This window comes from Streptomyces sp. NPDC049541 (genome assembly GCF_044465725.1).
Lineage (GTDB): Bacteria > Actinomycetota > Actinomycetes > Streptomycetales > Streptomycetaceae > Streptomyces.
Genome location: NZ_JBITLY010000012.1, coordinates 1 through 210,418, shown reverse-complemented (window position 1 = coordinate 210,418; position 210,418 = coordinate 1). Strand labels below are relative to the sequence as shown.

The 210,418-nt window shown below is 69.6% G+C and carries 180 protein-coding genes and 19 pseudogenes; 97 read left to right on the top strand and 102 right to left on the bottom strand.

Translation table 11 applies throughout. The features are described 5' to 3' along the window. Window positions 1–318 precede the first annotated feature (318 nt). On the top strand, window positions 319–1,383 hold the full coding sequence (locus ACIBW9_RS35755) for an alpha/beta fold hydrolase (protein WP_398961166.1): 1,065 nt from the start codon (window positions 319–321) through the stop codon (window positions 1,381–1,383). A 2-nt stretch (window positions 1,384–1,385) separates the two neighbouring features. Here ACIBW9_RS35755 and ACIBW9_RS35750 read toward each other — a convergent pair whose 3' ends face one another. Then, window positions 1,386–2,363 (bottom strand): hypothetical protein, encoded by a 978-nt coding sequence (locus ACIBW9_RS35750; protein ID WP_398961165.1) that lies wholly within the window; start codon window positions 2,361–2,363, stop codon window positions 1,386–1,388. Between the two features lie 131 nt (window positions 2,364–2,494). Next, window positions 2,495–4,012, bottom strand: coding sequence for a lysyl oxidase family protein (locus ACIBW9_RS35745; protein WP_398961163.1), 1,518 nt, complete (start codon window positions 4,010–4,012; stop codon window positions 2,495–2,497). A gap of 290 nt (window positions 4,013–4,302) precedes the next feature. On the opposite strand from ACIBW9_RS35745, the gene ACIBW9_RS35740 reads away from it, so the two are divergent. Then, the gene (locus tag ACIBW9_RS35740) at window positions 4,303–4,947 is read left to right on the top strand and encodes a carbonic anhydrase (protein WP_398961161.1); all 645 of its coding nucleotides are present in this window, start codon (window positions 4,303–4,305) and stop codon (window positions 4,945–4,947) included. A 97-nt stretch (window positions 4,948–5,044) separates the two neighbouring features. Here ACIBW9_RS35740 and ACIBW9_RS35735 read toward each other — a convergent pair whose 3' ends face one another. Further along, entirely contained in the window at window positions 5,045–6,022 is a 978-nt protein-coding gene (locus ACIBW9_RS35735) for an L-threonylcarbamoyladenylate synthase (RefSeq protein ID WP_398961160.1), read from the bottom strand. 325 nt (window positions 6,023–6,347) lie between these two features. Here ACIBW9_RS35735 and ACIBW9_RS35730 point away from each other — a divergent pair, with 325 nt between their 5' ends. The 8 genes and pseudogenes from ACIBW9_RS35730 to ACIBW9_RS35695 all read left to right on the top strand — a co-directional run. Continuing rightward, window positions 6,348–7,175, top strand: coding sequence for a methyltransferase domain-containing protein (locus ACIBW9_RS35730; RefSeq protein WP_398961158.1), 828 nt, complete (start codon window positions 6,348–6,350; stop codon window positions 7,173–7,175). A gap of 302 nt (window positions 7,176–7,477) precedes the next feature. Further along, on the top strand, window positions 7,478–8,596 hold the full coding sequence (locus tag ACIBW9_RS35725; RefSeq protein ID WP_398961156.1) for an AI-2E family transporter: 1,119 nt from the start codon (window positions 7,478–7,480) through the stop codon (window positions 8,594–8,596). A gap of 237 nt (window positions 8,597–8,833) precedes the next feature. Then, a complete protein-coding gene (locus ACIBW9_RS35720) occupies window positions 8,834–9,274 on the top strand; it encodes a VOC family protein (RefSeq protein ID WP_398961155.1) in 441 nt (146 codons plus the stop codon). Window positions 9,275–9,574: 300 nt separating this feature from the next. After that, a complete protein-coding gene (locus tag ACIBW9_RS35715; protein ID WP_398961153.1) occupies window positions 9,575–10,633 on the top strand; it encodes an alpha/beta hydrolase in 1,059 nt (352 codons plus the stop codon). A 325-nt stretch (window positions 10,634–10,958) separates the two neighbouring features. Beyond that, the gene (locus tag ACIBW9_RS35710) at window positions 10,959–11,459 is read left to right on the top strand and encodes a MarR family winged helix-turn-helix transcriptional regulator (protein ID WP_398961151.1); all 501 of its coding nucleotides are present in this window, start codon (window positions 10,959–10,961) and stop codon (window positions 11,457–11,459) included. After that, a complete protein-coding gene (locus ACIBW9_RS35705) occupies window positions 11,450–12,709 on the top strand; it encodes an MFS transporter (protein ID WP_398961150.1) in 1,260 nt (419 codons plus the stop codon). The genes ACIBW9_RS35710 and ACIBW9_RS35705 overlap by 10 nt, the downstream gene beginning before the upstream one ends. A gap of 501 nt (window positions 12,710–13,210) precedes the next feature. Then, window positions 13,211–14,632, top strand: a complete 1,422-nt coding sequence (locus ACIBW9_RS35700; RefSeq protein ID WP_398961149.1) for a non-reducing end alpha-L-arabinofuranosidase family hydrolase — start codon at window positions 13,211–13,213, stop codon at window positions 14,630–14,632. Window positions 14,633–14,758: 126 nt separating this feature from the next. Then, window positions 14,759–14,911 (top strand): annotated as a pseudogene (locus ACIBW9_RS35695) (methyltransferase); the annotation flags it as partial. Between the two features lie 192 nt (window positions 14,912–15,103). On the opposite strand, the gene ACIBW9_RS35690 reads toward ACIBW9_RS35695, so the two are convergent. Together ACIBW9_RS35690 and ACIBW9_RS35685 are read right to left on the bottom strand one after the other, a co-directional pair. After that, complete coding sequence (locus ACIBW9_RS35690; RefSeq protein WP_398961148.1) at window positions 15,104–16,210, bottom strand: ricin-type beta-trefoil lectin domain protein; 1,107 nt, start codon at window positions 16,208–16,210, stop codon at window positions 15,104–15,106. A 144-nt stretch (window positions 16,211–16,354) separates the two neighbouring features. After that, window positions 16,355–16,807 (bottom strand): substrate-binding domain-containing protein, encoded by a 453-nt coding sequence (locus ACIBW9_RS35685; RefSeq protein ID WP_398961147.1) that lies wholly within the window; start codon window positions 16,805–16,807, stop codon window positions 16,355–16,357. A gap of 104 nt (window positions 16,808–16,911) precedes the next feature. Here ACIBW9_RS35685 and ACIBW9_RS35680 point away from each other — a divergent pair, with 104 nt between their 5' ends. The 5 genes from ACIBW9_RS35680 to ACIBW9_RS35660 all read left to right on the top strand — a co-directional run bounded on the left by ACIBW9_RS35680 (window position 16,912) and on the right by ACIBW9_RS35660 (window position 20,970). Further along, on the top strand, window positions 16,912–17,034 hold the full coding sequence (locus ACIBW9_RS35680) for a hypothetical protein (protein ID WP_398961146.1): 123 nt from the start codon (window positions 16,912–16,914) through the stop codon (window positions 17,032–17,034). 165 nt (window positions 17,035–17,199) lie between these two features. After that, entirely contained in the window at window positions 17,200–17,985 is a 786-nt protein-coding gene (gene trpC / locus ACIBW9_RS35675; protein WP_398961145.1) for an indole-3-glycerol phosphate synthase TrpC, read from the top strand. Window positions 17,986–18,716: 731 nt separating this feature from the next. Further along, a complete protein-coding gene (locus ACIBW9_RS35670) occupies window positions 18,717–19,184 on the top strand; it encodes a DinB family protein (RefSeq protein WP_398961144.1) in 468 nt (155 codons plus the stop codon). A gap of 20 nt (window positions 19,185–19,204) precedes the next feature. Further along, on the top strand, window positions 19,205–20,374 hold the full coding sequence (locus ACIBW9_RS35665) for a MalY/PatB family protein (protein ID WP_398961143.1): 1,170 nt from the start codon (window positions 19,205–19,207) through the stop codon (window positions 20,372–20,374). A 35-nt stretch (window positions 20,375–20,409) separates the two neighbouring features. Next, complete coding sequence (locus ACIBW9_RS35660; RefSeq protein ID WP_398961142.1) at window positions 20,410–20,970, top strand: CGNR zinc finger domain-containing protein; 561 nt, start codon at window positions 20,410–20,412, stop codon at window positions 20,968–20,970. A gap of 203 nt (window positions 20,971–21,173) precedes the next feature. Here the strand turns inward: ACIBW9_RS35660 and ACIBW9_RS35655 are convergent, their stop codons facing one another. Then, window positions 21,174–21,674, bottom strand: coding sequence for a GNAT family N-acetyltransferase (locus ACIBW9_RS35655; protein WP_398961141.1), 501 nt, complete (start codon window positions 21,672–21,674; stop codon window positions 21,174–21,176). A gap of 112 nt (window positions 21,675–21,786) precedes the next feature. Then, window positions 21,787–22,149, bottom strand: a pseudogene (locus ACIBW9_RS35650) (LD-carboxypeptidase); the annotation flags it as partial. A gap of 83 nt (window positions 22,150–22,232) precedes the next feature. On the opposite strand from ACIBW9_RS35650, the gene ACIBW9_RS35645 reads away from it, so the two are divergent. Continuing rightward, the gene (locus ACIBW9_RS35645; RefSeq protein WP_398961140.1) at window positions 22,233–22,679 is read left to right on the top strand and encodes an NUDIX domain-containing protein; all 447 of its coding nucleotides are present in this window, start codon (window positions 22,233–22,235) and stop codon (window positions 22,677–22,679) included. 36 nt (window positions 22,680–22,715) lie between these two features. Here ACIBW9_RS35645 and ACIBW9_RS35640 read toward each other — a convergent pair whose 3' ends face one another. From ACIBW9_RS35640 to ACIBW9_RS35600, 9 genes are all read right to left on the bottom strand, one after another. Continuing rightward, window positions 22,716–23,186 carry a hypothetical protein gene (locus tag ACIBW9_RS35640; protein WP_398961139.1) on the bottom strand — a complete coding sequence of 157 codons (471 nt, stop codon included), beginning with the start codon at window positions 23,184–23,186 and terminating at the stop codon, window positions 22,716–22,718. A gap of 218 nt (window positions 23,187–23,404) precedes the next feature. Continuing rightward, the gene (locus ACIBW9_RS35635; RefSeq protein ID WP_398961138.1) at window positions 23,405–26,503 is read right to left on the bottom strand and encodes an alpha-N-acetylglucosaminidase TIM-barrel domain-containing protein; all 3,099 of its coding nucleotides are present in this window, start codon (window positions 26,501–26,503) and stop codon (window positions 23,405–23,407) included. 31 nt (window positions 26,504–26,534) lie between these two features. Then, the gene (locus ACIBW9_RS35630) at window positions 26,535–27,431 is read right to left on the bottom strand and encodes a beta-glucosidase (RefSeq protein ID WP_398961137.1); all 897 of its coding nucleotides are present in this window, start codon (window positions 27,429–27,431) and stop codon (window positions 26,535–26,537) included. Continuing rightward, window positions 27,428–27,574 (bottom strand): twin-arginine translocation signal domain-containing protein, encoded by a 147-nt coding sequence (locus ACIBW9_RS35625; protein ID WP_398961136.1) that lies wholly within the window; start codon window positions 27,572–27,574, stop codon window positions 27,428–27,430. The genes ACIBW9_RS35630 and ACIBW9_RS35625 overlap by 4 nt, the downstream gene beginning before the upstream one ends. 12 nt (window positions 27,575–27,586) lie before the next feature. Beyond that, on the bottom strand, window positions 27,587–29,719 hold the full coding sequence (locus ACIBW9_RS35620; protein ID WP_398961135.1) for a GDSL-type esterase/lipase family protein: 2,133 nt from the start codon (window positions 29,717–29,719) through the stop codon (window positions 27,587–27,589). Window positions 29,720–29,781: 62 nt separating this feature from the next. Next, complete coding sequence (locus ACIBW9_RS35615; RefSeq protein ID WP_398961134.1) at window positions 29,782–33,495, bottom strand: beta-galactosidase; 3,714 nt, start codon at window positions 33,493–33,495, stop codon at window positions 29,782–29,784. Then, on the bottom strand, window positions 33,492–37,124 hold the full coding sequence (locus ACIBW9_RS35610) for a beta-galactosidase (protein ID WP_398961133.1): 3,633 nt from the start codon (window positions 37,122–37,124) through the stop codon (window positions 33,492–33,494). The genes ACIBW9_RS35615 and ACIBW9_RS35610 overlap by 4 nt, the downstream gene beginning before the upstream one ends. Then, window positions 37,121–38,986, bottom strand: a complete 1,866-nt coding sequence (locus tag ACIBW9_RS35605) for a glycoside hydrolase domain-containing protein (RefSeq protein ID WP_398961132.1) — start codon at window positions 38,984–38,986, stop codon at window positions 37,121–37,123. Before ACIBW9_RS35605 ends, ACIBW9_RS35610 begins: the two co-directional genes overlap by 4 nt. A 32-nt stretch (window positions 38,987–39,018) precedes the next feature. Continuing rightward, the gene (locus ACIBW9_RS35600; protein ID WP_398961131.1) at window positions 39,019–42,048 is read right to left on the bottom strand and encodes a TIM-barrel domain-containing protein; all 3,030 of its coding nucleotides are present in this window, start codon (window positions 42,046–42,048) and stop codon (window positions 39,019–39,021) included. An 872-nt stretch (window positions 42,049–42,920) separates the two neighbouring features. Between ACIBW9_RS35600 and ACIBW9_RS35595 the strand changes: the two genes are divergently transcribed. Then, entirely contained in the window at window positions 42,921–43,517 is a 597-nt protein-coding gene (locus tag ACIBW9_RS35595; RefSeq protein WP_398961130.1) for a carbohydrate ABC transporter permease, read from the top strand. Window positions 43,518–43,574: 57 nt separating this feature from the next. Here the strand turns inward: ACIBW9_RS35595 and ACIBW9_RS35590 are convergent, their stop codons facing one another. Further along, window positions 43,575–44,363 (bottom strand): DeoR/GlpR family DNA-binding transcription regulator, encoded by a 789-nt coding sequence (locus ACIBW9_RS35590; protein WP_398961129.1) that lies wholly within the window; start codon window positions 44,361–44,363, stop codon window positions 43,575–43,577. A gap of 681 nt (window positions 44,364–45,044) precedes the next feature. On the opposite strand from ACIBW9_RS35590, the gene ACIBW9_RS35585 reads away from it, so the two are divergent. The 3 genes from ACIBW9_RS35585 (at window position 45,045) to ACIBW9_RS35575 (ending at window position 47,959) form a co-directional block, all read left to right on the top strand. Beyond that, window positions 45,045–46,763, top strand: a complete 1,719-nt coding sequence (locus tag ACIBW9_RS35585; protein ID WP_398961128.1) for a sialidase family protein — start codon at window positions 45,045–45,047, stop codon at window positions 46,761–46,763. Continuing rightward, a complete protein-coding gene (locus ACIBW9_RS35580) occupies window positions 46,764–47,225 on the top strand; it encodes a hypothetical protein (RefSeq protein ID WP_398961127.1) in 462 nt (153 codons plus the stop codon). 197 nt (window positions 47,226–47,422) lie between these two features. Further along, window positions 47,423–47,959, top strand: a complete 537-nt coding sequence (locus ACIBW9_RS35575) for a hypothetical protein (protein ID WP_398961126.1) — start codon at window positions 47,423–47,425, stop codon at window positions 47,957–47,959. Between the two features lie 36 nt (window positions 47,960–47,995). Here ACIBW9_RS35575 and ACIBW9_RS35570 read toward each other — a convergent pair whose 3' ends face one another. From ACIBW9_RS35570 to ACIBW9_RS35540, 7 genes are all read right to left on the bottom strand, one after another. Then, window positions 47,996–48,562 carry a dihydrofolate reductase family protein gene (locus ACIBW9_RS35570; RefSeq protein WP_398961125.1) on the bottom strand — a complete coding sequence of 189 codons (567 nt, stop codon included), beginning with the start codon at window positions 48,560–48,562 and terminating at the stop codon, window positions 47,996–47,998. Between the two features lie 178 nt (window positions 48,563–48,740). Beyond that, entirely contained in the window at window positions 48,741–48,917 is a 177-nt protein-coding gene (locus ACIBW9_RS35565; RefSeq protein WP_398961124.1) for a hypothetical protein, read from the bottom strand. A 380-nt stretch (window positions 48,918–49,297) separates the two neighbouring features. Further along, complete coding sequence (gene ligA / locus ACIBW9_RS35560; RefSeq protein WP_398961123.1) at window positions 49,298–51,382, bottom strand: NAD-dependent DNA ligase LigA; 2,085 nt, start codon at window positions 51,380–51,382, stop codon at window positions 49,298–49,300. A gap of 122 nt (window positions 51,383–51,504) precedes the next feature. Beyond that, on the bottom strand, window positions 51,505–51,777 hold the full coding sequence (locus tag ACIBW9_RS35555) for a hypothetical protein (protein ID WP_398961122.1): 273 nt from the start codon (window positions 51,775–51,777) through the stop codon (window positions 51,505–51,507). 679 nt (window positions 51,778–52,456) lie between these two features. After that, window positions 52,457–53,587 carry a cellulose binding domain-containing protein gene (locus ACIBW9_RS35550; protein ID WP_398961121.1) on the bottom strand — a complete coding sequence of 377 codons (1,131 nt, stop codon included), beginning with the start codon at window positions 53,585–53,587 and terminating at the stop codon, window positions 52,457–52,459. Between the two features lie 238 nt (window positions 53,588–53,825). Beyond that, window positions 53,826–54,848 (bottom strand): LacI family DNA-binding transcriptional regulator, encoded by a 1,023-nt coding sequence (locus ACIBW9_RS35545; RefSeq protein ID WP_398961120.1) that lies wholly within the window; start codon window positions 54,846–54,848, stop codon window positions 53,826–53,828. Window positions 54,849–55,169: 321 nt separating this feature from the next. Beyond that, on the bottom strand, window positions 55,170–58,088 hold the full coding sequence (locus ACIBW9_RS35540) for a glycoside hydrolase family 48 protein (RefSeq protein WP_398961119.1): 2,919 nt from the start codon (window positions 58,086–58,088) through the stop codon (window positions 55,170–55,172). A 261-nt stretch (window positions 58,089–58,349) separates the two neighbouring features. Here ACIBW9_RS35540 and ACIBW9_RS35535 point away from each other — a divergent pair. From ACIBW9_RS35535 to ACIBW9_RS35520, 4 genes and pseudogenes are all read left to right on the top strand, one after another. Next, window positions 58,350–58,508: pseudogene (locus ACIBW9_RS35535) on the top strand (cellulose-binding protein); the annotation flags it as partial. Window positions 58,509–58,695: 187 nt separating this feature from the next. Then, complete coding sequence (locus tag ACIBW9_RS35530) at window positions 58,696–58,878, top strand: hypothetical protein (protein WP_398961188.1); 183 nt, start codon at window positions 58,696–58,698, stop codon at window positions 58,876–58,878. 260 nt (window positions 58,879–59,138) lie between these two features. After that, window positions 59,139–59,294 carry a hypothetical protein gene (locus ACIBW9_RS35525; RefSeq protein ID WP_398961118.1) on the top strand — a complete coding sequence of 52 codons (156 nt, stop codon included), beginning with the start codon at window positions 59,139–59,141 and terminating at the stop codon, window positions 59,292–59,294. A gap of 29 nt (window positions 59,295–59,323) precedes the next feature. Beyond that, window positions 59,324–61,087 (top strand): glycoside hydrolase family 6 protein, encoded by a 1,764-nt coding sequence (locus tag ACIBW9_RS35520; RefSeq protein WP_398961117.1) that lies wholly within the window; start codon window positions 59,324–59,326, stop codon window positions 61,085–61,087. 177 nt (window positions 61,088–61,264) lie between these two features. Here ACIBW9_RS35520 and ACIBW9_RS35515 read toward each other — a convergent pair whose 3' ends face one another. Then, window positions 61,265–61,468, bottom strand: coding sequence for a hypothetical protein (locus tag ACIBW9_RS35515; RefSeq protein WP_398961116.1), 204 nt, complete (start codon window positions 61,466–61,468; stop codon window positions 61,265–61,267). A gap of 450 nt (window positions 61,469–61,918) precedes the next feature. On the opposite strand from ACIBW9_RS35515, the gene ACIBW9_RS35510 reads away from it, so the two are divergent. Then, window positions 61,919–62,404: a hypothetical protein gene (locus ACIBW9_RS35510; RefSeq protein WP_398961115.1), complete on the top strand. Its 486-nt coding sequence runs from the start codon at window positions 61,919–61,921 to the stop codon at window positions 62,402–62,404. Between the two features lie 113 nt (window positions 62,405–62,517). Next, the gene (locus ACIBW9_RS35505; RefSeq protein ID WP_398961114.1) at window positions 62,518–63,279 is read left to right on the top strand and encodes a maleylpyruvate isomerase family mycothiol-dependent enzyme; all 762 of its coding nucleotides are present in this window, start codon (window positions 62,518–62,520) and stop codon (window positions 63,277–63,279) included. 70 nt (window positions 63,280–63,349) lie between these two features. Here the strand turns inward: ACIBW9_RS35505 and ACIBW9_RS35500 are convergent, their stop codons facing one another. Continuing rightward, complete coding sequence (locus ACIBW9_RS35500; RefSeq protein ID WP_398961113.1) at window positions 63,350–64,279, bottom strand: alpha/beta hydrolase; 930 nt, start codon at window positions 64,277–64,279, stop codon at window positions 63,350–63,352. A gap of 106 nt (window positions 64,280–64,385) precedes the next feature. Here ACIBW9_RS35500 and ACIBW9_RS35495 point away from each other — a divergent pair, with 106 nt between their 5' ends. Continuing rightward, window positions 64,386–64,832: a MarR family winged helix-turn-helix transcriptional regulator gene (locus ACIBW9_RS35495; protein WP_398961112.1), complete on the top strand. Its 447-nt coding sequence runs from the start codon at window positions 64,386–64,388 to the stop codon at window positions 64,830–64,832. A 253-nt stretch (window positions 64,833–65,085) separates the two neighbouring features. Continuing rightward, complete coding sequence (locus tag ACIBW9_RS35490) at window positions 65,086–67,536, top strand: ArnT family glycosyltransferase (RefSeq protein ID WP_398961111.1); 2,451 nt, start codon at window positions 65,086–65,088, stop codon at window positions 67,534–67,536. 29 nt (window positions 67,537–67,565) lie between these two features. On the opposite strand, the pseudogene ACIBW9_RS35485 reads toward ACIBW9_RS35490, so the two are convergent. Beyond that, window positions 67,566–68,338, bottom strand: a pseudogene (locus ACIBW9_RS35485) (MFS transporter); the annotation flags it as partial. A 763-nt stretch (window positions 68,339–69,101) separates the two neighbouring features. Between ACIBW9_RS35485 and ACIBW9_RS35480 the strand changes: the two are divergent. From ACIBW9_RS35480 to ACIBW9_RS35470, 3 genes are read left to right on the top strand one after another with little or no spacing between them, the layout of a single operon-like run. Further along, window positions 69,102–71,525, top strand: coding sequence for a glycoside hydrolase domain-containing protein (locus ACIBW9_RS35480; RefSeq protein ID WP_398961110.1), 2,424 nt, complete (start codon window positions 69,102–69,104; stop codon window positions 71,523–71,525). Window positions 71,526–71,575: 50 nt separating this feature from the next. After that, on the top strand, window positions 71,576–72,034 hold the full coding sequence (locus ACIBW9_RS35475; RefSeq protein ID WP_398961109.1) for a hypothetical protein: 459 nt from the start codon (window positions 71,576–71,578) through the stop codon (window positions 72,032–72,034). Beyond that, window positions 72,031–72,714 carry a hypothetical protein gene (locus ACIBW9_RS35470; protein WP_398961108.1) on the top strand — a complete coding sequence of 228 codons (684 nt, stop codon included), beginning with the start codon at window positions 72,031–72,033 and terminating at the stop codon, window positions 72,712–72,714. The genes ACIBW9_RS35475 and ACIBW9_RS35470 overlap by 4 nt, the downstream gene beginning before the upstream one ends. 185 nt (window positions 72,715–72,899) lie before the next feature. Here ACIBW9_RS35470 and ACIBW9_RS35465 read toward each other — a convergent pair whose 3' ends face one another. From ACIBW9_RS35465 to ACIBW9_RS35425, 9 genes and pseudogenes are all read right to left on the bottom strand, one after another. After that, window positions 72,900–73,025: a hypothetical protein gene (locus ACIBW9_RS35465; RefSeq protein ID WP_398961107.1), complete on the bottom strand. Its 126-nt coding sequence runs from the start codon at window positions 73,023–73,025 to the stop codon at window positions 72,900–72,902. 52 nt (window positions 73,026–73,077) lie between these two features. After that, complete coding sequence (locus ACIBW9_RS35460) at window positions 73,078–73,446, bottom strand: iron chaperone (protein ID WP_398961182.1); 369 nt, start codon at window positions 73,444–73,446, stop codon at window positions 73,078–73,080. Between the two features lie 142 nt (window positions 73,447–73,588). After that, entirely contained in the window at window positions 73,589–74,254 is a 666-nt protein-coding gene (locus ACIBW9_RS35455; protein ID WP_398961106.1) for a glyoxalase, read from the bottom strand. Between the two features lie 147 nt (window positions 74,255–74,401). Next, window positions 74,402–74,680: pseudogene (locus ACIBW9_RS35450) on the bottom strand (transposase family protein); the annotation flags it as partial. Continuing rightward, on the bottom strand, window positions 74,646–75,332 hold the full coding sequence (locus ACIBW9_RS35445; protein WP_398961105.1) for an HAD-IA family hydrolase: 687 nt from the start codon (window positions 75,330–75,332) through the stop codon (window positions 74,646–74,648). The pseudogene ACIBW9_RS35450 and the gene ACIBW9_RS35445, both read right to left, overlap by 35 nt. 75 nt (window positions 75,333–75,407) lie before the next feature. Further along, window positions 75,408–76,016, bottom strand: coding sequence for a GNAT family N-acetyltransferase (locus ACIBW9_RS35440; protein WP_398961104.1), 609 nt, complete (start codon window positions 76,014–76,016; stop codon window positions 75,408–75,410). 112 nt (window positions 76,017–76,128) lie between these two features. After that, window positions 76,129–76,782: a Type 1 glutamine amidotransferase-like domain-containing protein gene (locus ACIBW9_RS35435; RefSeq protein WP_398961103.1), complete on the bottom strand. Its 654-nt coding sequence runs from the start codon at window positions 76,780–76,782 to the stop codon at window positions 76,129–76,131. A gap of 459 nt (window positions 76,783–77,241) precedes the next feature. Beyond that, window positions 77,242–77,427 (bottom strand): hypothetical protein, encoded by a 186-nt coding sequence (locus ACIBW9_RS35430; protein ID WP_398961186.1) that lies wholly within the window; start codon window positions 77,425–77,427, stop codon window positions 77,242–77,244. Then, window positions 77,343–77,681 (bottom strand): hypothetical protein, encoded by a 339-nt coding sequence (locus ACIBW9_RS35425; RefSeq protein ID WP_398961180.1) that lies wholly within the window; start codon window positions 77,679–77,681, stop codon window positions 77,343–77,345. The genes ACIBW9_RS35430 and ACIBW9_RS35425 overlap by 85 nt, the downstream gene beginning before the upstream one ends. Window positions 77,682–77,930: 249 nt before the next feature. Here ACIBW9_RS35425 and ACIBW9_RS35420 point away from each other — a divergent pair, with 249 nt between their 5' ends. Continuing rightward, window positions 77,931–78,746, top strand: coding sequence for a phosphotransferase (locus ACIBW9_RS35420; RefSeq protein ID WP_398961179.1), 816 nt, complete (start codon window positions 77,931–77,933; stop codon window positions 78,744–78,746). 98 nt (window positions 78,747–78,844) lie between these two features. Here the strand turns inward: ACIBW9_RS35420 and ACIBW9_RS35415 are convergent, their stop codons facing one another. Continuing rightward, entirely contained in the window at window positions 78,845–80,554 is a 1,710-nt protein-coding gene (locus ACIBW9_RS35415) for a protein kinase (RefSeq protein ID WP_398961102.1), read from the bottom strand. 388 nt (window positions 80,555–80,942) lie between these two features. Continuing rightward, window positions 80,943–81,245, bottom strand: a pseudogene (locus tag ACIBW9_RS35410) (GNAT family N-acetyltransferase); the annotation flags it as partial. Between ACIBW9_RS35410 and ACIBW9_RS35405 the strand changes: the two are divergent. Beyond that, the gene (locus ACIBW9_RS35405; protein ID WP_398961185.1) at window positions 81,162–81,362 is read left to right on the top strand and encodes a hypothetical protein; all 201 of its coding nucleotides are present in this window, start codon (window positions 81,162–81,164) and stop codon (window positions 81,360–81,362) included. The pseudogene ACIBW9_RS35410 and the gene ACIBW9_RS35405 sit on opposite strands and share 84 nt — an antisense overlap. A 164-nt stretch (window positions 81,363–81,526) precedes the next feature. Here ACIBW9_RS35405 and arsM read toward each other — a convergent pair whose 3' ends face one another. Next, window positions 81,527–82,414, bottom strand: coding sequence for an arsenite methyltransferase (gene arsM / locus ACIBW9_RS35400; RefSeq protein WP_398961101.1), 888 nt, complete (start codon window positions 82,412–82,414; stop codon window positions 81,527–81,529). Window positions 82,415–82,521: 107 nt separating this feature from the next. Between arsM and ACIBW9_RS35395 the strand changes: the two genes are divergently transcribed. Both ACIBW9_RS35395 and ACIBW9_RS35390 read left to right on the top strand, forming a co-directional pair. After that, entirely contained in the window at window positions 82,522–82,896 is a 375-nt protein-coding gene (locus tag ACIBW9_RS35395; protein WP_398961100.1) for an ArsR/SmtB family transcription factor, read from the top strand. A gap of 136 nt (window positions 82,897–83,032) precedes the next feature. Further along, a complete protein-coding gene (locus ACIBW9_RS35390) occupies window positions 83,033–83,449 on the top strand; it encodes an arsenate reductase ArsC (protein ID WP_398961099.1) in 417 nt (138 codons plus the stop codon). A 476-nt stretch (window positions 83,450–83,925) separates the two neighbouring features. Here the strand turns inward: ACIBW9_RS35390 and ACIBW9_RS35385 are convergent. Further along, window positions 83,926–84,361: pseudogene (locus tag ACIBW9_RS35385) on the bottom strand (Lrp/AsnC family transcriptional regulator). Window positions 84,362–84,530: 169 nt separating this feature from the next. Between ACIBW9_RS35385 and ACIBW9_RS35380 the strand changes: the two are divergent. Then, window positions 84,531–85,805: an ArgE/DapE family deacylase gene (locus ACIBW9_RS35380; RefSeq protein ID WP_398961098.1), complete on the top strand. Its 1,275-nt coding sequence runs from the start codon at window positions 84,531–84,533 to the stop codon at window positions 85,803–85,805. A gap of 484 nt (window positions 85,806–86,289) precedes the next feature. Here ACIBW9_RS35380 and ACIBW9_RS35375 read toward each other — a convergent pair whose 3' ends face one another. Next, window positions 86,290–86,658, bottom strand: coding sequence for a hypothetical protein (locus tag ACIBW9_RS35375; RefSeq protein WP_398961097.1), 369 nt, complete (start codon window positions 86,656–86,658; stop codon window positions 86,290–86,292). A gap of 596 nt (window positions 86,659–87,254) precedes the next feature. Here ACIBW9_RS35375 and ACIBW9_RS35370 point away from each other — a divergent pair. Beyond that, a complete protein-coding gene (locus ACIBW9_RS35370) occupies window positions 87,255–87,944 on the top strand; it encodes a Crp/Fnr family transcriptional regulator (RefSeq protein WP_398961096.1) in 690 nt (229 codons plus the stop codon). A gap of 93 nt (window positions 87,945–88,037) precedes the next feature. Continuing rightward, window positions 88,038–89,408 carry an FAD-binding oxidoreductase gene (locus tag ACIBW9_RS35365; protein ID WP_398961095.1) on the top strand — a complete coding sequence of 457 codons (1,371 nt, stop codon included), beginning with the start codon at window positions 88,038–88,040 and terminating at the stop codon, window positions 89,406–89,408. Between the two features lie 235 nt (window positions 89,409–89,643). On the opposite strand, the gene ACIBW9_RS35360 is transcribed toward ACIBW9_RS35365, so the two are convergent. Then, window positions 89,644–90,225 carry a TetR family transcriptional regulator gene (locus ACIBW9_RS35360; protein ID WP_398961094.1) on the bottom strand — a complete coding sequence of 194 codons (582 nt, stop codon included), beginning with the start codon at window positions 90,223–90,225 and terminating at the stop codon, window positions 89,644–89,646. Window positions 90,226–90,348: 123 nt separating this feature from the next. Here ACIBW9_RS35360 and ACIBW9_RS35355 point away from each other — a divergent pair, with 123 nt between their 5' ends. Then, window positions 90,349–91,479, top strand: coding sequence for an FAD-dependent oxidoreductase (locus tag ACIBW9_RS35355; RefSeq protein WP_398961093.1), 1,131 nt, complete (start codon window positions 90,349–90,351; stop codon window positions 91,477–91,479). A gap of 23 nt (window positions 91,480–91,502) precedes the next feature. Here the strand turns inward: ACIBW9_RS35355 and ACIBW9_RS35350 are convergent, their stop codons facing one another. Continuing rightward, window positions 91,503–91,718, bottom strand: coding sequence for a hypothetical protein (locus tag ACIBW9_RS35350; protein WP_398961092.1), 216 nt, complete (start codon window positions 91,716–91,718; stop codon window positions 91,503–91,505). A 66-nt stretch (window positions 91,719–91,784) separates the two neighbouring features. After that, on the bottom strand, window positions 91,785–93,986 hold the full coding sequence (locus ACIBW9_RS35345; protein ID WP_398961091.1) for a LuxR C-terminal-related transcriptional regulator: 2,202 nt from the start codon (window positions 93,984–93,986) through the stop codon (window positions 91,785–91,787). Between the two features lie 189 nt (window positions 93,987–94,175). On the opposite strand from ACIBW9_RS35345, the gene ACIBW9_RS35340 reads away from it, so the two are divergent. The 6 genes from ACIBW9_RS35340 (at window position 94,176) to ACIBW9_RS35315 (ending at window position 99,951) form a co-directional block, all read left to right on the top strand. Further along, the gene (locus ACIBW9_RS35340) at window positions 94,176–95,390 is read left to right on the top strand and encodes an Acg family FMN-binding oxidoreductase (RefSeq protein ID WP_398961090.1); all 1,215 of its coding nucleotides are present in this window, start codon (window positions 94,176–94,178) and stop codon (window positions 95,388–95,390) included. 65 nt (window positions 95,391–95,455) lie between these two features. After that, window positions 95,456–97,036: an MFS transporter gene (locus ACIBW9_RS35335; protein ID WP_398961089.1), complete on the top strand. Its 1,581-nt coding sequence runs from the start codon at window positions 95,456–95,458 to the stop codon at window positions 97,034–97,036. Window positions 97,037–97,125: 89 nt separating this feature from the next. Continuing rightward, entirely contained in the window at window positions 97,126–97,632 is a 507-nt protein-coding gene (locus tag ACIBW9_RS35330; RefSeq protein WP_398961088.1) for a winged helix-turn-helix transcriptional regulator, read from the top strand. Next, the gene (locus tag ACIBW9_RS35325; protein WP_398961087.1) at window positions 97,629–98,057 is read left to right on the top strand and encodes an HGxxPAAW family protein; all 429 of its coding nucleotides are present in this window, start codon (window positions 97,629–97,631) and stop codon (window positions 98,055–98,057) included. The genes ACIBW9_RS35330 and ACIBW9_RS35325 overlap by 4 nt, the downstream gene beginning before the upstream one ends. 71 nt (window positions 98,058–98,128) lie before the next feature. Continuing rightward, entirely contained in the window at window positions 98,129–99,067 is a 939-nt protein-coding gene (locus ACIBW9_RS35320; RefSeq protein WP_398961086.1) for a class I SAM-dependent methyltransferase, read from the top strand. A 20-nt stretch (window positions 99,068–99,087) separates the two neighbouring features. Next, window positions 99,088–99,951, top strand: a complete 864-nt coding sequence (locus ACIBW9_RS35315) for a PhzF family phenazine biosynthesis protein (protein WP_398961085.1) — start codon at window positions 99,088–99,090, stop codon at window positions 99,949–99,951. A 243-nt stretch (window positions 99,952–100,194) separates the two neighbouring features. On the opposite strand, the gene ACIBW9_RS35310 is transcribed toward ACIBW9_RS35315, so the two are convergent. Further along, the gene (locus ACIBW9_RS35310; protein ID WP_398961084.1) at window positions 100,195–101,550 is read right to left on the bottom strand and encodes a cytochrome P450; all 1,356 of its coding nucleotides are present in this window, start codon (window positions 101,548–101,550) and stop codon (window positions 100,195–100,197) included. A 606-nt stretch (window positions 101,551–102,156) separates the two neighbouring features. On the opposite strand from ACIBW9_RS35310, the gene ACIBW9_RS35305 reads away from it, so the two are divergent. Next, window positions 102,157–103,032, top strand: coding sequence for an N-acetyltransferase (locus ACIBW9_RS35305; protein WP_398961083.1), 876 nt, complete (start codon window positions 102,157–102,159; stop codon window positions 103,030–103,032). Window positions 103,033–103,328: 296 nt separating this feature from the next. Here ACIBW9_RS35305 and ACIBW9_RS35300 read toward each other — a convergent pair whose 3' ends face one another. After that, complete coding sequence (locus ACIBW9_RS35300) at window positions 103,329–105,503, bottom strand: protein kinase (protein WP_398961082.1); 2,175 nt, start codon at window positions 105,501–105,503, stop codon at window positions 103,329–103,331. Window positions 105,504–105,943: 440 nt separating this feature from the next. Between ACIBW9_RS35300 and ACIBW9_RS35295 the strand changes: the two are divergent. The 6 genes and pseudogenes from ACIBW9_RS35295 to ACIBW9_RS35270 form a co-directional block, all read left to right on the top strand. Continuing rightward, window positions 105,944–106,157, top strand: a pseudogene (locus ACIBW9_RS35295) (transposase); the annotation flags it as partial. A gap of 266 nt (window positions 106,158–106,423) precedes the next feature. Next, window positions 106,424–106,963, top strand: a complete 540-nt coding sequence (locus ACIBW9_RS35290; protein ID WP_398961178.1) for a GNAT family N-acetyltransferase — start codon at window positions 106,424–106,426, stop codon at window positions 106,961–106,963. A gap of 792 nt (window positions 106,964–107,755) precedes the next feature. Further along, the gene (locus ACIBW9_RS35285) at window positions 107,756–110,365 is read left to right on the top strand and encodes a right-handed parallel beta-helix repeat-containing protein (protein ID WP_398961081.1); all 2,610 of its coding nucleotides are present in this window, start codon (window positions 107,756–107,758) and stop codon (window positions 110,363–110,365) included. Between the two features lie 198 nt (window positions 110,366–110,563). After that, window positions 110,564–110,773 carry a hypothetical protein gene (locus ACIBW9_RS35280; RefSeq protein ID WP_398961080.1) on the top strand — a complete coding sequence of 70 codons (210 nt, stop codon included), beginning with the start codon at window positions 110,564–110,566 and terminating at the stop codon, window positions 110,771–110,773. Continuing rightward, entirely contained in the window at window positions 110,740–110,982 is a 243-nt protein-coding gene (locus tag ACIBW9_RS35275; protein WP_398961176.1) for a transposase, read from the top strand. The genes ACIBW9_RS35280 and ACIBW9_RS35275 overlap by 34 nt, the downstream gene beginning before the upstream one ends. A gap of 66 nt (window positions 110,983–111,048) precedes the next feature. Continuing rightward, window positions 111,049–111,252, top strand: coding sequence for a transposase (locus ACIBW9_RS35270; protein ID WP_398961079.1), 204 nt, complete (start codon window positions 111,049–111,051; stop codon window positions 111,250–111,252). A gap of 96 nt (window positions 111,253–111,348) precedes the next feature. On the opposite strand, the pseudogene ACIBW9_RS35265 reads toward ACIBW9_RS35270, so the two are convergent. Together ACIBW9_RS35265 and ACIBW9_RS35260 are read right to left on the bottom strand one after the other, a co-directional pair. Continuing rightward, window positions 111,349–111,623 (bottom strand): annotated as a pseudogene (locus ACIBW9_RS35265) (transposase); the annotation flags it as partial. A gap of 89 nt (window positions 111,624–111,712) precedes the next feature. Continuing rightward, window positions 111,713–112,102, bottom strand: coding sequence for a winged helix-turn-helix transcriptional regulator (locus ACIBW9_RS35260; RefSeq protein WP_398961078.1), 390 nt, complete (start codon window positions 112,100–112,102; stop codon window positions 111,713–111,715). 153 nt (window positions 112,103–112,255) lie between these two features. Here ACIBW9_RS35260 and ACIBW9_RS35255 point away from each other — a divergent pair, with 153 nt between their 5' ends. The 3 genes and pseudogenes from ACIBW9_RS35255 to ACIBW9_RS35245 all read left to right on the top strand — a co-directional run. Next, on the top strand, window positions 112,256–113,650 hold the full coding sequence (locus tag ACIBW9_RS35255) for an MFS transporter (RefSeq protein WP_398961175.1): 1,395 nt from the start codon (window positions 112,256–112,258) through the stop codon (window positions 113,648–113,650). A gap of 623 nt (window positions 113,651–114,273) precedes the next feature. Further along, window positions 114,274–114,459 carry a hypothetical protein gene (locus ACIBW9_RS35250; protein WP_398961077.1) on the top strand — a complete coding sequence of 62 codons (186 nt, stop codon included), beginning with the start codon at window positions 114,274–114,276 and terminating at the stop codon, window positions 114,457–114,459. A gap of 292 nt (window positions 114,460–114,751) precedes the next feature. Next, window positions 114,752–115,525, top strand: a pseudogene (locus ACIBW9_RS35245) (IS5/IS1182 family transposase); the annotation flags it as partial. Between the two features lie 118 nt (window positions 115,526–115,643). On the opposite strand, the gene ACIBW9_RS35240 reads toward ACIBW9_RS35245, so the two are convergent. Beyond that, complete coding sequence (locus ACIBW9_RS35240; protein ID WP_398961076.1) at window positions 115,644–116,237, bottom strand: zinc-binding dehydrogenase; 594 nt, start codon at window positions 116,235–116,237, stop codon at window positions 115,644–115,646. A gap of 23 nt (window positions 116,238–116,260) precedes the next feature. On the opposite strand from ACIBW9_RS35240, the gene ACIBW9_RS35235 reads away from it, so the two are divergent. The 3 genes from ACIBW9_RS35235 to ACIBW9_RS35225 all read left to right on the top strand — a co-directional run bounded on the left by ACIBW9_RS35235 (window position 116,261) and on the right by ACIBW9_RS35225 (window position 119,590). Continuing rightward, window positions 116,261–116,530 (top strand): hypothetical protein, encoded by a 270-nt coding sequence (locus ACIBW9_RS35235; RefSeq protein ID WP_398961075.1) that lies wholly within the window; start codon window positions 116,261–116,263, stop codon window positions 116,528–116,530. An 80-nt stretch (window positions 116,531–116,610) separates the two neighbouring features. Further along, window positions 116,611–119,124, top strand: a complete 2,514-nt coding sequence (locus ACIBW9_RS35230; protein ID WP_398961074.1) for a penicillin acylase family protein — start codon at window positions 116,611–116,613, stop codon at window positions 119,122–119,124. Between the two features lies 1 nt (window position 119,125). Next, window positions 119,126–119,590 carry a hypothetical protein gene (locus tag ACIBW9_RS35225; protein ID WP_398961073.1) on the top strand — a complete coding sequence of 155 codons (465 nt, stop codon included), beginning with the start codon at window positions 119,126–119,128 and terminating at the stop codon, window positions 119,588–119,590. 97 nt (window positions 119,591–119,687) lie between these two features. On the opposite strand, the gene ACIBW9_RS35220 is transcribed toward ACIBW9_RS35225, so the two are convergent. Together ACIBW9_RS35220 and ACIBW9_RS35215 are read right to left on the bottom strand one after the other, a co-directional pair. After that, window positions 119,688–119,807 (bottom strand): hypothetical protein, encoded by a 120-nt coding sequence (locus tag ACIBW9_RS35220; protein ID WP_398961072.1) that lies wholly within the window; start codon window positions 119,805–119,807, stop codon window positions 119,688–119,690. A 2-nt stretch (window positions 119,808–119,809) separates the two neighbouring features. Next, window positions 119,810–120,190: a DUF6192 family protein gene (locus tag ACIBW9_RS35215; protein ID WP_398961071.1), complete on the bottom strand. Its 381-nt coding sequence runs from the start codon at window positions 120,188–120,190 to the stop codon at window positions 119,810–119,812. A 118-nt stretch (window positions 120,191–120,308) separates the two neighbouring features. Between ACIBW9_RS35215 and ACIBW9_RS35210 the strand changes: the two are divergent. Further along, window positions 120,309–120,597 (top strand): annotated as a pseudogene (locus ACIBW9_RS35210) (IS481 family transposase); the annotation flags it as partial. Window positions 120,598–120,670: 73 nt separating this feature from the next. Further along, window positions 120,671–121,057 (top strand): barstar family protein, encoded by a 387-nt coding sequence (locus ACIBW9_RS35205; RefSeq protein WP_398961070.1) that lies wholly within the window; start codon window positions 120,671–120,673, stop codon window positions 121,055–121,057. A 206-nt stretch (window positions 121,058–121,263) separates the two neighbouring features. Here ACIBW9_RS35205 and ACIBW9_RS35200 read toward each other — a convergent pair whose 3' ends face one another. Then, window positions 121,264–121,419, bottom strand: coding sequence for a hypothetical protein (locus tag ACIBW9_RS35200; RefSeq protein WP_398961069.1), 156 nt, complete (start codon window positions 121,417–121,419; stop codon window positions 121,264–121,266). A 67-nt stretch (window positions 121,420–121,486) separates the two neighbouring features. Here ACIBW9_RS35200 and ACIBW9_RS35195 point away from each other — a divergent pair, with 67 nt between their 5' ends. The 4 genes and pseudogenes from ACIBW9_RS35195 to ACIBW9_RS35180 all read left to right on the top strand — a co-directional run. Further along, window positions 121,487–122,317 (top strand): hypothetical protein, encoded by an 831-nt coding sequence (locus ACIBW9_RS35195; RefSeq protein ID WP_398961068.1) that lies wholly within the window; start codon window positions 121,487–121,489, stop codon window positions 122,315–122,317. A gap of 288 nt (window positions 122,318–122,605) precedes the next feature. After that, the gene (locus ACIBW9_RS35190; protein WP_398961067.1) at window positions 122,606–123,424 is read left to right on the top strand and encodes a tetratricopeptide repeat protein; all 819 of its coding nucleotides are present in this window, start codon (window positions 122,606–122,608) and stop codon (window positions 123,422–123,424) included. Between the two features lie 633 nt (window positions 123,425–124,057). Then, window positions 124,058–124,330 carry a hypothetical protein gene (locus ACIBW9_RS35185; RefSeq protein WP_398961066.1) on the top strand — a complete coding sequence of 91 codons (273 nt, stop codon included), beginning with the start codon at window positions 124,058–124,060 and terminating at the stop codon, window positions 124,328–124,330. Window positions 124,331–124,394: 64 nt separating this feature from the next. After that, window positions 124,395–124,841: pseudogene (locus tag ACIBW9_RS35180) on the top strand (IS5/IS1182 family transposase); the annotation flags it as partial. A gap of 337 nt (window positions 124,842–125,178) precedes the next feature. Here ACIBW9_RS35180 and ACIBW9_RS35175 read toward each other — a convergent pair. The 3 genes from ACIBW9_RS35175 to mdlC all read right to left on the bottom strand — a co-directional run bounded on the left by ACIBW9_RS35175 (window position 125,179) and on the right by mdlC (window position 129,622). Further along, the gene (locus tag ACIBW9_RS35175; RefSeq protein ID WP_051833638.1) at window positions 125,179–126,462 is read right to left on the bottom strand and encodes an aromatic acid/H+ symport family MFS transporter; all 1,284 of its coding nucleotides are present in this window, start codon (window positions 126,460–126,462) and stop codon (window positions 125,179–125,181) included. 57 nt (window positions 126,463–126,519) lie between these two features. Continuing rightward, a complete protein-coding gene (locus ACIBW9_RS35170; protein ID WP_030938066.1) occupies window positions 126,520–127,974 on the bottom strand; it encodes a benzaldehyde dehydrogenase in 1,455 nt (484 codons plus the stop codon). A 67-nt stretch (window positions 127,975–128,041) separates the two neighbouring features. Further along, complete coding sequence (gene mdlC / locus ACIBW9_RS35165; protein WP_398961065.1) at window positions 128,042–129,622, bottom strand: benzoylformate decarboxylase; 1,581 nt, start codon at window positions 129,620–129,622, stop codon at window positions 128,042–128,044. Window positions 129,623–129,727: 105 nt separating this feature from the next. Between mdlC and ACIBW9_RS35160 the strand changes: the two genes are divergently transcribed. The 6 genes and pseudogenes from ACIBW9_RS35160 to ACIBW9_RS35135 all read left to right on the top strand — a co-directional run. Then, complete coding sequence (locus tag ACIBW9_RS35160; protein ID WP_398961064.1) at window positions 129,728–130,660, top strand: LysR family transcriptional regulator; 933 nt, start codon at window positions 129,728–129,730, stop codon at window positions 130,658–130,660. 86 nt (window positions 130,661–130,746) lie between these two features. Next, window positions 130,747–131,075: pseudogene (locus ACIBW9_RS35155) on the top strand (transposase); the annotation flags it as partial. Window positions 131,076–131,523: 448 nt separating this feature from the next. Further along, window positions 131,524–131,970, top strand: a complete 447-nt coding sequence (locus ACIBW9_RS35150) for a hypothetical protein (RefSeq protein ID WP_121417165.1) — start codon at window positions 131,524–131,526, stop codon at window positions 131,968–131,970. 52 nt (window positions 131,971–132,022) lie between these two features. Further along, window positions 132,023–132,862 carry a transposase family protein gene (locus ACIBW9_RS35145; protein ID WP_398961063.1) on the top strand — a complete coding sequence of 280 codons (840 nt, stop codon included), beginning with the start codon at window positions 132,023–132,025 and terminating at the stop codon, window positions 132,860–132,862. 103 nt (window positions 132,863–132,965) lie between these two features. Next, window positions 132,966–133,691 carry a pentapeptide repeat-containing protein gene (locus ACIBW9_RS35140; RefSeq protein ID WP_398961062.1) on the top strand — a complete coding sequence of 242 codons (726 nt, stop codon included), beginning with the start codon at window positions 132,966–132,968 and terminating at the stop codon, window positions 133,689–133,691. Continuing rightward, window positions 133,645–133,740 (top strand): annotated as a pseudogene (locus ACIBW9_RS35135) (hypothetical protein); the annotation flags it as partial. The gene ACIBW9_RS35140 and the pseudogene ACIBW9_RS35135, both read left to right, overlap by 47 nt. 74 nt (window positions 133,741–133,814) lie before the next feature. On the opposite strand, the pseudogene ACIBW9_RS35130 reads toward ACIBW9_RS35135, so the two are convergent. The 3 genes and pseudogenes from ACIBW9_RS35130 to ACIBW9_RS35120 all read right to left on the bottom strand — a co-directional run. Further along, window positions 133,815–134,097, bottom strand: a pseudogene (locus tag ACIBW9_RS35130) (IS630 family transposase); the annotation flags it as partial. Between the two features lie 299 nt (window positions 134,098–134,396). Further along, window positions 134,397–135,107 carry a hypothetical protein gene (locus tag ACIBW9_RS35125; protein ID WP_398961061.1) on the bottom strand — a complete coding sequence of 237 codons (711 nt, stop codon included), beginning with the start codon at window positions 135,105–135,107 and terminating at the stop codon, window positions 134,397–134,399. Between the two features lie 475 nt (window positions 135,108–135,582). Continuing rightward, window positions 135,583–135,876 (bottom strand): hypothetical protein, encoded by a 294-nt coding sequence (locus ACIBW9_RS35120; protein WP_398961184.1) that lies wholly within the window; start codon window positions 135,874–135,876, stop codon window positions 135,583–135,585. Window positions 135,877–135,924: 48 nt separating this feature from the next. On the opposite strand from ACIBW9_RS35120, the pseudogene ACIBW9_RS35115 reads away from it, so the two are divergent. The 3 genes and pseudogenes from ACIBW9_RS35115 to ACIBW9_RS35105 all read left to right on the top strand — a co-directional run. Next, window positions 135,925–136,472: pseudogene (locus ACIBW9_RS35115) on the top strand (transposase); the annotation flags it as partial. A 146-nt stretch (window positions 136,473–136,618) separates the two neighbouring features. Beyond that, window positions 136,619–136,852, top strand: a pseudogene (locus ACIBW9_RS35110) (IS110 family transposase); the annotation flags it as partial. Between the two features lie 283 nt (window positions 136,853–137,135). Then, entirely contained in the window at window positions 137,136–138,698 is a 1,563-nt protein-coding gene (locus tag ACIBW9_RS35105; RefSeq protein ID WP_398961174.1) for an MFS transporter, read from the top strand. A 372-nt stretch (window positions 138,699–139,070) separates the two neighbouring features. Here the strand turns inward: ACIBW9_RS35105 and ACIBW9_RS35100 are convergent, their stop codons facing one another. Next, the gene (locus ACIBW9_RS35100; RefSeq protein ID WP_398961060.1) at window positions 139,071–139,685 is read right to left on the bottom strand and encodes an O-methyltransferase; all 615 of its coding nucleotides are present in this window, start codon (window positions 139,683–139,685) and stop codon (window positions 139,071–139,073) included. A 233-nt stretch (window positions 139,686–139,918) separates the two neighbouring features. Between ACIBW9_RS35100 and ACIBW9_RS35095 the strand changes: the two genes are divergently transcribed. Continuing rightward, a complete protein-coding gene (locus ACIBW9_RS35095) occupies window positions 139,919–140,062 on the top strand; it encodes a hypothetical protein (RefSeq protein ID WP_398961059.1) in 144 nt (47 codons plus the stop codon). Window positions 140,063–140,371: 309 nt separating this feature from the next. Here ACIBW9_RS35095 and ACIBW9_RS35090 read toward each other — a convergent pair whose 3' ends face one another. From ACIBW9_RS35090 to ACIBW9_RS35080, 3 genes are all read right to left on the bottom strand, one after another. After that, window positions 140,372–142,759, bottom strand: a complete 2,388-nt coding sequence (locus ACIBW9_RS35090) for a Helicase associated domain protein (RefSeq protein WP_398961058.1) — start codon at window positions 142,757–142,759, stop codon at window positions 140,372–140,374. Then, entirely contained in the window at window positions 142,750–143,400 is a 651-nt protein-coding gene (locus ACIBW9_RS35085) for a TetR/AcrR family transcriptional regulator (protein ID WP_398961172.1), read from the bottom strand. The genes ACIBW9_RS35090 and ACIBW9_RS35085 overlap by 10 nt, the downstream gene beginning before the upstream one ends. A 1,004-nt stretch (window positions 143,401–144,404) precedes the next feature. After that, entirely contained in the window at window positions 144,405–144,992 is a 588-nt protein-coding gene (locus ACIBW9_RS35080; RefSeq protein WP_398961057.1) for a TetR/AcrR family transcriptional regulator, read from the bottom strand. Between the two features lie 106 nt (window positions 144,993–145,098). On the opposite strand from ACIBW9_RS35080, the gene ACIBW9_RS35075 reads away from it, so the two are divergent. Then, on the top strand, window positions 145,099–145,914 hold the full coding sequence (locus ACIBW9_RS35075) for an oxidoreductase (RefSeq protein WP_398961056.1): 816 nt from the start codon (window positions 145,099–145,101) through the stop codon (window positions 145,912–145,914). 626 nt (window positions 145,915–146,540) lie between these two features. Here ACIBW9_RS35075 and ACIBW9_RS35070 read toward each other — a convergent pair. Then, window positions 146,541–146,711 (bottom strand): hypothetical protein, encoded by a 171-nt coding sequence (locus tag ACIBW9_RS35070; protein WP_398961055.1) that lies wholly within the window; start codon window positions 146,709–146,711, stop codon window positions 146,541–146,543. On the opposite strand from ACIBW9_RS35070, the gene ACIBW9_RS35065 reads away from it, so the two are divergent. After that, the gene (locus tag ACIBW9_RS35065; protein WP_398961171.1) at window positions 146,665–147,303 is read left to right on the top strand and encodes an ATP-dependent DNA ligase; all 639 of its coding nucleotides are present in this window, start codon (window positions 146,665–146,667) and stop codon (window positions 147,301–147,303) included. The genes ACIBW9_RS35070 and ACIBW9_RS35065 overlap by 47 nt on opposite strands. Before the next feature lie 140 nt (window positions 147,304–147,443). On the opposite strand, the gene ACIBW9_RS35060 is transcribed toward ACIBW9_RS35065, so the two are convergent. From ACIBW9_RS35060 to ACIBW9_RS35045, 4 genes are all read right to left on the bottom strand, one after another. Then, window positions 147,444–148,889, bottom strand: a complete 1,446-nt coding sequence (locus ACIBW9_RS35060) for an ATP-binding protein (RefSeq protein ID WP_398961054.1) — start codon at window positions 148,887–148,889, stop codon at window positions 147,444–147,446. After that, window positions 148,886–149,620 (bottom strand): response regulator transcription factor, encoded by a 735-nt coding sequence (locus tag ACIBW9_RS35055; protein WP_398961053.1) that lies wholly within the window; start codon window positions 149,618–149,620, stop codon window positions 148,886–148,888. The genes ACIBW9_RS35060 and ACIBW9_RS35055 overlap by 4 nt, the downstream gene beginning before the upstream one ends. A 176-nt stretch (window positions 149,621–149,796) precedes the next feature. Continuing rightward, the gene (locus ACIBW9_RS35050) at window positions 149,797–150,393 is read right to left on the bottom strand and encodes a hypothetical protein (protein WP_398961052.1); all 597 of its coding nucleotides are present in this window, start codon (window positions 150,391–150,393) and stop codon (window positions 149,797–149,799) included. Between the two features lie 35 nt (window positions 150,394–150,428). Beyond that, a complete protein-coding gene (locus ACIBW9_RS35045; protein ID WP_398961051.1) occupies window positions 150,429–150,839 on the bottom strand; it encodes a peptidase in 411 nt (136 codons plus the stop codon). Window positions 150,840–151,079: 240 nt separating this feature from the next. Between ACIBW9_RS35045 and ACIBW9_RS35040 the strand changes: the two genes are divergently transcribed. Continuing rightward, complete coding sequence (locus ACIBW9_RS35040; RefSeq protein ID WP_398961050.1) at window positions 151,080–151,745, top strand: TSUP family transporter; 666 nt, start codon at window positions 151,080–151,082, stop codon at window positions 151,743–151,745. On the opposite strand, the gene ACIBW9_RS35035 is transcribed toward ACIBW9_RS35040, so the two are convergent. Together ACIBW9_RS35035 and ACIBW9_RS35030 are read right to left on the bottom strand one after the other, a co-directional pair. Next, window positions 151,727–153,427, bottom strand: a complete 1,701-nt coding sequence (locus tag ACIBW9_RS35035; RefSeq protein WP_398961049.1) for a thiamine pyrophosphate-binding protein — start codon at window positions 153,425–153,427, stop codon at window positions 151,727–151,729. The genes ACIBW9_RS35040 and ACIBW9_RS35035 overlap by 19 nt on opposite strands. Before the next feature lie 44 nt (window positions 153,428–153,471). Beyond that, window positions 153,472–154,929, bottom strand: coding sequence for a benzaldehyde dehydrogenase (locus ACIBW9_RS35030; RefSeq protein ID WP_398961048.1), 1,458 nt, complete (start codon window positions 154,927–154,929; stop codon window positions 153,472–153,474). A 160-nt stretch (window positions 154,930–155,089) separates the two neighbouring features. Between ACIBW9_RS35030 and ACIBW9_RS35025 the strand changes: the two genes are divergently transcribed. Continuing rightward, window positions 155,090–155,560, top strand: coding sequence for a VOC family protein (locus ACIBW9_RS35025; RefSeq protein ID WP_398961047.1), 471 nt, complete (start codon window positions 155,090–155,092; stop codon window positions 155,558–155,560). Further along, the gene (locus tag ACIBW9_RS35020; RefSeq protein ID WP_398961046.1) at window positions 155,557–156,321 is read left to right on the top strand and encodes a glucose 1-dehydrogenase; all 765 of its coding nucleotides are present in this window, start codon (window positions 155,557–155,559) and stop codon (window positions 156,319–156,321) included. The genes ACIBW9_RS35025 and ACIBW9_RS35020 overlap by 4 nt, the downstream gene beginning before the upstream one ends. A 349-nt stretch (window positions 156,322–156,670) precedes the next feature. Here the strand turns inward: ACIBW9_RS35020 and ACIBW9_RS35015 are convergent, their stop codons facing one another. Further along, on the bottom strand, window positions 156,671–158,896 hold the full coding sequence (locus ACIBW9_RS35015; RefSeq protein WP_398961045.1) for an MMPL family transporter: 2,226 nt from the start codon (window positions 158,894–158,896) through the stop codon (window positions 156,671–156,673). A gap of 105 nt (window positions 158,897–159,001) precedes the next feature. Here ACIBW9_RS35015 and ACIBW9_RS35010 point away from each other — a divergent pair, with 105 nt between their 5' ends. After that, window positions 159,002–159,592: a TetR/AcrR family transcriptional regulator gene (locus tag ACIBW9_RS35010; protein WP_099935573.1), complete on the top strand. Its 591-nt coding sequence runs from the start codon at window positions 159,002–159,004 to the stop codon at window positions 159,590–159,592. Window positions 159,593–159,766: 174 nt separating this feature from the next. On the opposite strand, the gene ACIBW9_RS35005 is transcribed toward ACIBW9_RS35010, so the two are convergent. Beyond that, entirely contained in the window at window positions 159,767–160,489 is a 723-nt protein-coding gene (locus tag ACIBW9_RS35005; RefSeq protein ID WP_398961169.1) for a TetR/AcrR family transcriptional regulator, read from the bottom strand. A 210-nt stretch (window positions 160,490–160,699) separates the two neighbouring features. Here ACIBW9_RS35005 and ACIBW9_RS35000 point away from each other — a divergent pair, with 210 nt between their 5' ends. Both ACIBW9_RS35000 and ACIBW9_RS34995 read left to right on the top strand, forming a co-directional pair. After that, a complete protein-coding gene (locus tag ACIBW9_RS35000; protein WP_398961044.1) occupies window positions 160,700–161,548 on the top strand; it encodes an SDR family NAD(P)-dependent oxidoreductase in 849 nt (282 codons plus the stop codon). 300 nt (window positions 161,549–161,848) lie between these two features. Beyond that, window positions 161,849–162,400 (top strand): transposase, encoded by a 552-nt coding sequence (locus tag ACIBW9_RS34995; RefSeq protein WP_398961043.1) that lies wholly within the window; start codon window positions 161,849–161,851, stop codon window positions 162,398–162,400. 491 nt (window positions 162,401–162,891) lie between these two features. Here ACIBW9_RS34995 and ACIBW9_RS34990 read toward each other — a convergent pair whose 3' ends face one another. From ACIBW9_RS34990 to ACIBW9_RS34955, 8 genes are all read right to left on the bottom strand, one after another. Continuing rightward, window positions 162,892–164,502: an FAD-dependent oxidoreductase gene (locus tag ACIBW9_RS34990; protein WP_398961042.1), complete on the bottom strand. Its 1,611-nt coding sequence runs from the start codon at window positions 164,500–164,502 to the stop codon at window positions 162,892–162,894. Beyond that, window positions 164,499–165,248, bottom strand: a complete 750-nt coding sequence (locus ACIBW9_RS34985; RefSeq protein ID WP_398961041.1) for an ABC transporter ATP-binding protein — start codon at window positions 165,246–165,248, stop codon at window positions 164,499–164,501. Before ACIBW9_RS34985 ends, ACIBW9_RS34990 begins: the two co-directional genes overlap by 4 nt. Next, the gene (locus tag ACIBW9_RS34980) at window positions 165,245–165,961 is read right to left on the bottom strand and encodes an ABC transporter ATP-binding protein (RefSeq protein ID WP_398961040.1); all 717 of its coding nucleotides are present in this window, start codon (window positions 165,959–165,961) and stop codon (window positions 165,245–165,247) included. Before ACIBW9_RS34980 ends, ACIBW9_RS34985 begins: the two co-directional genes overlap by 4 nt. Further along, complete coding sequence (locus tag ACIBW9_RS34975) at window positions 165,958–167,031, bottom strand: branched-chain amino acid ABC transporter permease (RefSeq protein ID WP_398961039.1); 1,074 nt, start codon at window positions 167,029–167,031, stop codon at window positions 165,958–165,960. Before ACIBW9_RS34975 ends, ACIBW9_RS34980 begins: the two co-directional genes overlap by 4 nt. Window positions 167,032–167,034: 3 nt before the next feature. Then, complete coding sequence (locus tag ACIBW9_RS34970) at window positions 167,035–167,904, bottom strand: branched-chain amino acid ABC transporter permease (protein ID WP_398961038.1); 870 nt, start codon at window positions 167,902–167,904, stop codon at window positions 167,035–167,037. Between the two features lie 33 nt (window positions 167,905–167,937). Continuing rightward, window positions 167,938–169,269 carry an ABC transporter substrate-binding protein gene (locus ACIBW9_RS34965; RefSeq protein ID WP_179436254.1) on the bottom strand — a complete coding sequence of 444 codons (1,332 nt, stop codon included), beginning with the start codon at window positions 169,267–169,269 and terminating at the stop codon, window positions 167,938–167,940. Window positions 169,270–169,342: 73 nt separating this feature from the next. Beyond that, entirely contained in the window at window positions 169,343–170,953 is a 1,611-nt protein-coding gene (locus tag ACIBW9_RS34960) for an FAD-binding oxidoreductase (protein WP_398961037.1), read from the bottom strand. A 62-nt stretch (window positions 170,954–171,015) separates the two neighbouring features. Next, complete coding sequence (locus ACIBW9_RS34955) at window positions 171,016–171,657, bottom strand: hypothetical protein (protein ID WP_398961036.1); 642 nt, start codon at window positions 171,655–171,657, stop codon at window positions 171,016–171,018. Window positions 171,658–171,765: 108 nt separating this feature from the next. Here ACIBW9_RS34955 and ACIBW9_RS34950 point away from each other — a divergent pair, with 108 nt between their 5' ends. Beyond that, window positions 171,766–172,521 carry an SDR family oxidoreductase gene (locus ACIBW9_RS34950; RefSeq protein ID WP_398961035.1) on the top strand — a complete coding sequence of 252 codons (756 nt, stop codon included), beginning with the start codon at window positions 171,766–171,768 and terminating at the stop codon, window positions 172,519–172,521. A gap of 79 nt (window positions 172,522–172,600) precedes the next feature. Further along, a complete protein-coding gene (locus tag ACIBW9_RS34945) occupies window positions 172,601–173,170 on the top strand; it encodes a MarR family winged helix-turn-helix transcriptional regulator (protein ID WP_398961034.1) in 570 nt (189 codons plus the stop codon). A gap of 234 nt (window positions 173,171–173,404) precedes the next feature. On the opposite strand, the gene ACIBW9_RS34940 is transcribed toward ACIBW9_RS34945, so the two are convergent. From ACIBW9_RS34940 to ACIBW9_RS34930, 3 genes are read right to left on the bottom strand one after another with little or no spacing between them, the layout of a single operon-like run. Next, window positions 173,405–174,367, bottom strand: coding sequence for an oxygenase MpaB family protein (locus ACIBW9_RS34940; protein ID WP_030944712.1), 963 nt, complete (start codon window positions 174,365–174,367; stop codon window positions 173,405–173,407). A 47-nt stretch (window positions 174,368–174,414) separates the two neighbouring features. Next, the gene (locus ACIBW9_RS34935) at window positions 174,415–175,887 is read right to left on the bottom strand and encodes an aldehyde dehydrogenase family protein (RefSeq protein ID WP_234341736.1); all 1,473 of its coding nucleotides are present in this window, start codon (window positions 175,885–175,887) and stop codon (window positions 174,415–174,417) included. Next, window positions 175,884–176,141: a hypothetical protein gene (locus ACIBW9_RS34930; protein WP_030944718.1), complete on the bottom strand. Its 258-nt coding sequence runs from the start codon at window positions 176,139–176,141 to the stop codon at window positions 175,884–175,886. Before ACIBW9_RS34930 ends, ACIBW9_RS34935 begins: the two co-directional genes overlap by 4 nt. Window positions 176,142–176,382: 241 nt before the next feature. Here ACIBW9_RS34930 and ACIBW9_RS34925 point away from each other — a divergent pair, with 241 nt between their 5' ends. Beyond that, a complete protein-coding gene (locus tag ACIBW9_RS34925) occupies window positions 176,383–177,603 on the top strand; it encodes a PucR family transcriptional regulator (protein WP_398961167.1) in 1,221 nt (406 codons plus the stop codon). A gap of 483 nt (window positions 177,604–178,086) precedes the next feature. On the opposite strand, the gene ACIBW9_RS34920 is transcribed toward ACIBW9_RS34925, so the two are convergent. The 3 genes from ACIBW9_RS34920 to ACIBW9_RS34910 form a co-directional block, all read right to left on the bottom strand. Next, window positions 178,087–179,247: a serine hydrolase domain-containing protein gene (locus tag ACIBW9_RS34920; RefSeq protein ID WP_398961033.1), complete on the bottom strand. Its 1,161-nt coding sequence runs from the start codon at window positions 179,245–179,247 to the stop codon at window positions 178,087–178,089. 278 nt (window positions 179,248–179,525) lie between these two features. Further along, window positions 179,526–180,155, bottom strand: a complete 630-nt coding sequence (locus tag ACIBW9_RS34915; RefSeq protein WP_051833938.1) for a TetR/AcrR family transcriptional regulator — start codon at window positions 180,153–180,155, stop codon at window positions 179,526–179,528. Between the two features lie 464 nt (window positions 180,156–180,619). Then, window positions 180,620–180,943, bottom strand: coding sequence for a hypothetical protein (locus ACIBW9_RS34910; protein WP_398961032.1), 324 nt, complete (start codon window positions 180,941–180,943; stop codon window positions 180,620–180,622). Between ACIBW9_RS34910 and ACIBW9_RS34905 the strand changes: the two genes are divergently transcribed. The 6 genes and pseudogenes from ACIBW9_RS34905 to ACIBW9_RS34880 all read left to right on the top strand — a co-directional run bounded on the left by ACIBW9_RS34905 (window position 180,923) and on the right by ACIBW9_RS34880 (window position 186,833). Further along, window positions 180,923–181,573 carry an oxidoreductase gene (locus tag ACIBW9_RS34905; RefSeq protein WP_183127492.1) on the top strand — a complete coding sequence of 217 codons (651 nt, stop codon included), beginning with the start codon at window positions 180,923–180,925 and terminating at the stop codon, window positions 181,571–181,573. The genes ACIBW9_RS34910 and ACIBW9_RS34905 overlap by 21 nt on opposite strands. A 508-nt stretch (window positions 181,574–182,081) precedes the next feature. Continuing rightward, window positions 182,082–182,267 (top strand): annotated as a pseudogene (locus tag ACIBW9_RS34900) (MFS transporter); the annotation flags it as partial. A 73-nt stretch (window positions 182,268–182,340) separates the two neighbouring features. Then, window positions 182,341–183,166: pseudogene (locus ACIBW9_RS34895) on the top strand (IS5 family transposase). 31 nt (window positions 183,167–183,197) lie between these two features. After that, window positions 183,198–183,404: a hypothetical protein gene (locus ACIBW9_RS34890; RefSeq protein ID WP_257033828.1), complete on the top strand. Its 207-nt coding sequence runs from the start codon at window positions 183,198–183,200 to the stop codon at window positions 183,402–183,404. A 904-nt stretch (window positions 183,405–184,308) separates the two neighbouring features. Continuing rightward, a complete protein-coding gene (locus ACIBW9_RS34885) occupies window positions 184,309–186,531 on the top strand; it encodes an alpha-L-fucosidase (RefSeq protein WP_398961031.1) in 2,223 nt (740 codons plus the stop codon). Between the two features lie 155 nt (window positions 186,532–186,686). Further along, on the top strand, window positions 186,687–186,833 hold the full coding sequence (locus ACIBW9_RS34880; RefSeq protein WP_398961030.1) for a DUF4177 domain-containing protein: 147 nt from the start codon (window positions 186,687–186,689) through the stop codon (window positions 186,831–186,833). Window positions 186,834–187,027: 194 nt separating this feature from the next. Here ACIBW9_RS34880 and ACIBW9_RS34875 read toward each other — a convergent pair whose 3' ends face one another. From ACIBW9_RS34875 to ACIBW9_RS34850, 6 genes are all read right to left on the bottom strand, one after another. Further along, window positions 187,028–187,486 carry an SRPBCC family protein gene (locus ACIBW9_RS34875; RefSeq protein WP_398961029.1) on the bottom strand — a complete coding sequence of 153 codons (459 nt, stop codon included), beginning with the start codon at window positions 187,484–187,486 and terminating at the stop codon, window positions 187,028–187,030. An 87-nt stretch (window positions 187,487–187,573) separates the two neighbouring features. Beyond that, complete coding sequence (locus tag ACIBW9_RS34870; RefSeq protein WP_398961028.1) at window positions 187,574–188,551, bottom strand: zinc-binding alcohol dehydrogenase family protein; 978 nt, start codon at window positions 188,549–188,551, stop codon at window positions 187,574–187,576. A gap of 70 nt (window positions 188,552–188,621) precedes the next feature. Continuing rightward, window positions 188,622–189,527, bottom strand: coding sequence for an SDR family NAD(P)-dependent oxidoreductase (locus ACIBW9_RS34865; RefSeq protein WP_398961027.1), 906 nt, complete (start codon window positions 189,525–189,527; stop codon window positions 188,622–188,624). Next, window positions 189,524–190,708 carry an NAD(P)/FAD-dependent oxidoreductase gene (locus ACIBW9_RS34860; protein WP_398961026.1) on the bottom strand — a complete coding sequence of 395 codons (1,185 nt, stop codon included), beginning with the start codon at window positions 190,706–190,708 and terminating at the stop codon, window positions 189,524–189,526. Before ACIBW9_RS34860 ends, ACIBW9_RS34865 begins: the two co-directional genes overlap by 4 nt. Continuing rightward, entirely contained in the window at window positions 190,705–190,902 is a 198-nt protein-coding gene (locus tag ACIBW9_RS34855; RefSeq protein WP_030944786.1) for a ferredoxin, read from the bottom strand. The genes ACIBW9_RS34860 and ACIBW9_RS34855 overlap by 4 nt, the downstream gene beginning before the upstream one ends. Before the next feature lie 48 nt (window positions 190,903–190,950). Beyond that, window positions 190,951–192,156 (bottom strand): cytochrome P450, encoded by a 1,206-nt coding sequence (locus ACIBW9_RS34850; RefSeq protein WP_398961025.1) that lies wholly within the window; start codon window positions 192,154–192,156, stop codon window positions 190,951–190,953. Window positions 192,157–192,326: 170 nt separating this feature from the next. Here ACIBW9_RS34850 and ACIBW9_RS34845 point away from each other — a divergent pair, with 170 nt between their 5' ends. The 3 genes from ACIBW9_RS34845 to ACIBW9_RS34835 all read left to right on the top strand — a co-directional run bounded on the left by ACIBW9_RS34845 (window position 192,327) and on the right by ACIBW9_RS34835 (window position 194,048). After that, a complete protein-coding gene (locus tag ACIBW9_RS34845) occupies window positions 192,327–193,013 on the top strand; it encodes a TetR/AcrR family transcriptional regulator (protein ID WP_095850016.1) in 687 nt (228 codons plus the stop codon). A 223-nt stretch (window positions 193,014–193,236) separates the two neighbouring features. Next, a complete protein-coding gene (locus ACIBW9_RS34840; RefSeq protein ID WP_107424537.1) occupies window positions 193,237–193,707 on the top strand; it encodes an amidohydrolase family protein in 471 nt (156 codons plus the stop codon). Then, window positions 193,689–194,048, top strand: coding sequence for an amidohydrolase family protein (locus ACIBW9_RS34835; RefSeq protein ID WP_398961024.1), 360 nt, complete (start codon window positions 193,689–193,691; stop codon window positions 194,046–194,048). The genes ACIBW9_RS34840 and ACIBW9_RS34835 overlap by 19 nt, the downstream gene beginning before the upstream one ends. Here the strand turns inward: ACIBW9_RS34835 and ACIBW9_RS34830 are convergent. Continuing rightward, a complete protein-coding gene (locus tag ACIBW9_RS34830) occupies window positions 193,992–194,969 on the bottom strand; it encodes a LysR family transcriptional regulator (protein WP_398961023.1) in 978 nt (325 codons plus the stop codon). The genes ACIBW9_RS34835 and ACIBW9_RS34830 overlap by 57 nt on opposite strands. A gap of 169 nt (window positions 194,970–195,138) precedes the next feature. Between ACIBW9_RS34830 and tcuA the strand changes: the two genes are divergently transcribed. Then, on the top strand, window positions 195,139–196,611 hold the full coding sequence (tcuA, locus tag ACIBW9_RS34825; RefSeq protein ID WP_398961022.1) for an FAD-dependent tricarballylate dehydrogenase TcuA: 1,473 nt from the start codon (window positions 195,139–195,141) through the stop codon (window positions 196,609–196,611). Window positions 196,612–197,145: 534 nt separating this feature from the next. After that, window positions 197,146–197,403 carry a hypothetical protein gene (locus tag ACIBW9_RS34820; RefSeq protein WP_121417204.1) on the top strand — a complete coding sequence of 86 codons (258 nt, stop codon included), beginning with the start codon at window positions 197,146–197,148 and terminating at the stop codon, window positions 197,401–197,403. Between the two features lie 173 nt (window positions 197,404–197,576). Here the strand turns inward: ACIBW9_RS34820 and ACIBW9_RS34815 are convergent, their stop codons facing one another. Genes ACIBW9_RS34815 through ACIBW9_RS34805 form a run of 3 tightly spaced genes read right to left on the bottom strand, consistent with a single transcriptional unit; the run spans window position 197,577 to window position 200,948 of the window. After that, window positions 197,577–199,106 carry a long-chain fatty acid--CoA ligase gene (locus tag ACIBW9_RS34815; protein WP_398961021.1) on the bottom strand — a complete coding sequence of 510 codons (1,530 nt, stop codon included), beginning with the start codon at window positions 199,104–199,106 and terminating at the stop codon, window positions 197,577–197,579. A 28-nt stretch (window positions 199,107–199,134) separates the two neighbouring features. Next, window positions 199,135–199,710, bottom strand: a complete 576-nt coding sequence (locus ACIBW9_RS34810) for a flavin reductase family protein (RefSeq protein ID WP_079658438.1) — start codon at window positions 199,708–199,710, stop codon at window positions 199,135–199,137. Continuing rightward, window positions 199,707–200,948, bottom strand: coding sequence for a hypothetical protein (locus tag ACIBW9_RS34805; RefSeq protein WP_079658437.1), 1,242 nt, complete (start codon window positions 200,946–200,948; stop codon window positions 199,707–199,709). Before ACIBW9_RS34805 ends, ACIBW9_RS34810 begins: the two co-directional genes overlap by 4 nt. Window positions 200,949–201,176: 228 nt before the next feature. On the opposite strand from ACIBW9_RS34805, the gene ACIBW9_RS34800 reads away from it, so the two are divergent. After that, entirely contained in the window at window positions 201,177–202,082 is a 906-nt protein-coding gene (locus tag ACIBW9_RS34800; protein WP_398961020.1) for a LysR family transcriptional regulator, read from the top strand. 6 nt (window positions 202,083–202,088) lie between these two features. Here the strand turns inward: ACIBW9_RS34800 and ACIBW9_RS34795 are convergent, their stop codons facing one another. From ACIBW9_RS34795 to ACIBW9_RS34765, 7 genes are all read right to left on the bottom strand, one after another. Beyond that, complete coding sequence (locus tag ACIBW9_RS34795) at window positions 202,089–203,168, bottom strand: maleylacetate reductase (RefSeq protein WP_398961019.1); 1,080 nt, start codon at window positions 203,166–203,168, stop codon at window positions 202,089–202,091. Then, window positions 203,165–204,052 (bottom strand): intradiol ring-cleavage dioxygenase, encoded by an 888-nt coding sequence (locus ACIBW9_RS34790; RefSeq protein ID WP_099923707.1) that lies wholly within the window; start codon window positions 204,050–204,052, stop codon window positions 203,165–203,167. Before ACIBW9_RS34790 ends, ACIBW9_RS34795 begins: the two co-directional genes overlap by 4 nt. A 6-nt stretch (window positions 204,053–204,058) precedes the next feature. Continuing rightward, window positions 204,059–205,816 (bottom strand): FAD-dependent oxidoreductase, encoded by a 1,758-nt coding sequence (locus ACIBW9_RS34785; protein ID WP_398961018.1) that lies wholly within the window; start codon window positions 205,814–205,816, stop codon window positions 204,059–204,061. After that, window positions 205,813–206,910: an alpha/beta hydrolase gene (locus tag ACIBW9_RS34780; RefSeq protein ID WP_398961017.1), complete on the bottom strand. Its 1,098-nt coding sequence runs from the start codon at window positions 206,908–206,910 to the stop codon at window positions 205,813–205,815. Before ACIBW9_RS34780 ends, ACIBW9_RS34785 begins: the two co-directional genes overlap by 4 nt. Window positions 206,911–207,184: 274 nt before the next feature. Beyond that, window positions 207,185–207,493 carry a helix-turn-helix domain-containing protein gene (locus ACIBW9_RS34775; protein ID WP_398961016.1) on the bottom strand — a complete coding sequence of 103 codons (309 nt, stop codon included), beginning with the start codon at window positions 207,491–207,493 and terminating at the stop codon, window positions 207,185–207,187. Further along, window positions 207,471–207,677 carry a hypothetical protein gene (locus tag ACIBW9_RS34770; protein ID WP_121417210.1) on the bottom strand — a complete coding sequence of 69 codons (207 nt, stop codon included), beginning with the start codon at window positions 207,675–207,677 and terminating at the stop codon, window positions 207,471–207,473. The genes ACIBW9_RS34775 and ACIBW9_RS34770 overlap by 23 nt, the downstream gene beginning before the upstream one ends. A 796-nt stretch (window positions 207,678–208,473) precedes the next feature. After that, window positions 208,474–209,967, bottom strand: coding sequence for a UvrD-helicase domain-containing protein (locus ACIBW9_RS34765; protein WP_398961015.1), 1,494 nt, complete (start codon window positions 209,965–209,967; stop codon window positions 208,474–208,476). Window positions 209,968–210,418 lie beyond the last annotated feature (451 nt).

The window sequence follows — 210,418 nt, the reverse complement described above, 5'->3', positions numbered from 1 at the left end:
CGCCCCCCCCCCCCCCCCCCCGCCCCCGGCCCCCCCCCCCCGCGGGCGGGGGGGGGGGGGGGGGGCCCCCCCCCCCCGGGCCGGCCCCCCCCCCCCCACGTCTCAACCAGTGCCCCCGGGTTGGAGACTCGGCTCGCCCGGACGGCTTCCTACCCCCACGGGAGTAGGCGTGATGACGACTCTCGGTGGATGATCCCGTTTCTGGACAGGGCGATGCTGTGGGCAGGGCGACGGGCGTTTGCCTGATCGGTGTGTCCGCGTCGTCCGTGACCGTGCCGGCCGTCGGGGTTGCCGGCCTGAAACAGAACGGGACCTCGCGTGGACGTCGACTCTCCGGCCGGGCGGACCGAGCCCGCGCCGCCGGATTCGGGCGCCGTGCAGCGCACGCCCGCGGCGCGCCGACCGCGGCTCAGGCGGTGGTTGAGGCGCCTGGCGCTCGGCTGCGCCGTACTGCTCGCAGTCGTCACCACGGCGTCGTTGGTCTACAACGCGTTCACTGCACGACGTGCCGCGCCTCCGGCAGGGCTGCGATACGTTCAGGCGGCCGATGTCCGTACTCGTTACCAGACGTGGGGCACGACCGGTCCGCCGGTTGTCCTCGTCCATGGCGCCTTCGAGCAGGTGGACACCTGGTCACGACTGGCGCCGCTCCTCGCGCGCGATCACCGGGTCTACGCGCTGGACCTGACCGGAGACGGCTACAGCGAACGCCGCGGCCCGTACACCGTCAGCCACTTCACCGAGCAACTGCTGGGCTTCCTCAGCGCCATGCACCTCGGCGGGCCCAGGGAGCGCCCCCTGCTGGTGGGCCATTCCAGCGGAGCCGCAGTCGTCACGGAGGCAGCATTGCGCGCTCCTGGGCGGATCGGGAGCGTGATGCTGCTCGACGGCGATGCCCTGAACACCGGCGCCGGCCCCCCGCCGGCCCTCACACACCTGCTGATCGATCCGTACCGCACCAGCCTGTTGCGCCTCGGACTCGGCGCCGACTGGCTGATCCGCTCCTTCTACGCTGCCCAGTGCGGACCGGCCTGCCCACCTCTCGACGCCGCCGGACTGGATCAGTGGCGTCGGCCGCTGCGGGTGCGGGGCGCGGAGGCCGCCCTGTGGAGCATGCTCGGCGAGGGCGTGCCCGGCCTCCCCGCGAGCCAGGTGGCGCGACTCGCGGCCGTCGGCATCCCCAAGTCGGTCGTGTTCGGCGCCGAGGACGACGTATTCAGCAGGCAGACCCCGCAGCAGACCGCCCGGCGCATCGGTGCCTCGTCGCCCACCCTCATCCCCGGAGCCCGCCACCTGACCATGATCTCCAGCCCTCGGGCGGTCGCGGCAGCCGTGGAAGCCCTGGCAGGCGCGCACCCTGCTCCAGCAGTCCATGAGAACTGAGGTCAGCGGGCCTCCGCCTCTGCGACCAGTGCGTCAACAGCCGTGCGCACCGCGGCCAGTTCGGCCGGGGTGGGGTCGGCCGGTTCGTGCGGTACCAGCGCGGCCGGGTTCACCACGGCGACGGTGCCCTCCGGGCCAGGCGCGCCCGCGGCGCGGGCAAGGAGCGTGCTGTGGTCGGGCGGCGGGGTGCTGAGGCCGTCGCCGAGTCTGCGCAGTGCGGCCCCGAGCGGGGGCTGGGGGAAGGGGAAGTCCGCGGGGAGCATCGCGGCTTGCCGGGTGTGGTCGTCGCCGCGGAAGTCCAGGGCCCAGCTCTCCCAGCCCGGCAACGGCCAGTTGTGGACGCCGGTCACGTTCTGCACGGCCCAGAGCGAGACGGTGCGGGCCTGCGGGTCGAAGTGGACGCCGCCGTAGGGCATGTCGGTGAGTGCGGGGGTGGGCGGGCACGCGACGGCCAGGTCGATGAGGCCGGGTCCGCCGGCGAGGTGCTCGACGGGCTCCCAGTCGCTGCCCCAGGCGCGGACACTTCCGTCGGGCAGGCGCACGGAGACGACGGAGCTGGGCTCGGTGTATTCGGTGGCCGCGAACCCGGTCGGCTCGAAGGTCTCGAACCAGCCAGGTTCACGGGTCAGGTCTCTGCCGAGGCCCAGGTGGTGGGTCAGATCACCCATGCCGTCGTGCGCGAAGCGGACGTCCCAGCCCGGCCAGGTCCGGGCGAGTACGGCGCGGGCGGCGATGTGGTCGGCCCAGCTGTCGGCGAAGGCGAACCACCACACGATCCGGCGGTCGTGGTCGATGAGTGCGGCGCCCTCGCACCACACGTCGTCGAGCCACTCGTCGATCTCCCGGTTGGCACGGAAGCAGCGTGTCGCCGCGGCCGGACCGGGCAGCAGGTCGTCGACCACCCGGGCGGCGGCCCAGTGCGAGTAGAACCGCTGCCAGGCGCCGTTCTCGACCACCACGTACTGCGCTCGTGCTCCCATGATCAGCGAGGCTAGCGCCGCCGGACGACGCGCGGCGAACGCTTTTCAGTTGACCGGTTCGCGCCGGCTGCCTGCCCCCCGCTCGGGGCACTGCCGAGCGGGCGGAGGCGTGTGCCTCCGCCCGCCGGTGGTCAGGGAGCGTCGATGAGGCCGTACTTCGGCACGGTCACCGTGCGGGCCCCCGGCGTGCCGCCGAGGATGACCTTGCGGTACGTCACGTTGTTGGCCGTGCTCTGCTCCTTGAGCCGGTTGTCGGGGTTGGCGATGACCTGGATGTAGTACGTGCCGTTCGGCAGGTCCGAGACGTCGAAGGACTGACCGGGCCGGAACTGGCTGTAGGTGTCGCCGTTGCCGACATCCAGCACCTCGCGCACCGAGACGGCGGTCTCCTCACCGCAGGCGGTGGCGAGGTCGGTGTTGTACGGGTGCCAGTTGGCGTTCTTGACCGTGTAGTCGATGGCGTCGGTGTTGGCCAGGCAGAACGCCTCCTTGCCGCTGCGGACGATCTCCCGCTTGTCCGCGCCGAGCAGCCGGTAGCTGGCGAAGTCGCTGAAGTGCCAGTGCTGGTGGCCCTCCCGCGGGTCCCACTCCATGGTGCCGGTGGGCGTGTACCCGACCTGCTTGCCCTTGGCGTCGTAGAAGTACTGGTACGCGTCCATCTTCTCCGCGCCGGGCTTGCGGAAGCCGTCCACGACCAGCGGCGAGGGGCCACCGTTCCATACGGTGGCGCTGAAGGCGAGGTAGTCCTTGCCGGGGGCGACACCGGCTCCGCCCTCGCCCCCGTCGGTGATGGCGATTCCGTACGCGGGGAGGGCACGCAGGTCGGGTTTGGGCACGTCGGCGGGAACGGTCGCCCTGCCGGCCGGGCGTGTCGCGGCCGGCTTCAGAGTCTTCGACGCGTTCTTCTGCCCGTGCTTGACACCGGCCAGGCCCTGGCCCCCGCCGGAGTTCTGGCGGACCGTCACCTTGACGGTCTGGGTCCTGTCCGCCATGCCGAACAGGTCGCGGTACTTCTTCGCCACCGACACCTTCGCGGTGTAGACGCCGGCCGGCAGGTCGATGGGGTTGTTCCCGCGGAAGCCCGGGGACGTGGCCGCCGCCCAGCCCTTCTCGACACCCCATACCCCACCGAGCGCGAACGGGTTCTCGGAGCAGCCGTCGGGATACTTCGAGGTGGCCGGGGCATCCGGCCGGATCCGGCCCGCCCGGCTGTTCGGGCAGAACGACTGTGTGGTGTCGGCCACCTTCGCGCCCGAGGCGTCGCTGATGCTGACCTTCAGGAAGTCCGGCAGGCCCGAGAAGTCCTTCACCAGGCCCGTCGGCAGGGTCTTGGTCACTGTGCGGCTGCCGGAGTGGATCACCTGTGTCGCGACGACGGGGTCGTTGTACGACTTTCGTGTCACCCGCATCTCGAGCGGGCCCCCGTCGACCGTGATGTAGGTGCCGAGGTCCAGGTAGATCCCCGGCTCGCCCTCGTAGCGGTTGACGGTCACCGAGGGGGAGGCGGCGATCAGTTGGAGCTTCGGCGTACCCGTCGGTGTCGCCGCTCCCGCTCCGGGCGCGGCGAGGGTTCCGGCGGCGCCGACGGTGAGGGCTGCGGCGGCGATGATCGCCGAACGTCGTAAGACGGTGGGGTGGTGTCTGGTCATGAGTGCTCTTTCTGCGTCTGGTCGGGACGAGTCGTGCACATGTCGAAGGCACGGACGGAGGTGTCTGTGTGCCATCTGTGAAAAGTGTGAAAAGTTGATTCGGGTTGCCTGGCCGCCGAAAGTCGCTCTGAACCGGGGCGCGTCGAGTGACAGAAGAAGGTCCAATCGAGGCGCCCACGCAGGGAGGCGGCCGCCCGGCCGGCACTCCGCGAACCATGCGTGGCCCGGCCTGTGAACTCGGGCGGGGACCGCGTGGCGCGATCAGTGCGGCCGGATCGTAGGCTGCGGTCATGACCGACATCAAGACGCCGACACCCCGCGACGCCTTCGAGCTGCTGCTGGCCGGTAACCAGCGCTTCGTCGCCGGTACGCCCGAGCACCCGAACCAGGACGCCACCCGCCGAGCCGAGATCGCCCCCTCACAGCAGCCCTTCGCCGTGCTGTTCGGGTGTTCCGACTCCCGGCTGGCCGCCGAGATCATCTTCGACCGTGGCCTGGGCGACCTCTTCGTGGTGCGCACTGCGGGCCATGTCGCGGGTGCGGAGGTGCTGGGCAGCATCGAATACGGCGTGGACGTACTCGGCTGCCCGCTGGTCGTGGTGCTCGGTCACGACTCGTGCGGCGCGGTGGGCGCTGCGTGCGCCGCGCTGGAGGACGGCATGACACCGGCCGGGTACGTCCGTGATGTCGTGGAGCGGGTGACGCCCAGCGTCCTGGCGGCGCGGGCCGCCGGGCGGGTGGAGCCGGAGGAGATCCTCGCGGAGCACATAAGGCACACCGTCGACCTGCTGCTGGACCGCTCCCGGGTGCTGGCCGAGAAGGTCGCCGCCGGCCAGGCCGCCGTGGTGGGCCTGTGTTACCGCCTGGCTGACGGCAGCGCGCAGCTCGTCGCCGCCCGCGGACTGGACACTGCGGCCGTCCCCACCGCATCCTGAACCCCGGCCGGCGCCCATGATCATTGGCGAGCCCGGTCAGGACCGTTCGCTCAGGGCGGGCACGACCATGCCCGCGGGGCGTCGGAGTCCGTCCTGGTCACTCGGTGGTCCGGGGCCCCGCGGCGCGGCGCAGACGGTTGGCGATCGCCAGTCCCATCCCCTCCTCCACCGGCAAGGACGCCACGATGAGGTCGCAGCCCCGCTGGTCGAGTTCGCGCAGGAACCCGTACAAGCCGCGTGCGTAGGCGGCCATCGAGGCGGGAAGGGCCACCACGGCGTGCGCCTTCACCGGGGTGTCGGCGATGGAGGCAGGAAGGAAGACCCCGACCTGGTGCCCCAGCTCCTGCGCCGTCTCCGCCTCGGCGACGACCTTCTCGGGCTCGACGAGGACGACCCGGGCCCGCGGTGCGTAGTGGGACGGGTGCTGGCCCGGTACCCGGACGCTGCTCGTCGCGTGGACCGCCAGCGGGCGCCCCAGCACCGCTTCGAGTTCCTCGAGGGTCACCCCGCCGGGCCGCAGGATGCTCGGCCTCTCGCCGGTGGCGTCCACGATGGTCGACTCGACGCCGACCTCGCAGGGGCCGCCGTCCAGGACGAAGTCGACGGCATCCCCGAGCTCCGCCCGAACGTGGGCCGCCGCGGTGGGACTGACCTGGCCGAAGCGGTTGGCGGACGGGGCCGTGACACCGCCGCCGAAGGCTGACAGCAGCGCGAGTGCGACGGGGTGGTCGGGCACGCGCACGGCCACGGTTTCCAGGCCACCGGTCGCTTCGAGGGGCACCCTGGGACCACGACGCAGGACCAGCGTGAGAGGCCCCGGCCAGAAGCGTTCGGCCAGCAGGCGGGCGGTCGCGGGCACCTCCTGGACCCAGTCGTCCAGGTGCTGAGCGTCGGCCAGGTGGACGATCAGCGGGTGAGAGGGCGGGCGCCCCTTGACCTGGAAGATGCGCGCGACGGCGGCGGCGTCCTCGGCGTTGGCGCCCAGACCGTAGACGGTCTCGGTCGGGAAGGCCACGAGCCCTCCGGCGCGCAGCACACCGGCTGCCTTCTCGATGTCAACGGTTCTCGCCGTCACCACGGCAGTCCTTTCACTGTTCGGATCTCACACACTCCACGGTCGCGTCGGCGCACGACGATGTCCTCGGCTGACGGCATCGCGCGGGCTGGGGCGCACCGAGGCCGTCATGGTGGCACCGGGGGCACCGCCAAGACGGACCGGCTTCAGGGTAGAACCGGCGGGGCCCCACCCGGTCGACCGGGTTATGCCGGGCGTACGCGGACAGGAGCAGACCGGGAACCGAGCTCAGTGCTCAACGACTCGGCAGCGTCAACGTTCCGAGCAGCCGCACCCCGGACAAACCGGTGGCGCTCGAAGGACGGGCCTCGTAGGTTGTGCGCCCGTGACTGACGACCCGAAGACGCGTCCGGATCCCTACGGCCTCGGCCGGGTGTTCAACGAGGTGGCCGAGCTCTACGACCGGGTCAGGCCGGGCTACCCGGACGAGTTGTTCGCGGATCTGGTCGCCATCACCGGCCTGGATGAGAGATCGTCGGTGCTGGAGGTGGGCTGCGGCACTGGCCAGGCCACGCGATCGCTGGCAGCGCTGGGAGGCTCGGTGACCGCCGTCGAGCCGGGCGCAGAACTGGCCGCACTCGCTCGCCGCCGGGTCGCCTCGTTTCCCCATGTCGAGGTGGAGACATCGCGGTTCGAGGAGTGGGACGACCGTGGCCGACGCTTCGACGCCCTGGTCGCTGCGTCGTCGTGGCACTGGGTCGACCCGTCGGTCGGCTGGCGGCGGGCGCACGAGGTTGTCTCGCCCGGAGGCTGGATGGCGCTGCTGGGCCATGTCGTGGTCCGCCGACCGGGAGAGCCGGAGGTGTACGCCGAGAGCGCCGATCTGCACGAGCGGTTCTCTCCGGGGAACCCCGACTGGGGTCATCCGCCGCTGGAGGACGAGGTGCGCGCCACCGACGAGGGGTGGGGCCTGGTCGAGGACCCCGGAAGGCTGTTCGGCCCGACCATCGTGCGCTGGTATCCGACGGTTCAGTGGTTGACCGGGGACGGCTTTGCCGACCTCCTTCGCTCGCAGTCGCTGTATCGCAGGCTCGACCCAGAGGTCCGTGAGCCCCTGCTGGACGCTGTCGCCGAGCGCATCCGCACACGGATGGGGGACCGGGCACCACGCCGCTATCTGAGCGTCCTGCGCGTCGGACGGCGCGCCGGGTGAGGTCAGGGAGCGTCTTTGGCACGCCCTGAAGCCGCACACCATCCCTGGCCGGCCGCACCCCCTCGCAGCGATGGCGGTTTCCGTCCCGTCCGGACCGGTCCGTGAGAGCACCGGCGATTGAGAAGGTGGCCGCCGGGGGGACACATGGCTGCGTGATCTTGGCGAGGTGAGGTGGTGATGTGCGGGTGGGTGGTGCCGTGCGCTGGTTGCGTCGGTATCCGGGTGGCGGTGGCGGCGCCCGTGGTGGGGGGCGGCTGCGGTTCGTGGTGCTCGGGAGCCGGCCGGCGCGGGGAGTGGGTGCGGTGGCGCGTGCCCGCAGGGTGCGGACGGCAGGCCAGGGGGCGGGCGAGGGCGTGGTGGTGGCCCGGGGGCTGAGGGTGGGGGCTGCGTACGGGTGGCGGCTGCTGGTGGTGGGGGTGGTCGCGTATGCGGGTTTTGTGATGTTGGGGCGTTTGCAGCTGGTGGCTGTGGCGCTGTTTCTCGCTCTGGTCGTGACGTCAGTCCTGCGTCCGCTCGTGGATCTGCTGGCGCGGTGGCTGCCGAGGGTGCCGGCGGTGGTGGTGGGTGTCGTGGGCAGCCTGATCGCGGTCCTCGGTCTACTGGCGCTGGTGGGTGAGCTGGTGGCGAGTGAGTGGGGCCGGCTGGGGCGGGAGTTCGGCGGGGGAGTGGGGCGCATCGAACGGTGGCTGCGGGGGGCTCCCTTCCACGTGAGTCCCACGGTGATGTCGGATCTTCAGGGCAAGGTGGGCTCTTTCGTCTCCGCGCATCGCTCGGCTCTGGTCAGCGGTGCGGTGAGCGGAGCCGGGCGGCTGGTCGAGGTGCTGACGGTCGGGGCGCTTGCGCTCTTCTGCTCGGTGTTCTTCATTCATTCCGGTGACCGGTTGTGGCTCTGGTTTCAGGGGGGACTGCCGCGGCGGGCACGGGATGCGTTCGGCCGTGCGGGCGGTGCGGCGTGGCGGACCTTCGCCGGGTACACGCGGGGCATCGTGATTGTGGCGGCCACCAATGCGGTGCTGGTCGGTATCGCCCTGTTCGTGCTGCGGGTGCCGTTGGCGCTGCCACTGACGTTGCTGGAGTTCTTTGCCGCGTTCGTCCCGCTGGTGGGGTCACCGATCGCGCTGGCGGTGGCCACGGTGGTGGCCCTGGCCTCGCGCGGCCCGGTCATCGCGATCGTGGTGCTGGCGCTGATCGTCGTCGTCGGCCAGATCGAGGGCCATGTGCTGCATCCGCTGGTGATGAGCTGGGCGGTGCGGCTGCATCCGGTGGTGGTGGCCGTCTCGGTGATTGCCGGCGGCGTCCTGGCCGGGGTGGTCGGCGCGGTCGTGGCGGTGCCGATGGTGTCGGTGGCGTGGGCGGTGGGCAGCGAACTGCGCGGCCCCTGGGCGAGGAGCGGAGAGGCGCGGGAGTCAAAGGGCTCGTAGAGACGCAGCATGTGGCTTCCCACGGCACCGCAGACAGGGAGCCTTCGTGCCCGGCGAAGCGCTGATCGCGGAGACGGGCCGAGGTGTTCATCGCCGAGGCCGTACTCAGCGGTGCCGTGGCGTGATGCAGTCTCTTTCGAATTCGGCGGTCTCCGGATGTCGAGATCGTGTGATCGGCTTCGTCCCAGGGACATCAGCGGCCATCACCGGCCGTCCGAGGAAGAAGGAGAAACCAGCATGGCGATTCAGCGGATGGACAACGTCGGCATCGTCGTCGAGGACATGGATGCCGCCATCGCGTTCTTCGTGGAACTCGGTATGGAGCTGGAGGGCAGGGGGGAGATCGAGGGTCCCTTCACCGACCAGTGCACCGGACTCGACGGCGTCCGCTGCGACATCGGGATGCTCCGGACGCCGGACGGTCACAGCCGGCTCGAGCTGGCCAAGTACCACAGCCCCGCGGCGATCAGCGCCGGGCCGCGCAACCGACCGCACAACATCCTGGGCACGCACCGCGTCATGTTCGCCGTCGACGACATCGAGGACACCGTTGCCCGCCTGCGCCCTCATGGCGCCGAACTCGTCGGCGAGATCGCCCGGTTCGAGGACAGCTATCTGCTCTGCTACGTCCGCGGCCCGGAGGGCATCATCGTCGGACTGGCCGAGCAACTGCGCTGAGAGGGCCGCCGGACCAGGACGGAACCCCGAGCACGTCAGGAGCGCGGGCCGGACGGTGCGGGTACTTGGGGGCCGCTGGAGAGCGTTGCGCTGCTGGTGCTGTTGTCCCGTGCGATGGGGGCGGTCCCGGACCTGAGAACCGCGGCAGCCTTGCCGGCCGCACGGCTCCCGCCTGGGGCATTGGCCGCTTCACTCGGCTCCGAGCCGCCGTTCGATCGCCGCGTGACGGGAAGCAACCGTTGATCGTGAAGATCCCTCTTGCTCAATAGGTTGTGGGCAAGGTGGTAACGGGAGGTGGTTGTGTCCCTGACCAGCACGTCATTCTTCGCTGTCCTCATCGTCGCGACGGTCGTGATGATGGTCGGCGCGATTGCGCTGTGGCCGAAAGTGCGGGGGCCCAGAGCGGTGCGCTGGCTTGTGCACGCGGCCATGATCGGCCTGTGTCAGCTCACAGCCATCGGTGTCGTGGCCACCTGGATCAACAACAGCTACGGCCTGTACGCGTCCTGGGACGACCTGCTCGGCAACGAGAACACCAACGCGGTCGCGATGCCCGGGCCTCCGGTCCACCGGGCGAAGTTCAGCAAGAGCACCAAGGGCGGCGTACTGGACACGTATTTCCACGGCCGGCGATCCGCGCTGTCCGGTGAGGTGCTCGTGTGGACGCCGCCGCAGTACGACGAGCCCGCCTACGCGAAAAAGCGGTTCCCGGTCATCATGCTGCTGCACGGTGTCCCGGGATCACCCCAGTCCTGGCTGGAGCACGGCGGTATGCCGGGTGCCTTCGAGGATCTGGTCAAGCAGAACAAGGTCCACCCCTTCATCCTGGTGATGCCGGTGGTCAACCCGGGCAGCGTGGACACCGACTGCAGCGACCTGCGCAACCGCAAGGTGGCGACCTGGATGGCAGCCGACGTCCCGGACCTCGTCAGCCACAAATTCCGCACGCTGCCAGGCCCGCGGGCCTGGGGCCTGATGGGTTTCTCGACCGGCGGGTTCTGCGCCGCGAAACTGCCCCTGCAGTTCCCGAAGGTCTTCGGAGCGGGCGCCGCCCTCGACCCCGATCCACTGACCGGCGACGAGTCCGTACTGCCGGACCCGGCCGTGCGCAGGCTCAACAGCCCGGCGTACCTCGTGCGGCACACCAAGGCCCACGTCAAGCTCTTCCTGGCAACCTCTCGGCAGGACCGCGCCAGTCCGCCGTCGTACATCGAGGCGTTCCAGGCGTCCGCCAGGGGCACCCCGGTGGAGGTGCGCACCCTGGTGCTGCCCAGCGGCGGGCACAACTACAACACCTGGTCGGCGGAGTACCCCGCGGCGTTCGGGTGGCTCAACCAATGGCTGTCCGCACCGCACTGAACGCCCTACGACTGCTGCCAGGGCCGGCGGGACGGCAGACGCGCCGGCCGCGCGGCTTCGACCAGGAGCAGTACGAGCCCCTTCGACAATCGGGTCTACGTCTGCCACGGCACCGTCGAAGTGGCCGATGGCGGACCACAGGCCCGATTCGTCGTTGCTCACGGTGACACCGCCCTCGTAGGCCTGGGCGGTTGGTCGAGGTCGTGGGCAGGTTGCCGTCGTCAGAGGCGCCCAGGCGCAGCGGCAGCGTCGGGCCCGACACAGGTCGGCAGCCGGCCGTACAAAAACGTAACAGCATTTATACAAGTACTGTTACTGTGCGCGCATGGCCGACACCCGTGCGCTCGACCCGACACAGCAAAGCCTCTGGCGGCCCCTACGGCTGCTCCAGGCGTCCATGGATGCCGACATCGCCAGGATCTACTCCGAGCGGCAGATCGAGGGGCTCAAGCCCAGCTTCGTCATGGAGTTGCTCCGGCTTCACGCTTGCGGACCCATGACCATCGCGGAACTGGCGGAGTCGGTTCAGCGCACACATTCGGCACTCAGTCAGAAGGTCGCAGCGATGCGCACGGCAGGCTGGGTCCAGACCGTCGTGGGCGACGACGCACGCACCAGGCAGGTGACGCTCACCGACAAGGCCCGCCGCGTTGTGGATCGCCTGGCAGCGGAATGGCGGGCCACCGAGGCTGCCGTCGCTGACCTGGAAGCCGAGATTCCCTACCCGCTCTCCCAGGTGGTCACCGATATCGAGCGGGCTCTGGAGCGCAGGAGTTTCCACGACCGGATCGCCGAGAAGCTTGCGGAGGATCCCGCATGGGGCTGAGACGCACGCTGATCGACGTGACTCCGTTACGGTCGTCACCACCGTTCCGGCGGTTGTGGCTCGGCCAGACGCTGTCCGGTTTCGGCGGCCAGATGACGCTCGTGGCCGTCATGTTCCAGGTCTGGCAGATGACGAAGAGCCCCGCCTGGACGGGCGCCGTCGGGCTGGCCCAGGCGATTCCGCTCGTCGCGCTCGGACTGTTCGCCGGCTCGCTCGTCGACCGAGTGGACCGCCGGAAGTTGTACCTGCTCACGACCAGCGGACAAGCCCTGTGTTCGCTTCTCCTCGCGCTCCAGGCCATTCTTGGGCGCACATCTGCCGCCGGTGTTCTGGGGCTGGTCGCGCTTCAGTCCTGCTTCGGCGCGGGCGGCGGTCCGGCCACGCGCACCCTCATCCCGCACCTACTGCCCAAGCACCAACTGGCCGCAGGACTCGCGTTGAGACGCATCGCCTTCCAGAGCGCCCTGCTGCTCGGCCCCACGCTCGCCGGACTGCTCGTCGGCGGACTGGGAGTCAGCGCCTGCTACCTGATCGACACCTTGACGTTCGGCGCCGCGTTCTACGGCGCCTTCGGCTTGCCGCAGTTGGACCCCGGAGACGAGCCCGCACGGCCCGGTCTGCCGGGAGTACTGGATGGCCTGGCCTTCTTGGGACGCACCCCCGTCATTCGCGCAGCCCTGCTCACGGACCTGGCCACCACCGTGCTGTCGATGCCCATCAGCCTGTTCCCCTTGATCAACGCGGAACGGTTCGGCGGCAACCCACGCACCCTCGGACTCTTCCTCACGGCCCTGGCCGTCGGCGGCGTTACAGCGTCACTCTTCTCCGGAACCTTCACCCGTCTCCCGCGCCCCGGCCTGGTCATGCTCGGTGGATCCGCCGCCTGGGGTGCAGCGTTGACGCTGTTCGGTATGTCACCCGACCCGTGGATCGGTCTGGCCTTCCTCGCCATGGCCGGCGCCGCCGACACGGTCTCCGTCGTCTCCCGGAGCACCGTCGTCCAGATGCACACCCCCCAGGAACTGCTCGGCCGCGTCAGCGCAGCCGAACAGATCGTCGGGCAAGCGGGGCCCGACATGGGCAATATGCGCGGCGGCCTCTTGGCAGACGCCGCCTCGGGAGCAGCAGCCCTCATCAGCGGTGGCCTGCTCTGCCTCGGAGCGGTGGCCATGGTGGGCGCCACGACGCCAGAACTGCGCCGCCTTTCCGCACACTCCTCTCATGCTGAGACAGTCCCGGCCGACTCCTGAGCCTGCTCCACAGGACTGGCGTGGGAGTGTCGCATCGACGGCGACGACTCGTCATGACGCAATGACCTCCGGCCGTCTACGGCGCGAAGTCACCCCACTCAGGGGCCGCCGCCGGCCCCTGCCTGGGCCCTTGGAAGACGACCTGGCGATTCGTCCTCCTCGGAGCCTTCACAAAACATCCAATGTTTAGCGTGGCCGTCAGGGTGCTGTTCGGGCCACATCCTGACGTGACTCACGAACTTGTGTCGCAAGGCTAGACACGGGCAACGTTCATATCCGTTAATCCATCCCATGTCGCAGTGGAGACGACCGATGAGGCCGCCTTGCCCAAGCCGCCGAGACCGGGTGGCGTTCCGACGAGCTGACCGCGCTCTGAGGTGCCACGTCGCTGCCGCCAACTAGGTGTGGCGCGGGACTCGGTCGCTCTCCAGGCTGCAGCGCGCTCGATGTTTCGACCGCCGTTCGGTATTACGAACGTAACTCAAGGGATGCGAGGCCTTCATGCGCACAAGTCGACCAAGCCGCAGACATCGGTCTGTGGTGCTCGCCGCTGTGGTTGTGGCCCTGGTCTCCTTGGCGGCGATGCTCGTCGCCAACCCGGCTCAGGCGGCCACCAGTGGCGCCTTGCGTGGTACCGGTTCCGGCCGGTGTCTCGACGTGCCGAACGCCGGGCAGGCAGACGGCACCCTCCTGCAGATCTGGGACTGCACGGGCGGCAGCAACCAGCAGTGGACGCTGACGGACAGCAGTCAGCTGACCGTGTACGGCAACAAGTGCCTGGACGTTCCGGGCCACGCCACCACGGCCGGGACCCGCGTGGAGATCTGGGCCTGTAACGGTGGCACGAACCAGCAGTGGCGGGTGAACACCGACGGCACGGTCGTCGGCGTGGAGTCCGGGCTGTGCCTGGACGTGTCGGGGGCCGGTACGGCCAACGGCACGGCGGTGCAACTCTGGAACTGCACCGGCGCCGGCAACCAGAAGTGGACCGGCCTGTCCGGGACGTCCAACTCGTGTTCTCTTCCGTCGACATACCGGTGGAGCTCGACCGGTCCGCTGGCGCAGCCGGCGAACGGGTGGTACTCGCTGAAGGACTTCACCAACGTGACGTACAACGGCAAGCACCTGGTCTACGCGACCAACTCTTCGGGTTCGGGGTGGGGCTCGATGGCGTTCAGTCCCTTCACGAACTGGTCCGACATGGCCTCGGCCACCCAGACCGGCATGAGCCAGGGCGCGGTGGCGCCCACCCTGTTCTACTTCGCGCCCAAGAACATCTGGGTACTGGCCTCACTGGGGTGGGGCACTGCCTGGCCCTTCACCTACCGCACATCCAGCGACCCCACCAACGCCAACGGCTGGTCCGCGCCGCAGCCGCTGTTCACCGGCAGTCTCCCCACCGGGAGCGCGATCGACCCGACCCTGATCGCCGACGGCCAGAACATGTACATGTTCTTCGCCGGTGACAACGGCAGCATCTACCGGGCGAGCATGCCGATCGGGAACTTCCCGGGCAGCTTCGGCTCGTCGTACACGACGGTCATGAGCGACACGGTGAAGAACCTCTTCGAGGCGCCGCAGGTCTACAAGGTCCAGGGCCAGAACCAGTACCTCATGATCGTCGAGGCGCGGGGTGCAAGCGAGCAGCGTTTCTTCCGCTCGTTCACGGCCTCCAGCCTGAGCGGCTCATGGACCCCGCAGGCCGCCACCGAGTCCAACCCCTTCGCGGGCAAGGCCAACAGCGGTGCCACCTGGACCAATGACATCAGCCACGGCGACCTGGTCCGCAACAACCCCGACCAGACCATGACCATCGACCCCTGCAATCTGCAGCTCCTCTACCAGGGCAGGTCCCCCAGCTCGGACGGCGCCCCCTACGAGCAGCTTCCGTACCGACCGGGCGTGCTGACCCTGCAGCGCTGATCCGCCAACGCAGCCCCAACCGTACGTAGGTACCGCTGAGTGCCGTAGCGACCGGCTACGGCACTCGTCTGCTGCCGTGTTTCGACGCGAGAGCGGTAACGGCCACCTGCCCCAACACGCCCACGCCTGTCCTGGGACAGGCGTGGGTTCAGTCTGCTCTGGCATTCCGAGAACACCGCCCCTCTCCTCGACGAACCGTCGTAGCCGAACGACCGGATGAAGGCCGACGACGCCCAGCGAAAGGCCTGCGAGGGAACGGCCCTGCTCTGGCAAGGCGATTGCACCGATTGGCTCCCCGCCCGTCCGGCCGGCCCCGTCGAGCAAGGCGTCTACGACCCGGACAGCGCCAGCCCCGGCCGGGGCGACCTGAGGGCCGGCCCAACCACGTGGGGCCGCACGCCGGGTGGTGCCCACCACCGATGTTGTCCCGGGATCTGAGCCCGGACGCGGCCCAGATCCCGGTAGCGGGGGTCATCCGGCGATCAGCGTGGTCCACTTCTGGTTGGTGCCGCCGTTGCAGTCCCACAGTTGGAGCTGTGTGCCGTCGGTGCTGGAGAAGCCCGGAACATCGAGGCAGCGGCCGGAAGCCGGGTTGCGGTAGCCGCCGTTGTAGGGCTGCCATACCTGGTTGGAGCCTCCGTGGCAGGCCCAGAGCTGCACCTTGGTGCCGTTGGCGGTGGCCCCGCCGGCGGCGTCGAGGCACTTGCCCATGGAGCGCAGGGTGCCGTCGGTGTAGGCGGACCAGAGCTGGTTGGCGCTGTCGCCGCAGCTCCAGATCTGGACGGCGGTCCCGTCAGCGGTGCCGGCGCCGTTGACGTCCAGGCACTTGCCCGAGATGCCGGACTGCACGCGCGCCGGGGCGGGAGCGGGGTTCCTCAGCCAGCCGGCGCCGTCCGCGGACTGGATGCCGCGGTGGAAGGCATCGGCCATCTTCTGGTAGCCCGCGTCGTTGGGGTGCAGTGGGTCGGCCAGGTCGGCCGTGGTCAGGCTGCTCATGTCGACGAATGCGACGTGTCTGCCCGCGGCCTGGGCGTCGCTGACGATTTGCCGGGTGGCCTGGTTGTACGTGCCCCGGAACTGTTCCTCCGAGCTGCTGGTCGACACGACCAGGGAGGCGACGAGGACGGTTGCGTCGGGCACGTCGGCCGTGATCTGGTTGACCAGCGACCTCAGCCGTGAGATGGCGGTGTTGACCTCGGAGGCCCCTTGGAGGTCGTTGGTACCGATGTGCAGCGTCACGACGTTGGGCCGGTAGCGGGTCAGTGAGGCATCGGCGAGGGCCGCTATCTGGTCGATGCGGTATCCGGAGTGGCCTTCGTTGTCGGGGTCGGACATCGTACCGTTCCGCCCAGTGCCCACGAAGTCGAGTGGATGGCCGTCAGCCGCGAGCTCGTTCCACAACGGCCCGCGGTAGCCGTTGCCCGTACTGCTGCCCACGCCCCAGGTGATCGAGTCGCCCAACGGCATGAGCCGCAAGGGCGTGTTGGAGGCGGCGGAGGCGGGGGCCACGCCTGCTGCCGTCAACCCGAGTGCGACAGCGACAAGCGTGATCAGCGGGAGTAACCAAGATCTTTTCATGCAGCGTCCCTTCTGCGAGTGAAAAGCGCACCCGTATGGCTACCACGATCCCGGCTGGGACATCCCATGAATACTCAGAAATCTGCGATATGTGGCATGGATGCGCTGCGTGTTGGCTCAATCTCCCTGTTGACATCCCATGTATTACCGCACCGGGCGTCGTGTGGAGCGGCGAGGGGTGAGGATCGGTTCGGCGCGTCTGCGCCGGTCCACGCCGCTGCGGGCGTTGATGACCGCGATCAGCAGATCGACTGCTTCGGCGCCCACCTGGTCCGGGCGGAGGGTGACGGTGGTGAGGGGCGGGGTGGTCGTCGCGTAGTCGGGATCCTCGCTGATACACCCCACCAGCAGGTCTCGCGGCACCCGCAGTCCGTGCTGCCGGGCGGCGGCGAGGATGTTGTGGCCGGAGTCGGAGTACACGCCTATGACCGCGTCGGGTCTTGGATCATGACGGAGCAGCCGGCTGACCGCGTCCTGTTCGGTCGTGAAGTAGTCGGGCAGTGAGGCGAATTCCTCGACGAGGACGGGCGCAGCGTGCTCCTCGCACCAGGACCGGTAGGCGTCCACGATCAGATGCGGGTACGCATCGTCGTGCACGGCAGCTCGCCGTCCCCGGTGGGAAGCTGCATCTGCTCACCGGGCGTACAGGGGAGGGGAGTTCGCCGTTCGAGCCGTACAGTCTCCAGGCCCTCGTTCCCGACGTGTCCGAACGCGACGTGTACGTCTGCGGCCCGCCCGCGATGACCGCGGCCGTGCTCAGCTCCCTGCGCTCGCTGCAGGTTCCCCGGCGGCAGGTCCACGCCGAGCGGTTCGGTCTGGCCTGAGCCGCCCGCACGGCGATCGGCTGAAGACGTTGGGCTTCATGGATCATCCGCGAGAAGTTCAACTTCCGCGCCCCGCGACCGGCCCGGACGAACACCAGGATCGATCAGGATGAGACCGTTCTCTGAGCACGACTTGGAGAAGATGAATTGACACAGGGAGAAACGATGAGCGTTCTTGACGGCATCCTCGCGGGAGTTCGCGAAGATCTGGAGGAGCGCAAGCGTGCGACGCCGCTGGCGGAGCTGCGCTCCCGGGTGGCGGACGCGGAACCCGCGCTCGACCCGCTGCCCGCTTTCCGGGCGCCCGGGGTGTCCATCATCGCCGAGGTGAAGCGGAAGAGTCCCAGCAAGGGTGCGCTGGCAGACATCCCCGACCCCGCCTCCCTCGCGGCCCAGTACGCGGCCGGCGGTGCCGCCGCGATCAGCGTGCTGACCGAGCGCAGGCGTTTCGGTGGCTCGCTCGCCGATCTGGACGCCGTGCGCGCCCGGGTCGACGTTCCCGTCCTGCGCAAGGACTTCATCGTCGACCCCTACCAGCTGTGGGAAGCCCGTGCGCACGGCGCCGACCTCGCACTCCTCATGGTGGTGTCACTCGACGACGGCCAACTCGCCGACCTGATGGGGTTGTGCAAGCAGTTGGGTCTCACGCCGCTCGTGGAGGCGCACACCGCCGACGAGGTTCGGCGTGCCGCTGCCGCGGGAGCCGAGCTCCTCGGCATCAACGCGCGGGACCTGACGACGCTGGACGTGGATCGCAAGGTGTTCGCCGACCTGGTGACGGCCATTCCGGACGGCACGGTCAGGGTCGCGGAATCGGGAGTGGCGGGCCCGGAGGACGTCGCGGAATACCGCGGTTGGGGAGCCGATGTGGTCCTGGTCGGCGAGGCGCTGGTCCGCTCGGGCGACCCGCGCACCGCGGTGCGCGAGTTCATCGAGGCGGCCGGGGCGTAACGGCGTCCGGCTCGGTCAGCGGCACCCCCCGCAACTGCCGAACGAAGCTGTCGCACTGATTCCGGCTCGGGCACCTGCTCCCGCGCGGGCTGCGGTTCTGCGTCAGCGGCGGGAGCGGGCGGCTGTCGTCAGCCGGTTTCTCGGGGAGAGGTCGGCCGCTGCGCCACCCCGCCCGGGACGCTCGCCGGCCGACTGTCGCCCTTGCTCGGGCTCGGCGGCCCTGCCGCGGTGACTTCTCACCACGCGACGGGGCCACGCGCCCAGGCTCATGGAGTCGACGGGCCGGGGTTGCGGCGCAAGAAGACGGCGACGGAGCAGGCGGCCGGCGTCTGCAGAACGAGCCTGCCAACCGCGCCGAGGGATGTTCACCCTGCCGGGCCGGCATGCGGGTCGGACCAATGTGTCGCTGATCGACGCGGGCGAGGCTGCGGCCAGGGGGCGTGCTCGAAGGCTTGCCCGCCGCCGGCCGCCCCGGCGCGAGGCTCGCGCAGTCAGCGCGCACGGAAGCGGCTGCTAGACGGGAACGGGGTCGGGATCGCCGCCGACCGAGAAGACTGCGGCTCGGAGACACTGTTCAACACGGTTACATTACCGGTCGCGATTATTCTGCCTTGTACCCTTAAATCCATATTATGCCGCACATAGGTGCACGTTCAGCAATCGAAATGACACCGGCTTGACAGGTGTCTTCTCTCGGCTGATGCTGATACTCCTGACCGATAGGAGGCACTGTGGACGAGCACGACGAGTACCTGTACTTTCTCCGCCGAGCCTTCGACGGCATGCTCGGCGCCCTGGAAGAGCTGGGTGATGACCTCGGCAACACCGCGCCGCACCTGCCCGGCGCCAACTCCCCGTACGCCATCGCGTACCACTGCGTCGCCGTGGCCGACTACTGGCTGGGCCACGTGATCGCGGGGCGCCCCGTCGAGCGCGACCGTTGCTCCGAGTTCACGGCGAAGGGGGACGTGCGGCAACTGCGGACGCACGTCGACGCGCTCTTTGACCGCCTGCAAGCAGACCTCTGCGAGGCGCTGCCGTCGCAACCGCCGCGCAACACACCCCCCGCCGACTTCGAGGGACCGGACCGTCCGCTGAGCGTGCGGGGCGTCCAGCTTCACGTACTGGAGGAACTGGCCCAGCATCACGGGCAGGTGCAGATCACCCGCGATCTGCTGCGGGCGGGGGTCCCGGCATGAGGCCCGCACCGGCTCGGAGGATGCCCGGCTTCGACGACCTCGACCTCGACGGGCTGCGCGTTCGCGGCAGCGTGAAGTGGCACCGTCCGGAGCGAGACGTCCTGCCGGCGTGGGTGGCCGACATGGACTTCCCCACCCCGCCGCCGGTGGTGGCCGCGCTGCACGAGGCCGTCGACCGCCATGATCTCGGTTACCCGGACTGGCCGGACGGCAGTCCGCTGCGCCCTGCCTTCGCCAAGCGGATGGCCGAGCGCCACGGATGGGCCGCATCGGCCCACCGCGTGCGCGAGCAGACCGACCTCATCCAGTGTCTGCAACTCGTCCTGCACCTTGCGACATCGGACGGGGACGCGGTGGCGGTGCACATTCCCAACTACCCACCGTTCCTGGCGACGTTGCGGACGATGAACCGGCGGATCGTGCCCGTCCCGATGCACGACACCGACGACGGCTGGCGGATGGACCTCGCCGCCCTGGACACCGCGGTGAAGCGGTCCGGCTGCAAGGCACTCGTCCTGGTCAACCCCCACAACCCCACCGGCCGGGTGCTGACGGCCGAGGAACTCGGCGAGATCGCGGCCATCGCCCGGCGACACGATCTGCTCGTCATCAGCGACGAGATCCACGCCGAGCTGACCTACGCCCCCCACCGGCACATCCCCTTCGCGAGCCTGTCCGACGACGCCGCGCACCGCACCGTGACCCTGACCTCCGCGACGAAGGCGTTCAACCTGGCGGCCATCCGCTGCGCCGTCACCCACTACGGCCCGGACCGCCTCCTCGCGCTGCGGGACGCACAACCGCCCGACCTGTACGGCACTGTCTCACCCCTCGGTGTCGTCGCCACCCTGGCCGCGTGGGAGCACGGCGACGCCTGGCAGCGCGATCTCCTGACGGTGTTGGACCGCAATCGTCGGCGCGTTGGCGAGGTGGTGCGCGGCCGGCTCCCGCTGATCCGCCACCACCTGCCCGAGGCCACGTACCTGGCATGGCTGGACACCCGGCCGCTCGGCCTGGGCGAACCGCCGGTGGAGAAGGTGCTCAGGGACGGCCGGGTCCTGCTCGACGGCGGCACGCCCTTCGGAACGGGCGCCGAGGGGTTCGTGCGGCTGAACTTCGCCACCTCGCAGCAGGTGCTCGACGAGATCCTGGGCCGGGTCGTCGACGCACTGGGCGGGCGGGAGGGGTGACGACGGTGCCCAACGCCACCTGGCACGATGGCCGTGTGGATGATTTCGTCTTCGTCAGCGGGCGGCTGTCCCTGGACCTCGCGGGCACGCTGCTCTGGCGACGAACCCGACGCACCGAACTGCTGCGTTCTCCCGACGACCTGCGACGCTGGATCCACCAGGCCGGACTGCTCGACGGGCCCGGCCCTCTGGACGCACGTGCCCTGTCGAGAATGTGCCGTCTCAGGGAAGCGGTGTACGCGATGGTTGGCGCATGGCCCCTGACACCGCCCGCGGACAGCGAGGTGCGGGAAGCCCTCGCCGAGGTGAACGAGGCGGCCCGGCTGCCGCTGCCGAGGCTCCAACTCGACGAGGACGGTCGCCTGACACGGGCCGGGGGCATCGACGAGGTGCTCGGCGCGGTGGCACGGGACGCAGTGGACCTTCTGGGCGGCACCGACTTCACTCGCGTGCGGGAATGCCTCAACGAGGACTGCACCCGGCTGTTCGTGGACCTGTCGCGGTCCGCCAACCGCCGCTGGTGCGGTATGAGCGAGTGCGGGAACCGACACAAGGTGGCCAACTACCGCAAGCGGCGGCAGGGGACAGCACACTGACCACCTCGAGCATCGCCTGCCGCACTGGCGGCTGCGGGGCCCTGACTATGGCGCCGACCCATTCGCCGTACGATGTCTGACGTCTACGGGGGCAGACACATGTTGCGCGCCACCGAGGACTGGCCCCAGGTGGCTGCCGCGGCGGACGCCAGGGACGACCGGCGGACCGACCACATGCAGCCATCAACGAACGGCTATGACACTCATACGGCTCGTTCCATGCACACCAGTTGGTCCCGCTCGTCCCACGACTCGGTGACGGTGAATCCGAGCCGCTCGTACAGGGCGATCGCGCCCGCCCGCCACTTCCACACCGAGAGCCGCACCGCGCTGACGCCGCTTTCCGCGGCGTGCACGAGTGCGGCACTGACCAGGCTGGACGCGATGCCCTGCCCCCGGAACGCCGGGTCCGTCCAGAGTCTCTTCACCTCGGACCGTCCGTCGCCGCAGGCGGTCACCACCAGGCAGCCCACCGCGGTGCCCCCGCTCACCGCCAGTAGCACGACATCGTCTACGAACACGGTCTGCGGATCCGCGATCTCAACCCGGTAGCGATCCGGCAACCCCTCGACACCGGAGACGGGCTCACCCTTCTCGGCCTGCGTCTGCAGATGGTAGGCCGCCAGCAGATCCGCCGGCCCATCCTGGGCGGAGGGGGCCTGACCTGGCCAGCGGACGATGGCAACCTCGGGTTGATCAGTCATGACGTGAGCATCGCATGAACGCCAAGGCCGCCCCACGGGCACAGGGGCAGTGTCTGGCGGGGCACCTCCGTCTTCCTGGCGGTCACCATCACGGCCAGGACGCGTGCTGTTGCGTGATCAGAGTCGACATGTCGGAGAACCCGACAAGCCAGGTGGGCTCTGCCTCCCGCAGCTTGTCCCAGTCGAGCAAGGGGAGCAGGTCGATCGCGGTCTCTCCGCCCCAGGGCGGCACGATGGCCCTGACAGTCGGGTCGGTCAGCATCGACATCAGCTCGCTCGCGCGGTCAGCGGCGGAAGCGCTGACGTGTCCGGAGCCGTCCATGCACCGGCCGACGACGACCTCGTATCCGCGGTCCTGAACGTCACGAACGGCGACGTTGAGACGCTCACGCAGTTCCTCGGCGACCCCGCTCGACGGAGAGGTGACACCAACACGGTCACCAGGACGCAGCGGAGATGGGTATCGAACAGCCATGCGCTGGATTTTGGCATGGTGCCGTACCCGAAGAACACCGAGTTCTCACGCGAGCGAGGTGGTGCAGCGCCTACGCTGCGCGCATGCGGGAGTTGACGTTGCGTATCCGGGTGGCTGCGTATGTGCTGCGTCGGCGGGCGGGTGGGTCCGTGGAGTTACTCGTGTTCGACCACGACGCGGACCTGCCGCCCGGCACGCACGTCCCGGCGGGGGGAGTGGCTCCTCAGGAGTCACTGGAAGAGGCAGTGCTGCGGGAAGTCGAGGAGGAGTGCGGGCTGACATGCGTTCGGGTGCTGCGTCCCCTCGCGGAGGAACACACCCCGCACCCGATCCGCCGCTTTCCCCGCCACACGACCTTCTTCGCACTGGAGGTGGACGGCGATGTGGAGGTGCCGGATGCGTGGGACCACCACGTGACGGGCGGGGGGCGCGACCAAGGCATGACATTCCATTGCCGATTTGAGCGGCTGCCCCTGGCATTCCCTTTGGCGGACGGTCAGGATGCCTGGCTGGATCGTCTGGAGGCATGACGCCCGGTCCGGTCCCCGATGCTCGGCGGTGCCTTCTCAGGCCGTCGCCGCAGGGCGTGGGGCCAGGAACAGTGGCCACGCCTGCCCGGAATGGAGGTCGGCCACGATCTGCTGGGGTGTCACCTCGGCCGGAGCCTTCAGCACAGCCGTCACATCGAGGGCCTGTTCATAGCGGCATCCAGCGACACGAGTGCTCACCCTCAGCAGCCGGACCACGTCCGGTTCGACAGGCGGGCGTTCATCGAACCCGGCTGCGTCAATGGCCAACGCCTCGAGTACGGCCCGGTGGACAACGATCTCAACGGTCAGGACGTCCCCTTGCAGGTGCCGCTCGGCCCAGCCGTCCGTCCCGACGAGCATGAGACAGTCCTCGCCCTCGTACGCGTACGAGAAGAGTTCACCGACAGCGCGTTCCTGCGGCGTCCCCAACGGATCTATCACCACGGCGACCACGACCGCTTCCGGGGCGTCCGGATCCATACCGCTGCGCACCCAAAGTTCTGCCACTTGTGAGTCCCTGCTTCCCCTCGGGTCGCTCCCACCCGACGACCACGAGATCCTGGCCCCTTCGAGGGAACCGACCCCGTCATCCAAGCACCGTCTCGGGTTCGCCGCCTCCATGACGTCGGTGATGAGCCGGCGACTGGCCGCCGCCGGCTCCTCATTGGCTTTGTCGCCCGTACCGCCTTCGAGTGGGGGGCGATCCTCGGTCGCCGTCGCAGAGATCAGGCCACCGTGAATCGCTCGAACGTGGCCATGCCCCGTGCGCCGTTCCAGCCGTTGGCCGCGGTCATGAACACCCCGATGTCCTGTGCAAGTGCCGCACCCGTCGGCGTGGCGGTGCCCACCGTCGTCCAGCTGACGCCGTCCGTGCTGGCCTCCCCGATGTACGAGGCGCCGGACCTGGTCAGCCGTAGCCGCACCGGCGCGGTGAAGGAGCCCGCCAGCTCGATCGAGTCGAAACGGCCGTCGCCGTCGGAGTCCCAGCTCAGTGCACACCCGTTGGACGGTGTGACCGCCAGGTTCACATACCCCGTACTTCCCTGAGCAGCCAGGTCGTTGCGGACGACGAGACCCGCCCGCGCCCAACCTCCGGTCATGTCCTGCGCGGTGACCGTGACCTCGCCGACGGTCTTGTCGAGACAGGTCCCCGCCCGGTACACCGCCCCGAACTCATTGGTGGCGCCCCACAGGTCGGCCCCGGCGCCCTCGATGGCGATCTCGTCGCCCGACTGGCCGAACACCGCGTCATTGCAGGAGACCGTACGGTACGGAGCGGTGACCCCGGTTGCGGCCAGTAGCCGTATCGGCGCGACCGCCTTTCCGCCGCCCCCGTACGCCGCCGCCGCGACGACCTGGCCGACCAGTTCCGTCGGCTTGCCCTTCAGAGAGACCTCGAAGCGGGCGGCGAACGTACCGCCGGCCGCCACCGAGGCCCTGCGTACCGGATCGATGGGCTTCGCCGTCATGCCCTTGGGGACGGTGAGGGAAAGGGTGACGTCTCGCGCCGCCGTGAAGCCGTTCCTGTTGGTGAAGGTGACTGTCACGGCCGTGGGCGTGCCCTCGGCCACCGCTGCCCGGTCGGCCGCCGCGGTGAGGGCCGCCTGGTGGGGAGTTGCGGCGAGCAGATCGCGTACGCGGCGGGCCAAGGCGTACGGGGAACCGTGGGGTTCGGTCGGGTGTGTCTCGTGGGCGTGCGCCCAGCGGTCCTCCAGGGCGAACCAGTCGATCGTCGCGGGGTCCTCTCCCTTGGCGAGCGCGTCGAAGTACGTCTTCCAACGGGTGCGGTACAGGCCGCCCACCAGCCCGGACCACTCCCGGTTCGCGTAGTCGTGCAGGCCCTCGTCGCTGCTGGCGCGTCCACCCCACGTGGTGAGCAGGGAGCGGACGTCGTATTCAAGGCGGTCCTTCTCGGCCTGGTCGGCGCCCCAGGCGCGCGCGTCGGCGAGCCACCGCCCGAGCAGATGCGGGCCGGAGGTCGCCAGCAGGTCGTCGAGGAGGTCCATCCAGCTCAGCCAGGTGCTGGTCAACCTGCCGAAGAGGGCGCCGTCCCCCGCCTCGTGGGCGGCCTTGATCTGCGGCAGCAGCACCCGGCTGCGGTTGGACAGGACCTGCCGGGCCACGTCGACGACGTCGTACCGGTAGGCCGAGCTGTTCCTCAACTCGGACCGCACGGCGAGGAGTTCGGTGAGCGCGGTGTCGAAGGCCGTGGTGTCGTAGCGGTCCTTCTCCGGGCCCCAGGCGGCGGCCTTGTTCGCCGTCAGGCTCGGACGGGCACCGAACAGACCGTCGGGCGCCTCGCTCCAGGAGTCCGCGCGGGACATGCCGTACGCGGTGTCGCGGATCGTCCGCCAGGCCGCGACCGCGTGCCGGTCGGGGCCGCCGTAGCGGGAGAGGGCGTACGCGGTGAACCAGTCGTCCAGGTCGACGGTGCCGGGCGTCCAGGCGAGGTCCGTCAACAGGGCCAGGGCGGGCGCGTTGTTGTCGGCGGCCTCCGGCATCGCCGCGATACCGGCGAGTGAACTGCCGTCCTTGTCCCGCCACTTGGGGTACTGCTCCACCCAGTCCGGGGCGTTGGCGCCGATCGGGGTGTGCCCGCCGAAGTTCCAGATGCTGCCGAAGGCGTACGGCGTGCCGCCCCAGTCGCTCTCCCGGTCGGTGACGGTGGTGTAGCGGTCCGACAGGCCGTCCACGATCAGCATCCGGCTCTTGTCGACGCCGTCGAGCAGCGCCCGGGACGGGTTGGTCTGCCAGCCGAGGATCGCCCAGACCGCCCCCGGATGTGCTTTTTGCAGCGCCGCCTCGACGGCCTTCGCGGCCTCACCCACCGGCACGTCACCGGGGTTGCCGCCTTCGTGCAGCAGGTCCATCTTGTACATCGTGCTGTCGCCGAACCGCTCCGACTGGGCGCGGTAGAAGGCGGCGGCCACCTCGCGGAAGGCCGTGGTGCGCGGGTCGAGCCAGTCGGGGCGTTTGAAGCCGCCCCAGGTGCCCTGCGCCACCACCCTCGCGTCCCCGCCGTGCTGGGCGGGGAAGCCGTCCGGGACGGTGCCGTAGTAGCCCGGCAGGACCGGCGTCATGCCCAGGTCGCGAATCCGCTCGACGATCTTCTCGGCGAGCGCGGCCCGTCGCTCGACGAGCCGCCGGGAGACCGGTCCGCCGAAGCCCGACATGTTCTGCAGCAGCCACCAGGGCTGGTGGGCGGGGGCCGGGATCCAGGCGCGCAGCGCGGCGTCGGAGTACCCGAAGCGGCGGAAGGTGTCGTAGTACACCGCGTCGCCGCCGATGTAGACGAGGACCCGGTTGACCCCGTGCAGGGCCAGCACGTCCAGCTCGCGGTGCCAGGCGTCCCAGTCGCGATAGGCGCCGGTGTAGCCCTCGTTCGTGTCGTTGAAGGCGAACCGGTGCGGCACGTTCGCCGTCCCGGTGATCTCCTCGGCCGGCGCGGGAAGGGCGCGCGGCAGGTTCAGTTGCTCGCCGGTCCAGGAGACGGAGGCGTGCGCGGTCCGCCGCAGATAGGTGTGCAGGCCGGTGAGCAGCACTCCGGTACTGGTTCCCTCCACCGTGATGTGCCCGGCCCGGCCGGTGACCCGGAAGCGGTCGGTGTTGCCGTCGAGGGCCCGCAGGGTGATCTGCCGGTGGTGGTCGGGGAGCAGCCGCTTCAGCGCGGCTGCGGCGGGGGCGATGTCGAAGGGGGCGCCGCCGGCCGCGTACGCGCCCTGCGGTCGGGCCAGCAGCGCGGCACCACCCAGCGCCACCGCGCCCGTGAGGATCCGTCTGCGGGTGACACCGGTGATGCGGAGATCGCCTCGGTTGTCGTGCATGAACATCCTTCCGGCAGAGCTCAGTTGACGCTCAGTTGACCGTCATGGCGAAGATGTGCAGGGCGGGGACGCCCGACTGGAGGCCGTCGCTGACCTTCGGCAGGACCAGGGAGCGCAGTTCCTTGCCGGCCGCGAGGTCGACGCCGAACGTGAACAGGCTGACGGGACTGTCGTCGCGGCCGGTGGCGATGTGGCGGTAGGGCACGACGACCGCGGCGGAGGGGCTCGCCCCGTACCAGTCCTGGACGTCGACGGAGAAGGGCTGTTCGGTGCCGTCGGCGTAGACGACCTTGCCGTCGCCCCTGCCCGCGCCCCAGGTGCTGGTGCCGAGGAAGGACAGGCGGGATCCGGAGCCTGACAGCAGCACGGTCTGGCCGGCACTGATGACGTTGTCGAGGTTGCCGGGCGCGGTGTCCGGCCAGGTGAAGGAGACGCCGCCGTACGTGACTTCGGCACCCGGGGCCAGCCCGACCGACGCCAGCGCCTCGGCGGACAGGCTGGAGTGCGAGCCGTCGATGTCGGCGACGGTGAGGGCGTCGTCGGAGGCGATCCCCGCGTTGTCGAAGGCTCCGGCGAGCGAGCGGTACGGCAGCAGGACGGAAGAGGTGGCGCGCGTGCAGTCGGAGCCGTGACGGTGCACGTCGAACAGGGCGTGCGCGGTGAACACGATCCGTCCCTCGGCGTCCTGGGCGAGCCGGGTCCGCCAGGTGCGGGTCACCGACCGTCCGGGCGTGAGACTGCCCAGACTGTCCGGTTCCCCGGTGTCGTTCACCGCGAGATGGAGCACGGTGCCGCGCAGCGCGATCCGGGTGGAGTTGGTGAGAGTGGCGGTCAGGGTCACCGCCTTGCCGGGTTCGGGGTCGGAGGGGGTGACGGTGAGCGAGACGGGCGGTGGGAGGAAGTCCTCCTCGGCACGGTAGGCGGTCATCGGTGGGTGTCGAGGGATGCCCTCGTGGGCCGGTAGTCGGGGATGCCGCCACTGATCGCGCGCGCGGCACCGGGCGGGGCGAGGAGCACAGCTGAGCCGAGGGCCGTGGCCGTGGTCAGGAAACGTCTGCGGCTGACGTTCACAGGGGGGACCTCTCAGTCGGTGGTCGAGAAGGAGTCGAAGACGGCTGTGGTGGTCTGGCCGGGGTGGTCCAGGTTGACGGCGCTCGCGACCATTCCGGCGTCGAGGCCGCCGACAGCCGCGGACGGCACGGTCGCGGTTCCGATCCACTGCCAGGTGGCGCCGTCGGCGCTGGCGTACGCCGTGTAGGCGGTCCCGTCGCGCGTGAGCCTGAGCCAGGCCGGGTGGTACGAGGAGCCGCCACCGGCCCAGGTGTCGAGCTTCCCGTCGCCGTCGCTGTCGGTCATGAACTCCACGCCGTAGCTTCTGGACATGGTCAGCACCGCGTAGCCGCCCTTCTCCGGGGCGGTCAGGTCATCGGCGAGGGCGATCCCGGCCTTGGCGGAGGGTCCGCTGCCGGTCTGCTCGACGAGGCGGGCGGTGACGCTGCCGGAGGCGGACACGGCGTCCGGGACATGGAGGGCGGCCTTCTCGTCCTTCCAGCCGGCCAGGTCCTGACCGCCCGCCCAGATCGCGAACTGGTCGCCGTTCTGGGCGTATTGGGCGCCGTCGGCGGTGGCGAACGTCCGGTACGGGGGCCTGACCGCCGACGGCACGGGGGTGACGTCGGCGGTCATCGTGTCGCCGTCGTGGCGGGTCCGGCCGCCCTGCCGGAAGGAGGTGCGCACGCCGATGTCGTACGGCCCCCAGGCCGTACCGGCGGACGGGGTGACACGCCAGGTGACCTTGGAGCTCTCGCCCGGAGCAAGGGAGCCGGTGCGCGTCGGCCCCTCCGCCTCGGCGGTCCAGCCGTGCGGCAGACACAGCCCGGTGGTGACCTGGGTGACCGGCTTGGAACCAGAGTTGGTGACGGTCGCGGTGATCTCCGTTGCGTGGCCGGTCGGCAGATTCGGGCGGTACGGGGTCAGCCGGACGCGCGCCGAGGGGCAGTCGCGGGCCACGCCGAGGCCGGCGAGGTCGACCGCGTCGGCGAACGCCTTCATCCCGTTGTCGTTGGGATGCAGATGGTCACCCGAGTCGAAGGCGGCGGCGTAGCGGGTGGGGTCGTCCGGATCCCGTACCGCTTTGTCGAAGTCGGCGTAGCCGTCGAAGACGCCGCCGTCGCGGACGAACGCGTTCACCTTCTGCCGGTCGGCCTCCTTGGCCTCGGTCCAGTGGTCGCCCCAGCCCCGGTACGGGACGACGGTCGCGCCGATCATCCGCAGCCCGCGGGCATGGGCGCGGTGGGCGATCTCCTTCATGCCGTCGATCACCTGGTCGCCGGTTGCACCACCCCAGCTGAGGTCGTTGACGCCCTCGAAGAGGATCACCGTGCGGGCGCCCGGCTGGGGCAGCACATCGCGCTCCAGCCGGTCCAGGGCCGAGGGATTGCCGTCGGCCCTGGCCGTGATGCGGTTCCCGCTGATGCCTTCGTTCAGCACCCCGGCGCTGGAGGTGCAGGCCGCCAGCCGAGTCGCCAGGTAGTCGGGCCAGCGCCGGTTCGCGTCAGCGGTGGAGGCGGCCCCGTCGGTGATGGAGTCACCGAGCGCGACCACGGAGCCCCGTGCCGCCCCGCCCCGCACGTCGACACCGGTGAGGAAGGGGAAGGTGGTGTCGGTCCTGGTGAACGCGCCGCCATCGGCGTCTCCGGCGTGGTCGCCGCTGCCGTCGGGCGACCAGTAGACGGTCTGGAGCCCCATCCAGTGCTGGCTGACGTGGGTGAGTATGCCGGGGAAGTACAGGCTGACCACCAGGTCGCTTCGGGCGGCGACGGGAATCCGTAACCCGTCGCTCGCCGCCTGCCCGTGGGCCGGGATCGTCACGGCTCTCTTTCCGCCGAACGTGAGGTCGCGCGGGCCGGACACGGACGAGCCGCCCGCCCGCCGCCCCGCGGTCGCGTGCCCGATCATCACCGGCTGGTCGGTGAACTCGTTGGTCAACCGGATCCGGACGCTTGTCCCTCCCGCGCTGACGTGCACCGGGATCCGCACGGTCACCTCGGAGGTGCCCGGGTCGTACGAGGCGTGCTGCGCGGTCGCCCAAGTCCCTGTCCACGGCTGCGTTCGGGACTCGGCCTCAGCGGAAGCTGCCGGCAGCAGGGCCGCCAGTACGGCCCCCACGGCCGCGAATCTTCGGTGCGTGAGCGGGTGTCCAAGCGGTCCGAGCATGGGTTCTCCCCTTCGTCCGGCGTTCCCGGGATGTGCTCCCACCGCTTGTCCGCGTCGGGGCATCAGGCACCGCCCCCACAGCTCAGCCTGGCGTCCGCCCAGTCCGCGTGGTCGAGGGCGTTGCCGTCCCCGCCGTCCGAGACGACGAGTTCGAGCCGCCGGGCCCCGGTGACATCCACGTCGACCGTCCTGGTCGCCGTGTCGCGGTCGACGATTCCGCTCTCGTAGACGGTCACGCCGTCGGCGACGACGCTGTAGGCGACCGTGGCCGGACCGTCCGGCCGGCCGTACGTCTCCTGGTCCAGGCCCAGTGCCGCCGTGAACCTCGTGCAGGTACCGCCGAGCCACACCCGCACGGAGCCGGCCGCGTGCATGCCGAGCCCCTTGGCGTAGGTGACGTCGTGCAGCCGCAGCGGCAGTCCGTCGCCCTGCGCGTTCTCGCCGTTGGACCGGTCGCGTTCGACCGGTCCCCAGCCGTTGCTCGACGACTGGAAGGGCAGATCGCTGACGTAGTGCTCGCCGACGGTGAGCGGGGGCGGCTGGGCCGAGAGCACCTCCTCGCCGGTGACCGAGCCTGTGGCAGAGCCGCGGGTGAAGCGTGCCGTGGCGCGCAGCACGGTGACGGTGCCGGTCTTCTGGTCGTCGGGCACGGTGACCGTCCAGGCCGCCTCGGCCGACCGGCCGGGCTTCAGGGTGCCCAGCCCCACCGGGGTGTCCGGGCTCGCACTCCAGCCGTCGGGGAGGCCGAGCGACAGAAAGGCCCCGTGCAGCGTGCGGCCGTCGCGCGGAACCGCCAGCGCGGCCGTGACCCGGTAGTGGCCGCCCGGCTCGACGGTGTCGGGGGCGTCGACCCTTACTCGGGCCGGAACCGTGGGATCGGCGTACCGGCCGCGGTCGTACGCGGGCGACGCCACGTCGGCGACCCGCAGAGAAGAGGAGACGTTGCCCAGGGTCGTCAGGCTCACCTTGCCGAGGCCGCCGCTCTTCGCGTCCTCGCTCCAGGAGGCGATGGCGATGGTGTTCCTGCCGTCGGTGCGCAGGATGCCGTTGGGGACGGGGAACGTGTGCTGCGGTCCGGTGTCGTTGACGTACTGGCCCATCAGCCAGCCGTTGACGTAGATCAGCGCGCGGTAGTTGCGCTGAGGGTCGTCCGTGATGGTGACGCCGACGGAGACGTCCTGGCCCTTGGGCAGCCCGGGGTCGAAGGTGGTGCGGTACCAGGCGAGCCCGGGGGCGGTGCCGGCGGCCGGCAGGGTGGCAGGGGCCCAGGAGTGGTCCGGGTAGCCGGGCAGGGTCCAGCCCGAACGCTCCCCGTACAGGCCGCCGTTGTTCATCTGCCCGCGTACGGGGTCGACGGGCTGCTCACCGTCCCTGGCGCCCTGGATGCGCCAGGTGATCTGCGCGTCGGAGCCGGAGAGGTACGCCTCGGTCAGGCCGCGCGGCTGCTTGTGGTCGTCGCTGTTCCAGGTGAAGTCCTCGTTGTGGCCCATCGTGCCGACGAGGACGGAGACCACGTTGTCCGCTCCGTTCTTCAGCAGGCCGTCGGGGAGGGCGAAGGTGTGGCGGCCGGTCTGGCCGGTGCCGGCGAACCGGCCGTTGATCCACACCGAGTAGACGCCGACCGCCTTCGAGGAGGTGTCCGGGTTGGTGGCGAGAGCGGTGAGGGAGAGGGACTTCTCGGTGCCGGTGGCCTTGAAGTGGCCGCGGTACCAGACGTAGCCGTAGTGGTAGCCGTACTCGTCCTGGTAGAGGACGGGCAGGGTGCCAGGTTGGGTCGGGTTGTCCGTGGTCAGTCTGTCGGCGTAGGTCCAGGAGGAGTCGTCGAAGTCCGGGGCGGACTCGGGGTTCTCGGCGGATGTCCTCCAGTCGGTCAGTTCGGGAAGGGTGAGCTTCCGGGGGCCGGGGATCCTGCCGAGCAGACTGCCGGAGGAGGTGCGTTCGGTGGTTACCGCGGTGCCGTTCCAGGTGACCGTACGGACGCCGGGGGCCGCGAACACCTCCAGCGGGCCGGGCTTCGCGGCGTCGCCGGTGAGGGCGAGGGTGGAGCCGTGGACGACGGACGCACGGACCAGCTCGCTGCCGCGGACCAGGGTCGTGCCGTCCGGCCGCCAGAAACCGGCCGCCTCTGCGTCGGTGGCGATGAGCAGCAGCAGGTCGGGGCGGCCACCGCCGTGGACGAGGAGCCTGGTCAGGCCCTTGTGGTCGTAGTCCAGCCGGAGATCGCCGCGCTGGGCGTCCCAGGTGCTTGTGGCGGCCCCGTCGAGCACCGTGACCTCCGGCTTCGAGGCGTACCGCAGCACCGTCTGCCCGGGGTCGCCGTCGGCGCCGTACAGGACGGCCACGTCCGCGCCGCCGGCCTTCGTGCTGGTCATCAACTCGCTGGTGGAGTAGACGAGCCGTTGGCCGCCGAGGTCGTAGCCGGCGACGAGGATCTTGCCGGTCTGCCCGTTCAACCGCACGCTCACCGGATAGGTGCCGTCCGGGGTCTTCCAGTCGAAGGACGTGTTCGCGTCGGAGCCGGCCATGCGGTCGGTGTGCCGGACGTACAGGAACTGCGTCTTCGTGCTGGGGTTGGCGCGCGCCTCCACGTGCACGGCGTCGTCGGACGGTGTGGGCGCGTTCGCCGGTTCGGTGGCCGTGAGCGGGGCGGTGGTGGTGTAGAAGAGGCCCTGCCGCTTCAGCTCGTCGTAGTCGGCGCCGGTCTGCCGGGCCTCGGTGATCGGGGCGCCGTAGTCGTACGACGTGTAGACCTGCCGCGGGTCGGCGAGCCAGCCCCAGTTGGTGCCGCCGTAGGTCATGTACAGGTTCTGGACCGTGGTGCCCTGCATGATCTCGTGCTTGTCGACGATCTTCGCGTAGGGGGGTCCCATCTTCTTGCGGCACTCGTCATAGCCGGTGTCGCCCCAGGTCTGGAACCAGCCGGTGCCAGCCTCGAAGACGGCGAGGGGTTTGGTCTCGTCCTGGCGCTTGAGCGTGGGCAGCCACCACTGGCCCTTGCAGAAGGAGTTGTACTGGTCGAGTTCGCCGACGAAGTCGAGCCCGTCGCCGCCCGCGTACTGGGCGTTCGGCTCGTTGCCGACGAGCGGGACGGTGATGCCGTCGGAGCGGACCTGCTTGCTCAGGTCGACGATGTACGGTCGGCCGTCGGGGTCGTAGAGCTCGTTCTCCACCTGGTAGAGCAGGACCGGTCCGGTGCCGTTGCTGACCTGGTGGCGGGCGAGGATCCGGTCGATGTGGCGCAGCCACTCGTGTGCCGCGGCCAGGTAGTCGGGAGCCGTGGAGCGGGCGCGGCCCTTCTGTGTCATCAGCCAGCCGGGGAAACCGCCGCCGTCCGTCTCGGCGTTGATGTACGGGCCGGGGCGCGCGATGACGTACAGCCCCGCGTCCCGGGCCATGTCGAGCAGCTTGTCGACATCCCGGACACCGGAGAAGTCGTACCGTCCCGGCGCGGGGGAGTGGTAGGCCCAGTCGAAGTAGATCGACACGGCGTTCATCCCGTCGGCCTTCATCTTCTGCAGCACGTCACGCCACAGACCGGGACTGGGCAGTCGCCAGTAGTGGAACTCGCCGGACCAGAGCAGGACGCGTCTGCCGTCGACGGTCACGGAGTAGCGGTCGTAGGCGATGTCGTGGGTCGAGGCGGGGGCTGCTGCGGCCGGCGCCCGGTCCGGCGGTTCGGCCGCCGCACGGGCCGGCGCCGTGGACACGAACGCGGTCAGCAGCAGGGCAGACGCGAGACCGGCCAGAGCGGCACGCCATCGCTTCGCGGGGCTCATCCGTTGCCTCCCGTGCAGGTCAGGTGGGCGGCGGCCCAGTCGGCGTGGTCCGTGGAGTTGTCCCCGACGCTGTCCACCGTCAGGTCCAGCCAGCGGGCGCCGGTGACGTCCGCGTCGACCGGCGTGCCGGGGTCGGAGCCTCGGAGGGTCGAGGTCGTGAAGAGGTCGCGCCCGTCCGCGGTGACTTTGAACGAGACGCTCCCGCCGTCCCCGACCTCGTCGTCCACACCGACGGTGGCCGTGAACCGGGTACAGACGCCGCCGAGATGGACGCGGACCTGGCTGTCGGCGTGCACGCCCAGGCCCTTCGCGTACGTCGTGCCGGCGATGGTCAGGGCGTGTCCGTCACCGGCCGCGTTCTCGCCGTTGGAGTGGTCCTTCTCGACCGGGCCCCAGCCGTTGAGGGCCCGCACGAGCGGCAGATCGCTCACGTACACGTCCCCGGCGGGTGCGGGCGGCGGTACCTGGACGGCCCGTTCACCGGTGGTCTGCGCGGTGCGTCCGTCCTGCCGATAGGAGGCGGTCGCTGGCAGCAGGGCGTACGGCACGGTGTCCGCGGGCGCAGTGACCGTGTACACGGTCGTGACCGTGGCACCGGGGGCGACCCGGTCGAAGTGTGTCGGGCTGTTGGCCTTGGCCGTCCAGCCGTCTGGGGCCTTCAGCGACAGGTCCACGTCGCGTGCGGCCTTCTCGGGGACGTGGAAGGAGACGGTCGCCCGGCCCGCGCTCAGGAAGGGCTCCGCGGTCACGGTCACGCGAGCATCGGTCGGCGGGTTCGCGTACGTCTTCGGGTCGTACGACGGTGCCGGCACCGTCCCGATGGGGATGCCGCCGGCGCTCGCGCCGAGGTCGACGAGGCGTGCGGAGCCGGGCCCGGAGCCGTCGTGCGTGGACCAGACCGCGAGGGCGATGGTGTTGGTGCCGTGCTCGTCGAGCAGACCGCTCGGGATGTCGAAACGGGACTGCGGACCGGTGTCGGCGAGATAGCGGCCGATGAGCCAGCCGTTCACGAAGATCTGGGCCCGGTAGCCCTTGCCGCCCTTCCCGTCGGCGAGTTCGAGGGCGAGGGGTGTGTCCTGGCCGCGGGGCAGGTCGAGCCGGGCCGTGGTGCGGTACCAGCGCACGCCAGGGCCGGACCTCGTGGACTGCGCGGCGAGGGTCGTACGAGTCCAGGATCCGTCCGGGTAGCCGGGCAGGGACCAGCCGGAACGCTCGCCGTACAGGCCGCCGTTGTTGTAGCCGCCGCGTGCCGTGTCGAGGGGGTGTTCGCCGCCTCGGGTGCCCTGGATCATCCAGGTGATGGTGGAGTCGGCGCCGATCAGGTCGGCGGAGAGCAGTCCGCGCGGTTCCTTGGAGTAGTCGTGACCCCATTCCTCGTTGTGGCCGGCGTTCTCGACGAGGGCGGAGAGCACGTTGTCGCCGCCGTCCGCGAGGGCCCCGTCGGGGATGTCGAAGGTGTGTCTGCCGTCGCCGGATCGGCCGAGGTAGCGACCGTTGAGCCAGGCCGCGTAGATGCCGTGCGGCCCGGTGTTCGCGTTGAGGATCACCGCGCTCGTGCGGCCCGTGGTGCGGAAGCGGCCCCGGTACCAGACGTCGCCCTGGTGGAAGCCGTACTCGTCCATGGCGAGGACGGGGGTGTACCCGGCGAGATCCGGATTGTTGGCGGTGAGATGGTCGGCGACGGTCCACGCCGAGTCGTCGAAGTCGGGTGCGGACTCGGGGTTCTCGGCCCGCGTCCGCCACTCGTCGAAGGCGGGGAGTTTCACCGGGCGGGGCGCGGAGGTGACCGTGGTGCGGTGTCCGTTCCACGTCACGTGCGTGGCGTCGGCGATGACCTCGATCCTCGCGGCCTTCGTGGAGTCGCCGGTCAACTTCAGCGCTCCGTGGTCGACTTGCGCGGTACGGAGGAGGGACGGGCCCCGCACGAGCACCGGCCCGGCGCCGGTGTCCTGGCGCCACCACTGCGCGGTCTCCCGGTCGTCGGCGATGAGCAGGACGAGATCGCCCACGCGTACCCGGATGAGGCCTTGATGGGTGTAGTTCAGCCGCAGGTCACCGCGTGCGGCGTCCCAGGTGGCGTCTGCCTTGCCGTCCAGGACGGTGACCTTGGGCCTGGACCCGTACCGCAGGACGGTCTCTCCCGCCTCACCCCTTCTCCCGTACAGCAGAGCCACGTCATCGGCGCCGATCCGGGCGTGGGTCATGATCTCAGAGGTGGAGTAGACGAGCCGCTGCCGCTCGAGGTCATAGCCGGCGACCAGGATCTTGGCATCCCGGCCGGCGAGTGTGACGGTGCCCTGCTGCGGGACGCGCGGGTAGTCGCCGTCCCGGCCGGCCAGGGAGAAGGTGGTGGTGCCGGTGGACTTCACCCGGGTGTCGGCGTGCCGGAGGGTGAGGAACTGGGTGCCGTCGTCGGGGTTCACCCTGCGGTCGATCCGCAGGGCGTCGTCGCTCGGCGCGGGCGCCGGGGCCCTGTCCGTTCGGGCCAGCGGCTTCACCGCGTTGACGAAGTAGCCGAGCCGCTTGAACTCCTGGTATTTGTCAGTCAGTTGCCGTGACTCGGTGATCGGTGCGCCGTAGTCGTAGGACGTGTAGACGGCGTTGGGATCGGCGAGCCAGCCCCAGTTGGTGCCGCCGTACGTCATGTAGAAGGACTGGCCGGTGACGCCCGCGGCGATGTTCATCTTGCTGAGCACACGGGTGAAGGCCGTACTGGTGAGCTCGCGGCAGGCGTGGTAGCCGGAGCCGCCCCACGGGTCGAAGGCGCCGCCCTGTGCCTCGGGGATGATCAGGGGGGACTCGGGCTTGAAGTCGTTGACGTAGGAATAGTCGGGCAGGTCCTTCCAGGCGTCGGGGGCGGAGCAGTCGAAGCCCTGCGGGTAGGCGTCGAAGCCGTAGATGTCCGGGGCGCCCTTGCCGCTGACCCAGTTCCGGTTGGGGCCGCCGTCGTTGACGAAGGTCGGGACCTCGATGCCGTCCTCACGCGCCCAGTCGATGAGCGTCTGCATGTAGTCGGGGGACAGGCCGCCGCCCTGGTACTCGTTCTCGACCTGGTAAAGGATCACCGAGCCCGTGCCGTGGGTGAGTTGGTGACGGGCGATGATCGGGTTGATGCGGCTCATCCACTCCCGGGCGTCCTTCATGTACCCCTCGTCGGAGGTGCGGTTCACGCCCGTGTGCGTCTTGCGCCAGGCGGGTAAGCCGCCGCCGGAGACCTCGGCGTTGATGTACGGGCCCGGGCGGGCGATCACGTACAGGCCCGCGCGTTCGGCCTCGTCGAGGAGCCGCTCGACATCGCGGACGCCGGTGAAGTCGTAGGAGCCGGGGGCGGTGGAGTGGTAGCCCCAGTCGAAGTACAGGGACACGGAGTTGAATCCGGCGGCCTTGATCTTCTGCAGCACGTCGCGCCAGGCATCGGGGCTGGGCAGGCGGAAGTAGTGGAGCTCGGCGCCCCACAGGTACACCGGTTTGCCGTCGATGCGCACCGAGTACTGGTCGTAGCTGACGGTGTGCGCCTGTGGCGCGGAAGTCGGCGCCGTCCGGGGGGTGGCGGCCTGAACGGCGGGTGCGGTCAGGCAGCATGCGGCGAGCAGGGCGGCCGTGAGCGGCGCGAGCCAGGTTCTTCTCATGAGATCAGCGCCTTCACGACCGCGGCTCGCGCGGTCTCGACATCGGTGACGTTCTTCGTGCGGCCGTCGAGGTCGCGTGTCGCCGTGGTGAGGGCGTGGGTCAGGGCGTCGCCGTCGTTGGTGCCGCCGTCCTTCTTGCGCAGCTCTTGGATCAGTTCGAAGTCCTCGATGCCGTCCTTGAGTTGTTCCCAGCGGACACTGGACATCGGGCCGTTCCTGCCGGGATAGACCAGGTACTCGTCTCCTTGCGTGAAGATGTACACCGGCTGGCTGAAGGGATCGGACGTCCAGCTGTTGTACGACCAGCGCAGGAATCCGTCGAGGTGGCGCTGGGCGGCGATCCACGGCAGCATCCGGGCCTCTACGGCGGGGGAGTAGGACAGCGTGTTGGGGTGGGCGGGGGCGCCGTAGACGTAGAAGGTGGTGACCTTGCCCTCGGCCCGGCGCTGCTCGGCCTTCTCGGCCGTCATCTGGTCGATGGTGTCCCAGCTGACCGACAGGTCGGACGCGAGGTCGGCGGTGCCCGCCGAGCCGGCGACGGAGATCCTCGTGTCGAATTCGGGTGCGACCTCGTGGACGAAGTCCCTGACGACCGTCATGGATTCCACTGGCCGCTCGTCGAACGACAGATAGGTCCGGTCCAGCCAGCCCCTGCCTCGCAGGTGCTTGACGAAGGCGGGCAGGAAGGTCCCCCACGCCTCGCGCCAGCGGTCGCCGCCCAGGTCGACGTTCTGGTAGACGCTCTTGCCGGTCCGGGTGTCGGTGTAGGTGAGGTGTTCGCCGTCCTGGAACGCCAGCATGGAGAACGCCCCGATGCCCGGGCCGACGCCTGCCTTCAGTGCCGTGCGGACGTACCGGTCCCAGCGGGAGAAGTCGAAGGAGAACCGGGTGCCGTCCCACTCCCAGGCGACCATGCTGGAGTAGGGGGTGGCGGTCTGCGAGCGGCGGGTGCCCAGTGACCACTGGTGGTGCCAGGGGTTGTCGACGATGGTGGTGTTGACGACCTTCTGGCCGTGGCCCGCCAGGTCCTTGTCGTACGCCTCGATCAGCTTCCAGTGTTTGTCCGACCAGGGTTCGACGCCGCTGTTCAGTGCCATCGTCTCGGGCTGGGCCCATACGTCGAGGAAGAAGCCGTAGTCCTTCGCGTCCGGCACGGCGGCGTTGGCCACCTGGACGGAGAGCGGGTAGGCGACCTTGGTGCCGTCGTCGGCGGTCACCCTGACCGTGCCGCTGTAAGTGCCTGCGGTCGCGGTCTTCGGGATGTGGAAGGTGAACCAGAGCGGTTGTGCCGCGTAGGCGGGTACGTCGACCGACGAACCCTCCTGCAGCGCGTCGCCGACGACATCGGGATCGCGGTCGCCGGAGACCTCGGTCGGGGAGCTGACCTGGTCGATGGTGGCGGACCAGTCCATCTCGGTCTTGGAGCGCTGCACGGGCACGTACTTCACGAACCGGACCTGCGTCCCGGAGCCGGGGATCCTTGCCCCGCCGGGCCCGGTGAGGTCCCCGACGCTCGCCCGCACCTCGTGCAGGTCGTGTCCGGAGGCGATGGCCAGCTGGGCGGAGACCTGCTCGTTGCGGACGGCCGACAGGGACAGGTCCCTGGTGTCCTTGCCCTGGATGGCCCTTGTCGGGTAGCGGGGGACGCGCACCTCGGCGGAGGAGGCGAACGACCCGGTGGGTACCCAGGTGATCGTGCCCCTGGTGCCCATGGCGTCGGCGACCTTGACGGTCAGCCAGGTGGTCGTGGCTCTGTCGTTGACGTCCGTGGTGGATCTGCCGGTGCCGGCGATCGCCGTGGTCGTCGCGGCTATGACAACCCCGGCGACGAAGGCGGCGACGGCCGTCGGAACGCGTGACATGGTCCGGGCCCCTCTCGGGAAGTGACGGGGATTCATGAAGTGACGGTGAACGCCTTGAAGACCGCCTCCGTGGTGGACCCGGGGTGGTTGGCGTTGACGGCGCTGGCGACCAGCCCCGCGTCCTCGTTCGCGGCGGCGGACGGCACCTGCGCCGTGCCGACCGTCGTCCAGGTCTGGCCGTCCTTGCTGGTGTACGCGGTGTACGTGGTGCCGTCGCGGACCAGCCGCAGATGGGCCGGATAGTAGGTCGAGCCGCCGCCGGCCCAGGTGTCGAGGACGCCGTCGCCGTTGCTGTCGGTCATGAACTCCAGCCCGTAACCCCGTGTCATGGCCAGGACCGCGTAGCCGCCCTTCGCCGGGTCGGTGAGGTCGTTCGCGATCGCCAGCCCGGACTTGGCCGCCGGGCTGTCGCCGCTCTGCGAGACCAGTTCGGTCTGGACGGTGGAGTGCTCGCCCGCCGCGCCGTCCAGGTAGACGGCGCCTTTCTCGTCCTTCCAGCCGGACAGGTCCTGCCCGGCCGCCCAGATCGCGAACTGGTCGCCGGCCTGGGCGTATTGGGCGTCGGTGGTCTGCGTCGTACGGTAGGGATCGTGGACGGCGCCCGGGGCCGCTTCCAGCGTGGCGCGCACGGTGTCGTCGACGGTGACGGTCCTCCCGGCGGTGGTCTTGTAGGTCACCGTGCCCGTCAGGTCGTGGCCGCCCCATGTGGCGTCGGCGCCGGGGGTGACGGTCCAGGTGGTGGTGTACGCGGCACCCGGTGCCAGGGAGCGTGCGGTCGCAACGGCTGTGGGCTGCGCGGTCCAGTCGTCGGGCACGGTCAGGGAGGTGCGGACGGAACTGATGGCCGTGGCTCCCCAGTTGGTGGCCGTGGTGGTGACCTCGAAGGGCTTGCCGGACCCGGTGCTGGGCGCGTCCGGGCCGATCAGGACGGATGCGGCCGGGACGTCGTCGCGTTTCAGGGCCCGGATCGCTTTCAGGGCACCCTTGGCGCCGAGCTTCACGAACGTGGGCGTCACCCCGAGCGGCGCGGCGTATCCCTTGAGGGTCGCGGGGCCGTGCACGACCGTGCCCTGGTTGACGTCGAACCAGGCGCCGGACGGCAGGTACACCGTGCGGGTGGCGCCGGAGCCGAGCTTGGGCGCGGCCAGCACGGCAGGGCCGAGCATCCACTCGTCCGCGACCGTGTAACTCGCCTGGTCCTTCGGGAAGTCGAAGAAGAGCGGACGCATGATCGGGTCGCCGGTCTTGAGCGTGGCCTGCACCTGGTCCCAGATGTAGGGGGCCAGCCGTTCGTGCGCCTTGATGGCCGCTCTGTACAGGTCGATGGTCTGCTGGTCGTACGTCACCTTCCGGCCGGTGGTGACGTCGTTGGTCTCCACCGGTGAGGTGGAGGCGTACATCAGCGGCATCAGCGACGCCGACTGCGCCCACCGGATCAGGACGTCCTTGCTGGGAGCGGCCTGCCCGCCGGAGCCTCCGATCATGTCGGACTCGACGAACGGGTAGCCGATCGTGGAGATCGCCAGGTTCTGGCTGACCGATGCATTGAGGGAGTCCCAGCCGGTGCCCTTGTCGACCTGGCGGGTGACGAAGCCTGCCTGGTGGGCGGTGGAGTTCCAGTGGACCCGGATGCCGGCGCCCTGGAGGTCGTAGGTGTCGGCCAGTTGGGTGCCGAGCTTCTGGTAGTCCGTGGCCTGGTGGCCCTGGCGTGGAGCGCACTTCTCGTCGAAGAAGCGGGTGTCGAACTTCAGCCCGTCGATGCGGTACTTGTCCATCAGGGTCTGGACGTTGCCCTCGTACCAGGCCCTGGCGTCGGGGTTGGCCAGGTCGATGATCCCTGCCTGGCCGTTCCACCAGGTCACTTCGCACGGCTTGCTGGTGTCCTTGGCGTCCATGAGGAGATAGCCATGGTCGGCCGCGTACTGGTAGTTGGCGGAGTCGAGGTTGATCCACAGGGTGACCCAGAGGCCGAAGTCGAACCCCATGGCGTGGATCTTGTCGGACAGGTCCCTGGGATCGGGGAAGGTCTTGGGGTCCCAGGTCAGATTGCCGTAGTTCGACTCCCACTTGTCGTCGAGCTGGATGGTGTGCCCGCCCAGGCCGTTGTCGTGGAGCTCGGTGGCGTAGGCGAGCAGTTTCTCCTGGTCGACCTTGGTGTAGAACTGTGCCCAGGAGTTCCACAGCGGCTTGGCGTACTGCTCGTACGTGGCGTCGCTCTTGGCCGGTTTGCCGACGATGCCGATGTAGTCGCGGTAGACCGCGAGTGGCGTCGACTCGACGAAGACGGTGGCCTTGTACGTGCCGGCCGCGTCGACGGTGAAGCGGCCGAGGCCGTCCTTGCCGCCGTTGATGTTGACGTCCATGGTGTCGCCTGTGTCGACGCGCAGTCCGGTCGAGGCCGAGGTGTACCAGAACGGATCGATCATGTTGTACGAGGCGGGGCCGAAGCCGGTGTGCTGCACCTGACCGTTGTCCAGCGGCCAGGGCTGGTCGACGCCCGGTCCGCCCTGCGGTGTCTGCGCCTCGCCGTGGCCGTACCAGTGGCCGGCCGACGACAGGTCGTAGACGAGGCCGAGTTGCTTCGGGCCGCCGCCGTGGACGTCCCAGTCGAGCTGGTAGCGGTCGGCGCGGGGCGTGATCCGGGCCTCCACCGTGGCGCCGTCGAGCGTGCTGGCGGCGGTGATCGTCAGCACGCCGTGCTTCCAGGTCCAGCCCGTGACGCCGGTCGCGTGCTGCCAGGTGCCGTCGGCCGCGGTGAAGCGCAGGGCCCCGGTGTCGCCGGAGGCGGTGGCCAGCACGGTCTTCCGGGCGCGGCGCGTGGTCAGGGCGAGTTCGTCGGTGGCCACGTCGAGGGTGTAGCCAGGCGCGTCGGCGGAGGCCGGCACGGCGACCGTGACGGCATGCGCGGTGCGAGTGACCTTCGGAGCTGCGGTGGGGGCTGCGGCGGGGCGGGCGGAGGCTGTTGCCGCGGCGGTGGATCCAGTGACCGGCGCCACCAACAGGGCGGCGGTCAGGGCGGCAGCGATCAACAGGCCGCCGGGGCTGCTCGGTCGGGCGTGCACTCGGGTCCTCCTGTCGGACAGGACGGGGGCTCGGAAGCGACGGTGCGTGGTGCGGGTTGGTGTGCGGAGTGCACGGCCACGACGAGGGAGGCGCCGGGCAGGGTGCGCGATCTGCTTGATACTGCGTGCTCTTGCAAGAATCCAAGCGATTTCGCACATGCTCTTGCTGTGCTCGCCACCTGTCAACAGGTGGGGTACGTGGCCTCCCTGGTGCCCCCAGAGGTCTCGTCGGCAAGCTGTCGTGCCTGGTGGCGATCGGTTCCGGCGGGCGGCGAGAGGCCTCGACAGGCCCAGAAACCGTTTATAACGGCCGGGTAAATTCTGTCGCTTGCCGAGATGCGTCCGGCGGCGCGGGGGCGGCCCAGGATCGCGGTGGGCCAGATGGAGCGGATTGTCCGGGGTCAGCGCACAGGCCGAGACGAGGGTGGACCCGCCGCCGCACCGGTGCTGCCAACTGCCCACCAGTGCGGGGGATGTCGTCGGCCAGGCCGGCTGCACCCGTAGCCGGAGCGGCGAGGCCGAAACAGTGCCCTCGGGGCGCCCGAGCTTCGTCAAGGCCTGCCGTCAGGTGGCCTGGCGGCGCACCGCATGGCCGATGCGGGACGTGACGGCCCTTGACATCCTGCACGATTCATTGAGCATCATGTCGTTTGTTGATTGATCGTGCCGGAAAGCGAGCATAAAAAAGCAAGACCGCGAGCTTGCCATCAGACGGCACGCGTCAGTCGAAGCACGCGATGCGTGCGGCGAGCAGTCCGTGAAACGGCACCTCGCAGGCCTCGCCGGGGGACTCGCCCTGGCTCTGGCCATCACCGGATACGGCATGGGCAACTCCTCGGACAGCGGCGGATCCCTCGCTCACCGACCCGCACGTGGGGGACGCGCTGCTGCTCTCGCTGTACGTCGCCGGGGCGGCGACGCTGCTCACCCTGGCCGTCGGCCTGTCCGCCGCCTACTACACCGCCCGGCATCGCTTCCGCGGACGCGGCGCCTTCCTGCTGCTCGTACTCGTCACCCAGATGTTCGCGCCGACCGCCCTCCTGGTCGGCATCTACCGGGAGATGGTCAGTCTCGACCTGACCGACACCGCCGCGGGCCTCATCCTGGTGAACGCGGTCTTCAACCTGCCGTTCTGCGTGTGGATCCTCAACGCCTACTTCGCGAGCATCCCCCGGGAACTGGAGGAGGCTGCCTGGCTCGACGGCACCGGGCGGTTCGGCGCCCTCACCCGTGTCGTCCTACCCCTCGCGATACCTGGTGTGGTGACAGCGCTCGTCTACACCTTCATCGGCGCGTGGAACGAGTACGTGGTGGCGCTCACCGTCACCTCAACCAGCAACCGGATGACCCTGACCAGGGCGATCCCCGGCTTCGTCACCTCGTACCACGAGCAGTGGCAGTATCTGTTCGCATCGTGCCCGTGGTCGCGCTGTTCGTCTTCGTGGAGCGCCACCTGGTCGCCGGACTGACCGCGGGCGGTGTCCGGGGCTGACGCATGGGTGGGCCACCGGGGGCGACATGCCCAGTCAGGCGCGGATGACCTCGACCCCGGCAGCCGTGAACGACTCGGTCAGCTCGTCCGAGGCGGTCTTGTCGGTCACCAGGACGTCGATGTCCTCCACCGGGCAGATGCGGGCGAAGGCCCGCCTGTTCAGCTTGGAGGCGTCGGCGACCGCGACGACCTGCTGCGCGCGGCGGGCCAGCGCCCGGTTGATGCTGGCCTCACCCTCGTGGTGCGCGGTCGCCCCGTGGGCCAGGTCGATGGCATCCACCCCGATGAAGACCTGGTCCAGGGCGATCTCCGCGAGCAGTTCGGTGGCCAGCGGCCCGATCAACTCATAGGACGCCGGCCGGGCCACCCCGCCCGTCACCACGAGCTTCACATGGCGCCGTACGACCAGCTCGTTCGCGATGTTCAGGGCGTTGGTCACCACGGTGACCGCGGTCTCCGCACCGCCCGAACTCAGGTCGGCGCGGGTGGCCAGCGCCCGCGCCACCTCGGTGGTCGTGGTGCCGCCGTTCAGCCCCACCACGGCGCCGGCCTTCACCAGGGCGGCAGCCGCGTGCGCGATCCGCTCCTTCTCCGGGGCGTTGCGCGCGGCCTTGTAGCGCAGTGGCAGGTCATAGGCGATCGCGTTGATCACCGCTCCGCCGTGCGTACGGGTGACCATCTGCTGGCGGGCCAACTCGTCGAGGTCGCGCCTGATGGTCGCGGCGGAGACCCCCAACTCCTCTGCAGCCGGCTCGACCTCGATCCGCCCGTCCCGCGTCAGCATCTCGAGCAGCGCGCTCCACCTGGCCTGCGGTGCCGCCATGTCTCACAACTCTCTGTCGGTGGTGTACGCCACGTTGTGCGCACCTCCATGAAATTACAGCGCATGAATGGGTGTTTTATCCTCGCCAAACGAGCAAAAGGCTGCACCATCCCCAAGCCGTTCCTGCACCTTCGCTGCGCCGAGCGCAAGCGGAGGCCAGCAGAGACGTTGCCCCGCACGCTGCGTGGTGAGCTCGCCTGCCGCGACGGCGGGCCATCGGCGCCTTCAACGTGATCACCCCGGAGCACGCCGGCCGTGGTCACCGGCGCGGAAGCCGCGGGCTGCCAGATCAGCGACCAAGCCGCACGGATCCAGGGCAGGCACGCGACTTCCTGTCCGCCACCGGGGTTGACGCGCGTCGCGGTCGGCAGCTCGCACACGATGACCACGCGCACCGCCCCGGCTGGACCACGCGCTCATCGCCCGCCCCGCGGAAGCGCTGCGGCTGAGCCCCTTCGGCCTCGGCAAGTTTCGAGATTCTCGCGACGGACGTCGCACGCCTCCCCGTAGAGCAGACGAAGGCCCCGCCCCTACCGCCGCACACGATCGCCCTTCGTCCGACTCGGAACCCGTGAGGTGCTTGTGGCTCTCCTCTCCGTACTCTGTCGTCAGCGTCACCCGCGGTCGCGGGGGCGTGTCGTCCTCGGGGTGCTGTCGCTCGTCGTCGGCACTCTGCCGAGCGTGTCGGCCGACGCCGCCACCCCGCCCTCTGGAACGGTCAGCGACACGGCACCCACGATTACGTGGAGCGCCGGTCCCTTCGCCGTCCCCAACGTCTCCGGCACCACCGGAACGGTGAGCTGTGGCAGCCCGCAACTCTGCGACGACTACACGTTGAAGGTGTCGGTGCCCGTGGGCTACGACGCCGGTCACAGCCTGCGCATCGATGTCAGATGGCCCGACACTGCTGCCGACTTCGACCTGTACGTCCTCGACGCGGCCGGCCACGACGTGGCCGCGGCGGCCTCGACCAGCGACCCCGAGAGCGTGCTGCTGCCGGCGGTGGCGGCGTCGTACACGGTGCGCGTGGTGCCGTACGCACCGCTCGGCGACAGCTTCACCGGCACCGCGAGCCTGGTCGCCAACCCGGTCGATCCGCCACCGAGCACAGCAGTTCCGCCCACGTATGCGAACTCCTCGGCACCGAACAGCCTCACGCACGCACACGATGCCGGTGAACCCTCGATCGGTGTCGACCGCGCCACCGGCGCCGCGATGTTCCAGGCGTACACCTCGACGCTCAAGGTCACCTATGACAGCGCCGGCGCCGCGACCTGGCAGGACAGGAGCGCGAGTGCGGCCAATGGATGCCCCCAGGGCAGCACCACCAGCCTCGACCCGATCTTGTTCACCGATCCGGCCACCCACCGTACCTTCGAGTCGCAACTGGCCGGAAAGACCGCCCTGACCTGCTACACCGACGACGACGGCGAAACGTGGACGCCGACGGGCGGCTCCGGCATCAACTCCGGCGTCGACCACCAGAGCATCGGCGGCGGCCCCTTTGCCCCCGGCGGCCCGGGCCCTGTCACGTCATATCCGAAAGCCGTCTATTACTGCTCCCAGGACATCGCCGACGCCTCCTGCGCGGTCAGCCGGGACGGCGGGCTGACGTACGGGCCGGCCGTTCCGATGTACTCGCTGCTGGACTGCGGCGGCCTGCACGGGCACGTGAAGGTCGCACCGGACGGCACGGTGTACGTGCCGAACAAGGGCTGCGGCGGCAACCAGGCCGTGGCCGTCTCCGAGGACAACGGGCTGACCTGGAGCGTCCGCAAGAACCCCTCCAGCACCCCGGGGGACTCCGACCCCAGCGTGGGCATCGGGGCCGGCGGGACCGTCTACATGGGCTATCAGAACAGCGACGGCACCGCACGTATCGCCGTCAGCCACGACAAGGGCAGAACGTGGCTGTACGACCAGAACGTCGGGGCGGCCCTCGGCATCAAGAACATCGTCTTCCCGGCCGTGACCGCAGGCGACGACAACCGCGCCGCCTTCGCCTTCCTGGGCACCACCACCGGCGGCAACTACCAGGACGCGGACAACTTCAAGGGCGTCTGGCACCTGTACGTGGCCACGACCTACGACGGCGGACAGTCCTGGGTCACCGTGGATGCCACCCCCACCGACCCGGTCCAGAAGGGATCGATCTGCACGGGTGGCACCACCTGTGGCAAGGACCGCAATCTCCTGGACTTCAACGACATCACCGTCGACGGCCGGGGCCGTGTGCTCGCCGCCTATGCCGACGGCTGCACCGGCGCCTGCGCCGGCGGCGGCGCGCAGAACTACGACGCACTGGCCTCCATCGCCCGCCAGACCTCCGGCAACACCCTGTACGGCGCGTACGACGCCATGGTCACCGGCAAGCGCAAGAAGCCCACAGGAGGTCAGTAGGTGAAGTCCTGGCCTCTGGTCGCCGTACTGTCCGGCGCGGCCCTCGGTCTGGCGGCCGTCACCGGGTGCTCGGCGCCGACAAGGAATACCGGGCCCATGGCGGCGCCGCCGATCGTCACCACGGCCGGCGGCTGTCCCACGGGCGCCTCACTGCCGATGCCCAAGGGATTCCCGGAGAACCTTCCGGTGCCCGCTGGCGCGCTCGTGACCTCGACGGAGCGCCGCTCCGGCGAGCGGCTCGTCGTCGCCATGGTCGTCAGGAGCGGATTCGACCGCACGCTGGCTTTCCTGCAGAAGCAGCTCCCCGAGGCCGGATACACCCTGCAGGAGGGCGAGGTGGAGGAGGACGACGCCGAGTCGAACTTCTCCTCCGCGACCTTCGACGGCCGCTGGACCCTACGGAAGATGCCCGACTGCGGGGGAGGGGTGTACCTGACGTACCTGACGGCTCCGGCCACCTGAGCTGCGGCGGACTGCAACGGCCGCGTGAGCCGACGCGGCCGTTGTGAAACCACGGTGCAGGGCGCAGCGTCTTCGGACTCAAGACCGGAAGAACGTATCCGAGTTACGTCATCCCGGACCTGTGTGAACGTTGTGAGAGAGGTGGGTTCGAAATGACACGCCGGAGTCGTTCTCTGTATCGCGGTGCCACGTTGGGGATGGCCGCTGCCGCGGTGGCCCTGCTGGCGAGCTGCATGCCGAACGGCAGCACCGCGACCAGCAGTACTCCGACCGCGGCGCACACGCCTACCCCGTCGGCCGTGGTGTCCCCGGCGGCGAGTGCGTCGGCCGGGCACACAGCCGCCGGCTCTTTGGCCCGGGCTCACGACTGCCGATCGCTGCCGGCGTCGCCCGCCCTCAAGCTCAGCGTCACAGAGGCCTACCGCAGACACGCCCAACCGCCTCTCACCCACATCGCCCCGGTGAAGGGCACGTTCTACTACGGCAGTTGCAACGGGACCTTCTACGCCGGAGCCCGCTTCCAGCTCACTCCCGGCAGCACGGAGGCGGAGCAGGTCGCCCTGCAGGATGACGGAGCTGCGATGAAGTACTTCACCGATCGCCCGGGCGCCGGTTGGCGCTACGTGGCCAGCGACAGTTTCCCCGCCAACGCTCGGGGGTGTGCCGGCATCACCCAGATCCCGGCCCATCTCGCCGCCCTGTGGAACGATTGCCGGTCCACGGCAGACCAATGACGATGTCGGAGGCTGAAGCGTGTCGGGTGTTGCTGCTCAGCGCCTCGTCTCGTACCTGGTCAGCACCACGCCGCCGGGAAACGTCCGTGTCTCCACCAGGTTCAGGTTCACCCAGCTGTCCAGCGCGGTGAAGAACGGTGTGCCGCCGCCCACCAGGACCGGATGGGCGGCGATCGCGTACTCGTCGATCAGGTCGGCGCGCATGGCCGCCCCGGCGAGCGTTGCGCCGCCGATGGTCATTGGGGCGCCGTCCTCGGCCTTGAGCCGGGTGATCTCGGCGATCGCGTCGCCGGTGACCAGGCGGGTGTTCCAGTCGACCTTGTCGATCGTCGAGGAGAACACCACTTTCGGCGTGTCCCGCCAGTTCCGCGCGAACTCGATCTCGGCCGGGGTGGCGCCCGGCTGCTGGTCGCCGGTCGGCCAGTAGGAGCTCATCGTCTCCCACAGTTTGCGCCCGTACAGCGTCAGGCCACTCGCCTGCTCGTGGTCGAGCCACCACTGGAACAGCTCGTTGCTCGGCGGTCCGCTCCAGCCGATGTCGTCGCCGGGCGCAGCGATGTAGCCGTCCAGGGTCAGGTTCATGCCGTAGATCAGTTTCCGCATGGCCCAGCCTTCCGTTCGTGAGTGTCCGGCGTATGGACCGGTGCGGCGCGGAAAACTCATCGGTGCGCGACCGCAGGTCGCCGGCACTCCTCGTGCTCGGGGCTCAGCGTGGTATACACGGCCGACACGGGCAAGCGCAGGGAAGCCGGCCCTGGATGCCGACCCGGCTTCGCGTGACTCAAGAGTGCATGGCGAAGTCGATCAGCACCAAGCCCCATGGCGCGAAGATCACTGGCGCTGATATGAGCCAGCCCATCCTCCGGGAGGTCCTGGACCCCACGAAGACGCAGCACAGCGCCATCAGCATCGTGTACATCAGGAAGGCGTATGCGATGACGTCTGCACCCGAGCCCACCGCGCCTCCTCATGAGATCTGCCCCGTGGACGACAGCGGTTCCTTCTCGACTCCCGAATATGTGAACATGTTCAAATCATGCGGGTCAGGCGCCACGTCACGGGCCGCGCGTCCCCGACGGGACAGCCACAGGCACGGGAAAGCCCCGGCTGGACGGGGGAGACCAGCCGGGGCCGTAAGCGGTGACGTGCGGAGGGCGGTCGCCTCTCGGCGGAGGGCTCCATGGGGCTTCAGCCGGACGATCGTCCCCATGGGCTATGGGTGAGGCCCGGGGACACTGTCCCCTCCGCAGCCACGTCCAGATGAACGGTCAATCACCTCGAAGTGTTCCCGGCCTGTTGCCGTTGCGATGGTGAGCTGGGGCACACCTGCCGGAGAGTTCAGTCGACGAAGTCGGCCACCAGGGTGGCGAATTCATCCGGGGTCGCCAGACGGATGCCGAGGGTTTCGGCCTTGGTCCGCTTGGATCCGGCGCCGTCCCCGGCGACCACCAGGGTGGTCTTCTTGGAGACGCTGGAGGAGGAGCGGCCGCCCGCGCGCTCGATGAGCTCGTTCATCTGATTGCGGCTGAGATTCTCCAGCACGCCGGTCATCGCGCCGGTGACCACGACGGTCATGCCGGCCAGCGGCCCGCCTGCCGCATCCCCGCTCCCGTCGGCGTCGGTGTCCACGGTGGTCGGCGCCGGCGGGGTGGCACCGGGCTCCCTCATGTTCACCCCGGCGGCGGTGAGCTTGTCGATGAGCGGGGCGAGTTCGGCCAGTTCGGCGACGATCGAGGGAGCCTTCTCGGTGCCGATGCCCTCGACCTGCTGCATCGCTTCCGCGTCGGCGGCGCGGATGCGGTCCATGGTGGCGAAGTACCGGGCGATGCGGCGGGACATGGAGCGGCCGGTGCCGCGCACCCCGAGCGCGCACAGCACTCGCGACAGCGGCTGCCCCTTGGCCGCGTCGATCGCGGCGAGGAGGTTGTCGGTGCTGGTCTCGCCCATCCGCTCCAGCGCGAGGAGCTGGTCGCGGGTGAGGGTGAACAGGTCGGCGAGATCGGTGACCAGGCCCGCCTCGACGAGCTGGACCACACGGGTGGCGCCCAGGCCTTCGATGTCGAGCTGGTCGCGGCCGGCCGCATAGGAGAGAGACGCGACGAGGTGGCAGGTGCGGCCCTGTTCGCACCGCCAGCGTTCCTGGCTGGTGTCGATGGCGGATCCGCAGCGTGGGCACGCCTCGGGGAAGGCGATGGGCCGCTCGTCGCCGGTGCGCAGGTGGGCGACCGGGGCTTCGATGCGGGGGATGACGTCGCCGGCCCGGTGGACCATGACGTGGTCGCCCAGGCGCAGGTCACGGCGGGTGATGTCGGCCGGGTTGTGGAGGGTGGCGTAGGTGATGGTGGCGCCGTCGATCTCCACCGGCTCCAGAACGGCGCGCGGGGCGATGATGCCGGTGCGGCCGACGTTCCACTCCACCTCGAGCAGTCGCGTGATCTTCTCGACGGCCGGCAGCTTGTAGGCGATCGCCCACCGCGGAGCACGCGAACCCGACCCCGCAGTCTGCTGGTCGGCGGCCAGGTCGGCCTTGATGACGATCCCGTCGATCCCGAACGGCAGCTCGGCCCGCAGCGCGGCGATCTCCTGGACCCGGGCCAGCACCTGCGCCACGGTGTCGGCGGTGACGCCGGGCACCGCGGTGGCAGCGGTGGTGTTGATCCCATACGCGGCGGCCTGCACCATCAGGTCGCTGTGCGCGCTCGCACCCAGCCGCGCGGCGAGTTCGGTCTCGGTGCCGGCCATGGGCAGCAGGCCGTAGCCGAAGAACGTCATCGGCACGGTGTACGAGCGCTCCTTGGCCCGCAGGGTACCCGCGGAGGCGCCGCGCGGGTTGGCGAACGGCTGCCCGCCGTGCCCGGTACGCACCTCGTTGGCGTGCTCGAACTGGGCGTTCGTCATCAGGACCTCGCCGCGGACTTCCACGGTGACCGGCTCGGCGAGTTCGGTCGGCAGGCCCTCGATGGTGCCGATCGCGTGCGAGACGTCCTCCCCGGCCGTCCCGTCCCCCCGGGTGATCAGCTGTCTCAGGCGGCCGCCGGTGTAGCGGGCGGCTACCGCGAGCCCGTCCAGCTTCGGCTCGACACTGAACCGCTCGACCTCGTGGCCTATGCGCCGGGCCAGAGAGGCGGCCCAGGAGGTGAATTCCTCCGGCGAGAACACGTTGTCCAGACTCAGCATCGCCACCGTGTGCGGCACATCGCCCTCCACGGCACCGCCGGCGACCTTCCCTGTCGGCGAGTCGGGCAGCACCTGGTCAGGATGGTCGGCCTCCCATGCGGCGATGCCCCGCACCAGCCGGTCGTAGGCGTCGTCATCCAGGGAAGAGGAGCCGCCCCCGTAGTAGGCGGCCGACGCCTTCACCGCGTCCTCGACCGCCTGAGCGTAGGCGGCTACATCCGTGATCACAGCTGCGGGTGTTGTCATACCCTTCATCCTGCCTGCCACCACTGACATCGCCCGCTGCGGCGGGGCGGTCCCCGACGGGTGTCCGATCACCCCCCAAGGCCACCCCCGCCGCGACGCCGCAAGGCTCTGATGGGAGGTACTCAGGCTGAAATCGCGATGGCGGCAGGCAGCCGTCGAGCACGTCGACTCAGTACTGGATCATCCTCAGCTTCCGGCGAATGGCCCGGGCCCAGGTCCGCGAGGCCGGCGGCGGCGAAGTCGGTCAGATCGCACTTGAGCAGGCTGCGGATGCCCACCTGTGGGTTGAACTCGGGCGCGTGGGACGGCGGATGGAAGACGACCAGCCAGTCCTTGCGCTCCTCGGCGACGTCGAAGAGCTCCTGCTGCAAGTGGAAGTTGAGGCTGTCCCACACGCACACCCACCGGAGTGCCCAGCTGCAGATGCACGACTTCGGCTCCCGGCGCCGACCGCGCACGAGGCGCATCGGGTAGAACATCCGCGAGCGGTCGCGAGCTTGAAACGGGTGGCGCCGACGAGGTCGACCCGGCCGCCGCGCCGCCCGGCACTCTAGATATGGGCCCAGGTCGTGCTCCTGGGTGCGGCCGAGTTTGAGGGCTGTGGTGGGGCATCCGATGTCGCCGCTCCTGAAGCGGATCTAGGTGGTACCTCGGCATGATCACCGATCGGGAGGGTGGGGGAGTCGGCGACGGTCGTGGCCGCAGCGAGCCGGACACCCTTCCCGGTTGGATCAACCAGACAGACGAGCAGGCCTGTGACCACCAGCCCCGCGGTGACGGCCGGCATCAGTCGGCCTCTGCGGCTGCGCTGCCGCGCGGGCGTGTCTCTTGCATGGTGGTCCGTGCGGAAGAGCGCGTCGGTGTGGCACCGCTCTGTGGCGCAGGTGGTGAAACGATTGCCGCCGATTTTTCCGTCGGGTCGGGGGGCAAGGGTGTCGACGGAAGGGGAGAAGGGCTGGATGCGGTCGCTATGGCGTCGCCTCCTGCTTGCGTAGTGGGAGGTGGGCGGCAGGTTGCGGGGCCCGCAGGTCCGCGGGGCGGAAGCGAGCGGACCCCGGTGTGGGTGGACGTGGGTCAAGCGGTGGTGCAGGCGGTGCCGTTCAGGCTGAAGCCGGAGGGCTTGGTGAAGGTGCCGCTGTAGGTGCCCTGGAACCCGAAGGACGCCTGACCGCCGGCGGTGATCTGCTCGTTGTATCCGGCGTTGGCCGCCGTGACGGCTCCGGATGAGGGAGAGACAGAAGCGTTCCAGGCGCTGGTGATCTGCTGTCCGGAGGGCAGGGTGAACGCCAGCTTCCAGCCATTCACCGGGGAGGAACTGGTGTTGGTGACGGTGACGTCGGCGGTGAAGCCGCCCTGCCAGACGTTCGTTGTGTACGCCACCTTGCAGGCCGCGGAGCCTCCGGGACCGCCCGGGTCACCGGAGGAGCCCTTGTTGACGGTCGAGGAGAACGAGGTCAGGGCGAGGCCCGTGCCGTTCTGCCAGGGTTCGAAGCCGGCCTGAACACTTGTCAGGTACCAGTTGTTCTGCGCCAGTCCGCGGGAGACGGCCTGTCGCGCGAAGTCCATGACGTCGAAGGCCCAGCTGCTGATCGCCGACGGTGCCACGAACGACAGCACGTCGTTGGAACCGTTGTTGCCGGACCACACCTGCCACTCGCGCCCGGCCACCGTGGCGGTGCCGACCGGTGAGCCCACGGGCTGGACGGATCCGACCCTGTTGAACCAGATCATGATCTCGGTTCGGTTCACGCCGTCGGTGCGGGGCGTGGGGTCGAGCCAGATGTCGTAGGCGGCGTCGTACGCCGCGTTGTTCACATAGCTGTACGAGGTGCTCGTGGGCGCGCTGGAGATGGTGCTGAGTTGAGCGGGGAGGCTGGTACCGGCCGAGCAGTTGGTGTAGTGGCAGCCGTTGTAGACGGACGGGTACGACTTCGGAGCCCCGTTCGTCGGGACGGATCCGTCGGCCTGGGTGATCCTGAACCCGGAGTCGGTGACGGCGATGCATTGCGTCGCGCTGGTGCCCCAGCGGTTGTTCTGGACGACGTAGCGGCCTTGGATGGTCGTCGACCCGAATGGTTCGCAGACCGTGGTGTCGGCCTGGGCCCCCGACGCGGTGGTCAGAAGCGCGGCCAGCGAGACGAGCGAGGTGAGCAGCGCGCCGAGCAAACCCCTCGCGCTGTGGGCATGGTGTCGTGAAGGTCGCATGCGGGTCCTCGGGGGAGGGATGTGGGATGGGGACGGGGATGTGCGGGAGCGCTCCCACTGACGGCGATTGGGAGCGCTCCCATTCCCGCTTCGGCACGGACACTAGAGACGGTTCAGGTCCATGACAAGACTCCCGGCGCGAAGAGGGCGAGCCGATTTGGGAGGCGCAGGTCACAACCGGTCTGCAGCACGGCGTGCGGCATGGGAAGCGCTCCGCGGGGATATCGCCCAGCGGCGGTCAGGTGGACTCGCGCACCATCAGTTCAGTGCGGAGGATGACGTGCCGCCAGGCCACGGCGCCCTCCTCCATCTCCTCCAGGAGCAGCCGGACCATGGCCCGCCCCATCGCCTCGATCGGCTGACGCACCGTGGTCAGTCGCGGTGTCGTACGCTGAGCCAGCGGAAAGTCGTCGAAACCGATCACGGCGACGTCCTCGGGCACCCGACGCCCAGCCGAGTGCAGCGTCTCCAGAGCTCCCGCGGCCGTGGTGTCCGAGGCGGCGAGGACGCCGTCGATCTCCGGATGCCGCCGCAGGAGTGCGGCCATGGCACGTCGTCCGCTCTCCGTCGTGAAGTCGCCCTCGGCGACGAGGCTCTGCTCGCCCTCCAGGCCCGCCAGGGCCAAAGCCTCCTGGTAGCCACGCAGTCGGCACTGCGTCACGTACATGTCGGCCGGCCCGGTGATGGTGGCGATCGCTCGGCGGCCTCGCTCCAACAGATGGGTCACGGCACTACGGGCGCCGCCGACGTTGTCCACGTCCACGTAACTGACGTACTCGTCGCCGGAGCGGCGCCCCAGCAGCACGGTCGGCAACCGGGCCTCGGCAAGCATGTCCGGCAGTGGATCGCCGGCGTGCACGGACATCAGCAGAACGCCGTCGACCCGCCCGCCGCGCGCGTACTCGAGGAAGCGCTGCCGCTCGGCATCGGAGCGGACCAGGGTCAGCATCAGCTGCATTCCGGTGTCGGACAGTGCGTCACCGAGCGAGCTGACGATTTCGGAGAAGAAGGGCTCCGCGAACTGCCGCCAGTCCGGTTCCGTCATGACCAGGGCGACCGCGTCGGCCCGCCGGCCGGCCAGGGAACGGGCCGCGAGGTTGGGCACGTACCCCAGTTCCTCGATGGCTCGCTGCACGGTCCGGCGCGTCGACTCCTTCACGCCTGCCGCGTTGTTGATGACGCGGGAGACCGTGCCCCGTCCCACCCCGGCGCGGGCAGCCACCTCCTCCAGCGTCGGTGTCCCCGGGCGCCGTCTGCCCATGACCACCTCCCCCCACGAGATCACCGATCTTACGGGGGCGGCGGCGCGAGCACACGACATTGCCAGGGGCACGGGAACCGGTGAGCGGTCTGGCCGCATGGATCAGGACAGCGTTTCGTTTCCCTTCCGGACGTGTGTGATTTGGGAGCGCTCCCGTTCGTGGCGGAGTGGGGGTACGTGTACGGGGCCGCCGGTTGGCGAACGCCACCTGCGCGCCCCGGTGCGGCGTGACGGCCGGGCGGTCCCTTGTGTGGGTGGGCCGCCCGGCCGGGTGACCCCGTCTTCATGTGACGGGGTCGCGCACGCGGAGCCAGGCGGGGGCTATTCGAGTAGCTCCGCGTACGAGCCCATGGCCAGGGCGATGTCCGCCTGGGCCCAGAAGCGGTGGTAGGTGAAGACGGGCGCGGCGCCGCCCTTGAGATAGGTCTCGATCTTCGACCAGGCCGGGTCGTTCTTGTAGAAGGACCTCAGCGAGAGGAAGGTGGATGTGGAGTTGATCGCGTCCCCGTCGGGCATCGTGCCTGTCCAGCCGCTGGGCACGTAGACGCTGTCGTTGAACCGGCTGTAGTCGGTGCGGGTTTCGGGGACGGCGATGCCCAGGCTGTCCTGGTAGTTGTTCCACATGCCGTCCAGCAGCGCCTTCGCCGTGGACTTGGCCGTCGCGTCACCGGACTTGGCGCCGTAGTACGTCAGGACCTTGGCGTACGCGGCCGCCACGCCGACGTCGTTGGTGTAGTCGGCGACGGTGACGTGCAGTCCGCTGTTGGCGCCGGGACTCGAGGCGTTCCAGGTGTCCGGCTGGCCCGACCAGTGGAGGGTGGAGGGGATCTGGTAGGTGCCGTCCGGGTTGATCGTGGTCTTGGACAGCGCCCACTTGACCCACTTGTCGAGGACCGCTTTCGCCTGCGCGTTGCCCGTCTGCTGGTAGAGCTCGGCGACCCGCTCCATCGACCACGCCTGGAAGCCGAACCACTGGTTGGACGGCGGGTCGTGGTAGACGGGCTGCCAGTCGTAGTACATGCCGTAGAAGGTCGAGGTACCGGCCGGCGGGGTGGCGTAACGTCCCGCCCAGCTGTTGGTCGCACCGCCCGCGATGGCACCCTCGGACGACTGCAGCCAGCGGTAGAACTCCAGCTGCCGGTCCAGCGACTTGTTCCAGTCCGTCGCCCCGGTGGCCGACTTGGGCTTCAGGTCGGCGTAGGAGCTGAGCGCGTACGCCGCCAGCGGGTTCTGGTAGCCGCTGTGGGCGTAGCTGGAGCCGATGCGCCAGGCCCAGCCGCCGCTCGTGTCGGTCGAGCCGCCCCAGGCGTAGTACCAGGACAGCAGGTAGTGCGAGGCGTCCTTGCCGGTGCCGGCCGGGCAGGTGGACGGACCGGCGCAGTTGCCGATCTTCTTGAAGTACTTGTCGTACATGGCGTAGCGCAGGTAGTCGCCCATCTTGGCGGCCTTGCCGACGGTCGTGGAGACGTCCGCGCCCTTGCCCTGCTGCTTGGCCCACACGTCGGCCCAGTACGCGGCCTGCACGGCACGCGCGTCGGCGTCCGGGGCGTCGGTGAACTTCCACTGCTTGGCGTAGGACGAGTCGCCGGTGAAGAGGTCCAGGTAGCCGTTCTTGCCGCCGTACTTGAAGGCGTCGCAGGTCGGCTGCGGCACCGTCTCCCACACCGACTCCTGCGGTCCGCGCTGGAAGGTGTTGATGTACGACGGGCCCTTCGCCGTCGGACCGCCCTCGCAGGTGCCGCCCGGCGTGTTGCCGTAGCCGTAGACGTTGTCGACGTCCTGCAACCAGTGCATGCCGTACACGTCGTCCGTGCCGTACGCGCTCTTCAGCTCGCCCGCGATCGGATCGGAGCCGACCGAGACCGACGTGTCCAGCTTCGCCGGGTACTCGTTCGGGGTGTCCAGTTCGGGCGCGTAGGTGGCCGGCTTGGAGGCGTTGTAGAAGGAGTTGGTGGGCTGGTCGGCGTGGGTGGGGATCATGTACTTCTCCATGAGGGCCCACGCGCCGTTGAACTTGGACCAGTCGCCGGTGACCTTGCCGTACATCGCCTGCAGCCACAGCAGATAGCTGTAGGCCTCAGAGGTGGTCTCGTGGCCCTGGTCCGGCGCCTCGACGATCAGCGTCTCCACCGAGTGGTAGGGGACGCCCTCGGGGGAGAAGTAGCCGTTCGCCGGGTTGGTGATCTTCCCGTAGAGGTCCAGGAAGCGGGCGTCGTACGCCTTCGTGCCGCCGATCTGCGTCACGGTGACCGTCGCCTTCGACAGCCCGGCGGCCGTCGACTCGAAGGTAGCCGCCCCGGTGCCTGAGGTGTCGGCGGTGATGGTCACCTTCTGCGGAGTGCTCCAGTTCGACGGCGTGAAGGTGAGCGAGGCGCCGCCGGTCACCGACAGGCCCGAATTACCGCTAGCCCGGGCGGTGTTGACGGTGACGTTCGAGGACGGCTGGGTCGACAGCTTCACCTCGTACGTGCCCGACCTGCCCTGCTGTACGGCCAGCTGGTTCGGCGAGGCCACCACGGCGGGGCCCGAGGCGACCGTGATGCCCACAGGCGTGGACTCCGCGGACGCGCCCAGGCTGTCGTACGCCTTCGCCACCAGTGAATGACTGCCCACGGTCAAACCAGAGGCGGAGAGCGTGAAGGGCGCGCTGGTGTCCGTGCCCAACAGGGTCGTGTCGTCGTAGAACTCGACCTTGCTGATCGTCGCGTTGTCGGCCGCCGCCGCGGTCGCCGCGAGCGGGACCGGATCGCCCTGTGTGTAGACCGCGCCCGCCGTGGGGCTGGTCAGCACGGTGACCGGCGGCTGGTGCGCGCCGGCGCAGGTGGTGCCGTTGACCGCGAAGCTGGTGGGGGCGGTGTTGGTGCCGCTGTAGCTGAACTGCGCGCCGGTGGAGACCGCGGCGCCCGCCGCGATCGTGCCGTTGTACGAGGCGTTCTTGACGGTGACCGTCTGTCCGGACTGCGACCAGGCGCCGTTCCAGCCGTTGCTCAGCTTCTGGTTGCCCGAGTAGCTGTACGTCAGCGTCCAGCCGTCGATCGCGGCCGTACCGCGGTTGGTGATGGTCAGATCGGCGGTGAAGCCGGAGCCCCAGTCGTTGGTCTTGTAGTCGACACTGCACTGAACACCCGCCGCCTGCACGGTGGTTGCGCCGGCGGCGAGCATCGACAGGGGCAGGGCGAACGCTGCCGCCACGGCGGTCCACAACCGCCGTACGGCTCTGCGTTTACGTCCGGGATCCATGTGCTGGTTCCTCCTTGAACACGCGGCTCGTGGGGAGAGGTCAAGACTTGAAACCAGTGGGAGCGCTCCCATCGTGGAGACGGAGTCGGGTGCGGTCAAGACGTTGAGGAGTTGAAAGTGCAAAGCGGCTTGTCGAACCGAAATATTTCGCAGGACCCCTAGGAACCTGCCCGGTTGACGCTACGTTCGTCCGCACCAGTGGGAGCGGTTCCAATCAGACGACGCGTCCGTCACGGCGCGCCAAGCTGCAAGGAGTCGCTCATGCGACACCCCCCGCGTTCAGTACTTTTAGCCGTCGCCGGTGCATCCGCCCTTGTCAGGGCCACGACTGCTGGGTGGAGTACTCGGTCCACCAGCCAGTGGGGCAACGGCTTCCAGGGCTCCGTGAGGATCATCAACGGCCTCGCGGCACTGGGCAGTTGGAGCCTCGGTTTCGACTTCGCAGGCGGTGGGAAGGTCACCCGGCGCTGGAACGACCTGGAATGTCGACACCGGTCCCACAGCTCCGTCGCCGGTCGATCCACCGGCCGGACCGCACCGCGCCCGCGCTGCATGTGTCGGGCACCAAGCTCGTGGACTCCGACAGCACAACGCGCCGCTGCCCGGCGTGCATCGTTTCGAAGGCGACGCGGCGATCAAGGCGATCGCCGACTGGAAGGCGCGCGCGATTCGCATCCCGCTCAACGAGGAGCGTCGGCTGGGACTGTCCAACGTCAAGCCCGAGTTCGGTGGCGTCGACTACATCAGCGCCGTCAAGGAGGTGGTCGCTCGCGCGAGGCGCACGGCCTGACCCCGATGCTCGACCTGAACCGGACCGACGGTCAGTACACCCGTGACGCGGCGGGCTGCTCGGACGTGCACGTCGGCTGCCAGGAGCCCATGCCAGTGGCTGACGTGCAAAACCTGCCGACCCTGCGGGCAATCTCCCCGCCGCGCACCACGCCTACAACTTCAACGCCCGCGTAGGCGCGGGCTGCTGGAACTCCCCCCTCGCCCTCGTCGCCGCCCAAGTGCCGCTGGTCGCCGGGGAGATCGGCGAGAACACCCGTCATGAGGTGGTTCGACGACCACAGCCTGGCCTCCCCGGGCTGGACCTGGAACACCTGGGACTGCTCCTGCGGTCCCGCCCTGATCTCCGCCTACGACGGCACATCCACCGCGTACGGCGTCGGGCCGCGTGACCACCTGCGCGCCCTCACCCCGTAACTCCCCACAGAAGAAGGAAACCCGCACTCATGAGTCACACCAGAACATCGCTGCTGGCAGCCCTGACGCTGGTCGCCGGGCTGTCGGGAACGGCGCTCGTCGTCGGCCAGGCCGGCGCTGCCACTTCGGCCGTCCCCTGCACCGTCGACTACAAGATCCAGAGCCAGTGGGACACCGGCTTCACCGCCGCCGTGACCATCACCAACAACGCGGCCGCGAAGTCGGCTTGGTCGGTGAAGTGGTCGTACGCCGGAAACCAGAAGATCACCAACTTCTGGAACTCGAGGATCAGCCAGAACGGCGCCGATGTCACTGCGGCCAACGAGAGCTACAACGGCGCCCTCGCGAGCGGCGGCTCGGTCAGCTTCGGCTTCAACGGCTCCTACAGCGGCACCAACAGTGTGCCCGCCACATTCACGCTCGACGGCGTCGCCTGCAACGTCGACAGTGGCGGCGGCACTGGCGGAGGTACCGGGGGCGACACCGGCGGAGGCACTGGCGGAGGCACTGGCGGCGGAGGTGGCGGTGGTGACACCGGCAACCGCGTCGACAACCCCTATGCCGGTGCCAAGGTGTACGTGAACCCCGAGTGGTCGGCCAAGGCCGCCGCCGAGCCGGGCGGCAGCCGCATCGCCGATCAGCCGACCGCCGTGTGGCTGGACCGGATCGCCGCGATCAACGGTGTCAACGGCGGTATGGGCCTGCGCGCCCACCTGGACGAGGCACTGAAGCAGAAGGGCTCCGGCGACCTGGTCGTCCAGCTTGTCATCTATGACCTGCCCGGCCGCGACTGCGCAGCTCTGGCCTCCAACGGCGAACTCGGACCGAACGACCTCGACAAGTACAAGTCCCAGTACATCGACCCCATCGCCGCGGTCATCTCCGACCCGAAGTACGCGGGGCTGCGGATCGCCACCGTCATCGAACCCGACTCGCTGCCCAACCTGGTCACCAACGCCGGCGGCACCCCCACCACCACCGACGCCTGCGTGACCATGAAGAGCAACGGCAACTATGAGAAGGGCGTCTCGTACGCCCTGGACAAGCTCGGCGCCATCCCGAACGTCTACAACTACATCGACGCCGGTCACCACGGCTGGCTCGGCTGGGACTCCAACCTCGGCCCCGCCGTCCAGGAGTTCGCCAAGGTCGCCACCAGCAACGGTGCAAGCGTCAACGACGTCGCCGGCTTCATCGTCAACACCGCCAACTACAGCCCCGTCAAGGAGCCCAACTTCAAGATCACCGACACCGTCAACGGGCAGACCGTGCGCCAGTCCAAGTGGGTGGACTGGAACCAGTACGTGGACGAGCAGTCCTTCGCCCAGGCCATGCGCGACAAGCTCGTCGCGGCCGGCTTCAACTCCGGCATCGGCATGCTGATCGACACCTCCCGCAACGGCTGGGGCGGCTCCGCCCGGCCCACCGGCCCCGGTCCGCAGACCTCCGTCGACGACTACGTCAACGGCAGCCGCATCGACCGGCGCATCCACGCCGGGAACTGGTGCAACCAGAGCGGCGCCGGACTTGGTCAGCGGCCCACCGCCGCCCCCGCTGCCGGTATCGACGCGTACGTGTGGGTCAAGCCGCCGGGCGAGTCCGACGGCTCCAGCTCCGCCGTCTCCAACGACGAGGGCAAGGGGTTCGACCGCATGTGCGACCCCACCTACGGCGGCAACGCCCGCAACGGCAACAACCCGACCGGCGCGCTGCCGAACGCACCGCTGGCGGGGCACTGGTTCTCCGCCCAGTTCCAGCAGCTCATGCAGAACGCCTACCCGCCGCTGTCATGATCCGCTGACGTGGTGACTTCGCCGGGGCCCGGCCGCTGAAGGCCGTGGCCCCGGCGAATCGCGCGCTCCAGGGCGAGCACGCGTGAACGGCCGGCTCGGGTGAGGCCGCGTGTGCTCTCTGTCCCGCGCACTCTCACCGCCCTTCGACCGGCTGGCTGGGGCCTGCTGCCGCAGCTGTCACAGACAGACCGGGAGCCAGACCGTGACGACGCAGTTGGCGATACTCCCGTCGCCGCCGGCGGCCGGTGCCTTTGAGGTGACGTGCGGGGTGAGCGACGCGTGGGCAGCGAACGCGGCCGTCGCCGACTCTGCTGCAAGAGCAAAGACCAGGGCGGCACCAACTGTGATCGTTCGCAGCACGACTTTCTTCGGCCAGTCCATGTGTGTGTTCATATGCTGTGTGTTCATACGGATACCGTGCCCCGAGTCCCGCCACGACTCATCGGAAGATCATCCGAACGGGTCTCTCCAGCTCCGGATCGTCGGCCGTATGTCCCCGGGACCACGCTGTGATCGGGGCCGGCGGAGGTGCAGCGCCCTCCGCCGCGTTACGGCTCGGGCAGGCGCGCGGTAGGACCGGACTCCGACGTGCTTCGACCCTTCGCCGGAGTGGAACTGCGGGCGCCGGTGCCCGCACGAGAGCGCGGCGGACCCGGTCGACTGATGACGTGAGCACGATGGCCACCATGTGTCTGGACGTCATGGGCAATGCGTGGGCGAATGGAGCGCGGGCGCAGATCTGATCGTGCACCAGGGGCCACCGACCAGGAGTGGCGGCTGCGGTAGGCCGAACAGGGCTGCGCCGGACAGGGGGCAGGCGTGCGACGGGCGATGGCGGCTGTGCTGTGTACGGCGGTGGGGAGTGTGCTGCTGGCCGGGTGCACGCCGCCGCAGAAGCAACTGGTGGCGGTCTGGCTGGACGGGACCGGGCAGCCGGTCGCGCGGGTGCGCCCGTGCGGTGACGACCGGGCGAGCGGTGCGCTGTTGCGCTCGTGGGTGACTGACGCCGTCGGCTCGGCCGACTACCCGGGTGACGGCTGGCAGTCTCAGATCCCCGAGGGGTTCGCCGATACGACGTTCCCGCTGTTCGCCCCGCCCCGCTCCTGGCACGTGCGGCGGACCGGGATTCAGAGGATCGTGCGCGGCCGGTCCTACAACCTGTCCTTCACGGTGCATGACGACGACTCCATGAAGTACTCCTCGGAGCTCATGTTCTCCGGCGCAGATCTGACCGCTCTCGAGCCAGGCCAGGTCTGGGCTGGGGATCAGCCCATGAGCCGGGACGACTGGGACGACCTGGTGGACGACCAGTGCTGAGCCTCGGCGAGTTCCTCAGACAGGGGTTCGACGTGACGGTGAGGACGCCCCGCCGACCCGGTTCCCTGCAAAATTGGGTGCGGTCGGCTGAGCTGGGGTGATACGTAAGCGATGTGACAGAGAGTCTTGAGTTTTCCGCCCTGCTGCGACTGATCGACGAGCGGTCGGCCGCGTTCCGGAGTGCGGTTGCCGCCGCGCCCGGCGTTGACGCGCCGGTGCCGTCCTGCCCCGGGTGGAAGCTGTTCGATCTCGTGCAGCACCTGGGCACGGGCCAGCGCTGGTGGGCCGCGATCGTCGCTGCGGGCCCGGCCGAGGCTCCGCCTGCCAAGGATGCCGCGGAGGTGCCGCGCGAGCTCGAGGCACTGCTGGCCTGGTACACGGAGTCGAACGAGCTGCTGCTGAATGCGCTGCGCCAGGCCGGCCCTGAGCGCGGGTGCTGGACATGGTGGCGTGCCGGCGTGTCGCCGTCGAATGCCTGGGGCGTTGCCCGGCGCCGGGTGCACGAGGTGCTGGTGCACACCTACGACGCCCAGCTCGCCGCAGGCGCCGTGCAGCCGATGCCGCCGGACGTGGCGCTCGACGGAGTGGCCGAGTTCTTCGACACCTGCAACTCCACCCCGGCGGCCTGGCCGCACGAGCCCGCCACCATCCACTACCACGCCACCGAGGGCCGCTCCTGGCTCCTCACGCTGGACGGCACCGGCGCCTGGCCCGCACCCCTCACGGCCGACGCCGCGCCCCCCTCCGCTTCGGCCACGGGCACGGCCGAGCAGCTGCTCCTCTTCGTCTGGGGCCGCCTCACGCTGAGCGACCTGAAGATCGAGGGTGACCGGCAGGTGTTCGAGCAGCTGATCGCCTGGGACCCCGAGGAGTAGCCCGTCGATACGGCGGTGCATGGTGCTCCTGTGGGCGTCGCCGAATCGCGTGGAGGCCGCGCGGTCGGCGTCAGTGGACCGGTTCGGGACGGTCGGCACCCGGGTGCCCGGCGCCCAGGTGGGCGGTGAGGAAGCGGGCGGTGCGGTCGAGTGCGGCGTCCGCCTCGTCGAGGCGGCCGTAGTGGTGCTGAAAGACGTGAGGGAGGCCGGGGCCGACTTCGAGCGTGACCTCGACGCCGTCGGCGCCCGCGCGGCCGGCCAGCCGGACCGCGTCGTCGAGCAGCACCTCGTTCGCCCCGACTTGCACGAGGAGTGGGGGCAGTCCGGTGAGGTCGGCGAACACCGGGCTGGCCAGGGGATGCGCCCGGTCGCCTGCGCCGACGTAGAGATCGGCGTAGGCGCGCAAGTCGGCCCCGGTGAAAATGGGGTCGGCGCTCTCCTTGGAACGGATGCTTCCGCCCGCGAGGGTGAGGTCGACCCAGGGGGAGAAGACGACCACGGCGGCTGGTTGCGGCAGCCCGGCCTCCCGGGCCGCGAGCAGCGTGGCGATGCTCAGACCGCCACCGGCGGAGTCACCGGCTATGACGAGGTCCCGTGGGTCGGTACCCGCCGCCAGCAGCTCGCGATAGGCCGCGAGCCCGTCGTCGACGGCCGCGGGGAAGGGATGCTCGGGCGCCAGCCGGTAATCCACCGACATCGCTCGCAGCCCGGCGCGGCGGGCCAGTTCACCGACCAGCCCTGCATGGGTGTCCGGTGAGCCGACGACGTAGCCGCCGCCGTGCAGGTAGAGCAGCCGTCCGCGGCCGGAGACTTCGGCCGGCTCCAGCTCCAGGGTCGGCTGCCCGCCGAGGGCGGTCCTGCGGGTGACCACGCCCTCCGGCGCGGGGCGGGTGAGAGCTGCGGTGAAACCGCTGCGCTGCTGCTCGAGAGTGGGCCGCTCCTCGCCGCGAGGAGCGGAACGGAGCATGGCGTCCAGGGCGTCGCGCTGCTGTCGGGACATATCAGGCCTCCGGGTCGGGGTGCGAGGATGGATTCCTGGGAATCCATCTGTCGTAGTCCAACCGGATTCCAAGGAAGATGATTCCTGGGAATCTACTGGAGGTTCTGTGAGCCACGTCACCTCGATCTTCACCGACCTCGTCCGCGTCGAGACCCGGCTCTACAACGCGGTGAGCGCCCGGCTGCGTGCCGAACACGGGTTGAGTCTGGGGCAGTTCGAGTTTCTGGAGATCATCGACCGTGTCCCGGGGTGCCGAGTGCTCGACATCGTGGGCGAACTGGCGATCACCGTGGGGGCCGTCAGCAAGGCGGTCGACCGGCTGGTGGCCGCGGGCTGGTGTCTGCGGGTCGCGCACCCCCAGGACCGCCGCTCGTCCGTTCTTCGCCTCACATCCGAAGGCGAGAAGCAGTTGGCCGCCTCCCGCCCCATTGTGGAAAGCGAACTCACCTCGCTGACCGCGCCGGTTCCCCCTGACGAGCTGACGCGCATCGCCGCAACCCTGGCCACCCTTCGCGCGACTCTCGAGGCGGGCTCCCACGGCCGGCCGGGCTGAGGGGACGAAGAACGGCGAGCGGGTGGGCGGCGGGCGACGGCAGGCGCGGACGCCGACCTCTCCATGAATTCCCTGTGCATTGACTGTGCATATACTCTACGTGCCGAAATGTTCGAGGGGTGATGAACGGAGTCTTGCCCATTAAAGGCAGCCCCAGGGTGTTTTCAAGGCTTCTTCTCGTTCCGGTGAGAACTTCCTTGAATATGGCTGCTTTGGCGTAGGGGATCCCCGCGAATGACGAAGACTGCCGCACATGGCTACAACAGTCCTCGACCCGACCGCCCACGCCGGCTCGATCCGTCGCGCGCCATGGAGATCGCCGGTGGGCCAACCGGCCTACGCGCGGCCCGCTCTCCTGGTCATCACCGTGCTCGCCGCCACGCTCTATGCATGGGGGATCGACCACAGCCAGTACCACACGTTCTACGCGAACGCCGCGCGCAGCATGACCGAAAACTGGAAGGCGTTCTTCTACGGTTCCTTCGACCCGGGCAATTCCATCACGCTTGATAAACTGCCTGGATTCCTCTGGCCGCAAGCCATTTCAGCCCGCGTTTTCGGATTTCATCCCTGGGCGCTGACGCTTCCTCAGGTGATCGAGGGAGTGGCCAGCCTCCTGGTGCTCCACCGGGTGGTCCGCCGCTGGGCCGGGGTCAACGCGGCGCTGATCGCCGGCACGGCGTTCCTGGTCACGCCGGTCGCCGTGGGGCTGTTCCGCACCGCGGTGGAGGATCCGCTGTTCACGCTCTGCTTGCTGCTGGCCGCGGAGGCCACCCAACGCGCCGCGGAGGCAGGCAGGTTGCGTCCGCTGGTCATGGCGGGGGTATGGGTCGGCATCGGCTTCCAGTCCAAGATGCTGGAGGCGTGGGCGGTGCTGCCCGCGCTGGCGCTGGTGTACCTGATCTCGGCGCCGATCGTGCTGCGCAAGCGGCTGGCGCACCTCGCCGTGTCCGCCGTCGTGATGGCCGCGGTCTCCTGCTCCTGGATGCTCGCCGTCACTCTCACCCCGGCCAAGGACCGGCCCTATGTGGACGGCACCACGAACAACTCCGCTTTCAGCATGGTCGTGGGCTACAACTTCCTGAACCGCTTCTCGTCACTGGGGATCAGCGCCGCCTCCACCGGCAGTGTCAGCGCCACCCAGGGCGGCGGCCACGGAGGCGGCCTGCGCGGCGCGACAGGCGCCCCGGGCGCGGGCCAGAACGCGGGCGGCCGGTACGGCGTGGCCCAGAACGGTGGCCAGTCAGGAGCGACCGCGCCCAGCCTGCCCGGCACGGCTGGGACGGGACAGCACTCGGGCGCGGGCCACCGCGGTTCGGGGGCGCACCGCCGTGGCGCACAAGGCGGCTTCGGAGGTGCCTCCGGTTCCGGCTCCGCCTCGGGTCAGTACTTCGGTTCCGCTTCCGCTTCCGGGCAGTGGGCCGGAGGTGCCGCTCGGCAGGCGGGCGGGCAGCAGTCGGCCGCCGGGCGCGGTGGCCTGCAGGGCCATGGCGGCGGTTGGGGCGGTGACCAGAACGGCTGGTCGAAGATGTTCGGCTCGTCGCTCGCCTCGCAGACCGGCTGGCTCTACCCGCTGGCCGCCATCGCCATCGCCTGCGGCCTGTGGTGGCGCCGCGGCAAGCACCGTACGGACCGGATCCGCATCGGCTTCGTCATGTGGGGTACCTGGCTGGCCACGTACTTCCTGGTCTTCAGCGCGGGCAGCGTCGGCGGCCACACGTACTACATGGGCGTGATCGCGGTGCCGCTGGCGGCGCTCGCCGGCGGCGGTATGAGGCTGCTGTGGCGCGCGTACCGGGCCGGTGGCCGCCGCGCCTGGGTGCTGCCCGGCGCGGTCGCCGCGACGGCCGCGTGGGGCGCGTACATAGCCAGCGGGTTCCCGGCCTTCCTGCCGTGGCTGGCCCCCGCCGTGGGCGTGCTCGCGGTGGCCGCCGTCGTGCTGCTCGTCCTCGCCCGCACCGGCGTCCGGTCCGGCGGGCGGCTGGCGCTCGCCGGTCTGGCCGCGTCGCTGGCGGCGGTGCTGTTCGCGCCCAGCGCGTGGGCGGTGCAGGTGTTCAACCCGTCGTACGGCAGCTCCGGCATGGGATCGGTCGGTCCGTCCGGCGGCAGGGGCGGCGGGGGAGGTGGCCACGGCCAGTCGAGCCTGGCGGCCGGCCGAATGGGCCAGTTGCCGTGGGGCGGCACGGCGGGCGGCGCTCGCGGCAGGGGCACGGCGCACGGTGGCGGCATGGGCGGCTTCGGTGACAGCAGCGGCCAACTGACCGCACAGCAGCAGAAGTTGCTGGATTACACGACCGCCCACCGCGGTTCCGCGCCGTACGTGTTCGCCACCACGAGCTGGAACGGCGCCTCCCCGTACATCCTCGCCAAGGGCGCCGACGTGCTTCCGCTCGGCGGCTTCACCGGTCAGGTGCCGTTCCCCACGCAGAGTCGGTTCCAGCAGTTGGTGAACTCGGGCAAGCTCAAGTACGTACTGGTCAGCGGGGGCAGCCGGGGCATGGGCGTGATGTTCGGCAACAGCGCCGCCGGTACGACGAGCACCACACAGATCACCAAGTGGGTCGAGTCCACCTGCACCGTGGTCCCGGCCTCGGCCTACGGCGGAACGCAGTCGTCGGCGGCTGCAGCCAACGGGTTCCCCGGACCCGGTAGGGGCGAGACCGGCGCGACGCAGACGCTCTACCAGTGCGGGAGCACCCCTTAACCGGGCCTGGCAGGGGCCGTGCGCATGCGTCACCGGAGCACCTCGGTGCTCCGGTCGGCCGTGAGGTCGGTGAGGAGGGCGAGCGCAATGAGCAGCGCCATCGCGACGAGGAGTCCGCTCGCCCGGAGCGGCCCGAGAATCCCGGCTTCAATGCTGAAGGTGGCCGCAGCGGACGGGGCCGACTGCGGCGCCCAGGTTGAGCACCGCAGTCGCATACAGCCGGCCATTGTGAGGGCTCCCGCAGGCTCGCAGAGGACGCGTCTAATCAGCGTGCTGCCCGGCCTGAACGACAGTGCCCCCTGCGCGAACAACAGGACGAACAAGGCGACCGGCTCGTCGGCCGGCACGGCCAGGGGCCGCCAGCCGATGAGCAGCAACGGCCCGGCGACCGCGATGATAGACGCGGACGCGTGTCGGACAGTCGGTCGGCGACGGTGACGCCGACGAAGGATCCGGCACCGCAGAGCACCAGAGCGACAGAGACCCACAACTGGCCTAGCCCGGCACTGCCGGTCACCACGGGGGCGAGGAAGGTGAGGCTTCCGAACGTTGCCGCGTTCACCAGCGCGCCGAGCAGCATCACCAGGATCAACCGCGGCCTGGTGAGCTGGGCGAGCTCTGCTCGCAAGGCTGGCCTGTCAGTCGCCTCGTCCTCGTCCTCATCACGTCCTGCTGGGACTCCCTTCAGGATGCCGAGAGCTGCAGGCAGGCAGAGAGCGGCGACAGCCCAGAACGTGGCCCGCCAACCGAGCACCGTGCCGAGGACGGAACCACCAGGGACACCGGCGAGCGTGGCCATCGTCTTGCACCGGACACTGGCGTGCGAGGTTGGCCAACCCATGCGGCAAGAACCGGCCAATCCAACCAGTGGCACCTCACCTCACGTCCATCCGTGATCGCTGTATGAGGCGTTCCGTGAACTGGTGGAGCATCATTCCGGCCACGAGGTGAACAGAAGCGTTTTCTGGCCGTGTTCCACTACGCGGAACCTGGCGTGTGCATGTTCGATTAGGGTGATCATGCCCCGAGCAGTGGCTCAGACCACCACATGTTCGACGGCCACAGCGCGACCGGCTACGGGGCGGCTCCCGTACTCCGAGCTCATCCTCAGGGGGGTCCTGTGCATTCGAAGCGTGCCGTATCGAAGAGACGCATTCCGGAGAACGGCGCATACCGGAATGCCGAGTCCACCATTCAGCACGGCAAGTTCGCGAGCCGTCTCAAAGAATTCAACGCCAGGGCCGAGTACGTCAAGCAGACCGCTGCCCGGGCGAAATCAGGCTGAATATCTGGTGCCGTCCACCGCAGCCAGTTGTCGGTGATTGTGGCGGCGGCCTGCTTCATCCGCCGCGGATCTGCACTCGCTGCTACCTCCGGTCCTTGCGGCCTCGCCAACGCCACCCTGAGCGCCGTCATGGAACGGATTGCTGAGTTCGTGCTCTGACGCGCCCTTGGAGCCGGCGCCAGGCATTTCACCATCTCTCCACCGGCCTGCTCGCCGGTTTGCACCCTTCCTGACGCACCACCACCTCACTCATCCGCGTACCCGCACGAGAGGACACAACGTGGCAGACGAACAAGTGCTCAGAGCCCAGAAGTGGGTGAACTCCACCTACAAGGGCGTCACCGGTTACGTCGCCTGCCCTGAGGACGGCCACACCGGCTGGGGGACCATGTACTCCCTCATCATGGGCCTCCAGCACGAGCTGGGCGTCAGCCCGGTCGTCGCTTCGTTCGGCCCGGGCACCTACGCCAAGTTCGACGCCCTCGGCAACATCGGTTTCAACTGGGACAAGAACCGCAACATCGTCGCCATCCTCCAGTACGGACTGTGGTGCAAGGGCTACTGGGCGGTCGAGCCGGGCAGCGAGGGCTGGTTCACCGGCGTCACCCGCGACGCCGTCGCCAAGCTCCGCGGCGACATGGGCATCGGCGGCGACGGCGTGATCAACGCCAAGACAGCCAAGGCCATCCTCAACATGGACGCCTACGTGGTCGTGGCCGGCGGCACCGACGGCATCCGCTCGATCCAGCAGTGGCTCAACGGCCGCTACTGGGACCGCAGCGCCTACTACATCGGGCCGTGCGACGGCATCTACTCGCGCGACGTCCAGAAGGCGCTGATGATCGCCCTCCAGTACGAGCTGGGCATCGCCTCGCCGAACGGCAACTTCGGCCCCGCGACTCAGTCGGGCCTGCAGAACCACACTCTCACCCAGGGCGCCTCCGGCGTTTTCGTCCAGCTCTTCTCCGCCGCGTGCCTGTTCAACTCGCCGACGTACGACGGCAACGACAACCCGGTCACCACCACCTGGCGGTCCAGCTTCGACTCGGGCCTCGCCGAATGGGTCACGGTCTTCCAGCAGTTCAACAAGCTGACGGTCAACGGCCAGGGCGATTACGAGACCTGGGCGCAGCTCCTCGTCTCGATGGGGGACCCGGACCGCCCGGCGGCCGGTTCGGACACGCGCTTCGAGATCACCGCCTCGCGCGCCAAGTGGCTGTACGCCAACGGCTATCGCTACGTGGGCCGCTACATCTACGACCCGCCGAACTCCACGCTCGACAAGGAGATCAAGCCGGGCGAGCTCGACACCGTCTTCGCCGCCGGCCTGCAGGTGTTCCCGATCTACCAGGACAACGCCCGTCAGCTGTCCGACTTCACGTACACCAACGGCTACCAGCACGGGCTCAACGCCCACAAGCACGCCTCCGACTACGGCTTCAACCGGGGCACCACCATCTACTTCGCCGTCGACTACGACGCCACGGGCGAGGAGATCGAGAGCGCGGTCGTGCCCTACTTCCAGGGCGTGCAGGCTGCCCTGGCCAGCCAGGGCAAGAAGTACACGCACGGCGTGTACGGCTCACGCAACGTCTGCACGATCGTCAGCAACAAGACGTTCGCGCGCTTCTCCTTCGTCTCCGGCATGTCGTGGGGCTTCTCCGGCAACCTCGGCTTCCCGATCCCCCGGAACTGGTCCTTCAACCAGATCAAGGAATTCAAGGTCACCAACGGCAGCGACACCTTCGACCTGGACCGCGACGTCGTCTCCGGGCTCGACCGCGGAGTGTCGTCGGTCAATGACAAGGGCGGACCGGCCGATGACTTCATCGTGTACATACAGAAGCTGTACGACCTCGCCGGCTCGTACGGTGCCACCGGTCAGAAGCGCAGCCGGCTGGTCATGGAGTACATCCGCCACTACGCCTACGGCAACCGGGGCACGGCCAACAAGCTCGGCTGGTGGTACCTGATCGGGTCGTACGACTCCGGCTTCGTCGACTACTGCGACAACCACGGCATGAGCATCAAGGGATCGTTCACCGACCCGTTCACGGGCTACCAGCTCGGCTCCGAGCACATGATGGCCACGGCCAACGCCCACCTGTTGACGAACCAGCCGGACAACAAGAAGTCCGCGAACGGCGGCGACGTCGGTGGCTGGGCCGGTGACCTGATGACCTTCTGGGCCGACTGGCGCAACTCCGAGCAGCAGTACGCGGACCCGCTGAAGTTCGCCCACGACAAGCTCGGCGTGCCCGGCGTCGCCTCGTCCTTCGGCTTCGACGACCTCGTCGAGGACGCGGACGGCTATCTGCTCGCCAGGGCGGTGCTCGGCGGCAAGAACATCGTCGACGCCGTGAAGGACCACTACAACGGCAGCGGCGGCCTGACCCGCTTCAACGACTACTTCACGGGGCGCTGGGGCAGCGCCTCGGACTGCAAGGACTCCGCCCACAACGCCCTCACCGCGCTCGACGGGACCCTCTCGGTCGCCCAGGCGTACCTCATCACCGGCGCGGGGGCGGCGCTTCCGTCCGACTACCAGAACCTGCCGGGCGGCTACGACAAGCTCAGGAACTTCGAGCAGGGCTTCGTCGACGCACTGCTCGCCCGCATGGGAACGGAGAAGCGGAAGCTGTCCGTGTACAAGGAGAACCACGCGCGCTATCTGAAGGCGGCGCGCGCCCGCGGAAGAAGCTGAACGCAGCACAGAGCCAGGCAGAAGGCATGAGGGCATGAGGGCATGAGGGCATGAAGGCACTAGGACTCCTCGCGGTCATCGCCGTACTCGGCGCATGGCTGGTGTGGAACGCGTGGAACGTGTTCCGCCTCGTCACCGGCGTACGGGACGGCTCGTGGCGGCGGCCCATGTGGTGGACGCGCCTGTGCTCCGTCGCGCTCTTCGCCGGCGTCGCCGCATGGATGCGAGGCCTGTTCGCCACCGGCCTGGACACCCGCAAGACCTGTCTCTTCGTCCACCATGAGCGCTACGACGAGGCGTACCGGCGTGCTCATGCCGCCGAATTCGACAAGATCTTCCCGCTGCACGACATGTGCAACGCGCACGCGGACCTGGTCCCCGCCTGGGTCAACCCGACGATCGTGGTGTGCGGAGTCGTCGCACTGGCCGCCGCTGCGGTCCTTCTTGGGTTCGTGACCGCACACGCCATCAGACTTTCCCAACCTGCGAGAAAGGAGCACCAGTCATGACCTTGACTGGTCTGTCACGCCGACGCTTCATGGGCGCCACGTCCTCGGCCGCCGCCACCGCGGCGCTCATCAACGTCGGTGGTGCGGGTACGGCTGTGGGCGCCACGGGCAAGAGGGCTGAGCCGCATGCCTGGAAGGAAAGCAAGTCCCGCAACGGCTGGCCCGTCCTCGCGCAGGCCCCCAGCCACCGTATCGAGGGCAGCAGCCAGAAGGTGCGCCTGGCGGAGGGCGACGCCTCGGTGATCCTCCTCCATGTCGCACGCCGCTTCCACTACGAGATCGACTCCCTGAGAGCGGGGGACGTGCAGGGCTGGACGACCGACGCGGGCGTGGCGCAGCCCTACGAATCGAACTACCTGTCGGGCAGTGCCCTGGCGATCCGCCCGCTCTGTTACCCCAGCGGTTCGAAGGGCAACTTCTACCCGAACGAACTGGTGGTCATCCGCGACATCCTCACCGAGCTCGACGGCACAGTGGCCTGGGGCGGCGACTTCGCGACACCCAAGGAATCCCACTTCGAACTCACGCTCCGCCCCGGCCACCCCCGCCTCAAGGGCGTGGCCCGCAAGGTCCAGGGCTGGCAGACGGGCCCCGGCAACCACGGCGCGGGCGCGACCGACGCCTTCGACCCGCGCCGCCGCAAGGCGGCACGCGCGTTCGAGCGACGCACAGCGAACTGAGCCGGCTCTGCGCCCGATGTGGGGGCGGGCCGACCCGGCCTGCCCTCGGGCGCGTAACAGAACCGTGTGCGGCACGCGCGCCCCGGCGTTGACGTACGGCGTGCAGCAGTAGGTGATGGGCGGGGAGGTCCTCGCCGGCGCCCGCGCGGTGCTCCACAAGCCGTTCGTTCCGCGCGCGCTCGAAGTCAGGCCGGCATCCCGGAGCAGGACGCGCAGTACCCCTGGCCGGGGCTGGTCGCGCCGGCGGCGTCCAGCGCCAGGGTCGCGTCCAGCTCGTCCACGGACGGCTCGCACAGCCTCGCCTGCGGCATGAACGTCATCCACCGCTCGGTCACTCTTGCCGCCGGACCCTTTCGGTCGGCCTCAGTTCACTGCCTTCTTCACGAGTGCGCTGATCAGCTGTTCGTCGGCCGCGGTCAGCTCCTTCAGGGCGTAGGCGGTCGGCCACCTGGCGCCCTCGTCGAGTGCCGCCTGGTCGCTGAAACCGAGGGTGGCGTACCGCGACTTGAACTTCTCCGCGCTCTGGAAGTGGCAGACGACCTTGCCGTCCCTGGCGTACGCGGGCATCCCGTACCAGAGTTTGGGCGCGAGGTCGGGAGCGGCGGTCCTGACGATCTCGTGGATCCGCTCGGCGAGGACCCGGTCCGCTTCCGGCATCTCGGCGATCTTCGCGAGCACGTCCTGCTCCGCTGCCGCCGCCGCGTTCTTCTGCTCGCGTGCATGCTCCTTCATCGCGGCCCGCTCCTCGGCGGTGAATCCGTCGTACTTCTCGGCGGTCGTGCCGGAGTTCTCTGCGGGCGACTTCGTGGACGGCTTAGCAGGTTTCCTCTCGTACAAGGTGAGACACGGCGGTGCGGAACTACAGGATCGGAAGTCAGGAGGGCGTGGGAGCGGGCGGCGCGGCCGCCTCCCAGGCGAAGCCGTCCGGGTCGGTGAAGGCGTCGGCGGTGCTGCCGAGGGCGATGCGGTGCGAGCCGGTGCCGTCGGCGGGGACGCCGAGGTCCTTGGCCAGCGCGCGGCGCTTGTACAGGGCCAGTTTGACGGGGCTGGACTGATCGGGGGCGAACTCGGCGTACTTGCCGCCGAAGCTCTTGGCCACGGTCAGGCCTCGGCCCACGTAGAACTGCCTGGTGGCCTTCACGTCCTCGACACCGAGCAGCAGGACGACCTCGTCGATCTCGCGGGTGGCGGGGCTGGTGTCCTTCTTCGCTGAGGTCGCGATCTTCCAGATCGTCCCGTCCGGGGCCTGGACGACGCCGCCGTAACCCCACAGCGACTTCGTGGCGGGCTTCAGCAGCGCGGCACCGGCGTCCACGGCGGTGGCGACGAAGCCGTCGACAGTGGCCGGCCCGGACACCGTGAGCGCCAGGGTGAAGCCGCGAAAACCAGTCGAGTGCGCGTCGGACGGCCGCAGGCGTATGTACGTGTCCACGCCGAAGGCGTCATAGAAGCGGCGGGCGGCCTCGAGGTCGGCCACCTCAAGGGTGACGGACGCGAGGACCGCGTGGTCTGCGGTGGAAGTGGTGGTTGCCATGTCCATCACGCTAGAGGCTGGGCAGTGGCCGGGGCTTCTCGAATCCTGACCGGTCTCGCCGCTTGCCGGGCCACGCACGCCGGCATCCCCTCCACCGTGATCGCCGAGTCCGGGTCACGGGCCGTATCGCCGGTATCGGCAGGGTCGGACGCAGATCCGGTCGGTGGAGGACTTCGAGTGGCCGAAGAGCGGGGCGAGTTGGCGTAGCGTCAAGTTCATGCGCCAGTAGGCCGCGACCAGCAGCACCCGGTCTTCCGGCGGCAGGCTCCAGGGCCGCCGCGCCGCGGCTCGTCCGGAACCTTGCGCCGCACCACGGTCATCAACTTGCCGAAGCAGCGCGGGCTACGGGGTTGTCCTGGACGGCTCCGACGCCGTGATCACAACAGCCGCAGCAAGATCATTCCACTGTGATTGAGCCCTCCATCCGGTCAGGATGGGCTCCGGACGCGAATGCGAGGATGTCTCGGACCGCTTCGCGCAGACTGCCGAAGTGGCGATGCACGCCTTCGACTGCCGTGGGGGCGTTGACGCCCCACACCGTCATCCCGGCGCGCAGACCGGACTGCACCCCGGAGGGGGCGTCCTCGATGACCAGGCAGTCTTCCGGCTCGGCACCGAGTCGCGCGGCCCCCTGCAGATACGGCACCGGCGACGGTTTGCCGTCAGCCACGGCGGCCGCATCCACGACAACCTTCGGGACCGGCAAACCAGTTCGTACGAAACGTCCACGCACCCGGTGCTCGTAGTTCGAGGTCACGAGCGCCCAGGCCCCGGGCTCCAAAGTGTTCAGCAGTTCCGAGGCGCCATCGAAGGCCGTATATGAGCCGGCCCGGACGTCCTCGTCCTCCAGCTCATGGAGTGCGGCCAGGCACTCCTGGGGGTCCCGGTCCGGGGCGACCTGCGCGAACGTCTCCGTCGGCCTCGTCCGCAGCGCCACTCGGTACACCTCATCGGGGTCCAGTCCGTACCGCTCTGCCCACGTGCGCCAGACCAGGCGCTGATTGTCCACGGCATCGATCAATGTGCCATCGACATCAAACAGGACATACCTCTTCGCGCCGGGACGGCGGGGTTCACTGATCACGCCCCGATCATGCCATCAGGCCCTGAGCAGGCAGTTTGCGGGACAAGCCTTTGCCCAGATGGCGAGCGAGGGTATTCACTGGGTCACAGTCGGCTCGGACGACGGCTGCCACTCCCGCCTGATCAGCCCGTAGACCCACGAGTCGGAGACCTCGCCGTTGACGATGCAGTCTTCCCGCAGCGTCCCTTCGCGCACGAAGCCGAGCTTTTCCAGTACGCGGGCAGAAGCCAGGTTGCGTGTATCGGTCTCGGCTTGGACGCGGTTGAGGTCCAGTGTGTGGTATGCCCACCGCAGCAGGGCATGTGCGGCCTCGGTCGCGTAGCCGTGGCCCCACGCTGCATCGTGGAAGCAGTAACCGAGCGCTGCGCTGCGGTAGTCCGGATTCCACCTGGTCAGGCTGCACCAGCCGATGAACGCCCCGTCGGACTCACGCTCTACGGCCAGCCGCGCCCCGGTGCCCTCCTGTGCCATCTGCCGGCAAGCCGTGATGAACCTCTCGGCGCGCACGCGCTCGCTCCACGGCGGCGCGTCCCAGTAGCGCAGCACGTAGGCGCTGCTGTGCAGTGCGAAGAGGCTGTCCACATCCGCGTCGTCGAAGGCACGCAGTCGAAGGCGAGTGGTGTGCAACGACGGGGTGGGCAGCGACGTCCTCACGTTCCCTCCTTGGATCGGTGGCTGGTTCATCAGACATCCGATGCAGGTCACTCGCAACGGTGTTCTTCGGTCTGATCGTTGCGGACTTCCTTGCCCGTCGCCGGAGCCGCGCGTCGTGGAGGGAGGGGAGGGTTGTCGGGGTTCATGGGGCGGGAGTGAAGAGCTTCCAGTGTCCCTCGGAGACGACTTCCACCCTGCTGTCGGTGACTTTGATGGCGGTGTCGTCGTCGATTGCGTAGGCGGGGCCTGCGATCTGAGCGGCCCATCGCCGTGCGTCGGTGATGGTGTTTTCGGGCATGTCGGGGCGGCTCAGGTGCGGGAAGATCGAAAAGTCGACCAGCCCGAGTGTGCGGAGGTCACCAGTGGGTGGTGTCCAGTCGGTGAAGCGCTGCCCGATGCGGGGGGTCAGCACCAGGCTTCCGGCGCTGAATCCCACGTAGACCATCTCGGTCAGTGATGGCAGGAGGTCGGCCAGTCCGGACTGCCGCATCCAGTGGCTCAGGTAGAGGGTGTCGCCGCCGTTGACCAGCAGGACATCGGCGTCTTGCACCCACTGGATCCAGCGTTGCGTGTCGATGCTCTGCAGCGCGGTGAGTTCCAGTACTCCCACGGACTTCCACCCCATATCGGCCCCACGCAAAAAGTGCCATGGCCCGGCCGGTCCGTAGGAGCTGCCGTAGCCCGCTGTGGGGATGCACAGCGCGTTGGACCGCGCGATCGGTTGGCCCAGAAGGTCCACCAGCGCGTTATGGATGGTCGGGTTGGTGATGCCGGCAGACGTGAGAAGAAGTCGCATGATGTCCCGAACTCAGTGCGGAAGGAAGGTGGTTGGCACCGTACCGGCCGCTTTCGAGGGTTGGCGTCCACGGCTGGAGGCACCGCTCAGGATGCCCGTGGTGCGTGGTGTCGTGAGTCGGCGTGCGGGCTGAGCGGTGAGCCCCGGAGGTCGGGTCGGCCGAGTCGCTCCCGCGGGCACCCCCTTTGCGGCCTTTTGGCCATGTCGCGTCAGATCATGCTGCCCAGTGGTGGATGACGTCCCGGGCCCTGTCCGTGCTGCTGAAGGTCGCTTCGGCGATCTTCGTCGTCGGCAGGTCCTGTGCGGACAGCAGTACCGTCTGCGCTCCGTCAGGTCACTGGCGAGCCGGAGCCGCGGCGCATGATCTTTCAGCAGCCGTCGGCCTCGTCGTCCTCGATCTCGCGTCAGCGCACCCGCTCTGCCACGCGCAGACGGTAGGGGTTGCGCGTCTTCAAGTCCTCATGCTGGGCTGGTGTCTTGCTCGCGCAAGGCCGCCTCCGGCCGGGTGATGTCCTCGGTGTCCTTCTTGCGGCGGGGCCGTCCCGGGACCCAGACGGGCATCATCTGCTTGATCTCGATCTGGGCGCGGGGACTGATGATGGCGTACCGCTGTGCTCCCACGCGGCCGGAGGAAGCATCGAGCATGCCCTCCGGCACACTTCCCCGGCCCACGGGCTTCCGGCGACCACAACGGGCCCGAACCGGTCCTTGGCCAGGAGAGCGAAGCTGCTCTTCACGCCCTGCTTGCGGAAATCGAGTCGCTGGTCGACAGGTGGCCCGGACAGAGGTTCATAGCCGGCACGCAGCAGGCCGGTGGTCAGAGCGGAGGCGTCCTTCGCCCAGGCGAACCAGTCGATGTCCCCATGGTCACGCGTGACCTCGCCGATGAAGAAGTCCATGGCCCGACCCCCGCGGAGCCATACCTGCGCACCGAGAGCCTTCGCGATCTCCAGCGTCTCGCTGATCAGCCCAAGCTGCCGAGCGCTGCGTTCTCTGTCCACAGCCGCGCAGGCTACGCCGCAAATGCCATCCTCAGCAGCGCGATTTCCGGCTGCGAGAGCGGACGAACGATGCCTGATGCGGCGCTGGTCCGAAGCGTATGACGGGACCGTCCCACACCTGGCCGACCTGACGGTAGCGTGATCGACATGACGGCTGAGGGCGGGACGGCAGAGGGCGAGGCTCTGGCAGGTGGCCTGCTGAACGCGGGTGCGGTCTTCCGCCGCGGTGCCCTGGTGGAACGCCCGGCGCCGCGCACCGCGCGCGCCCTGCACGCCCATCTCCTCGCGCTCGAGGAGCAGGGGTTCGACGCGGCTCCCAGGCCGGTCCGTCTCACCGCCGACGGCCGAGAAGAGCTGACCTTCATCCCGGGCGATGTTGCTCTGCCGCCGTATCCCGGCTGGGCGATGACCGAAACCGGGTTGAGGTCGGTGGGCAGCCTGCTGCGACGCCTGCACGACGCCAGCGCGAGCATCGCCGTTGACGCATCCGCTGAGTGGCCCCGGTCGCTGGCCGATCCGGCGGGAGGAACGATGCTCTGCCACAACGATGTGTGCCCGGAAAACGTCGTCTTCCGCGACGGCCATGCCGCAGCGCTGATCGATTTCGACCTGGCGGCTCCCGGTCGGGCCGTATGGGACGTTGCCATGACCGCCCGCTACTGGGTTCCCCTGCTCGATGCCACCTCGGCGGCGGCTTTCTATCCCGCGGGGCTGGACGCCCCGCGGCGACTGCGGATCCTCGCCGACGGCTATGGTCTCTCCCTCAAGGAGCGTGCTGAACTGCCCGGCGTGACCCAGGAGGCCACGGCCTCCTGCCGGGCCTTCGTCGCCGGCCGGGTGGCCGACGGTGACCCCGTCTATACCCAGGCGCTGTCCGAGCGCGGTGGTTGGGAGCGCTGGGATCGCATTCAGGAGTGGCTGGGGGCCCACCGGGAGACGTTCACGGCTGCCCTGTTGAAATGAAGGCTCGGAGGGGAGAGCAAAAAGCTGAGCGTGTGTGAAAGCGTGTTCGCGTGCCGCGTATGCCGGTGCGACGATTCTGGGAGTGCTCTGCCGGAACGTCACGTTGTGTTGCGCAGGGCGCTCCATGTGTCGTGTGCCACGACACCGTCGGCGCTCAGCCCCCGGTCGGACTGGAAGGTCCGGACTGCGGTTTCCGTGTCGGGTCCGAACTCGCCGTTCACGCCGGTGCTTCCCACACTGTATCCGCGCTTGGTGAGCATGCACTGCACCTGCTGTACACGTTTGCCGCTGTCCCCGAGGCGTGTGCGTCCGTTGCCGGAGTAGTACGGGCACTCGGAGAGCCATGGAGTGGTGTCGGCTGCGGAGGACGGGCTGTAGGCGGACGGGGCGGGGGAGAGGGAGGTGTCCGGCGTGGTAGCCGGGGCAGAGGCGTCGTGGTGCTGGTCGTCGGCTGATCCTGAAGCGCTGGGCCGCAGGGCGGAGCCGGTCGTGCTCTCGCGCTCTTCGGCTGCGGCGCCGTCGACGTCCGGGAGGGCCTGTCCGTTCGTGCTGTGGGGCACGTGAGCACTGGAGTCGCCCCGGGGCGCGGTGCCGACGGTCTTTGTTGCACCGCCTTTCGCGGAGTCGGTGGCGGGAGGGCTCTGGCGTGTGAGCAGTAAGGCAACCGCAACAATGGCGCAGGCCGAGATGCCGGCGATGGTGATCAGCCACGGCTTTCTCCGGGCCTGGGCAGGGACTGTCGTCGGGCCGTCTGCGGCCACGAGTGGGGGCTCCACGACAGCTGGAGCATGTTCAGGCGTCTGCGCGGGCGCGACCGGCGGCAGGCCACCGGGAGACGCCGAAGGGGTCATGCGTGCGACAGGCATGCGGTACAGCGCTTCGTACGCCCGCTGTCGGGCCAGCACCTTGCCGCCCAGTGGCTCCGGCCAGGTGGACAGGACGGCGCGCGCTTCGGCCGCCCCGATGAGCTCCTGTGGGGTGGGCCGCAGCTCGGGCTCCTTGGCCAGGCACGCGGTCAGCAGTGAACCGAGCTCCGCGTCCGCCGTCGAGATCTGAGCGATCACCTCGGGACGGGGGTCCTCGAAGGCCACCCGGTGCATCACGTCGACGCCGGTCCCGTCGCCGAACGGCGCCTGCCCCGTTGCCGCGTAGACCAGCGTCCCGGCCAGCGAGAACACATCCGACGCCGTGTCGGACAGTCCCTCCCTCAGATGCTCGGGCGACATGTAGGCGGGAGTCCCCACCCGGTTTCCGGTGCCGGTGATCGCACTCGCGTCTGCGGCCTTCGCAATGCCGAAGTCGATCACGTGCGCACCCCGGACGGACAGCAGTACGTTGGACGGCTTCAGGTCCCGGTGGACGATTCCCTCGACGGTGAGATCTGCGAGTGCCTGCCCCAGCTCTGCCACCAGCCGCCAGACCGCGGCCGGCTCCAGGGTGCCCCCCTCCTGTACGGCTTCGGCCAGATCGAAGCCGGGGAGATACTCGGTGGCCATCCACAGCAGTTCGTCGTCGAAGCCGGTGCCGGACAGCCGTGCAGCGTGCGGTGTACGAAGGCGGGCGTGCACCGCAGCCTCCCGCTCGAACCGGCGCCGGAACCTGGGGTCCTCCGAGTATTCCGGCCTGATCACCTTCACCGCGACCAGACCGGGGCTTTCGTCCGTGGGACGGGCCAGAAAGACCCTTCCCATGCCACCACTGCCGAGCAGCGCCATCGGCGCATAGGGGCCGACGCGCCTTGGGTCGCCGACCCGCAGTGGAGAGGCACCGGTCTGCCGCAGCGCGGCAGCCCCATCGTCCGCCGGCACCGGCCGCTCTCCTGACAAGAAATCTCCCGAAGTCACGTTCGACGTACGTCAGTTCACGCGAGTGGAAGACGAGGTTAACGCCAGTCCGTGCGCGTGTTCAGGGAATCGCTTACTTCTGTCGCGCGGGCCACGGAGCGCGGAGATCGCGTGCGCGGCGGATCCCCCTTTTGACGCTTGCGGGGTGCCCGCGTCCGCTGCGTGTCACCGGGCCGAACTGCTGGAAACTGCCGTCTGCGACGGCCCTTACGCTCACGCTGCCGCGCTGGTACACATCCTCGGCTGCCGCCGGCGGCCGTGGTGGCCCGCGTGATGTACCTGGGGCCGCAGGGATGCAGGCAAGCCCACGCGGGAGGACGCCGTCGCCCTCGGCGATTCCGTCAGGGGCCCGTCACATGGGGAGCGAGAACAGCCGCACTGGTCCTGAGGGCCACGGGACGTCGTCGCGCAGGGGCGTCACCAGGGTTCGCAGCGGCATGGTCGCCAGTCGGCCTTCGGGTTGTTCGACGAGTACGTCCTTGTCGAGCGGGTGCCATCCGAGGCGCTGGTAGAGCGGCACGAGGGGAGGTAGGCAGAACAGGACTGCGTGCTGAGGGCCCATCGTGCGGGCGTGCTGCAGGGCAGCTGTGACGACGAGCCGAGCCAGGCCCTGGGCTTGCATGTCGGGTGCGACGGCGACTCCGCCGACGCCTACCCGCTGCCGCGGATCACCGACCTCGAAGAGCTGGTCCCCGCGCTGGCGGCCCTGCTGCCGACGCTGACAGCCCTGGCCAGCTCGCCCCCGGACGGCAGTCCCGAGCTCCTGACCTGAAGTACGCAGTGCCGGCGAGCACGGAGGGCGGACAGTGCTCAAGGCCGGGTGTTGGTGAAGCGGTCGGTCGCGCCCCCGCTGCCGCGTTACGGGGATCATGCACCGCTCGTGCAGCGGGTTCTCCGGGGCAAGCCGTCCGGCGGCGCCTTCCCTGAGCGCCATCGTCAGTCTTGGCAGGCGCACCCAGCGGTGCTCTTGGCCTCGCTCGCGGTGATGGACGGGTCGGTTGCCAGCTCGGCTGGGGTGCAGCAGGAGGTGACGCCGCAACAGGAATCGTTCGCCGCGGAGGCGTCCGGCCCGGTGGCGGGCTTGGTGGCGCGGACGATGGCGGAGTGCATGCCGTCGGCGACCGGGTGGGTCGGGGTGATTTCGATGTCCGTGAAGCCGGCCGCCTCCAGACCTGCGCGGTATTCGGCGAAGGAGAGAGCGCCGGCGATGCAGCCGACGTAGTCGCCGCGCTCGGCCCGTTGTTCGGTGGTAAGGGTGTCGTCGGCGACGACGTCGGAGACGCCGATCCGGCCGCCGGGCCTCAGTACGCGGAAAGCCTCGGCGAACACGGCGGGCTTGTCGGTGGACAGGTTGATCACGCAGTTGGAGATGACGACGTCGATGGTGTTCGCGGGCAGCGGGACGGCTTCGATGGTGCCCTTGAGGAACTCGACGTTCGTCGCGCCGGCCTTCGCCGCGTTGGCGAGGGCCAGGGCGAGCATCTCGTCCGTCATGTCCACTCCGTACGCCCTGCCGGTCGGGCCGACGCGGCGGGCGGAGAGCAGGACGTCGATGCCGCCGCCGGAGCCCAGGTCGAGGACGCGCTCGCCCTCGCGTAGTTCGGCGACGGCGGCGGGGTTGCCGCAGCCGAGGGAGGCGGCGACGGCCTCGGCGGGCAGGGCGTCGCGCTCGTCGGCGGCGTACAGGGCGGAGCCGAAGTTCTGGTCGACCTCGGCCGGCTCGGGCCCGCAACAGGCGGCGGAACCCTCGGTGACCTTCACGGCTGCCGCGGCGTACCGCCGGCGTACGGTTTCGCGCAGGTCGGTGGTGGTCTGCTCGCTCATGTCTCACTCCCCGGTGTCGGGCTCAGCAAGGGAAGCCCGGAACGGCCTGTATTGACGTTCGTTGATGCAACCTTGCGCCTTGAATCGAAGAATGTCAATATAGAGGTATGCCGAAACAAGAGCTTGAGGTGATCGGGCAGGACGCCGTCTGCTGCCCGGGCCTGTCCGCCGCGCCGCTCGACGAGAACCAGGCGGCGGATCTGGCGAAAGTCTTCAAGGCCCTGGGCGACCCGGTGCGGCTGCGCCTGATGTCGATGATCGCCTCACGCGGAGTGGGCGGGGAGGTGTGCGTGTGCGAGCTGACTCCGGCCTTCGACCTGTCCCAGCCGACGATCTCGCATCATCTCAAGCTGCTGCGCCAGGCCGGCCTGATCGACTGCGAGCGCCGCGGGACCTGGGTCTACTACTGGGTGCTGCCCGGCGTCCTGGACAAGCTCGCCGCGTTCCTGGCCACCACGCAGCCGGCCGGAGTCACCGCGTGAACACACCGCTCGGCCGCCGCGTCACCGTCGTGGTCCACGGCCGCCCTGTTCCCTGCCCGGACGAGGTCGTCGTCCTGCACGGTGCCGGAACCCGCCGCCTCCTGACCGATCCGTTTTCCCGAGAAAGCCCCTGTTCATGAGCTCTTCCACCGCGCCGCGTCCGTCGGTGTTGTTCGTCTGCGTCCACAACGCCGGCCGCTCCCAGATGGCCGCCGCGTTCCTCGCTCACCTTGCGGGCGACCGCGTCGAGGTGCGCTCCGCGGGCTCGGCTCCCGCGGACGCCGTCAATCCGGCCGTGGTCGAAGCGATGAGCGAGGTCGGCATCGACATCTCCGCCGAGACGCCGAAGATACTCAGGGTGGAGACCGTGGAGGCATCCGACGTCGTCATCACCATGGGGTGCGGCGACGCCTGCCCTGTCTTCCCCGGCAAGCGGTACCTCGACTGGCAGCTCGATGACCCGGCCGGGCAGGGCGTTGATGCCGTACGCCCCATCCGCGACGCGATCGAGACCCGCGTTCGGGGGCTGATCTCGGAAGTGGCACCCGACTGACGGCCAGGTCACCCGCGCTGGTTCAGGGACCTCCTCCCAGCGCGTTCTGACGCTCCGTGCACTCGACGAGTTCGTCGATGCGCAGCCCACGGGCGCTCCCCGCATCAGGCTGCGTCCCATCTCCTGCAGCGGCCACCACAAACACAAAGGCAAGGGACGCGGCACCTTCGCCCGGAGGGACTATCGCGACCTGGTCGTCCGGGCTCGCATCCACCTCCAGGCACCTACCGTGCTGATCTGGGGCAATTTCGATACTCGTCGTACAGCCAGGATGCGTGAGTACGCGGCCGCAAACGACTGGCTTCCTGTCATCCAACTGTCCTGCTTTGCACCGGACTTGACTCCGGTCGAGGGTGTCTGTCGCTGTTACGGCACGGATCGCCGGCCAGCACCGCGGAGGCGACCACCGGTCTGGTGCGTCGGCCCGAGGGCGGCGGACGCCGGCCTCGGCACTCGCGGTGGTGCCACGGTGTCGATCACACGCGAGGCCGGTTCAACAGCCGGGAGAGCACGATGGCGCTCTCGGTCCGTTCCACAGGAGCGGTGGCACGCACGCGTTGGATGGCCTGTTCCAGGTGGGGGATGTCTCTGGCGAGCATGTGGACGACTGCGTCGGCGGCGCCCGAGACGGTACAGGCTTCGACGACCTCGGGGATGGCCTCCAAGGCTTGGCGCAGTTCGGCGGGGGTGGGATTGCCGGTGCAGTAGACCTCGACGAAAGCCTCGGTATGCCAGGCCAACGCCTGAGGATCGAGGCGCGGTGAAACCGCGGATCGCTCCGGTGGCCACGAGGCGGTCGAGACGCCGCTTGGCGGCGGGCGCGGACAGCCCGGACGCCTTGCCGATCTGGGCGTATGTGGCCCGCGCGTCGTGCAGCACGTACCGGATGATCGCTTGATCGATGGCGTCCATGTCCTCACTCCAGACGTCAGAACCTGCGGTCCAGCGCAAGAAATGGTCATGGGTCCGCTGACATTGCAAGAAATCAACAGTCGGCAGCAGTAAATGGCGATTGCTTGCGTTGTCCGTCGAACATAGTCTCCGGCTTGTCCTGATGTCACGTGCTGGGAGCAGTGTTGAGATGACAGCAAGCCTGAGCGATGTGGAAGCCTCGGCCCTCTCCGCGGTGGACGAGGCAGCCATCGCCCGGCTGCTGCTGGAACTTCTCGCGGTTCCGAGCGTCACGGGGAGCGCCGCGGAGTCCGAGGTTCAGCACGTCCTGGCCCGGTATCTGAAGCGGATGGACCTCGATGTCGACCTGTGGTCCATGAACCTGCCCGAGCTACGTGATCATCCCCGTTTTCCCGGCAGTGAGGCCCCGCGCACCGAGGCGTGGGGCCTGGTGGGCGGCACGGTGCCCCAGGGCGACGGGCCGACCCTGATCCTCCAGGGGCACGTCGACGTGGTCCCTTCCGGGGACCTGGCGCGTTGGGAGGGTGACCCCTTCCGTCCTCGGGTCACCGGGGACGTGGTGCGCGCACGAGGAGCGTGCGACATGAAGGCGGGTGTGGTGGCGATACTCGCCGCCCTGGCCGCGATACGGGAGGCGGGCGCAAGGTTGCGCGGTCAGGTGTCCGCGCATTTCGTGGTCAGCGAGGAGGACGGGGGACTCGGGGCGTTCGGCACCCTCCAACGCGGCCACACCGGCGACGCCTGCATCATCACCGAACCGACCAGCGGCGCCGTCATGACTGCGAACGCCGGCGCCCTGACCTTTCGCATCCACGTACCCGGCCGGGCCACCCACGGCAGCACCAGATACGTGGGAGTGAGCGCCATCGACGCATACCTGCCCATCCACCGCGCGCTCGCCCATCTGGAAGCCCGCCGCAATGTCGGCGCCGACCCGCTCATGTCCGAATACCCCATCCCCTACCCGCTGTCCGTCGGTACCGTCCATTCCGGCGACTGGGCCAGCAGCGTGCCCGACCTCCTGGTGGCCGAGGGAAGACTGGGCGTCCGGCTGGGCGAGGATCCGGCCCAGGCACGCACCGAACTGGAGGCGTGCGTGGCCGAAGCCTGCGCGGCCGACCCCTGGCTGCGCTCCCATCCCGCCACTGTGACGTGGCCCGGCGGGCAGTTCGCCAGCGGACGGCTGCCGGCCGGGCATCCGCTTGCGGCTCAGGTCGCCGACGCGCACGCCGATGTCACCGGCGGGCCGCGACCTGCGGAGCGAGGCGCCCCCTACGGCAGCGACCTGCGGCTGTACTCCGGGGCGGGCATCCCCACGCTGCAGTACGGCCCCGGCGACGTACGCCTCGCACACGGTCCGCAGGAACAGGTCCGCGTGAGCGACATCGTCACCGTCACCCGGGCACTGGTGCTCGCCACACTGCGCACGGTCGGCACCAGGTAGTAGCCCGCAGCCTCACGTCCTACCCGCTGCTTGTGACCCGGTGGAAGTGACTGTTGTGGCGAGCCGGAGGCGGTCGGAGGGGTGGCCGGCGGCGGGTTTCCGACAGCACGGCAGTCCTCGGCCACCGGCCCGAGAGCGATCACCGCAGTCCTCTCACCACGGCCGGACGGCTCACCTGCCTCGTACCGGATCTGCTCACGAAGCCGTCGCCGCTCGGCGGTCAGCAGCCGCCCTGCGTACCGTATGCCACCGGCCTCCCGCAGGGATCACCACCTCCGACAACACCGACTGACTCGAACCCATGAGGCCATTCAGCCGCTCTTCGCGGGCAACTCAGGGGCTTTCTGCGAGTGCAGAGAACGCTTCGACCATGATGACCCCGACCCGCAGTCCGGCGAACCGCGCACGCCACGGGAAGGTGATCAGCCTCGCCTCGCGGATGCCCTGCCGTGCTGCGCCGCCGGTGTCATCTGCTGACGCATCGTCACGGCCGGTTCAACACAACCGAGTTGACCGGCGTCAGGTTGTAGACGCCCAACTCGTTCAGCCCGATGGTGACTGTGCAGTCGGCGCCGTTGTAGCCGTCGCACAACTGTGCGGTGGCGTTGGCGCTGTCGTACTGGTTGTTGAGCACATAGTGGTAGCCGAACCGATTGCTGAGATTGTGGGCGCCGTAGCTGTAGAAGATGTCCGTCGGCGAGCTCGTCCGGATGTCTGCCCCTTCGGGGTAGATGCACACCGCCCCGCCCGGGCATCCGTACACGGTCCTGTCGCTCGCGTGCGCCGAGCCGGTGCCCGCTGCTGCTGTCGCGGCCGTGGCGAGCGCGGCGGCGCCGCGTGTGATCCTGCGCATCGTGGTGTCCCTCCGTCCGGGCCGACTTCCGCCGACCGTTCACCACCGGTACTCGGCGCACGCCGGACCGGTCCATCTGCGACGCGCGCCGGGTCCCGTCCTGCACCAACATGCCGGCGCGCCCGGCACTCCAGCAGATCCACCATCCCCATGTGCCGGGTCGCGGCGTGCCGTCGTCGCACCAACCCTCCGACGGCTACGCCGCCTCGTCCATTCGATCCTGTTCAAAGCGCTGTGGCTGTTGCCCGAAGACGCGTGGAGTAGCGAACGGCGCACCAGTGCCTCGGTCAGGATGTGATGGACGTTCGAGCATTGGATGCGCACCTGGCAGATTTGCGGCACCCGGCCTTCCACCTGCTGCGGCTGACTGGGACTGAGACGACGGCGTAGCCGTACCGTTGGCACACGAGATGCCTCAGATACCGCGGTGGCCGGTACGGCCCGCCTGGCGCATCCTGGCAGGTGCGGGCAGGGTCGGAGGTGAGACGACGATGACCGTGCCGGAGGTGGAAGGGGCGCTCGGCGGGCCTGCCGAGGACAGGGGCACGACCGGCCGGGCAGGGCGACCCCTGGGCGCGAGGGCCGGTGCTGGAGGGATGTCTGGCGGCCTCCCGGCGGAGGTATGCGCGGCCGTCGCCGCCGGCCGGCTTGCGCCGCTGCCCGCCGCCCTCGTTGCCCGGCTGCTGTCCGGCGCTGTCACCTTGGACGTTCCCGCCGGCACCGTGGTGCACCACGCGGGCTCCGGACCGCTCGCTCAGCTGCTGGTGCGGGGCGTGCTGCGCAGCGTCATCACCTCGGCCGAGGGGCGCCGTGTGACCATCCGGTACTCCCGGCCTGGCGCGCTGCTCGGCATCGCCTCGGTGTTCAGCACCGGGGACGCGGTCGACGTCCAGGCGCTCACCGACGTGCAACTGCTCGCCCTGTCCGTCCCGGTGGTGCAGCACCTCGCCCGCACCGAAGTGCTCGTCGCGCACGCCCTGCTCGCCGAGGTCAGTGACCGGGTCTGCGCCTACATGGAGGCCGTCGGCCACACCACATTCGCCTCTGTGCGCGCTCGGCTGGTCCGCTGCCTGCTCGATGTCGCTGCGGAGGGGCGGCCGGGCGGGCCGCTTGTCGCCCCGCTCTCCCAGCAGGAGCTGGCCGAACACGCCGGGACCGTCCGCGAGGTCGCCGTGCGCGTCCTGCGCGATCTGCGCGACGAGGGGCTCGTCCGCACCGAGCGCGGGCGGGTGGTGCTGTGTGACCCGGACCGGCTCGCGGCGCAGACCTGGGCGCCGGCACCCTGACGCCAAAACCGCGGAACTGGGACCGAAGTCGCAGACACACCACCCGCGCCAGGGCACGCTCGCCGCAGGAACCCTGCCGTGAGGAGGCCCACGATGTCAGCGCCCACCATTCTTGAAGAGCTTGCGGGCCCGCTCATCCGGCCCGCCGACGAGGCGTACGACACTGCGCGCCGCGTCTGGAACGGCATGATCGACCGCTATCCGGCCCTGATCGCCCGGGCTGCCGATGCCCGCGACGTGGCTGCCGTCGTCCGGCACGCCCGTGAGCACGATCTGCCGCTGGCTGTGCGGGGTGGCGGGCACAACGTCGCCGGGTACGCCACCTGCGACAACGGCATCGTCCTCGATCTGGGCCAACTCACCGCCACCGCCGTCGACCCGCGCGCCGCCACGATCCGTGCGGGCGCCGGACTGACCTGGGCAGCCTTCGACACCGCCACCCAGGCCCATGGCCTGGCCACCACCGGCGGTCTGGTCTCCACGACCGGGATCGCCGGTCTCACCCTGGGCGGCGGTCTCGGCTGGCTCATGCGCCGCCATGGCCTGACCTGTGACAACCTGATCGCGGCCGAGCTGGTCACGGCGGACGGGCAGCAGGTGACCGCCGACCGGCACACCCACCCGGACCTGTTGTGGGCGCTGCGCGGCGGAGGCGGCAACTTCGGAGTCGTCACCGCCTTCACCTACCGGCTGCATCCCGTGAGTCAGGTGCTCGGCGGCCTGGTGCTGCACCCGGCCGAGCGGGCCGCCGACGTCCTGCGCTTCTACGCCGACTACTGCGCACACGCCCCGGACGAGATCACCACCATGGCGGCGATCATCACCGGGCCGCCGCTGCCGTTCGTCCCCGAGGACCTGGTCGGCCGCCCCGCGCTCGCCCTGATCGCCTGCTGCGTCGGCGAGCCCGGCACCGCCGAGCGCACCCTCGATCCTCTGCGCCGCTACGGCCCGCCCGTGGCCGACGTGCTCGGCCCGATGCCGTACGCCGCCCTGCAGAGGATGCTCGACGCGGGCGCGCCCCGCGGCATGCGCAACTACTGGAAGTCGGGCTACCTCTCCGGGCTCAGCGGTTCGGTCATCGACGTGGTGGTGGAGCATGCCGCCCGTATGACCTCGCCGCTCTCCCAGGTCCACCTGCACCATATGGGCGGCGCCGTCCGTCGCACCGGCCCGGACGCTGCCGCGTTCGCCCACCGGGACGCCGAGTTCGCCCTCAACATCGTCGGCATCTGGGCCGACCGTGCCGACGACCGGGACGGGACCGCCTGGACCCGGGACTTCTGGGCCGCGATCCGGCCCCACACCAGCGGGGTGTACGTCAACTTCCTCGGCGCGGAAGGCGCCGATCGCGTCCGTACCGCCTACGACGACCGCGCCTGGACCCGGCTGACCGAGGTCAAGCGGCACTGGGACCCCGACAACGTGTTCCGGCTGAACCAGAACATCTCGCCGCACATGGGGTAGGGCGCGGATGTCGGTCTCCTCGCTGCGTGGAGACGATCTAGTCGGCCCGGCCTGTTCCTCGGCGAGGGGGCGCGGTGACGGGACACGCATCGCTCGACGAGTCGCCTGCGGACCTCAATGGAGACAGGTGCGTTGGCATGGGTGCCCATCAGATGGCGGCGAGGGTGCTGAGCAGGTGGCCAAGCGGTGCCGGCGCCTGAATGCGGTAGCGCGCGATGACGGTGAGAGAGCGGGTCTACTCGGGGTCGAGCACGGCCTGGATGGCCGGGGCCAGCCCTCTTTCGATCTCGTCCGGTGTCAGGGTGGTCACCGCCGGGAGGCGCAGCAGATAGCGGGTGAGCCCGAGGCCGAGGAGTTGCGCGGAGACCAGGCCCGCGCGCTGTGCGGCGACTGCTGGGCCCAGGGCGGCGGAGAGCGTCGGGGCGACCTGCGCCGCGAAGATCTCGTGCATTCGCGCGGCGGCCTGTTCGTTGGTGACCGCCGACCGCATCAGGACGAGCAGCGCGTCGTCGGCCGGGTCGCCCTCCCAGCGTTCGAGGAAGTGCCGCACCAGTGTTTGGGCGAGCTTGTCCGCCGGAACGCCCGTGAGGTCGGGCAGGCGCAGGTCGATGGCGAGTGTCGCGTCGAAGAGCTGGGCCTTGTTTCCGAAGTAGCGCATGACCATCGAGGGGTCGATGCCGGCGTCGGAGGCCACGGCTCGGATGGTGGTGCGCTCGTAGCCCTGGGCTGCGAATCGTTCGCGTGCGGCGCGCAGGATCGCGGCCTTGGTGCGATCCGAACGCCGATCGGTACTGGTGATCTCGGTGGGTTGCGTCATGCCAACGACTGTAGGCCAACGGCTGTTGACTTTCCAGTATGAGGGTGTGCATGATGTCAACGAGCGTTGGCCAACAGTTGTTGGCCAACGACTGTGGACTCGCATTCCTGGAGGAAAAGCGACATGAACACCACCGCACTCCCTGACCGCACGGAGGTCGCCATCGTGGGCGGCGGCCCGACCGGGCTCGCGCTCGCCGTCACACTCGCTTCGGCCGGCATCGACTTCGTCGTCCTGGACCGGCTGGCCGAGGGTGCGAACACCTCGCGTGCCGCCGTCGTCCACGCCCGCACCCTGGAGGTCCTGGACGAGCTCGGAGCGTCCGAGGAACTGATCGCCCGAGGCGTTCAGGTCGACAGGTTCGCCGTCCGCGACGGCGCCCGCAGGCTGCTGACCGTTCCGTTCGACGGGCTGCCCACGCCCCATCCGTACACGCTCATGGTCCCTCAGTACGAGACCGAGAGCGTGCTGCTGGACCGGCTGCGCGCGCTCGGCGGCGACGTGCACCGCCCCTACGAGGTCGCCTCCGTCGTCCAGGACAACGACGGCGTGACACTCACGATGACGTCCGGCCAGACGCTGCGCGCCGCGTACGCCGTCGGTGCCGACGGCATGCACAGCACCGTGCGCGAAGCGGCGGGCATCGGCTTCACGGGCAGCGCCTACGCCGAGTCCTTCGTCCTCGCCGACGTGGTGATGGACTGGGCCCCGGGCCCGACCGAGGTCTCGCTCACCTTCGGCACCGTGGGCCTCACCGTCGTCGCCCCGCTCCCGGGTGGCCACTACCGGGTCGTCGCCACCGTGGACGACGCGCCCGCCACACCGGACATCGACTTCGTCCAGCAGCTGCTCGACGAACGCGCGCCCGGCCAGGCCACGGTCACCGACCTCGCATGGTCGTCACGGTTCCGGGTGCACCACCGGGTCGCCGACCACTACCGGGCGGGGCGCCTCCTGCTGGCCGGCGACGCTGCCCACGTCCACAGCCCGGCGGGCGGGCAGGGCATGAACACCGGCATCCAGGACGGCTACGCCCTCGGCCGGGCCTTTGCCGACGGGCGGCTCGACGGCTACGAGGCGCAGCGCCGCCCCGTCGCCCAGCGGGTGGTCGCCTTCACCCATCGGATGACCCGCGTCGCCACCACGCGCAACCCGATGGCCCGTGGGGCCCGCAACACCGTGCTTCCCCTGCTCGGCCGCACGGCGATGCCCCGGAAGCTGGCCACCGAACTCGCCGAGCTCAACTACCGGTAGTGCAAACGTTGTTCGGGGACCTCTCAGACCGTCTTCTCCTCGAAGGCCAGCACGTGATGCCCGGTGTCCCACAGCAGGGTCAGCAGGGCGCGTACCGACGCCTGGTCGACGTTGTCGACCACCAGTACGGTGCCGTCCGCGTCCGGTGTCGACACATGATCGAACCTGGTTCGGACCACGTCCAGCACCGTGCGGGAGATCGGTCCGCGCATCGTCAGCTCGTAGCGGGGAGGGGCCATCCGGACAGGGAACCCTTCGCCTGGGTGGCCGCGCACCACCCGCCGGGAGAAGCACCCGGGGTGGGGTCAGATCAAGCCGAGTTCGCGTCCCACAGCGACGGCGTCGTGCCGGGAGGCGACACCGAGCTTGCGGTACAGGCTCTTGTTGTACGCCTTGACCGTGTTGATGGAGAGGAACATCGCGGCTCCGATCTCCCGCTGGGTGGCCGGCCCCTGCAGTGCCCGCAGGATCGACAACTCACGGTCGGTCAGTTCCTCCGCGAGGACACCGGAGCGTACGGCGGTGCGGGCGCCGGCCCGGCCCAGCCGCGCCTCGCTCTCCTCGAGCCGCCGCACCGCGTAACCGCTCACCGGCTCCTCCTCCACCACCTCGCGGGCCCGCGCCAGTGCTGCCCGGGCGGCGGGCCGGTCCCCGCGGGCGAGTTCGGCGTCGGCGAGGTACAGCAGGCCGAGGAACAGCACGGTCGGCCGCGGGTGCAGTTCGGCGAGGGCGACGGCGCGGCGCAGCAGGACGGCGGCCCCCTCCATGTCGGCGTTCTGGTAGCTGCGCCGGGCCTGGGCGATGCGCAGCGGGGCCAGCCCCGGCGTACTCGTCTCCCGCCCGTCGCGCTCGACAGCGTCGGCGAGTGGAGCGGCCTCGCGCAGGACCCGGTCGCAGTCCTCGCCCCGGCCGGCTTCGACGAGGCTGATCGCCAGCGTGCCGGCGCCCTGCAGCATCAGCGACGGCGGCCACGCCTTGCGGTGGGCCGGCGACGACCACAGGTGGAGCAGCAGCGTCGCGGCCTCGTCGAAGCGCCCGTCGCGAGCCAGCATGGCCCCCAGCGCCGCCCGTACGGTCGGATGCCCGGCCGTGCCTGCCCCGGTTTCCTCGTCCAGTGCCTGCTGCACCATGACAACGGATCGAGCGGCCTCGGCATCCGACATGCCGAAGCCCGCTCGCACGCAGAGCACGGCGCTGCGGAAGCTGTGCCAGCCGGGGACGGCGGTGTCCCAGGCACCACCCGCCTCGCAGACGTCCAGCCAGTGGTTCACCCGGTCCTGGTCGCCGCACAGCGCCGCCGTGTAGGCCAACGAGAACGCCAGTGCGGGGCCCACAGCCCGGCTGCGCAGCCGCTCGCCGAACTGTAGGTAGGTCGCCGCGGCACCACGGGGGAAGAACCAGCTCTCCGCGTTGCGCAACATCAGCTCGGCGGCCTCTTCGTCGCGACCGGCCCGCAGCAGGTGGTGCACGGCGTCGTCGATGCGGTCCTCCTCGGCGAACCAGGCCGCGGCATGGCCCAGCACCTCCCGTGGGTCCGCAGTGGCCTCACGTCCCAGAACCTCCCGGAGCAGATGATGACACCGATACCACTGCTGCTCGTCGTCCAGGGCGGCCACGAACAGATCGGCCCTGACCAGATCGGCCAACACCTCGGCCGATCCGGTGACCTGCAGCGCGGCGTCGCACAACGGACCGGAAAGACGTTCGAGCGGCGCGGCCCTGACGAGCAGGTCGCGATGGCTCGGCGCGAGGCCCGGCAGCACCTCGGCCGCGAAGTAGTCCAGCAGATGCCGGTCGTCGGCATGGGCCTTCGCCGGGTCCGCGCGCAGCGCGAGGGCGGCCAGCTGCAGGCCGGCCGCCCACCCCTCCGTCCGTTCCCATACGGCTGCTGCCACCGCCTCGTCGAGGTCGTGCCCCGACACCGCCGCCACCATGGCCGCCGCCTCGTCCCGCGAGAACCGCAACTGTGCCGCCCGCAACTCGGCCAGGTCACCGCGGGCCCGCAGCCGTGCGATCGGCAGCGGAGGGTCGGTACGCGAGGCGATCACGATCCGCAACGAGGCGGGCAGGTACGCCAGGAGGTACTCGACCGCTTCGTGGATCCGGTGATCGGCGAGCAGGTGGTAGTCGTCCAGGACCAGTACGTGTGCCACCGCGGTCGCTGCCAGTTCGTTCAGCAACATCGGCAGCGCGAGGTCGATGGGGGAGACGCCGGGCGCGTCCAGTGCCTGCAGCGGGGCCCTGCTGATCGCGTCGCCGGCGTTGTGCAGCGCGGTGAGTACATAACTCCAGAACCGGACTGGTTCGTCGTCGCTCTCGTCGAGCGAGACCCAGGCGATGCGGCGCTTCTCCTCGGGGTCCGCCGCCCAGCCGCTGAGCAGACTTGTCTTTCCCCAGCCGGCGGGCGCCACCACCACCGTCAGACGGGTCTCAGCCAGACGCAACTGCCGCTGCAGGCGTTCACGCGGGACCGCGCCGACCCGGGCCGGCGGGATCACCTGCTTCACGGCCAGCAGAGGCCGCGTAGGACTGTCCGACGTCACGATGCTCCCGACCTGCGGCCCGGTACCGCAACCCGACGCCGATTCTGCCAGCCCCACCACCCCGGGTACATCTCGCGGCGGGGTGGTGCGCCGGCACCCTGTCCGCCGCGAGTCTCCTGCCACACCCCGAGGCCGCGCGACAGGAGAGAGGCAATGGCCACTGACACCGTCACGGACGAATCCCCGGAGATCGCCTTCACCCGCAGGGACGCGCTGAAACTGGCGGGCCTCGGCATCGGCTCGGTAGCCACCCTCGGTGTGGGCGTCGGCGGACTCCGGGCCGTCACCAACGGCGCCTTCAGCGCCGGATCCGGCGACCCGTACGACCTCTGGCACGACTGGACCACGATGTCCGGCATCGAGCAGGTGGTCGCCGCCGGCGTCCTGACGTGCAACCCGCACAACACCCAACCCTGGCGCATCCACGTCGACGGGGACACCATCGACGTGCACTCCGACCCCAGCCGGCGGATGCCGCTCAACGACGCCAGTGGCCGCGAGCACTTCGCCGGGCTCGGCTGCGCCGTGGAGAACATGGTGATCGCCGCCGGACCGGCCGGATTCACCACGAACGTCGTCCTCTTCCCGGACGGCATCGCCTCGGAACACGTCGCGCGGATCGTGCTGAGCGCCGGCGGCACCGGGCGGGACCGCGACCTCGCCGCCGCGATCCCGCACCGGCACACCAACCGCGGCCCCTACACGTCCGAGCCCGTCGACCTCGGCGGCTTCACCGAACAGAGCACCCGCGTCGACGGGGCGAGCCTGCTCTGGATCACCGACGAGCAGACGCGGGAACGGCTGGGCCGGCTCTACGTCGAAGCCACCGAGGCGATCACCGCGGACACCGCCCAGTCGACTGAGGCGTTCACCTGGTTCCGCAGCTCGCGCGAGAGCATCGACAAGCACCGCGACGGGCTCACCCTCGACGGCCAGGGCCTCGGCGGGCTGACCCTGTTCGCCGCGAAACTCCTGCCGGCGCAGTCCCGCAAGGACGGCGACGCCTACTGGGTCAAGGCCACCCGCGAGGTCCACACCGCGACCGCCGCCGCCTACGGCGTCATCGCCGTGGACGACGTCACCGACCGCACCGCCCAGGTCAACGGCGGACGGCTGCTGGCCCGGATGCACCTCACCGCGACCACTCTCGGCCTCGGCCTGCACCACATGAACCAGATCACCGAACGCATCGACCGCGACACCGCGGCCGGCAACCCCGATGTCTTCTCCGCCCGCTGGGCCGCCTTGCTCGGCCGCCCCGCCTCGACCGGGCTGCTGTCCTTCCGCATCGGTCACCCGAAGCGCACACCGGGCCTCAGCCCGCGCCGCAGCCTCGGGGACGTCGTGACGACGTCGGTGACCAACTGACCCCTGCGGAGCGGTGATTCACAGCGCCGCCCGTCCATCTGTTTCGTCCAAATGGAGGTTTCCCCATGCCCGGCTCACCCGTGTCGGACCAGGCCGCAGGACCGGTGCGCGCCTTGCGTCCCGGCGCCGTTCTGGCAGTGACCTGCCTGGCCCTGGCGACCGTCGTATCGGCGATGGCATCGCTGAGCGTGGCGTTGCCCGACGTCGCCCGGGAGACGCACGCCAACCAGACCCAGCTGTCATGGATCATCGATGCCTACAGCCTGATCTTCGCCTCGCTGCTGCTGCTCGCCGCGACCCTCGGCGACCGCTTCGGCCGTCGCCGGGCGCTGCTCGGCGGCGTCGGACTGTTCGCGGCAGTGTCGCTCGCCGCGACCTTCACGACCGAGCCGGGCGTCCTGATCACCCTTCGTGCGGTGCTCGGTGTGGCAGCCGCGTTCGTCATGCCCGCCACGCTGTCCACGATCACCAGCACGTTTCCCCGCGCCCAGCAGGCGCGTGCCATCAGCATCTGGGCGGCGGTCGCGGGCGCCAGCGCCGCGCTGGGGCTGTTCGCCTCCGGGGCGCTGCTCGAGGTGTGGTCGTGGCGATCGGTGTTCTGGCTGAACACCGTGATGGCCGGGGTGGCCTTCATCGGCACCTACGTCTTCGTGCCGGAGTCCGCGGAGCCGGGCCGGCAGCGCGTGGACGTGGTCGGGGCGGTTCTCACGGTGGCGGGACTGGGGGTGCTGGTCTACTCGGTCATCGAGGCGCCCGAGCACGGTTGGGGCAGCACCCGCACCCTGACCGGCATGGCCCTGGGGCTGGTTGTCCTGGCCGCCTTCGTCGTCTGGGAGCTGAGGACCTCTCACCCCCTGCTCGACCCGCGGCTGTTCCGCCACAAGAGGTTCGCGGCCGGATCGATATCGACCACTCTGCAGTTCTTCGCGTTCTTCGGGTTCATCTTCGTCACCATGCAGTACCTCCAACTGGTGCGCGGTGACAGTGCCCTGATGGCTGCGGTGAGCGTGCTGCCGATGTCCGCGGCGATGATCCCCAGTGCCCGCCTCAGCCCGCGCCTGGTCGCCTGGCGAGGCGCCCGCGGCCCGTGGACCCTCGGCCTTCTCCTGGTCACCACCGGCCTGGTCGTGCTGGCCCAGCTCGACGCCGGCAGTTCGTACTGGCTGATCGTCGGCGGGCTGCTGCCGCTCGGCGCAGGCATGGGCCTGGCCACGACACCGGCCACCGCGGCGATCACCGACGCCCTGCCGCCCCGTCTGCAGAACGTGGGATCCGCCGTGAACGACCTGTCACGCGAACTCGGCGGCGCCCTGGGCATCGCCGTCCTCGGCAGCCTCATGAGTGCCCAGTACCGCGACGAGCTCGACACCGGCGGGCTTCCCGCCCCGGTCGCGCACGCCGCACGCTCCTCCCTCGCCGCCGCCAACCACGTGGGCCACGTCACGGGCAACCCGACATTGATCGAACGGGCCCGCGACGCCTTCGCCTCCGGTATGCACCTCGCACTCCTCAGCGGCGCCGCAACCACCGTCCTGGCCGCCGTCGTCGTCACCCTCCTGCTGCGCCGGCCCGGCAAACCGGGCATGGCTGCCGTGGAGACGCAGACCGGCGGCGCAGACCGCGACACGGTGCAGGCGACGGCGTAGCAGCGGCCGACTGCCGGACACATCCACCACGACGGTCGGCGCGAGGGACCACGATCCGTTCCGCGCGCCGTACCGGGAAGGGAACCGACATGGCTCCACCGCGTACGCAGGCGGTGCACCAGCCCGACCCGCCCCGACTGCCCGAGCCTCTGGAAGCCCTCACCCGGGCCTTCGCTCTCCTCGGCACACGCGGCACCGGGCTCGTCATCACGGCCCTCGCCAAGGGCCCGGCCGATCTCCCCCTCATTCACGAGCGCGTCCCCGGCCTCAGCGACGGCCTGCTCACCCGACGCCTCCGTGAGATGACCGCCCTCGGCCTGGTGGCCCGGACCGACCACCCAGGCACCCCCACACCCACCGTCTACACGCTCGCCGCCCACGGCAAGGCGCTCCTGATTCCCCTGGCCGCCCTGACCGTGTGGGCACAGGGCCACCTCCCTGCGAAGGCCTCCGAGGAAGCGCCTCCTCCGCAACGCGACCGGGCGGGGACGGGCCGCGGTGGCCCGAGCGGTCGCGCGACGGCCAGGGGTGGCAGTGCCTCGTCATCAGCGTCGGCGTACACCATCGGCATCCACAGAACCGGAATTGAGAAATGAGCGCACACGAAAACGTCGACCTGGGGCATACGGTCGCCGGCTGGACCGGAACAGCCGTCGCACTGGTCGGCTTCTGCGTCACAGGTCTCGGAGTCATCGCAGTGTCCGCGGCGTTGGTGATCTCCGGCGCCACAGTGATCGCCCTGGCCGCGGTCATCACCTGGCTCCTCCACCTGGCGGGCTGGGGGAAGCCCAGCGGCCCCCGCCCGGCCGACCAGTGGGACTGGCGGGTGAAAGACCTCGGCGCCCGGCAGGGGCACCCGGACTGCCTGGGGTGCCGCATGGCCGGAAGGCGCGTCGAGGCGGTGGCGAAGCGCGCACAGCCGACCTCCGCGGCGGCCACCCTGCCGCCGCCGCGCCAGAGCCCGCACAACTCGGGCATTCAGGCAGCAGGGCCTGTGGACGAGGGCCGGCCGCTCCTCTAGCGGCTGCGCCGCCGACTGCCCGTCGGAAAGCGACTTCGGAACACAGACACAAAGCGAAGGAGAGGCCGGCAATGACCGCTGAGAACACAACTGACGGCGCATGCGCCCGCGAGGACGGCGTAGCGGCCGGCGACGGCCTTGCGGCCAACCGGGCCCTGTGGGACGACCTCGCCGAATTCCACGGAACCGACCCTGAAGACCGGTCGTACGACGTGCAGGCATTCCTCGCCGGCGGGCAGACGCTGCGGGGGATCGAACGGGAACTCGCGGGCGACGTGGCAGGCAAGGACCTCCTCCACCTGCAGTGCCACTTCGGTATGGACACCCTGAACTGGGCGCGCCTGGGCGCACGCGTCACCGGCGTGGACTTCTCCTCCAAGGCGATCGCACGGGCACGGACCCTGGCGGAACAGGCCGGTGTAGCCGCGGAGTTCGTGGAGGCGGACACCCAGCGCCTCCCCGACGCTCTGGCGGGCAGGTACGACCTGGTCGTCGCCACCTACGGGGTCCTGTCCTGGATCGGGGACCTCGGTGCCTGGATGGGCGGTGCGGCGACAGCGCTGCGGCCGGGCGGCCGACTGGTTCTCGTGGACCTTCACCCCGTCTTCCAGACGGTGCTCACGTTCGACCCCTTCGTGGCCGACTGGCCCTACGGTGGCGGCGCACCGCAGCACGACGCGATGACGGCCACGTACGCCCACGCCGAGGCGGCCTTCGAGCCGAAGAGGACCATCCAGTACCCCTATTCGGTCGGCGAGATCGTGACGGCGGCCGCTTCGGCGGGGCTCGTCGTGGAGCGCCTCGGCGAGCACACGGAAACCGAGACCGACGGGCGTCACATCCTGCCGCAAGGCCCGGACGGCCTGTACCGGTTCCCCTTCAGCGACACCTACCTGCCCATCCTGTACTCGCTCAGCGCCGCTCTCCCGCCCGCACCCGACGGACACCCGAGGGACGCCGGCTGCCCCTCGCCCCGTCCCGCAGAGGTCACAAGGTCCTCGAGCCTGTGACAGACCGGAGTGAACGAAACATGCACTACCTGCACGTCGACGTCTTCAGTTCACAGCCCTACAGCGGCAACAGCCTGGCGGTGTTCCCCGACGCCGTGGGGCTCAGCGGGCAGCAGATGACGCGCATCACTCGGGAGATGCGCCATTTCGAATCGGTCTTCCTCGCCCGCCACCCCGCCCACGACCGGGCCTGGGGTGCGCGCGTCTTCGACCTCGCCGGGGAACTCGACTTCGCCGGCCATCCCCTCATCGGGGCGGCATGTGTCCTGCACGCTCTGCACGGCGTCGATGACACCGAGACCTGGCGCCTGAAGCTGAAAGCCCGAACGGTCGAAGTCACCAGCCGACGCCGCGCGGCGGGCCGCTACACCGCAGTTCTCGACCAGGGCCCCGCCGCCTTCCTCGGCCGTCCCGACATCCCCGGGCTGGCCTCCTGGTTCTCCTTGGAGGCCCGTGATCTGGACCCGGACCTGCCTCCGGAAGTGCTCTCCACAGGCCTCCGTTACCTCATGGTCCCCGTGCGCGGTGACGCGCTGGAGCACGCCCGGATCGCCCATGACCTCGAAGCCCCGCTCGCTGCGCTCGGCGCCCAGTTCGCCTACCTGCTCGACGCCACCGCACTGGAAGGACGCCACTGGAACAACGACGGCCTCCTGGAGGATGTGGCCACCGGCTCCGGCGCCGGCTGTGCCGCCGCCTACCTGCGGCGGCACAGCCGGATCGGCGACGGCGAGACCGTCACCCTGCACCAGGGGCGCCTCACCGGCCGCGCCGGCCGGATGGCGATCAGCGCACACGGCGAAGGACAGGACATCCGCTCCGTCACGGTGGGCGGCGAGGTGGCGTTCGTCGCCGAAGGGCACCTCAAGGAGCTCCCCGCATGAGCCCCTCCGCGCGGCCCCGCTTCGGCCCACGGGCCGCCGGGATCTGGAGGGTGGCGGGTGCCGGCTGAAAGACCCCGCCGCCACGACGGCGGCCGCTCAGCAGATCGCGGACGCCGCCGGCCCCGACCGTGGGCGTGCCGCCCCTTGCAACGGCATTGCCCTCAGACGTGGAGCGGCAAGTACAGCTCGGCGGCCTTGCGGCAGGAACGCGCACGCCCACGAACTATCGTCACGGCAGTGGTGCTAGAGGCCGACTCCGGCTCGGGGGCGGACGGTCATCCGCAGGTTGCGCGGCCGTACGGTGAGCCGGGCGACCTGGCGGATGACCTGGCCCTCGGCGAGTTCCAGCCGTACGGAACGCAGCATCGTCGCGAGCGCCGTGACCATCTCGGTGAGGGAGAAACGGTCCCCCATGCACTTGTGCTTGCCGTCCCCGAAGGGTACGAACGCGCCCGGCGGAGGCTCCTGAGCGGGGTCGGTCCACCGGTCCGGGTCGAAAGTGAGCGGGTCGGGGAAGCGCTCGGGGTCGCGGTGCAGGGCGTGCTGGCAGTAGGCCAGCTCGGTGCCGGCGGGCAGTGTCCACTCGCCGAGCCGGGTCTGCTCGGTGGTGCGGCGGGTGACCAGCCAGCCGGGGTGGTGCAGCCGCATGGTCTCGGTGATCACCCGGTTCAGGTACGGCAGCCGGCTCATGTCCTCGAAGGTGACCGGCCGTTCGCCGAGGACCTCGTCCAGCTCGGCCAGGACCCGGGCCTCGATGGCGGGGTTGCGGGCGAGCTCGTACAGGGCCCAGGAGAGCAAGGACGCGGTCGTCTCGGTGCCCGCCACGCCCAGGAGGAAGATCTCGGAGCAGATCTGATCTGCGGTCAGCGGCTCACCGGTCTCCTCGTCGATGGTGCGCAGCAGCATGGAGAGCATGTCCCCGGTGTCGTGGCCGGAGGCATGTAGTTCGTCGACGGCGGTGCTGATGGTGGCGCGCACCGCGGCCCGGGCCTGGTCGAAGCGGCGGTTGAAGGGCAGCGGCAGGCGCTCTGCCCAGTCGGGCAGCATGATGCGCAGACCGACGCCGCTCATCACCACCGACACGTTGCTGCGCAGTCGGCGGAAGACGGCGTCATCGAGGCTGCCGGCGAACACCGTCTTGGCCAGCATGTCGAGACTGAGCCCGACCATCGCCTCGTGTACGTCGAGGGGCTGCCCGCGCTCCCAGGCGGCGACGGTGGCCGTCACCTCGGCGCGCATGAGGTCGACGTACCGGCTGATCTCGGTGTGGGCGAACGCGGGCTGGAGCTGGCGGCGCCTGCGTACGTGGTCGCGGCCGGTGGCGGTGACGACGCTGTCGCCCAGCAGTTGGCCCAGCTTCTCGTAGAGCCGGCCCTTGTCGAGGCTGGGTGCCAGGGCTTTGAGCATCTGGTGGATCAGGGCGGGGTCCTGGACCACGATGGTGCGCGTCCCGGGTTGCAGGACGATCTCGATGAGTGGCTCCCGTGTCTCGCGCAGCGAGTCGATGAAGCCGAGGTTGTCGCGCATCTTCAGCGCGTGGCCGATGAGCGGAAACGATCCTGCGGCCCGGGGTATGGGGGGAGGCGCAGTGGACGTCACGGGTGATCCCTTCACGGCAGTCATGGGCGCCCCATGACTGCCCTGAACCTTCCCCAGCGCAATCCTGTCATGAACGTGTCCTGCGCCACGTGAGGCAAGCCGCTTGGTCACCTGCGGCGCCGGGTATCAGGGCGGTCACCTGGCGAACTGCTCTGCCTCCTCATTGCTCACCGCCCGGCCGTGACCGTCGGTGTCGGCGCCGCGTCCTTCAAGAACGCGCGCTCCTTGCTCACCAGCGCCCAGACCGTCCGAGACGGGCACCAGTCCCGCAGGTCTGCAGCTGGACCAATACCTCGAAGTTCCGCAGCCCCGGATCGAACGTTCAGGTGGAAGGCCTCCGACGGGCGTTCGGCCTCGCCGACGCGCGGCCCGGCCTGCTGCGCCAGGAGCAGGCCACCTCCAGCGGTGAGTGAGCCTCCGCCAACTTGAGATCGCAGGTCAAAGGGCTGGTGTGACCGGTTCTCGGGGTGCTCACGCTGGTCGTCGGCGGCAGCCTGTGGAGTAGATCGTCGGTCAGTCTCTGTTTTCGTCCTTCGCAGGCGGCTACGGGTCCCTTGGAACAGAACCGCTGGCCAGGAGGGATGGTGCCGTGGCAGTGTCCTGGCCGTGACAGAGATCGACAGTATCGTGATCACCACCCTTGCCGAGCGTCCGTCGTTGCTCTCCCGTATGTACGAGATCGCTGAGACATGGCCGGCCTTCATACCGCACGATCCGGTGGGGGAAGCCTTGCTGGGCCGGGTGGCGGAGGACTTCCCTCGGTACTGCGTGGTGGCGACGGATGGTGACCGTGTCGTGGCCCGAGGGCTGAGTGTGCCGTTCAACGCGGACCTTGACGGCCGTGAGGAGATGCCGGACAAGGGCTGGGATCAGGTACTCGCCTGGGCGTTCCGCGACCGGCGCCATGGGCACGCGCCGACAGCTGCCAGTGCGCTGGAGATCACGGTGGACACCGAATACCTCGGCCGTGGCCTGTCCTACAGGATGTTGGCCGCGCTGCGGGACGCCGTCGGCCGGCAGGGCCACGACGTACTGTTGGCCCCGGTCCGTCCCACAGCCAAGCATCGCGAACCGCGTGTCACCATGACCGACTACATCCGGCGACAGGGTGACGACGGATTGCCGACCGACCCCTGGCTCCGGGTACACGTCAAGGCCGGTGGCAGCATCCAGAAGATCGCCCCGGCATCGATGACGGTCAGCGGCTCACTGTCCCAGTGGCGCCAGTGGACCGGCTTGCCCTTCACCAGCGACGGCGACATCGACGTGCCAGGCGCTCTCGTCCCGGTGCACTGCGACACCGCACGTGATCAAGCCGTCTATGTCGAGCCCAACGTATGGGTCCGGCACGACGTGAAGTCGAGACAGACCAGCAGCTCAGCGGTTGACTTCGAGGTTCGTCAGCACGAGCAGGGCGCGCGGGATCTGGGTGGCGCGGGCAGGATCGGTGCGGAGCTTGGTCAGGGGCCGCCAGTCGTATAGACGGACGTCGTCCCGCCCCTGCACGTCGTGTAGACCTGCTTGACCTCATTCCGGTGCACCGGATCTCCTCTGTGAGCACACCACAACGCAGGACATTCTGATGCGCGGCGGGTCCGCACCGACTGCGTTCGGCACGGACCTGCCCGAAGCCTGCTGTTCCCGATCTTGGCCGCCGTTGCGGCGCCACATCCGCAACTGGCCGACAGGGCCGTCGGCATCGAGCCGTGCGAGGACATCTGATGGAGAAGCCGGCGTGCGTCCTCGTGGCGGGCCAGCCGTAGCCATGTACGGCCCCGTCACCCCGATGCGGGCTTCCGGTCGGGGTGGGCGGGGTCGACGCTGAGTACGCCACCGTCGCCGGTGGCCACGACCAGCGCCTTGTTGTTGAGCAGCACCGGGGGGCCGGCCGAACCGTAGACCGGCTCGCTGTCGGCACGCGCCGGCGTGTCCCACAACGGGGTGCCCTTGCGGGCGTCGAGGGCTGCCACCCGGCCGTCGGTGCTCGCCACGTACACCTTGCGGGTGCCGGCGTCGTAGCGGACCGCGCCGGGCTGCTTCAGAGCGGTCCGGGTCTTCCACAGGGTCTTCCCATCCGCCGGAGACACGGCGGTCACCTCACCGTTCGATGCGGCGAACCAGAGCGTGCCGCCCGCCAGTGTCACGGTGCCGTGCTGCATCTGCGCCAGGAATGTCTGTTGGGTGGTACTCCCGTCCGTGGCGACACGCATGACCTCGGTGTACTGAGTGTCGCCGTCGCTCGTCGCGCCTATGCCCCATCCCAGGAGCACCAGCGTCCCGTTCCACACACCGACGAGATCGCTTGTGTACTGCACCGTCAGCCGCCGCTGCGAGCCGTCCGCCGGGTCCAGCACGAGGACCAGCGCGTCCTCGGTCTCCTCCATCGTGTCGTCGTGGCATCCCAGGTACGGACCCGTCTCCGCCTCCGCCACGAACATGCAGCTCTGTCCCTTCGGCAGCGCGGCCGTCCAGCGCTTGGCGCCGGTACGCGGCGACCGGGCGGTCACCGAGCGGCCGTCACCGTCTGGCAGGAGGACGAGGTCGCCGGAGACCCCCGCCTCGGCCCCGTCCTTGTCGACCCCGCGGGCCCACAGGCGGTCGCCGGTCCAGGTGTCGAGGGCCATGACACTGGTCCGCTCCGTCCTGGCGGAGTCGCCGACCGTCTGCCGCACCAGCACCGTGTGGTCCCGGATCCCGAGGACCGTGGCGGAGTACGTGTTCTCGCCGGAGCCCGAGGGAGCGATGTCGGCGCGCCAGACGGTCCTGCCGGTCCGCCCGTCCAGGCGTACGGGGAGGGTCCGGTCGCCCGCGCAGTAGACGTCACCCGCGTACGCCGCGCAGTCCGCCTGGCCGGTGTCAGTGCCGACACCGTCCAGCGGCTGCTTCGCCCCGCGCGGGGAGGTCTCGTTCACCGTGGTCCGCCAGGCGTACGATGCCTCGCCTGCGCTCTCCGCGTGGCCCGGCCCGATCAGCAGATACGCCGTCAGCCCCAGGGCCAGCGCGCCCACCGTGGCGGTCGCGGCCGGCAGCGGGCGGAGCCGGCGCCGGCGCACGGGCGGGGCGGGTGTCCGGGGGCCGCCGCCGGAGCCGGCCGACGAGGTGCCCCGGCGCAGGGTCACCGTGAGCGGGTCGTCGGCCGTCGCTTCGGGCAGGGCGGCCGCGAACTCCCGTGCCAGTTCGTCGAGTCCGGGCCGCTCCCCGGCCTTCTTGGCCAGGCAGCGCTCCACGATCGGGCGCAGCGGTCCGCTCACCCCGTCAAGCTCGGGCTCGTCGTGGACCACCCGATACGCCGTCATATAGGGGCTGTCGGCGTCGAACGGGCCGTGCCCGGTGGCCGAGTAGACCAGGAGCGCGGCGAGGGAGAAGACGTCCGAGGCGGGTCCGACCGTGCGGGCGTCGGTGAACTGCTCCGGTGACATGAAGGGCGGGGTGCCGATCATCTGGCCGGTCTCGGTGAGGGTGTTGTGGTTCTCCACGGCGCGGGAGATGCCGAAGTCGATGACGCGGGGGCCGTCCTCGGCCATCAGGACGTTGGCGGGCTTGAGGTCCCGGTGCACCACTCCGGCCCGGTGGATGTCCTGCAGCGCCTCCACCAGCCCCAGGGCCAGCCGCCGCAGTGGGGTGCCCTTGAGGGCGCCGTGGTCGCGGATCCGCTCGGCCAGGGAGCTGCCCGCGACGTACTGGGTCGCCATCCAGGGCCGTACCGCCTCCGGGTCGGCGTCCACGACCGGTGCGGTGAAGGCGCCGCTGACCTTGCGGACGGCCTCGATCTCCTGCCGGAAGCGGGCGCGGAAGACCTTGTCCTCCGCGTACTGGGCGTGCACCACCTTGACGGCGACGTCACGGCCCGAGCGTGATCTGCCCCAGTACACGACCCCCATGCCGCCGGACCCGAGCCGGTCGACCAGCTTGTACCCGCCGACCGATTTCGGGTCGTCCTTGTGCAGCGGCACGCCCGAATCCCCTCCTATGCACGGCAGTTCGAGGCCACAGAATACGTAACAGAGACGCCGCGACCGTGGGGGCCTGCGGGCTTTGAGCCCGTTGTGGCCGACACGCCAATGCTCGCTTCCCACTCGAAGGCAGGCACCCCGAACTCACCCGGAGCATCAACACGGGTGGTGAGTGGGCCGACCCCCTTGAGTCACTCGCATATCTGCCGGACCGAGCACGGGCGGCGACCACCCGCGAGAAGGACTGTCGAAACGGGCGCCTCCGCGGCCGGGAGACTCCCTCTCAGGCTCCTGGCGGTCGGGCTTTCCCGGCCATGGGGTCCACGCCCTGTTCGTCCATCCCAGAGGGTTGTCAGGGTGGGGGCAGAGCGGCCGCCGGGACGCGTACTGGTCGTGCGGCGTGGGCGCCGTACCCGAAGGTCGTGGCACGGATCGGTCCCCCCGGCATCGCCCGCCGGGGAGCCGAGCACGGATCCGGGCTCGGCACTCAACGCTGGGTCGTGGAGCGCACGTTCGCCCGTCTGCACTGGTTCCGTCGTCTGCGGATCCGGTGGGAGGTCCGCGACGACATCCACGAAGCGTTCCTCACCCTCGGGATGCGCCCTGATCTGTTGGCGTCGGCTGCGCGCAGTGTTGTGCGGCGCCGTGGGCTAGTGACCCGCTGCGAGTCGGTTCAGAACTTCCCCTGGGGTGAAGCTCCAGCCGACGAGGCGCGGTCCGCTCCAGTTGATGCCGATCATGTATCCTGCTCGGCCGGTGTCAGGCAGATCACGATCGCGCCAGGCATCCAGGGGCATGGATTCAACACGTAGCCCATGCCCCCAGATCGTCGCGGCCCTCTGAGACATCTCAGGGGGATAAGAAGTCAAGAGGGGCCGCGAGTCTTGATCGTTGCTGAGGCCGCTGATTGGCTGGCCGACATGGATGATCTCGGACCCGTTGCGTGGCCGCCTGCACCGATCAAGACCGAGAGGCTCGTGTTGCGTGAGCCCGAGGCCCGGGACCGTGCGTCGTTCGTCGAGCTGTACGCCTCGTCGGATGTGCACGCCTATCTCGGTGGCCCCCGCCCGCGTGACGAACTTGACCGCGAGATGCCCGAGGTGCCCGGGCGGGGGCCCGGGAGTTTCGTCGTCGATCTCGACGGGGCGATGATCGGACAGGTCTTGCTCAGGAGAGCAGCGGAGCACCTTTGCTCCGCTGCCGTGGGGAAGGTCGATCTCGGCTACCTGTTCCTGCCGCGGGCGTGGGGATTCGGGTATGCCGCCGGGGCGTGTGCGGCGGCATTGGACTGGCTCGAAGACGTCCTTCCAGGTGAGCCGGTGGTGCTCGCCACTCAGACCGCCAACGTCCGTTCAATGCGCCTCGCTGCGAAGCTGGGGTTCACCGAAGTGGAACGGTTTCGGGCCTGGGACGCCGATCAGTGGCTCGGCTTGAGGGCTCCGGGGAAGGGCTCCGATTGAGCCAACTCGCATCTGTCGAACTGCTGTTGACGAAGCCGGGGCTCGCGGGTCGGGCAGTTCGACCGGCGAGCAGCTCGCAAGGCGCTCAGCTCGGCGAGTTCGGCGTCGCCATCCGGATCGACGGAAACGGCCAGCGCGTCAAAGGGCTGGACAGCCTCGTCAGGCTGCGGAACCTGCATGAACGCCGTCCAGTCACCGGGCTCGATATCTCGCAGACGCACCCGTTTGCCCGTACAGGACGATGTCGCCCCCTATGTGATCACGCTGTCGCTCGGCAGTACCAGCCTCGCGACCCCTGAGGCAGCACGTGACCTGGCACCAACCTACTGCTGGCGGGCCTTCTTCACCTGGTAGCGGTCACGTGTGGACGAGAACAACGGTTTCGTTGGAACGCGAGTGTGCCGATGCCGATGCCGCTGCCGATGCCGCGGTGGCGGAGGATAGTGACACCCGCAGTGACGGTTCCGGCCGCCTCGCTGGCCATGGCAGGAAACGCTCTTGCGAAACGATCCCGTGTTCCCGCCCTGTCCTTGAGACTCACGCAACTGCGGCCACGGCCAGGTTCGACAAGCGGCGCTCTCTTCGAGGAGTCCGGTCGTATATGACCGGCTACTTTCCGGTTTGGTCAATCCATGACCAGGCTTGGAGCTGCTCGTGATGATCCGAAGGTTACGATCCGCCCTCCGGGCTCATCCGACCGCTTATCAGGTGTTCCGTGGAAGTGCCCGTCACTCCATCCTATAGAGATACAAAGGGACACAATTGAAGAGAATCGTTGGGCCTTCTCAGGCTATGGCTTTCATGCTGCTGGGTCTGGCCCTTCCGGTTGCGTCCAGTGCCGCGGCCAGGGCGGATGCGCCGGCATCCAACGTGCTGTACGTCGCGAAGTCGTCGGAGTGTTCCAACACCGCCGCCGACAGCGGCAGCGAGGGGCGGCCGTTCTGCACGATCAGTGGAGCGGCGGCGGTCGCCGAGCCGGGCCAGACGGTGCTCGTCGAAGCGGGTGACTACCAGGAGTCGGTGACGATCACCCGCTCGGGTACCGCGGACGCGCCCATCACCTTCGTCTCCAACGACTGGTCGCTGAATCCCGCGTACGTCAGGGGCCAGGCCACGACGCAGGGGGCGAATCCGGCATTCACCGTCTCCGGCGCGCAGCATGTGGTGCTCCGCGGCTTCTCCACGACGGCCCCCAACGGGGCGCCCTCCGTGCTGATCGATCACTCTTCCGACGTCACCGTCGACCAGGCCGCCCTGAGCAGTGGCGTCGGCGCGCCGGCGATCCGGATCACCGGCACGTCCAGCGACGTGACACTGAGCCGCACGAGCGTCACTCACGCCACCAACGGCAGCCCTGGTGTCGAGATCGACGCCGGCGTATCCGGCACCGTGCTGAGCGCGGACAGTATCTTCAGCCCGTTTGTGACCAACCACGCGCCGGGCGTCATGGTTTCTGGCGCGCCCGGCACGGTCATCACCGGCGACACCGTGGTCGGCAACTGCGAACAGGGCATTGCCCTGGACGGGGATTCCTCCGGCTCGACGGTGAAGAACGACGTCGTGGAGGAGGCGGCCAACGGCTGGGGCTCCTCCCCGGCGGCTTGCGCGTCGACGGTCGATACGACCGCGATTTCGGTCGCCGCCGCGGCCACCTCCGGCACGAGCGTCGACGACAACGTGGTCGACCCCACGAGCGGCGGCTCGCTCTACTCGTGGGCGGGCACCGGCTATTCGGATTCGTCCTCGTTCGCGGCGGCCACCGGCCAGGGCGGCGCCGACATCTCCGCCAGCCCCCAATTGACAGGACACGTCACCGGGGCGCGGCAGTGGTTCGCCCCCGCCGGATCCTCTCCCGTCGTCGACTCCGCCGACGCCGGGGCGCCGGGCGAGACGGCGACGGACTTCTTCGGCAATCCCCGCGAGGACGACCCCTCGGTGTCCAACGCGGCAGCCGGGTACTACGACCGGGGCGCGGTGGAGGTGGTGGGCCCGGAGACCGGCGGGGGCTACACGGTCCAGCCGGTGGGTTCGCCGAACCCCCTGCAGGTCACCGTCACCACGACTGCCCCCACCCCCACCTGGACGTCCAACGGCCCGATCCACCGGGTGTATTCGTACGTCCTTGACGACGCCACCGCGTTCCCGGTCGACACGGACGGCGCGTTCACCTACACCTTCCACCGGGCGGGCGACCACGCGATCGACCGCTACGACCCCAGAGGCGGCCCCTACAACGAGGTGGTCAAGCACGTCGTCGTCGGCGCCGACTACACGCCGCTCACCCCGGTGCGGCTGCTGGACACCCGGCACGCCGTCGGGGTGACGACCACGACCCCTGTTGCCGCCGGAGCCGACGTTGTCCTGCCCGTCCCCACCGTCGCCGGTGTCCCGGCCGCCGACGTCAGCGCCGTCGTCGCCAACGTCACCGTGACGCAGCCCTCCGTCGGCGGGCATCTGACGGTCTATCCGGACAATGGCGAGCTCCTTCCCACGGCGTCGAATCTGAACTTCACGGCCGGGCAGACGGTGGCGAACCTGGTGACGGTGCCGGTGGACGGCGGGGGAGTGGTGTTCCACAACGGCAGCAGCGGCACCGTCCACGTCCTGATGGATCTGCAGGGCTTCTACGGCCAAGGTGGTTCCGGCTTCAAGCCCGCCTCACCGACCCGGGTCCTGGACACCCGCTCCGGCCTGGGCACCTCCTCGGCGGGAGCGATCGCCGCCCACGGCACCCTGTCCCTCGACCTGTCCGGACGTGTGCCGGCCGGCACCACGGCCGTGGTGCTCAACCTGACCGTCACCCGGCCGACCGAGCACGGCTACCTCACCGCCTACCCCGAAGCAAGCACCATGCCCGGCGTGTCGAACCTGAACTTCACGGCAAGTGAGACGGTCGCGAACCTGGCCGTCGTTCCCGCCACCGACGGCAAGGTCGACTTCTACAACGGCAGCGGTGGCACCGTCCAGGTCGTCGCCGACCTGGAAGGCTACTTCGGCTCGGCCGCCGCCGGGGCGAACCAGACCTACGTCCCCGACGGGCCGGCACGCATCGTCGACACCCGCTACGGCACCGGTGTCCCCAAGGCGCCCGTCCCGGCATATGGCAACATCGCCTTCTACCCGCGCTGGTATCAGGACTGCTCTGCCAGCTGCCCCCGGCCGGTCGGCGCGGTGCTCAACGTGACTGCGACGCAGCCGCAGAAGAACGGGTTCCTCACGGTCTATCCCAACGAGCAGACGGTGCCGAACGCCTCCAACCTGAACTTCACGGCGGGTATGACCGTGCCGAACCTGGTGTCGGTCGCCGACCCCGGCCTGATGATCGGCGTCTACAACCACAGCAGTGGCAGCGTGCAGGTCATCGTGGACGAGGAGGGCTACTACATCGCTCCGCAGAGCTGAGCTGGCCAAGGACACCAGCCACTTACGGACTCGGCCGGACATCCCGGATGCCCGAAGCTGGCCAGGCACACGAAGCCCGCGGTCGTCTTCACGCATGAGAAGGCCGCGGGCTTCGCTGTAGGGATGGTCCTGAATATCGCGTAAGTCCTGGGGTGGACCGTCTGGCATGAGGTGTCGACTCTGCCGGGGGGATCACTCATGGCGATCAAGGACGAGGGCCCACGCGTGAGCGTCGCGGACAACGTGAGAACGGGTGCGGAGTTGGTGCGAGCGGCCCAGCTGGACCGGGAACTGGCCGAGCAGTTGATCGAGCGGGCCCGCCGCGAGGGGGTGAACCTGGTTGGTGAGGGACGGCCGTTGTCCGGGCTGGGAACCTGGTCCTGGAGGGTGCGTCGGAGGCGGAGCTGACCGAGCATCTGGGCCACGAGAAGGGTGACGGGGCAGGGTCGGGCTCGTGCAACTCCCGCAATGGCACGTCGAAGAAGCGGGTGCTGACCGTGTGGGGCCGGTGGACATCGGGGTGCCCCGAGACCGACGCAGGCCCATCTCGCGGCGATTTACGACGTGGAGGTCTCACGGGACCTGATCTCACGGTCTACCGACAAGGTCGGGGGTGATGGACGTCTGGCGGAACAGGCCGCTGGACCGCACCTACGCCGTCATCATGATCGACTACCGTCATCATGATCGACGCGATCGTCATCAAGATCCAGGACGGGGCGGTCGCCAGCTGGCCCGTCTACGTCGCCATCGGCATCAACCTCCAGGGCGAACGCGACGTGCTGGTCCCATGGCTGGACCTGCCAGTCGACCTGACGGCTGAGTTCGAAGCCGACTTGGCCGACATTCGGCGACTGGTCACCGCAGCCGCCCAGCGGCAGGGCTGACACTGCTTCGGGTCCATGTCCCGCGGGCCGGCTTCTGGCCGAGACTGCGGCGACCGCCATCGGCGCCGGACGCTGAGAAAGCGCTCCACCAGGGCCATAGTTGAGCTGGGTCACGATTCCCTCGTCGCGCCAGGCGGCGTAGTAGGCGTAGACGGTGCCGTGGTTGGGGGAGTCGTGCGGGAGGTATTTCCAGCGGATTCCGGTGCGGTTGATGTAGAGGCGTGCCTGAATGCGTCGCGCAGGTCGACCTTGGCCGGCTGCCCGGTGGGCCTGCGGTCGAGCCGGGCCTTTCTCCAGGCCGTCAACGTCGGCTCGATCAAGGCCCATCGGGCGTCGGACAGGTCACTGGGGTACGGCTTCCGCCGGCTCACGCCGTAGCGTGATCATGGATGCGGCAGTCGGTGCTGAGAGCATCCGCCGGTAGGCGATCGTTCAACGCCTGCCGGGTCCTCCGAAGGCGTCAGGGAGTCGGTGCCGTGCCGGCGTCGTAAGTGGCGCGGGCGGCGGTGATGTCGGCTCGGTGGCGTTCTGCCCAGCCGACGAGCCCGGTGAGGGTTGCGTGGAGTTCGCGGGCCATGGGCGTGAGGCTGTATTCCACCTTGGGCGGCACGGTGGGGTAGACGGTCCGGATGAGCAGGCCGTCGCGTTCCAGTTTGCGCAGGTTCAAGGTGAGCATGCGTCGGCTGATGCCTTTGATGGCGCGTTCCAACTCGGTGAACCGGACTGGTCCGTGTGCGGCGGCGACGAGGATTCCGATGCTCCATTTGCCCGCGACGTGGTCGAGCACCTCGGTGAGCGGGCACGCCTCGTTGCTGACCTGGTCGGACACATCGGTGTGACTGCGTGACATGAAAGTGCCTCCTTTCGCCGCGCTTCATGGTTACAGAGGATGATTGCTGTAACAAGTCGTGCACCATTGGAAGGAATCCCCGTGCGCAGAACCAACGCATCAGCGCAGACATCACGTTGGTCGGCACTGGCCGTGCTCTGTGCCGGGCAGTTGATGGTCATCCTCGACGGGACCATCGTGAACGTGGCGCTGCCGTCCATCCAGCGGGACCTCGGCTTCTCCTCGTCGGACCTGGCATGGGTGGTCAACGCCTATCTGGTCCCCTTCGGTGGCCTGCTGCTGCTCTCCGGACGGCTCGGCGACCTCATCGGACGCAAGCGCGTCTTCATCGCCGGCCTGAGCATCTTTACAACTGCCTCGTTCCTGTGCGGTGTGTCCCAGGACCCAGCGATGCTGCTCGCCGCCCGGTTCGTCCAGGGCATCGGCGGCGCGGTCACCTCCGCCGTCACTCTCGGCATGGTCGTGACCCTGTTCCCACGACCGAAGGAGCGCGCCAAGGCCATTGGCGTCTACAGCTTCGTCCAGTCCGCCGGCGGCTCGATGGGCCTCCTCGCCGGCGGCGCCCTGACGCAGACCATCAGCTGGCACTGGATCTTCTTCGTCAACGTCCCGATCGGCATCATGGCTGCGCTGTCGGCCGGACGCGTGCTCGCGTCCGAGCACGGTGTCGGCCTCGGCAAGGGGACCGACGTCGTAGGCGCGCTCCTGGTCACATCCGCACTGATGCTCAGCGTCTACACGATCGTCGAGACCACCAACTACAGCTGGACTTCCGCACACACACTGGGCTTCGGCGCCGCGGCACTCGCCCTGCTCGTGGCATTCGCCGCCCGCCAGGCGAAGGCGGCCCACCCGCTCCTGCCGCTGCGCCTGGTCCGCTCACGCGACGTCACGGGAGCGATGGGTATCCAGGCTCTCATGGTGGCCGGGATGTTCAGCTTCCAATTCCTGTGCGTGCTCTACCTGCAGAAGGTGCTCGGCTTCGACGAGATACACACCGGCCTCGGCATCTTTCCGGTCTCGGTCGCGATCGGCACGCTGTCCCTCGGCCTCTCGCCCAGGCTGATCGCACGCTTTGGCCCCCGCGCCGTACTCCTTCCAGGACTCTCGCTCATCACGGCAGGTCTCGCCGCGCTGGGCCGCGTACCGGCAGGCGGGAGCTATGCCGTGGACGTCCTGCCCGCGCTGCTGCCGCTGGGCATCGGCTTCGGCCTCGCGATGCCGTCGCTGGCCACGCTCGCCATGTCGGCGGCCACGCCCCACGACTCGGGGATCGCCTCCGGCATGTTCAACACCATGCAGCAGATCGGAAGTGCCTTCGGCCTCGCGGTCCTCAGCACGCTCGCCACCTCGCACACGGATGCGCTGCTGGGCGACGGGGCAAGCACCGCCTCGGCACTCACGGGTGGTTACCAGCTTGCCTTCCGCATCGGCTCGGGCCTCGTCGGCGTCGCTCTCCTCCTAGCCGTCACCCTGCCGCGAGCCTCCGCCACAGCGCAACGTCCAGCGGCCGAGAAGAAGCCGGTCGCCGAGAACGCCGCTCGCTGACCAGGCGCCGCCGCCCGGGGAGCCTGTGCTCGCAGGAGGAGATGTGTCTGTCGTGCCTTCGTTGATCACCGCCCCCATCCGTGAGGAGTTCCTTGCGTCATTGAGTGGTGTGCATCGTGAACTCGCAGGTCACGGGCCTGGTGTGAGTGACGACTCGGGTACTCCCGCTGGTCGGTGGCCGATGACCATGGTGTAGATCATCGGGTGGGTGGGTCCGGTTCCGGCGGTGCCGGATTCGGCTGCACCCGTGGCCGGGGTGGAGCGGAGGAACTGAGGTGTCGCTGGCCCTTGGAGGCGCGATGCCACTGGCGACAGCGATTTTCGAAAACAGCCCTGTCACCGAACCGGATGGGGCTCCGTTCCGTCCAAGGAGCATGATGAGACGAACTGTCACCGTGCTTCTCGTGGTAGCTGCCTCCACAACGCTGGGTGCGTGTGGCAAGGCGGACCATGTCGTCCAACAAAGTGGACTCCCGAGCGCTCCCATTGTCCTCAACGGAACGCAGCCTTTCGCGTCCGGGCGTCCGATCGCCGTCAGCCACGACGGGAGGGTTCTGTCCGTCAGGGCGGTCGGCGGCGGCTGCGAGAGGCCCAGCCTTTCGGCCCGAGAGGGGACCGGCACGGTGACCGTGACCATCAAGGTCGTCACCCGGCAGAAAGCCGGCGAGGTTTGTGCCGCCAACGCGGAACTCGTGCCGATCCAGGTGACGCTGGCGCGACCACTGGACGGACGGAAAGTCATCGACGGAACTACCGGTCGAGCGGTACCTGTCCCTGTCGCGACCTCCTCGACCTCGCCGTCCCGCTGACGCTGGCCCCAGCGTCGTCCCCACCTCCTGCAGTTGCTTGGCCAACTCCTTGGCGAGGGTGTCCAGTTCGCTCCTGCGCGCGGTGATTCACTGTCGCTCCTGTATCCCCGCGTCCCGACCTGCTGACGGATCGTAGGCGGCCGGTCGTGGGCGCAGCCGAGCCCCGGCATCCCGCTGGAACCGGACCTGCCCGATGATCTACGCCATGGTCATCGGCCGTCGGCGCGAGTACCCGAGTCGTCACTCACACCAGGCCCGTGACCTGCGGCTTCACGATGCACACCGCTGATCGCCGCAGCGGGCCACCACCCATCCGCTGGGATGCCAGCGCCGACGGATCCCGGATGAGGTGATCTTCGACAAGCTCATCTAGGTGCTGGCGTCTGGGATGGGGTACGAGCGAGTGGCGGACGCCACGTGCTCGGCAACCACTTGCGCAGGCGCCGTGACGAGTGGATAGCCGTCAGCATGGGGGAGGCCCCGCGCCCGGACGGGCGCGGGGCCTGCGAGCGCATGATCGGCCTCGCCCTGGAACGGCTCAGTGCCGACGGCTGCCAGACCAGGGCCCCTCGGGCGGCGAGTGCGCGGGCAAGAGCTCCATCGACCGGGCCGAACAAGGCGTCAAACGCTCGCACTCACCGAGGTGTACGGCACCCTACTGGTCACCGAGCCCGCACCCGCCAACAATCGCGATCACACCCTGCTACCCGCCCCCCTGACCACTACGACGACCTCGCCAAGACGCTCGGCCCACTGCCCGAGCAACCGGCTGTGAGCCTGGAAGTGGGCTACGACTACCGGCCGGTCTACGCCGACCTCGACACTCGCGGCATCACCGCGGAGATCGCCCATGGGGCGAACAGACCCCGACCAAACCGACGGACGGTGGGTCGTGAAGCGCACGAACTCGTGGATGAGCAACTTCGGCAAGCTCCGCCGGTGCACCGAACGTCGTCGCGTCTGCATCGAGTTCTTCATCCGCCTCGCCGCCGCGATCCTCACCATCCGTAGCCTCATCCGCCGGGCATGGGCCCTCCATCGCTGGCCCAACCGCCCCCGAAGCCCGGCATCCGGTGACTGCGCTCTGCCACCGAACCTTGACCGTATGCCACTGAAGTGTGACCGAGGGCCCGCGCGCGGAGGGTGTTGTGGACGGTCGACAGCGTCTGACGGCCGGGCACTTCTCATGCCGCCTTGATGACAACCTTGCCCGAGGCGTGACCGTTCTCGACGGTGGCGAGAGCGGCCGGGGCGTCGGAGAGCGGATGGACCGCGGAGATGACGGGTGCGAGGAGCCCGTCGAGGGCCAGCCGGGCCGACCGCTCCAGGTTCTCGCGGTCGACACGGCGTTCGACGAAACGTCCACCGAGATCTGGCACAGACATATCACCCACAGCGATGACGTTGCGGGGAACCTGGGCGAGCGGAGCGACAGTCCGCAGCGACGTGCCTCCGGCCAGGTCGACGATCCCGTCGAAGCCGTCCGGAACCAGCTCCCGTGCCGCGGCGGAGACGTCCTCGGCGGTGTAGTCGATGAACCGCACCCCGATGGCCTCGGCGTGCTCGCGTTTGGCGGTACTCCCCGTGCCGATCACACGCAGCTTGCGCCCGACAGCCAGCCGGGCGACGGCGAGGCCGACCCCGCCCCCGACTCCGTTGACCAGGACCGTGGCACCGGACGGGAGGCTGAGCTGGTCGAGCACATCCACCGCGGTCAGGTGGAACCGGTCGGCGACCTGGATCGCGGCGGGAGCACCGAGTCGCGCGCCCCTCGGCACAGGCGACCGCGCGGTCCCGGCAGATGATCTCCACGCCCGGGTGGGTGGCCAGCCACCCGGCCAGCGGTCCCGAGTCGCGCGTCGGAATCGGCTCACTCGCCGTCGAGCGGCTGGCCGCACTGGTGCAGAACAGCCAGCTCACGGAGGCGGTCGGCAACGAGGTGGACGACGTCCTCGGGTGGCTGTCCGGGGTCTCCGACGACGAGGTCACCGCACTGCTCGCCAAGGAGTCCCGACGGCGTGGTGCGGCGCTGACCCGCACCACGCGACCCGGCGGGCCCCCACCGATGTAGGGGACGTTCCTGACTTATGGGTGCGGCCGGACGCTGCGAGGCTTCCGGCAGGAGCATCCCCCGGCGAAGACGAGGACACGATGGCAAGCAAGGCAAGTCGCGCGATCCACCTGGTCTGCTCGGCCACCGTGGCCCTCGCCGTGCTCCTGCTGCTCGGCGTCGGTTACGGTCCCGTGCCCGCCCTCGGGCAGGCACTGGTACCCGGCGGGGGAGTGTGGGATTCGGCCGGGGCGGAGACCACCGTCAGCACCGAGACCCTGACCCTCCCCGGCCTGGACAAGTCCGTGAAGGTGACCTTCACCGCCGAGGGATACACCTCCATCGAGGCCGGAACCGACCACGACCTCTTCCTCGCCCAGGGGTACGTCACCGCCCGCCTGCGCTTCACCCAGCTGGACCTCCAGCGCAGGCTCGGCCAGGGCCGGCTGTCGGAACTGGTCGGGGCGGCCGGGCTGAAGAGCGACAAGTTCGAGCTGGGTCTCGGAGTGTTGCGCACCGCCCACGCCCGATGGGCCGCGACCCCGCGCAACAGTGCGGCGGGGAAAGCGCTCGTCGCGTACTCCGCGGGCGTCAACTCCTGGATGAGCCATCTGGAGAAGACCGGCGACTGGCCCGCCATCTACGGGCTGACCGGAGTGCGGCCCCGCCCGTGGACGCCGACGGACACCCTGGTCGTACAAGGCGTCCTCACCCAGCAGATGGACTTCAACACCATCCCGCTCGACTACGAGCTGCTGCAGCGCTCCCTCGGGGCGAAGCGCACGATGGACTGGTTCCCCGTACAGGCGCCGACCACCCAGAGCCCCTACGACCCCGGCCCCTACAAGACGCTGTCCCCGACGCCGCCGACCGTGCCGAACTCCAACGCGGCCGACCCGGCCACCACATCCGCCTCCACCCCCTCCGCCTCGCAGTCGCGGTCGTCCGGGAGCCAGGGCGTCGCCCTGCCCGACACCGTGCGGCAGCTCGACTTCAACAGCAACGCCTGGGCGGCGAACGGCCCGAAGGTGGCCGGCGGCGGTGCGATGCTCGCCGGTGACCCGCATCTGCAGACCACCCTGCCCTCGTACTGGCTCGAGATGGCGCTGCGCTCACCCGGCTACCAGGTCGCCGGCGGCTCCATACCCGGCGTGCCGGGAGTGCTGGTCGGCCGCAACGAGCACATCTCCTGGTCCCTGACCAACGCCCAGACCGTGGGCACCCTGTTCTACCGCGAGAAGGTCTCGGCTGACCGGCCCGGCTCCTACTACTGGAACGGCGCCTGGCGGCCGATGGAGAAGGTGCACTACAGCATCCCGGTACGCGGCGGCTCGACGGTCGCACTGACCACGGACCTCACCGTGCACGGACCGATGATGACCGTGCTCGGCCGGCGGGTCTCGGTCAACTGGATGGGCAACTTCGCGCACAACGACCTCAACGCGCTGCTCACGGCCAACCGGGCCCATGACTTCGCCTCCTTCCGGGAAGCGCTGCGCGGCTGGAAGGCCCCGGCGCTGAACTTCATGTACGCCGACGACCGGGGCCACATCGGCACCCTCCTCGCCGGTGACGTCCCGCAGACACCGAAGGGCTCCCAGCCGTGGCTGCCGCTGTCGGGCACCGGCGAGGAGGACGTGGTCGGCACCATCCCCTACGACGCGCTGCCGAAGGCCTACGACCCGCCCGGCCACGTGATCGCCTCGACCAACCAGCGCCAGACGGGCCAGGACTATCCGTACTACCTGGGCACCTCCATGTACTTCGACCCCGGATACCGGCAGTCGGTGATCGAACGTTTCCACTCCGGCCAGGGCTCCCTGGACCTCAAGGACTACACCGCACTCCAGAACGACGTCACCGACGACCTGGCCGTACGACTGGTGCCGAAGCTGCTCTCCGCACTCGGCGGCACGAAGCTGACCAGGCAGCAGCGCGCGGCACGCGATCTGCTCACCACGTGGAACCACTCGATGGACACCGATTCTGCCGCCGCCTCCGTGTGGTGGACGTTCCTGGGCTCCTACCTGCACGAGGTCTTCCAGCCATGGTGGGACGCGAAGAAGGTCCCCGCGAGCAAGGACCGCTGGATCCTCGACCTCGACCGCTCGCCCACCCCGCTGCGCGAGGCGCTCGAACACTGGACGCTCGACGACCCGGACAACACGGCCTTCACCCCGCCCAACGCCGCCCACCGCGACGCCACCGCCGCGATGCGGACGGCTTTCGGCAAAGCGGTGGCCGAACTGGCGGACAAGCTCGGCAGCAACCCCTCCGCCTGGACCTGGGGCAAGCTGCACACCCGGGAGATCCCCTCGATCACCGGGGCCGCGGGCCTCGGATACGCGCCCTACGCCGCCGGCGGCGACCCGTGGACCGTGAACGCGGCGGGCGGCCTGCTCCATTCGAGCTTCGGACCGAGTTTCCGTCTCGTCGTCCACTGGACCGGACCGGCCACGGGCCGATCGGTCGCGATCTATCCCGGCGGACAGAGCGACACCCCCACCGCCTCCTGGTACGACAACCTCGTCCCGCTGTGGCGGGAGAAGAAGTACCTGCCGCTGGACGGCCGGGCGGAGGCCACGGCGACCTGGACCCTTCGAGCAGGAGACTGACATGACGACCACCGAGACCGCCGTGCAATCCCCTGACCACACCGCCCGGACAGACCCGGCGGACGCCGGGGCACGACGAGCCGGCCGGCTCGTCGTGCCCGCACCGGCACTGGCCGCGCTGGCCGCCGTGGCGGTGGGACTCGGGGCCTGGGCGGACCAGTGGTACCTGCCGTTCGCGGCGGGCCTCGCCGCCGGCGCCGGCACCGCCTGGCACCGCCCGGGCCGGCTGCGCGCCACCGCGCTGCTCGTGCTGCTCGGACCGGTGCCCTGGGGGACGCTGCTCGTCGTACGTGCACTGGCGGGGGACACGATCGGCGGTACGGCACGCACGACCGCTGCACTCGCCGGGCTGCCCGTCTCGGCAACCGTGACCATCGCCCTGACCCTGCTCGTCGCGTTCCTGCAGTGCGCGGCCGGAAACTGGTTGGGACGCGCATCGTTCCGGTGCTTCGCCCGGCGCACCTGAGACTCTGCGGGAATGCAGCCGACGGGCCGTCAGGGCGCAAACGCGCGCTACGCAGTGACGATGACGGAGTTGTACGGCGTGAAGTCGATTGGTGCACTCAGAGGAGTACCTGGACAGATGTCATCGCCCATCGCCCTGAACGCGACGTCGGACGGCGCAGTAGACCGGTGGTCACCTTGGTCGCGACGGACTCGTCCCGGGGCATATCCTCGACCACCTTCACCTTGTCGGCCGTCTTGACCTTCGCGACGACCGCGGGACGGCGCAGGAGTCGGGGACGATCGCCGCGGCGACATCATCCTCGCGGGACAGCGCCGCGACCACGCGGACCTTCTCCTCGGGCTTGACCTGGGCGACCACGGCCGGACGCCGCAGTAGGTCACCGGTCACCATCGCGGCGACCCACTCGTCCTTGGCCACGGTGTGGGTGGCGCTGATCCTCTCCTGCGGAGTGACCGGATCGGCTACCTGCCGGCCCGTGCGGCGCGTGGCCTCGTCCGGTGTCCACCGCGACCTGCCCGGCGGTGGCGTCAGGATTGCCGCGAACTGTTCCTCGTCATCGGCGAGCAAGGCGAGGATGTTGCGGACGGTGAACGACACTTCGGCAACCCATTGTTCCTCGGGCCACTTCGACGCGGTCTACCGGCCTGCTTCACCGTGTTGACTGGGTGGCCGGCGTGGAGCGCCGATCGAACGCGGTCTACTGCTCGCCATCCGCCGCTACGAACAAGACCGGCCCGGCGAGCTCATCCACGTCGACGTCAAGAAACTCGGCCGGATCCCCGACCGCGGCGGTCACAAGGCCCTGGGCCGCTAGGCCGGCCGCCCCGCGCCCGGCGCAGCAGCATGGGCTTCGACTACGTGCACTCCGCCGTCGACGACCACTCCTGCCTGGCATACAGCGAGATCCACGGCGATAAGAAGGGGCTGCAGCCTGCGCAGGCTTCCTGCGCCGGGCCGCGGCCTTCTTCGCCGCCTTGGGCATCGACCGCATCGTGCGGGTTCTGAAGAGGGACCACCCCCGCGGCTGCGGGAGCAGGTGCCGTGGCACGTCACGGAGCCGCACGTATCCTGCGGACTGTGACCGCGACATACGTGCTGGACGGCACCCAGATCAGGACGCTGGAAGACTTCTGGCGAGTCATCGGCGAGACGATCAACGGCCCCGGTGGCTACTTCGGCAGGAATCTCGACGCTTTCGCCGACTGCCTCAGCGGTGGATTCGGGACGCCCGACGACGATGACTACGTGGTTGAGTGGCGGGACCATCGGGCGTCTCGCGATCATTTGAGCTATCCAGAGACTGTTCGGCAGTTGGAGATCCGTCTGTCGCGCTGCCACCCCACGAACCGCCCAGCGGTCAGTGCCGAGCTGGCCACGGCGCGTGAAGAGCGCGGATCAACCGTCTTCGACTGGTTGATCGAGATCTTCGAAGGTCGAGCCCCTGGTGTCCTACGACTTCAGTGACGGTGGATGCCCCTCTCCCCCCGAGCGAAGCCCGGCGTGATACAGGGTCCGGAACATCGCATAGTCCCTCGCTGCGGGCCCGTACTTCCTCGCGGTTGCGGTCCGCTGCTTCATGAAGTCGAAGAACTCCAGCACCCGCTCAGAGGGCGTTTTCTCCCTTGGTTTCATCCCGATATGCGCATTTGATCTGCTGATGTCGGTTCACGTCAGGAGGCGGTGGTCTCGCCGGTGAAGCGGCGGGCCACCAGGTCGGTCGTGACCAGGTGGATCACGGCCTCGGCCCGTCCGTGGCGCCGGCAGCGCCAGGCGGACAACACCGGCTCGTTCAACTCCCAGCGGGCATCGGACAGATCACTATGCAACAGTTTATGCCGAAGTCAGGACCGGGGTCTTGTGGGCCGCATACCTCGTGGTCGATCGTTTTGTGCCATGGGGATGCTGACAACCTGCCTGATCGCGCTGGTTGGGGTGAACGTCGTGCTGGCTCTGGCCGGGCTGTGGCAGCGGTCGGTGGAAGCTCGGATGGTCAGGCAGGTGCAGGCCTGGCCGGGGCTCGACACGTATCACGCGGAGCTACTGAGCGCCGGTGAGCCGTTGTGCTCCACCGACCACCAACCGGACAGACTCGCAGACAACTCCTGCCGCGCCGCCGAAGTCGCCATCCGTCTGATGCGTCAGGACGGCCTACTGCGCGGAGATGGCCTGGAGTTGGTGGAGAGCACGGCCGAGCCGGCCCACCCAGTGACTGCGGCCGCATTCCGTTTGATCGGCCGGTACCAGTCGGATCCCTCCCAGCTGCGCCTCGGCGACTTCGGCCGCGACCCCGGATTCCAGGCCGCCGTCCGCACCCACCTGAACGCCCTCTTCACTCACGCCCCGGCCGTCCGCCGCTACTGGGCTACCACGATCAATGACGTGGTTCTTTGGTCTTACGGCTGCGGCGCGGCAGCACCTGCTGTCCACGCCTACCTCCTCATGCGCCGTACCGCGCCCACCGACCCCGACGTCGTGAAGGGCTCCTTCATGCTGGCCTGCCTCGTTTTCGTGGCGGCCCTGCTCGTTCTCATAGCCCAGACCAGAAAGACCTGGTCCTCCTGGCGCACAGACCGCGAGATCCCCCTCGCCCTCAAAGAACTGGCCCCCTTCCGCGAAAACGCCGTCAGCCTTGTCGGCAGCGGTGGCGGCCCAGACGCTGTCGACGCGACGGATTTGGATGAGACGCCGGCCCACTGCGGCAACAACGAGACCATAAGTGAGTGAGCTTTTCGGACCAGCGGCGTCGGGCCGTTCCTGGTGGGCGAGTGGTGCTGGCCGGTGCTGTGGGCGCTGACGGCGGTGCCGCCGGTGCGACCTGTGACTCGTGGGCTAGTGCTGGCCCGGGCGTCGTGACCGGTCCGCGGCGTACTGCCGCCGTCTCGCGGCCCACTCGGCCGAGCAGGCCCTCAGCACCGAGAAGCGTGACCTGCTCGGCCGCAGCCGGACCTGGCGCAGCGAGTACGAGCGGGCCTAGGACGAGGAGACGTGCGTGGACAGCGAAGGAGGGTTCTGATGACGAAGATGCACAACAGACGGGGCGACCGGAACACGTCGGAGAAGCAGCGCGCGCCGCGGCGCACGTTTCGCACCTGGCAGGTCGGGCGCCGTTTCCGGCACTGGGAGCGGCCGGAGGCCCGGCCCTGGCCGGACGTGCACGAGGACGTCGCGTACCTCACCCGGGAGTTGGGCCGCTGGCACCCCGGCACGCTCGCCGCCCGCTTGCGTGTCTTCAGCTGGCTTAGCTCCGAAGGCCGGCACGCCGAGAAGCTGCGGCTGGCCGAAGCGGAAGTGGCCGAACGGGCCACGGAGTTCGGGACCGACGACCCCGACACGCTGGGGTGGCGGTCGACACTCGCCTGGGACCGCCGCAGGGTCGGTGACCTGGACGGCGCCGTCGCCGAGGCGCGGGCCGTCGCGGAGGACTCCGCCCGTGTGCTGGGCCCTGACCACGCCGACACCCACCGCCGGCGGGAGAGCCTGGCCCAGTTCCTCGCCGAGAACGGTGAAACGGCCGAGGGTGTACGTCTGCTGCGAGCCCTGTACGCCGAGTCCCAGGCCTTCGGCTGGCAGCGCAAGGACCAGACGCGATCCATCCGCAAGACGCTGGTCACGGCGCTGGAGCTGAACGGCGATCTCCAGGAGGCCCTGGACCTTTTGGAGGAGGAGATCGAAGCCGAGCTGGGTACGATCTACGGCGTTGACGAGAACCTCGGTGACCACGAGACGAAACGTCTGCAGGAGTGGCGCACCCGGCTTGTCGCCGACGTGGCCCGGCAGGACTGGAACCGGCGGAGGAAGCAGGAGCGGAGCGAGGACGCCCCCGGCCGGTGACAGCTGTGGACCAGGGGAACGACAGAGGGCACCCGCGCGGATGCCGACCTGTCGGTATGGACTCGCCTGATTTCGGATCGTTGGTCGACGTGCGGGTGGTCGGAAGCGAAAGCCCACAGCTGCGGGTGGAACTGGCGTTCACCGCATGGCTAGAGGAGCCGGTCGGCATCCTGTGGCAGCGCGGGTATCCTGCCGCGACCGTGAGACAGAGGGTCCGACTGCAGATGCCAGGGACCGGGGACCAGGAACGTGATCCAGTCGGCTCGGGTTCATGCCTGCAGTCTGACCAACTGGCGAACCTGTGCGATCACAGCAGTGCACCGCGACCCGTTGTGCTCCTGATCATTCCGGGGCTGGTGGTCGACCACGATCTCGCTGGTGGCCACATCACGGCAGCGGACCGGTTGAACGCAGTGAGCAGTGTGCATGGTGAAAGGTGCAGGTCGGGCGGGCTGGTGTGCGCGGGGTCGGGGGTGCTCGGGCTGGTGGGCGGCGGGTGACCATGGTGAAGATCGTCTGACCGGTCGGTCGGGAGGGTTCTCTGGTTCTGCTGCGCCTGCGTGAGCGGGCCGCCTACGATCCGTCACCGTGTCGATACGCCGGGGATCGTGGGGAGGGTGGGCGGCGGTTCCGGTGAAAGCGCAGGTGGCGGGGCATGCGGTGCTGCTGATCCCGCACCGCGGTGATACTGGCGACGAGGCCGCGCTGCCCGCCGACTACCGCCGGATCCTGGCGATCGTGCGGGCCGCTGGTGGCCCGGTGCAGGTCAAGGGGGTGGGTGAGGAGCTGGGGCTTGAGGTGGGGGTGCGCGGGAGGCTGGAGCCGCTGCGGGCGGAGATGACCAAGCTCGCCGATCGGGGCCGGCTGCACAAGCGGCCTGACGGGAAGTTCACCGCACGCCTGTAGTAGCTGCGGACCGGGGCGACAAGAGGGCGTAACCGGCGGGCCCCCGACGGCAGTTGAGTTTGGTGTGAAGAAAAACAACCATCCCGTCGAGGGCTCTGACGGTCTTGTCCACATCGCCCGCCTGCCGCTGTCGAGTGCCACCCTGAACTGGCTCGCCGACCTGTTACGCGGCCACTTCAAGAAGATCGGCTCCAGGTGGCGGGCCCTGCCCGCGGGGAAGATCGCCGGCATCGTGCTGGCGGTACTGCGTTGTGACCAGCGGCCCGGCGACCTGGCAGGCGGCAACGGCATCCATCGCACCACCGTCACTCGCTGGGTGCGGGAGGTCGTCGGGCTGCTGGCCGCCCGCGCCCCGCGCCTGGACCGGGTCCTGAAGAAGATCGCCCGAAAGGGTGGCGGTGTGGTGCTGCTGGACGGCTCGGTGATACGTACCCGGCGGCGCACCGGGGTCGAGAACCGCAAGAACCACTCGGGCAGGAACAAATGCCACGGCCTGCTCGTGATCGCGCTTTTGAAGTGCACGCCGACGAGCCGCGCATGCGGGGGGTACTCGAAGAGGAAGCGCCTCCGTCCAGACACCCATGAACCACGCACGGTCGGAGTCCCACAGCCGGACGGGTTTGCTCAGGTGCAGGAAGAAGTGCGCCGACGGCATCGGCGGGACGTTCATCAGCCGGTGGGGCGGCACCCCGGTCAGACAGTAGATGTCGTCGATGAACTGGTCGAGCGGCGGAGCGGGTATCCGGCCGACGTGTTCCACGGGTTCAGTGTGGCTGTCGGGGTTCTTCACCGCATCGAGTACAGGGCGGTACGGCCCGTTCGGTGCCGTACCGCCCTTCCGTGATGGGTCAGACGGCGGGTTCGGCGGCCGGCGCGGCCGCGGTTGCCTCCGCCTGTGCCGCGGCGGCCCGGCCGGGCAGGGTGAGCACGGCCAGGAATCCGGCGACCGCCACGGCGGAGAAGAAGTAGAAGCCCCAGGGGTGGCCGATGCCTGCCGCCACGAGGGCACCGGTGATCGTCGGGCCGACGATGGAGCCGATACGGCCGATGCCCGAGGCCGAGCCGAGGGCGGTGCTGCGGACCGAGGCCGGATAGAAGTTCGTCACGTACGCGTAGATCAGCACCTGGGCGGAGAAGACGAACACGCCGGTGAGGAAGACGACGGTGTCGAGGAGCAGGTTGCTGTGCATCCTGATGCTGAGGCAGGCAAGCATGGCCACCGATATCGCGAACCAGCCGAGCGCAGTGGGCTTGATGCCGCGCCGGTCGGCCACGAAGCCGCCCAGCACCAGGCCGGCGACCCCGCCGACGTTGAGGATGAGCAGTTGGGTGACCGCCGTGGGGATGGGGTAGCCGGCCTCGTTCATGAGCTTGGGCAGCCAGGTGTTGAGGCCGTAGACCAGGAGCAGGCCCATGAAGGATGCGACCCAGATGCCGATGCCGGCGCGGAGGTAGGCCGGCTTGAGGAGTTCGCCGAATGCGACGCGCTGGGAGGCGGGCGCTTCCTTGGTGCGGACGAACGCCTCGGACTCCGGCAGGCGGAACCACTGGATGACCGCGATGACGAGTCCGGCGATGCCGAGGACGTAGAAGAGGACCTGCCAGTTGTCGGTGACCTGCAGGGCCAGCAGGGACGTGATCACGGCACCGGTGTGGTAGCCGGTCATGGTCAGGGTGCTGGCGCGAGCCCGGCGTGCGGCGGGCATGTGCTCGGCCATCATGGTCAGCGACGCCGGCATGCAGGCGCCGAGACCGATACCGGCGACGAGCCTGAGCGCGGCGAACATCCCGACGGAGGTGGCCTGGGGCAACAGGAGGGTGAAGACGGAGAACTCCACCACCGAGCCGATGAGCAGCAGGCGTCGTCCGAAGCGGTCGGCGAGCGGGCCGACCAGGATGGCGCCGATGGCGACGCCTACGAGTGAAAGCGTGGCGACCGTGGTGGCGTCCGCGGCTGTCATGCCCAGGTGATGGGTCTTGAGCAGGGTGGGGATGATGGCGCCGAGGACGACGAGGTCGTACCCCTCGAGCATGACGGTGATCCAGCACAGGACCACGGTCCAGACGTTGCGGTCGGACGTGCCTGTTCTCGAGGCGGCGTCGGTGGTGTTCGGTGAGGTGATGGGTGTCATGGCTGCATTCCCTCTGTAGCGGCTACGGGGGACGGGATGGGGACGGGGGAGCGGGGATCAGAACGGGTAGTCGGCGATGTCCGGGCGGACGGTGAGCCACTGGGCCTCGGTGAAGGCCTCGACGTTGGCGGCGGCTCCACCGAAGCGGGACCCGGTGCCGGAGGCCTTGACTCCGCCGAACGGGGCGTTGGGCTCGTCGTTGACGGTCTGCTCGTTGATGTGGATCTTGCCGGAGTCGATCTGGTCGGCGAGCTTCATCGCCGTACCGACGTCGCCGAGGATGCCGACGGACAGGCCGTACTCGCAGTCGTTGACGATCCGGGCGGCTTCCTCGAGCGTGGAGAAGCCGATGACGGGTGCGACGGGGCCGAAGATCTCCTCGCGCCACGCCCGCATGTCGGTGGTGAGGCCGGTCAGGACGGTGGCAGAGTAACCGGCGCCGTCGATCTCGCCGCCCGCGGCCAGCGTCGCGCCCGCCGCGACGCTGTCGGTGACGATGCCGTGCACCCGCTCCAGCTGCCGCCGGTCGATGATCGGGCCGAGCGCCACGTCCTCGCGGGCGGGGTCGCCGACGGGCAGCGCCCGTGCCTTCGAGGCCAGCGCGGCGCTGTACTCGTCGAGCAGCGACTCATGCACGATGTGGCGGCCGGTGGTCATGCAGATCTGTCCTTGATGCAGATACGAGCCGAACGCACCGGCGGAGGCCGCCTTCTGCACATCCGCGCCCGGCAGCACCACCAGCGCGTTGTTCCCGCCCAGTTCGAGGTGGGCGCGCTTGAGCAGACGGCCCGCCAGCTCACCGATCGCGCGGCCGACCGGAGTGGAGCCGGTGAAGGAGATGACCCGTACCTCGGGTGCTTCGACGACCGCCTGGCCGACCGTGCTGTCGCCCGGCAGCAGGTGCAGCAGTCCGGAGGGCAGCCCGGCTTCCTCGAAGATCCGGGCGATGACCACGCCACCGCTCACCGCCGTACGCGGATCGGGCTTCAGCAGGACCGCGTTGCCGAGCGCCAGCGCGGGTGCCACCGAACGCAGGCCGAGGGCGAGCGGGAAGTTGAACGGCGCGATCACGCTCACGACGCCGGCGGGGCGGCGGCGGGCGAACGACCAGCGAACCTCCTCGGACGTCAGTACTTCTCCCTGAGGGTGCGTGGGCAGTGCCGCGCACTCGAATGACTCGCCGATCGCCAGTTGCACCTCGAACGCGGCCTTGGCCCGTACCGAGCCCGCCTCGCGTATCAGCCAGTCCTCGATCTCGGCGGCGTGCTCGGTGAACAGCTCGCCCGCGCGGCGCAGTACAGCCGCCCGCTGCTGCGGGGGCGTGGCCGCCCAGGACCGCTGCGCCTCGGCGGCCCGGGTGGCAGCGCGGCGCACGTCCTCGGGCGTGGCCAGGCCGGCGGTGCCGAGCTGCGCGCCGGTCGCCGGCTCGGTGACCGGGTGCTCGCGGGTGGCGTCCTGCCAGCCGTCGCTGAGGAACTTCTTGCTCCAGACGTCGTTGTCCAGGAGTGTCATCGGTCTTCCTTCCGTTACCTGAGGGGGATGACTTCTGTGAGGTGTGTTCGTGGGGTGGGCGTCGTGGTCAGGACGGTGTCGTGAGCACTGTGTCGACCTGGACGAGCCGGGGGCCGTCCGGGCGCCGGGACAGCACCGCCCGTAGTTCGTCCACGCTCTCGACGTGCTGGGCGGACACGCCGTAGCCCTCCGCGATGCGGGTGAAGTCCAGGCCCGGGATGTCCATGCCCGGTGCGTCCGGGACACCCAGCAGGCCGCTGAACCAGCGCAGCGCGCCGTAGGTTCCGTTGCGCAGCAGCACCACGGTCACGGGCAGGCGGTGCTGGGCGGCCGTCCACAGGGCGGTGATGCCGTAGTTGGCCGAGCCGTCCCCGATCACGCCGACGACCGGCCGGTCGGGCTGGGCCATGGCGACCCCGACGGCGCCGGGCAGGCCGAAGCCGAGTCCGCCCGCTGCCGGGAAGTAGTAGGAGCCGGGCCGCCGCAGGTCCATCTGGCGCCACCACGAGGAGTTCGTCGAGGTCGACTCCACCACGTACGCCGTGTCGTCGGGCAGTTCGTCCCGGAGGGAGGCGAAGACCTCCTCGGGATGCAGCCGCGTCCCCTGCCCGGTGGCCGGCGCGGGGGTGGGCCGGTAGTCGCCCGTCGGCTCCGTCGCCGCGTCGAGCTCCTTGAGCAGCAGGTCGATGACGGCGGCCGGGTCGGTGACCAGAGCCTCGCCCATCGGCGCGCGGGCGGCGGCGGAGGCGTCCTCCGTGACCTGGATCAGCCGGGTGCCCTCGGGCAGATACCGGCCGGGCTGGTACTCGTGATAGCGGAAGACCGGTGCCCCGAGCACCAGCACGAGGTCATGACCCTCGAAAGCTTGGGAGACAGGTTCGATCCCCGCCGGCAGCACCCCGCGGAACTGCGGGTGGCGGTTGGGGAAGGACAGCCGGAACAGCGACGGTGCCGCCCACACCGGAGCGCCGAGCCGCTCCGCGAGCCGCACCGCGTCGTCGAAGAGACCGGCGGAGTCGATGTCACCGCCCAGCACCAGCGCGGGCCTGCGCGCGGCGGTCACCGCATCGGCCAGCCGGCGTCCCTGCTCCGTGCCGGGCACTGCGGCGCGGTGCACCTGACGGTCCAGCACGGCTGACGCGTTCTCGCCCGCGTCCACCGCCCAGTCGTCGTAGGGGACGGAGAGGTAGGTGGGCCGGCGCTGCAACTGCGCCTCGAAGACGGCCTGGGCGAGGGCCCGGGGCACGTCCTGGGCGCAGGCCGGTTCGGCGGCCCAGCCGACGAGCGGCTTCATCAGCGACGGGGCGTCGACGTTGGCGAGGTTGGCCTCCGGTCCGATGGCCGGCCGCACCTGCTGGCCGGCCACGACGACCAGCGGAGTGCGCGAAGCCACGGCGTTGGTGAGCGCGCCCATCGCGTTGCCGGAGCCGGACGCGGCGTGCAGGTTGACGAGAACCGGACGTCCCGTGGCCTGCGCGTAGCCGTCGGCCATGCCCACTACGGCGCCCTCGTGCAGGCCCAGGACGTACCCGAAGCCGTCCGGCAGGTCGGCGAGGAAGGGCAGCTCGTTGGAGCCGGGATTCCCGAAGACGGTGGTGAGCTCCTGGCGTTGGAGGAACTCATGGCAGACACTGCGCACGGAGGGCACAGACGTTCCTTTCGCAGCGACGTCGAAGTGACGCAGGCCACGCTAGGCAGCGCACGACATTCGGACCAATAGATGTTGGCGGGCTGCGATATAGACTCGCTCGATATGAGCAGCTTCGATCTCAACCTCGCCCGCGTCTTCGTGCTGCTCTACGAGACCGGCAGCGTCACGGCGACGGCGGAGACGCTGCACGTCACCCAGCCCACGGTGAGCTACAGCCTGGCCAAGTTGCGCCGGCACTTCGACGACGAGCTCTTCCGGCGCACCGGCCGCGGCCTGACCCCGACCGCCGGCGCCCAGCGCCTCTACGAGCCCTTGCAGCGCGCGCTGGCCGGCATGGACGCCGTGATCCGCCAGGACAACGACTTCGACCTGACCGCCATGTCAGGGCGTTTCACCGTCGCCCTCTCCGACCTGGGCCAGGCCACCCTGCTGCCCCGGCTGGCCGCGGCGGCCCGCGAGCGGGCTCCCGGTGTGTCCTTCACCGTCCGCCCGCTGGACGTGGACGCCGCCGAGAGCCAGCTGCGCCGCGGTGAACTCGACGCCTTCGTCGCCACCCCGGTCCTCACGTCCCACCGCACCGTGCGCATCCCGCTCTTCCACGAGCGCTACGTCGGTATGGTCGCCGCCGACCACCCCCGCATTCGCGGCGCCTCCGTCACGCTGGCGGACCTCGCGGCCGAGCACCACGCGACGGTGTACGGCCCCCACGGCCACGTCGTGCCCCGCTTGCTCCTCGCCACGCACGGCCTCCTGGATCGCGTCGCCGTGGACGCGACCCGTTTCACGGTGCTGCCCTACCTGCTGGAACACACCGACCTCTTCGCGATCGTCCCCGAATACGTCGGCGAGGTGTTCACCGCCTCCCACCGCCTTCGCCTCGTGAGTCTCCCGTTCGACACGGAACCGATCGAAGTGGCGCTCTACGCCCGGCACGAGGCATCACGCAGTCCGTCCCAGCGGTGGCTGGTGCAGTTCATGGCTGATGTTCTGGGGGAGCTGGTCAGCCCTGCACAGCTGCCGCCGAGTGCTGGCTGAGCGGTCGGCCGCGCTCTCGCCATGCGCAAAACGCGCCGGTCGTGCCTTGCCGGGCGGCCTAGCCGGCGGCGGACGGCCCGGTGGGCCGGAAGAACAGCTGGCAGCTCGCCGAGCACGCGGGCCATGCCACCCCGTACGGCTTGCAGCGGCTGCTGTCGTGGTGTCAGTGGGATCCAGACGAGATCCGTGATGACCTGCAGGCATACGTCGCCGATCGGCTCGGCCGACCTGACGGTGTCCTGATCGTGGACGACACCGGTTTCCTGAAGAAAGGCACGGTCTCAGCCGGAGTGCAGCGCCAATACTCGGGGACAGCCGGCCGCACAGAGATCCCCCAGAGGGGGTACCCCCAGCCAGATCGGCGTGTTCGCCGCCTACGCCTCGGCCAAGGGGGCGGGCTCTGGTGGACCGGGAGCCCATACCTGTCCGGCGAACTGGAAGTGGAACTCGTGCCGCAGGGCACGCTCGCCGAACGTTCGGGCTTCGTCGCAAAGGACGTGTCCTCAGGAATTCTCGCCGTGCGGCACCGATCCGGGTCATCGATCCAGGACCTGGGCAGATACAGACGACCCGCAGCTCGCCCGCGCCTTGTGTGTGGAGGCGCAGATGAGGACGTCGGGGACGCCGCTGAGGCCGAAACCGCCGACAGCCAGTGAGTGGCGTGCATTGTGAATTCGCAGGTCATGGGTCTGGTGTGAGTGACGGCTCGGGTACTCGTGCCGGTCGGCGGCTGATGACTATGCCGTAGATCATCGGGCAGGTCCGGCTTCGGCGGCTGCCGGGTTCGGCTGCGCCCGTGGCCGACCCCCGCCTACGATCCGTCAGCAGGTCGGCACGCCACGAGAGCGCGGGAGGCTGCGGAGATGCAGGAGCGGCAGTGGATCACCGCTCGCCGGAGCGAACTGGACGCCCTCGCCGAGCAGTTGACCAAGCAGCTGCAGGAGGTGCAGGTCGAGCGGGAGGAACTGGCGGTCGCAGAGCGGGTGTTGAATCGTTTAGCCGAGCAGGCCCAGGCCGATGTCGAGGCGGCTGCTCCGGTATCGGCGCAGGTGGCTGGGCGGGCGGTCCTGCTGATCCCGTACCGCAGCGACGCGGCCGACGAGGGGGCGCTGCCGGGCGACTACCGCAAGATCCTGGCGATCGTGCGGGAGGCGGACGGCCCGGTGCAGGTCAGGGCGGTTGGCGAGCGGCTGGGCCTGGACGCTGCGGTGCGCGGCAGGCTGGAGCCGCTGCGGGCGAAGATGACCAAGCTCGCCGACCGCGGCTGGCTGCACAAACGCCCTGACGGGCGGTTCACCGCACGTCCGTAGCGGCGCGATCAGAGGCGTAACTGGCGGGCCCCCGGCGGCAGTTGAGCTTGGTGTGAAGAAAAACAACCATCACGCCGAGGGTCCTGACGGCCTTGTCTACACCGCCCGTCTGCCGCTGTCGATCGTCACCCTGAACTATCTCGCCGACCTGATACGCGGCCACCTGAAGAAGATCGGCTCGCGGTGGCGGGCCCTGCCCGCGGGAAAGATCGCGGGGATCGTGCTGGCGGTCCCGCGCTGCGACCAGCGGCCCGGCGATCTGGCCGGCGGCAACGGGGTGCACCGCACCACCGTCACCCGCTGGGTGCGGGAAGTCGTTGGTCTGCTGGCTGCCCGGGCCCCGCGTCTGGACCGCGCGTTGAAGAAGATCGCCCGAAAGGGCGGCGGGATCGTACTGCTGGACGGCACGTTGATCCGCACCCGCAGACGCACCGGGACCGAGAACCGGAAGAACTACTCCGGCAAGAGCAAATGTCATGGCCTGCTCGTGATCGCGCTCACCGACGACAAGGGCCGACTGCTCTGGGTCTCGGCCACCCGGCCCGGACGGACCTCGGAGATCACCGCCTGCCGACACGACCAGCTCACGCACAGGTTGCGGACGGTCGGGCTCGGGGCCATCGCCGACCTGGGGTTCGTCGGACTCGACGACACAGATCCCGACGCCGACCCGGCGGTGATCACCGGCTACAAGGCCGCCCGGAACCGACCTCTGACGCGAGGCCAGAAGCTCTCCAACAAAGTACTCGCGGCCGTCCGGGCTCCGGTCGAGCACGGCTTCGCCCACCTCAAGAACTGGCGCGTGCTCGGCAAGGTCCGCACCGACCCGAAATGGGCGACCGCCCTGGTCAGGGCTCTGCTGGTCCTCACAAACCGCGAAGTCTCCCGGTGACCGATGATCTTCGCCGTAGTCATCCGCCCACGACCAGCCCGAGCACCCCGAACCCCGCGCACACCAGACACTTGACCTGCGGCTTCACGATGCACACCGCTGAGTGAACAACGTGCGCACCAGGCTGCTGCAAGCGGTGGGCGGCGCGGTCGTGTTGTTCGGTGCCTACGCGACATGGCGGCAGGTGCGCGTCAGCCAGGACGGGTTGAATGCGACCAGGGATGGGCAGGTCGCCGATCGCTTCAGCCGGACCGTGGACCAACTCGGCAGCGACAAGATGGACGTGCGGATCGGGGGCATCCACGCACGGTGGCGGATCGCCGATCATTCCGTCCGCGATCACGAGGCGGTCGTCTCCATCATGGCGGCGTGTCTTCGGACGCACCTGCCCTGGCCGCCGCGAGAGCCGGGATCCCCGGCGGCGGAGGTGTCGATCAATTCGGTGTGGCCGTTGGAGACCCGCGCTGCGGATGCTCAGACGGCGCTGACGTGTCTCGGGGTCCTGCGCCGGGAACCATGCCCGGACTGGCTGAACGTCAGCCTGACTGACCTGCGAAGAGCCGACTGTGACGGCCTGTGGCTGCTCGGAGTCAACCTCGACGGCGCTTGCCTGGAGGCGGCAGGCGTCTACCCAGCCAACTTGAGCAAGGCGTCACTCATTGCGGCCAACCTGCGTCATGCCGAACTCGGAACCTCGATCCTCCACCAGGTCCGCTGCATCGAAGCCGATCTGCGCGGCGCGCGCCTGGTAAAGGCCGATGTGCGGGAGGCGGACTTCTCGCGTGCGGACCTGCGGGAGGCGAACCTGCGCAAGGCCACGCGCCCATGATGCCCTGTTCGCCGGTGCGGACTTGCGGTTGGCCGACCTTCGAGGCTGCGACCTCAGTGGCGCAGACTTGAGGCAGGCGAAACTGGAGGGTGCACTCGCGAGCGACCTCACTATCTGGCCGACCGGGTTCGAGTCGACAACCTCCTCGATGCGGTCGAACTTGGCGTCACGCTCGGGGCCCGGGGACTCCTTCCCCGTCTTGGTGCGCTGGAAGGTGATGCCACGGCGGGCGAGCAGGCACCGTAACGCCTCGCGGCCGATATGGATCATCCGGCCGTGCGCTCTCCGCAGGTAGGCGACCAGCTTGCGCAGGGACCAGCGGGTGAATGGCTGGCTGAGCTTGCGGGCGGGTGGTGGCCGTCGCGATGCCGAAATCGCTGGCACATTGCCGCGCTGCTTCCGGCACGGGGCCCGGCGTGACGGCGCGCGCCGGGCGCCCGTGGGCAGCCGCCGAGTCGGCGGAGGTAAGCGGCGGGCGGTCTCGCACGTTTTGGAGTGGCCCTTCGGTGGCGTGGGGGAGGTGTGGCGTCACACGGGGGTCAGTCGCCGTTCGGCGCTGTGTCGGGTGCTGCCGCGTGCACTCCGGGGTGGGTTTGGCATCGGGGGGCTTGGCATGGGGCTTGCCTTGACGAGGAGCGTCCCAGCGGTCCGGTGGCCGGATCTCCCGCCGGTTGTGCGGGGTGCCGGCCGGCGGGATGGGCTGGGTCAGGTGATCGGCTTGAGCATCTCGGAGCGGATCTGGAGGGTGCTCTTGGCGGTGGCCTTCAAGTCGAGGTTCGTCGAGGCAAGGAGGGTCATGTCCGCCACCCGGGCCCACGTGTTGCCGTCGGCCCAGGCGCAGACGGGGTAGGTGAGCGTGAGTCCGTCGGTCCAGGTCCGGGTCACCGCCTCGCAGCTGATTTTGATGCGGGAGCCGGCCGGGCTGTCATCTTCCGGAGGTGTGAGGACCTTGACCTGGCTGTTGTTGGAGCCGTTGTCTGCCAGGATGCGGGAGCGTATCTCCTGGGTGTTCTTGAACCGGCCGTACATGCCGGTCACTACGAGATCACCCCGTTCGATGCCGGCGGGCTGGTACACGGCGGCGACGCCGTGGACGGCCTCGGCGTCCCAGCTGTGCCTCCAGCTCCTTTGCAGCGCCTGGCCCTTGGTCGGGGAGTCGTCCTTGGCCAGTTTGAAGCGGCCGTCGAGCAGCGTCCGCGGCACGGTCAGGGAGAACTCGGCCCGGGGATAGCTGTTCTCGAGGTTCTTCCCTGCCAGCACCAGCGTGAGCAGCAGCACAACGATCAGGAGGAAGACGCCGCCGATGATCGCGGCCATGAGGCCCACCCGGCTCTTGTGCGGCGGGGCAGGGGGCATGGCGCCCCAGGGGGTGAGGGGCATCTGGTACGGCGACTGCGGCGCCGGAGGTATGGACACGCCAGAACGGTACTCAACGCCCACGAGACGTCACGCTCGGCCGCCCCGCCTCAAGGGACGTCGCGGCCCGGGGCGTGGCCCGGCGGCGCGCAGTCAGCGGCGCCCGGAGCCGCCCACGGCGTGCGCAGGCTCCTGCTCACCGGCCCGCCCTGCGCCGGGGCCGTACCACCGTGTGTCCCGCAGTGCCCAGCCCGGCGGGCAGGTGTCCAGGGGCGAGGTGTCCGGGCCGGTACCGCCCTGAGTCCCCTCGGCCGCTGCAGCCCCCTCCGATCGAGCGACTGTATGACGGCCGGCCTCCGGGCAAGCACGAGGCGGCCGTACGGCCCGCTGGCTCCGCTCCGCCCATTCCGCCGCCTCGGGGACCCGGATGTTGTCGGTTCCCGAACTCGGCTCGGGCTGCTGTCTCGTGAAGGCGGTCTGGCACACGTCCCGGAGGCTGTTGGTGATCTCTTAAGGGGTGTCCCGCAACAGTGGCTCAGTCCAGAGCAGCGATCACTGCCTCGGACACCCTCACTCCCGCCTCCTGGATCCGCTGACGCATGTTCCCTTCGTACAGCCAGGCGCAGGCCTCGATCGCCGGGTGGAGTTCGGCGAGGATCAGCGCCGCACGTTTCGGGACGTGGGTGTGTTCCCTCCACGCCGTCTGACAGCGATCGATCTGCTCCTGCAGCTGAAGGAGCGCCTGCTCATCGAACCCTTCGTTCATGCGCAGGGGGATCACGAAACGATCCGCCGCCTCTTCCAGACGACTCACCAGGTCCGTCTCCATCTGCGCCTCCGTATCGGCCCGTGCCCAACGCACTGGGACGATCTTCCCCTGGCAGGTGTGATCACAGCCTCGCGGCCTTACGGCCTCACGGCCTCACAGCCGTCCTGGACCGGTTCGTTCACCGGCCTGAGCCCGCGCTGCTTCGGCAAACTGGTGAACGCCAGCGCCGCGCGGGAGCGGACACGGTCCGCGGTCGGCCAGGGAGCGTGCCCCTGGTGGACCGCGTCCTGCTGGTCCGGCGTACGGGCGAACCAACTTGACGCTACGTCAGCTGGCACCGCTGTCCGTAATCTCGAAGTCCGCGGCCTACCGCATCATCAACCACCTCGCACCGCGGCTCGCCCTGCGGCCGCGCAGATGCTTCCGCAAGGACACCGTGCTCATCGTGGACGCCACCTTGGTGCCGGCGCGTGACCACACGGTGGCCGAGCAGTCGAAGAAACTACCGGTATTCCATCCACCACCAGGCCGTCATCGACGCCGATACACGGCTCGTCGTCGCCGTGGGCCGGCCTCTGCCCGGTCACCGCAACGACTGCAGGGCACGGGAGTTGCCCGGAGCGAAGGCAGCCGTCGGCAACACCGCGGTGATCGCTGTGCTGCTGGCCTGGTCCCGCGTCTTGGCCAAGGAGGGTGAGGTATGGCTTGAAGGGCTTCGGGACTGCGTTCGGGCGGCGCTCGCGCGCCAGGCCGGCAGCTGGTCGAGATCGAGGTCGGTGTCGCGGAGCTGCGGACGGTCTGTCTGTCGTCGGGGGGCTCGATCCGCGGCGAACACGCGCAGAGAGGCCCCAACCGGAAGGCCAAACGGGCGGTGTTCCTGTCCGCGTTCGCTGCCCTGCACGATCCCGCCTTTCGCACCTGCTACGACGAAGTGCCGGGCCCGGGGCAAGAGCTGCACCGAGCCTCTCCTGCGCCTGGCCCGCCATCGGATCGACGTGCTGTCGCGATGGTCCGCGACGGCACCTTCTTCGAACCCGAACCCGAACCCGAACCCGAACCCCGGACCCCGGACCCGAACTCCGGACCCCGGACCCCGGACCCGGCCCGAGCCCCGGACCCGGCCCGAGCCCCGGACCCCGAGCCCTGAACCCTGTGCCTGGCGTGACGAAAGACGTAGGGCCCCCGGTCGGCGGTCTCACACGTGTGATGTCAGCGATCACGGGCACAAGCCTGGCATGCGGCGGGCTGGCGCCTGCCGCAGAATTCGCTTCAGTGAAGCTGCTTGCGGTGGAGAGAGAGGTGGAGAGGTGGCCGGTGCCGTGTCCGACGGAGGGTCCGGTCCGGGGCCGGTGCAGGCGTCGAAGGAGGTGGCGGAGCTGCCCCGGCAGGTGCGCGAGGAGCTCACGCGCCGGCTGCGGCGCAGGACGTACGCCTTGCGGACGGACGACGTCCAGGTCGTCGAGCGGCCGCTGCTGCGCCGGGCGGTCGGTGCCTCGGCGCTCGGCAACTGCATGGAGTGGTTCGATTTCGGCGTCTACAGCTATCTGGCCGCCACCATCGGCAAGGTCTTCTTCCCGGGGGCCTCTTCGGGCGCGCAGGTCCTCTCGTCCTTCGCCACGTTCGCGGCCGCGTTCGTCGTGCGGCCTCTTGGCGGTCTGGTCTTCGGCCCCCTGGGCGACCGCCTGGGCCGGCAGAAGGTGCTGGCCACCACGATGATCATGATGGCGGTCGGCACCTTCGCCATCGGTCTCATCCCCAGCTACGCGACGATCGGCATCGCCGCGCCGATCCTGCTGCTCGTCGCCCGGATGGTGCAGGGTTTTTCCACCGGAGGCGAGTACGGCGGCGCCACCACGTTCGTGGCCGAGTACTCACCGGACCGGCGCCGCGGATTCCTCTCCAGCTGGCTGGACTTCGGCACCTTCGTGGGCTACGCGCTCGGCTCCGCACTGGTGACGGTGCTGAACCTGGCGCTCACCGACGACCAGATGCTGGCCTGGGGCTGGCGACTGCCGTTCCTGATCGCGGGCCCGCTGGGTGTGATCGGCCTCTACATGCGGCTCAGGCTGGAGGAGTCGCCGGCCTTCCAGCAGCAGCTGGACGAACACGACAAGAGCGTCGCCCACAAGTCGGCGGGCAGCGAGCTCAAATCCATCGTCACGAAGTACTGGCGGCCGCTGCTGATCTGCATGGGGCTGGTGCTCCTGTACAACGTCACGAACTACATGGTCACCGGTTTCCTGCCGACGTATCAGACGCAGACGCTGAACCGCTCCAGCAGCTCGGCCGACGTGCTGGTCCTGACCGGCATGGTGTGGATCGTCGTGCTGATCACCTTCATCGGCCGCCTCAGCGACCGGATCGGCAGGCGCCCCGTCTACGGCATCTCGGCGGCCGCAATGATCGTGCTCGCCGTGCCGTCCTTCCTGCTGATCAAGATGTCCGGAACGTGGCCGCCGATTGCCGGCGTGCTGATCCTCTCCACGCTGCTTGCCTGCTTCGCGGCGCCGAGTGCCGCCACCTTGCCGGCGCTCTTCCCGACGGCCGTCAGGTACGCCGCGATGGGCATCGGTTTCAACATCGCGGTCGCGGCGTTCGGAGGCACCACCCCGCTCGTCACAGAAGCCCTGGTCAACGTCACCGGCGACGACATGATGCCCGCCTACTACCTGATGGTGGCCGGGCTGATCGGCCTGGTGACGGTGAAGTTCCTGCCGGAGACCGCACAGGTCCCGCTCAACGGCTCGCAGCCGATGGTCGGATCGCGCAAGGAGCGGCAGGAACTGATCACCACCTCCCAGGAGCTGTACCGGGTGGTCTTTGCGCAGCAGCACGAAGGCGCCCCGCAGCCCAAGTCGTCAGCCCACTTTCGCCGGCCCTGACGCGGAGAACCGCGCGGGAAGCACAGCGGGCCGCGGATGAGCAGAGCGCCCCGCCAGGCCAGCGCCGCCGGGCGGAAGCCGAGCGCGAGGTCCGGGCATCGGCGCAGCAGCGCATCGATCTGGAGAGCGCCATCGCCACTGCAGCGCTGTGGCTGCTGTGCCGTGTCGTGTGCGAGGTGGTCGGAGGCCCGGCGGACCCGCAGGCCGTGAGAGCGCGTTGCTCCTTTCCGGGTGTCTTGGCCGCTCTGACTGGGACGTCAAGTCCTGGGGATGAGTGCCGTGTCTGCCCTGGCTGGGCCGGGGCCGGGTTTGGTGTGGTGCCGGGGGCCGGTGTGGTGGTGTGCTGGGGGTGGGTGGGGCGGGTTCGTTGTTTCATCTCTCGGTGCGGCGGACGGCGACCACCGCACTCAGGTCTCTCGCCAGCGGCAGGTCCACGGTGCGCAGGGCGGGATGTTGCAGCCAGTACAGGCGGGCGGTGTCGATATGGCCGGCGTGGGAGGGTGGCCAGGTCCGTGAGGGCGTGAAGTCGTCGACGACCAGCACGCCGCCCGGCTCCAGGAGCCGTTCGGGATCTGCCGCGTCTGCTGCACCGCCCGCCTTGGCTTGGCCGCCGCCGTCGAGGACGAGCAGGTCGTAGGGGCCGTGGGCGTAGACCTCTGTCCAGTCCGCGCACACCACCCGTACCTGTGGCACGTCGGCGAAGACGTCCGCCGCCACTTTGGCCCGTGTCGGGTCCCGCTCCACGCTGAGCAGTTCGACGTCGGGTGCCGCCCCGCTGGCCAGCCAGGCCAGGCCTACTCCGCAGCCGGTGCCGGTCTCGGCGATGGCGGTGCGGGCCCCGCCGGCCAGCAGCTGGAGCAGCCTGCCCTGCTCGGGGCGGCAGGAGTAGCCGAAACCGTGCTGGCGGGCGGCGTGGACGGCGCGTTCGACGAGCGGTGGCAGCGGGCCGATGTCGTCGTGGTAGGCGGCGGTGCCGTGCATCGACATGGCCGCCAGTATGGGCCCTGCGAAACCCGTTCGGGGCTGGAACCGCCTGACCGGCGCGGTCCTTTGCCGGTGACGGCAGGCAGCAGCGGCCTTCTTGACCGGCCTCATCGCCGCCGGGCCAGCCTTGTCGTCCGTTTCGGTGAGGAGGCCGGTGTGCCCGGGGGAGGCGTCATTTCCGGGACAGGCTGCTGGGCTGTTGCCGGGAGATCGTCTTGGCAGGGCGGTGAAGGCCGGTGGTGGGTGTTGCTGGGACGGGCGGCCCCCTCGCCGCCACCGGCGCGGACGGAGTCCTGCTGCGGGCGGGCACCGCCTTCCTGCTGGTGGCCGCCGGTGCGTTGGTGTTCGTGACGGCGCGGAAGCGGCCGCAGAGCCCATAAGGCCCGCCAGGTTCCCGCGCTCGCCGCCGAAGCGGCAACGGACGCGGCATGGAGGTGCCACTGCTGGTGCCGCAGCACACGCGCAGCGCTGCCGGCGCCGGGATCGACGCGTTGTGCACACTGCTGCGCGCGGTACTCGCTGTGGCCGTCGGTGATCCGGCCATCGACGGGATGGGGCGACGGCGGGTGAGCGGTCGCCTCGGATCTTGCCTGCGCAGTCACCGTTACGGCTGTCCCGCCCTGCAGTTCGCCGGCGTCGTGCGTTTTTGGATGCGGCGAGAGGAAAGACCCTCACAGCCACATCAGCGCCTACGCCGCCCACTCCAGTCCGAGGCGGGCGAGCTGCTTGAGTTTGTCGGTGGTGAGTTTCGCGCGCCGCTGCTTGGTGTTGGTCAGCCATACCCCCAGCCGGATCTCGGTGCCGTCCTCCAGCGTCTCTACGTGGTTCCTGGGGACGGTCACAGAGCCTGTACGAGCCGCATACTGCGCCAAGGCCGCAAGACCTCGCTCAAAGGCGCCAGAGCCCGCCTTGGAGACCTTGGCCGAGGCCTTCCGCTCCGGCGGCGGCAGGGGCACGATGCCGAACTGCCCCAAGCGCTCGCGCTGCCCGTCCACCAGACCGGTCCAAGTGGCATGCTCACGCTGCTTGTTGAGCCATCGCCCGATGTCCATGCCGTGGACGGTGACGCCAGGCAGGACCTCGACCCGGCCGCCCTCGTCGCGCAGCAGTTCGCGCAGCGCGGCGTAGTGGCGTTGCCAGCCGGCCGGCCACCGCGGGTTCCAGTCCGGGTCGATCTCCTTGAGCGCCCTCTCCCACTCGGGGTGCCCGTCGAGTGCGCCGGGGCGGCGGAGGTTGGACAGCCACTGCCCGATCGGCCGGCCGAGCGCGGTCGCGGTACGGGGCGCGCACAGCGTCCAGTGCTGGTCGTAGTACGCGCGGGCGGCTGCGAGATTTTCCTGGAACCGCTCATCCGCCAGGCTCCAGACCATGCCCAGCTGCTCCAGCCGACGGGCGCGCAGGTCGCTCATCTGCCCGGCCCCGTACTCGCGCCGCTGCTCTGCAACCCACTGACCGAGGGGGTACGCACCCTCCTTGTGCCCGTAGGGAACCCGGGCGTGCTGCTCCCGCTCGGCGAACGTCTTCAGCGCCGCCCAGCCGCGCGCCCAGTCCTGCTTCTCGGTGTCGATGACATTGAAGGACACCCAGTCCGCGACCATCACCGGATCCCTGGGCGCCGCGAAGCGCAGCAGCAGGCGGGACTCTTCCTCACCCTCTTCCGGTTCCGTGCCGATGTCCACGGACGGTTGCACGATGTCCTTCTGGGGTTCCTGGGGGATGGCGAGCAGTTCGACGGCCTCTTCGTCGTGGGCCCGCAGTCCCTCGAGGACCTTCACCAAGGGCCGGTAGGAGCCGGAGGTGAACATGTCCTCGGGCTGTTCTCCCGGCTGGAGGAACACCGGCACGATCAGGGAGGCGAGCTTGCCCTGGCCAGGCTTTTGCCGCAGCGCCCGGCCGACGGCCTGGACGATGTCGTGCGGCGCGCCCTTCGGGTCCAGCAGCGCCACGGAGTCCACGGCGCGGATGTCGACGCCTTCGCCCAGGACACGGCAGTTGGAGAGCACGGCCCGCTGCGCCGTGGACCCGAACGAGCCGAGGACCTTCCGCCGGCGCTCGGGGACATGCTCGCCGCACAGCCAGTCCGCCCAGACCTTCGACGGGTACGTCTCGGGCTGATCCGCGTGCAGCTTGGCCGCCACACGCTGAAGGCCCTCCGCGTAGGCCTGTGCTTCGACGGTGCGGTGGTGGAAGGTGATGCACGTGCTGAGGTTGTGCTGCGCCATCGTGTGCAGCAGCGCCGCCTGCAAGGCTCCGAGCCGCTGCCCGCGTACCTCCTCGCTGCGCCGCTCCTCACCCATCAGACGCTCAGGCGTGACGACCGGATCCTTCAGCTCCAGCACGATGATCTGGTACCGGGCCAGCAGGCCACGCGCCACGGCCGACGCGAGCGACAGCTTGTACAGGACGGGCCCGAAGACCTTCTCGTCGTCCATGCTCGCCGCCATCTCCCTCGGCAGCGGGTCGCGCACCCCCTCGGCAACCTCCCGGCTGAGCCGCTCTTCCCAGATCCGCGGCGTCGCAGTCAGGTACAGCCGGCGGTGCGCGGGGATGACGGTCTGGTCGTGGATGTCCGCCCACGCCTTCCCCATCGACCCACTCGTCCGGTGAGCCTCATCGACCACCGCCAGGTCCACTGGGGCCAGTTGTTGCCCGTAGGCGCCCTCGAAGGCCTCCGCGAGCACGCCCAGCGACGCGTACGTCGCGTAGATGGTCACCGGCCCCGACCCGTGCCACAAAGCCAGCTGGACCGGGTTCGTGGTGGAGCGCACCCCCAACTGCCACAACTGCGGATCGTCCTGCAGCGAGCACACCGCAACCGACGGCCCCCGATGCCCCACCTCATGCCATGCCCTCACCGTCTGCGCCAGCAGATCCAGCGTCGGCACCAAAACCAGCACCCGCCCCCGCGGCACCAGCCGCCTCGCCGACGCCGCAGCAATGAACGTCTTGCCCGTGCCGCACGCGGCGTGCACCTGCCCGCGCAGACCATCGAAGGGAATACCGCCCGCCGGGACATCGAGACCGCGCACAACGGCGGCAACCGCCTCGATCTGGTGGTCACGTAGTTTCACGGGCATGTCCCCCTGGTGCTTGCGGGTCGGGACGTTGGTGACATGAGTTGTCGGCAGATCAGCTGGTGAGCAAGTTGTGCCGTCGCGAGCAGGTCCTCGCGAGCCGTGTCGGCGTTGGACCGCACTGACAATCCGTGCCAGACGCATTGGATGAGCCCGGCCAGGACCGCTGCGTCGGTGCCCGCGGCCAGTTCCCCGTCCTGGATCGCTCGTTCGATGCGCACGAGGAGGGCCTGCTCGTTCGAGCTGTGCAGCTCGGCGACGTAGGCGCTGGTATCGAGCGTGCTCGTGCTGTCGGTCATCACGGCGCTGCTGATGAGACATCCGGGGTGCGTGTCGCTTGGCTGGGTGAACTCGTGGACCGAGTCGGTGAGGATGCGTTCGATGACCGTCTGGATGTCGTTCTCGGCGAGAGCCTGCTGGTAGATCTCGCGGTAACGCTCGGCGTAGGTTCGCACCGCTTCCTCGAACAGTCCGGCCTTGCTGCCGAAGGCGGCGTAGAGGCTGGAGGTGGAAAGCCCGAGGACCGCGGCCAGGGTGCGGGTCGAGGTGCCGGAGTAGCCGCGTCGCCAGAACAGGCGAGCGGCGTCAAGGACCGCACGGTCGCGGTCGAAGGCTCGGGGGCGTCCACGGTTGCGTTCGGTCACGCTTGCATTATAGATCGTTCGCTCCATAACGAATTTATGGAGCGAACGATTCAGAAGAAGTTGTCGGTCGCGGGGACAGCCGGGTCACGGTTGACGTGTACGGGGAGCCGGACGCTCCGGGCCTCGTCGTCGTCCGCGGCGTGATGAGCGATGCGCATACCTGGCGCCACGTGGCGGGCGCCATCGACGCTTGGCCCTCAGACGCTGTTGTCGTTCCGGTCTTGAGGGGTGCGCGTCGAACGGGAGTCTCGATCGGGTGATCGCAGCTGGCCGCGGGTATGAGAACAGGGCCTCTTGGTAGCTCGGGGTTGCGGAGCCAACCGAGATCCCGGAGACCCTGTTGCCGCAGTTGTATGTGCTCGCGCTCCGGCGGAAGCCGGAGCGGGCCACGCTGCGGGGCACGGGGCGCGCTTGTGGAGTTCAACTCGGCTGCACGGACGTGTGATTGTGTTGCTCACCGGTTCGGGGACGCGGTCGATCATCCGGAACGTGTTCGGCGGTATCCCTCGGACATGACGGACGCGGAGTGGGCCGTGGCCCGGCCGCTGCTGCCGGTGCCGGGCTGGCTGCGTGGCCGGGGCGGCCGACCCATGTCGCCGCGGGCCCCTGATCTCGTGGACCTTGCCGTCCTGCCGCAGCGCGGCCGTCCACACCTTCGTCGGCAGCAGAGCGCTGGCCTGCTCGGTCGTGGCGTTGACGGCCCAGCCGGTCACCCAGCGCACCCGGCGCCGGCTCGGGGACTGCTGTTGGAGATGAGGGCAACCGACGGAATGCGCTGACCTGGTGAAACGCAGCCGCTGCCAGGTGACGATCTCGCGTAGAGGTGTGGAGATTCCCGCTGAACCGCCGTACGCCGACGTCGTTGGTATGGGTGGTCGCGGCCGGTTCCCAGATGGGGAACCGGCCGGTGGCGAAGACGTGCGAGTGTGATGAGGAAGGCCGTGAAGGCGCCGGGATGTGACTGAGCGGAGGCAGCCACGCTCGTCCACGAGGCGAAGAGCGGGCTACAGCACAGGTGAGGCGTCGAGCAGCGCGAGGGCGCTGTGGACGCCCTGGTCGAGGACGTCGTCGGCGAGCTTGCGGTCGGCCAGGGCGCGGGAGAGTTGCAGTGTCCCGACCATCATGGCGAAGACGCTGAGCGCCTGCGCGCGTGCCGAGGGCGGGTTGTCGGGTGCCAGGCGGGCGGCGATGTCGTCGATGACGGTCAGCAGGCCGCCGGTGAACGCCTGCTTGGTCGCATCCGTGCAGCGTCCGATCTCGTCGAGTAGGGCGGCGGTGGGGCAGCCGTTCTCGGGGTCGTCGCGGTGTCCGGGGGACAGGTAGGCGCGGACGAACTGTTCGAGCCCGGCGCGGCCGGGCGCCAGTGCTTCAAGGCTGGCGTTCTGCGCGCCCAGCTGGTCGGCGACGGCGTTCGCGACCAGGTCCTCCTTGGAGGTGAAGTGGGCGTAGAAGGCGCCGTTGGTCAGCCCCGCGTCCGCCATCAGCGTCGAGACTCCGGAGCCGTCGATGCCGTCCTTCTTGAACCGGCGGCCGGCCGCGTCGATGATCCGCTGCCGCGTCGCCTGCTTGTGGTCTTTCGTGTAGCGCGCCACGCACTCCTCCTCGTCGCTCCGGCCGGGAGGCCGCTTGCCGCCTGCCGACTCCCATGCCTAGAGTAATTGCATTACGGTCATAATCCAATTAATGAGGAGGCCCATCATGACCACGAACCGGCCGGTAGCACTCGTGACCGGAGCATCGTCAGGCATCGGCAAGGCGGCCGCGCTCGCGCTCGTCGACGCAGGATTCGAGGTCGTCGGAACGAGCCGCCGAGCCTCCGGGGATGCCCGCCGCAATGGCGTGACGTTCCTCGACCTCGACGTGGCCAGCGACACCTCGGTCGCCCGCGCGGTCGACCGCGTGATCGAGAAGTTCGGGCGGATCGACGTCCTGGTCAACAACGCCGGCATCGGCTCCGCCGGCGCCGGCGAGGAACGCTCCCTTGCCCAGGACCAGCAGCTGTTCGACATCAACGTCTTCGGCCTGATCCGCATGACCAAGGCCGTCCTGCCGCACATGCGCGCTCAGGGGCGCGGTCGGATCATCAACCTCTCGTCCGTCCTCGGGTTCGTCCCCGCGCCCTACATGGCCGCCTACGCCGCGTCCAAGCACGCCGTCGAGGGCTACTCCGAGTCCATGGACCACGAGGTCCGCCAGCACGGCGTCCGCGTGCTGCTCGTCGAGCCCGCCGTGACCAGGACCGCGTTCGAGGCGAACTCCCCGAAGCCCGCCATGCCTCTGCCGGCCTACGAGCAGCAGCGGCAGGTCTTCGAGCGCCTGATGGCCGCGGCGATGAAGGACGGCGACGATCCCGCCACCGTCGCCAAGGCGATCGTCGCCGCGGCGACCGACCCGAAGCCGAGGCTGCGCTACCCCGCCGGGCCGACCGCCGGACGCGTCAGCGCCCTCCGCCGCCTCGTCCCCTCCCGGGCCTTCGACCGGCAGATCCGCAAGCTCAACCAGCTGCCTACCTGACTGAAGGCGCCCGCCGCGTCTTCCTTGCGGCTGGTGCAGGTGACGGCGGTCGCGTCCAGGTCCAGGACGTACCAGTCGGCAGGCTCGCGGTCGCACACCGAGATCCAGGGGAAGCCGCCGGCTCGCAGGGCGAGCAGCGTCCACACCACGCGGCGTATCGCGGCGCGGGCGCGCTCGTTCCGGGCCCGCGACGGGGGCGTCGATCGCCGCCAGAGCACGGCGCGAAGTGCCCTCCGAGACCGGCCGGCTGAACACCGCCCGCCAGTGGTGCTGGAGTTGCTCGGCCTCCAAGATGTTCGTCGCACAGAGCATGATTGCGCGGGCCACCTGAACCAGCCCCGTGCCCCGGTCCCACCAGCCCGGACCGGTGTGGCAACGCCGCATTCAGGGCAGTGGCCAAGGCCGACGCGGTCGGCAACCTTCCGCAGCAGCACCACGCCCGCGTGGCCGATCAGGTTCTTGCCGTCGGCCCGCACGGCAAGCCGCCAGTCGGTGCTCTTCGCTCGTCGGGTGCCTCTTCCTCGCGGTTTTCTGGGTCTAGACAGTCCAGGTCATCGCGGGTGGGAGGCACCCTCCTGCTGTCAGGGCGTCAGACGATCGTTCCAGCGGAATCCTTGAGGCTGATGCTACGGACAGTCGCCCTCGACGGCGACGGCAAACCCGTCGACTCCATCACCTCCGGCTTCGGCCACCTCCTCGGCACCGGACTCCTCAACCACGAAGAAGAGGCGCTGCTGGCAGACCGGCTCGCTGGCCCGGACCTCGACGCAGGACAGGGACGATGCCGAGCTGCTCACCCGGCCGCATCGTGATCGGCGCGCGATCCTGGAGGACCTCTTCGCCCGTGGGGTGCTCGCTGCCCCGGTCACGCTCTGTCCCGCCACCAGCGACCGGGCCACTGTGCTGGACTGGCTGACCCCTGCTTGGGGCGCGGTCGGCATCGAGGGCGTCGTGGTGAAGGGCGGTGAGCAGCCCTACCTGCCCGGCAAGCGTGCCTGGATCAAGGTCCGCTCCCACACCACCGCGGAGGGGCTGATCGGCGGCATCACCGGGGCTATGGCCTCCCCGGCCACGTTGCTGCTGGCCCGGCATGACGCCGCGGGCCGCCTGCGGCTGATCGCCCGAACCACGCCCCTGCCCACCGTCGTACGGCGCGAGCTCGCGCAGCAGCTGCATCCGGCCGACCCTGGTCATCCGTGGCACGGGCATCGCTTCAGCGCCGGCTGGGGCACCCGCGGAGAGTTGGAGTACCAGCCCGTACGGCCTGACCTGGTCGCAGAGTTCTCTGCCGACACGGCGGTTGACGAGGGCCGTTACCGTCACCCCGTCCGCTTCCTGAGGCTGCGCGGGGACCTCAGCGCGTGGCAGGTGCCGCTCCTCGGCACGTGACGTGCCCAGCAAGACGTCGCAGGCCACCGAAGTCGGCTGACGGCGCTGTGAGCGCGGCGGCGAGCACAGCGTTGGTTGTCGCCGCACCGGCCCGCCCGTAGCCAGGGCGGTCCGGCCCGTCCCTGGGTCCGCGGACGGCCTTACCGCCGACCGGCGGTCTGTGTTCGCCGGCTGAGGGGACGGCGGGAGCCGGAGTCCTCCCCGCCCGAGCGCGGCCCACGCGGGCGCGCGGTGACGGGCCGGAGCTGGATGCGGGCGTCGAGGCCGGTGCCCGGGGCGGGGTGGAGGGTGATGGTGCCGCCTGAGGTGTCGACGAGGTGGCGGACGATGGGCAGGCCGAGGCCGGTGCCGTCGTGGTGGGAGTCGGAGGAGCGCCAGAACCGGTCGAAGGCGCGTTCGCGGTCGGCCGCGCTCATGCCGGGGCCTTGGTCGATGATGTGGAGTTCGGTGCCGGGGGCGCGGTGGAGGGTGATGGTGGTGCCGGGTGGGGAGACGCGCAGGGCGTTGGCGATCAGGTTGTCGATGATCTGTTCCAGGGCGCCGGGGATGGCCCACACCTGTCCTGCGGGCGGGCCGGTGATGTCGAGGGCGACGTATTGCTCGGCCGCCAGTGGCTCCCACATCGCCATCCGTTCGGCGGTGACAGTGTCGAGGTCGACGGGTTCGGGGGTGGTGGCGGTGTTCTCCAGGCGGGCCAGGGCGAGTAGGCCCTGGACCATGCGGCCGAGGCGTTCGACCTCGCCGACGGCTTCCTCCAGGCTGGGGTGTGCGCGCGGGTCGAGGTAGGGCTCGAAGTTCTCCAGCCGCAGCCGCAGGCCCGTGAGCGGGGTTTTCAGCTGGTGGGAGGCTTCGGAGGCGAAGGCCTGCTGGGCTTTGAGCAGGTGCTGGAGCCGGGTGGCGGTGTGGGTGAAGGACGTGGCGAGGCGGCGTAGTTCGGGTGGTCCGGTGGTGGCGTCGGGCGGCGTGGTGAGCTGTCCCTCGGCGAGCTGGGCGGTCGCGGCCTCCAGGGTCCGCAGCGGGCGCGTGATCCAGCGGGCCAGGGTGAAGGCGGCCAGGGCGACCGCGGCGAGGACGCAGCCTCCGGCCAGCGCGAGGGCGCCCCAGATGCGGTGCACCCGGGTGCTGACCTGGTCCAGGGGGTAGGTCAGGCGCAGGGTGCCGCGGATGGTGGTGCCGGAGGCGCCGGGCATGGTCGCGGACAGCACGTCGCGGCCGGCGCTGTCGGTGGTGGTCGTGACGGTGGGCTGGTTGGTCAGGGCGCGGGCGATGTCCGGCTGTGCGGCGAGGCTGATGCCGGTGCGGGCGGCTGGGTCGGAGTCGGCCAGGACGATGCCCTGCTTGTCGGTGACGACGACGTGGCCGCCGGTGCGGGTGGCGTAGTCGCCGATGACGTCGGGCAGTTCGTCGACCTTGCCTTCTTCGATGTTCTCCTCGGTGACCTCGGCGAGCATGGCCGCGTCGCGTTCCACGCTCTGGGAGGCGCGGGAGGTCTCGGCGCGGGCGTAGATGTAGCCGAGGGGGATCTCCAGGCCGGCCAGCACGAGTACGGCCAGGGCGAGATAGCTGAGTAGCAGGCGCCGGGTCATCCGGTGGCCTCCACGGCAGGATGGTCGCCGGGGACGGTGAGGCGGAAGCCGACACCCCGGGCGGTGGTGATCCAGCCCGGGTCTCCGAGTTTGCGGCGCAGGGCGGCCACATGGGCGTCGAGGGTCTTGGTGGGGCCGAAGAAGTGCGGGTCCCACACGGTGTCCATGATCTGCTGGCGGGAGTGCACGGTGCCGGGGTCGTCGGCGAGGTAGGCCAGAAGGTCGAACTCCCTGGGTGTCAGGGCGACTTCGCGTCCGTTGAGGTGTATTTCGCGGGTGCGGCGGTTGATGGCCAGCGGTCCCAACACCTGTGCACTGGAGGCAGGCTGGTGCGCTTGCGGAACGTCGTGGGGGCCGGTCGGCGCGTATGCGGGTGCTCCGGCACGGCGGGTGACGGCGCGGATGCGGGCTATCAGTTCCCGTACGCCGAAGGGCTTGGCGAGGTAGTCGTCGGCGCCGAGTTCGAGGCCGACGATGCGGTCGGCTTCTTCACCCCGCGCGGTGATCATGATGATGGGGACGGCGGAGCGGGCGCGCAGGCTGCGGCAGACGTCCAGGCCGTCCATGTCGGGCAGGCCGAGATCGAGCAGGACCAGGTCCGGGGCGGTGGTGGTGTCGGCGAGCCCGGCGGCGCCGGTGCGGACGTGGTCCACGGTGAAGCCGTAGCGTCCCAGGCCCTCGGTGAGGGGTCCGGCGATTCGGTCGTCGTCTTCGATGAGCAGCAGCCGCATGGCGCCAGGCTCGCACAGCTGTGCCAGGGGAGTTGAACGGTTCACGGGAAGCCGCCTGGGAGCAGGGAGACGTACCTGGACGATGTTGGACATGGGTGTGCCGTCCGGCCGACGGGACGGGAGGACGGCGTCGGCCGGACGGCGGTGGCGGGACAGCGTCGGCGCCGATGGGGGAGTCAGTCGTCGGCGTCGTTGCCGTCCTCGCGTCCTTGTTCTTCCCGCCCGTGTTCCTTCTCGCGGTCCCGGTCCTCGCCGGCGCCCGGCGAGGAGCTCGTCTGCGTGGGCACAGCGGCGCTGCCGGGCGGCTCGGGGGTGTCCGCGGGGTCGGGCGGGAGCGGCCGCGCGGTCGGTGACCTGGGAGCGGAGACTTGAGCGGTGCCGCCCGGGGTGGGATTGGAGGAGACGGTCTGGCTGACGGACGACAGCGCGAGCCCGAAACCGCCCAGAACAACCAGCGCGGCAGCGGCCAACAGGACCGATTGGTGCCGGCCGGCCACCTGTCGCCAGCCGCCCGCGCCCCGCGCCTTGGATCCCGCGCGGCCTCGCCCCTGCGCCGGCACCCGAGACACGGTGTCCGTCTCACCGGCAGCTGTAGCTGACGCGGCATCGGCGGACCAGGCGTGCGTGGCCTGCGGTGAGGGGTAGTCGAAGGCGTCCTCTGCGAAGCGGTCCCCGTAGCCGCGCGGCGCCGGTGCGCCATCCACCGCATCGAGGATCGCTGTCTGTTCGGCGTCTGCGGGTGAGGCGGGGGTGAGTTCGGGTTCGGACGGCATCCAGGTTTCCTTTCCAGCAGCTCGGGCTGTGGCCGTCAGCTGGCCTCGTCGGCCTCCTCGGTGCCTTCCTTCTTGGTGTCGGTGACCTTGTAGGACTTGTCGAGGTAGACCTCGATCGAGGTGCCGTCGGCCTGCTTGACCTCCACCGCGTACATGCCGGGCTTCTCCGCGTCCTCCTCGGACTTCAGGACGGTGCCGGGGTACGCGGCGAGCGCGGCGGCCTCGGCCTTCGTCTTGATGTCACCGGTCAGCGGCGGCTCCTTCTTGTCGTCGGTGTCGCCGGCCGCTTCACCGCCGGCCTCGGCACCGCCCGCGCTCTGGGCCTGCTGCTGGGTGTCCGCGGCCTTGGAGTCGGAGCCGGAGTCGGATCCGCCGCAGGCGACCAGAGCGAACATCAGCGCGGCGCAGGGAGCGGCAAGCACGGCACGACGGGGCAGAGCACGCATCAGGGTGTCTCCAAACACTGGGGTCTTACGAAGGCGGTGGAACCAGGCCCTCGGGGGATGACAACGACCCTAGGAACCAGCTGTTGAGAGACAGCCCAGCAATCGGAGAGAGCCAGACCAGCAGACCGCCAATCTTTCGCCATACACGGCTCACCAGCACTCCGATGGCCCGGGCACAGGACACCGCCGCGGGCTGAGCCCCCCGGCTCGGCCGCCACCGCAGCCGGAAGAATCCTCCGCGTGGAACAGACACTGCAGGCTATGGCCATCGTCGTCGCCGCCTTCGGCACCGCGGTCCTCTCGGCGGTGGCCGGATTCGGCGGCGGGGTGCTGCTCCTGCCCGTGTTCGTCGCCGTCCTCGGCACCCGCGACGCCGTCGCGGTCCTCACCGTCGCCCAACTGGCCAGCAACGGCAGCCGGGTCTGGTTCAACCGCCGCGAGGTCCACCGGCGCCTGGTCGGCATCTTCGCGATCGGCGCCGTACCGGCCGCAGCCGCTGGCGCGCTGTTGTTCGCCACCGCACCCCTGCCTGCCCTGACCCGCTTCATCGGCGTGTTCTTGCTGGTCATGGTCGCCTGGCGGCGCTGGAAGCCACACGCTGCCCGACTGGACGACACCGCGTTCGCCGCTGTCGGCGCCGCGTCTGGCTTCGGCTCCGCCCTCGTCGGCTCGGTCGGCCCGATGGTCGCCCCCTTCTTTCTCGCCCGCGGCCTGCTGCGCGGCACCTACATCGGCACCGAGGCCGCCTCCGCTGTAGTGATGCACCTGACCAAGCTGGTCGTCTTCGGCGCCGCCGCGGTCCTGACCGCATCCAGCGCGCTCATCGGTGTGGCACTCGCCCCGGCCAGGGGCGGCGCCCGCTTCAGAGGGCCCGAAGCGGGCGCCGATCAGTCGTCCTGCGGGTAGGTCGTGAAGTAGTGCTCCCTGGTCTGCGCCAGCCGGGTGCGCGCGACGGCGAAGTCCAGGACGGCGGGGCGGCCGCCCGCGTTCTCCGCGAGGGCGCGCTTCAGGGCGTCAGGAACGGCGGCCGGGTCGTCGACGCGTTCGCCGTACGCGCCGCACGCCTCGGCCAGGCGGGCGAAGTCGGGCTGGAAGGGGAACTCGGTGTCCTGGATGCGGTTGCCGTAGGTGTGTTCCTGGAGGTCCCGGATGGAGCCGAGGGCGTCGTCGTTGAGCACGCACCAGGTGACTGCGAGTCCGTACTGGGCGGCCATCGGCACGATGTTCATGACCATTTGGAAGGAGCCGTCGCCGACGAAGCACAGGGCGGGCCGTTGCGGGTGGACCAGGCGGGCGGCGGGCAGGGCGGCGGCCGCGAAGCCCATGCCGTAGAAGCTCGACGGGGTGATGACGGAGCGTGGTTGGTAGACGCGGAAGAAGGGGAAAGCGCCGCCGATGTGCTGGGCGAGGGCGCCGACGTCGACGCCGAGGACGGTGTCGCGGGGGAAGACGGAGCGGGCGGTGCGGATGACGCGGGCGGGATGGATCGGGGCCCTGTCGTCGAGTGCCATGCGGTCGACGGCGGCGTCGAGGGCGGTGATGTCCTGGCGGAGGCGCTCCGTGCGGCCGGGGGAGGCGTGTGTGTCCTCGGGCAGGGCGGTGAGCAGTTGCTCCAGGACTCTCTTGATGTCGCCGTTGACGGGGATGTGGGCCGGGATGGCGCGGCCCAGTTCGGCCGGGTCGATGTCGACCTGGATGTAGGTGGCGTCGGGGGACGGGAGGGCGGTGGGCTGCCAGTTGGTCTCCATCTCCTCGAAGCGGGTGCCGAGGCCGAGGACCACGTCCGCCTCGCCGAGCAGCCGTTTGGCGACGGGGTTGCGGTGGGCGCCGAGGCCACCGGCCGCGAGGGGGTGGTCGTCGGGGAGGCTGCCGCGTCCGGCGAGGCTGGTCAGTACGGGGGCCGACAGCCGTTCGGCCAGGGCGCGCAGTTCATCGAAGGCGCCGGAGGAGGCGACTCCGCCGCCCGCGATGATGAGCGGGCTGCGGGCACCGGCGAGAGCGGCTGCCGCGGCGTCGACGGCCGGTTGGTCGGCGGCGGGCCGGGCGGGCGGGCCGACCGGCAGGTACGGCTTGTCGGGGACGTCGAGGGTCAGCAGGTCACGCGGGATGTCGATCAGGACGGGGCCCGGCCTGCCGCCGCGGGCGCGGGCGAAGCCCTGCCGCAGGACGTCGGTGAGGAGGTCGGCCCGGTCGACCCGGACCGACCACTTGGTGACGGGGGCGAACACCTGGTCGGTGGCGACCTCCTGGCTGGCGCCCCGGTGCGCGGTCGCCGTGGCGCCGCGGCCGCCGAGCACGATCATGGGCAGGGCCCCGACGTATGCCTCCGCGACCGCGGTGAGGGTGTTGGTGACGCCCGGTCCGGCGGTGACCAGGACCACGGCGGGCTCGCCGGTGAGCTGGGCGTACGCCGCCGCCATGGCCGCCGCGTGATGCTCATGGCGCACCAGGAAGCTGCTGATGCCGGGCGTGCGGTGGATGGCGTCGTAGAGGGGCAGAACATGGCCGCCCGGCATGCCGAAGACATGGCTGACGCCCTCGGCCCGCAGGGCATTGACGATGGCCTGACCGGCGTTGATCTCGCCCATGGCGGCGCGACTCCTGTTCTGGTGAGCTGGTTGAGGGTGTCCGGTCAGAACGGGTAGGGGGCGATCCGGGGGCGCGCGGTCAGCCACTGGGTCTCGGTGAAGGCCTCGATGTTGGCCTCGGGGCCGCCGAAGCGTGACCCGGTGCCGGAGGCGCCGACGCCGCCGAAGGGGGCGTTGGCCTCGTCGGAGACGGTCTGCTCGTTGATGTGGACGATGCCGCTGGGAACCGCGTCCGCGATGGCCATGGCGTCGCCGACGTCACCGAGGATGCCGAGGGAGAGTCCGTACTCGCTCTCGGACGCGAGAGCGATGGCCTCCTCCGTCGTGGCGAAGGGCACGACGGGCGCCACGGGGCCGAACACCTCGTCCGTCCAGGCGGGCATCGTCGGGGACACGGCCGCCAGCACGGTCGGGGCATAGAAGAGGTCCTGGTAGGTGCCGCCGGCGGCGAGCCGGGCGCCGGCGGCCACGGTCCGCCGCACGAGGTCGTCGACGCGCCCGAGCTGCCGGTCGTCGATGAGCGGGCCGAGCGCGACCTGACCGGACGCCGGGTCGCCGACGGGCAGGTGGGTGGCCTTGGCGGACAGGGCTTCCACGTAGGCGTCGTGCAGGCTTTCGTGGACCAGGTGGCGGCCGGTGGACATGCATATCTGGCCCTGGTGCATGAAGGAGCCGAAGGCGCCGGCGGAGGCGGCTAGCGCCAGGTCCGCGCCGGGCAGCACGATGAGGGCGTTGTTCCCGCCGAGTTCCAGGTGCGTGCGCTTGAGATGGCGGGCACCCAGCTCTCCGACCCGGCGGCCCGCCGCCGTGGAGCCGGTGAAGGAGACGACGCGGACCTCGGGAGCGGTCACCACGGCCTCGCCCACGTCGGCGCCGCCGGGCAGTAGTTGGAGGAGTCCCTCCGGCAGACCGGCTTCCTGGAAGATCCGTACGAGGGCGACTCCGCCGCACACCGCCGTGCGCGGGTCGGGCTTGAGGAGTACCGCGTTGCCCAGCGCGAGGGCCGGGGCGACGGAACGGATGGACAGGATGACCGGGAAGTTGAAGGGTGCGATGATGCTGACCACGCCCGCCGGGCGGCGCCGGGCGAAGCTCCAGCGTGCCTCGTCGGACGGCAGCACAGTGCCGTGCGGATGGCTGGGCAGCGCGGCGGCCTCGTAGCACTCCTGGGCGGCGATGTGGGTCTCCAGCGCCGCCTTGGCGCGGATGGCGCCGCTCTCGCGGACGATCCAGTCCTGGATCTCCTCGGCGTGCGCCTCCCACAGCGCGCCGGCCCTGCGCAGGACGGCGGCCCGCTCCCCGGGCGGCCGGGCCGCCCACTGGGCCTGCGCGGCCGCCGCTCGGGCGGCGGCCTTGCGCGCGTCCTCCGCGTCGGCCAGCCCGATGGCGCCGAGCCGGTCCCCGGTGGCGGGCTCGATGACGGGGGCGGCCCCGCCGGAACCGTCGGACCAGCCGTCGGTAAAGATCTTCGCAGTCCATGTGTCCGCGTTGAGAAGGCTCACGATGCACTCCCTGAAGTGATTAGACATCACACTATTGTCGAGTATCTGAATATCGCAAGACCTGTGCCCAGATGGTCATTCCACCTGCAGAAGCCTTGTTGCTGGCATGGCCAGACTGCTTAGATGTCTCAGATTGTTGACTACTCCGCAGGAGGCACCGATGTGCTCGATGCACCCCACGGCGGCAGCGGCGCCCCAAGCCGCGACCGCGACCACGACCCTCGACCACGTCGGACTGTCGGTCCGTGATCTCGACGCGGCCGTCGTCTTCTACACCAAGGCCCTCGGACTCACCGAGGAGTTCCGCTTCGAGGTCGAGGACCAGCGCATGCGTGCTGTGGTGCTGCGCAGCGCCGACGGCTACGCGGTGGAGCTCATGTCCCGCCCCGATTCGGTCCCCTCGCCCCCCGCGTCCGACCCGAACTCGGCCGTACTGCGCCAGGGCTACGGACATTTCTGCCTTCGGGTGACCGACTTGGACGGTCTCTACGACCGAGTGCTCGCCGCGGGCGCATCGGCGATCGTGCCACCGGGCCCGGCCCCCCACCCCGATGTCCGCTTCGGCTATCTCGCCGATCCTGAAGGCAACCTGATCGAGCTGATCCAGATTCGCGAGGGAGCAACGCTGTGACCGGCACACCGTTCATGGAGGGGAAGTCCGGATTGGTGACGGGCGGCGCCGGCGGTATCGGCCGGGCCAGCGCGCTCGCCTTCGCACGGGCGGGTGCCGCGGTGGTCGTCAGTGACCTGGAGAGCTGCCGGGACGGCGGGGAGCAGACGGTCGAGCTGATCGGGAAGGAGGGCGGCCGTGCCGTCTTCGTTCCCTGCGACGTCACCCGCGAAGCGGACCAGGAACGGCTGGTCGCCGAAACCGTACGAGCTTACGGGCGGCTCGACTTCGCGCTGAACAACGCCGGCGTCGAGCACCAGGCGAGCCTCGTCGACATGGAGGCCGCCGACTTCGACCGGGTCATCGCCGTCAACCTCAAGGGCGTCTGGCTGGGGTTGAAGCACCAGATCCGGCAGATGCTCGCCCAGGGCGGCACCGGCGCGATCGTCAACACATCGTCGCTGGCCGGGCTGGTGTCGCCGCCGCTGCTCGGAGCGTACGTGGCGAGCAAGCACGGTGTGCTCGGCCTCACCAAGACGGCCGCCGTGGAGTACGCCGAGTCCGGAATCCGGGTGAACGCCGTGTGTCCTGCCTCCATTCGCACACCGCTCATGGACGCGCTGACGGACGATCAGCTTGCCCAGTGGGTCAGCCGCATGGCCATGAAGCGGCTCGGCGAGCCGGAGGAGGTCGCGGCGGCGGTGGTGTGGCTCTGCTCGGACCAGGCGAGCTTCGTGACGGGGGTCGGTCTGCCGGTCGACGCGGGGGCGTCGGCGATGTGAACCCTCCGGCGGAGGAGGACGAGGCAAGTGCCGGGCGTGACCCGCGAGTTCGGGTCCCCCGGCACTCTTGTGTCCGAACACCTCTGCGTGAGACACGTCGGGCCTGCGGCCTGGTGCCGCGGGCTCGACTCACGTATGTCTGTCAGAAGCCGTTGCACGCCCTCCACGCTGGCCGGGACCGGCGCCAGCCCCAGTGAGGCGACGATCTCCTGACACGACATCACCCTGTGCCTGTCTGACCGGTGTTCGGCCAGTGGGGATTCGAGGTTCGCGGCGGCTGACCGCGCGAGGCCGCAGCCGGGAGCACCCGCTGACGCACCGTCATACTGCGCGTCAGCGGGTGTTCGGGTCAGACGTGGTCGAGCTGCCGGACCGGGTTGGTCGCCGGGGTGTTGGCGGTCGGTGTGGGAGCGGGCAGGCGGGCGCCTTCGATGTCGACGTCGGGCAGTACGCGGTCGAGCCAGCGGGGGAGCCACCAGGCACGGTGTCCGAGCAGGGCCATAACTGCGGGGACGATGGTCAGGCGGACGACGAAGGCGTCGAAGAGCACGCCGAAGGCGAGGGAAAAGGCGATCGACTTGATGACGGGGTCGTCGGTGAAGATGAACCCGCCGAAGACGACCATCATGATCAGTGCGGCGGCGACGACCACGCGTCCGCTCCTGGCCACGCCGTGGGCGACGGCTTCGCGGGCGTCGCCGGTGTGCTCGAAGTGTTCGCGCATGCGGCTGACCAGGAAGACCTCGTAGTCCATGGCGAGGCCGAAGAGCACTCCGACGAGCAGGACGGGGAGGAAGGCCACCACGGGTGCGGCGGCGGCGACTCCGAAGGCGTCGGTGAGGTTGCCGTCCTGGAAGACCCAGACGGCGAAGCCGAGGCTGGCCGCGGTGGACAGCAGGAAGCCGAGTACGGCCTTGAGGGGGACCAGCAGTGACCGGAAGGCGATGGTCAGCAGGACGATGGCCAGGACGGTGATGATGGCGATGAACAGGGGCAGTGCGTCGGCCAGTTTGGCGGAGACGTCGATCGCGGTGGCGGTGGTGCCGGTGACGTACATGACGCCGCCGGCCTGGGTGACGGCTTGCTTGTCGTTGTCGCGCATCCGGTGCACCAGGTCGGTGGTGGCCTGGTCGTCCGGTCCGGTTGTGGGGATGACGCTGAGGAGGGAGACCGTGCCGGCCTGGTTGGTCACCGGCGGGGCGACGGCGGCGACGCCGGTGTCGCCCCGCAGCGTGTCGGCCAGGTTGTCGAGGAGCGCGGTGCGCTGGGCGTCCGGGACGCGGGCGGTGTCGACGGCGACGGTGACGGTGGCGTTGTAGCCCGGCCCGAGTCCCTGGCCGAGCAGGTCGTAGCCGCGGTGCTGGGTGCTGGCGACGGGTTGGGTCTCGCTGCCGGGCAGGCCGAGACGCAGGTGGCCGACCGGCAGCGCGACGGTTCCGAGAGCCGCCAGGCAGACGAGCAGGGCGGCGACGGGCCGGCGGGTGATCATGCGTGCCCAGGCCAGGCCCCACGCCCCGGCGGAGTCGGGGCGTGCGCTCCGGGAGCGGCGCTGCTTGGCGCGGGGGCGCAGCCGTTCACCGGCGAAGGCCAGCACGGCCGGCACGAGGGTGAGCGAGACCAGGACGGCGAGGAGCACGGTGAAGGCCGCGGCCAGGCCCATGACGGTCAGGAACGGGATGCCGGTGGCCGACAGGGCCGCCAGCGCGATGATCACCGTGAGGCCGGCGAACGCCACGGCGCTGCCCGCGGTGGCGGTGGCGCGACCGATCGAGTCCTGCACGTCGAGCTCGTCGTCACCCTGGCCGGCCAGCTGCTCGCGGTGGCGGGACACCAGAAACAGGGCGTAGTCGATGCCGACGGCCAGGCCGATCATCAGCGCCAGGGTGGTCGCGGTCTCGGTCATCTGGACGAACCCGGCCACGAACTCGACGCCCAGAACGCCGATCGCCACTCCGACGAAGGCGGTGACCATGGGCAGTCCGGCCGCGACCAGCGACCCGAGGGCGAGGGCGAGTACGAGGAACGCGACGACGATCCCGATGATCTCGGCAGGGTCGCTCACCGAGACGGTCGGATCCATTGCCGAGCCGTCGTACTCGACCGTGAGGCCGGTGTCCCGGGCCGGTCCCATCGCTGAGATCAGCGCATCGGTTGCGGACTTCGGCACCTCTCCTGCCGCCTTGGCGAACTGGACGTCGGCGAAGCCGATCGTGTGGTCGGCGGACAGCGTCTGGCCCGTCACCGGGTCGGACACGGAGATCACCCCGGGCACCGAGGCGGCGTTGTGCAGGCTCGAGGCGATCGCGGCCTGCTCCTTCCCGCTGAGCAGCGTGGCACCGGGCGGTGCGGCGAACACCACGCGTGCGTCGGCGCCGGCAGCTTCCGGAAACTCCTTCTTCAGCAGGTCCGTGGCCCGCTGCGCCTCGATCCCCGGCACGCTGAACTGTGTGGAGAGGTTCCCGTGGAGGGTGATCCCGAGCCCGCCCACCACCGCGAGCAACAGCAGCCAGCCCGCCACCACCCAGCGCCGGCGGCGCGCCGCCCACCGGCCAAGTGCGTACAACTTTCCAGCCATGACTGTTCCCTGTCGCCGATCCGTCGAGACGACTGCAGCCTAAGCTAAATTTGCAGTGCGCTGCAATATTGCGAGGAGCTGTAACTTTGCAGTAATCTTGGCGCCATGGTGAAGCAAGGTCTGCGGGAGCGCAGTAAGGCAAGGCGCAGCGAGGCGGTCATCCGTGCCGCCTTCGAGTTGTTCGCCGAGCAGGGCTACGACGCCACGACGGTCGCCGAGATCGCGGAACGGGCCGAGGTCTCGCCGCGCACGGTGGCCATGTACTTCCGCTCCAAGCAGGACATCGCCATGTCCAAGTTCAGCGAGGGCGCGGACCGGCTGACCGAGGCGATGCGCAACCGGAGCCCCGACGAGCGCGCGGTGGACGTCCTCGGGCGGTGGCTGCTGGCGGAACACGAGTCGGGCGATGACGAGATGGTCGAACTGGAACGCCGCATGTTCGTCGCCAACCCCGAACTGGCTGCGCTGCGGACGGCACGGATGGACGCCGCCATCCGCGAATCGACCAGAGTCGTCGCCGAGGATCTCGGCGTCGCCCCGGAGACCGTCGGCCCCCGGATGGTGGCCGTCGCGGCGACCGCCATCATCATCGAGCTCTTCACCGGCACCCAGGAGTCCGACCTCGAACAGGCCGCGGTGGTCGCCCTGCGCCTCATTGAGGCGGCCATCGAGTCCCTTCCTCGGGACGCCGGCTAGCGCCGGGTGTCCTTGGGTCTCGGCCAGTTGCGGCGAAGGGGGCACCTCCCGGCCGAAGGCTGGGCGAGCGTGCATGAGGGTACCTCCCGCCCCCCTTGGGGCCGGGGGAAGCGTCGCGACGGGGCGAAGGTTGCCTGCCGCGGCATTGGCACCGCACGCCGGCTCTCCGCACTTTCAGAAGTGGTGCACCCCGTGGGCGAAAGCGCGAGCGGTCACCAGGGGTAGGAGCGCCAGGGCCGCGGGGATCGCGAAGGCGAGGCGGAACGCGGGGTGGGGTGTGGGCCGGGTCCGGGGTGTGTCTGGGGGCCCGGGAATCGACCAGCGGGAGCAGGGCTGCGGGCCGGGGGTCTCTGGGGGTGGTTCACGTGCCGGGGGCGGGGTGCGCTGCCGGCGTCCGGTGGTGCGGCCGGTCGGCGTCGCCCGGGTGAGCTGGAGCGCGGCGGGGCGGGGCTGGTGCGGTGTCCGCGCGGTGTGGTGCGCGGCGGTACGGCTCGGTGATGATGGCCCGACGGTCTCCGGGGCGACGCCGAGATCCTCGGCGACGACTCTGGTCGATTCGCGGATGGCGGCGTCCATCCGTGCCGTCCGCAGCGCAGCCAGTTCGGGGTTGGCGACGAACATGCGGCGTTCCAGTTCGACCATCTCGTCATCGCCCGACTCGTGTTCCGCCAGCAGCCACCGCCCGAGGACGTCCACCGCACGCTCGTCGGGGCTCCGGTTGCGCATCGCCTCGGTCAGCCGGTCCGCGCCCTCGCTGAACTTGGACATGGCGATGTCCTGCTTGGAGCGGAAGTACATGGCCACCGTGCGCGGCGAGACCTCGGCCCGTTCCGCGATCTCGGCGACCGTCGTGGCGTCGTAGCCCTGCTCGGCGAACAACTCGAAGGCGGCACGGATGACCGCCTCGCTGCGCCTTGCCTTACTGCGCTCCCGCAGACCTTGCTCTCAGACTGCTCGCAAGTTACAGCCCACCGCAATGTTGCAGTCCACTGCAAACTTAGCTTAGGATGAAACTCGCCCGCCCCGGCGGCCTCGACTCCCTCCCCACCGATGACCTGGACCGCGCCAAAGCCGCATCTGGGACCTCCTGCACCGAAAGGCCACCCCATGACCCCGACCCGGACCATCCTGATCACCGGCTGCTCCTCCGGCATGGGCCGGCAGGCCGCGCTGGCCCTGCACCGGCTCGGCCACCGCGTGTACGCCACCGCTCGCCGCCCCGAGACCCTGGCCGACCTGGCCGCGCTCGGCATGTCCACCCTGCCGCTCGACGTCACCGACGAGCAGTCGATGGCCGACGCGGTGGCCGCCGTCGAGGCCGAGCACGGCAGCGTCGACATCCTGATCAACAATGCCGGATTCGGGCTGCACCTGCCCGTGGAGTCCGCCGCCCCGGCCGAGGTCCGCGCCCAGTTCGACACCAACGTCTTCGGCCTGGTCCGGATGGCCCAGCTGGTGCTGCCGGGCATGCGCCGCGCCGGGCACGGCCGGATCATCAACCTCTCCTCCATGGCCGGCCGCTTCTCCCCTCCCGGCGGCGCCTTCTACCACGCCAGCAAGCACGCCGTGGAGGCGATCAGCGACTCGCTGCGCCTGGAGGTCGCGCCTTTCGGCATCGAGGTCGTCGTGGTCCAACCCGGGCCCACCATCACCGAGTTCAGCGGCACCGCGGTCGGCACCATGGCTCCCGCCACGGACGCCGCCGACCCGTACGCCGGCTTCCGCGCCAAGCTCGCCGACATGTACGCCAACCACGCCTTCACCCGCCGCAGCGGCGCCGTCCCCGCCGAGGCCGCCACCAAGGTGATCGTCCGCGCCGCCACCACCACCAAGCCCCGCGCCCGGTACGCGATCGGCGCGCTCGCCCGCGCCACCATGCTGGCCAAGCGCCTGCTCCCCGACGCCGCCTTCGACGCCCTGATGCGCCGCAGCTTCCCGCTTCCCGAGGCGGCCTAGTGGTGGGCATCGGTTCGATTGAGGTGACTCGGTCGGGTGATCTCCAGCCGGTTCGCGCATGAAGGCAGGGCCTCCTGTCCAGCTCGGGATTGTCGAAGTCCAAACGAGCCGGCCAGGAGGCCCTGTGGCGCAGTCTTGCGTTCCTATACCCGTGTCGTCCAACTCGGCTACCCGGTCGTGTGATTGCCTCGCTCACCGGTTCGGGAATGCGGGCGACCGTCCGGACCGTGCGCGCGGCTACGACTTGGACATGACGGACACCGAGTGGGTCATCGTGCGGGACGCGATGCCCGTGCCGCCGTGGCTGCAGGGACGGGCGGGCAGCCGGAGGGCTACTGCCACCGGCAGATGTCGGACGCCGTGCGCTCCCTGGTCGACAACGGCATCAAGTGGAGGGCGATGCCGACGGACTTCCCCGCCTGGCACCGGGTCTACGCCTTCGCGCGGCGGTGGCGCGCGCGGGGCCTGCTGGCTGAGTTCCACGACCGGCTGCGGGGCATGGTCCGCGAGGACGCCGGCCGCGACCCGGAGCCGACCGCCGCGGTGATCGACGCGCAGTCCCTGCGCGCGGCGGCCACGGTGCCGGCGTCCTCACGCGGATACGACGGCGCGAAGAAGGTCCCCGGTCGCAAGCGCCACATCGTGGTCGACTGCCTCGGCCTGCTGCTGGCCGTGCTGGTCACCGCCGCGCCCGGCGGCGAGCGTGAACCGGCCCGGGGTCGGCTCGACGGCCCAGGCCCGATCCGCCAGCCGCTTCATCTTCGAGCGCACGCCCTCCACACTGGCCGGGACCGGCGCCAGCCCCAGTGCGGCGACGATCTCCTGACACGTCATCACCCTTTCCCTGTCTGACCGGCGTTCGGCCAGCACGGACAGGATGCGCCGGTAGTCCAGGGCCAGTACGTTTCCGCCGACAACGCGGGCCGCACACCGGGACGACCGAACCCGCACAAGCCACCCGCGACGGCACGGCGGCGGGCGCGTCCGGGACGGACACCGGCTCCGACACGCAAGGTCCTCGGCCGGTGCCGGGCCCTCGAGTCCGGCTTCCACGGGCCTCGGCGCGGACAGGACCTCGCCGACCCGCTGACGCGTGATCAGCCATCCCTGCCAGTCCGTCTCCGCCTCGGCGAGTGCGGCGAGCACCCGGTCTGCTTCCTCCCGCAGCCCCTCCACGCGCTCACGCGCGGCCAGCTCCCGCTCCTCCAGCAGACCCACGACCGACGCCATCTTGGCGCCTTCACCCACGAGGCAACCCGACCCGCCGAGCCTGCCTCGCCAACACCGACATCACGCCTGAGCTGCGGAAACACACCCATTAAGTTCGGTACGACAACGGCTTCTCAGCGCAGCGCCCGCGCCCTGATCCCCTGCTTGCCGGGCGAGAAGATGCCCTGCGGGTCGAGGCAGTCCTTGACGGCTTCGTTGAAGCGGCGCTGGGCGTGGCCGCCGAAGTCGAAGGTGTCGGCGACAGTGTCCATGTGGCGCAGGTGTGTGCGGTAGACGCCGTAGCCGCGGCGGGCGCCTTCCGGGATGAGCCGGCCGATCACGTCGTACGCGTGCCGGGTCTGCGCCGCGTCGGCCGTGTTGAACCACAACGAGGTGATGTTGACGAAGGCGCGCGGGGTGAGCATCAGGGAGGTGGCGTAGTCCAGGCCTTCTGCCGCGAGGGCGGAGCGCAGCCAGCGGTTCTGCTCCAGCGCCTCCTCGCCGGTGAGCGGGGCGACGGGGGAGTAGTCGAGGTGGCCGCCCACGCCGTGTTCGTCCCAGCTGAGGTTGTCCAGCAGGTCGAGCGTGGGGACGCCGGCCTGGGTGGTGTCGGACTGGTGCCGGATGCGCGGCAGGGCGGCGGCCGGGCCGTCCGGGATGGGTTCGACGGGCGCCGTGAGCCGGTCGACGGCGGTGGCGCCGTCGTATGCGCGAGCGGTGAGGCGGGCGCCGGGGATGGCCTCGAAGGCGCGGCGGCAGATCTCGTACTGCTGCTCCACGATTTCCGCGTGGCCGTACAGGGCGAAGCGCATGTACCAGCGGCCCGTGTCCGTCTCGCGGGCTATACGGTCGATGGCCTCCTCCGGAAGCGCGCCCTCTCCTCGGTACCAGTACTCGCGGGGGACACCGCTGAGCGCGCCGCCGACGAGCATCGTGTTGTACGCGATGGGGTAGTTGGGGATGGTGCGGTCCAGGAGCAGCGGGCGGACGGTGTCGACGAGGGCGACGATGTCCTCCTCGCGATCGACCCGCACGTCGCAGGACATGTACACCTCGGGCTGCGGTACGAGCCAGCAGCCCATCTTGGTGACGATGCCGTAGTTGGACTGCATGAACATCCCGTCGGCCGACGGACCGAAGCCGGGCTTGCGGACGGGCCAGGACGGGTTGCCCTTCATGGCGCCCATGCCGGTACGCAGCAGGGAGCCGTCAGCGAGGACGACCTCCATGCCGCTCTGGCGGCCGGGGTGGTCGCCGAGCGGCGTGAAGCCGACGCCGTGATCGAGGCAGTTGCCGATGACGCTGCCCCAGCCGAGGTCGGGGATGGAGGGCCACAGGGCGAGGCCGCGCCGCCGGATCTCCTCGAAGAGGTCGAAGAAGCGCACACCGGGCTCGACCACGCAGTACGCGAGGTCTTCGTCCAGTTCCAGGATGCGGTTCATGCGACGCAGGCTGACCGAGACCGAGCCGGTGGTGGCCGGGGCCGGACCGCCGTATCCGTTGTTGCGGCCCTGGGAGAACGTCCACAGCGGCAGGCTGTGTTCGCCGGCGATCCGGACGACGGCCTGGACCTCCTCGACGGTGGCGGGCGAGACGACAGCGGAGGGGATGTGCTCCTGCCAGGAGGCGTGGGCGTAGGGATCGCGGTACGGCAGCAGGTCCTCGGGGCGGTGCAGGACATGCTCCGGGCCGAGGGCGGCGGAGAGAGCGGCCAGGGCGTCGGCGGAGAGGGGCGGTCGGGTCATGACGGGGAGTCCTCGGCGTTCGTGCGCAGCAGGTACGCGGCGCTCAGCTTGTCGGGGTTGTCCTTGAGCTCCTGTGCCGTGCCGCTGAAGCGGATGCGGCCGCCTTCCAGGATGTGGGCGGTGGTGGCCAGGGCGAGGGCGACGTGTGCGAACTGCTCGATGAGCAGGACGGCCGTTCCGGCGGCGGCGACGTCGGCCAGGACCGGCATCAGACGCTTGACCACGACCGGCGCCAGGCCCAGCGACAGCTCGTCCACGACCAGCACGGACGGCCGGGAGGCGAGTGCCTGGGCCAGGACGACCATCTGCTGCTGCCCGCCGGACAGGGCACGGGCGGGGGTGTGCCAGCCTTGCCTCAGCTCGGGGAAGAGCTCCAGCGCGTACTCGACTCCGGTCCGGCGGGCCTCGCGGCCGAGGGAGTAGACCGCGGCGTGCAGGTTGTCACGGACGGTCAGGCTGGGCAGCAGCCGCCGTCCTTCGGGTACGACTGCCACCCCGGCCGCCCGCACCTTCTCGGGTCGGCGTCCCGTCAGCTCGCGCTCGCCGAGCAGGAGGCGCCCGCCGGTGGGGCGCAGGATGCCGCCGAGCGCGAGGACCAGGGTGGACTTGCCCGCGCCGTTGGGGCCGAGGAGAGCGGTGACCTCTCCGGCGGGGATGTCGAGACGTACGTCGTGCAGCACGGTCCGGGTTCCGCGTGCAACACGGAGCTCTTCGACGTGCAGCGCGGGCGCGGTGGTGACGGTCATGCGATCTCCTCGGTACCGAGGTAGGCCCGCACGACATGCTCGTCGCGCAGGACCTCCTGGGTGGGACCGGCGGCGACGAGTCGGCCGAAGTCGAGCACCGCGGTGACGTCGCAGCAGGCAGACACCAGGCTCATGTCGTGGTCGACCAGTACGGTCATGGCGTCCAGCTCCGCCGGGATGCGGCGGATCACGGCACCGATCCGGCCCGTCTCCTCGTCCGGCAGCCCCGCGGCGGGTTCGTCGAGCAGGACCACGCGGGGGCGGCCGACGACCGCCCGGGCGAGCTCGACCAGCCGTCGGTCCCCCGCGCCCAGGGCGGCGACCGGGGCCGTGGGGTTGACGGAAAGGCCGACGAAGTCCAGGGCGGTGAGCACGTCGCGGTGGCGGTCGCGATGGTGGCCACCGGTGTGCTCGTGGACCATGGCCACGTTGTCGTACACCGACAGTTGCTCGATCGCCTGCTCGGTCTGGAAGGTGCGGCGCAGCCCCCAGCGGGCTCGGCGGTGGCCCGGCAGGGCCAGCAGGTCGTCACCGAATGCCAGCACGCGGCCGGTCGCCGGGGTGACGAAGCCGCTGAGTACGTTGAAGAAGGTGGTCTTGCCGGCGCCGTTGGGGCCGATCAGGCCGCAGGCGCCGCCGGGCAGCGTCAGATCCACGGCCTGGATGGGGGTGACGCCACCGAAGCGTACGGTCAGCTCACTGATCTCGATCATGACGTGGTCCTCCGCACCCGGACCCGGGCACCCAGCCGGGCCAGGTCTCGGCTCAGCTGGCCGGCGATGCCCTGCGGCGAGGTGACCAGTGTCTGCACGAGGCCCACCCCGAAGACGATCAGCAGGACGTTGCTGCTGACCCCCCAGGTGTCGAGCAGGGCGGGCATCGCCTTCAGCATCAGCCCTGCCACGACGGCTCCGGCGAAGTGGTACATGCCCGCCATCAGCAGGGCGGCCAGCAGAGTGATCGACTCCTGCGCGGGGAACTGGTAGACCGTCAGCCCGCCCGCGCTGGCCGCCAGCAGGGCCCCGGCCACACCGGTCATGAAGCACGCCAGGGCGAAGGCCCACAGCTTGTACAGGGTGACGTTGATCCCGGCGGCCACCGCCGCGTGCTCGCTCTGCCGGATCGCCGCCCAGGCCCTGCCCGGCCTGCCCCGGGTATGGGCGATGGCCAGCAGGAACATCAGGGCGCACACCACGACCGTGTAGCGGAAGTACGCGGTGTCACTGGCGGCGACGGCGGGCCGGGCCAGCGGCACGGTGCCGGATTTCACGGAGTCGTAGCCGAGGAAGCCGGGGCCGCCGTTGGGGAAGTTGGTGTTGGTCAGCACGATGGTGACCGCGGCGGCCAGCATGAGGGTGATCAGGGCCAGGTACAGGCCGGACAGCCGCAGGGCGGGGAGCCCGATGACGATTCCGATCAGGCCGGTCACCACACCGGTGGCCAGCAGTACCAGCCAGAACGGCAACGCGCCGGTCTGGCCCAGCCGTTCCGCGGTCCAGCCGCCGACCGCGAGCATCGCGATCTGGCCCAGTGAGATCAGCCCGACCCGCCCGTACAGCACGCTCAGACCCAGGGCCGCGACCGAGAACACCGCCGCGGCGGTGAGGACCTGGATCCAGTACGCGCTGGTGAACAGCGGCAGCAGGAGCGCGGCCGCCGCCGCCACACCAGCCGGCCAGGCCGCCGCCGACAGGGGCTGCCGCAGCCGGTGCCCGATGGCCGCCGTCGGGTGCCGCGCATGGTCCGGTGCGGTGGCGCCGTGTGTGTCTTCGAGGACGTTCATTCGTCAGACCCTTGTCTGTGACGGGCGGCGGACGGCCATGACCAGCACGACCGCTATCGCCACCAGGAACGGCGTCATGGACCGGTAGGAGGACAGGCTCGCCACGGGAGTGAGCAGGGACTGGGCGATCCCGATGACGAGGCCGGCGGCCAGCGTGGCCCACAGCGACTCCAGCCGTCCGACGAGGGCGGCGGCCAGCCCGGAGATGATCAGGAACGTCAGTCCGTTGATGTCGAGGCCGACCAGGTTGGACAGCACGATGCCCGCCACGCCGAAGACGAGGCCAGAACCCAGCCAGGCGGCCGCCTCCACCCGGCGTACCGGTACGCCCAGCAGCGCGCTGCTCTCCCGGTCGTCGGCCAGCGCGCGCATCGCCGTGCCCAGCGCCGTGCGGTCCAGGAACAGCGCGGTGACGGCGGTGAGCAGCAGGCCGAGCGCCAGGCTGACCAGCTGGGTGCCGTTGACGTGGACGGTGCCGAGGACGATGCCCCAGGCGGTCGTGGGCAGGGAGAGGGAGTAGGTCTGCGCGCCCCAGATCCAGGACATGGTGCCCAGCAGGCCGAGCGTGAGACCGAGCGTGGCCGCGGCCTTGACCAGCGGTTCGCGCTGGGCGAGCCGGGGACCGAGGAGCAGCCCGTACAGCAGGGTGATCGCCGCCGACAGCGCCACGCCGAGTGCGGCCGCGGGCCAGACGGACAGGCCCGCGGTGGTGGCCAGGGAGCAGGCGGTGAAGGCACCGACGGCGCCGACCGCTCCGCCCGCCAGATAAAGCACTCCGGTGGTGCGGTACAGGACCACGATGCCGACGCCGGAGAGCGAGAACACACCACCGAGAGCCAGTCCGAGAACGAGGAAGGGCAGAAGGCTTGGCATGGGAGACGTCCCGTTCCGATCAGCCGCCGGCGGTCAGCCGAGACCGATCTGCTTCTCGTATGCGCGGATCGTGGCGAAGTGGTTGTTCGGGAGGGCGGGGATCTCCGAGCAGTCCTGGGCCTGCGTCCACTGACCGCTCTTCGGAGTGATGGTCCGGGTGGTGTTGTTGGCGGTGTGGAACGCCTGGGTGCCGAAGTACCAGGGCTTGCAGTACAGGTCGGACCGGTAGTCCTTGACACCCTTGAACGCCGCGCCCACGGTGGCGGTGGTGTAGTCGCCGGACTTGATGCTCAGCAGCGCCTGGACGGCGATCCGTGCGGCGGTGAAGCCGAGCTGGCCGAAGTTTCCGAGCTGGGTCTTCGGGGCGTACTTCTGGCGCAGCTGGAGATAGAGCTGGTTGTCCGGACCGGGCGAGCTGGCCAGGTTCATCTCGGCGTTGACACCGAGCTTGCCGTCCCAGACGCTGCCCAGCTGCTGGAGCATCGACTGGTCGTTGCAGCCTGCCGGGCAGCCCCATATGGCCTGGTCGATCAGGCCCTGCTGCTCGATGGCCTTGAACACCTTCAGCGCCTCACCCGCGTTGAGGTTCACCACGACACCGCCGCCGGCGCCCGCGGCCTGGGCGGCCTTGAGCGCGAGCCCGTTGGCGTCGGCGACCGGGACGTTCTCCACCCAGGCGGTGACCGGGACGCCGGCCTTCTTGCCGAGCGCCTTGATGCTGTCGTTGATGGCGTTGGAGCCGGGTGTGTTGCTGGTGAAGACGACCAGCTTCTTGGCGCCCTTGTCGAGCAGGTACTGGGCGGTGGCCAGCGCGCTGTAACTTGCGCCGACGTTGATCGGCGCGATGGCGGGGGAGTTGAAGCAGTCGAGGGCCAGGCCCGCGTCGATGCCGTAGACGGCCTTCTTCTCGTAGGTCTTGGCGTTGACCGAGCAGTCCAGGACGCTGCTGCTGGCGGTGAAGCCGACGACCTTCTCGGTGTCGATCAGCTTGGTCGCCAGGGACGCGGTCAACTGCGGGTCGAGCGCGTCCTTTTCCACGACGAGTTTCACGGGGCGGCCGTTGATGCCGCCGTTGGCGTTGACGCAGGAGAAGTACGCGTTCGCCATGTCGGTGACGTCGGTGAAGCTCAGCCCGGGGGTGTCGGAGACGATGGCACCGAGCTTGATGGCCGGCCCGGTGGCCGTTTTCCCGTTGCCGAGGCCGCACTTGGATGCCTTGGACGGCTTCGCAGAGGAGGCCGCGGCGGCGCCGGTGCCGGTGGAGGCGCAGCCGGTGGCCAGCAGGGCCAGGAGGGGTGCGCAGGCGGCGACGGTGAGCACGCGGGTGCTCGTGGATCTGCGCGGGCGATTGCCGTTGGTCTTCACAATGGGCTCCGTTGCTCATGGTGGTCGGCTGGGGCAAAGGGGAAGGGAGACAGGGCGCGCGGGCGGAAGCGGGTCAGCGGCTGGGCGACACGTCGCGCAGGTGGCGCAGTCCGGAAGGCCAGACGCCCTGCTTGCCGGGGGAGAGAATGCCGTGTGGGTCGAGCGCGTCCTTGAGCCGCTCGTTGAAGCGGCGCAGCGCGTGATCGCCGAAGTCGAAGGTGTCGGCGACGGCGTCCATGAAGTCGACGTGTGTGCGGTAGACGCCGTAGCCGGCCCCGGCGAGGGCGCGGACCAGTTCGGGGTAGAGCCGGTAGGCGTCGCCGGTCTGCTTCTCGTCGCAGGGGTTGAAGTAGAGCTGGGCGACGTTGGTGATGTGCCGCTGGCCAAGGATCATGGCGGGGTCGTAGTCCAGCCCGCTGCCGCTCAGCTGGTCGTCCAGCAGGGCATGCACCCGTACGACGTCCTCCCCGCGCAGGGGTGAGACGGTGGAGAAGTCGAGATGGCCGCCTCCCTCGCCGCTGTACCAGGACAGTGCCCGCATCAGGTCCAGGCTGGGGATGCCCGCCTGGACCTGGGCGTTCTGATCGCGGGCGGTGTCGTGTACAGCGTGTCCGGCGAACTTCTCGCCGACGACGTGGACGCCGGGGATGACCGACAGTGCCTTCCTGATCCGGGCGAGGCGGGCGTCGACGATGCCCTCGGTGCCGTACAGCGCGAAGCGCATGTTCCAGCGGCCGAGGCCCATTTGCCGGGCGAGCCGGAGAACCGCCTCCTCGGGTACGGGGCCGGGACCGTCGTACACCTCGGCACGGGTGGGTGCGCCGTCCATGACGGAGGCGATGAAGAGCGGATGGCCGATGGCGGGGTGGTTCTGGATGGTGCGGTCCAGCAGGAGGGGGCGAAGCGCGTCGATGAGGACGGGCAGGTCCTCCTTGCGGGGCACCTGGACGCCGCCGGAGAGATAGCACTCCGGCTCGGGCATCAACCACACTCCCGCCCGGGTGACGATGGAGAGTCCGGACTGCTTGAACAGACCGTCGGCCGTGGGACCGAAGCCACGGGGGTAGGCGTGCCAGGCACGGTTGCCGGACATCGCGCCCATACCGGTGCGCAGCAGACTCCCGTCGGGCAGGACGACCTCCAGGCCGCACAGCCGGGCGGCGTGGTCGCCGTCGACGGTGTATCCGATCCCGTGGTCGAGGGCGTTGCCGATGACGCTGCCCCAGCCGAGGTCGGGGGCGGAGGACCAGACCTTGTGACCGCCGGCGCGCAGGTGGTCGTACAGGTCGAAGAAGCGCACACCGGGCTCGACGACCGCGTAGGCCAGTTCCTCGTTCAATTCGAGGACGCGGTTCATGCGGCGCAGGCTGACCTGCACCGATCCGGGGACGCGGGGGGCGGGTCCGCCGTAGGCGTTGTTGCGGCCCTGGGAGAAGGTCCACAGCGGGACGCGGTGCTCGCCGGCGATGCGGACGACCGCCTGGACCTCTTCGACGGTGGCCGGCATGACGACGGCGGCCGCGGTGTGGTCGCTCCAGCCCGGGTGGGAGAAGGGGTCCCGGAAGTCGTCGATGGTTTCGGGGGCGGTGAGGACCGCGTCCGTGCCGAGCGCCGCGACGAAGGCGTTGGCGGCGGCGTCGGACAGCGGGCGGACGGTGGTGTTGGAAGATGGCTGGAAAGGCACGTCGGGCCTCCCGGACATGCGGGCCGGCTCGGACCCGCGGGTGCAGAAAAATACTGAGAGATCTAACTGATTTCTGGAAGCAACGCCGGGGTCACACCCACGTCAATAGGGGTGTCGAGCAACGGTGCCAGCAGGTCAGCGGCCTGCTGTGGCGTGACGACGTCCGCTGGATCCATGCGGTGGACCTCGCGTGAGGCGCGGTCGACGTAGACGTGTTCGCCGAGCAACCTGACGTCCTCGTCGTAGGGCCAGATGTTGGCCACTTTGTGGGTGACGAGGTAGTGGGCGTCGAGGTCGTCGACGTCCTCGCCCATCGCGGGCTTCATCAGCGCACCCGGGATGATCTGCCCCAGTAGTGACTCGATGGCCAGTCCCCAGTCCGCGACCGCGATGCGCTCGGTGAGCGGGACGAGCACGTTCAGTCCGGCGTCGGTCATCGTGCGGTAGAAGCCGGCGACGGCGTCATGGCCGTCGAAGACGGCGGTGTTGTCGCCTTCGGCGATGCGGTAGACGGGGTGGGGCACGGTCAGATCCGGGTCGAGGATCTCCGGCCAGCGGCCGGACACCTCCAGCATGGCGTGGCGGCGGAAGTTGGTCAGGATCGCCCGTTGGCGGGGATCGGTCGCGAGGCCGAGCTGGCGCTCTGCCTCGCGCGGGACGTTCAGGACGTCCAGTCGCGGCACGACGGCCGGAATGAGGCGCACGGTGCGCTCCTCTCACTCTGAAGCGGCCTCAACGTAGCAACCAATTAATTAGAGGTCTAGGTACCGGGCGGGTGTGAATTACTAAGACATCGAGCTAGTCTCGGGCGTATGGAGATCACCATGAAGGGCAAGGCCGGGCTGGTCACCGGCGCGGCAGGCGGCATCGGACGAGCCGCCGCCGTGGCATTCGGGCGCGCCGGGGCGGCGGTCGTCGTCGCCGATCTGGGCAGTCGGCGCGCCGCCGGACTGGAGACCGTGCGGCTGGTCGAGCAGGTCGGCGGACGGGCACTGTTCGTCGCGTGCGACGTCACCGAGGCCGACGAGTGCACCGCACTCGCGGCGACCGTGGCCGAGACGTACGGGCGGCTGGACTTCGCGCACAACAACGCGGGTATCGCTGTGCAGGGCAGCGTCACCGACACCGACGAGGCGGCCTTCGACCGTTGCCTCGCCGTGAACCTGAAAGGGGTCTGGCACGGTCTGCGGGCCCAGATCCCCCTCATGGCCGCGTCGGGTGGCGGTGCGATCGTCAACACCGCGTCGCTCGCCGGGCTCATCGGCCTTCCGCAGGGCGCCGCCTACACCGCGAGCAAGCATGCCGTGGTCGGTCTGACCAAGACCGCCGCCATCGAGTGCGCGGACCGGAACATCCGGGTCAACGCGGTCTGCCCGGCGGCGGTCCGCACCGACATGACCGCCGCTCTGCCGCCCGAACTCCAGGCGCAGGCCGTAGCCCCCCAGGCGATCAAGCGATTCGCCGAACCGGAGGAGATCGCCGGTGCCGTGCTCTGGCTCTGCTCCGACGCGTCGTCCTTCGTGACAGGGACCGCTCTGCCTGTGGACGCGGGGGCCACCGCGTCGTAACCGGGCAGGATGTGCGGCGAGCCGGGCATATGCTGAGACCTCTCAGTAACTTCTCCTATGGTGAGGACAGAGTCCCTTCATGTGGTCGAGCCAGTCCCAACTCCCCATCCCCGGCGATCCGGCCGAGGCCGACGCCCAGGCCGTCGAGGCCGTGCGATCCTTCGCGCCGGACGCGGACATCGACGCGATGCTCATGATCTTCGGACTGGTAAGAGCGGCTGAACGGCTCCAGCAGGACTTCGAGGTCAGCGTCCAGCGCCCGGCCGGCCTCACCTGGGCGGGCTTTCGTGCCCTGTTCGCGGTCAAGACGGTCGGCGAACTGACCCCGCTGCAGCTCGCCCGGCTGACCAACGTCTCCCAGGCCAGCGTTTCGGCGGTGCTCAACACCCTGGAACGCAAGGGACTCATCCGGCGCAGCAGGTCGGACAAGGACGGCCGGTCGGTCACCATCCAGCTCACCGACTACGGACACGACGTGGTCGGTGAGCTCTTCGCACGCAACAACGCCCGCGAGGCCGAGTGGGCCCGAGCCCTGACCGCCCGCGAGCGCGGCACCCTGATCCGGCTGCTGCAGAAGATCCGTCGGCATGAGGTCAGCACCATCACCGACGCCACCCGAGTGGTGAACGGTGACGTCGGCACGCCGTGAGCCTTCGCAACGAACCGATGGGCGAGGCGGCGTGCCGCGCGGTGTCGGCTGACGGCGTCGCCGGCGCCACGGTCGGAGCGAGCCGGGCAGGCGGCCCTTCGCAGGGATCGAGGCGAGGCGGCCAGCGATCGCCCGGCCGGGGACGATAGCCGGCCGACGACCGCCGCGGGGTTCGGGAGCCGGTGCGGACGGGGCGAGGATCCCGACGACCGTGCACCGGTCCCGGCCGTCACGTCAGACGTCCGTACTCGTCGACCCGTCCGGCACGGGCCGTTGTCCCCTCATGCCGGACAGAGCGGCCTTCAGCCGGCCGCCCATCGGGGTCTCCGGGCGGGGCTCGGCGAACGCGGCGCGGATCGGCGCCACCTCGACCGGGTCGGGCGCCCACCGGACCTGGACGGTGATGAGCGTGCGCAGTGTCCGCCGCAGGGTCCGGACCACGAGCGGCCGCGGGCCCTTGAGCCCGTGGACGGCGAGCAGGTCCGGCGTGGCAAGGGACAGCACGAGGGCACGACCGAGCCCGTGCAACGGGCGGGGGAACCAGCGGTCGCAGAACTGCTGCAGCATCGCCTCGGCGACGACGTTGCTCTCCGGAGCGGTCGAGTAGTCGTTGCGCTCGAAGTCGGCGAGGAAGGCGAGCATCCCGTCGAAGTCCGCCGGCAACGGGACGCCCTGGTCCGAACCGATACGGAAGAGCCCGGCGATCTGCGACCAGTGCCGGTAGGCGGCCCGCTGCTCGTTGGCGCTGAAACCGGGCAGACCGAGCCGCTGCATCACCCGGTGCGGCTCGGCGGCGAGGATGCACATCGTGTACGTGTACTGGCGTACGTCCAGGATCGCGTCGGGGTACTTCCCCGCCCAGGCGTCGTGCTGCCGGTTGACCCGTTCGACGGACTCACGCACGCTCGGGTCGTGCGCACCCTCGCCGAGGTACCAGGTCCACACCGCGTGCATGGTGCCCTCTATACGACGCTGCTGGTGCAGGACGACCTTGCCCTTGCCGCCGCGGACGAGTGTGCGTGCGCCGCTGCCCGGCCCGACGAGCCGCAGGAAGCCCTGGCACACCGCCATGTTGAGGATCATCGGGCTGGTCCGGTAGGCGTTGCCGAGCTGCCAGATCCGGGCATGGTCGACGTCCGGGTCGAGCGCCTCGATCTCGGCGTTTATCCACTTGCGCGGCTTTTCCCTGGTGGCCACGTGTCCTCCTCGAGTTACTGATCGGGCCTGGCGATTTCGTCGAAGCATCAGCGCTGGATCGCCTTGGTCTCCAGAAACTCCTCCAGTCCTTGGGCGCCGCCCTCGCGGCCGACGCCGGACTGCTTGTACCCGCCGAACGGAGCGCCCGGGTTGAACGCGCCCCCGTTCACCTCGATCTGACCGGCCCGCAGGCGCCGGGCCACCCGCAGCGCTCGTTCCGGATCGGCCGACCAGACCCCGCCGGCCAGGCCGTACTCGGTGTCGTTGGCGATCCGGACGGCGTCGTCCTCATCCTGGTACGGCATGATCGACAGGACCGGGCCGAAGATCTCCTCGCGGGCGATCGTCATCTCCGGGGTGACGCCGGAGAACACGGTGGCCGGCACGTAGTACCCCCGGCCCAGGTCGGCAAGGTCGCGTTCGCTCTCCACCCCGCCGGCGACCAGGGTTGCGCCCTCGTCAATACCCTTCTGGATGTACGACTGGACTCGCTCCAGCTGGACCGAGCTGACCAGCGGCCCCAGCCGGGTCTCCGGGTCGGACGGATCGCCGTGCTGGTACTCGCCGGCCACCCGGGCGGCGATCTGCTCCGCCTCGGCCAGCCGGTCGGCCGGCACCAGCATCCGGGTCAGCGCCGAGCAGGTCTGACCGGAATTGACGTAACACTTGGCCAGGCCGTCGGCCACCGCCCGCTCGAAGTCGGCATCGTCGAGCAGCACGTTGGCCGACTTCCCGCCGAGCTCCAGAGCGACCCGCTTGACCGTCTCGGCCGCCACCACCGCGACCCGCTTCCCGGCCCGGGTGGAGCCGGTGAACGACACCATGTCGACCCCGGGATGCGCCGCCAGCGCCTCGCCGACCACCGCGCCGAACCCGCTGAGCAGGTTGAAAACCCCGGCTGGCAGGCCGACGTCGTCGAAGATCGAGGCCATCGCATGACCCGCCAGCGGAGCCACCTCGGTCGGCTTGACCACCACCGTGCAGCCGGCCGCGAGCGCAGCCGCCACCTTCAGCACGATCTGGTGCAGCGGGAAGTTCCAGGGGGTGATGCAGCCGACCACACCGATCGGTTCCCGCACGATCAGGGAGTTGCCGACCTCGGGGCCGTCGAACGTGAAGCTCCGGGCCAGCCGGGCGAAGTTCGCCAGGTTGAAGGCAGGCAGACCGACCTGTATGGACGCGGCGGCCTGCAGCGGCATCCCCATGTCCCGGGAGATCAGCGCCGCGATCTCGTCGGTCCGGGCCACCAGCGCCTCGTGGGCCTTCTCCAGGTAGTCCGCCCGCTCGCCCGGCGGCCGGGCCGACCAGGCCGGCAGCGCCCGGCGCGCAGCGGCCACCGCGCGATCCACGTCCGCCGGTGTCCCGGCCGCGACCTGGGCGATCACTTCCTCGGTGGCCGGGTTCAGCACCTCGATCCGGTCGGTCCCGGCCGAGGCCACCCACTCACCGTCGATGTACAGGGACGTCCGGTCCAGCACCTGGCCGCCTGCGGGGGTGCCGGTGTAGGCCGGGGCGCTCAACGGTCGCCGTCCGTGTAGATCACCATGCCGCGAATGTTCTTGCCTTTTTTCATGTCCTGGCACCTCTGATTGATGACTTCGAACCGGTACTTGGTGGTGATCAGCTCGTCGAGGTTCAACCGGCCGGCCTGGTAGAGCGAGAGCAGCGCGGGGGTCTCGACTCGCGGGTGGCTCTTGACCCCGGAGATTCCGTGCGCGAGCACGATGATCGGTAGGGCCCCTCGATCGTCGGAAACGGCGGGACGGAAGATCATTGCTTCACACTCGCCATCACCGGACCTGAATCGCGCTTCAGTCCGCGGCCCTGACACACGAGTCACCTGACTCTCCCATCGTCGTTCGCCTTTGTCCGATCGCGGGGTCGGCGAGTGCACCGACGCACTCATGGTCGACCTGTGACAGGCGCCACTCAATGTTGTGATGCACAGCATTAATCGAGAGAAAAGTGCACAGTGCACAGCACAAGGCACAGGAAGGAGGGGTAGCGTGAGCGCTATGCATGGCGCCGGTTTGCGGGGCGACTCCGAAAAGTTGCTACGCACCATGTGCAAGGAATTCCTGGCCGATCCCTCCGTCTTGGGTCCGATCCAGGACGCACTTGTCAACGCAATCGATGCCCGCTTCGGATCGGACCCCTCCATTTCTGAGGCGATCGGTGAGGCGACCCGGGCCTACTCCCATCATTGGGCACGCTCGATGTACGAGGACCCGTGGCGGGACGTGGAGCCCCTCCTGACAAGCCAGATCGTCAACATCTCGCGCGACGGGTATCGCTGGGGTGAGGAGGACACCTTCCGCGCTGCCAACTACGCCGCTCAACAGGCGATGTGGTCCATCTTGATGCGGATCGCATTTTCACTGTGCGATGAAACCGCCGTCCTGCAGCCCGCGCTTGACCGGGCCTCGCGCTCACTGTCGCTCTGGGTCGACCGCACAGTCACTGCCGTGATCGACATTCTGGAGCAGGAGCGCGCAGCTCTGTCGGGCGACGAGCACGTAAGACGCCTCGAGCTGGTCAATCTCATCCTGGGTGGAACACCGGTTCCTGTGACCGGTGTTGATCAGAGTCTCGGATACCCGCTCTCAGCCAGACATCTGGGGGTAATCCTCTGGGCGCCACCACAGTTCGCCGATCGCGCGGCACTCGTGCAGGTGGCGAGCGCGCTCGGCCGGATCGCGGAGTCCAGAAGCCGGCTGCTCGTTCATGCCAGCGCTTCGTCGCTGTGGCTGTGGCTGACGCCCGGAATCCCAGTTTCGGCCGAGGCGCTCGAGACCGCTCTAGCCCCGCACCGCGACGTCAGGCTTGCGATCGGTTCATTGGACGAGGGAGTGGACGGGTTCCGACGCACCCACGACCGCGCGGTGGAGACCCAACGGCTGGTGCAGAGCAACAACGCGCACCGGGTTGCCTTCTATGACGACGTCGCCGCCGTCATATTGCTGGCCCGAGATGAAGCCCGGCTACGCGAATTCATCTACGCGACTCTCGGCCCGTTGGCCACAGGCCCACAGGACCTACGTGACACGCTGCGAATGTTTATCCACCAGCGGTACAACGCATCCCGGACAGCAGAGCTGCTGTTCACCCACCGAAACACCATCCTGCAACGCATTCGCCGCGCCGAAGAACGCCTGCCCGTCACTCTGGACCGGCACGGCACCAATGTCGGCATCGCCCTGGACGCGATGCACTGGCTGAACCTCCAGGACGAGTAGGTGCAGCCCATCATCGGGGCTGGGGATGCCACACTGTCCAGCGGTCCGCCCGCTGCGGGAGATGGTCAAAGGGCACAAGCGCCAACGCCCCAGCAGTCCGGGCTTCGTCGACGCGGAAGCCGGAACGTTGGCCGACGACCTCGCCCGGCGTACTGAAGGGAATCCCGGGCGGAACGGCGTGCGCTCGTGCCGTTGGCCCGTCCATCCCTCCGCCGTCCGCTCGCAGTTCAGCGGGCCAGGCCAGAGGTGGGGCCTCGGCCTGGCCGCAACTACTGCGCAGTGTCGGCCGCAAGACAGGAAGAGCGCCATCCGCGATGCTGGACATCGAGGAGCGGCTTTGCTTCATGCTCACGGCCTGCGGTGATCTCCCGATCGAGGCTCCCGTTCGAGGCGCACAGCTCAAGATCAGGCTGTGCGTTGGTCCTAGGTCTGGAGCGTGCTCGACGGATCCGTCGAGCACGCTTGCTGTGGTCGGTGCGGGCATTACGGGCGGCCGAGGCCCTGATAGACGGCTTCTGCGATGCGGTGGAACCGCTCGTCGCCGCCGGTGTTGATGCTGCCGTTACTGCCGCCCAGCTTCATGTGGTTCATGGTGAACGCCACGGTCAGGCGGTTGTCGCAGTCCGCGATGACCATCTGGCCCCCAGCGCCGCCCCAGTAGCAGGTACGAGGCCCGGCCATGGGCAGATCGTCGTTGCCCAGCCCCCAGCCCATACCGAACTTCACGTGCTTTCCCAGGATCAGGTCGGCGCCGTCCGACTGCTGATCGAAGAGGGTCTGGACGCCCTTTTCGGACAGCACTCGTACACCGCGTGCCTCGCCGCCGCAGGCGATCACCGAGTGCACGGCGGCCACCGAGCGCGCATTGCCCTGGCCGTTGGCGGCAGGAATCTCCGCAGCCCGCCAGGCGCGCGTGGCCGCGAACGGCTCCGGGTCGGCCAGCACGTTGGGGCGCCCGAACACCTTGGCAGCCGTTTCCTCCAGCTCGGGCGGGAGGGGGAGGCCGTCGATGTTGAAGACATTCGAGACACGATGGTCGGCCTCGGCGGGCAGGCCGATGTGGAAGTCGGCGGCCAGCGGGGTGGCCACCTGCTCGGCGAAGAACTGCCCCACGCTCTGCCCGGTGATCCGGCGAACCACCTCACCGACGAGATAGCCCTGGGTCACGGCGTGGTAGCCGGAGGCGGTGCCCGGTTGCCACCAGGGCTTCTGCGCGGCGAGCAGGTCGGTGCACCTGTCCCAGTCATACAGCTCGTCGGGAGCCGCCAGCGGCACGTCCCAGCCCGCCAGCCCGGCGGTGTGGGACAGCAGATGCCTGACCTCGACCGCGTCCTTTCCCTCGGCGGCGAACTCCGGCCAGTACCGCGCCACGGGTGCGTACAGGTCCAGCTCCCCGCGGTCGGCAAGCACAAGCGCGCAGAGGTTGGTCATGGTCTTGGTGACCGACCAGACGTTGACCAGGGTGTCGCGGGTCCAGGGCCGGGTCTGCGCACGGTCGGCGTAGCCGCCCCACAAATCGACCACCGGCTCGCCGTCCAGGAACACCGCCGTCGATGCCCCGCCCTGGCTCTGGTCCAGGGCCTGCTCGAAGGCTTTCCTCACTGCGGCGAACCGGTCGTCGCACTGACCCGAGATCTCTTTCATCCTCAGCTTTTCCCTTCGTGTTTTGAATGTCTCAGCAGCGCTGAGTCCAGAAGAACGAAACGACTAATGCGGACTAAAGGGCTGAACGGGCCCCGCGTCGTGCGGGCGCGGTCGCCTTGGCGGCTGAGTCGCTGGATCGGAACGGGTTTTGAAGCGCACCCGGCCCGTGTGAACGATCGGATCGAGAGGCTGTCGCGTGCGTCGTCCGCGACCCGCGCGGCGTGGCCCGCCATCACGTCCACAGCCAGGACTGCTGAGCTGAGCGGAGGTGCTCTTGCTCACTGTTCGGTGGTCAGGCCGAGAATGATGCCGCAGACGACGGCTTCGCGGACGGCTTCGGGGTCGTCGTGGAGTGCTGACTGAGTGATCGCGCCGACGTGCGCGGTGATGACGGCCCGGGTGAAATCCTCTACGGAGTCCAGCGGTCGACGGCCGGTGAGCTCCAGGACATGCAACAGCAGCGGCTGGAGATGCCGACGGAGCTGCTCGGCATGCTCGCGCAGTGCGGCCGCGACCTCTGGCCGGTGCTGGGCCTGCCCCGCGAAACTGGTGCGGATCGCCACCCACTGCGGATCCATCGGCAGCGCCCGCAAGATCGTGGCCACGACGGACTCCAGGGAACAGCGAGCCTGCTCAGAAAACGGCGCGTCGGCGGTCAGCGCCTCCAGCCGCTGCTGAGCCTCGGCGTTGCGCTGTTCGTACAGGGCGAAGAAGACGTCGTCGACGGTCTTGAAGTTGGAGTAGAACGCGCCGCGGGTGAACCCGGCGCGCTCGCAGATCGCGCCGATGCTGACGTTGGTGGTGCCATGCTCGGCGAACAGGTCGGCGGCCGCGGCGATCAGCTGTGCGCGGGTCGCCTTGCGCTGGCGGGGTGGACGGGCGGGCGCGGGGGTGGTCGGGTGGTTCATCGGGCCATCCTCTCCGTCGGCAGCTGCGAGGCTGCCTCCTGACTGAGAGGCGAGCCGCTGTGTAGGTAGTCGTGCACGGAGCTGACCGGGCTGCTACCTCGGACTCGCGCGCTGCTCCACTCTCCTGCGATACAAAACGTATTGAGTACATTTTGCATCGAGTTCGCGCGCCGGGCAACCAGCCGGACCGAACGTGCACCAAGGAGTCCCGTGATGACCCACTCTTCTCGTCGGCTCACCGCTCCAGCTGGAACAGCGCAACATTCAACCGGCTCAGGCTCTGGAGGAGCGGCAGGCAGAACTCGATGCCGCCCGGGCCGCGAACCGCGACCTCACTCGCGCCCTGAACCACCGTGGCTGATGCACCTGGGCCGACGTAGGGCTGTCCGGCCTGACCGCCGCGCCGGGCTGTCCGTACGGCCGTACAACGCGGTTGCCTGGCCGCCCCTGCTGGAAGGCAGTGGTTATGAGGCAGTTCCGGTGTCTCCGGTTCGCGTGTGGGTCGTCAGGCCGGTGAGGACAAGGGTGAGCCAGCGGGCGCGGGCGGCGGAGGGCTGGTTGGTGGGGGCCGTGCTGAAGAGCAGGTAGATGTCGTCGACGGTGACGTCCTGGTGGATGTCTCGGTCGGCCTGGCCCGCCTGGATCAGCGCGGCCAGTGCAGCGCCTGCGCGGGCTTCGGCATCCCGGTCGACGGGGTCGGCGCCGAGGGCGCGGGCGGCGGCCTTGACGGCGTGGTTGATGGCGATCGCCTCCGTGACGACGGCTCCATGGCCGCCGGCATCGACCACATCGTCGCCGAGGCCGGCCGCACCGACGTGCTGGTCAACAACGCCGGCTACGGCTCCTACGGCGCCATCGAGGACGTCACCATGGACGAGGCCCGCCGCCAGTTCGAGGTCAACGTCTTCGGCGCCATGCGCCTGGCCCAGCTGGCCCTGCCGCACATGCGCGCCCAGCACGCCGGCACGATCGTCAATATCACGTCCGTGGGCGGCAAGATCTACGTCCCGCTCGGCGGCTGGTACCACGGCACCAAGTTCGCTCTCGAAGCCCTCAGCGACTGCCTGCGCCTGGAGGCCAAGCCCTTCGGCATCGACGTCGTCGTCATCGAGCCCGGCGCCATCGCCACCGAGTGGAGCGGCATCGCCGCCGACCAGCTGGAGAATTCCTCCGCCGCCGGTGCCTACGCCAAGCAGGCCGACGCCGTGGCCTCCTTGATGCGCTCCGAAGCCCACGCCAAGCGCAACTCCCCGCCCCAGGTGATCGCCGACGCGATCGGCAAGGCCGTCACCGCCCGCCGTCCCAAGACCCGCTATGCCAACGGCTTCGGCGCCCGCCCGCTCATCGCCCTGCGGCGCCTCGTGTCCGACCGCGCCTTCGACACCGTCATCTCCCGCGCCTCCGGCCTGCCCTCCTGACCCTCAACGGGCCCAGCTTCGTCAACAGCCCAGCGCCGCGCTCTCCATGGCGCGGGACGAACCGGACCTCATGTCTTCACCGCAGGCCGTACCGTGCCTTCACCGGTTTCCCCGGCGGCGCCCGTCGTCCTGCCGCAGCACCATCGGCCCTCATCTGCACCGCGGCCCGCCTGTCCCCGGCGCGTGCTGAATCGCTGGCCCCCTGCCCCTGGCCCTGCCTGCGACGCCAAACACCTCCCGTCCCGCAGACACAGAACTGGTCGAGGCAGCCGTCCGGGCCCCGCAGGCGCCTCCTACCCCTAGCAGCCCGCCCCCTTCCTGCTACGCACACCACCTCAGACCGGGGCCGCTCATGAGCAGGAGCGGTCCCGCCGCGCCGGATCCGTGGGGACGGGACCGGCGCGCCGCCCGGGCCCGGCGGCAGGATCCTCCCCCCGGTCCGGCGCCAGGCCCGGGCCCCTCCTTCTTCCTTCGCTCTCCGTCACGAAGTCCCGAAGTGAGTACCCCCATGTCCGAAACAGCTCGCAAAGCCTCCGCCGCCCCGAGCGGTGAAGCCAACCGCTGGAGGGCGCTCGTCTTCATCGCGCTCGCCCAGCTCATGGTGGTGCTCGACGCAACCATCGTGAACATCGCCCTGCCCGCCGCCCAGGCAGACCTGGGCATCTCCGACGGCAACCGGCTGGGGGTCCCCACGCCCTTAAGAACTCCTAACAGAATGCGACAACTCGCCTTGGAATGTTGGTGTCTGATGGGTTGTTAGCCGGCGCATGAGAAAGGGTGAGCAGCCGCCGTGGATCGTGCCGGATGGGCTGTGGGCGCGCATCGAGCCGTTGCTGCCGGTTGTGCCGCGCCGAACGGATCACCTGGCCGTGAGCGTCTGGACGACCGGAAGGTGCTGTCAGGCATCCTGTTCGTGCTGTACACCGGCATTCCGTGGGAGTTCCTGCCTCAGGAGCTGGGCTTCGGCTCCGGCATGACCTGCTGGCGGCGTCTGCGTGACTGGAACGACGCGGGAGTCTGGCAGCATCTGCACGAGTCACTCCTGGCCGAGCTGAACGCCGCCGGCGCGCTGAACTGGTCGAGGGCGGTGATCGACGGCTCGCACGTCAGGGCGCTTAAAGGCGGCCCAAAACAGGACCGAGCCCGGTCGACCGTGCCCGAACAGGCTCCAAGCACGATCTGATCACCGAAGGGCACGGCATCCCGCTGGCGGTATCGCTGGCCGGCGGAAACCGAAACGACGTCACCCAGCTCATCCCCCTGCTCCAGGCCGTCCCGCCCGTACGCGGCCGGCGCGGACGGCCCCGACAACGACCGGTCGCGCTCTACGCCGACCGCGGCTACGACCACGACAAGTACCGCAAGCAGGCGCGGGCCCTGGGGGGCACCCCGGTCATCGCGCGGCGCGGAGTCGAGCACGGTTCCGGACTGGGCGTGCACCGCTGGGTGGTCGAGCAGAGTTTTGCACTGCTGCACTGGTTCCGCAGACTGCGCATCCGCTGGGAGATCCGCGACGACATCCACGAAGCCTTCCTCAGCCTGGCCTGCAGCATCATCTGCTGGCGCCGACTGGTCAACCTGTCACTTTGTTAGGAGTTCTCAGGCAGGGCTGCGAGCGTTCGACGTGCCCAACGAACCATTCGTCGACGCAGCCCGGGCGCTCATCAGCGGCGAGCGGTTTCCGCCCCTCATCCTCGTCGGCGAGAGGCAGGACAACCTGGTCTGCCTTGAGGGCCATCTGCGTCTGACCGCCTACGCCCTCGTCGGCTTCCCGACCGGCATCGAGTGCCTGATCGGCACCTCGCCGACCATGGGACGCTGGGCGCAATAGACCAGTCACCTCGGGCTACGTGGGCTGATGGTGCGGCGTGGCGGAGTTGCTCGGGCGAGCGCTGTTCTCTTCCCGCGCTGCTCAGTAGACCCTCTCGAGCAGCGCCTACTGCTGAAGTTTCCTCGACTGCAACCGACGGACTCGAACAGGCCCGCCGGCGCGCGTCGACGCCGGCCAACTCGGCAGACCCGAAGGGCCGGTCTGAATGTCAGGGCGCACCAAAGAGCAGATGTCCTGCCCGGCGCAAGACGATCCCACGGCCGCGACGAGGTCGAGCACAGTGAGCCGCGCGTACGTCGCTCCCCCACGTCGCCGTCCATCGCTCGTACTGCCGGGTCGCGTTGGGCCATGCCGGGGCTGACCGGAGGACCGGCGCCCTCCCGGCACTGCAACCGATCCGGGACCACTGACGCCTGACGGTTAAACATACCATGTCTATCGAGGGATAGATCAGCAGAATCTCTCACAAAAATGAACAAAAGCTCAGTTGGCGAGCTGCTTTCATCCCTGCACGACCGTTGACATGGGCAGGGTGAGTGCCGCAATTTCATGCGTGACATCCGGCACCACGCGGCTCAGGGGTCTGCAAGAAGTCCCGGAGCCGAAACGGTCACGCGGCGGTGCTGCCGCACGGGAACGGAGTGAGGACATGTCGTCAGGAACCTGCTCTGCCACGAGCTCCCTGGAGTCCGCACAGTCCGTTGCCGTTCGCAGCCGGTGACGCGCTCCAACCACCCGCTTGCGCCGCGGACTTCGTCGCCCGTAGGCCGTGGCGCCGAGTCAGTCACCTGCCGACCGTGTCCGGTCCGGGTTGCGTCGCGCACGTCGTGCTCCCGCCACCGGAAGTGCCCGCCACTGACCACCGGCCCTGGTCTCCCACCACAGCTCTGACGGAGGTACCACCATGATCAACAGACGCCAGTTCCTGGCGAGTGCCACGGGTGTCGCGGCGACTGCGGTCGCAGGCAACGTCCTCGCCGCCGGCACCGCCCGGGCCGCGACCACGTACACCCCCACGTGGGCCTCGGTCGACCAGCACACCGCGGCTCCCGAGTGGTTCAAGGACGCCAAGTTCGGCATCTACTACCACTGGGGTGTGTTCAGCGTTCCGGCCTACGGGAACGAGTGGTATCCGCGCCGCATGTACATCAGCGGCGATGCGTGCAACCAGCACCACATCGCCACCTTCGGCGACCCGTCGGCGTGGCCGTACCACAACTTCATCAACGGCGCGAAGGACCTGAACGGCAACTTCAACAAGTTCGCCCCGAAACTGAAGTCCGCGGGCGGGAACTTCGACCCGGACGAGTGGGCGCAGCTCTTCGTCGACGCCGGCGCCCGGTTCGCCGGCCCCGTCGCCGAACACCACGACGGATTCTCCATGTGGAACAGCTCGGTCAACGAGTGGAACTCGGCCGCCAAGGGCCCCCAGCTCAACCTGCTCCAGTTGTTCACCGACTCCATCCGCGCCAAGGGGCTGAAGCTCCTGGTGGCCATGCACCACGCGTTCAACTTCAACGGCTACTACGACCACGTGCCCGCGCAGTCCGACCCGAGCCTGCAGAAGCTGTACGGGCAGTTGGGCACCACGGCCGAGAACCAGCTGTGGTACGACAAGCTCAAAGAGGTCATCGACCTCGCCAAGCCCGACATCATCTGGCAGGACTTCGACCTCAACAAGGTCGACCAGACGCAACTCCTGAACTTCCTGTCGTACTACTACAACCAGGCCCAGGCGTGGGGCCGCGAAGTCGTCGCCACCTACAAGGACGGCCTGAACGGACACGGCGAGGTCTTCGACTACGAGCGCGGCGGCCCCGGGGACATCACCGCCCCCTACTGGCTCACCGACGACAGCATCTCCAGCTCCAGCTGGTGCTACACGAACGGCATCGGCTACTACAGCACCCAGCAGATGCTGCACTCACTGATCGACCGGGTCAGCAAGAACGGCAACATGCTGCTCAACATCGCCCCGATGGCGGACGGCACCATCCCCCAGGCCCAGAAGGACATCCTCCTCGGCATCGGCGACTACCTGCGCCGCTTCGGCGAGTCGGTCTACTCGACCCGGGCCTGGACCACGTACGGCGAAGGCCCCACACATATGGGCGGCGGCGCCTTCACCGCCCCGCAGGTCGGAACGGCACAGGACATCCGCTTCACCCGGAACAAGAACAACACCGTCCTGTACGCCACGGTCCTCGGCTGGCCGGGAAGCACACTGACCATATCGACGCTCAACTCGGCCCGGATCAACGTCAGTTCTCTGACCTCGGCGAAGCTGCTGAACTCCACCGCAGGCACCTACACGGACCTGCCCACCCCCACGCAGGACTCGACCGGGCTGCACGTGACCCTGCCGTCGTCGACGGCGCCGTTCTCCGCCCTGGCCTACGTCGTGAAGCTGACCTTCTCCGGCCAGATCCCCGCCGTGCAGCCGCTGTCCGGGGCCGTGGTCTACCAGGACGTCAACTACTCGGGCGGCTCCTCCCTGCTCCAGCTCGGCTCCTACACCGCCGACCAGTTGTCGCTCGCCGGCCTGCCCAGCCGCAGCCTGTCCTCGCTGAAGCCGGCTCCCGGCTACCAGATCATCGGCTACTCCGGTGACAACTTCACCGGCACCGCCTGGACCTTCACCGCCGACAACGCCGACCTGCGCGTCACCGGCAACAACGACGCCGTCGTGTCGATGAAGGTGCAGCTCAACCCCTCGGCATGGTTCAGGATCACCAACGTCACCGACGGGCTGGTGCTGGACAGCGGCGGGAACGTCCCCAGCGGCTCCAACCTCAAGCAGTGGACCTGGAACGGCAGCACCAACCTCCAGTGGCAGGCCGTCGAGCTCGGCAACGGCTACTACAAGCTGGTCAACCGCGCCAACAGCATGGTCGCCGACGGCGGGGGCGCCACCACGAACGGCTCCCCCGCCCTGGAGGCGACCTGGACCGGTGGCAACAGCCAGCAGTGGCAGCTCAAGTACCAGGGCGGCAACAGGTACTGGATCGTCAACCGCGCCACCGGCCTCGTCCTCGACGGCGGCGGCGACGTGCCCTCGGGCTCCGTGACCAAGCAGTGGTCCGGGAACAGCAGCACCAACGTGCAGTGGACCCTCACCAAGGCCTGAGCAGGCAGAGGGGCGGGCGCCGGGGCAGCCGCTCCGGCCCCCGCCGACGCGCGTCGGAAGTCCCGGGAGCAAGGTCGTCCCGCAGGTGTGACCTGCCTCGGAGCATGACTGGCTGGCCCCGGGCAGTGCAACAACACACCGGAGGGCACGCAGGCATGAGCAACGGCCACACCTACGAGGTCGTCAGTTCCAGGGAGTCGCTGATCGGTGACGCACTGGACAGCGACAAACTGGAGAAGGTTCTCAACAAGCATGCCGAGGACGGCTGGGGCCTGAGAACTCCTAACAAAGTGACAGGTTGACCAGTCGGCGCCAGCAGATGATGCTGCAGGCCAGGCTGAGGAAGGCTTCGTGGATGTCGTCGCGGATCTCCCGAGCAACTCGCCGGCGCCCGGCTGCGGCCGCGCGACTACGCGAATCTTCAGCCCCTGGGGACCGCCGTACCCGCCGTACTCCACGGCGCACATCATCGGCCGGGCGGCCTGCCCGGAGGTGGTCAGGAGGGGTCTCGCCGATCGGCGAACGCCGTTTCGATCGTCTTCTTCATGAGTGCCACGGTGGTCCGCATGGTGCTGGTGGCGTAGTCGACGACCGACGCGGGCGCGAACTCGGTCCTCCAGACGAGATGGACTCCCTCCTCGTCCTCCCGCACGGTCTGTGACCCCAGGTGGTGTGTCAGCGGCCCGCCCTCGGTCGCTTGGTAGGTGAGCTTTCGGGCGCCATCGTCGACTTCGACGATGCGCTCGGTGATCTTCATGTCATCGGCGAACGTCACCGTCCTGCTGCCTGGTCCCTTTTCCACATGGAGCGCGAATCCCGGGATGAGCCGGGTGTCCACCGCATGGACATCGCGCACGGCATCCCACGCGAACTCCGCGCTGGCTTCCACGACGACATCGACCATCACCGAGCTCACGCCGGCTTCTTCGTAGCGAACTTCCATGAGCAAGGTCATGGTGTTTCTCCTTCTCTCTTCTGATCGTCTGCTGCGGTGCGGGCCGTCGCCGGCCCGGGTTGGTGCGGCTGGTGCTCGCCGAGAACGTCAGGGCACCATCACGACCCGGCCGATCCGGCCGCGCTGCTCGGCGTGGTGGTGCGCGGCCGCAGCGTCGGCCAGGGGGAAGACGCGGTCGATCACGGCTTCCAGTTCGCCGTCCGCGATGCGGCGGATGAGGTCCGCCATGTACGCGTGGACCCGGGGCTCATGGAGAAGGGAGGCGAGCCCTACGCCGTGGAGCGTCGTGTTGCTGCGGATCAGGCTCACGACGTCGACCGTGCTCTCTTCGCGGGAAGCCGTGCCCAGCGGGACGATGTGCCCGCCGTGACGGGTGGCCCCGATCAGCTGCTGGAGCAGCGAACCGCCCACGCAGTCGACGGCCAGATCGACACCACGCCCGCCGGTCAGGGCCAGGACACGGTCACGGACGTTCTCGCCTCGGTAGTCGATTCCCTCGTCGAGGCCGTAACGACGCAGCTCCTCGAACCGCGCCGGGTTCGACGCGCTCCCGATCACGCGGGCACCCGCCTTCTTGGCGAGCTGCATCGCCGCCAGCCCGACCCCGCTGGCCGCCCCTTGCACCAGCACGGTGTCGCCGCTTGTGAGACGGCCGCGCTCGAACGGCGCCTCGTAGGCAGTCGAGAAGGTGACCGGCACCAAGGCCGCCGCCTTCGGATCGAAACCGTCCGGCAGCACCCAGCAGTGCTCCGGGCGTACGACGCGCAGTTCGGCATGGGAACCGGCCGGCAGTCCATGGGCCTGCCCGAAAGCGCAGACCTTCTGGCCGACCTCCAGGCCCGTGACCGCGGAGCCCACCGCCACGACCTCACCGGCACTGCTGTAACCGAGGACGAACCCGTCCGCCGGAGGGGGGACGAGGAGACGGCACATCAGGTCGCCGCCCTCGATGCTGATGGCCTCCGTCCTGATCAGAACCTCGTCGGTGCCGGGGACGGGGTCCGGCACATCCTCGTAACTGAGCACTTCGGGGCCGCCGTTGCGGCGGTAGACAGCTGCCTTCACTCTTCAGGGCCTTTCTTGGGGGGTGGGACGGCAGGGGGCAACGCCCTGCGGCGAATGCCGTGTCGGTCAACTACGGGTGGCCGTGGGCGCGCTCGGAGACGGGGGCCCATGCGGCCCAGGTGGACAGGCGCGCTTCGTAGTGGCTGCGGACCTTGGGCAGGGCCGACTTGCCCAGAATCAGCCGGAGCGGGGGCTCGGCGGCGTCGACCGCCGCCAGCACGGCCGGCGGCGTGGCGGCGGGGTCGCCGACGGCCGCGGGGTCGAAGTCCGCGTACAGGGCCTGGCGGGCCTCGTCGTAGGCGGGGTTCTCGGGTGACGCCTTGAGGGAGGCGCGGGACGAGAACTCGGTGGCGTAGGGCCCGGGTTCGATGATGGTGACCTTGATGCCGAGGTGGGCGACTTCCTTCGACAGGGCCTCCATCATCCCTTCCAGCGCCCACTTGGAGGCGTTGTACAGACCGAGGGTCGCCTCACCCATCAGTCCGCCCTGGCTGGACACCGCCAGGACGTGGCCGCCTCCCTGCGCGCGCAGGAAGGGAAGTGCCGCCTGCGTCACCCAGAGCGCCCCGAGCAGGTTGGTGTCGAGCAGCTCCCGGACATCGGCCTCCTGGACCTCCTCGACGGCACCGCGCAGGCCGTGACCGGCGTTGTTGACGATCACGTCGAGCCGCCCGAAGTGGTCGTGGGCGGCGGCCACGGCGTCGAACACGGCGCCGCGCCGGGTGACGTCCAGCGGCAGGACCAGCAAGGAGTCGGGGTACGCCGCGGCCAGCGACTTGAGCCTGCTCTCGTCGCGCGCGGTCGCGGCGACCTTGTCGCCCCGCTGCAGCGCGGCCTCCGCCCACAGCCGGCCGAAGCCGCGTGAGCAACCGGTCATGAACCAGACCTTCTCGGTCATGTGTGTCTCCTGTTCTTGTTTCGGGATCCCGTCGGCGCCGGCCGCGTCGAACCCTTCCGGACCGGTGGTGCCGCTCATGCCGCCGCTCCTTCCGGGACGGACGGGGGGTTCGAGAGGGCGTCGCGCCACGGGGTGCGGGCAGCTATGGCCTGCTGCCAGCCACGGATGCGCCTGGGTGGCATGCCGACGGCCAGGACACCGGTGAGCCGGTCGCCAAAGCGGTAGACCGCGGTGAACTTGCCTTCCGCCAGGCTGCCTTCGACCATCCGTACCTCGTCGTGACCGCGCAGGTAGCCGTAGGCACGGATCTTCATGTCGTACTGGTCGGACCAGAAATAAGGGACGGGCGCGAAGGGCCGCCGGGCGCCCAGGAGGTTGCGGGCGGCGGCCATGCCCTGTTCGGTGGCGTTGGTGCGGTGCTCGACGCGCATCGAGGTGTCGAAGAGCGGGTTGTGCCAGCGGGCCACGTCGCCCGCGCCGTACACGCCGGGTGCGGCGGCACAGAACTCGTCGCAGACCAGTCCGTCGTCGAGGGCAAGGCCGCTGCCGGTCAGCCACTCGGTGTTGGGCCGGGAGCCGACGGCCAGCCGTACGCCGCCGGAGACGACCTCGGTGACCCCTGTCCCGGTGCGCAGGTCCACGCCGTGCTCGAGGTGGACCTGGGCGAGGATGCGGCCGATGTCCTCGCCGACCGCGTGAGCCAGTGGGACGGGCGCGGGTTCGATGAGGGTCACACGGGTGCCCGAAGCGGCCGCCACCGCCGCGGCCTCGGCGCCCAGGAACCCGGCGCCGACCACGGCCAGGCTGTGGCCCGGGCCGAGGCGGTCCTTGAGGGCGAGGGCGTCGTCCAGGGTGCGCAGGGTGTGGGCCGGGGTACCGGGCATCCGCCGGGGGCGGACTCCGGTGGCCACGACCAGTCCGTCGTACGCCACCTCGCTGCCGTCGGACAGCAGCACCGTCCGGGCGGCGAGGTCCACTCCGATGGCCTCGCGGCCGTAACGGGCGTCCAGGCCGAGGGCGTTGAGTTCGGCCTCGGTACGCAAGGGCAGCAGGTCCGGTGTCCAGGCGCCGCGGAGGATTTCCTTCGACAGCGGCGGCCGGTCGTAAGGAGCGGTGGCCTCGTCGCCGATGAGCGTGATGGTGCCGGTGTGACCCGACCGGCGCAGGGTTTCGGCGGCGGCGAGACCGGCCGCGGAGGCGCCGACGAAGACGACGCGGCCCGGTGCACCGGCCGGCTCACCGGCCGTGCCCGTGGTCATGACTCTCCCAGGCGGATGGCGGCCGCGGGGCACACGGTGGCCGATTCACGGACGGCGTCGTGGAGTTCGGCGGGCGGGGCGGCGTCGAGGAGGACGACCATGCCGTCCTCGTCCCGCTGGTCGAAGACGTCGGGGGCGAGCATGACGCACTGGCCCGAGGCGACGCACTTGGGAACGTCGACTTCTACACGCATGACGGTTCTTCCCTGTGGGGGGCGGTGGGGTGGGTAAGCGGGTGCGGGTCACCAGGTGACGGGCAGTTCGTGGACGCCGTAGACGATGGAATCCCGCTTGAAAGCGATGCCCTCCATCGGCACGGCGACCTTCAGGCCGGGGAGCCGGCGGAAGAGTTCCGGCAGGACTATCTGGAGTTCGGCGCGGGCCAGCGGATGGCCGAGGCACTGGTGGATGCCGTAGCCGAAGGCCAGGTGCCGGCGGGCGTCGGCGCGTTCCAGGTCGAGGTCGTCGGGGGCGGCGAAGATCTCCGGGTCGCGGTTGGCGACTCCGACCGGGATGATCACACCCTCGCCGGCGCGGATGGTGACGCCGCCGATGGTGACGTCCTCCACGGCCGTACGGCGCAGTCCGCCGTGCACGATCGAGATGTGGCGCAGCAACTCCTCGACCGCGCCTGCCACCTGGTCCTGATCGCCGAGCACGTACGGGATCTGCTCGGGATGGTGCAGCAGGGTGATGGTGCTCAGCGCGATCATGTTCGCCGTCGTCTCGTGCCCGGCGAACAGCAGGAAGGAGCTCAGGTCGGCCGCGTCCTGCTCGGTGATGACACCGGCGTCGACCTGCTCGGCGAGCCGGGTGACCAGGTCGTCGCCAGGCGTCGTGCGCTTGGTCCGCACGAGTTCCAGCAGATACGTGGCCAGTGCCTGCTGCGCACGGGTGGTCTCCTCCGCCGTGGCGGTCAGGTCGACGAAGACCTTCGAGTGCCGCTGGAAAAAGGGGTGGTCCTCGTACGGCACGCCCAGCAGTTCGCAGATCACCAGGGAGGGCAACGGCAGCGCGAAGCGCTCCACGAAATCGGCCGGGCCCGGCCGCCCCGTGAGGTCACCGAGGAGCTCGTCGGTCAGACGGGCGATGGCCGGACGCAGCGCGTCGATACGTTTGACCATGAACTCCCGGGTCAGGGTGCGCCGCATCAGGGCGTGCACGGGGTCGTCATGGCCCTGGAAGAAGCCGCGCCGGGGCTGCGGGGTGCCTGGCTTGAAGTTGGGCGCACCGGGCCGAGACGGGTCGGAGCTGAACGCCGGGCTGCCGAGCACCGCCCGCGCGTCCTCCCAGCGGGTCACGAGCCACGGGCTGAGTTGCCCCTCCCACAGGGAGACCCGGGTGACCGGGCGCTCCGTCCGCAGTTCGGCATACAGGGGCGGAGGATCAAGAGGCGCGTCCTTCGGACGGGCGAGTTCGAACGCGGGGGCGGACGCAGACGAGGGCATAGCTGTTCCTCTCCACCATCAACTAACAGCGTTAGGTGTTCTGCTTGATAGACTAACACCGTTAGTCGAAGGGTGTGAAGCCGCATCCTCTGTTTCCGCCTCTGCGGCGCCGGCCGTACGGGTAGGGGGCCCGGGCGGGTAGATAGGGTGCACACAGCGAGGAGGTGGCCATGAAGCAGCAGGTCAGACGGGTGCCCAATGTGCGGGGCGAAGGGGAACGGCTACGGCAGGAGATCCTCGACGCGGCGACCCGCATCCTGGAGGAGACGGGACGCGAGGACGCGCTCTCCCTGCGAGGAGTGGCCCGCGAGGTCGGCATCTCCGCGCCCAGCGTCTATCTGCACTTCAAGGACAAGACCGAACTGGTCGCCACAGTGCTCGACGCCGCCTACCGGGCGCTGGCCGCAGCGATGGGCGAGGCCGGCGAAGCGGCCGCCGCAGCCGGCGCCGCCCCGTGGGAGCGGATCGGGGCCACCGCCGCCGCCTACCGCAGATTCGCCATCGACAAGCCCCGCCGGTACCGGCTGATGTTCAGCCTGGAATACGAACCCGAGCGTCAGCCCTCCGCCGAGACCCCCCTCGGCACCGTGCTCCAGGCATGGACCCACGCCGTGGACACCTATCTCGCGGCGATCGCGCCCGCCCGTCGACCGGAAGCGGAGACCATCGGCATCCACCTGTGGACCGCCCTGCACGGCCAACTGGTCCTCTGGCACACCCTGCCAGGTCACCACACCAGCAGCGAAGACATCCTGATCGAACTGGAGCAGTCATTGCTGCACCGGCTGCTGCCCATACCGGCCCCTCAGCCATCAACCCCGACGCTCGACGCCGCACACAGCCAGCGAGGCAGTTGAGAACGTCGCACCGGACGCCGCTGAAGCGCGGCTACCGCTCGAATCGGCCGGCCCTGCACCACGAGCAGGGGCTTCGTTCACCGATCCGGCACCCACACCGGCCGCTGCCCCAACCTCAACGGACAGCCCGCGTACGGCACCAGCTCCAAGGTCGTCCTGACCAGCGCGCACCTCGACCGCACGCCGGAACTGCGACCCTGTCGGTAACCCGGGCTATCAGAACGTGCGGAATGCTCCGCGATCAGCGCCGAAGAGAGAGGAGGAGACCGGCGAGGGCCAGGAGCATCCAGGCAGCCAGATAGCCGAATGCGGCTGCTGGGGAGAACACACTCCAGAGGATGCCAGCGATGGTGGACGCGGCGAGGTTGCCGAGGGACTGCGCGTGCGGGAGATCCTTCGGGCCGGTGCCGACGCGATCAAGGTGTGCACCACCGGGGGAGTGGCCTCGCCCGGCGACGACCCCCGGCACGCGCATTTCCGCGACGACGAACTCGCCATGATGATGGCCGAGGTCCGCGCCGCCGGGGTGCACGCGACGGCGCATGTTGCCTCCGGCCTCGGCGAGCCGGATCACGGCGAGCGGCGCCGACAGCGTGGGCACCAACCAGGTGCCGTGGGCGAGCATCAGCTCGATTCCCTCGTCGTCGAGGTAGATACCTCGGTGAACTGGCCCTCATGGAGAAGGGCGGTATGAGTCCCGCCGAGGTCCTGGCCGCCACCACGTCCTCGGCCGCCGACCTGCTCGGTATGAGCGACCTGACGGGCCGCCTGCGCCCAGGCCTCCTCGCCGACCTCGTCGTCGTCGACGGCGACCCCCGCCCATCCCGCGATAGCTCCCGCTGGTCGGCCTGGCGCTGGAGGGCATGCAGGCCTCGACGGCGACGCCCGCGTCCGTTCGCGCGGCTCGGCGGTCACGGGTCCTGGGCATGCCCCGCGGGACGGCGGCGATCGCCGGCCGTCACGCCGCGGAACGCGTGTCTAGGAACGCAGGGTCCCGGCGGTTTCGATGAACAGTTCTGCGATGGCCTTGGCTGACGGTGTCGGTGGAGTGTCGCGCAGCCGGGTGAGCAGGATGCGGCGAACGGGGGCCGAGGGGCCCAGGTCGATGGTGGTGACGTCGTCCCGCAGACTGGCCAGGGCGAACCTGGGGGCGAGCGTGATGCCCAGGCCGACCGCCGCCATGGCCTGGGCTTCCTGGTAGTCGTGTGCCCGGTAGGCGATCTTCGGCTCGAAGCCGGCGGCACGGCAGCTACGGGTGAGCAGCTCGGCGACCGGGTGATCGCCCCGGACGATCCAGTTCTCCTCGGCCAGCTCCTCAAAACCGGCGGAGTGCCGGGCGGTGAGCGGGTGGCTGGTGGCGACGACCAGGCAGGTGTGGTCGTCCAGCAGATGGGTGACATCGAGGTTGGTCTCGTCCAGGCGCCGCCACGGGTAGTCCCACATCAAGGAAAGCTCGATCTCCCGGCTCTCGAGGAGGTCCATCAGGCCGGCGTTGCGGTCGCTGTGCACGGCCAGCTCAACCTGCGGGTACCGGGTGCGAAAGGCGCGCACGACGCGGGGCAGCAGGGATGCGGCGATGGTGGGGAAGGTACCGATGTGCAAGGTCCCGCTGTGCAGGCCCGCGATGTCATCGAGGGATCGGCGTGCGGCTCGCAACTGGCGATCGATCCGTGCGGCATGCTCGGCCAGAGTGCGGCCGGCCTCGGTGAGCGTGACGCCCCGGGGGTGCCGCGCGATCAGCGGCTGCCCGGCCTCCGCTTCCAGCCTGCTGATCTGCTGGGACACCGCCGAGGGCGTATAGCTCAGGGCAATCGAGGCCGCCGTGATGGAGCCCCGGCGAGCCACCTCGGCCAGCACCAGCATGCGGCGTACATCGAGGCTCATCACGACCGCCTTAAGCATTTGTGAAAGCAGCTTCAATTTCTTTCGATTGTACTGATGGCGCTGCTGGCGCATCGTCGTACTGCCCGGCGGGCGGGCCGCGCAGCCGTCAACCCGCCCGCCGGGCCCTGGTGAAAGAGATTCATGCTGCGGTCGCGTACGCACACAGTCCCTGATCCGTACGCCCCAGCCCCGAAAGGATCTCCGATCCGGGCAACTGCTATCCGAACCCATGGGAGTACACATGACCGAGCAGTGGGACGTCGTCGTGGTCGGCGGCGGGAACGCCGGCTTCAGCGCGGCTCAGTCCGCCCGTCAGCAGGGAGCACGGGTGTTGCTGCTGGAGAAGGCCCCCCGCCAGTGGGCCGGAGGCAACTCCTACTTCACTGCCGGGGCGATGCGCACCAGCCACGGCGGGTTGACCGACCTCACCTCGCTGGTCGAGCCACTTCCCGCGGACCGCGCAGGACGCGTCGACCTCGCCCCCTATACCGAAGACGACTTCCTCGCCGACCTGACCCGGGTGACCCAGGGAAGGACCGACCCCGAACTCGCCCGGATCCTGGTCGGTGAATCCCGCGAGACGATGACCTGGCTGCGCAGCCTCGGCCTGCGCTTCGAGCTCATGTTCCATCGGCAGGCTTACGAGGTGGACGGGCGCTACCGGTTCTGGGGCGGACTGGCCGTCGGCGTGGTCGGCGGGGGCAAAGGAATGATCGACCAGCACCTTGCCGCCGCCGATCGCAGCGGCATCGAAGTCCGCTTCGACAGCCCCGTCACCGGCCTGGCCACCGCAGCCGACGGCTCCGTTGGCGGCGTGATGCTCGCCGACGGGCAGCGCATCGAGGCCGACGGCGTGGTACTCACCAGCGGCGGCTTCGAGGCCAACCCGCAGATGCGGGCCGGCTACCTGGGCGCGGGCTGGGACCTGGCCCTGGTGCGCGGAACCCCGTACAACACCGGCGAGGGCATCCGCATGGCTCTGGCGGCAGGCGCGCAACCCTACGGCCACTGGAGCGGCTGCCACGCGGTGGCCTGGGACAGCCAAGCCCGAGCGACCGGCGACCGGGAGCTGACCAACCAACTCACTCGCGGCGGCTACCCGTTCGGCATCGTGGTCAACGCCGAGGGGCGTCGGTTCGTCGACGAGGGCGCGGACTTCCGCAACTACACCTACGCCAAGTACGGTGCCGAGATCCTCAAGCAACCGGCAGGCGTCGCCTACCAGCTCTTCGACGCGACGTCCGCGCCGCTGCTGCGCCCCGAGGAGTACGCCTCGTCGGGCATCACCAGGGTGGAGTCCGACACCGTGGAGGGCCTGGCCAAGGAACTCGGCATGGACGAGGGCCGGCTGGCGGAGACGGTTGAGCGGTTCAACGCCGCCGTTGTCCCCGGTCGCTTCGACCCGACGGTCAAGGACGGCTGCCGGACCGAGGGCATCACCCCTCCCAAGTCCAACTGGGCCCAGCCGCTGACCACTCCTCCGTATGTCGCCTTCCCGGTGACCTGCGGCATCACCTTCACCTTCGGCGGGCTGCGGATCGACGCCGACGCGCGCGTGCTGGACCTGAGCGGCCGCCCCGTCCCTGGGCTGTACGCGGCCGGCGAACTCGTAGGCGGGCTCTTCTGGTTCAACTACCCGGGTGGCTCCGGCCTCACCGCCGGTTCGGTGCTCGGCAGGCGCGCCGGGCGCTCAGCAGCCGCCGACACGCGTTGACGGCGACGCTGCAACGGGTTGAATCACACGGTGTGTGGTAGATGCGGTGACCGCCTGCTTCGTCGATGAAGTCGGCCCGCGCGCCCCAGCAGTTGCTGACGCACGGCTGTGGTGATGACGCACGTATGACGCACGAAGCCTTCCGAGGGGCCTGGATTCGTCCTTGAAAGCGCCTTTGAGCTGCATGTTTCCCGGGTGGGGTCAGACTGCATACCTTCCCGATGACGCGTCACCTGGAGTGCGTGGCGATCCATGAGTCGACCGCCAAGGCCCCTGACCTGCGGTTTGGGGAATTGTCCCTCGGTTCGACGACTTACTTCGGGAGTTGCAACGGGTGGACGTGGAGGGCATGCCTGAGCTGCGGTTTCCGGAGCTTCGGCAGCGGTCCGCGCGCCGGCGTCGCCGGGCCATGGCGATTTCTTGACGCACGAATGACAAATGTTCCGAATAGAAGTTAAGTCCGTTTCTGGTAGTGGCCTTGTCCGGGCTCGGTGAGGAAGCCTTGACGGAGGAGGCGTCCTGCTGATCGCGGCCATGGCATCCACGGCCTACTTCGGCTGGCGGCAGCGGCCTCGCGTCCTCGCCGTCTCCGCAATGGCCACCGGAGTCCTGCTGATCTGCGACGCCTGGTTCGATGTGTCGCTCGCCATCAACACATCCGATATCTGGCTGTCGTCGGCCCTGGCGGTATTCGCGGAACTCCCCATGGCAGTCTTCCTCATCCATCGGACGTACTCACTGCTCCCAGCTGCCGTCGCCGCTGATCTCGTCGAGACCGAAGCCGAGGCATGACTCCGAGGCTTGTAGTTTGAAGATTGGCGCGGTCGGTGGCGTGGGAGCTGTGGTGCTGAGTGGACGTCAAGTCCGATCTTCCTCGGTTCGTGATCGCTCCCTCGTGGTACTGATCGCCAGGTCGACCACTTGCTGGGCATGTCCATGCTGTGATGCGGGGTGTGGTCGGCGCCTCATGCCTCCTCGGCGCCGCGGGCCGGCATGGAGCCGTACTGGCTGCGCAGGCGGGCCTTGAGGATCTTGCCGGTGGCGTTGCGGGGCAGGGTGTCGACGAGGACGACCGATTTGGGGAGCTTGTACTTGGCGAGTCGGCCGGACAGGGAGTCCATGATGTCGTCGGGCGACACCTCGGCGCCCGCGCGGGGCACGACCAGCGCTCTGCCCACTTCGCCCCATCGTTCGTCGGGTACGCCGATCACCGCGCATTCGGCGACCGCGGGATGCTGGTGGAGGAGTTGCTCGACCTCTGCGGGGTAGACGTTCTCTCCGCCGGAGATGTACATGTCCTTGATTCGGTCGACGATCGTGACGTACCCCTCCTCGTCGACGGTGGCCGCGTCTCCGGAGCGGAACCAACTTCCTTCGACGAAGGCGTCCTTGGTCGCTTCGGGCCACTGCCAGTAGCCCTTCATCACGTTGTGGCCCTCGATGATCACCTCGCCGACCTCGCCCGGTGCGACATCGGTGAGGTCGGGCCGCACCACGCGTACGTCGGTGAAGAAGCAGGGCGTGCCGGCCGAGCCGGCCTTGCGGATGCTGTCCTGTGCGCGCAGGCCCAGCGCGGCGGGAGCGGTTTCGGTCAGGCCGTAGGCCTGGAGGAAGGTCAGGCCACGGTCCTGGTAGGTGTGGATGAGGGCCTTGGGGACGGGTGCCGCCGCGCACTGCAGGATCCGGATCGACGACAGGTCGGCCGTCGCCCACCGCGACGACCGGGCCATGGCCTGGTACATCGCGGGCACGCCGAACATCCTCGTCACCCGGTGCTCGGCGATGACGTCGAGCACCCGGTCCGGGTCGAAGCCGCGCATCAGCACCGACGTCCCCCCTTTGAGGAAGCCCGGCAGGAAGACGGTGTTGAGGGCGGCGGTGTGGAACATCGGTGCCACCACCAGAGCGACGTCGTCGGAGGCGATGTCCCCGTCCAGCAGCATGTTGAAGCAGTTCCAGGCGATGTTGGCGTGAGTCAGCATGACGCCCTTGGGACGGCCGCTGGTGCCGGAGGTGTACTGGATCATGCACACCTCGTCGAGGCCGACCGCCTCGTCCAGGGGGTCGTCGGGTGCGTCCGCCAGCAGCTCCTCGTACGCGCTCCCCACCTCGACGTAGTGCTTCACCGCCACGTCGTCCCTCAACGCGTCCACGACATCGGTGAGTTCGGCGCCGTACAGCAGTACCGCCGCCCCCGCGTCCCCCAGGATGAAGGCCAACTCAGGTGTCGCGAGGCGGGTGTTGAGCGGTACGAAGACGGCGCCCAGCGCGTTCGCGGCGAACAGGGTCTCCGCCAGGGCCGGATGGTTCGCGCCCAGGTAGGCCACCCGGTCGCCGTGGCCTACCCCCAGGGCACGCAGGGCGTGAGCGAGCCGCGTCACGCGCGCGGCCAGCTCTGCGTAGGACAGGGCTCCACCGTCGTGCACGACGGCGGTGGCCTCCGGTGCCATGCGGGCGCGCCGCGCGGGCCACGAGCCGAGCCCTTGATTGCGCATGGTGCGTCTCTCTTCTCTATTAGATCTCTCAGAGCCAGTCGGGCCATGTGTAGTCGGCCGAGTCGTCGTGGTCCCGGTGGGGCGGCAACGTGGCGAGCCGCCCCCTGGAGAAGACCAGCGGCGAGACGCCGGTCTTCTTCTCCACCCCGAGTTCCCGTACGCGGCCGAGGACGAAGTAGTGGTCGCCGAGGGTCCACACGTCGGCGATGTCGCAGTCGATCCAGGCGGCGACGCCCGCCAGGACGGGGCTGCCCGAGGGCGCGCCGCGCCACGGGTGGCGGTCGAAGACGTCGGGTGCCTTGGCGCTGACATCCCGGCACAGGCTTTCCTGGCCGGCGGCTAGCACGTTCACGCAGAAGGAGCCGCCGGCCATGATCCTCGGCCAGGTCGTGGAGGAGCGGCCGGGGAAGAACGCGACGAGCGGGGGATCGAGGGACACCGAGGTGAACGAGCCGATGACCATGCCGACCGGGGTGCCGTCGGGTTCCTTCGCGGTGACCACCGTGACACCGGTCGGGTAGTGGCCGAGCACGTGCCGGAACCGGCCGGGGTCGTCCGCCGGGCCGCCGCCGGGCGTCGTCGCGGCGGACGTCGACCGGTTCACGCCGGGTTCTCCACGCCGAGCAGAGAGCGGGCGTATCCCGTGGCAAACCAGCTGTGCTGGGCGTTGACGTGCGTCTTGTACGTGGCGACATCGCGCAGGTACCGCTGCATGCGCTGGCCGTTCGCCAGCGCGCTGGAGCCACTGGCCGAGGCCAGCATCTCGACGGCCTGGCAGGCGAGTTGGCCGGACTGCCGGGCCGTGACGGAGAGGGCCTGGTCGTCCAGTTCGGAGAAGGGTTCGCCCCCTGCCAGGCCCCGGGCCGCGTAGGCGGTGTAGTCGTCGGCGACCGACAGGATGATCCGCTGCGCGCTGTCGGCCAGGGCCGTGGCCAGGCCGAGGTTGCGCTGGTGTTCCGGATCGTGGCTGCGCGGCTTGAAGGGCGGCATCGGGCTGTTCTTGGTGGTGATGATCCGCCGGTACTCGTCGACCGCGGCCCAGGCGGTGCCCGCCACGATCGAACACAGCTGGATGTTGAAGAACGTTATCAGCCGGCCCGCGTACATCGGGTTGCCGTGCAGTTCCACACCCGGCCCGTCGGTGGCGTCGTTCGCCGCGGCGTAGGTCCTGGACACGTACTCGTACGGTACGAGGACTTCCTCGGCCACGACGCTGTTGGAGCCGCTGCCGCGGAAGCCCAGGATCTCGCCCCAGTTGTCGAGCATCCGCCAGCCGGAGGGCACGAGCACCAGGCCCGGCGTTGGCGTGCCGCCCTCCTCGTCGATGATGAGCACGCCACCCAGGAAGTGCGTGGAGACGTTGACTCCGGAGGAGTAGTCCCAGCGGCCGTTGACCCGGTACCCGTCGGGGGTCCTCGTCGCGGTGGCGCTCGGGGCCATCGGCAGCGGGGCCCGGAAGTCGCCGTCCGGCCCGAACACCTCGCGCTGGGTGCTCTCGGGGAAGCGGCCGGCCACCACCAGGCTGTGGGAGGCGGCCAGACACAGGTTCCAGCCGCTGGACGGGCAGCCGCGGGCCACCTCGGTGACCATCCGGGAGTAGGTCCGCAGGTCGAACTCGTAGCCGCCGAAGCGGCGTGGCTGGAGGGACCGGTAGAACCCCGCCTCCAGGAACGCCTTGTGCGTGTCTTCGGAGATACCGGTCCGCTGTTCGGTCTCGTCCTGTTGATCACGTAGCCAGGACCTCATGCCGGCGGCCCGGCGCACCAGTTCCTCCGGTGTCAGGTCCGGCTCCGGCTGCGGAATCTCGATGATTTTCTCGGCTGCCTCGGTTGTCTCGGACAATTCGCACCCCATCCGCTGTTGTTCTGGGTCGGCCTGAAGGGAGTGTTGGCGGCGCGGCGAAGGACCGTCCAATGCCGGTGGCTGTGGGCTTGATGAGTGCCGTGCATCACACCAGGTCGGAGGGGGTGACGGGAATGCCGCACATTTCTGCCTGGTGACGTGCGGGGAAGCGCGCTGTAACCTGGCGCGGACCACAACGCCGTGGACCTCGCCTTTCTGGAGGGCTGAGTGGAACTCCGGAACCTGCGCCATTTCTCGGCGCTCGCCGAGACCTTGAATTACCGGGTCGCCGCCGAGCGTCTGCACCTCACCCAGCCCGCGCTGACGCGCTCGATCGCCGCCCTCGAGCGTGAGCTGGGCGTCCAGCTGTTCGACCGCGACAAACGGCATGTGGCGCTCACCGCCGACGGCGCGGAACTGCTCGAACGGGCGGGCGAGGTGCTGGCCGATGCCGACCGGCTCGCCGCCGCCGCGGGCGCCATCAGGGCCAGGCGGCGGGACGAGGTGCGGGTCGCGCTCTACGGGGTGGCTCTCGCGGAGCTGACGCATCCGGTCATCGAGACGTTCCGCGAGCGGTATCCCAGAGCCACGATCCGGGTGCACGAAGCGGACTTCCACCAGGGGCAAGCCCCGCTGCTGGCCGGCGAGTGCGACGTGGCGCTGCTGTGTCTGAACGTCGACATGCCGGGCCTGACACGCGTACCGATCTTCACCGAGCCCGTTTCCCTCGCGCTGTGGAAGGGGCATCCGCTGGCCTCGGCCGCCGCGGTGGACATGACCGAGGTCTACGACCAGCCCTGGGTCACCCCCCACCCGGGCGACGACTTGTGGGTGGGGGGACGCCACGGGGACCACGAGGCCCCGACGGTCGGCTCCCACGCCCGCTCGGCCCTGGACATGGCCTCGAAGATCGCCTACCAGCACATGGTGGGACTGATGCCCTTGTCGGGCGCCCGGATGTTCCCGCCACACCCGGGAGTGGAGGCCGTCGCTCCGAAAGAGCCCCTCGGCGCGGTGGCCGCGGTCGCCTATCCGGAGACGGGCCACTCGCCCGCCGCCCCGGCGTTCGCCGAGGTCGCACGCCGGGTGGCCCGACGTGCGAGCGGCGTTCCGTACGCCGAACTCGCCCGGTAGAAGCGGTCAGCCGCCGTACGGCGGCTCGCCCGCCCAGGCCGCGTGCAGGACGGCGCGCAGATCGTCGGCGGAGGCCGGGCGGGGATTCGCGTACGGCGCCCCGAGAGCGACGTCGACCGCACGGTCCACGTCGGCGGCGGTCAGGCCGAGGTCGGCGAGCGATCGCGGGATGCCCAGCCGCTCGCCCAGCTCGTGCAACTCCCGTACCGGATCCGGGACATCGAGCGCCCGGCGCAGCGCCGCCAGTGCCTCGGGAACCGCCGGCGCGTTGAACGCCAGCACATGGGGCAGGACGACGGCGTGAGTCTCGGCGTGCGGCAGGTCGAAGGTGCCGCCGAGCACATGGCAGAGCTTGTGGTGCAGCCCCATGGTGGTCGCGCCGAGACAGGCACCGCACAGCCACGCCCCGTACAGCGCGCGGCTGCGCGCGTCATGCCCCGAGGGGTCGGCGACGATCTCGGGAAGCGCCGCGGCCAGCGCCCGCACACCCTCCTCCGCCATGAGGGAGACGATCGGAGTGGAGTCCGGGGCGTACAGAGCCTCGACGGCGTGCGCGATCGCGTTCATGCCGCTCGTCGCGGACCCCACGGGCGGCATGGTGAGCGTGAGCAGCGGGTCGTACACGACGCTGCGCGGCAACACCTTCGGGTCGCGCCCGGTGCGTTTCACCGCGCCCTCGGTCAGGCCCCAGACGGGTGTCATCTCCGATCCGGCGTACGTCGTCGGGACGGCGACGATCGGCAGGCCGGTCCTGAGCGCGACGGCCTTGGCCAGGCCGGTCACGGAACCGCCGCCGACCGCCACGCAGCCGTCGGCTCGGGCTTCGCGAGCCGCCTCGACGGCCAGGTCGGCGACCTCCACGGGGACGTGCGTCACCGCCCCTGCGTGCAGCCTGGCGCAGGCGTCGCCGAGAGCCGCGGCGACGGCACGGGCCGTGTCCAGGCCATGGTCGTCGCACAGCACGAGGACGCGGGACAGGCCGAGAAGCGCGACCTCGTCGGGCACCGCGTCCGGGACGGCACCCGACCGGAAGAGGACGCGCGTCGGCTGGGCCTGATAGGTGAAGTCCAGGGCGCGTTCCCTCATGCGATCACCGGTTGCAGCACGATGTCGAAGCGTGCCCGGCGGAAGGGGTTGGCCAGGCCCAACTCCGCGGCCTCCGCGGGGGAGTCCACTTCGACGAACTCCTCGACCAGGCTCTCCTTCACGGCGAAGACGGCGTCCGACTCCAGATAGTCGCTGCCCGCCACGAAGATGTGCGTCGTCACCGGGCTGTACCCCTCGGCGCCCACGATGAAGTGGACATGGGCCGGACGGTAGGGGTGACGGCCGGTCGCCTCCAGCAGCGAGCCGACCGGCCCGTCCGTCGGAATCGGATACGGGCTCGGAACGCACGAGCGGAACCAGAACCGCCCCTCCGCGTCCGCCGTGAACAGCCCGCGCCCATTGCCAGGCGGCTGCTTCTCCGGCTGCTGGACGTCGTAGAAGCCCTGGTCGTCGGCCTGCCACACGTCCAGCGTCGCACCGGGCAACGGGGTGCCGTCGACGGAGACGACCCGTCCGCTGATCACACACGGCTCGCCGCCGCCGACCAGATCGATGTTCGCCCCGAGTTCACGGACCGGGGACTCGGTCATGTGGAAGGGGCCGAGCACCGTCGAGTCGGTCGCGGCGGCCGCCTTGTGGTCGTTGATCGTCTCGACGAGCATCGACACACCCAGGACGTCCGACAGCAGGATGAACTCCTGCCGGGTGTCGTCGCACATGTGCCCGGTCGCGGTGAGGAAGTCGATCGCCCGCTCCCACTCGGCCTGGGTCGGCTCGATGTCCCGTACGAAATCGTGCAGGTGACGCGTCAGGGAGGCCAGCACCTCGCGCAGTCGGGGATCGGAGGTGTGGGCGAAGCTTTCCAGCACCGCCGTCGTCGTCTCGGTCTCCGCGGGCTTCGCGGTCTTCGCCGTGAGGTCCATGGCCGCTCAGCCCCGCCCGAGGATCTGCCGCAGCGCGTCCCGCAGTGCGGCCGTGACGTCACCGGTGGCGTCCTGGCGGCGGAAGGCCACGTGGTTGTCCGGCCGCACCAGCAGCGCGCCCGAGTCGCCGATCTCCCGCAGCCGGGCCCAGTCCCCGTACGGGTCCTCGTGCTCCTGGCCGGGGCCGATGACCGCCGTGGCGATCTCCAGGCCGAACTCCTTGCCGAGGATGCGGGCGGCCTCCGTCCAGGGCTCGCCGCCGATGCCGGTGATCAGGGCGAACCGGCCGTTTCCGCCCAGGTCCAGGGTGGACAGATTGCGGGTGCCCGCGGAGAGCCAGGCGTGCGGGAGCTTGGCGCCGGGGCGGGTGCTCGGCTGGAAGTGCAGCTCGGGGTCGCGTGCGAAGCCGGGGTCCTCGGTGCCTTCCGGGACGATCGCGGCGGAGGTGTAGCGCTGGTTGAGGTCCACGCCGTGGGCGTTGAACTCGTATGCCTTGAAGGCGATCGCCTGCCGCAGCCGCGCCCGCTGCTCCTCGGCCTCCGTAGTGGCGTCCTTGCGGGCGGCGATGTTCCGCCACAGCTGCTCGGGGGTCTGCGGCGCCAGGCCGCCGAGCGCCTCGAAGACGGGTGCCGTCTCACCGATGGACTGGTTGGCCCGGGTGACGACCTGCTTGCCGACCGGTGCCCGCTCGTCACTGTAGGTGTCCAGCAGGGACGGGGACGCGGTGCCGTCCAGGACGAGCTTCAGCTTCCACGCCAGGTTGTAGGAGTCCTGGATGGAGGTGTTGGAGCCCAGCCCGTTGGACGGTGGGTGCCGGTGGCAGGCGTCGCCCGCGCAGAACACCCGGCCGTTGGAGTACGTCTCGGCGTACATCTCGTTGACCGTCCACGCGGAGGACGACTTGATGGTCACCGGGATCTCGTCGTCGCCGATCAGCTTGCGGACGACGGACAGGGCGTACTCCTCGGTGAGGTCCGGCGGCCCGGCGTCGACGTCGTAGCCCCACACGATCAGCCACTCGTTCCACGTCCGTACGCAGCGCACCAGGCCGGCGCCGATGCCGCCCACGGTCGCGCCGGGCGCCAGCACCCAGTAGAGGGTGGCCGGTCGGTGCGCCACGTATTTGCTGAGGTCCGCGTCGAAGACGATGTTGATGCTGCCGGCCACGCCCATCTGGCCGCCCATCGGCAGTCCGGCGTCCTCGGCCACCTTGCTGCGGCCGCCGTCCGCGCCGATCAGGTACTTGGCGCGGATGGTGTACGTGTCGCCGCGCAGCCGGTCGCGGACCACGGCGGTCACGCCGTCGGCGTCCTGCTCGTGCGACACATACTCGGTGCCGAACCGCAGTTGGCTTCCGCGCGCTATGGCCGCGTTCACGAGCACCGGCTCCATGAGGTGCTGCGGCATGTCGCACATGCGGGTGGGACTCGCCAGCTCGTGCGCGGCCTGCACGAGCGGTTCGTTGCCCCAGGACCTCAGCCGGCCGAGCTCCTCGCCCGCGAGGGCGGTGCAGAAGACGGTGTTGCCCATCAGGTGCTGCGGGGTGGCCTGGGCGATCACATCCTCTTCGACACCCAGGTCACGCAGCACTTCCATGGTGCGCTGGTTGGTGATGTGCGCCCGGGGCGTGTCCGCGAGGCGTGAGTAGCGGGTGACCATGACGTTCGGCACGCCATAGGTGCTCAGCGCCAGTGCGGCGCTCGCTCCCGCGGGCCCGCTTCCCACGATGAGCACATCGGTCTCGACGGTCGGCACGGTTGTCATCGGGACGTTTCCTCCACATCGGCCAGTCGCTTGTTCAGCCAGGTCATCAGTGCCTCGGCCACGTCGTCGGAGTTCTTCTCGCCCATGGGCAGGTGACCGTTGCCCGTGAGCCCCAGGTCCGCCAGGCGCAGCAACTCGACGTCCGCACCGGCCTGGGCGAGGTAGTCGGCGACACCGTGCTGGAACGGCGCGAACGGCGAGGTGTCGGCCGCGACCACGGCGATCGGGAAGCCCTGGAGCCCTGGCAGGGACCGCACGGGGCCGGCCTGTTCGTCCTGGACGAGGCAGTCCTGCAGCCCGTCACCCCCGGCCTCGCGCAGCCGGAGGCGCAGTTCCTCCGGGGTCCGCGCCGCCGGCTCGTAAGTGATCGGGGCCGCGGTGAGCCCCCACTCCAGCTTTCCGAGGCCGGGCAGTTCGATGAACGGGGGCCCTATCGGCTCGATGGAGACAACGGCCTTCACCAGCCCGGGCCGGGCATCGGCGACCAGCCAGCCGAACGGCGCCCCCATGGAGTGGGTGATCAGCACGGCCGGTCCGATACGGTCCAGCAACTCGGCCCCGCAGCGCCGCATCTGCTCCTCGTTCTCGGCGAAGGTGGGCAGCGTCGGGCCCTGGCTCGCCATCAACTGGTCCAGCGCGGAGTCGTCGCCGACCTCGCCGCTGCCGGGCCACTGGCTGCCAGGTCGTCCTGCCCCGTCGCAGAACAGCCAACGGATGAACTCGTACGTCGGCGCCGCGCCCTCGATGGGCCCGAGGACATCGGGGTGGTACGGGGAGCGCCCGTGACCTGGACGGTCGATCACGTACACGGCGTAACCGGCCTGGAGGAACCGGGTGGCCCAGCCGGGGCGCCCGTCCGGCGTCGACAGGTAGTCCGTGCCCTGGCCGCCGCCCCCGTGGACCATCACCACGGGCAGCGGATGCCGGAGATCGGCCGGGATCTGGTACTGGACGTACATCGCGGCCTCGGCGGCGGTCCCGGCCTCGGACGGCTTGCGTCCGACACCGACCCAGAACGCGCCTTGCTCGCTGATCGTCAACGGCGAGGCGGCACGAGCCGGCTCGGCGGTTCCGGGTGGTGGGGAGCTGGTCATCGGCGAACCTCCGTCACGGCGTCTGCGCCCATGCCCAGCACTATTGGTGACCGGCTCCGGGGCGGTCCAATGCCGGTTGGGGACGCCGTGATGCATGGCGCTCATCAGCATCCCGTAGGGCCGCTACTTCGGCGGGAGGGTGCGCGTGGGGGCGAGGGTGACCAGGGCGTCGGTGTAGAGCGCGTGCAGCGGACACAGCCTGCGCGGCGCTTGGTCCGTGGTGGAAACCGGCCTGCCGCCGATGGACCGAAGTCCAAAGGGGCCGTCAGCTCCGTCAGCGCGCGGTGGCCTGTTCGCTCAACACGAGGTCGCCGAACTCCTCCGCGAGCGCCAGCGCAACCTGAAGGTGCATCCGCCGGACCTTGATCTCCCGGCCCCGCAGCTGCTCGGCCCGCTGGATGCGGTACGCAACCGTGTTACGCGCGACGTGCAGCAGCTCAGCCGTCGGGTTCAGGCTCCGCTCCGTGTCGAGATAGCACTTGAGGGTGGTGCGCAGGGTGGTGGCAGGCTCCCCGGATCCGGCGAGTCCACCCAGCTCACGGCGCGCGAACCGGCGCGCCTCATCGAGATGCGTGCTGAGCATGGGCGATCACGTCGAGTTCGGCGTAGTCGAACAGCCACCGGTCGGTGCGGGACAGCATCCCGACCCGGACGGCATCGAGGGCTTGATGGTGACTGAACGCGAACCCCTCGACGCCGGACTCGGGCAGCCCGGCCGCTACCCGAATCCCGGACCGGGGCGTGGCCGTCGACGTCGGCGGCGCCACCGAGGCACCGTGGACACTGGACCCCCACGCCCATACCCGTTGCCGGCCGACAGGCAGGATCAAGGTGCCCGTCGGCTCCGCCCGCCCGCAGCAACTGCTCGGCGCACCCTGCCAACCGGCCGGGATCGGCCTGTTCGAGATCGTCAGTCCACACCACCAAGGCGGTGTGCCGGCGAGTGAGGTCGTAGCCCAGGACGCGGTGCGCATGATCGGCAGCGACTGGCTTTCCGTCGAGGACGTCCTGCACCAGCTCCATGCGCACCGCGGCCGAACTGGTCACCAAGGCGGCGTGCGCCCGGGAGAACTCGCGAGTCATCTCGGCGTACAACTGGTTGACGATCGCGAACAGCACCTCCCAGACATGCGCCACCGCCGCGAACCGGTCGGAGGCAGGCAGGTGTCGTTCGGCCTCGTCCAGGAGCTCCCTGACGGCGTAGGCATGAACGAGCTGGACGCTCTGCAACAGGTGCTCGATACCGACTGCCCGGCCCGCAGTCTCCACAGCGCCCGTGAGCGCTTCTGGCGGAGGCTCCGGCACGACCTCGGCATTCTCGGCCAGCGCAGCCACGATGCTCAACGCGACGGCCTCACATCCCTTCCGCAGCTCCTGCACGAGGCCGTCCACGCCAAGCTGCGGGATCTGCATGGTCACGTGATCAGTCATGCCCTGGGCAAGTGTGATGGCGCAGGCCACCGGACCCGCGCCGACCCGGTCGACAGGCCGGTTTACCTGGGCCGAGGGCAGCACCGACCGGGACGTGGCTGTAGGAATGCAGTCGCCACCCAGACGTCCGGTTCAGACCGGCAGTGGATGGGTCCGTCGGGTGTCACAGGCAAGGGCGGCTTGGTTTTCGATCCATGCGAGCCCTCCGAGGTCCAGATTGTGCCGGGCGCGGGTGACGGCGACGTAGGCGAGACGGGCGTCCGTTTCGCTCACGGGTTCCGGGATCGGGCTGCCGCACTCATCCAGTTGGTCGCTGCCTGGCGGAGGGGGAAAGTCGTCGGCGATTCTGACGTCGAACCACTCCCGGCCTTTCGCCCTGTGTGCGGTGGAGACCGTGACCTCTGCGTTTTTTTCGTCGGTGAGCGCATCGACGGCGGCCATGATGGATTCGGGCCCGTGAGTGTCGACGAGTTCCACGAAGGGCTGGAGATCGCGGCCGACGGGATCGTATTCCGCGTACTCCTGCAATTCCCCCCATGAAACGAAGAGAACCAGTTCGGGGTGGGATGTGCGCCGACCTTCCTTGAGATCCCGGGCGGCGCGCGCCAGCGCGTGGAGTGTCTGCCCGCCTCGAGCGAGGGCCACCCGGCGGCCAGCTTCCAGCTGTCCCATGACTTCGGTCATGGCGCCGATGTTGGTGCGGCACAGCACCGCGTCTGGACTCGTGACCGAGCCGACCTTCGTCGGAATGGTGTCGGTACCGCTCAGGCGGATCGGCGCGTGGGCGAGCGCGAGCCACAGGTTGGCCTGTTCGGCGAGGAGTGGGCCGAAGCGGAAGGAGCGGGTCAAGGTGAGGTGGGTGGCGTCGGAGTCCGCCATCACGTCCCTGGCCCCTCGCCACCCGTAGATGGCCTGGGCGGAGTCACCGACCATAACCAGTTGGGCGTGACTGCGTTGGGCGGCGAAGACCCGCTCCAGGACGGGGTTGGTGTCCTGGGCTTCGTCGAGGAGGAGAAAGTCTGCCTCGATCTTCGGCTCGGTCAGAGCCCACATCTTCAGGTAGTGGTCGTGCTCGAAGCGCACCACACCGTCGTCGGGGTTCTGCAGATCCTTCCAGGCTCTTGCAACGAACGGCATGACGGCTTCGGCGAGTTGGGCGCGTTCGTTCGGTGCGCACAGCCTGCGCAGGGCGGGGACGTGGTGAGGAGCCGGGGCTTTGTCGGCGGACTGGCAGAAGCGGGTGACCGTACGCAGCACCGTGTGGGACAGAGTCCGGTGGCTGATTTCGTGGTCACCGATACGGACAGGGGACCCGACACCGAGGGCGTGCCCGATCCGCCAGGCCGGCTGGCGCGGGCTCCTGAGCCGATGGGCGAACCGATAGCCGACCGCTGCGAAGGCTGTGGCGTGGGCAGTCTTGCACTGCACGGAGCGTGGGAACCGGGTGGCGGCGTCTTCGGCGATGGTCTTGTTGAAGGCGAGGTAGCAGCCTCGGTGTCGAGTACTCCTGGCCAACAGGTCCAACGTGCTGGTCTTGCCTGTACCGGCGCCAGCCTGCAGCGCGATGTGGTGACCGGCTCGGAAGGTATCGACGGCGTGGGCCTGTTCGTCGGTCGGCGTGTGCAACGAGAACTCCGCGGTGCAGACGGGTCAGAGGGTCGTGTGTACGGCGCCAGGCCGCTGGTCATCCGCGTCGACTGAAGAACACGAGGGTGGGCGCTGGTGGTCGAGCAGGACGCGTGCCGCGCAGGTGAGTACGGCTTCGGGGGTGTGACGGGCGAGTAGATCCTGGAGCCGCGTGGTCAGATGTCGGGTGCGGGTCTGCTCGTCTCGCGCGACAGCTTCTGCGACGGTCCGGGCGAGAAAGGCAGCGGGCTTCTGCCCCTGAGCTGTCGCGGTCTGGCCGATCAGGGAGCGCATGGCTCGGGTGAACGCGACGTTGAGCACGACTCTGCCTGACGGGTCGGGGTAGTGGGACGTCAGGTCACGTCCGCCGGAGTGGTGTATCAACGGCCACTCGGTGATCTCGTTTTTGAGGCTATGCGGTGAGTTCGGTCGGCAGGACGGTCTCGTCGGT

Excerpts from the sequence above, each read along its gene's own strand:
- ACIBW9_RS35750 (WP_398961165.1), bottom strand. The coding sequence starts at position 2,363 with ATGGGAGCACGAGCGCAGTACGTGGTGGTCGAGAACGGCGCCTGGCAG.
- ACIBW9_RS35745 (WP_398961163.1), bottom strand. The coding sequence starts at position 4,012 with ATGACCAGACACCACCCCACCGTCTTACGACGTTCGGCGATCATCGCC.
- ACIBW9_RS35740 (WP_398961161.1), top strand. The coding sequence starts at position 4,303 with ATGACCGACATCAAGACGCCGACACCCCGCGACGCCTTCGAGCTGCTG.
- ACIBW9_RS35720 (WP_398961155.1), top strand. The coding sequence starts at position 8,834 with ATGGCGATTCAGCGGATGGACAACGTCGGCATCGTCGTCGAGGACATG.
- ACIBW9_RS35710 (WP_398961151.1), top strand. The coding sequence starts at position 10,959 with ATGGCCGACACCCGTGCGCTCGACCCGACACAGCAAAGCCTCTGGCGG.
- ACIBW9_RS35705 (WP_398961150.1), top strand. The coding sequence starts at position 11,450 with ATGGGGCTGAGACGCACGCTGATCGACGTGACTCCGTTACGGTCGTCA.
- ACIBW9_RS35700 (WP_398961149.1), top strand. The coding sequence starts at position 13,211 with ATGCGCACAAGTCGACCAAGCCGCAGACATCGGTCTGTGGTGCTCGCC.
- ACIBW9_RS35690 (WP_398961148.1), bottom strand. The coding sequence starts at position 16,210 with ATGAAAAGATCTTGGTTACTCCCGCTGATCACGCTTGTCGCTGTCGCA.
- trpC (WP_398961145.1), top strand. The coding sequence starts at position 17,200 with ATGAGCGTTCTTGACGGCATCCTCGCGGGAGTTCGCGAAGATCTGGAG.
- ACIBW9_RS35665 (WP_398961143.1), top strand. The coding sequence starts at position 19,205 with ATGCCCGGCTTCGACGACCTCGACCTCGACGGGCTGCGCGTTCGCGGC.
- ACIBW9_RS35655 (WP_398961141.1), bottom strand. The coding sequence starts at position 21,674 with ATGACTGATCAACCCGAGGTTGCCATCGTCCGCTGGCCAGGTCAGGCC.
- ACIBW9_RS35645 (WP_398961140.1), top strand. The coding sequence starts at position 22,233 with ATGCGGGAGTTGACGTTGCGTATCCGGGTGGCTGCGTATGTGCTGCGT.
- ACIBW9_RS35635 (WP_398961138.1), bottom strand. The coding sequence starts at position 26,503 with ATGCACGACAACCGAGGCGATCTCCGCATCACCGGTGTCACCCGCAGA.
- ACIBW9_RS35630 (WP_398961137.1), bottom strand. The coding sequence starts at position 27,431 with ATGACCGCCTACCGTGCCGAGGAGGACTTCCTCCCACCGCCCGTCTCG.
- ACIBW9_RS35620 (WP_398961135.1), bottom strand. The coding sequence starts at position 29,719 with ATGCTCGGACCGCTTGGACACCCGCTCACGCACCGAAGATTCGCGGCC.
- ACIBW9_RS35615 (WP_398961134.1), bottom strand. The coding sequence starts at position 33,495 with ATGAGCCCCGCGAAGCGATGGCGTGCCGCTCTGGCCGGTCTCGCGTCT.
- ACIBW9_RS35610 (WP_398961133.1), bottom strand. The coding sequence starts at position 37,124 with ATGAGAAGAACCTGGCTCGCGCCGCTCACGGCCGCCCTGCTCGCCGCA.
- ACIBW9_RS35605 (WP_398961132.1), bottom strand. The coding sequence starts at position 38,986 with ATGTCACGCGTTCCGACGGCCGTCGCCGCCTTCGTCGCCGGGGTTGTC.
- ACIBW9_RS35590 (WP_398961129.1), bottom strand. The coding sequence starts at position 44,363 with ATGGCGGCACCGCAGGCCAGGTGGAGCGCGCTGCTCGAGATGCTGACG.
- ACIBW9_RS35575 (WP_398961126.1), top strand. The coding sequence starts at position 47,423 with ATGGCCGCTGCCGCGGTGGCCCTGCTGGCGAGCTGCATGCCGAACGGC.
- ACIBW9_RS35570 (WP_398961125.1), bottom strand. The coding sequence starts at position 48,562 with ATGCGGAAACTGATCTACGGCATGAACCTGACCCTGGACGGCTACATC.
- ligA (WP_398961123.1), bottom strand. The coding sequence starts at position 51,382 with ATGACAACACCCGCAGCTGTGATCACGGATGTAGCCGCCTACGCTCAG.
- ACIBW9_RS35550 (WP_398961121.1), bottom strand. The coding sequence starts at position 53,587 with ATGCGACCTTCACGACACCATGCCCACAGCGCGAGGGGTTTGCTCGGC.
- ACIBW9_RS35545 (WP_398961120.1), bottom strand. The coding sequence starts at position 54,848 with ATGGGCAGACGGCGCCCGGGGACACCGACGCTGGAGGAGGTGGCTGCC.
- ACIBW9_RS35540 (WP_398961119.1), bottom strand. The coding sequence starts at position 58,088 with ATGGATCCCGGACGTAAACGCAGAGCCGTACGGCGGTTGTGGACCGCC.
- ACIBW9_RS35525 (WP_398961118.1), top strand. The coding sequence starts at position 59,139 with ATGAGGTGGTTCGACGACCACAGCCTGGCCTCCCCGGGCTGGACCTGG.
- ACIBW9_RS35520 (WP_398961117.1), top strand. The coding sequence starts at position 59,324 with ATGAGTCACACCAGAACATCGCTGCTGGCAGCCCTGACGCTGGTCGCC.
- ACIBW9_RS35515 (WP_398961116.1), bottom strand. The coding sequence starts at position 61,468 with ATGGACTGGCCGAAGAAAGTCGTGCTGCGAACGATCACAGTTGGTGCC.
- ACIBW9_RS35510 (WP_398961115.1), top strand. The coding sequence starts at position 61,919 with ATGGCGGCTGTGCTGTGTACGGCGGTGGGGAGTGTGCTGCTGGCCGGG.
- ACIBW9_RS35500 (WP_398961113.1), bottom strand. The coding sequence starts at position 64,279 with ATGTCCCGACAGCAGCGCGACGCCCTGGACGCCATGCTCCGTTCCGCT.
- ACIBW9_RS35490 (WP_398961111.1), top strand. The coding sequence starts at position 65,086 with ATGGCTACAACAGTCCTCGACCCGACCGCCCACGCCGGCTCGATCCGT.
- ACIBW9_RS35475 (WP_398961109.1), top strand. The coding sequence starts at position 71,576 with ATGAAGGCACTAGGACTCCTCGCGGTCATCGCCGTACTCGGCGCATGG.
- ACIBW9_RS35470 (WP_398961108.1), top strand. The coding sequence starts at position 72,031 with ATGACCTTGACTGGTCTGTCACGCCGACGCTTCATGGGCGCCACGTCC.
- ACIBW9_RS35465 (WP_398961107.1), bottom strand. The coding sequence starts at position 73,025 with ATGCCGCAGGCGAGGCTGTGCGAGCCGTCCGTGGACGAGCTGGACGCG.
- ACIBW9_RS35460 (WP_398961182.1), bottom strand. The coding sequence starts at position 73,446 with ATGAAGGAGCATGCACGCGAGCAGAAGAACGCGGCGGCGGCAGCGGAG.
- ACIBW9_RS35455 (WP_398961106.1), bottom strand. The coding sequence starts at position 74,254 with ATGGACATGGCAACCACCACTTCCACCGCAGACCACGCGGTCCTCGCG.
- ACIBW9_RS35440 (WP_398961104.1), bottom strand. The coding sequence starts at position 76,016 with ATGAACCAGCCACCGATCCAAGGAGGGAACGTGAGGACGTCGCTGCCC.
- ACIBW9_RS35435 (WP_398961103.1), bottom strand. The coding sequence starts at position 76,782 with ATGCGACTTCTTCTCACGTCTGCCGGCATCACCAACCCGACCATCCAT.
- ACIBW9_RS35430 (WP_398961186.1), bottom strand. The coding sequence starts at position 77,427 with ATGCTCGATGCTTCCTCCGGCCGCGTGGGAGCACAGCGGTACGCCATC.
- ACIBW9_RS35425 (WP_398961180.1), bottom strand. The coding sequence starts at position 77,681 with ATGGACTTCTTCATCGGCGAGGTCACGCGTGACCATGGGGACATCGAC.
- ACIBW9_RS35420 (WP_398961179.1), top strand. The coding sequence starts at position 77,931 with ATGACGGCTGAGGGCGGGACGGCAGAGGGCGAGGCTCTGGCAGGTGGC.
- arsM (WP_398961101.1), bottom strand. The coding sequence starts at position 82,414 with ATGAGCGAGCAGACCACCACCGACCTGCGCGAAACCGTACGCCGGCGG.
- ACIBW9_RS35395 (WP_398961100.1), top strand. The coding sequence starts at position 82,522 with ATGCCGAAACAAGAGCTTGAGGTGATCGGGCAGGACGCCGTCTGCTGC.
- ACIBW9_RS35390 (WP_398961099.1), top strand. The coding sequence starts at position 83,033 with ATGAGCTCTTCCACCGCGCCGCGTCCGTCGGTGTTGTTCGTCTGCGTC.
- ACIBW9_RS35380 (WP_398961098.1), top strand. The coding sequence starts at position 84,531 with ATGACAGCAAGCCTGAGCGATGTGGAAGCCTCGGCCCTCTCCGCGGTG.
- ACIBW9_RS35375 (WP_398961097.1), bottom strand. The coding sequence starts at position 86,658 with ATGCGCAGGATCACACGCGGCGCCGCCGCGCTCGCCACGGCCGCGACA.
- ACIBW9_RS35370 (WP_398961096.1), top strand. The coding sequence starts at position 87,255 with ATGTCTGGCGGCCTCCCGGCGGAGGTATGCGCGGCCGTCGCCGCCGGC.
- ACIBW9_RS35365 (WP_398961095.1), top strand. The coding sequence starts at position 88,038 with ATGTCAGCGCCCACCATTCTTGAAGAGCTTGCGGGCCCGCTCATCCGG.
- ACIBW9_RS35360 (WP_398961094.1), bottom strand. The coding sequence starts at position 90,225 with ATGACGCAACCCACCGAGATCACCAGTACCGATCGGCGTTCGGATCGC.
- ACIBW9_RS35355 (WP_398961093.1), top strand. The coding sequence starts at position 90,349 with ATGAACACCACCGCACTCCCTGACCGCACGGAGGTCGCCATCGTGGGC.
- ACIBW9_RS35350 (WP_398961092.1), bottom strand. The coding sequence starts at position 91,718 with ATGGCCCCTCCCCGCTACGAGCTGACGATGCGCGGACCGATCTCCCGC.
- ACIBW9_RS35340 (WP_398961090.1), top strand. The coding sequence starts at position 94,176 with ATGGCCACTGACACCGTCACGGACGAATCCCCGGAGATCGCCTTCACC.
- ACIBW9_RS35335 (WP_398961089.1), top strand. The coding sequence starts at position 95,456 with ATGCCCGGCTCACCCGTGTCGGACCAGGCCGCAGGACCGGTGCGCGCC.
- ACIBW9_RS35330 (WP_398961088.1), top strand. The coding sequence starts at position 97,126 with ATGGCTCCACCGCGTACGCAGGCGGTGCACCAGCCCGACCCGCCCCGA.
- ACIBW9_RS35325 (WP_398961087.1), top strand. The coding sequence starts at position 97,629 with ATGAGCGCACACGAAAACGTCGACCTGGGGCATACGGTCGCCGGCTGG.
- ACIBW9_RS35320 (WP_398961086.1), top strand. The coding sequence starts at position 98,129 with ATGACCGCTGAGAACACAACTGACGGCGCATGCGCCCGCGAGGACGGC.
- ACIBW9_RS35315 (WP_398961085.1), top strand. The coding sequence starts at position 99,088 with ATGCACTACCTGCACGTCGACGTCTTCAGTTCACAGCCCTACAGCGGC.
- ACIBW9_RS35290 (WP_398961178.1), top strand. The coding sequence starts at position 106,424 with ATGGATGATCTCGGACCCGTTGCGTGGCCGCCTGCACCGATCAAGACC.
- ACIBW9_RS35285 (WP_398961081.1), top strand. The coding sequence starts at position 107,756 with ATGGCTTTCATGCTGCTGGGTCTGGCCCTTCCGGTTGCGTCCAGTGCC.
- ACIBW9_RS35280 (WP_398961080.1), top strand. The coding sequence starts at position 110,564 with ATGGCGATCAAGGACGAGGGCCCACGCGTGAGCGTCGCGGACAACGTG.
- ACIBW9_RS35270 (WP_398961079.1), top strand. The coding sequence starts at position 111,049 with ATGATCGACGCGATCGTCATCAAGATCCAGGACGGGGCGGTCGCCAGC.
- ACIBW9_RS35260 (WP_398961078.1), bottom strand. The coding sequence starts at position 112,102 with ATGTCACGCAGTCACACCGATGTGTCCGACCAGGTCAGCAACGAGGCG.
- ACIBW9_RS35255 (WP_398961175.1), top strand. The coding sequence starts at position 112,256 with ATGGTCATCCTCGACGGGACCATCGTGAACGTGGCGCTGCCGTCCATC.
- ACIBW9_RS35235 (WP_398961075.1), top strand. The coding sequence starts at position 116,261 with ATGATCTCCACGCCCGGGTGGGTGGCCAGCCACCCGGCCAGCGGTCCC.
- ACIBW9_RS35230 (WP_398961074.1), top strand. The coding sequence starts at position 116,611 with ATGGCAAGCAAGGCAAGTCGCGCGATCCACCTGGTCTGCTCGGCCACC.
- ACIBW9_RS35225 (WP_398961073.1), top strand. The coding sequence starts at position 119,126 with ATGACGACCACCGAGACCGCCGTGCAATCCCCTGACCACACCGCCCGG.
- ACIBW9_RS35195 (WP_398961068.1), top strand. The coding sequence starts at position 121,487 with ATGGGGATGCTGACAACCTGCCTGATCGCGCTGGTTGGGGTGAACGTC.
- ACIBW9_RS35190 (WP_398961067.1), top strand. The coding sequence starts at position 122,606 with ATGACGAAGATGCACAACAGACGGGGCGACCGGAACACGTCGGAGAAG.
- ACIBW9_RS35175 (WP_051833638.1), bottom strand. The coding sequence starts at position 126,462 with ATGACACCCATCACCTCACCGAACACCACCGACGCCGCCTCGAGAACA.
- ACIBW9_RS35170 (WP_030938066.1), bottom strand. The coding sequence starts at position 127,974 with ATGACACTCCTGGACAACGACGTCTGGAGCAAGAAGTTCCTCAGCGAC.
- ACIBW9_RS35160 (WP_398961064.1), top strand. The coding sequence starts at position 129,728 with ATGAGCAGCTTCGATCTCAACCTCGCCCGCGTCTTCGTGCTGCTCTAC.
- ACIBW9_RS35150 (WP_121417165.1), top strand. The coding sequence starts at position 131,524 with ATGCAGGAGCGGCAGTGGATCACCGCTCGCCGGAGCGAACTGGACGCC.
- ACIBW9_RS35120 (WP_398961184.1), bottom strand. The coding sequence starts at position 135,876 with ATGGAGACGGACCTGGTGAGTCGTCTGGAAGAGGCGGCGGATCGTTTC.
- ACIBW9_RS35100 (WP_398961060.1), bottom strand. The coding sequence starts at position 139,685 with ATGTCGATGCACGGCACCGCCGCCTACCACGACGACATCGGCCCGCTG.
- ACIBW9_RS35090 (WP_398961058.1), bottom strand. The coding sequence starts at position 142,759 with ATGCCCGTGAAACTACGTGACCACCAGATCGAGGCGGTTGCCGCCGTT.
- ACIBW9_RS35075 (WP_398961056.1), top strand. The coding sequence starts at position 145,099 with ATGACCACGAACCGGCCGGTAGCACTCGTGACCGGAGCATCGTCAGGC.
- ACIBW9_RS35060 (WP_398961054.1), bottom strand. The coding sequence starts at position 148,889 with ATGACCCGGCGCCTGCTACTCAGCTATCTCGCCCTGGCCGTACTCGTG.
- ACIBW9_RS35055 (WP_398961053.1), bottom strand. The coding sequence starts at position 149,620 with ATGCGGCTGCTGCTCATCGAAGACGACGACCGAATCGCCGGACCCCTC.
- ACIBW9_RS35050 (WP_398961052.1), bottom strand. The coding sequence starts at position 150,393 with ATGCCGTCCGAACCCGAACTCACCCCCGCCTCACCCGCAGACGCCGAA.
- ACIBW9_RS35045 (WP_398961051.1), bottom strand. The coding sequence starts at position 150,839 with ATGCGTGCTCTGCCCCGTCGTGCCGTGCTTGCCGCTCCCTGCGCCGCG.
- ACIBW9_RS35035 (WP_398961049.1), bottom strand. The coding sequence starts at position 153,427 with ATGGGCGAGATCAACGCCGGTCAGGCCATCGTCAATGCCCTGCGGGCC.
- ACIBW9_RS35025 (WP_398961047.1), top strand. The coding sequence starts at position 155,090 with ATGTGCTCGATGCACCCCACGGCGGCAGCGGCGCCCCAAGCCGCGACC.
- ACIBW9_RS35015 (WP_398961045.1), bottom strand. The coding sequence starts at position 158,896 with ATGGCTGGAAAGTTGTACGCACTTGGCCGGTGGGCGGCGCGCCGCCGG.
- ACIBW9_RS35010 (WP_099935573.1), top strand. The coding sequence starts at position 159,002 with ATGGTGAAGCAAGGTCTGCGGGAGCGCAGTAAGGCAAGGCGCAGCGAG.
- ACIBW9_RS35000 (WP_398961044.1), top strand. The coding sequence starts at position 160,700 with ATGACCCCGACCCGGACCATCCTGATCACCGGCTGCTCCTCCGGCATG.
- ACIBW9_RS34990 (WP_398961042.1), bottom strand. The coding sequence starts at position 164,502 with ATGACCCGACCGCCCCTCTCCGCCGACGCCCTGGCCGCTCTCTCCGCC.
- ACIBW9_RS34985 (WP_398961041.1), bottom strand. The coding sequence starts at position 165,248 with ATGACCGTCACCACCGCGCCCGCGCTGCACGTCGAAGAGCTCCGTGTT.
- ACIBW9_RS34980 (WP_398961040.1), bottom strand. The coding sequence starts at position 165,961 with ATGATCGAGATCAGTGAGCTGACCGTACGCTTCGGTGGCGTCACCCCC.
- ACIBW9_RS34975 (WP_398961039.1), bottom strand. The coding sequence starts at position 167,031 with ATGAACGTCCTCGAAGACACACACGGCGCCACCGCACCGGACCATGCG.
- ACIBW9_RS34970 (WP_398961038.1), bottom strand. The coding sequence starts at position 167,904 with ATGCCAAGCCTTCTGCCCTTCCTCGTTCTCGGACTGGCTCTCGGTGGT.
- ACIBW9_RS34950 (WP_398961035.1), top strand. The coding sequence starts at position 171,766 with ATGGAGATCACCATGAAGGGCAAGGCCGGGCTGGTCACCGGCGCGGCA.
- ACIBW9_RS34945 (WP_398961034.1), top strand. The coding sequence starts at position 172,601 with ATGTGGTCGAGCCAGTCCCAACTCCCCATCCCCGGCGATCCGGCCGAG.
- ACIBW9_RS34930 (WP_030944718.1), bottom strand. The coding sequence starts at position 176,141 with ATGATCTTCCGTCCCGCCGTTTCCGACGATCGAGGGGCCCTACCGATC.
- ACIBW9_RS34925 (WP_398961167.1), top strand. The coding sequence starts at position 176,383 with ATGCATGGCGCCGGTTTGCGGGGCGACTCCGAAAAGTTGCTACGCACC.
- ACIBW9_RS34920 (WP_398961033.1), bottom strand. The coding sequence starts at position 179,247 with ATGAAAGAGATCTCGGGTCAGTGCGACGACCGGTTCGCCGCAGTGAGG.
- ACIBW9_RS34915 (WP_051833938.1), bottom strand. The coding sequence starts at position 180,155 with ATGAACCACCCGACCACCCCCGCGCCCGCCCGTCCACCCCGCCAGCGC.
- ACIBW9_RS34905 (WP_183127492.1), top strand. The coding sequence starts at position 180,923 with ATGGCCGCCGGCATCGACCACATCGTCGCCGAGGCCGGCCGCACCGAC.
- ACIBW9_RS34885 (WP_398961031.1), top strand. The coding sequence starts at position 184,309 with ATGATCAACAGACGCCAGTTCCTGGCGAGTGCCACGGGTGTCGCGGCG.
- ACIBW9_RS34880 (WP_398961030.1), top strand. The coding sequence starts at position 186,687 with ATGAGCAACGGCCACACCTACGAGGTCGTCAGTTCCAGGGAGTCGCTG.
- ACIBW9_RS34875 (WP_398961029.1), bottom strand. The coding sequence starts at position 187,486 with ATGACCTTGCTCATGGAAGTTCGCTACGAAGAAGCCGGCGTGAGCTCG.
- ACIBW9_RS34865 (WP_398961027.1), bottom strand. The coding sequence starts at position 189,527 with ATGAGCGGCACCACCGGTCCGGAAGGGTTCGACGCGGCCGGCGCCGAC.
- ACIBW9_RS34860 (WP_398961026.1), bottom strand. The coding sequence starts at position 190,708 with ATGACCACGGGCACGGCCGGTGAGCCGGCCGGTGCACCGGGCCGCGTC.
- ACIBW9_RS34855 (WP_030944786.1), bottom strand. The coding sequence starts at position 190,902 with ATGCGTGTAGAAGTCGACGTTCCCAAGTGCGTCGCCTCGGGCCAGTGC.
- ACIBW9_RS34850 (WP_398961025.1), bottom strand. The coding sequence starts at position 192,156 with ATGCCCTCGTCTGCGTCCGCCCCCGCGTTCGAACTCGCCCGTCCGAAG.
- ACIBW9_RS34845 (WP_095850016.1), top strand. The coding sequence starts at position 192,327 with ATGAAGCAGCAGGTCAGACGGGTGCCCAATGTGCGGGGCGAAGGGGAA.
- ACIBW9_RS34835 (WP_398961024.1), top strand. The coding sequence starts at position 193,689 with ATGGAGAAGGGCGGTATGAGTCCCGCCGAGGTCCTGGCCGCCACCACG.
- ACIBW9_RS34830 (WP_398961023.1), bottom strand. The coding sequence starts at position 194,969 with ATGCGCCAGCAGCGCCATCAGTACAATCGAAAGAAATTGAAGCTGCTT.
- tcuA (WP_398961022.1), top strand. The coding sequence starts at position 195,139 with ATGACCGAGCAGTGGGACGTCGTCGTGGTCGGCGGCGGGAACGCCGGC.
- ACIBW9_RS34820 (WP_121417204.1), top strand. The coding sequence starts at position 197,146 with ATGGCATCCACGGCCTACTTCGGCTGGCGGCAGCGGCCTCGCGTCCTC.
- ACIBW9_RS34815 (WP_398961021.1), bottom strand. The coding sequence starts at position 199,106 with ATGCGCAATCAAGGGCTCGGCTCGTGGCCCGCGCGGCGCGCCCGCATG.
- ACIBW9_RS34795 (WP_398961019.1), bottom strand. The coding sequence starts at position 203,168 with ATGAGGGAACGCGCCCTGGACTTCACCTATCAGGCCCAGCCGACGCGC.
- ACIBW9_RS34790 (WP_099923707.1), bottom strand. The coding sequence starts at position 204,052 with ATGGACCTCACGGCGAAGACCGCGAAGCCCGCGGAGACCGAGACGACG.
- ACIBW9_RS34785 (WP_398961018.1), bottom strand. The coding sequence starts at position 205,816 with ATGACAACCGTGCCGACCGTCGAGACCGATGTGCTCATCGTGGGAAGC.
- ACIBW9_RS34780 (WP_398961017.1), bottom strand. The coding sequence starts at position 206,910 with ATGACCAGCTCCCCACCACCCGGAACCGCCGAGCCGGCTCGTGCCGCC.
- ACIBW9_RS34775 (WP_398961016.1), bottom strand. The coding sequence starts at position 207,493 with ATGCTCAGCACGCATCTCGATGAGGCGCGCCGGTTCGCGCGCCGTGAG.